Annotated in this window: 186 protein-coding genes and 15 pseudogenes (2 of these 201 only partly in view); 98 read left to right on the top strand and 103 right to left on the bottom strand. The window is 69.5% G+C overall.

From position 1 onward, the window contains the following. The 4 genes from ACQEXA_RS11545 to ACQEXA_RS11530 all read left to right on the top strand — a co-directional run. A protein-coding gene (locus ACQEXA_RS11545) for an extracellular solute-binding protein (RefSeq protein ID WP_433129655.1) crosses the window boundary here: on the top strand, positions 1–1,226 show its 3' portion. 145 nt of this gene lie to the left of the window's left edge; only the last 1,226 of its 1,371 coding nucleotides appear in the window; the start codon falls outside the window, past its left edge; it ends in the stop codon at positions 1,224–1,226. After that, positions 1,226–2,149, top strand: a complete 924-nt coding sequence (locus ACQEXA_RS11540) for a carbohydrate ABC transporter permease (protein ID WP_433129653.1) — start codon at positions 1,226–1,228, stop codon at positions 2,147–2,149. The genes ACQEXA_RS11545 and ACQEXA_RS11540 overlap by 1 nt, the downstream gene beginning before the upstream one ends. Further along, positions 2,149–3,075, top strand: a complete 927-nt coding sequence (locus ACQEXA_RS11535; RefSeq protein WP_433129651.1) for a carbohydrate ABC transporter permease — start codon at positions 2,149–2,151, stop codon at positions 3,073–3,075. Before ACQEXA_RS11540 ends, ACQEXA_RS11535 begins: the two co-directional genes overlap by 1 nt. Positions 3,076–3,293: 218 nt before the next feature. Next, a complete protein-coding gene (locus tag ACQEXA_RS11530) occupies positions 3,294–6,353 on the top strand; it encodes an alpha-mannosidase (protein ID WP_432934958.1) in 3,060 nt (1,019 codons plus the stop codon). 287 nt (positions 6,354–6,640) lie between these two features. On the opposite strand, the gene ACQEXA_RS11525 is transcribed toward ACQEXA_RS11530, so the two are convergent. Together ACQEXA_RS11525 and ACQEXA_RS11520 are read right to left on the bottom strand one after the other, a co-directional pair. After that, positions 6,641–8,146, bottom strand: coding sequence for a S53 family peptidase (locus tag ACQEXA_RS11525; protein ID WP_432934959.1), 1,506 nt, complete (start codon positions 8,144–8,146; stop codon positions 6,641–6,643). Between the two features lie 96 nt (positions 8,147–8,242). After that, positions 8,243–8,539: a hypothetical protein gene (locus tag ACQEXA_RS11520; protein ID WP_432934960.1), complete on the bottom strand. Its 297-nt coding sequence runs from the start codon at positions 8,537–8,539 to the stop codon at positions 8,243–8,245. Between the two features lie 166 nt (positions 8,540–8,705). On the opposite strand from ACQEXA_RS11520, the gene ACQEXA_RS11515 reads away from it, so the two are divergent. Continuing rightward, positions 8,706–9,032, top strand: coding sequence for a putative quinol monooxygenase (locus tag ACQEXA_RS11515; RefSeq protein WP_359393016.1), 327 nt, complete (start codon positions 8,706–8,708; stop codon positions 9,030–9,032). Between the two features lie 451 nt (positions 9,033–9,483). Further along, a complete protein-coding gene (locus tag ACQEXA_RS11510) occupies positions 9,484–9,828 on the top strand; it encodes a hypothetical protein (protein WP_433129649.1) in 345 nt (114 codons plus the stop codon). Here ACQEXA_RS11510 and ACQEXA_RS11505 read toward each other — a convergent pair. Beyond that, positions 9,825–11,456: an IS200/IS605 family accessory protein TnpB-related protein gene (locus tag ACQEXA_RS11505; RefSeq protein ID WP_432934962.1), complete on the bottom strand. Its 1,632-nt coding sequence runs from the start codon at positions 11,454–11,456 to the stop codon at positions 9,825–9,827. The genes ACQEXA_RS11510 and ACQEXA_RS11505 overlap by 4 nt on opposite strands. 380 nt (positions 11,457–11,836) lie before the next feature. Here ACQEXA_RS11505 and ACQEXA_RS11500 point away from each other — a divergent pair, with 380 nt between their 5' ends. Continuing rightward, positions 11,837–12,445, top strand: coding sequence for a hypothetical protein (locus ACQEXA_RS11500; protein WP_432934963.1), 609 nt, complete (start codon positions 11,837–11,839; stop codon positions 12,443–12,445). Positions 12,446–12,741: 296 nt separating this feature from the next. Here ACQEXA_RS11500 and ACQEXA_RS11495 read toward each other — a convergent pair whose 3' ends face one another. Together ACQEXA_RS11495 and ACQEXA_RS11490 are read right to left on the bottom strand one after the other, a co-directional pair. After that, on the bottom strand, positions 12,742–18,357 hold the full coding sequence (locus ACQEXA_RS11495; protein ID WP_433129647.1) for a GH92 family glycosyl hydrolase: 5,616 nt from the start codon (positions 18,355–18,357) through the stop codon (positions 12,742–12,744). Between the two features lie 978 nt (positions 18,358–19,335). Continuing rightward, positions 19,336–19,815 carry an SsgA family sporulation/cell division regulator gene (locus tag ACQEXA_RS11490; RefSeq protein ID WP_433129645.1) on the bottom strand — a complete coding sequence of 160 codons (480 nt, stop codon included), beginning with the start codon at positions 19,813–19,815 and terminating at the stop codon, positions 19,336–19,338. A gap of 566 nt (positions 19,816–20,381) precedes the next feature. Here ACQEXA_RS11490 and ACQEXA_RS11485 point away from each other — a divergent pair. Continuing rightward, positions 20,382–21,185, top strand: coding sequence for an alpha/beta hydrolase (locus ACQEXA_RS11485; protein ID WP_433129643.1), 804 nt, complete (start codon positions 20,382–20,384; stop codon positions 21,183–21,185). A gap of 67 nt (positions 21,186–21,252) precedes the next feature. Here the strand turns inward: ACQEXA_RS11485 and ACQEXA_RS11480 are convergent, their stop codons facing one another. Both ACQEXA_RS11480 and ACQEXA_RS11475 read right to left on the bottom strand, forming a co-directional pair. Then, positions 21,253–23,994: a helix-turn-helix transcriptional regulator gene (locus tag ACQEXA_RS11480; RefSeq protein ID WP_433134519.1), complete on the bottom strand. Its 2,742-nt coding sequence runs from the start codon at positions 23,992–23,994 to the stop codon at positions 21,253–21,255. Positions 23,995–25,453: 1,459 nt separating this feature from the next. Next, a complete protein-coding gene (locus ACQEXA_RS11475; protein WP_432939742.1) occupies positions 25,454–25,942 on the bottom strand; it encodes a TetR/AcrR family transcriptional regulator in 489 nt (162 codons plus the stop codon). A gap of 241 nt (positions 25,943–26,183) precedes the next feature. Between ACQEXA_RS11475 and ACQEXA_RS11470 the strand changes: the two genes are divergently transcribed. Continuing rightward, a complete protein-coding gene (locus ACQEXA_RS11470) occupies positions 26,184–27,719 on the top strand; it encodes an MDR family MFS transporter (RefSeq protein WP_433129641.1) in 1,536 nt (511 codons plus the stop codon). Positions 27,720–28,082: 363 nt separating this feature from the next. Here ACQEXA_RS11470 and ACQEXA_RS11465 read toward each other — a convergent pair whose 3' ends face one another. From ACQEXA_RS11465 to ACQEXA_RS11450, 4 genes are all read right to left on the bottom strand, one after another. Continuing rightward, positions 28,083–29,057, bottom strand: coding sequence for a helix-turn-helix domain-containing protein (locus tag ACQEXA_RS11465; RefSeq protein WP_433129638.1), 975 nt, complete (start codon positions 29,055–29,057; stop codon positions 28,083–28,085). Positions 29,058–29,161: 104 nt separating this feature from the next. Continuing rightward, on the bottom strand, positions 29,162–30,022 hold the full coding sequence (locus ACQEXA_RS11460; RefSeq protein ID WP_433129636.1) for an alpha/beta fold hydrolase: 861 nt from the start codon (positions 30,020–30,022) through the stop codon (positions 29,162–29,164). 531 nt (positions 30,023–30,553) lie between these two features. After that, a complete protein-coding gene (locus ACQEXA_RS11455; protein WP_433129634.1) occupies positions 30,554–31,618 on the bottom strand; it encodes an alpha/beta fold hydrolase in 1,065 nt (354 codons plus the stop codon). Between the two features lie 472 nt (positions 31,619–32,090). Next, positions 32,091–32,648, bottom strand: coding sequence for a TetR/AcrR family transcriptional regulator (locus tag ACQEXA_RS11450; protein ID WP_433134517.1), 558 nt, complete (start codon positions 32,646–32,648; stop codon positions 32,091–32,093). Between the two features lie 199 nt (positions 32,649–32,847). Between ACQEXA_RS11450 and ACQEXA_RS11445 the strand changes: the two genes are divergently transcribed. Next, a complete protein-coding gene (locus ACQEXA_RS11445; protein WP_433129632.1) occupies positions 32,848–34,290 on the top strand; it encodes an aldehyde dehydrogenase in 1,443 nt (480 codons plus the stop codon). 222 nt (positions 34,291–34,512) lie between these two features. Here ACQEXA_RS11445 and ACQEXA_RS11440 read toward each other — a convergent pair whose 3' ends face one another. The 4 genes from ACQEXA_RS11440 to tnpC form a co-directional block, all read right to left on the bottom strand. Continuing rightward, positions 34,513–34,986: a nuclear transport factor 2 family protein gene (locus ACQEXA_RS11440; protein ID WP_433134515.1), complete on the bottom strand. Its 474-nt coding sequence runs from the start codon at positions 34,984–34,986 to the stop codon at positions 34,513–34,515. A 563-nt stretch (positions 34,987–35,549) separates the two neighbouring features. Beyond that, positions 35,550–36,407, bottom strand: coding sequence for an oxidoreductase (locus ACQEXA_RS11435; RefSeq protein ID WP_433129630.1), 858 nt, complete (start codon positions 36,405–36,407; stop codon positions 35,550–35,552). Between the two features lie 99 nt (positions 36,408–36,506). Next, on the bottom strand, positions 36,507–37,346 hold the full coding sequence (locus tag ACQEXA_RS11430) for an oxidoreductase (RefSeq protein WP_433129628.1): 840 nt from the start codon (positions 37,344–37,346) through the stop codon (positions 36,507–36,509). A gap of 157 nt (positions 37,347–37,503) precedes the next feature. Next, a complete protein-coding gene (gene tnpC / locus ACQEXA_RS11425; protein WP_432920114.1) occupies positions 37,504–38,952 on the bottom strand; it encodes an IS66 family transposase in 1,449 nt (482 codons plus the stop codon). A 601-nt stretch (positions 38,953–39,553) separates the two neighbouring features. Between tnpC and ACQEXA_RS11420 the strand changes: the two genes are divergently transcribed. From ACQEXA_RS11420 to ACQEXA_RS11385, 8 genes are all read left to right on the top strand, one after another. Further along, positions 39,554–40,264, top strand: coding sequence for an alpha/beta hydrolase (locus ACQEXA_RS11420; RefSeq protein WP_433129626.1), 711 nt, complete (start codon positions 39,554–39,556; stop codon positions 40,262–40,264). A gap of 299 nt (positions 40,265–40,563) precedes the next feature. Further along, entirely contained in the window at positions 40,564–41,436 is an 873-nt protein-coding gene (locus tag ACQEXA_RS11415; RefSeq protein WP_433129624.1) for an alpha/beta hydrolase, read from the top strand. A 401-nt stretch (positions 41,437–41,837) separates the two neighbouring features. Further along, positions 41,838–42,032 (top strand): hypothetical protein, encoded by a 195-nt coding sequence (locus ACQEXA_RS11410; protein ID WP_433129622.1) that lies wholly within the window; start codon positions 41,838–41,840, stop codon positions 42,030–42,032. Between the two features lie 1,104 nt (positions 42,033–43,136). Next, a complete protein-coding gene (locus tag ACQEXA_RS11405; RefSeq protein ID WP_433129620.1) occupies positions 43,137–43,565 on the top strand; it encodes an organic hydroperoxide resistance protein in 429 nt (142 codons plus the stop codon). A gap of 120 nt (positions 43,566–43,685) precedes the next feature. Next, complete coding sequence (locus ACQEXA_RS11400; RefSeq protein WP_433129618.1) at positions 43,686–43,874, top strand: hypothetical protein; 189 nt, start codon at positions 43,686–43,688, stop codon at positions 43,872–43,874. A gap of 455 nt (positions 43,875–44,329) precedes the next feature. After that, entirely contained in the window at positions 44,330–44,776 is a 447-nt protein-coding gene (locus ACQEXA_RS11395) for a VOC family protein (RefSeq protein WP_433129616.1), read from the top strand. Positions 44,777–44,880: 104 nt separating this feature from the next. Then, complete coding sequence (locus tag ACQEXA_RS11390) at positions 44,881–46,326, top strand: dihydrolipoyl dehydrogenase family protein (RefSeq protein ID WP_433129614.1); 1,446 nt, start codon at positions 44,881–44,883, stop codon at positions 46,324–46,326. Next, positions 46,323–46,925, top strand: a complete 603-nt coding sequence (locus tag ACQEXA_RS11385) for a GOLPH3/VPS74 family protein (protein ID WP_432934986.1) — start codon at positions 46,323–46,325, stop codon at positions 46,923–46,925. Before ACQEXA_RS11390 ends, ACQEXA_RS11385 begins: the two co-directional genes overlap by 4 nt. A 104-nt stretch (positions 46,926–47,029) precedes the next feature. Here ACQEXA_RS11385 and ACQEXA_RS11380 read toward each other — a convergent pair whose 3' ends face one another. The 5 genes from ACQEXA_RS11380 to abc-f all read right to left on the bottom strand — a co-directional run bounded on the left by ACQEXA_RS11380 (position 47,030) and on the right by abc-f (position 53,451). Beyond that, entirely contained in the window at positions 47,030–47,596 is a 567-nt protein-coding gene (locus ACQEXA_RS11380; RefSeq protein ID WP_432934985.1) for a hypothetical protein, read from the bottom strand. 392 nt (positions 47,597–47,988) lie between these two features. Continuing rightward, complete coding sequence (locus tag ACQEXA_RS11375; RefSeq protein ID WP_433129612.1) at positions 47,989–48,816, bottom strand: HARBI1 family protein; 828 nt, start codon at positions 48,814–48,816, stop codon at positions 47,989–47,991. Positions 48,817–49,372: 556 nt separating this feature from the next. Beyond that, on the bottom strand, positions 49,373–49,936 hold the full coding sequence (locus ACQEXA_RS11370) for a CGNR zinc finger domain-containing protein (RefSeq protein WP_432934984.1): 564 nt from the start codon (positions 49,934–49,936) through the stop codon (positions 49,373–49,375). Positions 49,937–50,072: 136 nt separating this feature from the next. Next, on the bottom strand, positions 50,073–51,737 hold the full coding sequence (locus tag ACQEXA_RS11365) for an ABC-F family ATP-binding cassette domain-containing protein (protein ID WP_433129610.1): 1,665 nt from the start codon (positions 51,735–51,737) through the stop codon (positions 50,073–50,075). A 79-nt stretch (positions 51,738–51,816) separates the two neighbouring features. After that, a complete protein-coding gene (gene abc-f, locus ACQEXA_RS11360) occupies positions 51,817–53,451 on the bottom strand; it encodes a ribosomal protection-like ABC-F family protein (protein ID WP_432934982.1) in 1,635 nt (544 codons plus the stop codon). A 440-nt stretch (positions 53,452–53,891) separates the two neighbouring features. Here abc-f and ACQEXA_RS11355 point away from each other — a divergent pair, with 440 nt between their 5' ends. Together ACQEXA_RS11355 and ACQEXA_RS11350 are read left to right on the top strand one after the other, a co-directional pair. Beyond that, a complete protein-coding gene (locus ACQEXA_RS11355; protein WP_433129608.1) occupies positions 53,892–54,614 on the top strand; it encodes a molybdopterin-dependent oxidoreductase in 723 nt (240 codons plus the stop codon). Continuing rightward, positions 54,562–55,254, top strand: a complete 693-nt coding sequence (locus ACQEXA_RS11350; protein ID WP_432934980.1) for a cytochrome b/b6 domain-containing protein — start codon at positions 54,562–54,564, stop codon at positions 55,252–55,254. The genes ACQEXA_RS11355 and ACQEXA_RS11350 overlap by 53 nt, the downstream gene beginning before the upstream one ends. Positions 55,255–55,424: 170 nt before the next feature. On the opposite strand, the gene ACQEXA_RS11345 is transcribed toward ACQEXA_RS11350, so the two are convergent. Continuing rightward, the gene (locus ACQEXA_RS11345; RefSeq protein WP_432934979.1) at positions 55,425–55,823 is read right to left on the bottom strand and encodes a VOC family protein; all 399 of its coding nucleotides are present in this window, start codon (positions 55,821–55,823) and stop codon (positions 55,425–55,427) included. 92 nt (positions 55,824–55,915) lie between these two features. On the opposite strand from ACQEXA_RS11345, the gene ACQEXA_RS11340 reads away from it, so the two are divergent. The 4 genes from ACQEXA_RS11340 to ACQEXA_RS11325 all read left to right on the top strand — a co-directional run bounded on the left by ACQEXA_RS11340 (position 55,916) and on the right by ACQEXA_RS11325 (position 59,793). Further along, positions 55,916–56,905: a helix-turn-helix transcriptional regulator gene (locus tag ACQEXA_RS11340; protein ID WP_432934978.1), complete on the top strand. Its 990-nt coding sequence runs from the start codon at positions 55,916–55,918 to the stop codon at positions 56,903–56,905. A gap of 82 nt (positions 56,906–56,987) precedes the next feature. Further along, on the top strand, positions 56,988–57,116 hold the full coding sequence (locus ACQEXA_RS11335; protein WP_432934977.1) for a hypothetical protein: 129 nt from the start codon (positions 56,988–56,990) through the stop codon (positions 57,114–57,116). A gap of 422 nt (positions 57,117–57,538) precedes the next feature. Further along, positions 57,539–59,158, top strand: coding sequence for a tannase/feruloyl esterase family alpha/beta hydrolase (locus tag ACQEXA_RS11330; RefSeq protein WP_433129606.1), 1,620 nt, complete (start codon positions 57,539–57,541; stop codon positions 59,156–59,158). A gap of 44 nt (positions 59,159–59,202) precedes the next feature. Beyond that, on the top strand, positions 59,203–59,793 hold the full coding sequence (locus tag ACQEXA_RS11325; protein WP_433129604.1) for a DUF308 domain-containing protein: 591 nt from the start codon (positions 59,203–59,205) through the stop codon (positions 59,791–59,793). A 77-nt stretch (positions 59,794–59,870) separates the two neighbouring features. On the opposite strand, the gene ACQEXA_RS11320 is transcribed toward ACQEXA_RS11325, so the two are convergent. The 9 genes from ACQEXA_RS11320 to ACQEXA_RS11280 all read right to left on the bottom strand — a co-directional run bounded on the left by ACQEXA_RS11320 (position 59,871) and on the right by ACQEXA_RS11280 (position 68,262). Then, entirely contained in the window at positions 59,871–60,233 is a 363-nt protein-coding gene (locus ACQEXA_RS11320; protein WP_432934974.1) for a hypothetical protein, read from the bottom strand. Then, positions 60,230–60,379, bottom strand: coding sequence for a hypothetical protein (locus ACQEXA_RS11315; protein ID WP_432934973.1), 150 nt, complete (start codon positions 60,377–60,379; stop codon positions 60,230–60,232). Before ACQEXA_RS11315 ends, ACQEXA_RS11320 begins: the two co-directional genes overlap by 4 nt. Before the next feature lie 127 nt (positions 60,380–60,506). Beyond that, on the bottom strand, positions 60,507–61,361 hold the full coding sequence (locus ACQEXA_RS11310) for a Bax inhibitor-1/YccA family protein (protein ID WP_432934997.1): 855 nt from the start codon (positions 61,359–61,361) through the stop codon (positions 60,507–60,509). Between the two features lie 179 nt (positions 61,362–61,540). Beyond that, entirely contained in the window at positions 61,541–61,945 is a 405-nt protein-coding gene (locus ACQEXA_RS11305) for an SsgA family sporulation/cell division regulator (RefSeq protein ID WP_432934998.1), read from the bottom strand. 531 nt (positions 61,946–62,476) lie between these two features. After that, positions 62,477–62,905 (bottom strand): hypothetical protein, encoded by a 429-nt coding sequence (locus ACQEXA_RS11300; protein ID WP_432934999.1) that lies wholly within the window; start codon positions 62,903–62,905, stop codon positions 62,477–62,479. 140 nt (positions 62,906–63,045) lie between these two features. Further along, positions 63,046–63,516, bottom strand: a complete 471-nt coding sequence (locus tag ACQEXA_RS11295; RefSeq protein WP_432935000.1) for an acyl-CoA thioesterase — start codon at positions 63,514–63,516, stop codon at positions 63,046–63,048. Positions 63,517–63,678: 162 nt separating this feature from the next. Further along, on the bottom strand, positions 63,679–64,581 hold the full coding sequence (locus tag ACQEXA_RS11290; protein ID WP_433129601.1) for an IS5 family transposase: 903 nt from the start codon (positions 64,579–64,581) through the stop codon (positions 63,679–63,681). A gap of 423 nt (positions 64,582–65,004) precedes the next feature. Then, positions 65,005–67,791: an ATP-binding protein gene (locus tag ACQEXA_RS11285; protein ID WP_432939750.1), complete on the bottom strand. Its 2,787-nt coding sequence runs from the start codon at positions 67,789–67,791 to the stop codon at positions 65,005–65,007. Between the two features lie 189 nt (positions 67,792–67,980). Next, positions 67,981–68,262 (bottom strand): metal-sensitive transcriptional regulator, encoded by a 282-nt coding sequence (locus ACQEXA_RS11280; RefSeq protein WP_432935002.1) that lies wholly within the window; start codon positions 68,260–68,262, stop codon positions 67,981–67,983. Positions 68,263–68,577: 315 nt separating this feature from the next. Between ACQEXA_RS11280 and ACQEXA_RS11275 the strand changes: the two genes are divergently transcribed. From ACQEXA_RS11275 to ACQEXA_RS11260, 4 genes are all read left to right on the top strand, one after another. Continuing rightward, positions 68,578–69,936 carry an MBL fold metallo-hydrolase gene (locus tag ACQEXA_RS11275; RefSeq protein ID WP_432935003.1) on the top strand — a complete coding sequence of 453 codons (1,359 nt, stop codon included), beginning with the start codon at positions 68,578–68,580 and terminating at the stop codon, positions 69,934–69,936. Between the two features lie 46 nt (positions 69,937–69,982). After that, positions 69,983–70,348: a rhodanese-like domain-containing protein gene (locus tag ACQEXA_RS11270; protein ID WP_432935004.1), complete on the top strand. Its 366-nt coding sequence runs from the start codon at positions 69,983–69,985 to the stop codon at positions 70,346–70,348. Next, positions 70,345–71,088 carry a sulfite exporter TauE/SafE family protein gene (locus ACQEXA_RS11265; RefSeq protein ID WP_432935005.1) on the top strand — a complete coding sequence of 248 codons (744 nt, stop codon included), beginning with the start codon at positions 70,345–70,347 and terminating at the stop codon, positions 71,086–71,088. The genes ACQEXA_RS11270 and ACQEXA_RS11265 overlap by 4 nt, the downstream gene beginning before the upstream one ends. 136 nt (positions 71,089–71,224) lie before the next feature. Beyond that, the gene (locus ACQEXA_RS11260; RefSeq protein WP_432935006.1) at positions 71,225–71,809 is read left to right on the top strand and encodes a rhodanese-like domain-containing protein; all 585 of its coding nucleotides are present in this window, start codon (positions 71,225–71,227) and stop codon (positions 71,807–71,809) included. A 107-nt stretch (positions 71,810–71,916) separates the two neighbouring features. Here the strand turns inward: ACQEXA_RS11260 and ACQEXA_RS11255 are convergent, their stop codons facing one another. The 7 genes from ACQEXA_RS11255 to ACQEXA_RS11225 all read right to left on the bottom strand — a co-directional run bounded on the left by ACQEXA_RS11255 (position 71,917) and on the right by ACQEXA_RS11225 (position 81,707). After that, positions 71,917–72,282 carry a peptidoglycan-binding domain-containing protein gene (locus ACQEXA_RS11255; RefSeq protein ID WP_432935007.1) on the bottom strand — a complete coding sequence of 122 codons (366 nt, stop codon included), beginning with the start codon at positions 72,280–72,282 and terminating at the stop codon, positions 71,917–71,919. 371 nt (positions 72,283–72,653) lie between these two features. Beyond that, complete coding sequence (locus ACQEXA_RS11250) at positions 72,654–73,433, bottom strand: hypothetical protein (protein ID WP_432935008.1); 780 nt, start codon at positions 73,431–73,433, stop codon at positions 72,654–72,656. A gap of 84 nt (positions 73,434–73,517) precedes the next feature. After that, positions 73,518–74,852: a reverse transcriptase domain-containing protein gene (locus tag ACQEXA_RS11245; protein ID WP_433129599.1), complete on the bottom strand. Its 1,335-nt coding sequence runs from the start codon at positions 74,850–74,852 to the stop codon at positions 73,518–73,520. Between the two features lie 43 nt (positions 74,853–74,895). Further along, a complete protein-coding gene (locus ACQEXA_RS11240) occupies positions 74,896–76,194 on the bottom strand; it encodes an ISAs1 family transposase (RefSeq protein ID WP_433129597.1) in 1,299 nt (432 codons plus the stop codon). A 118-nt stretch (positions 76,195–76,312) separates the two neighbouring features. Further along, on the bottom strand, positions 76,313–76,765 hold the full coding sequence (locus ACQEXA_RS11235) for a reverse transcriptase N-terminal domain-containing protein (RefSeq protein WP_433129595.1): 453 nt from the start codon (positions 76,763–76,765) through the stop codon (positions 76,313–76,315). A gap of 1,082 nt (positions 76,766–77,847) precedes the next feature. Then, a complete protein-coding gene (locus ACQEXA_RS11230; protein WP_433129593.1) occupies positions 77,848–79,911 on the bottom strand; it encodes a hypothetical protein in 2,064 nt (687 codons plus the stop codon). After that, entirely contained in the window at positions 79,908–81,707 is a 1,800-nt protein-coding gene (locus tag ACQEXA_RS11225; RefSeq protein ID WP_433129591.1) for an HSP90 family protein, read from the bottom strand. The genes ACQEXA_RS11230 and ACQEXA_RS11225 overlap by 4 nt, the downstream gene beginning before the upstream one ends. A 669-nt stretch (positions 81,708–82,376) precedes the next feature. Here ACQEXA_RS11225 and ACQEXA_RS11220 point away from each other — a divergent pair. The 5 genes from ACQEXA_RS11220 to ACQEXA_RS11200 all read left to right on the top strand — a co-directional run bounded on the left by ACQEXA_RS11220 (position 82,377) and on the right by ACQEXA_RS11200 (position 91,683). Then, positions 82,377–85,310 carry an ATP-binding protein gene (locus ACQEXA_RS11220; protein ID WP_432935011.1) on the top strand — a complete coding sequence of 978 codons (2,934 nt, stop codon included), beginning with the start codon at positions 82,377–82,379 and terminating at the stop codon, positions 85,308–85,310. A 101-nt stretch (positions 85,311–85,411) separates the two neighbouring features. Continuing rightward, positions 85,412–85,615: a hypothetical protein gene (locus ACQEXA_RS11215; RefSeq protein ID WP_432935012.1), complete on the top strand. Its 204-nt coding sequence runs from the start codon at positions 85,412–85,414 to the stop codon at positions 85,613–85,615. A gap of 51 nt (positions 85,616–85,666) precedes the next feature. Further along, positions 85,667–89,596, top strand: a complete 3,930-nt coding sequence (locus tag ACQEXA_RS11210) for a kelch repeat-containing protein (protein WP_433129589.1) — start codon at positions 85,667–85,669, stop codon at positions 89,594–89,596. Between the two features lie 240 nt (positions 89,597–89,836). Continuing rightward, positions 89,837–90,949: a glycoside hydrolase family 18 protein gene (locus ACQEXA_RS11205; RefSeq protein ID WP_432935014.1), complete on the top strand. Its 1,113-nt coding sequence runs from the start codon at positions 89,837–89,839 to the stop codon at positions 90,947–90,949. A 266-nt stretch (positions 90,950–91,215) separates the two neighbouring features. Beyond that, positions 91,216–91,683, top strand: coding sequence for an SRPBCC family protein (locus ACQEXA_RS11200; protein WP_432935015.1), 468 nt, complete (start codon positions 91,216–91,218; stop codon positions 91,681–91,683). 91 nt (positions 91,684–91,774) lie between these two features. On the opposite strand, the gene ACQEXA_RS11195 is transcribed toward ACQEXA_RS11200, so the two are convergent. After that, positions 91,775–92,398 (bottom strand): TetR/AcrR family transcriptional regulator, encoded by a 624-nt coding sequence (locus tag ACQEXA_RS11195; RefSeq protein WP_432935016.1) that lies wholly within the window; start codon positions 92,396–92,398, stop codon positions 91,775–91,777. A 73-nt stretch (positions 92,399–92,471) separates the two neighbouring features. Between ACQEXA_RS11195 and ACQEXA_RS11190 the strand changes: the two genes are divergently transcribed. Together ACQEXA_RS11190 and ACQEXA_RS11185 are read left to right on the top strand one after the other, a co-directional pair. Further along, the gene (locus ACQEXA_RS11190) at positions 92,472–93,191 is read left to right on the top strand and encodes a hemerythrin domain-containing protein (RefSeq protein ID WP_433129587.1); all 720 of its coding nucleotides are present in this window, start codon (positions 92,472–92,474) and stop codon (positions 93,189–93,191) included. A 340-nt stretch (positions 93,192–93,531) separates the two neighbouring features. Then, positions 93,532–93,930 (top strand): nuclear transport factor 2 family protein, encoded by a 399-nt coding sequence (locus ACQEXA_RS11185; RefSeq protein ID WP_432935018.1) that lies wholly within the window; start codon positions 93,532–93,534, stop codon positions 93,928–93,930. A 159-nt stretch (positions 93,931–94,089) separates the two neighbouring features. Here ACQEXA_RS11185 and ACQEXA_RS11180 read toward each other — a convergent pair whose 3' ends face one another. Continuing rightward, a complete protein-coding gene (locus ACQEXA_RS11180) occupies positions 94,090–95,025 on the bottom strand; it encodes a LysR family transcriptional regulator (RefSeq protein WP_432935019.1) in 936 nt (311 codons plus the stop codon). Positions 95,026–95,160: 135 nt separating this feature from the next. Here ACQEXA_RS11180 and ACQEXA_RS11175 point away from each other — a divergent pair, with 135 nt between their 5' ends. Then, positions 95,161–96,435 carry an MFS transporter gene (locus tag ACQEXA_RS11175; RefSeq protein WP_432935020.1) on the top strand — a complete coding sequence of 425 codons (1,275 nt, stop codon included), beginning with the start codon at positions 95,161–95,163 and terminating at the stop codon, positions 96,433–96,435. Between the two features lie 201 nt (positions 96,436–96,636). Here ACQEXA_RS11175 and ACQEXA_RS11170 read toward each other — a convergent pair whose 3' ends face one another. After that, positions 96,637–97,512: a PhzF family phenazine biosynthesis isomerase gene (locus ACQEXA_RS11170; RefSeq protein WP_433129585.1), complete on the bottom strand. Its 876-nt coding sequence runs from the start codon at positions 97,510–97,512 to the stop codon at positions 96,637–96,639. A 140-nt stretch (positions 97,513–97,652) separates the two neighbouring features. After that, on the bottom strand, positions 97,653–98,471 hold the full coding sequence (locus tag ACQEXA_RS11165; RefSeq protein ID WP_432935022.1) for an SAM-dependent methyltransferase: 819 nt from the start codon (positions 98,469–98,471) through the stop codon (positions 97,653–97,655). A 179-nt stretch (positions 98,472–98,650) separates the two neighbouring features. Here ACQEXA_RS11165 and ACQEXA_RS11160 point away from each other — a divergent pair. Beyond that, positions 98,651–98,845: pseudogene (locus ACQEXA_RS11160) on the top strand (substrate-binding domain-containing protein); the annotation flags it as partial. On the opposite strand, the gene ACQEXA_RS11155 reads toward ACQEXA_RS11160, so the two are convergent. Then, a complete protein-coding gene (locus ACQEXA_RS11155) occupies positions 98,821–100,473 on the bottom strand; it encodes an IS200/IS605 family accessory protein TnpB-related protein (RefSeq protein ID WP_433129583.1) in 1,653 nt (550 codons plus the stop codon). The pseudogene ACQEXA_RS11160 and the gene ACQEXA_RS11155 overlap by 25 nt on opposite strands. 167 nt (positions 100,474–100,640) lie before the next feature. On the opposite strand from ACQEXA_RS11155, the pseudogene ACQEXA_RS11150 reads away from it, so the two are divergent. Beyond that, positions 100,641–101,098 (top strand): annotated as a pseudogene (locus tag ACQEXA_RS11150) (substrate-binding domain-containing protein); the annotation flags it as partial. A gap of 61 nt (positions 101,099–101,159) precedes the next feature. Here ACQEXA_RS11150 and ACQEXA_RS11145 read toward each other — a convergent pair. The 5 genes from ACQEXA_RS11145 to ACQEXA_RS11125 all read right to left on the bottom strand — a co-directional run bounded on the left by ACQEXA_RS11145 (position 101,160) and on the right by ACQEXA_RS11125 (position 106,744). Further along, a complete protein-coding gene (locus ACQEXA_RS11145) occupies positions 101,160–102,074 on the bottom strand; it encodes an RNA repair domain-containing protein (RefSeq protein WP_433129581.1) in 915 nt (304 codons plus the stop codon). 241 nt (positions 102,075–102,315) lie between these two features. After that, positions 102,316–104,109 (bottom strand): L-lactate permease, encoded by a 1,794-nt coding sequence (locus ACQEXA_RS11140; protein WP_432935025.1) that lies wholly within the window; start codon positions 104,107–104,109, stop codon positions 102,316–102,318. Between the two features lie 13 nt (positions 104,110–104,122). After that, complete coding sequence (locus ACQEXA_RS11135) at positions 104,123–104,500, bottom strand: hypothetical protein (RefSeq protein ID WP_432935026.1); 378 nt, start codon at positions 104,498–104,500, stop codon at positions 104,123–104,125. A 168-nt stretch (positions 104,501–104,668) separates the two neighbouring features. After that, positions 104,669–105,688, bottom strand: coding sequence for an aldo/keto reductase (locus ACQEXA_RS11130; protein ID WP_432935027.1), 1,020 nt, complete (start codon positions 105,686–105,688; stop codon positions 104,669–104,671). A gap of 105 nt (positions 105,689–105,793) precedes the next feature. Then, entirely contained in the window at positions 105,794–106,744 is a 951-nt protein-coding gene (locus ACQEXA_RS11125; RefSeq protein WP_432935028.1) for an alpha/beta hydrolase family protein, read from the bottom strand. Positions 106,745–106,914: 170 nt separating this feature from the next. Here ACQEXA_RS11125 and ACQEXA_RS11120 point away from each other — a divergent pair, with 170 nt between their 5' ends. Then, positions 106,915–107,508, top strand: a complete 594-nt coding sequence (locus ACQEXA_RS11120) for a TetR/AcrR family transcriptional regulator (protein WP_432935029.1) — start codon at positions 106,915–106,917, stop codon at positions 107,506–107,508. 57 nt (positions 107,509–107,565) lie between these two features. Beyond that, positions 107,566–107,709, top strand: coding sequence for a hypothetical protein (locus ACQEXA_RS11115; RefSeq protein ID WP_433129579.1), 144 nt, complete (start codon positions 107,566–107,568; stop codon positions 107,707–107,709). A gap of 180 nt (positions 107,710–107,889) precedes the next feature. Here the strand turns inward: ACQEXA_RS11115 and ACQEXA_RS11110 are convergent, their stop codons facing one another. Both ACQEXA_RS11110 and ACQEXA_RS11105 read right to left on the bottom strand, forming a co-directional pair. Then, positions 107,890–109,218 carry an IS701 family transposase gene (locus ACQEXA_RS11110; RefSeq protein ID WP_432933157.1) on the bottom strand — a complete coding sequence of 443 codons (1,329 nt, stop codon included), beginning with the start codon at positions 109,216–109,218 and terminating at the stop codon, positions 107,890–107,892. 78 nt (positions 109,219–109,296) lie between these two features. Further along, a complete protein-coding gene (locus tag ACQEXA_RS11105) occupies positions 109,297–109,638 on the bottom strand; it encodes a MarR family transcriptional regulator (RefSeq protein ID WP_432939753.1) in 342 nt (113 codons plus the stop codon). A 141-nt stretch (positions 109,639–109,779) separates the two neighbouring features. Between ACQEXA_RS11105 and ACQEXA_RS11100 the strand changes: the two genes are divergently transcribed. Further along, a complete protein-coding gene (locus tag ACQEXA_RS11100; RefSeq protein ID WP_432935031.1) occupies positions 109,780–110,490 on the top strand; it encodes an ANTAR domain-containing protein in 711 nt (236 codons plus the stop codon). Between the two features lie 15 nt (positions 110,491–110,505). Here the strand turns inward: ACQEXA_RS11100 and ACQEXA_RS11095 are convergent, their stop codons facing one another. The 4 genes and pseudogenes from ACQEXA_RS11095 to ACQEXA_RS11080 form a co-directional block, all read right to left on the bottom strand. Beyond that, the gene (locus ACQEXA_RS11095; RefSeq protein WP_432935032.1) at positions 110,506–111,234 is read right to left on the bottom strand and encodes a PP2C family protein-serine/threonine phosphatase; all 729 of its coding nucleotides are present in this window, start codon (positions 111,232–111,234) and stop codon (positions 110,506–110,508) included. A 66-nt stretch (positions 111,235–111,300) separates the two neighbouring features. Next, positions 111,301–111,864, bottom strand: a complete 564-nt coding sequence (locus ACQEXA_RS11090; RefSeq protein ID WP_433129577.1) for a GAF domain-containing protein — start codon at positions 111,862–111,864, stop codon at positions 111,301–111,303. A gap of 193 nt (positions 111,865–112,057) precedes the next feature. Next, entirely contained in the window at positions 112,058–112,915 is an 858-nt protein-coding gene (locus ACQEXA_RS11085; RefSeq protein WP_432935034.1) for a peptide ligase PGM1-related protein, read from the bottom strand. A 55-nt stretch (positions 112,916–112,970) separates the two neighbouring features. Beyond that, positions 112,971–113,400 (bottom strand): annotated as a pseudogene (locus ACQEXA_RS11080) (isochorismatase family cysteine hydrolase); the annotation flags it as partial. A 543-nt stretch (positions 113,401–113,943) separates the two neighbouring features. Here ACQEXA_RS11080 and ACQEXA_RS11075 point away from each other — a divergent pair. The 5 genes from ACQEXA_RS11075 to ACQEXA_RS11055 all read left to right on the top strand — a co-directional run bounded on the left by ACQEXA_RS11075 (position 113,944) and on the right by ACQEXA_RS11055 (position 117,474). Continuing rightward, entirely contained in the window at positions 113,944–114,099 is a 156-nt protein-coding gene (locus ACQEXA_RS11075) for a DUF6131 family protein (RefSeq protein WP_359406876.1), read from the top strand. A gap of 87 nt (positions 114,100–114,186) precedes the next feature. Further along, on the top strand, positions 114,187–115,212 hold the full coding sequence (locus tag ACQEXA_RS11070; RefSeq protein ID WP_432935035.1) for a Ppx/GppA family phosphatase: 1,026 nt from the start codon (positions 114,187–114,189) through the stop codon (positions 115,210–115,212). Positions 115,213–115,526: 314 nt separating this feature from the next. Then, entirely contained in the window at positions 115,527–115,673 is a 147-nt protein-coding gene (locus tag ACQEXA_RS11065) for a hypothetical protein (RefSeq protein WP_432935036.1), read from the top strand. Positions 115,674–115,930: 257 nt separating this feature from the next. After that, positions 115,931–117,067 (top strand): molybdopterin-dependent oxidoreductase, encoded by a 1,137-nt coding sequence (locus ACQEXA_RS11060; protein ID WP_432935037.1) that lies wholly within the window; start codon positions 115,931–115,933, stop codon positions 117,065–117,067. After that, positions 117,064–117,474, top strand: coding sequence for a hypothetical protein (locus ACQEXA_RS11055; protein ID WP_432935038.1), 411 nt, complete (start codon positions 117,064–117,066; stop codon positions 117,472–117,474). The genes ACQEXA_RS11060 and ACQEXA_RS11055 overlap by 4 nt, the downstream gene beginning before the upstream one ends. 432 nt (positions 117,475–117,906) lie before the next feature. Here ACQEXA_RS11055 and ACQEXA_RS11050 read toward each other — a convergent pair whose 3' ends face one another. Continuing rightward, positions 117,907–119,019 carry a sensor histidine kinase gene (locus tag ACQEXA_RS11050; RefSeq protein ID WP_432935039.1) on the bottom strand — a complete coding sequence of 371 codons (1,113 nt, stop codon included), beginning with the start codon at positions 119,017–119,019 and terminating at the stop codon, positions 117,907–117,909. Next, entirely contained in the window at positions 119,009–119,731 is a 723-nt protein-coding gene (locus tag ACQEXA_RS11045) for a response regulator transcription factor (protein ID WP_432935040.1), read from the bottom strand. The genes ACQEXA_RS11050 and ACQEXA_RS11045 overlap by 11 nt, the downstream gene beginning before the upstream one ends. Positions 119,732–119,844: 113 nt before the next feature. Between ACQEXA_RS11045 and ACQEXA_RS11040 the strand changes: the two genes are divergently transcribed. The 3 genes from ACQEXA_RS11040 (at position 119,845) to ACQEXA_RS11030 (ending at position 122,029) form a co-directional block, all read left to right on the top strand. Further along, positions 119,845–120,573, top strand: a complete 729-nt coding sequence (locus ACQEXA_RS11040) for a glycosyltransferase family 2 protein (protein WP_432935042.1) — start codon at positions 119,845–119,847, stop codon at positions 120,571–120,573. Then, positions 120,570–121,226 carry a TIGR04282 family arsenosugar biosynthesis glycosyltransferase gene (locus ACQEXA_RS11035; protein ID WP_432935043.1) on the top strand — a complete coding sequence of 219 codons (657 nt, stop codon included), beginning with the start codon at positions 120,570–120,572 and terminating at the stop codon, positions 121,224–121,226. Before ACQEXA_RS11040 ends, ACQEXA_RS11035 begins: the two co-directional genes overlap by 4 nt. A 251-nt stretch (positions 121,227–121,477) precedes the next feature. Then, positions 121,478–122,029 (top strand): class I SAM-dependent methyltransferase, encoded by a 552-nt coding sequence (locus tag ACQEXA_RS11030; RefSeq protein WP_432935044.1) that lies wholly within the window; start codon positions 121,478–121,480, stop codon positions 122,027–122,029. Positions 122,030–122,210: 181 nt separating this feature from the next. Here the strand turns inward: ACQEXA_RS11030 and ACQEXA_RS11025 are convergent, their stop codons facing one another. Beyond that, positions 122,211–123,431, bottom strand: coding sequence for an RNA-guided endonuclease InsQ/TnpB family protein (locus ACQEXA_RS11025; RefSeq protein WP_433129575.1), 1,221 nt, complete (start codon positions 123,429–123,431; stop codon positions 122,211–122,213). A gap of 179 nt (positions 123,432–123,610) precedes the next feature. Between ACQEXA_RS11025 and ACQEXA_RS11020 the strand changes: the two genes are divergently transcribed. Next, entirely contained in the window at positions 123,611–125,011 is a 1,401-nt protein-coding gene (locus ACQEXA_RS11020) for a glycosyltransferase family 87 protein (protein WP_433129573.1), read from the top strand. 345 nt (positions 125,012–125,356) lie between these two features. Then, positions 125,357–126,802, top strand: a complete 1,446-nt coding sequence (locus tag ACQEXA_RS11015) for a hypothetical protein (protein ID WP_432935047.1) — start codon at positions 125,357–125,359, stop codon at positions 126,800–126,802. Between the two features lie 37 nt (positions 126,803–126,839). Here the strand turns inward: ACQEXA_RS11015 and ACQEXA_RS11010 are convergent, their stop codons facing one another. Further along, complete coding sequence (locus tag ACQEXA_RS11010; protein ID WP_432935048.1) at positions 126,840–127,634, bottom strand: maleylpyruvate isomerase family mycothiol-dependent enzyme; 795 nt, start codon at positions 127,632–127,634, stop codon at positions 126,840–126,842. Further along, complete coding sequence (locus tag ACQEXA_RS11005) at positions 127,591–128,262, bottom strand: TetR/AcrR family transcriptional regulator (RefSeq protein ID WP_432935049.1); 672 nt, start codon at positions 128,260–128,262, stop codon at positions 127,591–127,593. The genes ACQEXA_RS11010 and ACQEXA_RS11005 overlap by 44 nt, the downstream gene beginning before the upstream one ends. A 393-nt stretch (positions 128,263–128,655) precedes the next feature. On the opposite strand from ACQEXA_RS11005, the gene ACQEXA_RS11000 reads away from it, so the two are divergent. Together ACQEXA_RS11000 and ACQEXA_RS10995 are read left to right on the top strand one after the other, a co-directional pair. Then, entirely contained in the window at positions 128,656–129,312 is a 657-nt protein-coding gene (locus tag ACQEXA_RS11000; protein ID WP_432935050.1) for a winged helix-turn-helix domain-containing protein, read from the top strand. Continuing rightward, a complete protein-coding gene (locus tag ACQEXA_RS10995; RefSeq protein ID WP_433129571.1) occupies positions 129,309–130,625 on the top strand; it encodes an MFS transporter in 1,317 nt (438 codons plus the stop codon). The genes ACQEXA_RS11000 and ACQEXA_RS10995 overlap by 4 nt, the downstream gene beginning before the upstream one ends. A gap of 75 nt (positions 130,626–130,700) precedes the next feature. On the opposite strand, the gene ACQEXA_RS10990 is transcribed toward ACQEXA_RS10995, so the two are convergent. Further along, the gene (locus ACQEXA_RS10990; protein WP_432935052.1) at positions 130,701–131,630 is read right to left on the bottom strand and encodes an alpha/beta hydrolase; all 930 of its coding nucleotides are present in this window, start codon (positions 131,628–131,630) and stop codon (positions 130,701–130,703) included. Between the two features lie 108 nt (positions 131,631–131,738). Between ACQEXA_RS10990 and ACQEXA_RS10985 the strand changes: the two genes are divergently transcribed. The 11 genes and pseudogenes from ACQEXA_RS10985 to ACQEXA_RS10935 all read left to right on the top strand — a co-directional run bounded on the left by ACQEXA_RS10985 (position 131,739) and on the right by ACQEXA_RS10935 (position 141,181). After that, a complete protein-coding gene (locus ACQEXA_RS10985; protein ID WP_433129569.1) occupies positions 131,739–132,185 on the top strand; it encodes a MarR family winged helix-turn-helix transcriptional regulator in 447 nt (148 codons plus the stop codon). Between the two features lie 206 nt (positions 132,186–132,391). After that, positions 132,392–132,535: a hypothetical protein gene (locus tag ACQEXA_RS10980; protein ID WP_432935054.1), complete on the top strand. Its 144-nt coding sequence runs from the start codon at positions 132,392–132,394 to the stop codon at positions 132,533–132,535. 144 nt (positions 132,536–132,679) lie between these two features. Next, entirely contained in the window at positions 132,680–133,018 is a 339-nt protein-coding gene (locus tag ACQEXA_RS10975; RefSeq protein ID WP_432935055.1) for a hypothetical protein, read from the top strand. A 291-nt stretch (positions 133,019–133,309) separates the two neighbouring features. After that, positions 133,310–133,984 carry an enoyl-CoA hydratase-related protein gene (locus ACQEXA_RS10970; protein ID WP_432935056.1) on the top strand — a complete coding sequence of 225 codons (675 nt, stop codon included), beginning with the start codon at positions 133,310–133,312 and terminating at the stop codon, positions 133,982–133,984. 453 nt (positions 133,985–134,437) lie between these two features. After that, positions 134,438–135,340 carry a LysR family transcriptional regulator gene (locus ACQEXA_RS10965; protein WP_432939756.1) on the top strand — a complete coding sequence of 301 codons (903 nt, stop codon included), beginning with the start codon at positions 134,438–134,440 and terminating at the stop codon, positions 135,338–135,340. 154 nt (positions 135,341–135,494) lie between these two features. Continuing rightward, entirely contained in the window at positions 135,495–136,652 is a 1,158-nt protein-coding gene (locus ACQEXA_RS10960; protein WP_432935057.1) for a CaiB/BaiF CoA transferase family protein, read from the top strand. Positions 136,653–136,690: 38 nt separating this feature from the next. Next, a complete protein-coding gene (locus tag ACQEXA_RS10955; protein ID WP_432935058.1) occupies positions 136,691–137,458 on the top strand; it encodes a crotonase/enoyl-CoA hydratase family protein in 768 nt (255 codons plus the stop codon). Between the two features lie 103 nt (positions 137,459–137,561). Beyond that, positions 137,562–137,774 (top strand): annotated as a pseudogene (locus tag ACQEXA_RS10950) (acetoacetate decarboxylase family protein); the annotation flags it as partial. Then, positions 137,771–138,721, top strand: coding sequence for a 3-hydroxyacyl-CoA dehydrogenase NAD-binding domain-containing protein (locus ACQEXA_RS10945; RefSeq protein ID WP_432935059.1), 951 nt, complete (start codon positions 137,771–137,773; stop codon positions 138,719–138,721). The pseudogene ACQEXA_RS10950 and the gene ACQEXA_RS10945, both read left to right, overlap by 4 nt. A gap of 1 nt (position 138,722) precedes the next feature. Beyond that, on the top strand, positions 138,723–139,946 hold the full coding sequence (locus tag ACQEXA_RS10940) for an acyl-CoA dehydrogenase family protein (protein WP_432935060.1): 1,224 nt from the start codon (positions 138,723–138,725) through the stop codon (positions 139,944–139,946). A 5-nt stretch (positions 139,947–139,951) separates the two neighbouring features. Continuing rightward, positions 139,952–141,181 (top strand): CaiB/BaiF CoA transferase family protein, encoded by a 1,230-nt coding sequence (locus ACQEXA_RS10935; protein ID WP_432935061.1) that lies wholly within the window; start codon positions 139,952–139,954, stop codon positions 141,179–141,181. A 229-nt stretch (positions 141,182–141,410) separates the two neighbouring features. Here ACQEXA_RS10935 and ACQEXA_RS10930 read toward each other — a convergent pair whose 3' ends face one another. Next, positions 141,411–141,617, bottom strand: coding sequence for a DUF6188 family protein (locus ACQEXA_RS10930; RefSeq protein WP_433134513.1), 207 nt, complete (start codon positions 141,615–141,617; stop codon positions 141,411–141,413). A gap of 631 nt (positions 141,618–142,248) precedes the next feature. Here ACQEXA_RS10930 and ACQEXA_RS10925 point away from each other — a divergent pair. Next, positions 142,249–143,283 carry a PP2C family protein-serine/threonine phosphatase gene (locus ACQEXA_RS10925; RefSeq protein ID WP_432935062.1) on the top strand — a complete coding sequence of 345 codons (1,035 nt, stop codon included), beginning with the start codon at positions 142,249–142,251 and terminating at the stop codon, positions 143,281–143,283. Between the two features lie 195 nt (positions 143,284–143,478). Here ACQEXA_RS10925 and ACQEXA_RS10920 read toward each other — a convergent pair whose 3' ends face one another. From ACQEXA_RS10920 to ACQEXA_RS10905, 4 genes are all read right to left on the bottom strand, one after another. Next, positions 143,479–144,783 carry an MFS transporter gene (locus ACQEXA_RS10920; protein WP_432935063.1) on the bottom strand — a complete coding sequence of 435 codons (1,305 nt, stop codon included), beginning with the start codon at positions 144,781–144,783 and terminating at the stop codon, positions 143,479–143,481. A gap of 260 nt (positions 144,784–145,043) precedes the next feature. Further along, on the bottom strand, positions 145,044–145,238 hold the full coding sequence (locus ACQEXA_RS10915) for a hypothetical protein (RefSeq protein WP_432935064.1): 195 nt from the start codon (positions 145,236–145,238) through the stop codon (positions 145,044–145,046). Positions 145,239–145,313: 75 nt separating this feature from the next. After that, a complete protein-coding gene (locus ACQEXA_RS10910) occupies positions 145,314–146,534 on the bottom strand; it encodes an RNA-guided endonuclease InsQ/TnpB family protein (RefSeq protein ID WP_433129567.1) in 1,221 nt (406 codons plus the stop codon). A 10-nt stretch (positions 146,535–146,544) separates the two neighbouring features. After that, positions 146,545–147,045 (bottom strand): DUF6817 domain-containing protein, encoded by a 501-nt coding sequence (locus tag ACQEXA_RS10905; protein ID WP_433129565.1) that lies wholly within the window; start codon positions 147,043–147,045, stop codon positions 146,545–146,547. Positions 147,046–147,125: 80 nt separating this feature from the next. Here ACQEXA_RS10905 and ACQEXA_RS10900 point away from each other — a divergent pair, with 80 nt between their 5' ends. Next, positions 147,126–147,491: a hypothetical protein gene (locus ACQEXA_RS10900; RefSeq protein WP_432935066.1), complete on the top strand. Its 366-nt coding sequence runs from the start codon at positions 147,126–147,128 to the stop codon at positions 147,489–147,491. A gap of 64 nt (positions 147,492–147,555) precedes the next feature. Here ACQEXA_RS10900 and ACQEXA_RS10895 read toward each other — a convergent pair whose 3' ends face one another. Beyond that, positions 147,556–148,518, bottom strand: a complete 963-nt coding sequence (locus tag ACQEXA_RS10895) for an RNA polymerase subunit sigma-70 (protein WP_433129563.1) — start codon at positions 148,516–148,518, stop codon at positions 147,556–147,558. A gap of 47 nt (positions 148,519–148,565) precedes the next feature. After that, entirely contained in the window at positions 148,566–149,306 is a 741-nt protein-coding gene (locus ACQEXA_RS10890; protein WP_432935068.1) for an SDR family oxidoreductase, read from the bottom strand. Between the two features lie 325 nt (positions 149,307–149,631). On the opposite strand from ACQEXA_RS10890, the gene ACQEXA_RS10885 reads away from it, so the two are divergent. The 3 genes from ACQEXA_RS10885 (at position 149,632) to ACQEXA_RS10875 (ending at position 152,478) form a co-directional block, all read left to right on the top strand. Beyond that, a complete protein-coding gene (locus tag ACQEXA_RS10885; RefSeq protein WP_432935069.1) occupies positions 149,632–150,069 on the top strand; it encodes a DUF4259 domain-containing protein in 438 nt (145 codons plus the stop codon). 298 nt (positions 150,070–150,367) lie between these two features. Further along, complete coding sequence (ctaD, locus tag ACQEXA_RS10880; protein ID WP_432935070.1) at positions 150,368–152,104, top strand: aa3-type cytochrome oxidase subunit I; 1,737 nt, start codon at positions 150,368–150,370, stop codon at positions 152,102–152,104. Continuing rightward, entirely contained in the window at positions 152,101–152,478 is a 378-nt protein-coding gene (locus tag ACQEXA_RS10875) for a hypothetical protein (RefSeq protein ID WP_359403878.1), read from the top strand. The genes ctaD and ACQEXA_RS10875 overlap by 4 nt, the downstream gene beginning before the upstream one ends. 616 nt (positions 152,479–153,094) lie before the next feature. On the opposite strand, the pseudogene ACQEXA_RS10870 reads toward ACQEXA_RS10875, so the two are convergent. Further along, positions 153,095–153,493: pseudogene (locus ACQEXA_RS10870) on the bottom strand (ISL3 family transposase); the annotation flags it as partial. A gap of 298 nt (positions 153,494–153,791) precedes the next feature. Here ACQEXA_RS10870 and ACQEXA_RS10865 point away from each other — a divergent pair. The 4 genes and pseudogenes from ACQEXA_RS10865 to ACQEXA_RS10850 all read left to right on the top strand — a co-directional run. Then, positions 153,792–153,995 (top strand): annotated as a pseudogene (locus ACQEXA_RS10865) (IS701 family transposase); the annotation flags it as partial. Positions 153,996–154,600: 605 nt separating this feature from the next. Beyond that, on the top strand, positions 154,601–158,143 hold the full coding sequence (locus ACQEXA_RS10860; protein ID WP_433129561.1) for a ThuA domain-containing protein: 3,543 nt from the start codon (positions 154,601–154,603) through the stop codon (positions 158,141–158,143). Positions 158,144–158,230: 87 nt separating this feature from the next. Beyond that, positions 158,231–159,538 (top strand): sugar phosphate isomerase/epimerase family protein, encoded by a 1,308-nt coding sequence (locus tag ACQEXA_RS10855; protein ID WP_432935072.1) that lies wholly within the window; start codon positions 158,231–158,233, stop codon positions 159,536–159,538. Between the two features lie 184 nt (positions 159,539–159,722). Further along, complete coding sequence (locus ACQEXA_RS10850; protein ID WP_432935073.1) at positions 159,723–160,925, top strand: ROK family protein; 1,203 nt, start codon at positions 159,723–159,725, stop codon at positions 160,923–160,925. A gap of 41 nt (positions 160,926–160,966) precedes the next feature. On the opposite strand, the pseudogene ACQEXA_RS10845 reads toward ACQEXA_RS10850, so the two are convergent. After that, positions 160,967–161,193, bottom strand: a pseudogene (locus tag ACQEXA_RS10845) (integrase core domain-containing protein); the annotation flags it as partial. Between the two features lie 275 nt (positions 161,194–161,468). Beyond that, on the bottom strand, positions 161,469–161,864 hold the full coding sequence (locus tag ACQEXA_RS10840; RefSeq protein WP_432935074.1) for a hypothetical protein: 396 nt from the start codon (positions 161,862–161,864) through the stop codon (positions 161,469–161,471). A gap of 113 nt (positions 161,865–161,977) precedes the next feature. On the opposite strand from ACQEXA_RS10840, the gene ACQEXA_RS10835 reads away from it, so the two are divergent. Continuing rightward, positions 161,978–162,748 carry a transposase gene (locus ACQEXA_RS10835; RefSeq protein WP_432935075.1) on the top strand — a complete coding sequence of 257 codons (771 nt, stop codon included), beginning with the start codon at positions 161,978–161,980 and terminating at the stop codon, positions 162,746–162,748. A 197-nt stretch (positions 162,749–162,945) separates the two neighbouring features. Here ACQEXA_RS10835 and ACQEXA_RS10830 read toward each other — a convergent pair whose 3' ends face one another. Together ACQEXA_RS10830 and ACQEXA_RS10825 are read right to left on the bottom strand one after the other, a co-directional pair. After that, entirely contained in the window at positions 162,946–163,593 is a 648-nt protein-coding gene (locus tag ACQEXA_RS10830) for a response regulator (protein WP_433129559.1), read from the bottom strand. Further along, entirely contained in the window at positions 163,590–164,744 is a 1,155-nt protein-coding gene (locus ACQEXA_RS10825; protein ID WP_432935077.1) for a sensor histidine kinase, read from the bottom strand. The genes ACQEXA_RS10830 and ACQEXA_RS10825 overlap by 4 nt, the downstream gene beginning before the upstream one ends. Positions 164,745–164,901: 157 nt before the next feature. On the opposite strand from ACQEXA_RS10825, the gene ACQEXA_RS10820 reads away from it, so the two are divergent. Next, positions 164,902–165,453, top strand: coding sequence for a hypothetical protein (locus ACQEXA_RS10820; RefSeq protein ID WP_432935078.1), 552 nt, complete (start codon positions 164,902–164,904; stop codon positions 165,451–165,453). A gap of 263 nt (positions 165,454–165,716) precedes the next feature. Here ACQEXA_RS10820 and ACQEXA_RS10815 read toward each other — a convergent pair whose 3' ends face one another. Further along, positions 165,717–166,259, bottom strand: coding sequence for a hypothetical protein (locus tag ACQEXA_RS10815; protein ID WP_433129557.1), 543 nt, complete (start codon positions 166,257–166,259; stop codon positions 165,717–165,719). A 403-nt stretch (positions 166,260–166,662) separates the two neighbouring features. Further along, on the bottom strand, positions 166,663–167,382 hold the full coding sequence (locus tag ACQEXA_RS10810; RefSeq protein WP_432935080.1) for an MBL fold metallo-hydrolase: 720 nt from the start codon (positions 167,380–167,382) through the stop codon (positions 166,663–166,665). A 107-nt stretch (positions 167,383–167,489) separates the two neighbouring features. Here ACQEXA_RS10810 and ACQEXA_RS10805 point away from each other — a divergent pair, with 107 nt between their 5' ends. Together ACQEXA_RS10805 and ACQEXA_RS10800 are read left to right on the top strand one after the other, a co-directional pair. After that, positions 167,490–168,053, top strand: coding sequence for a TetR/AcrR family transcriptional regulator (locus ACQEXA_RS10805; protein WP_433129555.1), 564 nt, complete (start codon positions 167,490–167,492; stop codon positions 168,051–168,053). A gap of 272 nt (positions 168,054–168,325) precedes the next feature. Next, positions 168,326–168,877: a hypothetical protein gene (locus tag ACQEXA_RS10800; protein WP_433129553.1), complete on the top strand. Its 552-nt coding sequence runs from the start codon at positions 168,326–168,328 to the stop codon at positions 168,875–168,877. 154 nt (positions 168,878–169,031) lie between these two features. Here ACQEXA_RS10800 and ACQEXA_RS10795 read toward each other — a convergent pair whose 3' ends face one another. Together ACQEXA_RS10795 and ACQEXA_RS10790 are read right to left on the bottom strand one after the other, a co-directional pair. Then, a complete protein-coding gene (locus ACQEXA_RS10795) occupies positions 169,032–171,005 on the bottom strand; it encodes a zinc ribbon domain-containing protein (protein ID WP_433129551.1) in 1,974 nt (657 codons plus the stop codon). Beyond that, a complete protein-coding gene (locus ACQEXA_RS10790; RefSeq protein WP_433129549.1) occupies positions 171,002–171,619 on the bottom strand; it encodes an IS607 family transposase in 618 nt (205 codons plus the stop codon). The genes ACQEXA_RS10795 and ACQEXA_RS10790 overlap by 4 nt, the downstream gene beginning before the upstream one ends. 156 nt (positions 171,620–171,775) lie before the next feature. On the opposite strand from ACQEXA_RS10790, the pseudogene ACQEXA_RS10785 reads away from it, so the two are divergent. Beyond that, positions 171,776–172,837: pseudogene (locus ACQEXA_RS10785) on the top strand (transposase); the annotation flags it as partial. 20 nt (positions 172,838–172,857) lie between these two features. Here the strand turns inward: ACQEXA_RS10785 and ACQEXA_RS10780 are convergent. Next, on the bottom strand, positions 172,858–175,050 hold the full coding sequence (locus ACQEXA_RS10780; RefSeq protein ID WP_433134511.1) for a recombinase family protein: 2,193 nt from the start codon (positions 175,048–175,050) through the stop codon (positions 172,858–172,860). Positions 175,051–175,351: 301 nt separating this feature from the next. Between ACQEXA_RS10780 and ACQEXA_RS10775 the strand changes: the two are divergent. Further along, positions 175,352–175,735, top strand: a pseudogene (locus tag ACQEXA_RS10775) (NF041680 family putative transposase); the annotation flags it as partial. Positions 175,736–175,766: 31 nt separating this feature from the next. Here the strand turns inward: ACQEXA_RS10775 and ACQEXA_RS10770 are convergent. Continuing rightward, a complete protein-coding gene (locus ACQEXA_RS10770; RefSeq protein WP_433129547.1) occupies positions 175,767–176,693 on the bottom strand; it encodes an IS5 family transposase in 927 nt (308 codons plus the stop codon). A gap of 134 nt (positions 176,694–176,827) precedes the next feature. Next, positions 176,828–177,211 (bottom strand): annotated as a pseudogene (locus ACQEXA_RS10765) (NF041680 family putative transposase); the annotation flags it as partial. Positions 177,212–177,512: 301 nt separating this feature from the next. Here ACQEXA_RS10765 and ACQEXA_RS10760 point away from each other — a divergent pair. Then, entirely contained in the window at positions 177,513–179,705 is a 2,193-nt protein-coding gene (locus tag ACQEXA_RS10760; protein WP_433134511.1) for a recombinase family protein, read from the top strand. A 20-nt stretch (positions 179,706–179,725) separates the two neighbouring features. Here the strand turns inward: ACQEXA_RS10760 and ACQEXA_RS10755 are convergent. After that, positions 179,726–180,787 (bottom strand): annotated as a pseudogene (locus tag ACQEXA_RS10755) (transposase); the annotation flags it as partial. Positions 180,788–180,997: 210 nt separating this feature from the next. On the opposite strand from ACQEXA_RS10755, the gene ACQEXA_RS10750 reads away from it, so the two are divergent. Beyond that, positions 180,998–181,417 carry a CBS domain-containing protein gene (locus ACQEXA_RS10750; protein ID WP_433129545.1) on the top strand — a complete coding sequence of 140 codons (420 nt, stop codon included), beginning with the start codon at positions 180,998–181,000 and terminating at the stop codon, positions 181,415–181,417. 218 nt (positions 181,418–181,635) lie between these two features. Beyond that, entirely contained in the window at positions 181,636–182,424 is a 789-nt protein-coding gene (locus tag ACQEXA_RS10745) for an Fpg/Nei family DNA glycosylase (protein ID WP_433129543.1), read from the top strand. 212 nt (positions 182,425–182,636) lie between these two features. On the opposite strand, the gene ACQEXA_RS10740 is transcribed toward ACQEXA_RS10745, so the two are convergent. Then, positions 182,637–183,599: a helix-turn-helix transcriptional regulator gene (locus ACQEXA_RS10740; RefSeq protein WP_433129541.1), complete on the bottom strand. Its 963-nt coding sequence runs from the start codon at positions 183,597–183,599 to the stop codon at positions 182,637–182,639. 133 nt (positions 183,600–183,732) lie between these two features. Here ACQEXA_RS10740 and ACQEXA_RS10735 point away from each other — a divergent pair, with 133 nt between their 5' ends. Then, entirely contained in the window at positions 183,733–184,092 is a 360-nt protein-coding gene (locus ACQEXA_RS10735; protein WP_433129539.1) for an ANTAR domain-containing protein, read from the top strand. A 317-nt stretch (positions 184,093–184,409) separates the two neighbouring features. Here ACQEXA_RS10735 and ACQEXA_RS10730 read toward each other — a convergent pair whose 3' ends face one another. Beyond that, positions 184,410–184,955 (bottom strand): TetR/AcrR family transcriptional regulator, encoded by a 546-nt coding sequence (locus tag ACQEXA_RS10730; RefSeq protein WP_433129537.1) that lies wholly within the window; start codon positions 184,953–184,955, stop codon positions 184,410–184,412. 169 nt (positions 184,956–185,124) lie between these two features. On the opposite strand from ACQEXA_RS10730, the gene ACQEXA_RS10725 reads away from it, so the two are divergent. Next, positions 185,125–185,964, top strand: coding sequence for an oxidoreductase (locus ACQEXA_RS10725; protein ID WP_433129535.1), 840 nt, complete (start codon positions 185,125–185,127; stop codon positions 185,962–185,964). 282 nt (positions 185,965–186,246) lie between these two features. Further along, complete coding sequence (locus ACQEXA_RS10720; protein ID WP_433129533.1) at positions 186,247–187,704, top strand: aldehyde dehydrogenase; 1,458 nt, start codon at positions 186,247–186,249, stop codon at positions 187,702–187,704. Between the two features lie 285 nt (positions 187,705–187,989). Here the strand turns inward: ACQEXA_RS10720 and ACQEXA_RS10715 are convergent, their stop codons facing one another. From ACQEXA_RS10715 to ACQEXA_RS10705, 3 genes and pseudogenes are all read right to left on the bottom strand, one after another. Next, positions 187,990–189,621, bottom strand: a complete 1,632-nt coding sequence (locus ACQEXA_RS10715) for an IS200/IS605 family accessory protein TnpB-related protein (protein ID WP_433129531.1) — start codon at positions 189,619–189,621, stop codon at positions 187,990–187,992. A 125-nt stretch (positions 189,622–189,746) separates the two neighbouring features. Continuing rightward, entirely contained in the window at positions 189,747–190,532 is a 786-nt protein-coding gene (locus tag ACQEXA_RS10710) for a hypothetical protein (protein WP_433129529.1), read from the bottom strand. Between the two features lie 346 nt (positions 190,533–190,878). Beyond that, positions 190,879–192,317 (bottom strand): annotated as a pseudogene (locus ACQEXA_RS10705) (aldehyde dehydrogenase). A 157-nt stretch (positions 192,318–192,474) separates the two neighbouring features. Here ACQEXA_RS10705 and ACQEXA_RS10700 point away from each other — a divergent pair. Beyond that, positions 192,475–193,161, top strand: coding sequence for a TetR family transcriptional regulator (locus ACQEXA_RS10700; RefSeq protein WP_433129527.1), 687 nt, complete (start codon positions 192,475–192,477; stop codon positions 193,159–193,161). Positions 193,162–193,440: 279 nt separating this feature from the next. On the opposite strand, the gene ACQEXA_RS10695 is transcribed toward ACQEXA_RS10700, so the two are convergent. Both ACQEXA_RS10695 and ACQEXA_RS10690 read right to left on the bottom strand, forming a co-directional pair. Next, on the bottom strand, positions 193,441–194,430 hold the full coding sequence (locus ACQEXA_RS10695; protein WP_433129525.1) for an Acg family FMN-binding oxidoreductase: 990 nt from the start codon (positions 194,428–194,430) through the stop codon (positions 193,441–193,443). Between the two features lie 314 nt (positions 194,431–194,744). Continuing rightward, positions 194,745–196,412 (bottom strand): SulP family inorganic anion transporter, encoded by a 1,668-nt coding sequence (locus ACQEXA_RS10690; protein ID WP_433129523.1) that lies wholly within the window; start codon positions 196,410–196,412, stop codon positions 194,745–194,747. 646 nt (positions 196,413–197,058) lie between these two features. Between ACQEXA_RS10690 and ftsH the strand changes: the two genes are divergently transcribed. Next, the gene (ftsH, locus tag ACQEXA_RS10685) at positions 197,059–199,455 is read left to right on the top strand and encodes an ATP-dependent zinc metalloprotease FtsH (RefSeq protein WP_432935099.1); all 2,397 of its coding nucleotides are present in this window, start codon (positions 197,059–197,061) and stop codon (positions 199,453–199,455) included. Positions 199,456–199,549: 94 nt separating this feature from the next. Here ftsH and ACQEXA_RS10680 read toward each other — a convergent pair whose 3' ends face one another. Further along, positions 199,550–200,431, bottom strand: coding sequence for a universal stress protein (locus ACQEXA_RS10680; protein WP_433129521.1), 882 nt, complete (start codon positions 200,429–200,431; stop codon positions 199,550–199,552). A 337-nt stretch (positions 200,432–200,768) separates the two neighbouring features. On the opposite strand from ACQEXA_RS10680, the gene ACQEXA_RS10675 reads away from it, so the two are divergent. From ACQEXA_RS10675 to ACQEXA_RS10655, 5 genes and pseudogenes are all read left to right on the top strand, one after another. Then, complete coding sequence (locus tag ACQEXA_RS10675) at positions 200,769–201,191, top strand: Hsp20/alpha crystallin family protein (RefSeq protein ID WP_432935101.1); 423 nt, start codon at positions 200,769–200,771, stop codon at positions 201,189–201,191. 115 nt (positions 201,192–201,306) lie between these two features. After that, positions 201,307–201,921 carry a CBS domain-containing protein gene (locus ACQEXA_RS10670; RefSeq protein ID WP_432935102.1) on the top strand — a complete coding sequence of 205 codons (615 nt, stop codon included), beginning with the start codon at positions 201,307–201,309 and terminating at the stop codon, positions 201,919–201,921. Positions 201,922–202,476: 555 nt separating this feature from the next. Next, a pseudogene (locus ACQEXA_RS10665) lies at positions 202,477–203,463 on the top strand (acetate--CoA ligase family protein); the annotation flags it as partial. 13 nt (positions 203,464–203,476) lie between these two features. Beyond that, positions 203,477–204,199, top strand: a pseudogene (locus ACQEXA_RS10660) (CBS domain-containing protein); the annotation flags it as partial. 69 nt (positions 204,200–204,268) lie between these two features. Then, positions 204,269–204,952, top strand: a complete 684-nt coding sequence (locus ACQEXA_RS10655; RefSeq protein WP_433134509.1) for a helix-turn-helix domain-containing protein — start codon at positions 204,269–204,271, stop codon at positions 204,950–204,952. 241 nt (positions 204,953–205,193) lie between these two features. Here the strand turns inward: ACQEXA_RS10655 and ACQEXA_RS10650 are convergent, their stop codons facing one another. The 8 genes from ACQEXA_RS10650 to ACQEXA_RS10615 all read right to left on the bottom strand — a co-directional run bounded on the left by ACQEXA_RS10650 (position 205,194) and on the right by ACQEXA_RS10615 (position 214,402). After that, positions 205,194–205,991: a GNAT family N-acetyltransferase gene (locus ACQEXA_RS10650; RefSeq protein WP_432935103.1), complete on the bottom strand. Its 798-nt coding sequence runs from the start codon at positions 205,989–205,991 to the stop codon at positions 205,194–205,196. Between the two features lie 308 nt (positions 205,992–206,299). Then, positions 206,300–208,069: an MFS transporter gene (locus tag ACQEXA_RS10645; protein ID WP_433134507.1), complete on the bottom strand. Its 1,770-nt coding sequence runs from the start codon at positions 208,067–208,069 to the stop codon at positions 206,300–206,302. 62 nt (positions 208,070–208,131) lie between these two features. Beyond that, complete coding sequence (locus ACQEXA_RS10640; protein ID WP_432935104.1) at positions 208,132–208,593, bottom strand: MarR family winged helix-turn-helix transcriptional regulator; 462 nt, start codon at positions 208,591–208,593, stop codon at positions 208,132–208,134. Between the two features lie 333 nt (positions 208,594–208,926). Continuing rightward, complete coding sequence (locus tag ACQEXA_RS10635) at positions 208,927–209,517, bottom strand: LutC/YkgG family protein (protein WP_432935105.1); 591 nt, start codon at positions 209,515–209,517, stop codon at positions 208,927–208,929. 2 nt (positions 209,518–209,519) lie between these two features. Then, positions 209,520–210,941, bottom strand: coding sequence for a lactate utilization protein B (locus tag ACQEXA_RS10630; RefSeq protein ID WP_432935106.1), 1,422 nt, complete (start codon positions 210,939–210,941; stop codon positions 209,520–209,522). Continuing rightward, complete coding sequence (locus ACQEXA_RS10625) at positions 210,938–211,669, bottom strand: (Fe-S)-binding protein (protein ID WP_432935107.1); 732 nt, start codon at positions 211,667–211,669, stop codon at positions 210,938–210,940. The genes ACQEXA_RS10630 and ACQEXA_RS10625 overlap by 4 nt, the downstream gene beginning before the upstream one ends. Before the next feature lie 234 nt (positions 211,670–211,903). Continuing rightward, on the bottom strand, positions 211,904–214,084 hold the full coding sequence (locus tag ACQEXA_RS10620) for an FUSC family protein (RefSeq protein WP_432935108.1): 2,181 nt from the start codon (positions 214,082–214,084) through the stop codon (positions 211,904–211,906). A gap of 99 nt (positions 214,085–214,183) precedes the next feature. Beyond that, on the bottom strand, positions 214,184–214,402 hold the full coding sequence (locus ACQEXA_RS10615; RefSeq protein WP_432935109.1) for a YozE family protein: 219 nt from the start codon (positions 214,400–214,402) through the stop codon (positions 214,184–214,186). Between the two features lie 77 nt (positions 214,403–214,479). Here ACQEXA_RS10615 and ACQEXA_RS10610 point away from each other — a divergent pair, with 77 nt between their 5' ends. Then, positions 214,480–214,905 carry a DUF1275 family protein gene (locus tag ACQEXA_RS10610; RefSeq protein WP_432935110.1) on the top strand — a complete coding sequence of 142 codons (426 nt, stop codon included), beginning with the start codon at positions 214,480–214,482 and terminating at the stop codon, positions 214,903–214,905. Between the two features lie 111 nt (positions 214,906–215,016). Here the strand turns inward: ACQEXA_RS10610 and ACQEXA_RS10605 are convergent, their stop codons facing one another. The 3 genes from ACQEXA_RS10605 to ACQEXA_RS10595 form a co-directional block, all read right to left on the bottom strand. Further along, positions 215,017–215,934 (bottom strand): DUF6891 domain-containing protein, encoded by a 918-nt coding sequence (locus ACQEXA_RS10605; protein ID WP_433129519.1) that lies wholly within the window; start codon positions 215,932–215,934, stop codon positions 215,017–215,019. 72 nt (positions 215,935–216,006) lie between these two features. After that, positions 216,007–216,930, bottom strand: a complete 924-nt coding sequence (locus ACQEXA_RS10600; RefSeq protein ID WP_432935112.1) for a LysR family transcriptional regulator — start codon at positions 216,928–216,930, stop codon at positions 216,007–216,009. Positions 216,931–217,158: 228 nt separating this feature from the next. Next, the gene (locus ACQEXA_RS10595) at positions 217,159–218,535 is read right to left on the bottom strand and encodes an IS1380 family transposase (protein WP_432935113.1); all 1,377 of its coding nucleotides are present in this window, start codon (positions 218,533–218,535) and stop codon (positions 217,159–217,161) included. A 409-nt stretch (positions 218,536–218,944) separates the two neighbouring features. On the opposite strand from ACQEXA_RS10595, the gene ACQEXA_RS10590 reads away from it, so the two are divergent. The 3 genes from ACQEXA_RS10590 (at position 218,945) to ACQEXA_RS10580 (ending at position 221,772) form a co-directional block, all read left to right on the top strand. Next, on the top strand, positions 218,945–219,379 hold the full coding sequence (locus tag ACQEXA_RS10590; RefSeq protein ID WP_432935114.1) for an Rrf2 family transcriptional regulator: 435 nt from the start codon (positions 218,945–218,947) through the stop codon (positions 219,377–219,379). A 111-nt stretch (positions 219,380–219,490) separates the two neighbouring features. Next, positions 219,491–220,681 (top strand): MFS transporter, encoded by a 1,191-nt coding sequence (locus ACQEXA_RS10585; protein ID WP_432935115.1) that lies wholly within the window; start codon positions 219,491–219,493, stop codon positions 220,679–220,681. A gap of 209 nt (positions 220,682–220,890) precedes the next feature. Beyond that, positions 220,891–221,772, top strand: a complete 882-nt coding sequence (locus tag ACQEXA_RS10580; protein WP_432935116.1) for an MBL fold metallo-hydrolase — start codon at positions 220,891–220,893, stop codon at positions 221,770–221,772. A 139-nt stretch (positions 221,773–221,911) separates the two neighbouring features. On the opposite strand, the pseudogene ACQEXA_RS10575 reads toward ACQEXA_RS10580, so the two are convergent. The 5 genes and pseudogenes from ACQEXA_RS10575 to ACQEXA_RS10555 all read right to left on the bottom strand — a co-directional run. Further along, a pseudogene (locus ACQEXA_RS10575) lies at positions 221,912–222,088 on the bottom strand (IS1380 family transposase); the annotation flags it as partial. Between the two features lie 121 nt (positions 222,089–222,209). After that, on the bottom strand, positions 222,210–223,964 hold the full coding sequence (locus ACQEXA_RS10570; RefSeq protein ID WP_432935117.1) for an FUSC family protein: 1,755 nt from the start codon (positions 223,962–223,964) through the stop codon (positions 222,210–222,212). A 214-nt stretch (positions 223,965–224,178) separates the two neighbouring features. Further along, the gene (locus ACQEXA_RS10565) at positions 224,179–225,882 is read right to left on the bottom strand and encodes an NAD-dependent malic enzyme (protein WP_433129517.1); all 1,704 of its coding nucleotides are present in this window, start codon (positions 225,880–225,882) and stop codon (positions 224,179–224,181) included. Between the two features lie 317 nt (positions 225,883–226,199). After that, a complete protein-coding gene (locus ACQEXA_RS10560) occupies positions 226,200–227,420 on the bottom strand; it encodes a molybdopterin molybdotransferase MoeA (protein WP_433129515.1) in 1,221 nt (406 codons plus the stop codon). Positions 227,421–227,433: 13 nt separating this feature from the next. Further along, positions 227,434–227,646, bottom strand: a complete 213-nt coding sequence (locus tag ACQEXA_RS10555; RefSeq protein ID WP_432935120.1) for a hypothetical protein — start codon at positions 227,644–227,646, stop codon at positions 227,434–227,436. Between the two features lie 376 nt (positions 227,647–228,022). Between ACQEXA_RS10555 and ACQEXA_RS10550 the strand changes: the two genes are divergently transcribed. Both ACQEXA_RS10550 and ACQEXA_RS10545 read left to right on the top strand, forming a co-directional pair. Next, positions 228,023–230,311, top strand: coding sequence for an FdhF/YdeP family oxidoreductase (locus ACQEXA_RS10550; protein ID WP_432935121.1), 2,289 nt, complete (start codon positions 228,023–228,025; stop codon positions 230,309–230,311). 100 nt (positions 230,312–230,411) lie between these two features. Continuing rightward, positions 230,412–230,686, top strand: partial view of a LysR family transcriptional regulator gene (locus tag ACQEXA_RS10545; RefSeq protein ID WP_432935122.1) — the 5' end (the start) only. It continues 703 nt past the right edge of the window; only the first 275 of its 978 coding nucleotides appear in the window; it begins with the start codon at positions 230,412–230,414; its stop codon lies off the right edge, out of view.

The raw sequence follows: 230,686 nt of genomic DNA, 5'->3' as shown, positions 1-230,686 counted from the left end.
CGAACTACCTGGCCCCGATGGTCAAGGCGTTCGAGAAGGCCAACCCGGGCACCCATGTCCGGCTGGTGCCCGTCACGGCCTCCGACAGCGACTACTTCACCAAGATCGACCTGCTGATGAAGTCCCCGGCCACGGCACCCGACCTGGTCTACGAGGACACCGCGGTCATCAACTCCGACATCGCTGCCGGCCTGCTCAAGCCGATGGACCCCTACGTCTCCACGTGGTCCGACTGGGCGCAGTTCGAGGACGTCTCCAAGGGCTCGGTCAAGGGTTTCTCGGACGGCAAGACCTACGGGGTGCCGGACGGCACCGACACCCGCGGGATCTGGTACAACAAGCAGATCTTCGCCAAAGCCGGCATATCGGTCCCGTGGCAGCCCAAGACCTGGGACGACGTGCTGGCCGCCGCGAAGCAGGTCAAGGCCAAGGTCCCCGGCGTCGCCCCGCTGAACCTCTACAGCAGCGTCGCCAGCGGCGAGGCGTCCTCCATGCAGGGCATGGAGATGCTCCTGTACGGCACGCCCGCCGCCCGCGACTCCCAGTACGACTGGACCAAGAAGAAGTGGGTGACGGGCAGTCAGGGCTTCAAGGACGCCCTCGACTTCGTCCACAGCGTCTACGGCGGAGGCCTCGGTCCCTCGCTCCAGCAGGCGCTCGGGGCCAACTTCAGCGACACCGTCGGTACGCAACTGCTGCCCCAGGGCAAGCTCGCGATGGACATCGACGGCTCATGGATGCCGAACAACTGGCTGCCGTCCGGCGGCGCGCCGTGGAAGGAGTGGAGCTCGGTGATGGGTGTGGCGCCGATGCCGACCCAACACGGCCAGGGAAGTGGCAAGATCAGCATGTCGGGCGGCTTCGCCTGGTCCATTCCCGCCAAGGCCAAGAACCCCGACCTGGCCTTCAAGTTCCTCAAGTCCATCCAGACGGAGTCCGCCGCGGCCAAGTGGGACGTCGTGAACGCCCAGATCCCGGTGCGCAAGGACGTGGCCGCCGACCCGGCCTACATCAAGGGCCTGCCGAGCAACAAGTTCTTCACCGATCTGGTCCCCGACACCTTCTACCGGCCCAGCCTGCCCGCGTACAACCAGGTCTCCACCGCCACCCAGAAGGCCATGGAGGCCGTGGCCAGCGGACAGAGCTCGGTCGAGAAGGCCGCGTCCGCGTACGACAACGAGGTCGCGGCCGCCGTCGGTAGTGGCAGCACGGTCAAGGGCTCGTGATGAGTGCGGCAACACAGGCCCCCGGCCGTCGTCCCAGGACGTCGGCCGGGCAGGCCCCGGCCCTCGTGCGGAACATGCTGCGCGGGCTACCTGTACTTCCCTCGGTCGTCCTGCTGCTGGTCTTCATGGCGGGTCCCATCGCCTACTGCATCTACTATGCGTTCACGAACCTCCAGCTCACGGGCGCCTCCACCAGTCAGTTCGTGGGCCTGGACAACTTCAGCCGGGCCTTCGCGGATCCCGACTTCATCAACTCGGTCGTACTGACCGTGGTGTTTACCGTCGGATCCGCCGTCATCGGGCAGAACACGCTTGGTCTGGCCCTGGCCGTCCTGATGGAGAAGGCCTCCAAGCCGGTCAAGGCAGTGACGAACACGGTCGTCATCGCCGCCTGGGTCCTGCCCGAGGTGGTCTCCGGCTACCTGATGTACGCGTTCTTCTACGACCAGGGCACCCTCGACGCCATCCTCTCGGCTCTGCACCTGCCGCAGCAGGACTGGCTCGTCAATCTGCCGATCCTGGCCGTGTGCCTCGCCAACGTCTGGCGGGGGACGGCGTTCTCGATGATGGTGTACACCGCCGCTCTCAACGACGTCCCGCGGGAGCTGGTCGAGGCCGCCGAGATGGACGGCGCGGGCCCCTGGCAGCGGCTGCGGCTGATCACCCTGCCGGTCATCCGCCGCACCATCACGACCAACCTGATGCTGATCACGCTCCAGACCCTCTCCGTCTTCGGGCTGATCTACACCATGACCCGTGGCGGACCGGGCAACAAGAGCGAGACGTTGCCGATCTTCATGTACCGGCAGGCGTTCCAGAACAGCCTCATCGGTTACGGAACGGCCATCGCCCTTGTCCTGCTCGTGGTCGGTGCGCTGTTCTCCGCCATCTACGTCCGGATTCTCAAGCTGGAGGACTCCTGATGGCCCTGACCGACGCCCCCGGCACCCCCGGTGCCGCCTCCACGACGAAGGCGGCCGGCCGGGACACGATGCCCGTCACGATCCTGCCCGCCTCCAGCCGCGCACGCCGCTCCCGCCTCGGCCGCATCGCCGCCAACACCGTGCTGCTCGCCATCTCGCTCGTGTACGTCCTGCCGCTGCTGTGGATGGTGCTGGCATCGGTGAACGCCCACGCCACCTTCCAGCTCTCGCTGCCCTCGCCGTTCACGCTGGACAACTTCGACGCGGTGCTGAACGTGGACACCACGTTCCGGCCCATGCTCAACAGCCTTGTGCTGTGCGGCGGGGGCACCCTGCTGTGCGTGGTGTGCTCGATCCTGGCCGCCTATCCGCTGTCGCGCTACCGCTCGCGGATGCGGCGGCCGTTCCTCTACACGATTCTGTTCTCCACCGGGTTGCCGATCACGGCGGTCATGATCCCCGTGTACAGCATGTTCGTGCAGGTGAACCTCATCGACTCGATCCCGGCCACCACGCTGTTCCTGGCGGCGTCGGCGCTTCCGTTCGGCATCTGGCTGATGAAGAGCTTCATGGACGGGGTGCCGATCGTGCTGGAGGAGGCCGCCCGGATCGACGGGGCCAACACCATGCAGGTGCTGTGGCGCGTGGTGCTGCCGCTGATGTGGCCGGGCGTCACCGTGGTGACGATCTTCACCTTCATCGGGATGTGGGGCAACTTCTTCGTCCCCTTCGCACTGCTGCTGTCCCCCGAGAAGCTCCCGGCGTCGATCAGCGTCTTCACTTTCCTCAGTTCCCACTCCTCGAGCCAGTACGGGCAGTTGTCCGCCTTCTCGATCCTCTACTGCATTCCTGTCGTGATGCTCTACCTGCTGCTCGCCCGCAAGCTCGGCGGCGGGTTCGCACTCGGCGGAGCCCTCAAGGGCTGATGAGCCGGACCGAGTTCGTTCTGCTCCCGGTCGGTGAGCACGACCAGAACGAGGGGGCCATCAGTCTTTGCCGCGAGGTGATCCAGGACCAGTTCGTGCACGGCCAGCGGTGACGGCGCGGGTCGAACTCGCCGCGCGCCCGAGCGGCCGGATTCCCGCTGAGCAGCGCGTACAGCACTGCCATGAAGTGCGACTTACCAGATGAACGGAGCATGACCTTGCATGACGAGCGTGAAGTCACAGAGCGGCGCGTCGACCGGGTGCTGAACCAGCGCATCCGGCCCGCGGTCCACGCCCGGTCCGTCGCGCTCGACGTCGGAGTGTGGGACGTACCCGGCGAACCGGTCCCGGTCGAAATCGGTCTGGCGGCGACCTACCGGCCCACGCGGATCGGTGAGCCGTGGGGACCCGCGTGGGCCACCCGATGGTTCAAGGTCAGCGGCACCGTTCCCGAGGAGTGGGCCGGACGAACCGTCGAGGCGATCCTGGACCTCGGCTTCGACACCATCTCGCCGGGAATGTCCGCCGAAGGGCTCATCTACCGGCCGGACGGCAGCGCGGTCAAGGCACTCAACCCTCGCAACACGCACGTGCCGATCGCCGCGCCCGCGGCCGGCGGCGAGACGTTCACGTACTTCATCGAGGCCGCCGCCAACCCGCTCATCCTGCCGCCCTGGGGCAACGAGTTCCTCCCCACGCGGGCCGGGGACCGGGCGGCCTGGCTCCTCGACGAGAACGCCCCGACCGGTGAACCCCAGTACGTGCTCAGCCGGATGGACCTCGTCGTCTTCGACGAGGAGGTGTGGGAGCTCGTGCAGGACATAGAGGTCCTGTCCCAGCTGATGCGTGAGCTGCCGCTGGAGTCCCCGCGGCGCTGGCAGATCCTCAAGGCCCTCGACCGCGCGATGGACGTCGTCGACCTGCAGGACATCAGCGGCAGCGCCACCGCCGCCCGCCGGGTTCTGGTCCCGGCTCTGGCCGCGCCCGCGCACGCCAGTGCGCACCGCGTCTCGGCGATCGGACACGCCCACATCGACACCGCGTGGCTGTGGCCCCTGCGCGAGACCGTCCGCAAGGTCGCCCGTACGGTCTCCAACGTCACGGCGCTGATGGACGACCACCCGGAATTCCGCTTCGTGATGTCCCAGGCCCAGCAACTGGCCTGGCTGAAGGAGTCCCGCCCCGAGGTGTATGCCCGAGCGGTGGAGAAGGCCAAAACGGGGCAGTTCCTGCCCACCGGCAGCCTGTGGGTGGAGCCCGACACCAACATCACCGGCGGTGAGTCGCTCGCCCGCCAGTTCGTGCACGCCAAGCGCTTCTACCTCGACGAGTTCGGCGTCGAGACCGAGGAGATGTGGCTGCCCGACACCTTCGGCTACAACGCGGCGCTGCCGCAGTTGATGAAGCTCGCGGGTGTCCGCTGGTTCCTCACCCAGAAGATCTCCTGGAACACCACCAACAAGTTCCCGCACCACACCTTCTGGTGGGAGGGCATCGACGGCACGCGCATCTTCAGCCACTTCCCGTCCGTCGACACGTACAACAGCGAACTGTCCGGTGCGGAAATCGCCCACACCGTCCGCAACTTCCAGGACAAGGGCGCCGCGAACCGCTCCATGATCCCCTTCGGCTACGGGGACGGCGGTGGCGGCCCCACCCGGGAGATGCTGGCGCGTGCCGCCCGGCTCGCCGACCTGGAGGGCTCTGCCCGGATCGCCATCGAGAAGCCGGCCGACTTCTTCACCCAGGCCCATGCCGAATACCCCGACGCGCCGGTCTGGGTCGGCGAGCTCTACCTGGAATTCCATCGAGGCACCCTGACGAGCCAGCTCGGCACCAAGCAGGGCAACCGGCGCAGTGAGCATCTGCTGCGGGAGGCAGAGCTGTGGGCCGCGACCGCCGCGGTGCGCAGTGGGGCACCGTACCCGTACGAGGCCCTGGACCGGCTGTGGAAGATCGTGCTGACGCACCAGTTCCACGACATCCTGCCGGGCTCCTCCATCGCCTGGGTCCACCAGGAGGCCGAGCAGACCTACGCCGAGGTCACCGAAGAGCTGAACGGGCTGATCGACACGGCCCAGCGTGCCCTGGCCGGGCCCGCCTCCGACGACAGCGTGGTGGTGTTCAACGGCGCACCGCACGCCCGCGGCGGCATCGCCGCGTTCGCAGCCGCGCCCCGGGAGGCCGCCGCGGACACCGACGCGGTCGCTCCCTCGGCCGGCGAGGGCGCCGGCTTCGTCCTGGACAACGGCCTGGTGCGCATCGCGATCGACGCCCGCGGCCTGGTGACCTCCGCCTACGACCTCGTCGCCGAGCGGGAGGCCCTCGCACCCGGGAGCGTCGCGAACCTGCTCCAATTGCACCAGGACTTCCCCAATCAGTACGACGCCTGGGACATCGAAGCCTTCTACCGCAATTCGGTGCGCGACCTGACGGACGCGGACGAGGTGTACAGCACCGGCTCGGCCGTGCACGTCGTACGGACCTTCGGAGCCTCACGTGTCGAGCAGCGGCTCAGCCTGCGCGCCGGTGCCCGCCGCCTGGACATCGACACGCGCATCGACTGGCACGAGACGGAGAAGCTGCTCAAGGCCGCCTTCCCGCTCGATGTGCGCGCCGACCACTCCAGCGCCGAGATCCCCTTCGGCCATGTCCAGCGGCCCACGCACACCAACACCAGTTGGGACGCGGCCAAGTTCGAGATCTGCGCCCACCGCTTCCTGCACGTCGGTGAACGCGGCTGGGGAGCGGCCTTGGTCAACGATTCGACGTACGGCCATGACGTGACCCGCGACATGCGTGCCGACGGCGGTACCACCACCACCGTCCGGCTGTCGCTGGTGCGTGCGGCGCGCTTCCCCGACCCCGAGGCCGACCAGGGCAGTCACCGGCTGCGGTACGCGTTCGTGATCGGCTCGGACATCGCCGACGCGGTGCGCGAGGGCTACCACCTCAACCTGCCCGAGCGGACCCTCCCCGGCACCGCACAGGTCGCTCCGCTGGTCTCCGTGGACAACGAGGCGGTCGTGATCGAGGCGGTCAAGCTCGCCGACGACCTCTCGGGCGATGTCGTCGTCCGGATCTACGAAGCCCACGGCGGTCGTGCCCGGGCACGGCTGGTCACCGGGTTCGAGCTGGAATCGGCCATCTCCACGGACCTGCTGGAACGCCCGCTGGACGAGCCCGGAGCCTACGAAGTCACAGGCGAGGGGATCCAGTTGGCGCTACGTCCGTTCCAGATCGTCACCTTGCGGCTGAGCGTACGTGGATTGCGGTGAAGCCCACCCTGGTGGCCGGGATCGACATCGGCGGCACCAAGATCGCGGCAGGGATCACGGACATCGCTGGCGCTGTCCTCGCGGTGTCCCGGCGCAGGTGATCTCCGTGCAGCATCCCAGCCACCGCCGGAGGCCCGGCACGCAGGCTCCCACGTGCAGCGATGACGGTACGAGCCCCACAGCATCGTCTGCGCTCTGAACGACCTGCACTCCTGCAGGCGCGGCAACAACCGCGGGCGTCCCGCCGCCAGGCCGGCGGCGGGACGCCCGTTTGGTGTATCGAAGGGTCAGCTGCCGTGGACGGCGCTGACGAGGTCAGGCAGGAGCTTCGCCGCGTTCGGCGTGCCCAGCCCGGTGACGGGGTCCCATCCTGCGGTGGCCGAGTAGCCGGGGACCGAGGTGTCGGTGATGTTGTTGCCCACGGTGACGTCGTTGAAGTCCGCCGCGTAGGTGGCCGGGTTCGAGGCGAGCTTGTACAGAGCCGGGTTGATCAGTCCGAGTCCACCGTGGTTGATCTGGGCGGCGATGGAGACCAGGCCCGCCCACTCGGGGCACGCCAGCGACGTGCCGCCGATGTCGTACCAGCCCGTGCTGCACGGTGCGCTGCCGCACTTCAGCCCGCTCAGGCCGTCGGGCGGGAGGGACAAGTACACCAGGGCTCCCGTCGACGGGCTCGCCTGCAGGGAGATGTCCGGAACGCCGCGCATCGCGCCGATGGAGGTGCTGCCGGCCGGCAGCGCGCCCGACTGGTAGTCCGGCTTGGCGAAGACGCTGCTGTAGCCGCCACCGGAGCCGAGCCAGGAGATCTCCGACTGGCCGGGCGCCTTCTGGCAGGCTCCCGGCGGGGAGACGCTGTCGACGACCCTGCCGCTGGTGGCACCCGGGTCGGTGCACAGGTTCGTGCCGCCGACTCCGGTGACCAGCGGGTCGGACGCGGGCCACTCGACGGCGGGATCGGTGAGCGTCGATCCGCCCTTGCCCACAGGCGCCTTGAGCGAGCCCACGCTTCCGCTGTCACCTGACGAGCCGAGAACGGTGACACCGTTCTGTGCCGCTGCCTTGTAGGCATCGCGCAGGTTCTCCAGCGACTGGGCGTTGTGGAAGGCGCCCTCCGCGGAGGCGAACGACTGGGAGATGACGGTCGCGAGGTGGTGCTCGACGACGTACTGCTCGGCAGCCATCATCTGCGGGAAGCCCTGCACCCCGAGGGTCTCGGCGGTGGGCGTGGTGACCAGCAGGATGTTGGCGCCGGGTGCCATGGCGTGGGCGGTCTCGACGTCGAGAGCCACCTCCAGCGCCCACGCGCTCTTGTCCTCCTGCCCGGGGCTGTTGCTCGTGGACGGGGGTGCCTTGGTGGCGGGCGAGCCCTGCAGGTGAAGCTCGCTGAAGGTCGGCATGCCGGGCGCACAGGTGACGCTCTCTTCGCCGCACATCGATGCGATGCCGAATGCCTGGTCGAAGACGTGCAGGTCGTGGGCCATGGTGTCGCTGCCGTAGGCGTCGACGATGGCGATCGTCTGACCGCGGCCATCGTTTCCGGCCGCGTGCAGCGGGCCTACGTTGTAGGCCGCCTGGACGCCCTGGGGGGTGAAGCAGCGACGTCGCACCGACGCGCACTGGGACTGAGTCGGTGGAGTCTGGCTGGTCGTCAGCTGCGTGTAGTCGGCCACGGTTGGCCGTACTTGCGGATAGGTTGCCTGGTGGGCAGCGCTACTGACGGGTACGGCGCCTGCCGCTGCGAGGCTGAGGGTGCCCACCCCCGCGAGCAGCCATCGTCTGATGCTGCGTGCCATCAGAGTCCTCTCTTGAGATCGAAAGGGGACTTGCGTGTCCGCCCCTCAGGTGGGGGGTGGTGGCACAGGGGTTGCGGACGGGGGCGAGGCTATCCCTCACGGTTGTCGGACGGAAAGGGTCGTCCTGTCAACAACGATCAAAAAATTCGGCTGGACCGTTGTGCGGCGGTGCCGGCGCGTCCGACCCCTTGCGCGGTGCTGCGGCGTGGTGGGTGCGTCCGTAGACGCGAGGCCGCGGCGCGGCCTGATCTGGATCAACACCATGCTGATCAGTCCGGCTATGAGCAGCAGAGTCCCGGCCGCCGACAGGTAGTTGAGTTGGAAGGTGGTGGCGACCGGGTCGCCGTTCGCCTTGACGATGTGCAGCCCTGGCCACTTGACGATGTGCGTCACCGACTCCAGGCCGTGTCGCCGTCGGCACCGCCGAGGTCGTCGTCCTCGCCGTGACCACCGAAACTCACCAAGATATTCAAACCTCGAATTTCAGGCGCATCGCGCTGGCCCCAGATGGTCGCCGTCCTACGATGGACGAAGATCAAATGCGATCAAGGAGCGTGAAATGATCTTTATCACGGCCAAGTTCCGGATCAAGCCGGAGCACGCGGAGAGGTGGCCTGAGATCTCGCGGGAGTTCACGGAGGCCACGCGCAGTGAGCCCGGTTGTCTCTGGTTCGACTGGTCGCGCAGCCTCGACGATCCGACCGAGTATGTGCTCGTCGAGGCGTTCCGGGACGGCGACGCCGGTGCCGCGCATGTCCAGTCCGACCACTTCAAGTCGGCACAGCAGACCCTGCCGCCCTATCTGGTCGAGACGCCACGAATCGTCAACGCGGTGCTGGAGCAGGATGACTGGTCCCTGCTCGGTGAGATGGCCGTCCAGGGCTGACGGAGTCGCGGAGGGGGAGGGGAAATGCGCCGGCCGCGTTCTCCCTGGACCGGAACGAGGGTGTCTTGGCCTACCTCTGGCCAAGACACCCTCGTTGCCGCGTCATGAGGCCCTGCAATGGTTTGTCTGCGGGAGGCCGGGGCGGTGAGCGAGGTGCAGAAGGCTTATCAGTGGGTCCCCGGGTCTCCGATCATCAGAACGCTTTGGGGCGCTTGTAGTTGCCCTCGCACGCACGCTGCCAACTCATAACACCCCAGCTCGTCCGGACGTCGATATCCCCTTCGGGAACCCGGCGGCGCTGCCGTACGATCAACCGCCGACAGCCGAACGAGAGAAAGCACACAGCATCGTGGCTGACAAGCCATCCGAAGAAGCCAGACCGGAACCCGAGTCCACGTCTGAGCTCGGGTCCGGTTCCGGTACCGGGGCGTCCTCGTCCATACCGGACGACGTGTGGGAGAAGTTCGTCCGGGACAGCGAGCGGGACATACGTGCCTCCTCCGCACCGAAGGAGCCGTCCGCGCGGGCGCGGTTGGTGACCGAGCGGCTGCGGCAGAGGGACGAGGAGGCCGCCCGCCAGGACTCCAAGAAGCGCCGGTGGAGCAGGAGCGGCGGCAGGGCCGCCGCCGACCAATCATGGCAGCCCGAAGGCTGGCGTACCGGCCCCGCCTGGCAGGAGATGGAGGGCCGCGCGGCTCGCCGCCGGCGGTGGTGGGGCATCGTCGGCGTTCCCCTCGCCGTTGCCCTCGCCGTCGTGGCGATCAAGCCGTCCCTGATTCCCGGCGACCGTTCCTAGTCAGTGAGCAGGAGTGAGTCTTGTACCCAATCCTGGTCAACTGGCGCATCCCGAACGGTTGTGGATGCACTGGTCGCCCGCGTTCGCGCCGCGTCCGGCGACACGGATCGTGTCCGTGGTCCAAGGATGCGGGGGCGGGTTTCCTCACGCCCGCGGGTGCCGTGTCCGGCCTGGACGGTCCGATGCCCCACACGATCGCTCTGGTCGTGTGGGGGCGGTGCCGTCCGTCGCCGGATGCGGTGCCCCAGGGCGCGCCTGCCGATCGCGATGCTCGCAGCATCGTGACGGGTGGTCTTGCGGTTCTTGCCGGAAAGGGGCTTGTGCCAGTGCTGGGCGCCCCACTTGCTGGTGTAGGCGGGGTCGACGGCGATGATGGTGATGCCGAGTTCGGCCGCCATGCTGACGAGCCGGGCCCGCAGCGTGGATACGGGCATGCCGGAGATCACCTGCCTGAACCGCTTCTGGCGCCCGTGCTTCTCCCGGGTCTTGTCCGCGCTGAAGTCGAGGTCTTCGATCGCGATCGACAGGTCGTGGCGTTGGGCCCAGTGCAGGAGCCGGATCAGTGCATGCCGTACCTGGGCATCACGATGGTTCGCCGTGCCGGACAGGTCGTAGAAGAACCGGCGCGGTTGGCCGCAAGGGTTGCCGTGCTCGTCCAGCCGCCAGGCGGCGAGGTGGTCGGCGTTGGTGTCGACGCCGACCAGACCGCCTGTGCGGGCGTGGGACAGGGGAACGGTCTTGATGGGCGGGATGGTCCAGGAGGCGGTGAGGTACCAGCGGGCGCGGTCTGTGTCGTAGTGGATGCGGTAGGCCACGGCCCGGTTCGTGGTGATGCGGTCGGCCCACTCGTCGCTGCGGTGATGGAACGTCACAGCCGTGGACAGGACATAGCGCCCGTGTTTGTCGTTTGCCAGGTGTGCGAGTGGGGCGGGGAGCTTGAGGGAGACTTCGCCGTCCGGGGTGACGCGGATCGTCTCGTTCCCGTACCGCTTGCCCGATTCCCCGTCCGCCTGCACAAACCAGCGCGATGCTTCCCAGCGTTGCCGCCACTGGGCCTGCGTGAGCTGGGCGGCCTTGAGGTGGTGCCGCATGCCCGCGAGCCGCTTCCCGCCGCGCACCACCCGGACCCGGCCCACGGCGTGGTCGGCCTGCTCGGCACTGAGCCGGTCTTGAAGGACCTGCAGGCGCCGGGACTTGGCGAACCACTCTCGTGCGCTGCGGTAGCCGCCCGGCGCCCGCCCACTACCCTTCTCCCCGATCGGCAGGGACAGGCGGTGCGCGATCGTCCGCACGCCCGCCTGAAGGCTTTCGATGTGCGCGCTTTGGGCACGCCGCGCAAGCGCCCACTGATCATGCGTGGCCTTGGTAATACTCCCGGCCCAACGCGACGAAGACTCCCCTGTCAGGGCCCGCTTACGCTCCGCCCACCTCTCCGCGGAGTGCTCCAGACCATCAGCGCACCGGCGTTTGAGGTCCTTCGAGGCCAGCGAGCCCAGATGGGCGCCCACCAGGCGCAACACCTCCTCGTCCTCGGCGCTCAAGTGGCCCAGACGGGTCCGGATCGCCACGCCCGACGGGCCAACGGCCACGAAGGGAGCAGCGATCGTGCGTAACGACACGTCAGGCATCGATGTACTCCCCTCCACCACGCTTGATCGGCAACAGGAAGAACGATACGGGCGGGCACTGACATCAGTGCCCGCAATATGACGTGTGCGCGCTACAACACCACCAACCCGTACATGCTCCTGCACACTCACACACACTCCTGCACGTCCGAAAACGACCAGTTCGCCACCCTTTCGGCACCGGCGAGGCGGCCGCGGACACGGCGCCGCAGCTGCCCCCGGAGACCGCGGCTCCCACCGCCCCGCCCTCCTCCGTCGCGTCCGACACGCCCACCCGTGAGCGGCCGTTCGCCGGATCCCCGGCCCAGCGGTGGGCCGACGGGGCCGCAGGTATCGTCCTTGCGAAAGCGACGCCGTCCGGTGCGTTCTCCGAGTCGCAGGTGGAGCGCGCGCTGCAGCAGAGCAAGACACTGCTGATCGACGCCAATCTCAGCCCCGGCACCCTGCGCGGTCAGCGGCCCGAGGCGGCGCTCGGCGTGCTCGGTCCACGCCAGCCGGACCTGCTCGACCACCTCGACGCCTCGTTGCGCGCACCGGACAAGAAACACGATCCGCTGGCGCTGTTCAGCCGTTTCGACCCGGACGAGGCGCGGCTCGTCGGCGGCGTGGTCAGGACCCGCGGTCGTATGACCTTCGGGACGGCCAATCGCGGATCCCTGGTCGTGCACGCCGACTACACCTTCGTGTACCCGTTGGTGCGGCCGGGGACCGACGAGGTCACTCGCACCATCGTGCGGCGCGTCGTCGACCTGGAACTGCCCAACCCCGCGCACTTCCAGATCTCCCCTGGCAAGCTGAGCCTCCTCCGCTGCGACGAGGACGCTGGCAACTCCGCCTGCCAGATCTACGACGGCTATTTGCACCCGCAGTTCGACTCGCAGCAGCCCACGGGCGCGCCGCCCACCGGTCCTACGACCGACCCCTACGACCGCAGCAAGGATCTCGACCAGGATCGCAGCAAGGCTTGCGGGACGGTCTCCCGTACGTGAGTCGTGGACGCGGGGTGTTCCGTCGGACTACGACGTCACCGAGTCCGAGATCGCGTCCGCCCTGCCGACGCGGGGTGTTCGGACAGTGGAGTGGCAGGGGCGACAGGTGGTCGGCGACGGCGAGTGGCTTGTCCCCGTCATTCGCCGCGTCGAGCATGCGCCAGAACGCTTCGGTGTCCATGGCGGGCAGTCTGTCAGGGCGCTATGACAGCAACCTGTATGCGGGATGGGAAGACGCCGGTGGGCGGGGCCGTGGTTACGGCCCCGCCCACCGGTGTTCTTTGAACTACCTCGGCTCAGTGCCGGCTGACCGTGAAGGGCAGTCGGACATGAGTCGCCGAATCAGCGCCGGCCAGCGTGATGCTGGTCGAACCCGGCTTCGCTGTCCCCGGAACACTGATGGTCGCGGCAGAGATGACGCCGTCACCATTCGCGTGCACGGTGATGGAGGCGAGGCCGTTACCGAATCTGATCGTCACTGCTTCGTTCGGCTCGAACCCGGAACCATTGACGGTGATCGCCGTACCGCGCGGTCCCGAGGTGGTCGACAGCAGCACCTGCGGTTGGTACGCCGGCGCTGCCGGCTCCTCGGTCACCTGGACGGTTGCCGTCGCCGGTGTCCGCGAGGACTTACCGGCTGCGGTGATGGCGTACCGGCCTGGCTGCGCGTCATCGGACGCGGCGATCGATGCGTGTACCGCTCCCTCCGCTGTGGCCGCGACCGTCAAGGTGCGGGCCGGGCTGGTGCCGAGCTTGACGGTCACCTGCTCGCCGGCGGCGAACCCGCTGCCGTTGATGGTGATCGAGTCACCGGCGGAGACGGTGCCGGATGCCGACGCCGAGATCGACGGCTGCAAGCTCGCCTTGCCCACGGTCACGGTGAACGTCTCGGTACTGCTCGAGAGTGTGTCCCATGTGGTGACGTGCACCGTGTACGCGCCCTCCTGCACGTACGTGTGTTGTCCGCTTATCGCCCCGGACGAGTCGACCGTGGCGTCATCCGGAACCGTGCCGTCACCCCACTGGACGCGGGCCTGGTAGCCCGTCGAGCCCGGGACGCCACCGGTCACCGAACCGAGGTCCGCCGAGAGGGCCTTCCCCGGCGTGGCCGTCTGGTCCTTGGGGGCGGTGGTCGCCAGCTTGGCGTCCGGCGTGCCGTCATGGGCGATGGCGAACACGTGGATCCGGCCCGCCGAGCCCGGGTCGCCGGTCTGCGTCGGCAGGGTCACCGAGACCAGCTTCTTGCCCGCCGGGATCTGGTACGGCGTGGTGGCGAACAGGAACGGCTGGGCGCCGTCCCGGCTCGTGCCGAGCAGTCGGTACGCGGCCTTGGCGACGACGATGTTGCCGTAGGACGGCGTGCCGTTGGCGTTGCCGCCCAGCGTCCAGTCGCTCATCTGGATCGGGATGGCGGCGGTGCTGCCGTCACTGAACGTCGCCGTGCCGGTGGTGCTCTGGTTGCCCTGCGTTCCGGCGCCGATGAACGAGATGCTCTTCGCGTCATCCGGCAGGTTGAGGGCGATCGTGCTGCCGTTGCCGGTCGCGTTGTCCGGCTGTCCCGCCGGAACCGTCGGCAGCGTGAAGCGCAGCGCCGTTCCAGGTACCTCGTGCTCCTGGCCCTGGGTCACGCCCGCCGCCTCAAGAGCGGCACGCGAGTACGCCCACGACTTGCTGTCGCAGTTCGCCGCGAGGACGCCCTCGTCTCCGATGCACACGGTGTCGAATGCCGCGGTGAGGCTGGAACTCGGCGCGTAGCCGACGTCGACGCCCACCGTTCCCGAGCCCTGGCCGGCGCCGTCGCTCACCGTGACACTGGCCTGGTAGTAACCCGGCTTGTCGTAGGTGTGCGAGCCGCTGACGCTGTACACGCCCCGGGAGCTCAGGTCCAGGGTGCCTGCCGTGGCCGGCGAGCCGTCACCCCAGTTGATCGTGGCCTGGTAGCTGCTCGCGGTGCCTCCGGTGACAGTCGCCAGCGGCATCGACACCGCGGCGCCGGACGTCGCGTGCACACTGCTCGCCGCGGAGACCGCGATGGCGCCGCCACCGAGTTGGACATCGCCGCCGGCGAGCAACTCGACCTCGGCGAGGTTCGTCTGCGCGGCGCCGAGGGTCTTGTTCACGACCAGGCGGAACTGTGCGAACTTCCCCAAATTGCCGATCCTGAACGGCCGGGTCTGGCCGCGTGACGAGAAGACCTCGCCCTTGCGGGAGTCGACGGTGGTCCAGGTGATCCCGTCGTTGGAGCCCTGCAGCTTCCAGTCTGTCGGGTCGCCCCCATTCGCCCCCGAGGTGAGGGTGTAGTACGACGGCATCTGCTTACCGCTGCGGAAAACCCAGTTCACCTGCGGAGTGCCGTCGGTGAAGGTCATCTGCGTGGTCGACGAGTCGTCGAACAGCTTCGACGCGTCCTGCCCGTCGCTCGCGGTCGCGGTGCCGAGGCCGGGGCCCGTGGTGTCCTGCAACGGCTTGGGCACCTCGTTGCCCTTGGTCAGCGACGAAGGTGCGTCGTTCTTGCCGGTGCCCCAGGACGACGGCTTCGGGCCCATCTGGAAGTCGAGCGTGCCGCCATGGTCGAGCACGGACGAGTCGATGGACACCCCCTGCTGCGTCTTGCCGTTGACCTTCACACTCTGCACGTAGACGTTCTTCGTGCTGTTGTCCGGCGCGTTGACGACGATGTCGCCGCTGTCGCGGTGGACGGTCATCTGGGCGAACTGCGGTGAACCGATGGCCCAGTTGGAGGAGCCGGCCTGAAGCGGGTAGATGCCCAGCGAGCTGAGGATGTACCACGACGACATCTCGCCGTTGTCCTCGTCACCCGGGTAGCCCTGGCCGATCTCGTCGCCGACGTAGAGGCGCTGCAGGATCTCCCGCACGATCGCCTGCGTCTTGGACGGCGCACCCGCATAGTCGTACATGTACGGTATGTGATGCGACGGCTGGTTGCTCATGCCGAGCTGGCCCATGCGCACCGCACTCGCCTCGAGCATCTCGTGGATCGTGCCGCCGTAGCCGCCGGGCCTGTCGGCGTTCTCCGGGGTGGCGAAGAACTGGTCCAGCTTCTGCTCCAGTGCCTTCTGGCCGCCGTACAGGTTGGCCAGGCCCTGGCCGTCCTGCTGCGCGGTGAACGCGAAGTTCCACCCGTCGGTCTCGGTGTAGACGCCGCCCCAGTCCCTGGGGTCGCCGGCGAGGAACTTGCCGTTGGCCGCTCGTCCCTCGAAGAAGTTCGTGTTCGTGTCGAAGAGGTTGACGTAGTTGCGGGCACGCTCCAGGAAGTACTGCGACTCCTCCTTGAGCCGCTTGCGCTCCGACTTCGGTGTGGCCGGGTCCTTGGCCAGGGCCGCGCCCATGTTCCCGATGCCGTAGTCGTTGATGAATCCTTCGAGCGCCCACGACACCGACTCGCCGGTGGAGGTCGGCGTGTAGCCGAGGAACAGCCCCTTCTCGATGCCCTTGCGGCCGACCTCGCTGCGCCCGGACGCGACGGTCGCGTCCTTGACCGCCGCGTCATACGCGCCGAGCGGGTCGGGCACCTTGACGCCGTTGAGGTAGGCCTCGGCCAGCGCGACGTTCGAGCTCGTGCCGGTCATCAGGTCGGCGTAACCAGGCGACGACCAGCGGGCTATCCAGCCGCCGTCGCGGTACTGCTGGACGAACCCGTCGGCGATCTTGGCCGCGATGTCCGGGTACAGCAGCGAGTACGCGGGCCACACGGTGCGGTAGGTGTCCCAGAACCCGTTGTTGACGTAGATCTGCCCGTCGACGACCTTCGCACCGGTCTGCGTTGCGGTCGACGTGCCGGTCGGCGCCGACACCGGGCTCGCGTACTGCCAGTGCGGCGCGGCGGCGGTACCGGTGTTCTCCGACTGCGAGTTCGGGTACAGGTTCAGCCGGTAGAGGTTCGAGTACAGCGTGACCTTCTGCGTCTCGGTCGCGCCCTTCACCTCGATCCGGCCGAGCCGGTCGTTCCACGCAGCGGTGGCGGCGGCGTGGATCTGGTCGAAGCTCTTACCGGTGACCTCCAGGTCGAGATTCCGGTGAGCCTGGTCGACCGAGATGAACGACGTCGCGATACGCATCGTCACTTGCGAGCTCGTGGAGGTGTCGAACGTGGCGGACGTGGCGGAGGACGCCGTCGGCGCGCGATCGAAGGTGCCGTACACGAACATCCGGCTGCGACCGGCTGACAGACCGCTGCCGTTGTCGACCCAGCCGCTGAACGTACCGTCCGTACCGATGGAGAACGTGCCGTTGTAGAAGACGAGGCTTCCGGTGGCCTTTCCGGACGGGAAGGTGAACTGCATGATCCCACCGTGGTCGGTGGGCGACATCTGCGCGATCAGGCCGTTCTGCAGAGTGACCTGGTAGAGGTCCGGCCGCGCGATCTCGTCGTTGTGGCTGAAGGCGAGTGCGCGGGTGCTGGGCGCTCCGGTGAGCGAACCGCCGGCCGACACCGGCATGACCGACATCTGGTTGCGGTCACCCATCCACGGGCTGGGCTCGTGCGAGAGCGCAAGTCCCTGCAGCATGGGCAGATTGGCCGCGTTGTTGCCCTGCTGGTAGTCGTACTCCCAGGAGTTGGACGTGGCGTTGGTGACCGGCGTGAAGAAGTTGAAGCCGTTCGGCATCGCCGAGATCGGCAGGTTGTTGCCGCGCGAGAACGAGCCCGATGCGTTGGACCCGCGCCGCGTGTCGACGAACTTGGTCAGGCTGGATCCGTCGATCGACGTCGGCGTGCCCGCCACAGAGATGTCGTCGAGCCAGCCCTGGAAACGAGTCGAGGCGGTTGCCTTGGGATCGTCGTAGGCGAGCAGGACGCGGTCGATCGTCTTGCCGTTCGCGACCGCTCCGATGTCGGACTGGACCGCGTTCCACTGGTCGGCGTAGAGCACCTTCGACGCGCCCTGCCCGGCGGCCGTCAGCGCGTAGCCGTGCTGGTCGACAGGCGAAAGCCCGCTCAGGTAGCTGCCGTCGGTGAAGTGCAGGTCGACCGCCGCGTAGGTAGACGGGTACTGAGCGTCCTTGCCCGTGAACTCGGGGAAGATCTTGTACGACAGCCGGGTCTTCGGTCCGACCGAGATGTTGACGTCGAACAGCTTGTTGGTCGCGTACGAGCGACCGTCGGCTTGCGCGCCGCCCGAGTACCGCAGCGAAGCCACTCCGGTGAATCCGGCCCCTGACTTCATGTTGTAGCCCGTGACCGGACCGGCGCCGACGACGCTGACCATCGGGGTGGCCGGCGGTACGACGTTCGAGCCGTCGCTGATGTTCCAGTCGGCGAGCTGGACGATCGAGTCACCGGAGTTCGCGGTGACGTTCAGCCGGTAGTAGCTGTAGGCGGTCGTGTTGGTGAAGCTGTAGGTGTTGGTGGCGAACCGCCCGCTGAAGCTCACCCCCGTGCGTGTGTCCAGGTCGGTCCACGAGCTGCCGTCGTTGGACCCCTGCACGGTGAAGTCCTTGGGGTCGCGGCCCGGCGCGTCGTTCGCGGAGGTCAGCGAGTACTTCACCACCGTCGCGGGCTTGGCCAGCCGGTAGGCCACCCAGCCGGTCTTGTCGAACGCCAGCCACTTGGTGGACGGATTTTCGTCCTTGAGGTTCGTGGCGACTTCGCCCGGCGGGTTCTCGGCGCTCGCGGTCACAGCGCTCACCTGGTCGAGCAGGCTGCCGGGCAGTCCGGAGGGGCTCGATCCGCTCAGGTTCGTCTGGATCGGCTTGCCGTTCGCGTCGACCTCGACGGTGCTCGTCGCGGGTTGCGGGTCGGCCGACTCGAACGAGGAGCTGAAGTTGCCGGGCGGCGCCTCGGCGCTCGCCGCGGGTGCGACGACGAGCACGCCCACCGGCAGCGACAGGGCTATAGCCGCGCTGGCCCATCTTCGGAGGGACAGAAGGCGAGCAAAGGGGGAGTAAGACACAACGGGGCCTTTCGTCGATAGAGGTCGAGAGCGTCGAAGGACGGGACGGAGAACCTGGTGGCCGCGGTCGATCGACCGCGATGGATCGCGCGTACGCCTCACGGGCACTCGGGGGCTTGCCGCATGCCGACCCTGGATCGGCACTCAAGAAGCGGTTCGGCTCCGACGGCGGGTCAGCGCGACGCGGAGCCAGTTGCGTTGCCGTAAGGGTGCGGCAACCGCCGTGACCACTGCTGTGAGTTGGTACGTAGACCTTGAACCATGCGGAAGCTCCATGAAGGGATGGCGAACTCGTGGAAGGGCACACCCAGCCAAAGATCGCGGTCAGCCTGACCCTCTCGGACAACGTTGTCAAGACTGATTGCGCAACCTCCTTCAAGCAGCACCGTGTCCGGACGCACCGCAGCTGTATCGCGGGCAGCCCCTGTGCGGGAGGCGGTGCAGCTATGCCGCCAGGAACGGGCTGTCGCTCAGAGTGAATCTAAGTCTCACGCCGCCGAGTTGATTCCGGGGGTCAATCGGCGCAGCGCACCGCAGACGTTCCTCGGGCACCCGCACCTTCAACTAGCGGCTCGCGTTCCGGTCCGCTTCTTCCTCGGCAACTGCGGTGTGCGGCGGGGTCACTTCCGGTCGGCTGTGTTGTGTGGAGCGGTCGGCCTCATGTCGGGAAGAGCGTGTGAACGACCGTCCCGCCCTGCGGCCAGAGGTAGCCAACGAACACTCTGACGGCGGGAGTTCTTCCTTGGGACCCGCTCCCGGACGCCGTCCGGCTGCGCGGCACGCGGTGTTCCTTGCCGCCGAGCCGCGCGGCTGACTCCGGGCGCGGGCGATGGGGCATGCGGCGGCGTACGTCCACGACGAGTTGACCGCCGCGGGTTGGCTGGTAGCGCGGTGGTCGTTCGATGCGCGCCAGCGTGGTCGGCGGGCACTCTTCAGGGAGTGTCGCCTGTCGAACGGGTGGTGACGCGTCGCTCGTGATCAGTCGGAGTGCGCCCTGGGTTCCTGGAGCAGGTCCGCGGTGGCGACGTCCCAGTCGATTTCCGCGAGCTCGTGACCGGCGGGAACGAGTTCGTAGGTGTACTCCAGCCAATCGGCCAGCGGAGGCACGGGCAGCTCGAACAGGGCCGCCATGTCCCTGGAGGTCAGCTGAAGCCGTGCGGTGGCCCGGTCCTCCGAGTGTGACGGCCATATCTGGACGTCACCGAGGCCGCTCACCGAGTACAGCCCCTGCTGGAGCAGGTCGCGGCCGATTCGCCACAGGACGCGCGGGCCGCCCTCGACGACCAACTCCACGCACACGACCAGGGGAGCATCCGGGTCGAACCGGAACTTTGCCCTGATGGCCTGCCGGGCGGAGACGTCCAAGACGCGCTCGATGTCCAAGATCAGCTCAGGAAGGCCGTGCGGCGCCGTTCGGCGGGCCTGTCCACCCGGTTGGGACTTGCGTGCCTTCGACATCGGAACGTGCCTTCCTGCAAGTGGTGCGCATGGACGGATGTGCCGTCCATCGCTGACGATGAGACCCATGAGTCTGGCAGTACCAAACTGATCTGTCACTCGACTGTAGCAGTTGTTGAGGGTTCCACTCCTGTGAGGCGTCTCAGGCTGCACATTCCGCCAACGGGCTCCGGTCGGTGAGAGCCGGCTCAGTACGCAACCTGGAGTCGTCCTGACCTGCGGAGCAGCTGATTGCCGTTGATGGTGGTGGGTCCTTCTCTGTGGCTCCGTGGCGGAAGCCGGCCCGACCTACTCTCGTCCCCGCGGGAGCGACGTACATAGGTAACTTGACCGTCCTACTTCACCGACCTTCGACGGTGATCGTGGTGACCGTTGCCCCGCCGTGCGGACGCTGTCCGCCTCGTGGCCCTGTCCGGGGCGGTCCGCCGGGGCGCTCCGCCCTGCGAGCGCTGCGGGCCGCCGACATTCAGTCATTCGACTGTCGCCCCAGACCTGCGCCTGAACGATCCTGAGACGGTCGCCCGCGTGCCAGTGTCGGGTGATTGTCATGCTCGGAGGGGCCAACCGTGAACCACACTCCCGTCGTCTTCATCCATGGCGCGTGGCTGCACGCGCTCTCCTGGGAGTCGTGGGCGGAACGCTTCGCCAGTCAAGGGTTCGTCGCCTTCACGCCCGGATGGCCGGGGGAGGCGGCCGCCGCCCGGGACATGCGCAAGTCCTCCGAGGCGCTCGCAGGCATAGGCCTGGACGTGCTGACGGACCACTACGCCGAAATCGTGTGTTCGTTCGATGTCGCGCCGGTGATCGTCGGCCACTCGGTCGGCGGGCTCATCGCGCAGCACCTCATCGGCGCCAACATCGGCCGGGCCGCGGTGGCGATCGCGCCCGCCCCGATCAACGGCATCCCGCTGGCGCCCGCCTCCCCGGCTCGGTTGTGGACCCCCGGCCAGGCCGACGACACCGAACAGCTGGTGTCCCTGTCTCAGGAGCAGTTCCACCACGGCTTCGCGAACACTGTCGGAGCGGAGGAGTCCGACCGGCTCTTCGAGCGCTATGTGGTCCCGACGCCCCGCCGTCTGCTCGCCGACCTGGGGTACGGGGGCTCGGTGCGCAGCCCGCGCGCCGTGGTGGACGTCGGCAACGTGGACCGCGGCCCGCTCCTGCTGATCTCCGGGCAGGAGGACCGACTGGTGCCCGACGCCGTCACGCGCGCGGTGTACAAGCAGTACGGCGACTCCACAGCGGTGACCGACTTGAAGCAGTTCGCGGACCGCGCCCACTCCCTGGTCATCGACAGCGGATGGAGTTTCGTCGCCGACCACGTGATCGGCTGGCTGGACGAACGCGGCCTCCGTGCCCGCCCCGCGTAGGGACAGGCCGAACGTGCCGCCGGCCGGCGGGCGGCACGTGTCGTCCCCGGGCCGCCGGCCGGACCGGTCAGACGTTCTGGTCGTCGGGGATCTTGCCCAGCGCGTCGCGGAGGGCGGCGCGGGAGGTGATGCCGAGCTTGGGGAAGACGCGGTACAGGTGGGAGCTGACGGTGCGCGGCGAGAGGTGCATGCGTTCGCCGATCTCCTTGTTGGTCAGGCCGCCGGCGGCGAGATCCGCGATGCGGCGTTCCTGCCAGGTCAGCGCCGCGAAATGCGCCGAGGAGGAGGCGGTGGACGCACCGGTGGCACGGAGCTCGGCCCGGGCCCGCTCGGCCCAGGTGGGTGCGCCGAGCCGTTCGAACGTCTCCGCGGCCAGGGTCAGCGACGGCCGTGCCGCCTTCCGTCCCTGGGTGTGTCGGAGGCGGATGCCGTGGGCGAGGCGGACGCGGGCGAGTTCGAAGGGGAAGGTGGCGGCGGCCGGGTGGGTTTCGGCGCGGTGGTACATCTCGTCGGCTTCGGCGGGGTCGGTGGCGGTCATGGCGAGGGCGCCGTGGGTGATGAGGGCGAGGCGGGGGGAGAGGTCGGGCAGGTGTGCGTCGCGTGCCGCGAGGGCGTGTCGGCGGGCTTGTTCGGCGCGGCCGGTGTGGAGGGCCGCTTCGACGAGGTCGAGGAGGGTGCGGGAGGCCTGGTGGGCGTAGGGGGCGAAGGTGCCCGGGGGTGTGATGCCGATGGCGTGGAGGTAGGCGGCTTCGTAGTCGCCTTCGCTGAGGGCGGCGGTGGTGCCGATGGCGTCGGCGATCTGGGTGAGGAAGCCGACGCCGCGGGGGCGGGCCCAGGCGTCGACGACGGCCTGGAGTTCGCGGGCGCGGTCCGTCTGGCCGCGCATCGCGGCCAGCAGACTCAGATACGCGTGGGTGTGATAAGCGAACAGCCCGTGCCGGTGTGTTGTCGTCAGCTCCAGGCAACGTTGTCCGGTGCGCTCGGCCTCGTCCCACTCACCGACCGCGATCTGGTCGAGCATGATCAGGTGCAGCATGGTCATGGCGTCGGCCAAGGCCCCCGTCTCCACCTCGCGGTCCACGGTGCGCTGCAGATGCGGCCGGTAGTGACTGAGGGTGTCCACGTGGTAGGCGGCGACGGCCAGCCGGGTGACATCCCACGGTTCCAGGTCGTGGAGGCCGGCGAAGGCGCGTTCCACCCGCTCGTGGACGCCCGCGCCGCGACGCACCACGTCGCCCCAGGCGTCCTGGTAGACGCGTGAATGCGAGGGCACCAGGTCTCCCAGGGGGCCCAGGAGTTCATGAGTCCGCTCCCACGCGGTCTCGTCACCGGCGTACTGGTTGATGGCCAGCAGCAGGTCGACCAGTCGCGTGAGCACCTCGTCCGGCTCCCGCACCCCGCTGTCGCACATGCTCTCGATCGCCGCGAAGACCTGGCGCTGCGAGGACCGTACGTCCCCGTCCTCGAAGAGCGCGACATAGCCCGACGTGACCGCCGAGTTCGGGGAGTCGTTGCCGGACCCGGTGCCCGAGCGGACCAACTGCCGGGCCTGGTCCAACTGGCCGGAGTGTCCGGCGATGTACGCCGCGCTGCCCAGTCTGCGGGAGCGTTCCTCGTGGCTCTCGCTGAGTTCCGCGGCCCGGGTCAGCCAGGCTATGGCTGTCTGCGAACCACCGCGCCGAGTGGCGGAGTCGGCCGCTGCCTCGAGGGTGGCCGCGACCTGCTCGTCGGGGTCGATCGTCGAGGCCGCGAGGTGCGTGGCACGCCGTTCCAGATCGTCACGGTGCACGTCCGCGAACACGGCGTGGGCCGCACGTCGCTGGTTGGGGGTCGCCATCTGGACGACGGTCGAGCGCACCAGGGGGTGCCGGAAGACGAAGTCGCCGCTGAGCGGGTCGATGTCCAGCAGACCGCAGGCCGCGGCCTCGTCGGCGTCCATCATGCGGTAGCGCGTGCCTCGGGTGCGGTCGGCCGCCGTGCCCGCTCCGACACCGTCGAGGGCGCCGCGCAGCAGCTCCGCGCGCACGGCCTCGCCGAGGGACTTGATGCGGGTGCCGTACACGTGCTGCAGGCGCAGGGGGAGCGGGACGCCGGTGTACCCGAACAGTTCTTCGGGGTTGCGTCCCGCCCGGCCGCCGCGCACGTAGGGCGGCAGTTCCAGCAGGGCCAGTGGGTTTCCTTGCGCCTCGTCCAGGACCAGACGGTGGATCTGGGGTTGCAGGCCGGGGTGGTGCATGTCCAGGAGTTGTTCCGCGTCCCTCTCAGAGAGCGTGGTCACCGGCAGTTGGGGCAGCGCGGCGGTGTCGAAGCCCGAGGGCACGTTGGAGCGCAGGCCGACGATGAGCTTTACCGAGCCGCCGGTCAGCCGACGCCCCACGAATCCGCACACCTCGGTACTGGAGGTGTCGAACCACTGGCCGTCGTCGAGCACCAGGAGGAGGGGTTTCTGCGAGGCCGCGAGGGAGAGCAGATCCAGGACGGCGATGCCGAGGGTCATCACCGAGGGAGGCGCGCCTTTGCCTCTGCCGAAAACGATGTCGAAGACCCCCCGGTGGGTCTCGTCCAGCCGGTCGATGTAGGAGAGCAGCGGATACAGGAACTGGTGCAGACCGGCGAACGGGAGTTCCGACTCAGCCTCCACCCCGGCCGCTCTGATCACCCTGTGCTCCTCGACCGCCGCGAGCTCGACGACGTGGTCCAGCAGGGCGCTCTTGCCCACACCCGCGTCTCCCCGCAGAACGAGAGCCCGGCCCCCGGAAGCCGCCACGAACTCCGACAACAGCTCCCGCTCGCGTTCCCGGCCGACCATGTTCCCGACGAGTGACTCCACTGTTCCCCCCACTCCCTTCACCGCTGAACCAGCCCGGACCGAACGCGCTTTCATGTTCGTGTGAACGGATCGCGCCAGGCGCAAGTGAGGGTACGTCGTCGTTCCTCATCGCCTTGGCGGCGAGTGTCACCGCCGCCCGCCTCCTGGACCTCGGGGGTCGCCCGGTCCCGGAAGCCGCAGGGGGTTGGCTGCGCGTGACACCACGGGTCGGTGGCCCGCTCGTCACATGTTTGACGAGGACCCTCGACAGTGTGCCCGTGACGTGTCCGCCGCCCCTGCCACCCACACCTCACGCAGAAGAGTAGATGCCGCCGGGGGCGTTCGTCACCTGATGTGGCCGAAAAAGTTCTTGTGTACGGCTCCGCACCGAACACCCGTCGGACGTGTGCTCGGCCCCTGGCGCCGGGTGTGTACCTTCGATCGCACGACATGTTTCGTCTGCCCGACGTCCCGATTCTTCGGGAGGAAACACCACGATGAGCAGTAGCACACACACGTGATCGGCTCATGTTCCGTACACGCGACGACTGAGACGCTGGCTCACACATGCGAGTGGCGTGTCTCACGTGAACCTCGGCCTGCGACACACACGTCGACACGGGTGAGTGAACAACCACATGTCTGCGGAGGCGGTCCGGCACATTGTCCGCCGCTAGGGACGCGGTGGGTCTCTCAACCTGGGCCGGGTGCATCGACGCCGATCCACGCGGTACAGAGCGGGAAGAAGCTGATGCACGATGAAAGACGGTATGACCGTCTGGCTCCCTTATCGCCGAAGCCAGATCGCTGGTCTGCCGGACGGGCTCATCTGCTCATACTGGGGCGAATCGGGCCCGCTGCCCGGCGATCCAGGCGACGTCCGTTTCCTCGTGGGCCCACCGGGGCCCGGTGCCGAACGCATCCTGCGCTCCGTACGGCCGCGGATGCGCAACCTTGGGGTGCTTCAGCTGCTCAGTTCCGGCTGCGACCACATGATGCCGCTGCTCGGCGCCACGCCCGCCGGCAGCCAGCTGGGTCGCGCTCGCGGTGGAATCGGTTCGCCCCGGAATGCGTCGGCGGCATCGTTGGTTTCTTGGAGCACCCGCCCTGTCCGACCCTCGGCGTCACGCGCCGGGGACACGGCACGTCGAACGCATCGATGGGAGAAGCCTTGAAGCGCCCCGCCTCCAGGAACGAGCCGTCCCGACTCCGCCGTGTCCGCCTGCCCGGAACCGTGCCACTGCCCCCTCCGGCGGTTTCCCGGCGCCCACAGGACGAGGACGAGGAACAGGAGGCCTCCGGCACGGACACCGCTCGGCAGGTCGTGGAATGAGTTGAACGGCGGCGGGACGCGCCCCCTGAGTCGACCGGCGGCGGGACGCCGCCGGACCGCTGCCGCACGGGCCGGCTTGCCCTCGGTGACACATGTGCCCATGTGCTGCCGAGGGCCATCTGTGTATCAGGACGTTCCGAGGCCGTTCAGCAGGGTGTCGACGACGACGTCCGCCGCTTGTGCGGGGCTCAGTTCGGGCAGTTGACGTGACACGAGGTGCATGAGCTGGGGGAGTAGTGCGCTGGCCCATCCCTGGGGGAGGTGGGGGCGTAGGAGGCCTTCGTCGGTGGCGCGTTGGAGGAAGGTGTCGACTTCGCGGACGGATGTGTCGCGGCGGGCCTGGATGGTGGCGTCGGCGAGCATGCGGGTGAGGTCGACGGGCCAGGTGCGGTTGACGGTGATGATGTTCTCGACGTAGCGGTGCAGGGCGACGGCGACGGGTGCTTCGCGCAGTCGTGCGTCTTGGATGGCGTGCTCGATGGCCGTGAGGCGGGATTCGTAGATGGCGGCGAGGAGTTCCTCGCGGGAGGCGAAGCGGCGGTAGACGGTGCGCCGGTCGACGCCTGCCTCGGCGGCGATGCTCGCGATGCTCGCGCCGGGATCGGTGGCGAGCATGCGTGCTCCGGTGGTCAGAACGGCTTCCAGGTTGCGTGCTGCGTCGGCTCTCACCGCACCGATTCTAGTAGCGGAATGTGAAGTCTGGGACACCTAGCGCCTCTCAAGGGTGGAGCCATGCCCGCTAAGTGCTACAGTCAAGTGGCAGATAGCTCTGGTAGTGCCAGGCCGGTGGGTCGATTCGTCCAGCACCGGTCGGCACATCGTCCATGCACACCACTTCCAGAAAGGGCAAGTTCCGATGTCGAAGGCATACAAGTCCCCCTCACCCAAGGCGGGTGGTGTCGCCGCCGCAATGAGTGCGCTGATCCTGGCGGTCCTTCTCGCGGCCCTGGACCAGACGATCGTCTCTACCGCGTTGCCCCGGATAGCGGAGGACCTGGACGGGTTCGACGACATCGCGTGGGTCAGCGCCGCCTACCTGCTCGCGTCGACGGCAGTGACACCGCTGTGGGGCAAGCTCGGCGACATGTTCGGCCGCAAGCGGCTGTACCTGGCCTCGACCTCCATCTTCCTGATCGCCTCGGTGGCCTGCGGTCTGGCGCAGAACCTGCCCGAGCTGATCGGGGCCCGTGTACTGCAGGGTGCGGGCGGCGGCGGCATGATCGTGCTGACCTTCGCTCTCGTCGGTGACATCGTCGCCCCGAGCGAACGCGGCCGCTACCAGGGCATGTTCGGTTCGGTCTACGGCGTCGCCAGCATCGTCGGCCCCCTGCTGGGCGGCGTCTTCACCGACCAGCTGTCCTGGCGGTGGGCCTTCCTGATCAACCTGCCCGTCGGCATCGTCGCCCTGGCCCTCGCCGCGCGGGCGCTGCCCGCGGCCACCCGGGGCGCCAAGGCACGCATCGACTACCTCGGCTCCACCATGCTGGCCGCCATCGCCACCGGCCTGGTCCTGATCACGTCCTTCGGTGAGCGCTGGGGCTGGGGCTCGCCGGCCATCGTCGGCCTGATCGTCGCCACCGTCGCGCTGGCCGTGCTGCTGGTGACGGTCGAGCGCCGCGCCGCCGCCCCGGTCCTGCCGCCCGCCATGTTCGCCTCCCGGACCGTGGTCTTCTCCTCGCTGATCGGGTTCTTCGCAAACGCCGCGATGTTTGCCGTACTGGTCTACCTGCCGACCTACCTCCAGATCGTCCACGGGGTCTCGGCCACTCTCTCCGGCGTCCACATGCTGCCCCTGGTCGCCGGTCTGGTGGTCAGCCAGTCCCTGGCCGGACGCTGGGCCGCACACGTCAACCGGCTGCGAGCGATCCTTCTGGTGGGCCTCATCACCAACCTCGCCGGGCTGCTCCTGCTGGGCACGATCGGGGCGGCCACCAACACCCTCGTGCTGAGCGTCTACTTCCTGATCACCGGTGTCGGCATCGGCATGGTGCCCATGGTCGTGCTGACCACCGTCCAGAACAGCGTGCCCGCCGCCGATCTCGGCGCCGCCAGCGCCGTGGTCACCTTCGCCCGCTCCATAGGCGCGGCCTTCGGTGTCGCCGTCTTCGGCACCCTCCTCAACTTCGGCTTCGCCGACCGCACCCACGGCCTGCCGACCGCCGGTGGCTTCGACACCGCCCGCCCCGACACCATCGGCCGGCTGCCTGCCGCCCTGCGCGACACCGCGCTGGACGCCTTCGCCCACGCGACGGCCATGGGGTACCTGTGGATCGCCCCGACCCTCGCCGTCGGCACCCTCCTCGCCTTCTTCCTGAAGCCGGCCCGCAAGGCCGAGGAGAAGGCCGGTGCCTCCGCGGCTGCCACCGCCAAGGAGACCGTCCCGGCCGCCTGACCCACCGGACAACGCTCTTCGACCGGCCGACGCCCTCACGGGTGCCGGCCGGCGGCGTTTCCGGAGGTCCAGCCTGCGTCCGCCAGCTGTCCTGGCTGGTGCGGTGGCCGCGGGCGAAGACCATGGCGTTGATGGAGTACGGAACCACCCAGGCCGTTTCCGCGGCGAGCGCCCTCCCGGGCCCAGGAAACGGGGTGCCCAGTCGCCGAGCCGTCCGGTGACAGGACCGGCGGCCGGTGACGGGGCGGTCGCCCGGCGGGTGAGGGAACGACTGGCGGATGAGTTCGGCGTACTCCTCGAAGCCATCCGAGAACGCAACGATGTTGCCGTCGCCCAGGAGCACGAGAGGGACGACGTGCGGCTTCATCGGCCCGGGACGCGGCCGGACCACTGGGCTCGGTGGCCTGATGTGCGGCGGCGCCCGCGACGGTCGAGCGCGGTGGTTCCTCCGGCGCTCAGGTGGTCACGGTGTCCTGTCCTTCGCCGGGCCGGGTTCCCCCGCCCGGCGGTCCAGGAGGTGAGGATGAGCAGCGCGTCGTGGGAGGGGCTGCCGGGTTCGGCGGTCAGCACCATCAGACGTTGTCCGGAGCCGTCGAAGCTGGCCCAGGCGTCGCAGTTCAGGGTGAGCTCGCCGACCAGGCGGTGGCGATAGTGCTTGGTGCCGGAGGTCGCGCTGTTGACGTGGTGTTCGGCCCACCAGGTGCGGAAGTCCGCGTCCTGGATCGTCAGTTCACCGACGAGGCGAGCGAGGTCGGGGTCGTCGGGGTCGACCGCGGCCTCCATACGCAGTGCGGCGACCGCGTCGCGGGCGTCGTGCTGCCAGTCCTGGTGCAACTCGCGGACCACCGGGTTCGTGAACAGCAGGTGCACATAGTTGCGCCGGGCCGGCGGGAGCGCCGAGAAGTCTGTGTAGAGGGCCGCGGCGGCCGGGTTCCAGGCCAGGACATCCAGGCGTTTGCCGAGGACGAGCGCGGGGGCGTGGGTGAGTTGGTCCAGCATGCGTCGCATGGCGGGCCGCACACGCTGGGCGGATCGGCGGTGTGGGCGGGGGTCGTTCCGACCGGCGAGTTCGTAGAGGTGTTTCCGTAGGTCGTCGTCGAGGCGCAGGGCGCGGGCCAGGGAGGCGAGCACGGGCGCGGAAGCCCGGACGCGGCCCTGTTCGAGCCGCGTGTAGTAGTCCACGCTGATCGCTGCGAGCCGGGCGACCTCCTCGCGGCGCAGTCCCGCGACCCTGCGGGCGGAGTCCGTCTCGGGCAAGCCGCACTCCCGCGGATCCAGCTGTGCCCGACGGGCCCTGAGGAAGGCACCGAGCGCACGAGGGTCGGGGTGTGAGGTCAAGGCGTCCAGTCTCCCGTGAACAGCACACGTGTGAGGTGTGCCTGTGGTGTCCGTGGCATCGCCCGAGGGCGGCGGGACCTTACGCCCGCCGCCCTCGAGGGATGTCAGCGGACGGTGGCGTGGGCGGCCTGTTCGATCACGTTGGCCACCAGGTGGGGGTGGGAGACGGCGACCGAGTGGGAGGCGGCGACCTCGGTGGTGTGCGCGTGGGCGCGCTTGGCTATGAAGCGCTGGACGGCGGCGGGGATGTTGAGGTCGCGGGTGGTGACGATGTCCCAGCTGGGCTTGGTCTTCCAGGCGGCGGTGGTGGCCTTCTCCTCCAGGGCGGCCTGAGCGATGGGACGCTGTTCGGCGGCCATGAGGGCGGCCTGCTTCGCGGGGACGTCGGCGGCGAATTGGTGGCGGAACTTGTCCTGCTGGATGTACAGGTCGGTGGCGGTGGAGCCGTCGGCCTGCTTGTAGGTGACCGGGTCGAGGGCGTTGGGGAGAGTAGAGCCCGGATACTTGTTGGTGAGCTCCAGGGCGCTCTCGCCCGGGGCGGGCAGGAAGGCGGCGACGTAGACCAGGGCCTTGACTTCGGGGTCGTCGGCGGCGGCCTGGCTGATGACGTTGCCGCCGTAGGAGTGGCCGACGAGGATCTTCGGTCCCTTGACGTGGTCGAGGACCGTGCGCAGAGCGGCGGCGTCGGAGGCCGGGCCGCGCAGCGGATTGGCGGCGGCAACGACCGGGTAGCCGTGGGCGCGCAGGTCGGCGATGACACCGTTCCAGCTCGAGCCGTCGGCGAAGGCGCCGTGCTCCAGGACGATGGTCGGCTTGGCGTGTATGCCGGTGTCTGCCGCCTCGGCGCTCCTGGTCGCGCCGTTGGCGGGGCCGCTGAGGGCGATGGTGCCGAACGCGAGACCCACCGTGACCGTAGAGACCACACCCGTCACCAGCCGCTTGCGGCCACCCTTGATGCTCACCACGACAAAACTCCTCTCAGACATCTTCTCGGTAAATGGGGGGCGGGCCGGCCTTGCCGACCCTCGTCACCGTGCTGGATGGTGACGAATTTTGGAATGCGTAGATCACCCGTCAAGATGGTGACGAGCTGTTGGAAGTTTCCGGCCGGCGTACGAGCCTGGCCTGGGGCCTGGGGCCTGGGGCCTGGGGCCTGGGGCCTGGGGCCTGGGGCCTGGGGCCTGCCGGGTCTGGGGCCTGGGCACCTGAGGCCCGGTGTGCACGTGTGCTGCTGTGGACCACCCCAGGTCGTTCGCCGTTCTCACCTCGTGGGCCGGGCCCGTCGTCCTGCTTCGTCCACGGGGCCCCGCAGGGTGGATGTCCGCCGGCGTCTATGCGCAGCCGGAGGGCATCCGTTCGCCTGTCTCCAGGCCGCCGCCTGAGCCTCGCCCGCGACCCCGGACCCGGTCCGGTGATCCGGCCGAAGGGCACGGCCATGTGCTCCTGGGCGTGACCGCGCGGTGTCCGGGGTTCGGGCTCGGCGGCGGATGCGGATCTCAGAAGTGGTCGACGTCGACCACGGTCTGGGCGAAGGTGGAGGGCGCTTCCTGAGGCAGGTTGTGGCCGACGTTCGCGATGGTGCGGTGCTCGTACGGGCCGGTGAAGTGGGTGCGGTAGACGGAGCCGTCGCCGGCCGGGGTGAAGGGGTCGAGGGCCGCGTCGAGGGTGATCGTGGGAACGTGGATGGAGGGCTGGGCCGCCAGCTGCTTCTCGTAGCGGTCGTAGCGGCGCTCACCGTCGATCAGGCCGATGCGCCAGCGATAGTTGTAGAGAACGATGGCCGCGTAGTCGGGATTCTTGAAGGCTTCGGCGGTGCGCTCGAAGGTGGCGTCGTCGAAGTTCCAGTTGGGGGAGACGAGGGTCCACACGTAGCGGCACAGCGCGATGCGTTCGTCGACGTTCTCCATGGCCTTCTTGCCGCGCTCGGTGGCGAAGTACCACTGGTACCACCAGTTGTGCTCGACGGCCGGGAGGGCGGGCTCAAGCTGCGTCTTGATGTTGGTGATGAGGTAACCGCTGGTGGAGACAAGGGCCTTGACGCGCTCCGGCCACAGGGCGGAGATGATGTCGGCGGTGCGCGAGCCCCAGTCGAAGCCGGCGAGGACGGCCTTGTCGATCTTGAGCGCGTCCATCAAGGCGATGATGTCCAGCGCGATGGCGGACTGCTCGGCGCTGCGGGGGGTGTGACGGGACAGGAAGCGGGTGCTGCCGTGGCCGCGCAGGTAGGGAACGATGACGCGGTAGCCCAGGTCGGCGAGGAGCGGGGCGACGTCGACGAAGCTGTGGATGTCGTAGGGCCAGCCGTGCAGGCAGATGACGACCGGGCCGTGGGCGGGGCCGGCCTCGGCGTAACCGATGTCCAGGAGGCCCGCCTTGACCTGCTTGATCGTGCGGAACTCGGTGTGGGTGCGCGGAGTGAGGGGCACGGTGGGAACGGGAGCGCCGCCGGGCTCGTGCGAGGCGGCCGCGGCGGATGCGCTGGTCTGCAGGCCGGACAGCGAGACCGCGGCCGCGCCGGTGCCCAGGCCGACGGCCTTGCTGAAGGTACGCCTGTTGATCATGTCAAACCCTCCATCGTGCGTTTCCGGTGACCGGCCCGAGCCCGGGAGACCTCCCGCTGACATCGGCGGTACGAGATCACTGCGGCTCTTGGCGCGATGACCCTCGCACAGCACTCGTCACCAGTCAAACCGGTGACGCGAGACAACTTCGATGAGGACGGGCGGCAGGTCCAAAGTTGTTCCTGTCCGGGAATCCGGACCGGCGACACACACTCTCGTCCGCAAGGCGACCGGACACATCAGTCATGTGACGGTGAGACGCGGGCAGCGACGTCAGGTGTGCCGCACACTCCCTGTGCCACCCGGAATCGCAGGTGAGGACGCTGGGCGACGCACTCGGAGTGGTGTAGGGGGCCTCGCGCCTCCCGGTCCGGGGTGCGACGCCCCAAGTCATTCGACTGAGGGAACGATCCTCGACGTCCCAAGAAGGGCTCGATGCGTGGCAATCGGCGAGGAGCGGGCTCTGCGGCCCTCAAGCAAACTGGTCCCGCACATCTGGCCGCCGTCCGGCCTTCGCCGGACCCTGGGGCCGGGGTGCGGGTTGCGGAGGGCTGATGCCGCGCAGATACGTGTCGACCACCACGTCGGCCGCCTGCCCTGGGCTCAGGTGTGCCTGCTGGTGCGACGCCAGGTGCACCAGTTGGGGGAGTAGTGCGCTGGCCCATCCCTGGGGGAGGTGGGGGCGTAGGAGGCCTTCGTCGGTGGCGCGTTGGAGGAAAGTGTCGACTTCGCGGACGAATGTGTCGCGGCGGGCTTGGATGGTGGCGTCGGCGAGCATGCGGGTGAGGTCGACGGGCCAGGTGCGGTTGACGGTGATGATGTTTTCGACGTAGCGGTGCAGGGCGACGGCGACGGGTGCTTCGTGCAGTCGTGCGTCTTGGATGGCGTGCTCGATGGCCGTGAGGCGGGATTCGTAGATGGCGGCGAGGAGTTCCTCGCGGGAGGCGAAGCGGCGGTAGACGGTGCGCCGGTCGACGCCTGCCTCGGCGGCGATGCTCGCGATGCTCGCGCCGGGATCGGTGGCGAGCATGCGTGCTCCGGTGGTCAGAACGGCTTCCAGGTTGCGTGCTGCGTCGGCTCTCACCCCTTAAGAGTACCTACGACGTGCAAGAACAGTGCCTTGCAGACACGCTAATGTGTATCTAGCACAAGTAAGTGCTACAGTTTAGTGGCAGTTAACTGATGCGTCCGAACGAACTGAAACGAAAGCACCGGAAGAGAGAAAGCACATGATCACCTACGACCGGCTATTCATCGGAGGTTCCTGGGCCGAGCCGAGCAACCGGGAGCTGCTCGACATCGCCTCGCCGCACGACCAGTCGGTGGTCGGCCGCGCCGCGCAGGCACGGCCGGCGGACATCGACCGAGCGATTGCCGCGGCACGCGCCTCGTTCGAGGCGGGCGTTTGGCGTCTGACCCCGCCGGCGGACCGGATCGCGGTCCTGCGGCGGTTCAACGCGCTGCGTGAGGAGAACGCGGAGAAGATCGCACGCTTGATCTCGCTGGAGAACGGTTCAGCCGGCTGGTTCACCCGCGCCGGACAGCCCGGCCTGACCCGGCAGGCGAACGCCTACCTGAAGGCGGCGGAGGAGTTCGGCTGGGAGGAGACGCTCGTCCCCTCCGACCCCGCGTCCCCTGTGCGCAGCGTGGTGCGCCGCGAGGCGGTCGGCGTCGTTGCCGCGGTGATCCCGTGGAACTCGCCCTTCTCCTCGGCCACCTCGAAGATCATCCCCGCCCTGGTCGCCGGTAACTCCGTGGTCCTCAAGGTGTCTCCTGAGAACTCGCTGAGCATGGGCTTCCTGGCCGAGCTGCTGGAGCAGGTGGGCCTGCCCGAGGGCGCGATCAGCGTCCTGCCCGCGGACCGGGAGACCAGTGAGTACCTGGTGTCGCACAAGGAGATCGACAAGATCGCCTTCACCGGCTCGACGGGGGCCGGCCGCCGCATCGCCTCGATCGCCGGCGAGCAGCTCAAGCGGGTCAGCCTGGAGCTGGGCGGCAAGTCCGCCGCCCTCATCCTCCCCGACGCGGACATCGAGAAGGCCGTAGCGGGCGTGAAGTTCGGTTCCCTGCTCAACAACGGCGAGTCGTGCATCGCCCAGACCAGGATCCTGGCTCCGCGCAGCCGGTACGAGGAGGTCGTGGCCGCGCTGAAGGAACTGGTGGAGTCGCTGAAGGTCGGCGACCCCAGCGACCCCGACACCTTCATCGGCCCGATGATCCGCCCCGACCAGCAGGACCGGGTGCGAAGCTACATTCAGCTCGGCATCGAGGAGGGCGCCCGTCTGGTCACCGGCGGTCCGCAGATCCCTGAGGGTCTGGAGAAGGGCAACTACGTCACTCCCACCGTCTTTGCTGACGTCGACAACTCCATGCGGATCGCGCAGGAGGAGATCTTCGGCCCGGTCCTGGTGGTCATCGCCTACGACGACGAGGACGACGCGGTCCGTATTGCCAACGACTCCGAGTACGGCCTCTCCGGCGGTGTCTGGTCCTCCGACGAGGAGCACGCCCTGGCGGTCGCCCGCCGCCTCCGTACCGGCACCATCACGATCAACGGCGCCTCCGTCGCCTTCGACGGGCCGTTCGGCGGCTTCAAGGCGAGCGGTATCGGCCGCGAGTACGGCGCGGTCGGCCTCGGCACCTACACCGAGTACAAGACCATCACCGTCTGACCCCGGCGGGACGAACCCCGGCCGATCGCACGACACTGCATTACCGCCGACGGTGGCAGGTGGCCCGACCCCCTGCCACCGGCGCGGCGTTTTCGGCTGTCGACTGACGGTTCCGAGCGGTCCGTTTCACGCTGGCCATCGAGACAGGGAGCCTTTTCCAACTGGGCGTCTGGCAAGGCTCACTGGCTGGGGAGCTTCGAAGCGCCCGTCGCGGGGGAAGGGCTACCGCTGTGCGGCTGCCTGGCGCAGATGGCCACTCACATCGCCGACAAGGTTGATGCGGACCCGGCGCTCCACGAAGCGCCACTGCCCATCGCGGCGCTCGAAGCGGTCGTGGTAGCGACCGCCGGCGATGGGTTGCAGCGGCAGGTCGGGCAGCGCCTGGAACACGGTGACGTACGCACGCGATACCGCCGTGCTCGCTTGTTCGTCGACCTCGATGGCCACATTGGTGGTGACATGCTGGGTCCGCGGCGTGCCGTCGGCGTAGACGATCAGAGTGTCCTGGAACATCTTCTCGATCGCGTCCCGGCCGCTCACCGGCCCGCCACTGCCTGTGAAGGTGGCGTCAGCGAGAAGGATGCCGAGTCCTGCGAAATCGCCGCCGTCCACGAGCTCGGCATAACGGGCAATCAAGTTCTCGACAGCCCGGTAGCTCGATGCGGGATCGGCGGGCATGGGAGTGGATGTGGAGATGGTCTCCTCCAAGCGAGAGGGGCGATCTTCAGCGCGCTGCCGCCGACGACAACAAGGCTCACCAGTTGGATTGGCGAAGCGTAGTGAACCTGTGGCAGAGTGCTACGCGCACGCCCGGCGCCCAGGCGACGTCGGGCACCCTCCTCGGTCGGGTCTTGCGGTCCGGTCGACCAGCGTCCGGAGGGACGTGCCACGCGGGCTGGCGGCTCCTGTCGTTCAGTACCAGGGCACGAAGGCGATTGGCTCCCAAGGCTGAGCAACGCTCAGGCTCGCTAAGCCAATCAGAGACGCTGCAATGGGCCGGTTGTGACACGTAGATTGCCATGATCGGTGTCGTCTGCATTGTGCCTAGGGCCGGCGACCGCTGCGGAAGCCGCGATGCAGAAAGAGGCTCAAGGCCAAGGTGCACACCAAGGTCGAGAAGATCACTTCGGTGTGCGCCTTGCGTCGATTCCTTGCGCCCGGGCCCGGTTGTACGGCTGATTCCGTGCGCCGGGCCCGGTGGGCCGGGTGACACGGACTCGCGCGCCTCACCGACAGGAGCCCGAGCCGACCTGTGAGGTTCAGAGCACCGCGTTGTCGGCGGCCCCCGGGAAGTCCGTGCTGAATGCCAGCTCCTTACCGGCCTCGAACTCGGTCCTCAACTGGTCCAACTTGACGCCGATGCGCCGCTGGGCGTCGCTGCCCAGGACGACCCAATGGGGCAACTCCGAGCCGCTGACGGCCTGGTAGATCGCCTCGGCGGCCCGCTCCGGGTCGCCAGGGAACATCTCCGGCGTGAGGTTGCTCATCATGGCGCGGAATGCGGCGGCCGTGGCGGCGTAGTCCGCGATGGCCTCGCCGGACGCCCGGGTCCGGTTCTCGATGCCGGTCCGGAAGGAACCTGGCTGAATGATCATCGCGTGCAGGCCGATGGGCTCGATCTCCTGCCACAGGGCCTCGGTGAAGCCCTCCAGCGCGAACTTGCTCGCGGAGTAGTAGCCGTTGGCGGGCAGACTCGCCAGGCCGTCCATGGAGGAGACATTGACGATGATGCCGCTGCGCCGGCCGCGCATACCGGGCAGCACCGCCCGGGTGAGGGCGACCGCGCCGAAGAAGTTGACCTCGAACAGCCTGCGGTAGTCGCTCTCCTCCTGCTCCTCCAGAGCGCCGACGAAGTCGATGGCGGCATTGTTGACGAGGATGTCGATGCCGCCGAAGCGCTCCTGCGCGGCGCGCACGCCCGCGGCACGGTCCTCGGCGTCGGTGACGTCGAGCTTGACCGCCATCGCGGTCTCCGGATAACGGGTGGCCAGTTCGGTGGTGGCCTGCGTCGAGCTGGCCGTCGCCACCACCTGACCGCCCTGTGCCAGGACGTGTTCGGCCAGGGCCTTGCCGAGTCCGCTGGAAGCGCCGGTGATGAGCCAGGTCTTGCGAGACATGAAGTGGTCTCCTTCAGATCGGGTGAAAGGGGTGTCGTAGGGGAGGGAGGAAGGCAGGGGAGACGCCGGGGGGCGAGGGGCTACGGCGGCCCGGTGCGCCTACTCCCCGGCCGGGAAGTCCGCCGCGCCGCTGGCCGCGGCCCACTTCCGCGTCTCTGCGGCTCGCGCCTCGCCCGCCTCCAGGGCCATGGACACGGCCTGGGCACCGAGCAGGAGACGGCGCGGCGGGTCGTCGTCGTTGGCGACGTCGATGAGGACCTTGGCGGCGCGGACCGGGTCGCCGGGCTGCGTGCCGTTGTTCTCCGCCCGGTACTTGTTCATGGCGCCGACGGTCTCCTCGTAGTCGGCACCCACGGAGTGCAGCTCCATCGACGAGCCCTGCCAGTCCGTCCGGAAGGCGCCCGGCTCGACGATGACGACCTTGATCCCGAAGGGGGCGACCTCGTTGGCCAGGACCTCGGAGAAGCCCTCCACGGCGAACTTCGCGCTCTGGTAGGCGCCCATGCCCGGGGTGCCGCCCACCCGGCCGCCGAGCGAGGAGAACTGCAGGAACGTCCCCGAGCGCTGCCCGCGCAGCACCGGAAGGGCGGCCCGGGTGACGTTGACGACCCCGAAGAAGTTCGCCTCGAACTGGGCGCGGAAGTCGTCCTCCGCCATCTCCTCGATGGGAGCGCTGTTGGCGTAGCCGGCGTTGTTCACCACGATGTCCAGACGGCCGAAGGCGTCGACGGCCGCCTGCACCGCCTGCTGGGCCGCGGCTGTGTCGGTGACGTCCAGGGGGACCGCCCGCACTCGGTCGCCGTAACGGGAGATCAGGTCCGCCAACTGCTCCGGGCGTCGGGCGGTCGCCACCAGCCGGTCACCGGACTCCAGAACAGCTTCCGCCAAGGCGCGCCCGAAGCCCCGGGAAGCGCCTGTAATCAACCATGTGCTGGTCATCAGTATCCTTCGTTGGTTCGGCTGGGAGTGATCCGTCTCGTAGTGCAGGGAGAGCTTCCTGAGGAGAACGCGCACGGCGAATTGGGCCGTCGGCACATGTATGTGTCGTCGGGACGCGTATCGGCAGGATGTTTCTCAGTCGTGACTGGTTTGGTGGTCAGGCTGGGGTGGGGATCCAGGCGCCTCGGCCGTCGAAGAGTCGGGTGATGGTGTCGAGCAGGTTGCGGCCCTGCTTGGCGGCGGTAGATAGGTAGCCGCGCACGGCGAAGAAGCGCTCGGCTCCGGGTGCCGTGCGCCAGCCGCCGGAGATCTTCTGCTGGATCTTGGCCATCCGGATGGCCTGCTCGCTGGTGTTGTTGTCGAAGGGCACCCGCCAGTCGAAGGCGAACCGGAGCACCTGGTGGCTTTCGGTGTCGAGGCGGTCGAGCAGGTTCGCGGCCTTGTCCCGTTTGCGGCGTGGTTCGCCGGGGGCGCGGGGCGGGTGCAGGGTCCGTCCGGCGGCGATGATCTCCTCGTAGCGGGCGGTGAGGCGTTCGAGGGCGTCGACGGTGAAGCCGGTGGCGTGAGGGTGCGCGGTCTGGATGTTCTTGATCTCGTCCCAGGTGTCCACCAGCAGCGCGGCCAGCTCTTCGGCCCAGTCCTCGGGGTGGCCGGCAGGCGCGTTGTCCACGACGGAGGCCAGTTCGCGCAGGTGGTGGGCATTGCATAGGGCGTGGACCGCGTCGGTGTACGTCTTGTAGGGCTTCCAGCCGTCGTGGACCGCGATGCCGGTGAAGTGCGGTAGGACGCCCATGGCTTCGAACGCCTTCACGCCGCGCTTCGTGTGGACCTGGTAGAGCGTCAGCGAGCGGGTGCAGGCGGTGTGTACCCAGCAGGTGCGCCCCGCGATCCGGGTGCCGGTCTCGTCGAAGCCGACCACCTCGCACTCGATGAGTTGCTGCCGCACGGCCTCGGTGTGCGGGGCGACTGCCTCGGCGGCCTGCCCGGCCCACCCGAGCAGAGTCGCGGTGGCCACATCCGCGTCCAGGCAGTCGGCCAGCAGTTCGGCGCACCGCTCATAGGGCAGGTGCTGGCGAGTGAGCAGGTAGACCGCCAGGCTCTTCAGCCGCGGCCCGTACTGGGCCGGGGCGGCGGGGGCGTCGGAAGGGGTGGCGGCAGCGTTGACCTGCCCGCAGGCGCAGCGGCGGTGTTCGATGCGGTGCTCGGTCACCCGCAGGCGGATCTCGGGCAGGTCGAAGACCTGCCGCCGCTCGATGGAGACTACCTCGGCCCCGGTCAGGTCACCCGCGCAGCCCAGGCAGGCGGTCGGGGAATGGACCTCGATCGCGTCGGGCTCGTCGACCTGCATCAGCGCGCCCCCGGCGCCGCCGCGGGGCTTGCCCGGGCCTCGGCCCGAGGGCTTACGTAGCGACGTCGGCCTCGCCAGCCCGTCGCTGGACGGCGGCTTGGAGGAGTTCTTCGAGTTCATCCCCAGACGCCGCTTCAGCTCACCGTTCTCCGCGCGCAGCTCAGCGATCTCGGCCCGGGCGGCCGTCAGCTCGGCCCTCAACTCGCCAACGAGTGCAATCAGTTCCGCGTAGCTCGGCAGCGGCGGGGTGTCGGACACGAGATCCAATGATCAACGAGTTGGACGCCAAGATCAACTCAGTGCGCCAGGACCACCAAACCAGTTACTCTCAGTCTTGCCGTGTGTCCCGCATGAGGCGTCCGTCGTTTGACTGCCTGTTGTCTCCGTGCCGATCGCCGACGTCAGCGGCATGCGTAAGTCATCGGCCGTACGCGTCATCGACGGGACCTGTGGGACGCGGACGCGCTCCGGGCTTACACGCGAAGTCCGGTCTCAGACGTCGGGTGGTCGTGCACGGAAACATGCGCTCATACGTGTGCGGAATTGATGTGCCTGCCTCTACGTGTGACCACGTTGTATGGTTGCTCTCGCGGAGCTCCTGGCGGATGCGGCCAACAGGTGTGTCTCTGGCCAGGAAGAACCGTCCCCTTCAGGGCGCAGGCACAGGTGTGACGCCGACAACCACTTCGTTCGGGCCGCGCACCACCGCTGCGGAGGTACTCGACAGCGTCGATCTGAGCGGGCGCCGGATGATCGTCGCCGGAGGGTCCTCCGGTCTCGGTGTGGGACTACTCCCTTCCCGCGGTGTGCTGACCCCGTCGGCCCCTGCCCCTCACGGACCGACCCACGAAGGAGTGAGATGAACGACAGCAAGCGAAGCCCCCAGTTTCTCCTGGTGCACGGGGCATGGCACGGCTCGTGGTGTTGGCGCGAGCTCCAGGACGTTCTCGCCGACCGGGGCTGGACCAACCACACGGTCGACCTGCCGAGCGTCGTTGCCGAAGGGTCCGGTGGGAAACTCCCCGGCCTCCTCGACGACGCCCGGGTGGTCCGAGAGAAGATCGACGCCGTCCAGGCCCCCCTCGTGGTCGTCGGGCACTCCTACGGTGGCGCTCCGGTCACCCAGGCGACTCCGGGAGCCGCTAACGTGTCCCACATCGTGTACCTGGCCGCCTTCGCCCTGGACGAGGGGGAGAGCCTGATGACGTGCTTCGGCGGTGAGCAGCCGGATCTCTCGACGGTGGAGGGTGTCATCCCTGTCCGGGAGAACCCGGAGGTGACGCTCTACAACGACGTGCCCGAGGACAGGAGGGACGCCGCTCTGGCGCGCCTGCTGCCGCAGAGCGCGCTCTCCTTCGCCGAGCCGGTGCGCCGGGCCGGCTGGAAGACCCTTCCCACCAGCTACGTCGTCTGCGACGACGACCAGAGCCTCCCCCCGTCGTACCAGGAGCCGTTCGCCGAGCGGACCGGTGCCACGTATCACCTCCCCAGCGGCCACACTCCGCTGCTCTCCATGCCCGTCAAGCTGGCAGACCTCCTTGAACAGATCGCGTTGGGTACTCCCGCATAGGGTGCTGGACCGGACTGTCGAGGCGTGGGCCCGCGCGACGACCGGAAGGTGTCTGACGAGCCCCGTGTGCCGGCGGTAGGCCGACCGTCATGCCGCACGTTCGGGCGCGACCCAGGCGCTGGTGATGTCCAGCCTGGACCGGCGGCTCGATTCCGGCGAGCCCTTCTTCGAGCTCAGCATCCAGCGGACATCGAGGAGGCGGGTGTCTCCCTCGACGACCCTGGCCCCGGCCCGGGCCGATGTGCTCTCCAGGTATGTTCGACGCCCGCCGCGAAGGCCGCTCAGTGAGGAACACTGCGATGACCGCACAAGCCGCCCTGCCGACCCTGCATGAGGCGACCTACGACACCGGCCGCCAGAAGATCTTCGTTGCCAAGGCAGGGGAGGGCCCGGCGGTGCTCCTGCTGCACGGCGGAGGACCGGGTACCAACGGCGTCTCCAGCTACGTCCGCAATATCGCGGCACTGGCAAGGGACCACCAGGTCATCGTCCCCGACCTGCCCGGCTACGGCCGCAGCACCAAGGGCGTCGACCCCGCCGACCCCTTCGGCCACCTCGCGGACGGCGTCCGCGGCCTGCTGGACCGGCTCGGCCTGGAGAAGGCACACCTGGTCGGCCACTCCTACGGCGGTGCCTGCGCCCTGCGCCTGGCCCTGGACACCCCCGACCGGGTCGACCGCATGGTCCTTGTGGCCCCCGGTGGTATCGGCACCACCCGCGCCCTGCCCACCCCGGGCGTGAACCGCCTGCTGAACTACTACACCGGCGACGGGCCCTCCCGGCAGAAGTTGGAGGAGTTCATCCGCCGCTACCTCGTCTTCGACGACGCCGACATCACCGACTCCGCCATCGAGGAGCGCTACCGGGCCAGCCTCGACCCAGATGTCGTCGCCGCACCACCGCTGCGCCGCCCCTCCGGCCGGGGCGCACTGCGCACCATCTGGAAGATGGATCTCACACGCGATGCGCGCCTGACCCGCCTCGCCGTTCCCACACTCGTCGTCTGGGGCGCGGCGGACAAGGTGAACCGGCCCTCGGGCGCCCGGATGCTGGCCGACCGCCTGCCCGACTGCGACCTCTACCTGGCCGCCCGGACCGGGCACTGGCCCCAGTACGAACGCGCCGAGCGGTTCAACCGACTGTGCGCGGACTTCCTGGCCGGCAGTCGGTGAAAACGGGCCGGCCCACGGCAGGACAGCGGCACGCGAAGGACCGGCAGGCCTCGACCACCTGGGCGCCGTCCTGAAGGTCCGCCGTACGTAGGGCGTAGCACTACTGGGTCACATGGGTTCGTGAGCAGCTCTGTGACGGTGCCGTGTCGGTGGGGCCTTGACAGGGATGCCCGACATGAGGACCCTCGTAACTCATTAGAACGGTGACGAATGATGGGGGCGGGGTAGCCCCGGGCGTTCACTACCGCAGCCCTCGAAGTCGACGCCGTGAGGTGGTCGCCGATCGGGCCGCGTGTGCGATGCGTCACCACCTTGACAGGTGACGCATGTCGGTGCACGCTGATAATCGTCCCTGGTGGCGATGGGGACGCCATCCGTGATCGGCGAAGTGGAGAATGGTCATGAGCAAGGAACTCGCCGGCGATCCCGCCGCGGCGGCGCGGCACGCGCGCTTTGGCAAGCTTCCCGAGCGCATCCGCTTCGAGGACATGACCGAAGAGGCGGAGGCCGGGCCGAACAGCGGGGTGAACGCTTCGTACAACCCCGAAGGCTCGTGGAATTACTACTCGTGCCTGGCTCTCGACCTGGGGCTGTAGGCCGCGGGCGGGGTTACAGTCGCGCGCCTCGCTGATCGGCGACCCGCGCGCGCCCCGGCGTCACTCGCCGGTAGCCAAGGACGGACGGACTGTCGATGTCCGTATACCCAGCCGGTGTGAGCAGGCTGGCCAGACACCAGGGCGCCCGCGTGCTGCGGGCGAGCGGAGTGCAGTCCGAGGCGGGCGTCAGCTAGGCCGGTCTCAATCAACTGTTCGTGCCCCTCTTCAACTCTTCGAGCTGCTGGACCGCAGCCACCGCGAGGCCCCGCGACACGTCGTTGCTGCTCCCGTCGACGACCTGCCATGGCCGGGCCTGGCCACACCGCGGTACGGGGCTTCGTGGCCCGACGGCTCATCGGCAGCCGCATCGGCTTCCTGTGCGCCTCCCGCGTTAGATCCTCACCGATTTCCTGGAGCAGGCCGCCCGTGTGCGCCTGGCGCCACCGGACTGGCGGCCGCTGCGTGAGCACGCGGCTTCCCGTCGCCGTAACGGACCGCGCGGACAGGGTGGTTGAACCGGGCTCTCTCGTTGCCGGCCGCGTCGGGCGCGGCGAGCCAGGCGGGCTGCATGCGTGTCCCTGCACTGGCATCTGCCATCACCCTCTGGATGCGCCGCTGGACGTTCCTTCGGTTGAGGTCCATCTGTGAGGCGCGATCATCCCGCCTCCGAGAGGCACAGACGGCGCGCTCTCCCGGTAGCTCTCGAACGGTAGTACCGCCCGGAACACCCGAGGTGTGCCATCCGTGCGGCCGGCCGACCCCTGGCGCACGAGGCATCAAGCACACGTGTGCTGCCGGCCCCGCTCACGCCGGCGCGCCGGGGAGACCTCGTCGGAGGTCGCTCCGCCCACCGTCAGGGGGCGCGTCAGAGGGCAGATGTAACTCAAGGCGCGCGCGCCCGCGTTGCCGAGCGCGGTGCGTCATCCGTCAAAGACGGCACCGGCTCGTCGTGGCGAGACGGCCACGCAAAAGGCTCTCGGTCACCCCTTTGACAGGTGACGAAAATGTCTGCCATGATTTCGTCACCGCCTCAACCGGTGACGCGAAAGTGTCCTGGCCTGCAGGCGTCCGAAGACCTTTCGACCCAGATGGGGAGCACCAGTCATGGCAGTCAGCTACACCGCCGTTGTCGACGTCGACGGAGAGGGCCGGAACGGCGGTCACGTGCGCTCCTCCGACGGTCTGCTGGAGACCAGCCTCGCCCTCCCCAAGGAGGTGGGTGGCGCAGGCACCGCGACCAACCCCGAGCAGCTGCTGGCCGCCGGCTGGGCCGCCTGCTTCCTGGGCGCCCTCCGCCGCGCCGCCACCCTGCGCAAGATCCGGCTCACCAGCACCACCATCACCGCCAAGATCACCCTCACCCACGGCGATGACGGCGAGTTCTCCCTCTCCGCGGTCCTCAACCCCGTCCTCGGGGGTGTCGACCAGGCCACCGCCGAGGAGCTCGCGCACGCCGCCCACCAGATCTGCCCCTACTCCAAGGCCACGCGCAACAACATCCCGGTCACCATCAACGCCAGCGCTGCTGCCTGATCGACTCCTCCCCTCCACCACGGGTCCCGTGTTCCCCTCTACGCCCCCCTGCGCGGGATCCGAGATCTCTCAGCCGTACCCATACTGCCGACCTATGAGCGAGGGCAGGACATGGCTTCCATGACGCACACATACGTACGGACCGTCAGGCATCGTCGTTCGGATCTCGACCGTGTCTCCGGCGAGCGACTGTCCCGATTCGCGGCAAACCCCCAGGACGGTGACCGGCCCACGGACACGCAGATATGGAACTGGGCGGAGAGTGTGACGCTGTTGGGGTACGGCCCGGCGGCTTCGACCTTCCTGTGACGGACGCGCAGTTAGGCCCGCGCGGGTGGCCAGCGGCACCCTGCTGCCGGGACGACCCGAGCCGACTCTCCGTGGCCCTGCTCGCCGCAGCCGGTCCGGCCGGAGCTCGTCCGCAGCCCAACGCCGCGTCCAGTCAAGGGTCATGGACTGGCGTGCGCGCACACCCGGTTGAGGCCAGCGCGCCCAACTGCCTCACGTATCTGAAGGGTCACCAGGTGCGGATGGCTTAGGTGCCTGGTGCCGGCGTCCGACTGGGACACACCGTCAGCTGACTGACGCGGCACGTATCGATCGCGGCCAACACTGAGGGCACGGCCCCCGCCGGCGTACATGAGCGCCGGTGACTGGTGTGGGCTCGAGACCCACGGCGGGCCCCGCGCTCGGCGCGCGTCCGCGGGGGCACCGCCCACTGACCCCAACCCCAAAACCCGGCCATCGAAAGCGAGATCACAGCCATGGACATGAAGCTCGAAGTCGTCATTCTGCCCGTCTCCGACGTGGACCTCGCCAAGGGCTTCTACGTGGAGCAGCTCGGCTGGCGCCTCGACGCCGACTTCCCGATCAACGACGGCTACCGGATCGTGCAGGTGACCCCGCCCGGCTCCGAGTGCTCGATCATCTTCGGGGAGGGCCTCACTCGGCAGGAGGCGGGCACGCTCCACGGCCTCCAGTTGACCGTCACCGATATGGCCAAGGCCCAGGAGGAGTTGGCCTCCCGCGATGTGGAGGTCTCCGGCCCGTTCCGCGACGAGACCGGTGCCTTCCACCACGCCGGCGACTCCCACCGGGTGCCCGGCCTGCACCCCGAGCGGGCCAGCTACGGCACTTTCGCCGCCTTCAAGGACCTCGACGGCAACGAGTGGTTCCTCCAGGAGGTCACCGAGCGCGCCCCCGGCCGCTGACAGCCCGTCCCGGCGCGGTTGACCTCCCCGGCCGTGCCCGGACCGCCATCCCCTACGGACATCCACGACATCCAACCGACCGGCATCCAGCCACCGGAGGACTCATGACGACCGAGAACATCCGCACGTACGACGTCATAGTGATCGGCGCAGGTCCGGTCGGCGAGAACGTCGCGGACCGCACCACCGCCGCGGGTCTGAGTACCGTCATCGTCGAGAGCGAACTGGCCGGCGGCGAGTGCTCCTACTGGGCCTGCGAACCCAGCAAGGCCCTGCTGCGCCCCGCCTTGCTCCGTGCCGATGCCATGCACGTCCCCGGTCTCGACCCTTCCGTCAAGGGCCCTCTGGACGTCGAAGCCGTCCTGGCGCACCGCAATCGCATGTCCGCCGACTGGAACGACGACGGCCAGGTGGAGTGGATCAAGTCAGCCGGCATCGACCTGCTGCGCGGCCACGGACGCCTGACGGCGGAGCGCGAGGTGTCCGTGGAGACCCCCGACGGCGACACCGTCCACCTGCGGGCCCGGCACGCCGTTGCCGTGTGCACCGGCAGCCGTGCGGCCCTGCCCCCTCTGCCCGGGATCGAGAACCTGCGGCCCTGGACCAGCCGGGAGGCGACCAGCGCCCAGCAGCCGCCGCAGCGCCTCGTGATCGTCGGCGCCGGTGTGGTGGGCGTCGAGATGGCCACCGCCTGGCAGGCCCTGGGCAGTCGGGTGACTCTGCTCGCCAGGGGTGAGGGGCTGCTGCCCCGGCTGGAACCCTTCGCGGGCGAGCTGGTCACCGAACGTCTGCGGGAGGCCGGTGTGGACGTACGCTTCAACATCTCCGTCGTCGGCGCTGCGCGGGTGGACGACGGTGGGGGCGAGGTCCGAGTCACCCTGTCGGACGGCAGTGAGATCACCGGCGACGAGATCCTTTTCGCCACCGGCCGCGCCCCGCGGTCCGACGACATCGGGCTCGACACCGTGGGACTCGAACCGGGTGACTGGCTCGCCACCGACGACAGCCTGACCGTCACCGCCGTCCCCGGGAACTGGCTGTACGCCGTCGGCGACGTCAATCGCCGCGCCCTCTTCACCCACCAGGGCAAGTACCAGGCCCGTATCGCCGGTGCCGTGATCGCCGGCCGGGCCCGGGGCGAGGAACTCGTCACCGGCCGCTGGGCACCCCACAGCAGCACGGCCGACGTCGAGGCTGTTCCGGGCGTCGTCTTCACCGACCCCGAGGTCGCCTCCGTAGGTTTGACCGTCCGCGAGGCCGAGCGCACCGGCCGGGCCGTCGAGGTCGTCGACCACGACATCGGTCACCTCGCCGGCGCGGTCCAGTACCGCCCTGATTACCGAGGCAGGGCCCGGATCCTCATCGACCGGGACCGTCAGGTCGTCGTCGGCGCCACCTTCGTGGGACCGGGCGTAGGCGAACTGCTGTACTCGGCCACTGTCGCCATCACCGGGGAGGTGCCGGTCGAACGTCTTTGGCACGCCGTACCCGCGTTCCCCACCATCAGCGAGGTGTGGCTGCGCCTGCTGGAGACGAGGCGGGACTCATGACCACCGCACGGGACCTCGTGCTCGTCGCCCTGGGGATGCCGTCCGACCGGCCCGTCGAGCAGGGCGACCTGTCGCTCGCCCTCGCGGGCGCCGAGGCGATCGATCTCCTGGAGAGCGGCGCGTTGAGCCTGGACGGCGATCGCATGGTGCCCGGCCCGAGGGCGGCGACGGGTGACCGTCTGCTCGACCAGGCGGATGCCTCGCTCGTCCGACGGGAGCCTTACGAAACGGTCGACGACTGGCTGTGGCACCGCGGCAGAGACCTCGCCGCGGCCTACGTCGACGACCTGGAGCGGGCCGGGCTCGTCACCCACCCACGGGGCCACGGATTCCGGCTGCGGTTCGCGCGGGCCGTGCCGGCCGATGCGCAGGCACGCCGCAGTGCGGAGGAACGCAGAGTGTCCGGCGAGCCCGTCCTCGCCGCTCTGCTGGCAGCCGTGGGGATCGGGGAGGGCCCGTCGGAGGCCCGCGAACGCCTCATCGGGGACGCCGCCACGACGGTGCTGGCCGCCGTCGGCGACGCGGTGACGCAGCTGGAGGCCGTACGACTGCGGCGGGACATCGAGAACGCCGCGTTCGACAACGTGTGGCGGGGCTAGCGTCCTCCAGCAAGCGTGCCCACCCGTCCAGCGCGGCGGACCGTGTCGCACACGGTGCCTATCGGGGCACGCAACGCACCGCCGTCCGCGGGCGCACCGACGTATCAGTCGGAGCTGCCCGCCGCACCCGACTTCACCAAGGTGTACATGACGGAACGCTCCTGCTTGTGACGCCTGATACGTCCCTTGGCGACCAGGGATTCGAGGGTGTTCCGCACCACCTGCGGTGTGGGGTTGCGGTCCGGGTGTTTCTTGAGGAGTTCGTCCCGCAGTTCCTTCGCCAGACGCGGCTCCTTGTACTGGCCGAGCAGGTCCGCCAGAAGGACACCGAGCAAAGGCTGGCGCGACGTCCCCTTCGCGTCGGCCTTCGCCGTGTTGCCGGCAGGAGCCGTCCTGGCCGACGCGGAACGCCGTGAGGCGGTTCCAGCGGGGGCCTGCTTCGCCTTGGCAGCGACGGGCTCGTCCTGCGACTGCTCGGGCAGACGGGACGCGTCCGCGAAACCCTCATACTGCTCGGCGAGGTTGATGATGTCCGCAAGGAGGGCCTCCTCCTGCTTCAACACCATGATCCTCTCCTGCAGCTCCTGCTGCCGGCGGCGGTTCTCCTCCAGGTCCGATGCGGCCTGTGCTACGTACCGCGATCGGAGGGTGGCGGCTGATTGGTTGGTCACAACCATTCACTTCCTCGATATGGATGATGTTGCGCATGGTACCCACGCCGAGGGTCCCTGCGGACAAGTGTCAACGCCAGATGCTTCGTCTGACATGTGCACCCTTCACGATAGGCGCTGATGTGCCTGCGCACGTAGGAAGTGTGGCCCTTTCTTCGGCCTCCCGAGGGTGCGACGACGTCAGTGGCACAAGGTTCGCTCCACACATACTGCCCGGTAAGTGTGTTGCCGAACCGCCTGTGACGCCCCTTCATGGACCGGTGTGTGTGGGACGCGTCCGTGTTCGATGCGGCTGCCGGTCTCGCCCGACCGATCGCACTCGGGCATCGGTCAGACGGGACCGCGTTGCACTGAACCTTTCCCGGTAAGCGATCATGCCTGTGTGTGAACGTTCAGATGGTGCGGTCGTATTCAAGTTGGAGTAGGACGAGGGCTGCGGCGGCGATCTGGGTGATGCGGCTGGGATCGAGGCTGACCCTCCGCAGGGCCTTGAAAGTGGTCTTAAGCAGGGCATTCGCGCGTTCGCACATCCCGTGGATACCTCGGATGACCCTGTTGAAGGTCTGCTGGGCTTCGGTGAGTTCACCGCCCGCGGGCTTCTTGACCGGGTGACGGAAGCCGTCTCCGGCGTTCTCGTAGCCGAGGTCGACCAGGGTGAGGGTGCCCAGTTGGTCGGCGAGCCGGTTCAGCGCATCGAGCAGCCCGTGGTGGCGGGCGCAGGTAGTGTCGTGCTCGCGGCCGGGCCGCACCGGCGAGACCCAGATCGGCCAGCCGTCCGGGGCGGAGATGACCTGCACGTTGCCGCCGTGATGCTTGTGCTTCCCGGACCACCAGAGGTCTGCCCCGTTGGGCCCCGGGGCCGCGACACGGTCGGTGCGGATGACCGTGCCGTCCAGATTGAGATGGGTCAGGCCGGCCGCCTTCGCCCGTTCCAGCGCGGTGGCCAGGTCCGGTGCCCCGGCCGCCAGGACCGTCAGCCCTTCGTGCAGGTATCGGTAGGCGGTGGACGTGGACAGGGCGTTGTCGCGGGCGAGTTGGGCCAGGCGGGTGCCGTCGATGAACCAGCGCAGGATCAGCACGGCCTGCTTGAAGCAGCCCAGGGCGCGGCGCCCGCGGCGGGTGCCGACCTCGGTTCGATGGCTTCGCAGGAGCCGGGCCAGGTGCTCGGCGGTGGAGCGCCGGACATCGAGCACGGCGGTGTATGTGACACTGGTCGGCACGTGAGGCCCCTCGGTCGGATCTTTCTGTTGCAAGATCGTTCCTACCAGGGGCCTTACGCCTGCCCGGAGTTGGGAGTGCACCACGAGACACCCGGAGGCGATCACACTCAGCGACCGCCGGTTACCGAGAAAGGCTCACTGTCCAGGGGGCGAGGCCGGGTGTCGTCCGTCCGCCCCGCGGAACGGGGTCCGTCACCTCACGGCGTACTGGCGGGCGGGCGGCTTCAGGTGGGGGTGGTGCCGCACATGTCAACGTGGCACGCCTTCCCCACAGGCGCCCACGAAGGTCACATGGGTCCGGCTCCGGGGCAGGTCATGGCGGCTCGCCGCCCGTGACATACACCTCACACCTTGCCTCTGCTCGGCCTCTGCCGAAACGCGGGGTCCGATGGAAGTCAGCCCACCGCAGCCGCAGAGCCATGTACCTCTGAGACACCCAGAAGTGACGACCGGATGCGCACGGCGTACTGAACACGATCCGCGAGGCCCCCTTGAGGACCTCGTCGCCGGCTGAACGTCACGTTCGACGGGACCGTGCGACGCCCGGGTCAGGAGGTCAGCGCGCGGCCACGGCGGGCGCGGTCTTCTTGCGTGCTCGGTAGGCGGCGGCCTTGATCTTGTTGCCGCAGGACTCCATACCGCACCACTGGCGCCGCATGCCCCGGGAGCGGTCGATGTAGACCCGCGTGCACTCGGGGTTGCCGCACTCCTTCATCAAGGGGACGTCCGGGCCGCTGAGCAGCTCCACGGCCTGCCGGGCGACGGTCGCCAGAGTCTGCTCGGGAGTCGCCTCGGTGAGCCGCCCGGTCGTGGTGAGCTGGGGCGTCACAGGGGTCTTGCGCGCGGCGGCGTTGACCGCGTCGAGCGCATCCCGGTCGAACTCCTCGCCGAGACGGCGGTCGGTGACGAGCCGGTAGATGGCCTCGCGCACGGCCGTCGCCTCCCGGACGTCGTCGTCCTCCCCGGGAGTGATCGTGTCCACCAGCCCGGATTCCAGGTACCAGGCATTCAGCCGCTCGGGCGTCACGAACATCTCGAACCGGGCCGAGCGCCGGGCCCGGAGGGTGGCCGCGAAGTCGAGGGCCGGGTGCCCGCATACGAATACATGCTCCAGGTTCACATCACCATCTTGACAGGTGACTCCCGTCGGGCGCAAGAAGCGTCGCCGTTCCAGAGGGTGCCGCCGGCGCCGGCGCGGTCGGGAGCGTAGGGCATCTCGCGCGGTCCGCGCAGGCCAGGATGTGTGAGTGCACGGGTCAGGACCCGGATCGGGCCGGCGCCGCCCCCTCCCGTCGGTCGCGGCCCGGTTCCAGACGGAGTTCGCGGCCCTGCCATCGGCGGCGCAGCCAGCGGTCGTGGCTCGCCACGACGATCGCGCCGGGGCCCGCACCCAGTGCGGCCTCGAGTTCGTCGCACAGGCGCGGGGAGAGGTGGTTGGTGGGCTCGTCGAGCAGGAGGAGCTGGGGCGGGCTGGCCACCAGCAGTGCCAGCGCCAGCCGCCGGCGCTGCCCCACGGACAGTTCTCCGACCGGCTTGTCCAGGTCCGCTTCGTGCAGGAGACCGAGGGAGCCCAGCGGCGCCTTCTCGGCCCGCGCCGGGCCCAGGGACAGCTCATAGGTGAGCCGGACCGTGCGGTCGGACCGCTCGAACACGGTGTCCTGGGTGAGCAGCCCCACCGTCAGCCGGCGCCGCCGGTGCACCTCGCCCTCGGCCGGGAGACATCCGGCGAGTACGGCGAGCAGCGTCGACTTGCCCGCCCCGTTGCCGCCGGTGACGAGCAGCCGGTCCTTCGCCGAGACCTCCAGGCCGTCGAGTGCGAGACGGCCGGGCACCCGCACGTTGAGCAGGGACACCAAGGGCCGCGTGCCCTCCTCGGCATGTGCGGCCAGTTCCCCGGCCGCGAACCGCAGCGGGCGCGGCGGCTCGGCGACCTGGGTGCGCTCCAGCGCCTCCAGTCTTTGCGCGGCATTGCGGACCCGGCGGGAGATCTGGTTCTGCACGCGGCCCGCCCGATGGCCGTAACCCATCTTCTCGTTGTCGCGCCGCCCCCGATCCGGAGCCACCCGGTGGGCGGTCACGCCCGTCGAGTGGCGCAGCTCCTCCAGCCCCTGCTGCTCCGCGGCGTACTGCCGCTCCCAGCGCTCCCGCTCGGCGCGCTTCTCGGACAGGTAGGCGCTGTAGTTGCCGCCGTAGCGGACCGGGCCGCCCATCGCGGGATCGAGGTCGATCAGGTCGGTGCAGACGGCGTCCAGGAACGCCCGGTCGTGGCTGGCGACCACCACGGTCCCGGTCAGGCCGCGGATCTGCTCCTCCAGGAAGGCGGCGGCGCTGTCGTCGAGGTGGTTGGTCGGCTCGTCCAGTAGCAGCGCCGACGGCCGCCGGACGAGCAGCGCGGCCAGGGCCAGCCGGCCGCGCTGCCCGCCCGAGAGCGAACCGAGCGTGCGGTCGTGCCCGAACGCGCCGAGGCCCAGGCCGTCGAGCACCAGGGCCGCGCGGTGGTCGGCGTCCCAGGACTCCCGGTCCTGGGCCTGTTCCAGCCGCCTGCCGTAGGCGTCGAGGAGATCCTGGTGCCCGGGGTCGTCCTGCGGGACGCGGGCGAGCTCCTCGCCGAGCCGTTCCAGCTTCGCGAGGTCCTCGCGTGCTTCGCGGAGCGCCTCGTCCAGCACCGTGGCGATGGTCGCGGCGGCGTCGAACGGCATCTCCTGGTGCAGGAAGCCCAGTTCGGGAGGGCGGGAGACGCTTCCGGCATCGGGTTCGTCCACGCCGGCGAGTACCCGCAGCAGGGTGGACTTGCCGGCGCCGTTCTCCCCGATCAGCCCGATGCGGTGGCCGGGGGAGGCGGTCAGGGAGACGCCGTCGAGGACGCGGTGCCCGCCCAGGTTGCGGACGAGGTCGTGGGCGAGCAGTGCGGGTTGGGGCACGGGGATCCGTCCAACGTGATCGGTGGTCGGCCCGCCGGGAGCTGCGCCTCGGACGCGGGCCACGGCACACTCCGGCGGCTCACACCGCAGGGGCTCCCGTCTCCGTGAGTCCTCCGTCGGCCAGCCGCAGCCAGCGGTCGACCCCGATCTCGGTGAGGAACCGCTCGTCGTGGCTGACCACCATGAAGGCGCCCTGGTAGGAGTTCAGCGCGCTCTCCAGCTGGCCCGCGCTGACCAGGTCGAGGTTGTTGGTCGGCTCGTCGAGCAGGAGCAGATGAGGGGCCGGTTCGGCACACAGCACGCAGGCCAGGGTGGCGCGCAGCCGTTCGCCGCCGGAGAGCACTCCGACCGGCAGGTGCGCCCGCGCGCCCCGGAAGAGGAAGCGGGCCAGCAGGTTCATCCGCTCCGCCTCGGGCCGCTCCGGGGCGAACGCGGCGAAGTTCTCCGCCACGGTGCGGTCCAGGTCAAGCAGGTCCAGGCGCTGCGAGAGGTAGGCGATCCGGCCGTCGTTGCGCTTGATCTCCCCGCCGTCCGGGGCGAGTTCGCCGCTGATCAGACGCATCAGAGTGGTCTTACCGGCGCCGTTGGGCCCGATCAGCGCGATGCGCTCGGGACCCCGGACGGTCAGGTCCACACCGCCCGCGGCGAACACGGCCTTGTCCCCGAGGTGGACCTGCATCCCCGTGCCGAGGAAGAGGTTGCGTCCGGCGGGCACCCGGGTGTCGGGCAGCTCGAGGGTGATGCGCTGCTCGTCGCGCAGGGTGCGGCCGGCCTCGTCGAGCCGGGCCTGCGCCTCGCTGATACGAGCCGCGTGCATCTGCCCGGCCCGGCCCGCGGACTCCTGCGCGCCGCGCTTCATGTTGCCGGCGAAGATGCGGGGCAGGCCGGCATTCTTGAGGTTGCGGGCGGCGGTGCTCTGCCGGCGGTCGGCGCGTTCGCGGGCCTGCTGCATCTCCCGCTTCTCCCGCTTCAGCTCCTGCTCGGCGTTTCGCACGTTCTTCTCGGCGACCTCCTGCTCGGCGCGGACGGCCTCCTCGTACTCGGTGAAGTTGCCGCCGTACAGGCGCAGTTCGTCGCTGCCGAGTTCGGCGATGCGTTCCATGCGGTCGAGCAGTGCGCGGTCGTGGCTGACCAGGAGCAGACAGCCGTTGAAGTCCGACAGCACGTCGTACAGCTTGTGCCGGGCCTCCAGGTCGAGGTTGTTGGTCGGCTCGTCGAGCAGGAGTACGTCGGGACGCTTGAGCAACTGGGCGGCGAGGCCGAGCGAGACGACCTGGCCGCCGCTGAGCGTGCTGAGGCTGCGGTCCAGAGTGAGATCGGCCAGGCCGAGACGGTCGAGCTCGGCGCGGGTGCGCTCCTCGATGTCCCAGTCGTCACCGATGGTGGTGAAGTGCTCCTCGCTCACGTCCCCGGACTCCACGGCGTCCAGGGCCCGGATCACCGCGGCGACGCCGAGCACCTCGGCGACCGTGAGGTTCCCGGTCAGGGGCAGGCTCTGCGGGAGGTAGCCGAGCGTGCCGCTGACGGACACCGAGCCGGTGGCGGGTTTGAGTTCGCCGGCGATCAGCTTGAGCAGCGTGCTCTTGCCGGAGCCGTTGGGGGCGACCAGGCCCGTGCGGCCGGTGTTCACGCTGAAGGACAGGTCGTGGAAGACCGGGGTGTCGTCGGGCCAGGCGAAGGAAAGGTTCGAGCAGACGATGGCGGCGTCGGACATGGAAAGACCTCGGAGGGACTGAGGGCAGAGCTTGGACCTCTGCCCTGGGCAGACGTGGAAAAAGGGGGACGACGAAACCGGCCACCTCGGCAGCGCTCCTGAGCGCCGGCCGGTGGCCGTCAGACCCGGGTCTCACCCCGAGATGTCGTCTTCACCTACCACGTCTGCGACTCCTCGATACATGGTCAACGTCGCTGACAGCCTAGCAGCCGTCCTCGGCGATGTGGCCGGCCTGGACTCATACGTGTGTGCATCGTCACGCAGTCGACGGCTCGTTGTTGACAGCTCAGAGACCCCATGGCACTATCGTCACCGGTTGAACGGGTGACGATAGAGTGGGATAGGTGCGCCTCAGCTCACACGTGTGAGTCGCCCTATCCGTGCCGTCCGCATGCCCCGTCTCGCCGGGATCGTCGGCAATCCGAAGGAGCACACTGACCATGGCAGGAAAGCCGAAGCGGAGGACCGAGGGCGCACCGGTGGCGCGGCGGGCGATGCTGGGCATGCTCGGCGTGGGCGCGGCGGGGCTCGCCACCGCGCCCTATCTTCAGCGCGGCTGGCAGGGGTTCCTCGGCGCCGCCTCTCAGATCGACGCCACGGGCCTGACCGGTCTGCTGCCCAATCCGGGCGGCTTCCGGTACTACAGCGTCGTCGGCTCGGTGCCGCGCAAGGACGAGACGAACTACGAACTGCGGGTCGGCGGACTGGTGGATCGGCCGAAGACCTACACGCTCGACGAGCTGCGCGCGATGCCGCAGACCCGGGTCGTCCACGACGTCGTGTGCACCGATGGATGGCGCGTGGAGAAGACGCCTTTCGACGGTGTGAAGCTGGCGGACATCCTCGACGACGCCGGGGTGCGTTCCCCGAGCGCGGCGATCCGGTTCACCTGCTTCGACGGCGCCTACAGCGAGAGCCTCACCCTGGAGCAGGCGCGCCGCTCAGACGTCCTGGTGGCACTGAACATGCAGGACAAGCCCATCACACACGAGCACGGCGGACCGGTCCGCCTCTATGTGGCTCCCATGTATTTCTACAAGTCGGCCAAGTGGCTGTCCGGCATCTCGGTCACCGACAAGGTCGTTCCCGGCTACTGGGAGGAGCGTGGATATGCGATCGACGGCTGGCTCGACGACGCCGAGCGGCACCGCGACGCGGCCTGAACGCGACGGCCGTGTCCGCCGTTTCAGCACCGCCGAGCGCATGGTTCACCGGGCCACCGGCTACCTGATGCTCGTGTGCCTGGTCTCCGCCGCCTGCCTCTACCTCGGACCGCTGGCCCAACTCGTCGGGCGCCGGCACCTGATGGTCACGGTCCACGAGTGGTCGGGCATCTCGCTCCCGCTGCCCTTCCTGCTGGGGCTCTTCTCTCCCGCCTTCCGCGCGGACCTTCGTCGGCTCAACCGCTTCGCGGTGTACGACAGGCGGTGGCTAAGGGCCGTCCGCAGGCGCCGGAAGTCGCCCGAGGCCCGCCCGGCGGGCAAGTTCAACGCGGGTCAGAAGCTCTACGCGGGCTGGATCGCCGGCTCCGTGCTGGTGATGGCGTTCACCGGCCTGCTGATGTGGTTCATGGGGCTGCTGCCCTTCATCTCCCGCACCAGTGCGATCTTCGTCCACGATCTCCTCGCCTGGGCGATCACCTTCGTCGTGCTCGGACACATGCGCAAGGCCTTCGAGGACCCGGAGGCGAGGCTGGGGATGCGCACCGGGTACGTCAGCCGCTCCTGGGCGGAGCGGTACCACTCCCGGTGGCTGCGTGAGGAGGGCGCGGGTACTGCGACCGATGAAGCAGACAAGGGGTGATACCCACTCCGCCGTAGTCCTTGGTGAGGAAGTTGACGGCGGTGCTGCACCGCGCCGTCCGCCAGGCCGCGGCCACCACCTCCACGCGGTGGCTGCGGCCGTGTGTCTGCTGACCCCAGGCGACGGCGCCCTGGCATCTCAGAGCGCCCGGGCGAGAGGTGTGCGCGGCGTCAACGTGCGAACTTCTCGATGGCCGCCGGGGTGATGGGGGTGAAGAAGTTGACGAGGTTGCCGTCGGGGTCGCGGAATAGCAGCGACCGGTTGCCCCAGGGCATCGTGGTGGGCCCGTTGACGAAGTCGGTGACGAAGCCGGTCAGGTTCTGGTGGACGCGGTCCACGTCGTCGACGAGGAACTCGGTGATCACGCTGTGGTTGTCCGCCGGGCGGGCAGAGCCCGGGGCGAACAGCGGGACGGTGCGGGTGCCGGCGATCGCGAGGGTGGCGTTGGGGGTCTTGAGCTCGGCGAAGTCCTCGGTGGCCCACATCGCCCGCACCCCTGTGGCTCGCTCGTAGAACTCGACGAGACGCGCGACGTCGCTGGTGATGATCCGGATCGAGACGAAGTCCATGGGGATCTCCTTGGCTGTGCTGGAGTCGTGTACTTCGCAGGCTAGGAGAAATAGTGGACAGAATCGGTCCTCTATTCACGTATGCTGTGCACATGCCTCGACCCACCGGCCGCGTGCTGACGCTCCTGGAGCTGCTGCAGTCGGGCGGCACCCGGACGGTGGCCGAACTCGCCGACCGGCTCGGCGTCGAAGGGCGCACCGTGCGGCGGTATGTGGACCAGCTGATCGACCTGGACGTGCCGGTGGAGTCGGTGCGCGGCCGCTACGGCGGGTATCGGCTCGCCCCCGGGTACCGCTTGCCTCCGCTCATGCTCAGCGACGACGAGGCGCTGGCCGTGCTGCTCGGCCTGGTCGCCGGCCGCCGAGCGGGGCTGACGACGATGGCGCACACGGCGAGCGAGACGGCATCGGCGAAGATCCGGCGGGTGCTGCCCAAGCACATCGCCCGTCGGCTCGACACACTCCTGGAGACTCTCGCCTTCACGGAACAGCCCCGCGAGTTCGACACCCCGGACGCTGGGGTCCTGCTCACCATCGCCGATGCGGTGCGCCACCGCCGACCGGTCTCGATCCGCTACACCGACCGCGACGGACGGGGCAGCGAACGCACGCTGCACGCGTATGGGATCGTCGCCCATTCAGGCCGGTGGTACGTCACGGGCAAGGACGCCCGGATCGGCGAGGACCGAACCTTCCGGCTCGATCGCATCGCAGACGCGAGGACCTTGCCCGGCTCATTCGAAGCGCCCGTGGGTCCGGATCCGGCGCAGCGCGTGGTGACAGGGTTCGCCACGGCTGAGTACCAGCATGCGGTGACCTTGCGGATTCAAGGGACGGTTGAGCAGATCCGCGCCCACCTTCCCGCCGGCGTCGCGAGCCTGGAGGAGGACGCGCCCGCGGCAGGCGAGGAGCGGGCGACCGAGCGCTGGCTGCGCGTCGAGCTGCGGGCGGAGCGGCTCGACTGGTTGCCTCCGGTACTCGCCTCGCTCAACCGGCCGTTCGTCATCGAGCGCCCCGATGAACTGCGCGACCTCGTCGTCGCGTTCGCCGATCGCCTCGCCTCCTACGCCCGCCAAGCCTGACAGCCACCTCTGAGCGGGTCAGCAACGTCCTCGTCCATGTGGGCAGCGACGTCGACCTGCGGCTGCGGGCGTTTGGCTGGAGGTGCGGGACTGGGACAGCGACCCGCCCGTGGCCACCGCCTGCTCGCTCACCGATGAGGGCAGCGCGCGGGCCGAGCGCGGGCGTGGCCTGTTCCTGGTCGACGGCCTTGAGCGCGCCTGGAACATCTAGCCGAGCGACTGGGCCAAGACCGTGTGGCTGCAGAGGAACATCCCCGACGCGGGCAGTGGCGCGGCGGATCGTCGTATGACCTAACACGTCCCGTGCGGGGTCCGGCCGGGGCATGTGGTGCGCGGACCGTCAACTGACTGATGTGGGGTGTGGGACGCGCGGCCAGAGTAGGACCGGGTCGATGCCGTACGGACGACCCGGGCACCTGAATTCGACACACCTTCTTTCGTCACCGCTTTAACCGGTGATAAAGTCTGGCTCAGTCCTCAGCCAACCCGAGGCCGGGGGCGCATACCGAGGTCACGCAGGCATGCGCGGACGCCGTCCGTGGTGAGTCCACTCGGTCCACCCACCGTTCTTCTCATGGCACGCACACGTGTGGCCGCAGCCAGGCGCACACCTACTTCTTGGATGGGAAAGCAATGAAGAGAGTTCTGACTGTTCTCGCGGCCGGTGTGCCGCTGGCTGCGGCGGTCTACCTGCCGACCGCCTCGGCGGAGCCGCAGACCACCTCGGCCGCCGCGCAGTCCGCCTGTGTGAACCCCTCCGTGAAGGCCCCGGCCGGCACCAAGGTGGAGTCCGTGACGGCGGTTCGCCAGCCGGGCGGCACAATCCACGGCACCGGGATCCTGCAGGGCGTGGCCGAAAATGTCCCGGCCTTCTGCCAGGTGACGGTCACCCTCACCCACCCGGGTGACGGCGACCACGCCAAGATGCAGACGTGGCTGCCCGAGACGGGCTGGAACGGCCGCTTCCAGGCACTCGGCGGCTCCGCCTACCTCGCCGGTGACAACGGTGTCGGAATGGGCAACGCCGTCAAGGCCGGCTACGCCGCGACCACCACCGACGCCGGCGTCGGTGACGCCCTGGACGTCAGCTGGGTGCTGAACAGCAACGGCCAGGTCAGCAACGCGCTGCTGAAGAACTTCGCCTCCCGCTCCCAGCACGAGGCCGCGGTCGTCGGCAAGGAGGTCGTCGACGGGATCTACGGCAAGCGCGCCGCCTACTCCTACTTCACCGGCTGCTCCACCGGCGGACGCCAGGGCTACATGGAGGCCCAGCGCTACCCCGACGACTTCGACGGCATCCTCGCGGACGCGCCCGCCATCAACTGGGACGAGTTCGAGGTCGCCACCCTGTGGCCGCAGGTGGTCATGAACAACGAGAAGATCTATCCGACCGGTTGCGAGCTGGACGCCTTCACCAATGCCGCCGTCAAGGCCTGCGACAAGCTCGACGGTGTCACGGACGGCCTGGTCAACGACGCGTCCCGCTGTGACTTCGACCCGCGCACGCTGATCGGCACCAAGGTCCTGTGCAACGGCAAGGAGCTGACCGTCACGGCGGCCGACGCGGCCGTGGTCCGCAAGATCTGGGACGGCCCGCGCACCGCTTCGGGCGAGAAGCTGTGGTCCGGCATCCCGCTCGGTGCCGACCTGAAGGGCCTGGCGGCGACCAACCCGGCGGACGCCGACGGCAACGTCACCGGAGCGCCGTTCCAGGTGCCCGAATACTGGGTCAAACTCTGGCTGAAGAAGGACCCGTCCTTCGACGTCTCGAAGATCACCTACAGCCAGTTCACGCAGCTGTTCAAGCAGTCCGAGGCCGAGTACGACAAGGTCATCGGCACGGACGACCCCGACCTGTCGGGCTTCCGCAACTCCGGCGGCAAGCTGATCACCTGGCACGGCCAGGCCGACCAGTACATCCCCACCCAGAGCACCGTGCAGTACCGCAGGCAGGTCGAGCAGGAGATGGGCGGCTCCAAGCAGGTGGACGACTTCTACCGGGTGTTCCTCGCCCCGAGCACCAACCACTGCGGTCTCAACGGACTTGACGGCTCGGCCGACGGCCTCGCCGCGCTGACCAACTGGGTCGAGCACGGCAAGGCCCCCAAGACGCTGCCCGCCACCCTGATCAACGCCAAGGGCGAGCAGGTCAACCGTGACCTGTGCGCCTACCCCGAGGTGTCCCGCTACAAGGGCGAGGGCGACGCGTCCCTCGCCTCCAGCTTCCACTGCGTCGCCCCCTCCCGGCACTGACCGGGTCGGCGACAACCCCCTGACCTGAGAGAGGCCGAACCAACATGAGCACCCGGACAGCGACCCCGCCCGGCCAGGCGGCCACGGGTGAACGCTCCTCCCTGCTGAAGCTGTACCTGATCCGCGGCGTCCTCGCCGTGGTGTGGGCCCTGGTGTTCGCCGGAGCCCACAAGGACGTCGACGCGGTGGCGATCACGCTGCTGGTCGTCTACCCGCTGATCGACGCGGTGTCCTCGCTGATCGACTACCGCGCGACGCCCAACGGTTCCGAGCGCTGGATCATCGCGTTCAACGGGGTGCTCAGCACGCTGGCCGCCGTCGCGATCGGTATCGCCGGCGTCGGCGGCGAGGCACCGGTCCTCCATGTGTTCGGCGCCTGGGCCGTCATCTCCGGCGCCGCCCAGGTGGTCGTCGGGCTGCGGCGGCGCGGTTTTGAGCTGGGCAAGCAGTGGCCGACCCTGATCTCGGGCGGCCTGTCCTTCCTCGTCGGCATCACCTACAACATCCAGGCCACGGGCGAGAACCCCTCGCTCGACGTGCTGTCGGTGTACGCCACGGGCGGTGGGGTGTGGTTCATCCTCCAGGCCCTGCTCCTGGGCTGGAAGACCCGCCAGCTGCGCACCCGGACCGTCTGACGGCCGTACCCCTTCGGTTCCGTCCCGGCCCGCGCCTCCACGGCGCGGGCCGGGACGTTTTCGTACGGTGGCCGTCGTCAGCCGACACGGTGGTCGCCGTCAGCCGACGCAGCAGCGCACCGGAAGGGACAGCACACCGCGGTGATCCCGGAGCCGATCCACTTCAACGAGTCTGCCAGCGCAGCGAGTTCGAGTCCGAGTTCCGGGACGTGGGAGTGCAGGGTGCGTAGGGCGGTGGTCGTCTGGAGGCGGGCGAGCGGGGCGCCCCGGCAGTAGTGGATGCCGTGCCCGAAGGCGAGGTGGCGGGAGCGCTCCACGGACGTGTCGTAACGCAGGAACTCCTCCACCGTGCCGGGCACCAGCTCGGGCCGTTCATGCAACCGCCCTACCTGATCGGGGTGTTGCAGCAGGGCCGGCACGGCGTTGCCCAGTCGGTTCACCGTGTCTCGTGGCTGGCGACGGCCGACATCATCGCCGTACCCACCAACTCCCCCTCGGAGAGGCGGCCGTCGTCCTCGTCGCGTACCGCGACCAGGGCGGAGAGCAGATCGTCCTGGGGACGGCGCCGCGGCGGAAGTGCGCTCACCCGTTCTGGCGATCAGGTTGTCGACATGAGAACGAGCCGGGTTCCGTGGAGGCTCATGCGGCGGATCCGCGTACGGACACGTCTGAGGGGCATGCGCGCCGCGCATGCCCCTCAGACGTCGGAGAACTCAGTTGTCGCTGTTGAAAATGGTCAGCACCCGCAGGACCTCCAGGTAGATCCACACCAGCGTGGTGGTGAGACCGAAGGCCGCCAGCCACGCCTCCTCGCGCGGGGCGCCGTAGGCGATGGCGTCCTCGACCTGCTTGAAGTCCAGGGCGAGGAACGCCGCGCCGAGCAGGATGCCGATGACGCCGAAGACTATGCCGAGGCCGCCGCTGTGGAAGCCGAGGCCGTTGCCCGCACCGAAGGCGGAGAAGAGAAGGTCGGCGACCAGCAAGAGGAGGAAGCCGGTCGTGGCGGCGGCGACGAACCCTGTGAACCTCCGGTTCACGCGGATCCAGCGCATCCGGTACGCGACGAGCACACCCACGGACACCGCGAAGGTGCCCAGCACTGCCTGCACGACCACACCCGGCGCGATGTAGGTCGAGATCGTGCTGGAGAGTACGCCGAGGAAGACGCCCTCGAACGCGGCGTACCTGAGGACCAGTGCCGGTGACGGCGTCCGCCTGAAGGCCTGGATCATCGACAGGACGAAGGCGAAGAGGGCCGCTCCCACGGCGATTCCGTAGGACCGGCCGATGTTCGCCTCGTCGACGGGCAGCAGGAGCCAGGACAGCACTGCCGCCAGGGCCACGGTGCCGAGTGTCATTCCGGTGCGGACGATGATGTCGTCCATCGTCACCGCGGTCCGGTCGGTCCGCGGTGACGTGCCGGCGCCCGGGGCGTAGGGGTTGGTCTGGTAGTCGGCCGTCGACCGGCCTCCGACCGTGGCACCAACCGGCTGGAGCGCGTCGGCCTCGGCCGGGCCGGCGTCACGGGCGGCACCCCAGCGGGAAAAGATCGGGTTGCTGGTCCTCACGTCATTCCTCCTCGTCTGCCGCACACGCGCGGCCTGCGGTACATCGCTGGCATCGGGTGCCCGGGACGGCATACGTGTGGTGCCCGCCACGTGCCGGGCCGAGGGCGGTAACCCTGTGCGTCACCACTCTGGCAGGTGACGCACTGCGGAGCAAATCCAGTGGGTGGATCCGGTGACGGTCATTCGCACGGCGCTCCCGGGTCGTCGAGTAGCTCCATGAGGAAGTCGTCCCAGTTCAGACCGTCCAACTCGGCCTCGGCCGAGGTGATTTGGTAGGTGCTGTCGAGCCACACCGCCAGGGCCGCGATGGGCACCTCGAACAGGGCCTCCACCTCCTGCGATTCGAGAAGCAGCCAGGACGAGGGCTGCTCTCTGGGCAGCGCCGGCCACATGCGTACGTCGCCGCAGCCGCTCATCGACGTCAAGCCGCCATGGAGAAGTTCGCGGCCGATGCGCCAGATGAGACTCGGTCCTCGTTCCGCCAGGAACTCGACCGTGATCACCGCGGGGATGTCCGGGTCGAAGCGGAACTCCGCTCGCATCGGCAGCGGGGTGAATTCATCGAGCATCTGGGTGAGGTCCAAGGACAGTGAAGGCACAAGCTCGGGCGCCGAACGCGCCTGCAGGGGTGGGTGATCGCGGTGTATGGCAGGAGTTCCCCTCCGTGGGGCGAAGTCTGTGTCCACCACTCTTCGCCAGGGGGCGGACGCGCACATCGGTCAGTTGACGGTCGAAGGGCAGCCTCGGACGCAGCAGTTGGCGGAACACCCGCTCCGGTGGATGGCGTCCGCGAGGCTTGTGTCGGCGCAAAGGCGGCGCCGTGATGTGTCCTACGGACTGCCGGGGACGTGACGTAAGTCAATTGTCTGCCGGCGCCGCACGGCCGGGACCACTGCCCGTACAACTCAAGGAATTACGTACCTCATTCCGCGCCGTGCAGGCGCTGTCAGGCCGCGATGGCTACTGGATATATGCAGAGGTGATGGCGACCGGCCGGCGACCTCCGGCTACCGCCCGCGCCGACATGACGAGGGGCCGACAGCTTGCGCTGTCGGCCCCTCACGGTGTGAGCCGTGCCGCACCGATGGCCCCGCGGATCAGGGACCGGGCGCGCGTCACTTCGCCTGCAGGGGTCCCGCGAAGGACTTGCGCAGGGATGACGGCGCGGCCAGGGGGAGCAGGGCTGCGAGCATCTTGCCCTTGACCGTACTCGGGTGCCGTGTCAGCTCGACATCGACCCGGGTGCCGTCACCCTCCGGGGTCATCCGGAAGACCCAGCCGCCGCCGGCTCCGAAGAGTTTTGAGTCGACCGTGGTGACGGTGACCGTGTCACCGGCCGGCTCCCACTCGTAGCGCGCGCGCTCCCAGGCTGCGGCGGTCCCCTCGGTGACCTCGGCCCAGGTGTCGCCGAGTTCGTGAACCTCGAAGTGTTCGGCGTCGATCGTGGGCCACGCCTTGGCACGTGAGGGGCTGAAGTCCGTCAGCACTGCCAGCACGTCTTTCGGGCTGAGCTTGGAGACGAGATCGAACCGTACGACTGCCATGGGATGTCCTCACCGAGAAGTAACCGTTCTGACTGGTGACGAGAGCTTTTCAGGCGCTTGCATCACCTGTCAAGGCGGTTACTTTGAAGGGCTTGGTGCAGAGATGTCGGCCCCGCCGTCCGTCCCGGCGAAGGTCTGCTTCAGGCCTTGTCGTTGGTCTGTGGCAGACCGATGGTCCGGGCGATCTCCGCGACCCGCTCGAACCACGGAGTGGGCGTCAGGGTGGTGCGGTCGAGACGTACGACGGCACGGCTGCCGTGCGCGTACGTCGTGTTCCCGTCGGCCGAGCACACCCGGTAGCCCGCGGTGGCTGAGGAGTTGCCCAGGCGCTTCATCCACAGGTGCACGGCGTACTCGCCGATCCCCGAAACGGGGAGGTCGTAGGTGATGTCGAACGCCTTGGCGACGTTGAAGCCGTCTCCTTCGAGGCCGCTCTTGCCGCCGACGCCCCTGTCCCGCCAGAACCACCCCCACGCTCGCTCGACGAGCACCTGGTAGTGGCCGTTGTGCAGCAGGCCCATCGGGTCCAGGTCGTCGAAGTGGACGACCACGGGCATCAGGACACCGACATCGGTGCCCGGTGCGTCGGCGGTCTGGGTGGTGGAGGACATGGTTCTGCTCCTTGGGTCATACGCCCGTCTCTCGGGACGAGAGCGGGTCGCACGTAAACACGTGTGAACACGTGTTTCGGAGGATAACAAGGGAGTGTGGACCCGGTCCGTGAGGAGCGTGGGCAGGAGTCCGGGCTCAGAGCCTGTCGGGTGGCTGGTTGATTACGCTGCGATGAGGTCTTCGGCGGTCTTGGTTCGGGCAGTCTTGCGGTGGGATTCGTGGCTCCACCGCGTTGGCTGCCCGGCGAGCCGGACGAGCATCAGGCGGATCATCGCCACCTTGATCATGGCCTCGGAGGTCGCGGTCAGCCGTTCGTAATCGCGGGCCAGTCGGCGGTTGCGGACCAGCCAGCCGAAACTTCGCTCCACCACCCAGCGGCGGGGCAGGACCTTGAAACCCTTGACATCGTCGGTCCGCTTCACGATCTGGACGACGATGTCCAGCGCGTTGCGAGCCCATGAAAGCAGCGTGGAATCAACAGAGTTGGCGTATCCGCCGTCGGCCCACACCAGACTGACCGTGCGGAAGCCGGCGGCGAGCCGGGCCAGGACGGCGCGGCCTCCGGCACGGTCCTGCACGGACGCGGAGGTGACGGTGACGACCAGCAGCAGGCCCATCGTGTCGACGATCAGATGCCTCTTCCGCCCCGTCGTTCGCTTGCCCGCATCGAATCCACGCGCCTCGCCGCCCTCGCTGGTCTTGACCGACTGGGCGTCGATCACGGCGGCCGACGGCTCGGGATCGCGTCCGGCCCCGATCCGGACCTGACGGCGCAGCTCGCCGTGGACGCGGTCCCAGGTGCCGTCCCGGCGCCACTTGGTGAACCAGCGGTGGGCCGCGTCCCAGGGCATCAGGTCGCGCGGGAGCATCCGCCACTGGCAGCCCGAGCGCAGCACGTAGAAGATTGAGTCGAGCACCAGCCGATCCGGGTACTTGCGCACCCCGCCGCCTTTCCGCAGGTCACGCATGGGAAGGAGCGGCTGGATGATCTCCCACATCTCATCGGTCAGGCTGGACGGATAGCACGGGCCGCTGACGGCCTCGGAGTTGTCGCACTGGCACACACCACGTGATCATTCCGGGGCCGTCGCCATGCCCAGAGGGCAGATCGCGACCGTCACGCATCACGCATGATCAGCCACCCGACAGGCTCTCAGGCGCCTTCGCGTATGAACTCCGCGGCACGTTCCCCGATGGCATAGACGGTCGCGACACGGCGGCGCTCAGCCCCGGCGAGCGGTGCCTGCTCCATGAGTGGCTCAAGCGGCTGGCCGACGCGGAGGCCGGGGACGACTGACGGCGCCGCCGGCCGGGGATCGGCAAGGGCGGTCAGCTCCCGTGGCACACCTGGTCACACCCTGGACGGCAGCGGGAGCCGGGCCGCCTGAAGAGCCGCGTCGGACCTCGCTGCGACTGCCTGGGTGTGAGCGGACTTCCCGCTGCACCGGCCGGGGAGACCGGTCGGCGCAACCCCGCCAGGCGGTCCGTCAGTCCGCGTCCTTCTGACGCAGCGCGTCCCGCAGCGCCACCCGAGAGGCGATGCCGAGCTTCGGATAGATCTGGTACAGGTGGGCGCCGACGGTGCGATGCGAGATGAACAGGCGCTCCGCGATCTGTTTGTTCGTCAGACCGGTCGCGGCGAGTTCCGCGATCTCGCGTTCCTGCGCTGTCAGCATCCCCCCGGTCCGGCTGTCCGGGTGCGGTACGACCCGGCCCGCCGCCCGCAGTTCCTTGCGCGCCCGCTCCGCCCAGGCCGAGGAGTCCAGCTGCCGGAAGGTCTCCAGCGCGGCAGTCAGGGGAGCCTTGGACTCGGACAGTGCCCTGGAGCGGCGCAGCCACTCACCCTGGGCCAGGCGCACCCTCGCCAGAGTGAACGGCCACCGTTCCGCCTCCGGTGTGGCCAGCGCTTTCGTAAACAGGCGGACCGTCTCGGCGTCGTCCTCCGCGACGAGGGCCTCGGCGCAGCCGGCCAGGAGGGCGAGCCGCGGTGAGAGCCCGGCGACGTTCGTCTCACGCAGCGCGCGCACATGCGAGGCGGCCTCCGCGCGTCGGCCGGTACGTACGGCGGCCTCCACCAGTTCGAAGAACACCCACGCCGCGTGCGCGACGTACGGGGTGAAGCTGCCCGCCGGGCTGATGGCGTTCACGCGGCCGAACGCCGCGTCGAAGTCGCCCTCGGCGATGTCCGCGAGGGCATGGACGTGCTGGGCGCAGTGGACGGCCTCCCGGATGCCGCGGGGCGCCGCCCAGCTCGTCATCGCGTCGGCGAGCGCGTGCGCGGTCTCGGTGTCGCCCCGAGAGGCGGTCACCAGGCCCTTGGTGTACTGGAAGAACCAGGTGCAGACGGCGTACCCGGACGTCGTGCACAGCGTCAGACCCTCCTCCGACAGCTCCAGGACCTCGGTCCACTCGCCGCGGTGGTAGTCGTCCAGGCACAGGTGCAGGAGGGCGCCGATGTGCCGGCGTACCGGGCCGCCCTCGCGCCCCTGCCGGACCAGACGCCAGGCCGCCTCGCGCACCGCCGACAGCCGGTCCGGGTAGACCGCGGCGGTCCCCACCCGGACGACCCGGGCAGGATCGGTCTCCTTCAGCGCGCCGCCGATGATCTCGTCCAGCTCCCGCAGTGTCGCCGCGTCGGCGTGGGCCGGGTCCCCCCAGGTCCGGGCGGCGGTCAGCAGGAGCGGCGGGGGAGCAGGACGCAACCGGGAGACCGCCGCGTTGTAGGGCGCCCACAGCTCCTCGCGGGCACCGTAGCTGCACAGCAGCAGCAGGAAGTACAGCGCGTCGATGAGCGCCGGGTCCTCGGCGTCGTAACCGTGGTCGCCCTCCTCGATGGCGCCGACCAGGAGGCGGTGGGCGGTGGCCAGGTCCCCGTCGCTGTTGAGCACGAGCTGGACCGCGGCGGTCGCGGAGCGCAGGGACGCGCCGTGCTCGGGATCCGCCCGCCGGGCGTCCTCCAGTAGTTCCGACGCGCTGCGCAGCGCGCCGATCGCCTCAGCGCCCACATAGGCGGCCTCCGACAGCCGGCGCGCTCGATCGGTGTTCCGCGGGCTGAGGTCGGCCGCCCGTGTGAGCGCCGCGATCGCGGCCACGGCGTCCCCGCGGTCCACGATGCGCCGTGCGGTCTGCTCCAGCAGGAGGGCCACCTCCTCGTCGGGCTGGAGCGTGGCCTCGCCCAAGTGCCAGGCGCGTTGTTCCGGCTTGTCGGCCACCACCTGAGCCAGAGCGCGGTGCGCCGCACGCCGACCGCTGCTGGTGGCTGCCTCGACCGCGGCGGACATGATCAGCGGGTGCCGGAACGCCAGGCGGCGCGGGGACTCGTCCACGCGCACAAGACCGTCCTGCTCGGCGGGGTCGAGGTCGCGCAGGTCCGCGTCGCCGTCCATTTCCCGCGCGGCCGCCGAGAGCACACCGAGGTCACCGGTGCCGTCCAAGGTGGCGAGCAGCAGCAGGACGCGGGTCGCGGCGGGCAGGGACCGGACACGGGAGACGAACAGGGACTGGAGACGTTTGCCCAGCGGCAGGACGGCCGGCACGACCTCCCGGGCCCGGCGTTGGTCCGCGCGCAGCGCGTCGGGGAGCTCGAGCAGCGCCAGCGGGTTCCCTTGCGCGGCGTCCAGCAGGCGCCGCCGTACCGGGTGCGCGAGGTCGGGGAAGCGCAGGTCAACGAGGCGGGCGGCGGAGTTCGTGTCCAGGGCGGGCAACTCGTACGCCGGAAGGCCGCTGCCGTCGAAGAAGCTGTCCACGCCTGTGCGTGAGGCGGCGAGGAACCGGATGCGGCCGCCGGACAGCCTTCGGGCGAGGAAGCCGAAGACGGCGGCACTCGCCCGGTCCACCCAGGGAAGGTCGTCCACGATCAGCAGGAGGGGGCTGTCGTCCGCCGCCGACCGCAGCAGGGCGAGCGCGGCGTTGCAGACGACCAAGCGCTCAGGAGGCGGGCCGGCGCCGAAGCCCAGGGCAACGCTCAGGGCCTCTCTGCTGGAGGCGCTGAGCCGGTCGAGGGCACTGTGCAGCGGCAGCAGGATCTGGTTCAGCGCCGAATAGCGGACGTCCGCCTCGAACTCGGTACCGGCCGCGCGCAGCACATGTGCCCCGCGCTGCGCGGCGGCCCCGGCCACGGTGTCCAGCACCGCGGACTTGCCGACGCCGGGATCCCCGGACAGCAGCAGGGCGCCACCCGTGTGCTGCTCCAGCAACCCGAGAATGCGGTCCAGGTCGCGCTCGCGTCCCACCAGGAGATCGGCGGTGCTGACTCGCGCCGGATCAGTGAACACCACGGCGCACCACCATTTTCGGGCCCGGCCCGGCTGTTGCCGAGAGGCCGGCATGAAGTATCGGCTGATGAAGACGGGGGACGGCAAGGCCGCGCCGTTGAGGTCCGACCACAGCTGCGCTGCCTATCGGTACTGGTCCCGACGCTCGGTCCACCCGGATCAGGCCAAGGACAGCTCGGTCCACGCGGATCAGGCCAAGGACAGAAAGAGCTTCTCCAGTCGGGCGCGCATCTGCTCCCGGTCTCCGTCAGCGGCCATCTCGGAGTCGCTGAGGCAGTGCTGCAGACCGGTCGCGATGACTGCGAAGCCCGCCTTGTCCAGAGCGCGAGAAGCCGCTGCGAGCTGCGTGACCACCTCCTCGCAGTCCCGCCCCTCCTCGATCATCTTGATCACGCCGGTGATCTGTCCCTGCGCCCGGCGCAGCCGGTTGACTACCGCCTTGAGTTCCTTCTCTGCCATCGTCAGTTCCACGACCACTCCCTGGATATACCCCTCCCGGTATCTTAGCCCGTGAGGTCCGCGATCAGGGGCGCCGAAGAACACGCCTGACGATCAGCGCCGCGGTTCTTGCCCTTCAAGCGCGGCCGGTGCCCATCTCGCGGAGTGAACCGCCCAGGGTCCGCGGCACAACCATCACCTCGCTGCATCTGCTACCGCCCATGGGGTGGTGGATCGGGAGACCAGCCAGCCGGCTGTCTCAGGGCCGTCCCAGAATACCCCCGGGGGTACCCGTGCTACGGTGTCTCGTATACCCCCGGGGGTAATTTCTCAGGAAGGGAGCGCCCGATGTACTTCGTCGACACCATCGAGCTGGAGGGCCTGGGCAACCGCAGCTACCTGGCCGGCGGCAGGCGTACGGCCGTGGCAGTGGACCCGCCACGGGACATCGACCAGGTCCTCGCGGCCGCCGCCCGACGCGGAGTGCGGATATCCCACGTGGTGGAGACGCACATCCACAACGACTACGTCACCGGCGGCCTGGAGCTGGCCCGCACGACGGGCGCCGCCTATCTCGTGCCGGCCGGAGCGCGCGTCTCGTTCGCCCGCGTGCCGGTGGCAGACGGCGACGTGACGGACATCGACGCCGGGCTCACGCTGCGGGCGGTCGCCACCCCCGGGCACACACCGCACCACACCTCCTTCGTGCTCGAGGAGGAGGGCCTGCCCGTGGCCGCGTTCACCGGCGGTTCCCTGCTGATCGGCACCATGGGCCGTCCGGACCTGGTCGAACCCCGCCTGACCGAGCAACTGGCGCGCGCCCAGCACGCCTCGGCGCACCGCCTGGCGGCCGAGCTGCCGGACGAGACGCCCGTCCTGCCCACGCACGGCTTCGGCAGCTTCTGCTCCTCCACGCAGGCAGAGGGCGACGCCACCACGATCGGCAAGGAGAAGGCCGTGAACGTGGCGCTCACCACCGACGTGGACTCCTTCGTCGCCCGTCTGCTGGCCGAGCTCGATGACGTCCCCGCCTACTACACACACATGGGGCCGGCCAACGCAGCCGGACCCGTCCCGGTGAACCTGGCCCCGCCGGCCGTCGCCGACGCCGAGGAGATCGCCGACCGGCTGGCCGCCGGTGAGTGGGTGGTCGATCTGCGCAGCCGCATCGCGTTCGCCGAGGGGCATGTCGCCGGCTCGTTCAACTTCGAGGCGGAGGGCAAGATCGCCACGTATCTGGCCTGGATGATTCCGTGGGGCAAGCCGGTCACGCTGCTGGCCGAGTCTCCGGAGCAACTGGCTGCTGCCCAGCGCGAGTTGGTCCGGGTCGGCATCGATCGTCCCGCGGCCGCCGCCACGGGCACGCCGGACCGGTGGGTGCCGAAGGGAACCAGGCCGGTCTCCTTCCCACGGTCCACGTTCGCCGGGCTGGCCGAGCGAGGCACGGACGGCGTGGTCGTTCTCGATGTGCGGCGGGCATCGGAACGGGCCGCCGGGTACGTCGAGGGTTCCGTGCACATCCCGGTCCACGAACTGTACAAGCGGCTGGGCGAGGTGCCGACGGGCACCGTGTGGGTGCACTGCGCCGGCGGCATGCGGGCCGCGATCGCCGCCTCGCTGCTCGATGCCGTGGGCCGGGACGTGGTGGCCGTGGACGACGGGTTCGCGGCCGCCGCCGAGGCCGGCCTGAACCTGGTCACCGGCTGAGCCGGACCGGACGAAAACCCATTTCGAGTTCTTGAGAGGTAGAGCCATGTCCCTCTTCCGGCGCGGCGACGACCGGGTCACCGTTGACGAGGCCGTTCGATGTACCGGTGGCGTCCATGCCCGGGCCGTTCTGCTGGACGTGCGGGAGGAGCCCGAATGGGAAGCCGGGCATGCCCCTGGCGCCCTGCACGTCCCGCTGTCCCGGCTGGCCGCAGGGGCGGCACTGCCGGCCGCGGCCCAGGGCCGGGCGCTGGTGGTGATATGCCGCAGTGGTCGCCGCTCGCAGGACGCCGTTGAACTGCTGGCCGCACGTGGCGCCGAGGCCGTCGATGTCAAGGGCGGCCTGAAGGCGTGGGCCGCCGCAGGCCACCCCCTGGTCGACGAACGCGGGAACAGCGGCTTCATCGCATGACCGGTCTGGTTCTCGCACTCGTCGCAGGTGCCGTCATAGGCCTCGCCCTGGGCGGCCTCGGCGGTGGAGGAAGCGTCCTGGCGGTGCCTGCCCTCATCTACCTGCTCGGCTTCACCCCGGCGGAAGCGACCACGGCGAGCCTGATCATCGTCACACTCACCTCGGTCACGGCCCTGACCGGGCACGCCCGGGACGGCAACGTCGCCTGGCGTACCGGGCTGATGTTCGCCGCTGCGGGCATCGTGCCCGCGATGCTCGCGGGGGCAGCAGCCGGCCACCTGCCGCAGCCCGTGCTCACCGTGGCCTTCGCCGTCGTCGCAGGGATCGCGGCCCTGCGGATGCTGCGCCCCCTGCACACGAAACCGTCGGGCCACGTCCGCCCCGGAAAGGCCGGCGCCGCCGGAGCCGGACTGGGCGCGGTCACTGGGTTCCTCGGCGTGGGCGGCGGCTTCCTCGCCGTACCCGCCCTGGTGGGCGTCCTCGGTATGGCCATGCGCGCCGCTGTGGGCACCAGCCTGCTGGTCATCACGATCAACTCGCTGGCCGCCCTCACCGCTCGCGCCGGCACCGGGATGCACCTGGACTGGGCGGTGATAGCACCCTTCACCGGGGCGGCGATCCTGGGCGCCTGGGACGGCAAACGCCTGGGGAAGAAGATCAAGGGCAAGACGCTTCAGAGGGTCTTCGCCTGCCTCCTGCTCGCGGTGGCCGCCTTCATGCTCGTCGACGTACTCGTATGAGGCGCTCCTCGGCAGATGCAGCCACCCGCCGTCCTGGCCCGTGCTGCCCGCGCCGTTCCGCGTGCCTGTCAGCGCAAATTTCCGATCACCCTCGTCCATGCCCCCGTGTCACCGACGCACAAGGAAGACATCTGCCATGACCACCCCCACCACCCTCGACCCCCGCGAGGCCCACTCGCGCCTCCACGAGTTGACCGTCATCGACGTCCGTAGCCCCGGCGAATACGCGGGCGGACACCTGCCCGGCGCCCTCAACATTCCGCTCGACCAACTCGACCGGGCCCTGCCCGACATCCGCACCGCCTCCGAGCGCCGCGGCATCCTCGTCGTCTGCGCCTCCGGCGCCCGCTCGGAGAACGCCTGCCGCATCCTCGCCGGCCGCGGTATCGACACCGCCACACTCGCCGGAGGCACCGGTGCCTGGGCGGCCCAGGGGCACGACCTGCACCGGCCCGAGGGAGCTCCGAAGGCGACCTGGAGCATGGAACGCCAGGTCCGTCTCACCGCCGGTTCGGTCGTCCTGCTGGGCCTGCTGCTCGGTCTGGTTCTGCACCCGGCTTTCCAACTGCTGTCCGCAGGCATCGCCGGCGGCCTGGTCTTCTCCGCCCTGACCAACACCTGCGGCATGGCAGCCATGCTCGCCAAGCTCCCTCACAACCGGCCTCGCCAGGCCGACCTGGATGCCACGCTCGCTCGCCTGCGCGGCGTCGGTATTGATTGAGGAGGTAAGCACCGGTTGCCCTGTGAGCCGGCCCCTGTGAAACGTGAGGAGCACGCCGATCAGGCCCGTTCGACCGGCTGCCGGCGGCTGGGCCGGCGACGGGTTGCTCAGGCCGGATAAGGGTTGTAGCAGTCCAGAGCCGGGTGGTACAGCACCTGCCAGGTGCGCGCCTCGATGAGACCGTTCTCCGGCAGACCGTGGCAGCCTTGGATCCACTTGATCTTTTTCAGCATCACGGAGTTGAAGACCCCGTCGACGGCCAGCTTCGGCGGCAGTCCTCCCCACACGTTGCTCAGGCATTGGGCCTGCCGGACCGCCGCACCGGAGTCACCGTACGTAAGCACGGGCCGAAAAGTCGACGAGACGTAGGAACACTTCGTGCTGGTGGCCGTGGCGACCTGTGGCACAGCCAGACCCAGGGAGGTGGCGGTGCACAGTGCCGCGCCCAAGGTGACCAGTCTGCGCTGTTTCATGCTGCTCCTTCCGGCCCGGCCGCCCACTGGGCGGCCGGGGTGATGGATACGGGCCCATCCTCCCTGCGTTCAGCAAAGCCCGCGAGTTTGCGACGGTGTGATCGCAGCGTGACGTGGGACTTTTGCGCCGGCCTTCGATCGGAGTGAGCAGGCTGGACAGTGGAGTGAGGAGCGCACGGAGCGATTTCGGCTCGTGGCTGCTTACCGAACCAGGCGGTGCAGGCCACAGGCGCCGGCTATGACGAACTCGGCACGGGCGAAACGAGGGTGGGCCCCGTATCCCGCAACTGCCGGACCCCCCTACTGGGTTGCGTGCTGAGCGGCTCGAGCAATACCTCCGGTGCGCTGACCACTCAGCGTGAGCTGACCGCTCACGAGGCCGGCGTCGGGGTGGGGGAGGCGGACGGGGGAGGGTAGCTCGGGTGCAGCGAGGGGGACAGGGGAGCCAGTGCGTCACACATGCTGGACGGAAAGGCGGGCTCCTTGCGCTGCACGTTCTGGCAACCTCCGGCCGCGCCTTCGGCTATCGGCTTCCAGCCGGACTTCTCCGCCCTGAAGAACCAACGGTCGCCGAGCCGGGACGAGCAGGCGGGGTCCGTCGTATCGTCGCAGGCCGGTCCCGTGCGCCAGGAGAAGTCCAGCACCAGCCACTTCCCGTCGCAGCGCTCCGAGTCCCTGTACGTGTGCTCGGGCGCGTCGACCGCCATCAACGCCTGGTCGTAGGAGGCAGCGGTACAGCCGGTGGCAGGCGGGTGGCAACCCAGCTCGCCGCACAGCCGCAACGCGGGCGGCTTGGCGCCGTCCACGGTGAAGCGCACGTAGTTATCGACGATCACGTCCCGGCCGCCCAACGGCTCGGGCAGTTCGAGTCGCACCGTGGCGGTGCTCTCGCCGGTGCACCCGGACCGGGTGTCCCCCGACGGGGAAGAGAAGGTGATCTGGACCCGCGCAAGGTCTGTCATGGGGTCTGTGAGCACCGCTTTGAGGTCTCGCACACACGGGTGCTTGCCACTGGGGACCTGTGTGTCGAGGAGCAACGTGCGGTGGTCGTCGCCGAGGCGGGCTCCGGTGACCGCGGCCGGCTGCGCCGTGGTCCACGGGATCGGCCCGGTCGCCGTCGGCGGCGCGATCGTCCCCCCTTGCCCGGCCACTTGTGTCCCGCGCCGGGTAGCGGGAACGCATCACTGCGTTCCCGCCCCCTAAGAACCGGACGTGCGGCGCCAACCGCATCCGGCTCAAGCAAGCCTTGAAGGCTCGTTGGCGGACAGAAGTGCTGGCCTGCCATCGGCGCCGAGAGTCTGGCGGCGGTGGCAGTGCGCGTGCACAAGGCGTGGAGCGGCGGGTTCGTCCGGCGTGCCGACTGCCGCGTCGGCGATGAACGCGTGTTTGCGGATCGCGTGGCGGACAGCCTTGAGCCACTGCTCCCATGCGTCCGGGCGCTGTGGTTCATGGTCGGCGTGCAGCAGCAGCGCCCCACATAGCGGGCAGCGGCTGTCCTGCGCTTGGATCAGTCGTAGGACGGCGCTGGCCAGTGGGGGTTGGCTGCGGCGACGCCGGTTGGCCCAGAAGTCGGCCAGGGCCGGGTCGTCGACCGACGCCGTTCCTGGCACCATCCGGTGCCGGACGATGGGTGTCCAGGCGAATTTGGCGAGGTAGCGACCGCTGGCGCGGTCCCCGAAGACCCACCGGTCCTGCCTGGACTTGTTGAACTCGCCGAAGTACCGGGCTGTGACCCAGCGGTTCGACTTGTTCGGGTGGGAGTACCTGGCCCACTTGTAGGTCAGTCTCCACACGTGGTGGTCCAGCGAGGCGAACGCCCGTTTGGAGACACCGATCCGGTAGTAGGCGGCCCACCCCTTGATGATCGGGTTGAGCTTGGCCACCACCGCTTCGGCATTGGTCCCTCGCAGGGCCAGCACCTCTGCGGTGAGCCGTTCCCGGATCCGCCGCAGGGCTGCCTGACTCGGCTTGGTCAGCAACTTGCCGCGATACCGGCGGATGTTGAACCCTAGGAAGTCACAGCCCTCGTCGAGGTGGACGACACGCGTCTTGTCCTCGTTGAAGGCCAGGCCCCTGGGCACCAGCCACGCGGCCAGCCGCGCCTTGACCTGTTCGGCCTGCTCACGGGAGTGGCACAGCGCGAGCAGGTCGTCGGCGTAGACGACCAGAACCGGGGAGCCCGGCGCCGTGGTCGCGGCACTGCTGCCGAGACGTTGGTACCGTACTCCGGCAGCCTCTTCCATGCCATGAAGGGCAATATTCAATAGCGCGGGACTGATCACCCCGCCTTGCGGAGTCCCCTCCTCGGTCGGGGTGAACCAACCTTTCTCGACCACGCCAGCCCTCAGCCATCCGGCTATCATTCCCCTGCCGGGAAATGTGCCCAGAGAGGCCAGTAGATAGCTGTGGTCGATTCGGTCGAAAGCCGCTTTCAAGTCGGCATCGAGCACCCACAGGCGTTTGGCGTTCCTGCCGCTTGCCGTTGTGTGGATGGCCACGATTGCGTCATGACAGCCACGACCGGGCCGAAAACCATAGGATCTCGGCCCGTATCGTGCCTCCCACTCCACGGCCCCGGCGTTGTTCCGTTACGCCCGACTTCGTAGTAGTTGATCAGATGCCGTAGACGGCGAAGGCGTCGTTGTGGTTGAGGAGATCGCGGCGGGCGTGGGCGATGTTGGCTCGTCCGGCGAGGCGGAACGTGCTGATGCCCAGGTTGCGGAAGCTGGCCAGGGTTCGGGGGGCGGTGCCGGTCCGGACCTGGGAGTTGTCCTCGTGGAAAGTGACGTCCCGCACCCAGTGGATCTTGTTTTCGATGGACCAGTGGGCCCTCTCGTAGTGGTTGAGGTGAGCGGGGCCGGCGAGGTGGGCGGGCATACTGGTGACGCCGAAGACGATCTCCTTCCCGGTCCAGGTGCCGTCGAGGCCGCCGGTGTCACGGCGCAGGCGGAAGACCTGTCCCGCGCCGGGGAAGAGGGCGTCGTCGGCTTGGGCGGTGCGGATCGTGCGGCGCTCGGTGCGCCCGTGCCCACGGTCGTCCTCGGCCTCGGTGGTCTCGGTCCACTCGGCGTCGGTGCCGGCCAGCAGCGCCTGGGCGGCGGCGCGGGCCAGCGGCTGGTTCCCCTTCAGGATCAGGACGTAGTGGGCGTCGAGCCGGTCCGTGATCAGGCGGGCGGTCTTCTTTGTGGTGTGCAGGGCATCCAGGGTGAACACCCATCCAGGCAAGGCGAGTTGGGCCAGCAGGGTGCGGGCCGCCTCGCCCTCGCCGCGCTTGTCCGGAACCTGGGTCTGGCCGAGGACCGCGCCGCTGGCGTGGGCGACCGCCCCGACCAGGAAGACCCGCCCCGATTCGGTGCGGGCGCCGGTCAGGGCCTTGCCGTCGAAAGCCGCGGCGGGCAGGAGCCCGGCCGGCGCCGGGTGTTCCACGGCCCGCTGGGCGGCGCGGCGCTGTTCGCGCTCGATGGGCCCCGGGGTGCACGGGATCTCGGGCGCCGTTGCGGTTCCGGCCGCGACTTCGGTGACGTAAGCACAGGTCGCCGCGTCCAGGGCGTCGGCGTCCAGGTCGGCGAGCACGCGGCGGAAGGTGCGTTCGCTGGGTACGAGGTACTGGCCGGCCAGCGGGTCGTACCGGGCGCCGATGCGTGCCAGTTTGATCTGCGGGGCGCGGGTGGCCCACTGCCAGATCGCGGTCACGGAGTCGCCGCCGACCACCAGCGTCGCGCACGCAGCCAGCACCAGGATCACCACCAGAGGATGCCGCCGCCCTCGCTCCGCGCGCCGGTCAGGGACCTGGCGCAGCCTGCTGACCAGCGCAGAATCCGCTGCCGCAGGGTCGGCGGCGAGCTCGGCCTCCCACAGCGCGAGGTCGGTGAGCTGGCCAAGGACAGGGCTGATCAGAGAGGATGCGGACACGAGCGCGGCTCCTGAGACGATCTTCTGGCGTAGGAACCTGAAAGGTCATCAGAGGCCGTGCTCGCCTCGCAACTTGCCACCTCACTCCACCGACAAACAACCCAAAACCCATCAACGATCAACTACGCCGGGGCCGTGCCTCCCACTCGGGTTCCAGTGCTCCGAGAGCCAGGGCCTGAAGGCACCTGTCGGCAATCACGGGAATTCCTAGCGGGCGCCGGTCTCCGTTGCCCTTCGGTATATACACGCGCTTGACCGGCTTGGGTTTCCACGGTTTTGCGTGATGCTGTATCCAGTCGGTCAGTTCGGCCTTGGACTGGGGCAGCAGTGCGGTCTTCCCGTCGATGCCGGCCGTCGCGCGACCGGCGTTGATCTCCGTGACCCGCCGCACGCTCGCCAGCGTGTTGGCGCGGGAGCGGAGCATCAACTTCTGAAGATTCCTGACCCTGGCCAGGTCCCCTGCCTGCGATGCCGTGAAGATGCGCTGCCGCAGACGCCGTACGTCGTCCTCGACCTGTCGCCATTTGACCGACGACCAGTCGGTGATCTCGTCCTCCGGTCCGTTCGCCATCACAACAGCGCTCGTTGCGATCTGAGCCGCCCCGTTCGCCCTCGTTGCCATGACGTCTAACTTGCCCTTCGGTTCCGGTGTCATAAACAGTCGTGTCTCACAGGCTCACCAGATCCACGTCAGCACCCTTTCGAGTCGAGGCATAGACCCCTATCCGACCAGTTATGCGGGTCCGCCGACGGAGTTGTCGGTTTCCGGCTCCCGGGTTCCTGTTTCCTTTCGGCTGTCGGCCTTCGCTTGTTGGATCCTCCTGCTCCCGCTGAGGAATTGGGCCTTCCTTGCGGTCGGCTTACCCGACGGACTTGTCGTCGGGACCTTATCGGGGTTGTCGTGTTCCGCATGAGTGAGATGTGACCGGGTTGGGTGTCCTCTGAACCCCGGGGACGGCGGTGTGCTCCCGAGTGGCGAGCACTGTCCACTCGGCGCCTGCCGCTTTCCTGCGGCCAGTCCCTATCACCCGCTGGTACTACCCATCGACGGGAGTTTGCTTGACGAGGCATCATCGAGGATTCATTTGCATTCACCCGTCCGCTCTTCCCCAGCCTGTAACCCCCGGATGGAACGGAGGTCCTTGGGCCTCGACCTCAGGCTTCGCACCCCGCAGTTACCCGCGACGCACGCTGAGGCGGGGACAGACCCTGCACACGGGCCTGGGCCCTACACCTTCGACATCAGTCGAACCTCCTCGGTGACGAACCACTCAACTCAAGCGACCTCACGTCGCAAATGCCCCGAGCAACAGGACGGCCACAGCGCAGAACACGGCCACCACCGCTCCACGTGTCCCGTGTGATCGCATGAGCACTCGATCCCCCGTCCCCGTACCGGCGCCGGCTGGCCAATATAGAGATGGGACACGAAGGCTTACCAGGCGGCGGCCGGTGGGGCGGGAGACCCGACAGGACGATGCTGCGTGGTGACCTCCGGTTCGAACACAGGGCTGTGAGCCGGACGGCCTCTTGGAGGCCAGCCCGGCCCACTCCGCCCTCGCACCCCTGCCGCCGGATGATGCTGTGCATGCTCTTCCCGCGGTCCGAGCCCGGCCCGTCGGTCGTCGTCGGCCGGTCAGCCGGTGGGAACGGTCAGCCGTCCCACTCGTCCAGGTCCTCCTCGTCCAGCCCATGATCGGCCATCAGCTGCTCGGCCTCGGTCCGCGCGCCGCGTGCGCGCAGGGATCGGACCAGCACGACGACCGCGTTCCAGCGGGCCTCGTTCCAGGGGTCGTCGGGGTCCGTCGTCAGGTCCAGTGCGGCGCGGGCCGCTTCCTCGGCGGCGTCCGGGGCACCGAGACGCAGGCGGACGCCGGCGAGTGCGGTCAGGATCTCGCCGAGCAGTTCCGCCGTCTCCGCGGTCTCAGCGGACTGCGCGGCCGAAGCCCCGGCGAGGAGATCACGGGCGGTCGCCAGGTGCGTCGCGGCTTCCGTAAGTCGCCCGTCGTGGTGCAGCATCCGGGCGCAGGCGTGCAGGAGTCCGGCCCTCGACTCGACCGGTGTGCCCGGCTCGGCCAGTGTCGACTCCGCCTCGGCCAGCAGCTCGGCCACCGCTGCGGGGGCGGGGTTGCACAGCAGGGCCCGCCGTAGCGCGGACAGCCGCTCCGCGGTGCGTCCGGAGGCGGTGAAGCCCTGTGCCGCCGAGGCGTACCAGCGTGACGCCTCCGGGCCGTACCTCAGCCACTCGCCGAGCGTGGCCTCCCACTCCGGGCGGTCGGGCGATCCGGGGAGGTCCCCGTGCTGCTTCTCCAGCAGCTCCCGCAGCCGGCGGACGGCCTCGGCCCGATGGCCGTCCTGCTCGTAGGCGCGGGCCAGCAGCACCTGGCACCGGGTGGCGTCCCCGGTCATGCCGAGGCGTTCCAGTTCGCGGATCGCCTCCTCCGCCGCTTCCACCGCCTCCGCCGGACGCTCGGCTTCCAGCAGGGCTTCGGCTGCGGCGAGTCGCGCACGGGCCGCGCCCTCGGCGTCACCCGCGGCGGTTGCGGCGGCCACCTTTTCGATCAGCCCTCGCACGCGATCGCCGCCGGGCGTGTGCGCCCCCGCGGAGAACACTGACACGGGTACGGATTCACCGATTGGCCCGGCCGCCATCCACCGCCGGATCCGGTTGCTCTGGTAGTCGTTGCCGTTGCGGGTGTCGAACCGGGCAGCGATGTCCAGGGCCCGTTCACGGAGTTCCGCGGCGAGGGCGGTGACGCTGGTGTCCGGGCGGCGCCGGCCCTCCGCGGCCGGGAACCGCAGGAGCAGCTCGCCCTCGCCCTGGTTCTCCAGTGCGGTCAGGACGGCCACGGCCGCAGCCGCGAACTCCGCTTCCGCCAGCGGTGTCCGGGCCTGGCCCAGCCAGGGCAGATGGCGCTCGATCAGGTCGAGGCCGCGGCCCGCGTTGCCGGTGTGCACGCAGAACAGCAGATTCAGTGCGAGCTCGGCCAGGTGGTGCGGATTGTCGCGGATCCGTCGATACGCACTGCGGTGTGCCTCGAGTGCCTGCTCCCCGCGGCCGGTGCGCACGTACGGCAGCAGCAGCTCGGAGTTGATCCACTGGGGCTGCTCGCTGCAGAACGAGGCGCGGGCGGGCTCCCCGATCCGTATCGCCTCCTCGTCCCGTCCCAGCGCGACCAGGGTGCGCACCTGACTGCTCGGGACACAGCCTGCGCAGTCGGACAGCGAGTCGCGCCGGGTGCGGTCCATCCGCTCGTAGAACTCCTGGGCCTGCTCCAGTTCTCCCACGCTCTCCGCGACCAGCCCTCGGTGCTGCAGCACCGCGTGCATGCTGTGGCCGCCCCGCCGGTAGCGGCGCTCCATGTCGTCCAGCAGGTCGAAGGCGCGCTGCAGCGGAACCTCCGGGAACTGATGGACGCTGTAGATCATCCACTTGATGTTCCACAGCAACCGGTGTTCGGCCCGCGCTCCGAAACGCTCGGGCTCACGGTCGTACGCCGCCAGACACCAGGAGTAGGAAAGGAACGCCTTGGCCGGCACCCAGCTGTGCTGGAACACCGACGTCGCCTGCATCCGTACGTCGAAGGCGAACTCCACCAGGCCGAGCGCGTCCGCGTGGCGCATCACCTCCTCCAGCGCCGCGAACTTCGCCGCGCCCTTCGGCATGCTGAAGGTGTCCTGGTAGAGCTTGCGCAGCTCCTGCTCTGTGTGGCTCACCGGGCACCTCCGGCGACGGCGCGGCCGATGAGGCCGAGGAAGGACTGATTGAGGACGGCGGTGTCCGCCGGGCGCAGCGGATGGTGCCCGAGCAGCAGGGCCTGCACGTACAGGCCCTCCAGACAGGTCGCACGGAGTTCGGCGTCGTCCAGCGCCAGCACTTGGCGGGCGAGTGCGTTGCGGTGGTTGAGCACGAGACGGGGGCGGGGGGCCTCGGTGGTCTGGAAACTGCCGAGGATCGACGACCAGACGTCGTCCGCCTGCTCCTTGGCCTCGCGCAGGTCCACCTGGAACGCCGTGTCGTCGTCGAGCAGATAGAGCGCCGGGAGCCCGGACGGCTCGAAGGACCGTACGAGCAGGTCGCAGCCGAGCCGCGCCAGGACGCGGTCCGATGCGGCCAGGGCAGGGGCGATGGCCCGTTCGTCGGCTGCGGTCAGCCGCTCCAGGTGCGTGGCCAGATCCGCCGCGCGCAGCGTCTCGGCCTCCAGCTCCCGGTCCACCGTGACCAGCCGGTCGATGATCTGGGCGTCGTACACATAACCGGCGTTGACGACGGCGAGGCCCTGGGCCGCCGCGACAGGGGCCAGCTGACGGAACTCGTCCACCAGAGGGGTGAACCGCAGCACGCCGTACCGCTCCCGGAACTCGGCGAGGGTCAACGGGCCGACATTGGTCTCCATCGGCCAGAAGTCCGTGACCAGCCGGAGCATCTCGTCGTCGTGCAGCGCCAGCGCCTTCACGCCCAAATGGTGAACGCGCAGGAACTCGCGCAGCCGGGCCGGGTCCTGCCGGCTGAGGCGGACCAGCCATGCACGCAGCTCGTCGCCGAGGCTGTCGCGCGTGCTCTCCAGCAGCGAGTTCTCGTAGAGGGCTTCCCGGCTCGCGGTGGGGCGGAGTTCCGCAGTGTCCGCGACGCAGCGTACGAAGAAGGCCCACTCCGGAAGCAGCCGCTCGGCGCCCTCGGACAGCAGCATCTGCTTGAGGTAGACGCGGTGCGCGGCGGGCACCGCCGGATTGGCGGGCATGGGCAGGACGAAGGCGACGCCGCGCAGGCCCGCCTCGGCGGCGGCCAGGTCCACCACGTCGTAGGGAGTGAAGCCGAAGACCTGCTCACAGTAGGCCTCCAGCCGCGCGCGGCGCTGTGCCGGATCCTCGCCCTCTGGGCGGTCCCAGGGCGCCGGGCCGCCGGTGATCTCCATGGCGTCCACGGTGACGGTGTGCGGCAGATGGGCACCATAGTGGGTCACCAGCTCGGCGACGGCGTCGCGGGTGAGCAGGTGTTCGCAGCCGGGGCGCGGGCGCAGCGTGACGGTGGTGCCCGGCTCGGCACGCTCGTCCCCGGGCGGGGCCGGGCGCACCGTGTAGCTGCCGTCGGAGCGGCCGTGCCACAGCACGGTGGGCTCGTCGGCACGACGCGTGGTCACCTCGATGGAGTCCGAGACCATGAAGCAGGACAGCAGTCCGATGCCGAACTGGCCGAGGAACTCGTGCCGGGCGAAACCGAGTTCGTCCCGCTTGGAGCTGCGGCCTATGGTGGCCAGCAACTCGTGGACCTGCGCCTCGGTCAGCCCGATTCCGTTGTCGCTGATGGTCAGGGAGCCGTCACCGGTGGAGTCGGCGGATGAGACGACGATCCGGCCGCGCCTCCGAGCAGCGGCGTCGGGACCATGCGCAGCGGTGATCGCGTCCACTGCGTTCTGCAGCAGCTCGCGGGCGTAGACCTGCGGGCTGGTGTAGAGGTGGTGGCTCAGCAGATCTACGATTCCGCGCAGATCGACGCGGAAGGTTTGGTTCACGGACTCTCCCCATCCTGGACTGGGCAGCACCTTAGGACGCGGGACTGACACCGCAGAACGAATATCGTCCACGGGCCGATCAGGGGGTTCACCCGCGACGTCCGGACGCACGCCCGGGCTGCCCCCGGATCCGCGTCCGCACGCCGCCCTGCGGCCGCAAGGGAATTCACCGGGCACGCCGGACCGGATCCTCGACCGCCTCACCGCCTCACCGCCTCTGTGGACGCGGGTACCTGGCACCCGCAGTCCCTTGTGTGATCGATCAGGGTCACCGCCCGCACTCACGGAAACCCGCAGGTGGTCCGCACGGCCCGCCGCGTCCGCTCCGGCGACGCGGCATCGACTACCGAAGACGCCCCGGGCGTACGGGCTCGAGAGGCTTGCGCGTGGCGGATCGCATCCGCAGCCCTCGTCTCCCGCGCCTCGCCCGTCCAGACCCTGGCCGCCCTGCGCGCCGCAGGCCACAGCCGGCGCCGCCTCTGGCACGGACGGGCCCGCCGGAGCCGGAAGCGCGTTACTGTACGGCGGCGCTGCACCGGCCATCGGAATCTCCGCTCACCCAGTTGCCTCGAGCGGGGGATCCGCGCGAACTGAGCGCACAGAACGCCAGGACGAGGGCCGAAGGGGCGCCCGGCAGAATGAGTCCAACGGGCCGGATCGGAGTCGGAGATGACTGCAACGGAGAGTGACGGCGTACCGACCCGCCGGCCTGACCTCGGTGTGCCCCGCCTCGTCGGCCGCGACCGCGACCTTTCGTTGCTCGACCAGGCCCTCGACGGGCGGCCGGGTCTCGTCGTGGTCGCGGGTGAGGCGGGGATAGGGAAGACCCGGCTGCTCCACGAGCTCCAGCGGCGGCGTCCGGAGACAGCGCTGGTCGCCGTCTGCCCGCCGTTCCGGGAGCCGTACACGCTCGGCCCGGTCGTCGACGCCGTACGCCGGCTGGCCGACCGTGTCGCCGGTCTGCCGCTCACCGGGCTGGCCGGGGCGCTGCGGCCGGTCTTCCCGGAGTGGGCCGGACAACTGCCGCCTGCGCCCGAGCCACTGCCCGACGCCGCGGCCGCCCGGCACCGCCTGCTCCGCGCGCTCGTCGAACTGATCGACGCCCTCGGCGTCGGGCTGTTCGTGGTGGAGGACGCCCACTGGGCCGACGAGACCACGCTCGAACTCCTGCTGTTCCTGCGGGCCCGGCGGGAGCGGAGCCCGCGCCTCGTCCTCACCTACCGGCCCGAGGACGTCCGCCCGGAGTCGCTGCTGCGCCGGCTGGTCGCCCAGGCCGGCGTCACCCGCCTGGAACCCGGGCCCCTCACCACCGCCGGAACGGCGGACCTGGTGTCCTCGATGCTCGGCGGGGAGCCGGTCTCGGTGGAGTTCGCCGAATTCCTCCACGGCCACACCGACGGGCTGCCGCTCGCGATCGAGGAGTCCGTCCGCCTGCTCTACGACCGCGCGGACCTGGTCTGTGAGGACGGCGCCTGGCTACGGCGCGACGTCGCGGAGCTCGACGTGCCGCCCAGCATCCGCGACGCCGTGCTCGAGCGGACCTCCCGCCTCGGCCCCGCGGCCGGCGCGGCGCTGGCCGCGCTCGCCGTCCTCGAGGGGGAGCGGTCGCCGGCGCTGGTCGCCGAGGTCGCCGGCCTACCCCTGCCGGAGGCGGAGAACGGTCTGGTCGAGGCGCTCGCCGGCGGGTTGCTGCACGAGGACCGCGACGCCCGAGTGGGGTTCCGCCACATGCTGGCCGCGCGAAGCGTCTACCACGCCCTCGGCGCCGGGGAGCGCAGCCGCCTCCACCGCCGTGCCGGGGAAGCACTCGACCAGGAGCCGGTGCGCCGCGTCGCCGAGCTGGCCCGGCACTTCCGGGAGGCGGGAGACCCGGGACGCTGGGCGGCGTACGCAGAGCAGGCGGCGGACCACGCGATCTCGTCGGGCGACCCGCGTACGGCGTTCGGACTGCTCCTCGACCTCCTCACCGGCGGTGCCGTCCGCGGCGCGGCGGTGTCCCCTCTGGTGCGGCGCATGCCGCTGTACGCCGCACCCGGTAACGGGCCGCTGCGCGAACTCGTCACCGTGCTGCGCGAGACCGCCGCAGGCGACCTCACCCCGGAGGAGCGGACCGAGGCCACCTGGCAGCTGGCGCGGCTGATGTTCCACGTCGGTGATGTGGAGGCCGCCTCGGTCGAGATGGAGCGGGCCGTGCCGGGGCTGATCCAGGACCGGCCGGTCGCCGCGGTTCACGCGATGATGATGCTCGCTCGCCCGGTCGGTACCGCGCGGCCCGCGGCGCATCACCGTTCCTGGCTGGAGCGCGCCGGGCGTCTCATCGAGGCCCGGCCCGATCCGTCGCCCGAGGGGCGGCTCGCTTTTCTCATGGACCGCGCCGCCACGCTCCTGGTACTCGGCGACCCCGCCGGCTGGGCGGCGGCGCGCGACCTGCCGGCCGAGGGGGAGACCCCAGGCGAGGTGTTGCAGCGCGCCCGTGGGTTCGCCAACCTGGGTGAGGCGGCGATGCTGTGGGGCCGCTACGACGACGCCCGGCGCCGGCTCGATGCGGCCGCCGCCCTGGCCGAGCAGCACCAGCACCTGCGCCTGCGCGACCTCGTCATGGCGACCCTCGCTCACCTCGACTGGCTCACCGGCGGCTGGACGGGCCCGACGGAGTGGGCGGCCTCGGCCCTCGACGACGACGAACCCGTGCTGCGTGCCGACGCGTTGCTGCTGGCCGGTCTGCTCGACGCCGCGCGCGGCGATCACCGTCGGGCACAGGAGCTGGTGCGCGCCGCGATCGCGGTCGAGCGTCCGCGCGGCCCCGTCGACGGGTCACGCGACCCGTCCGCCATGCTCGCCCGGGTGGCGATCGCCGCCGGCCGCCCCGGGGAGGCACTGGCCGCGACCGATGCCGCCTGGCGGCTCGTCGAGGCCAAGGGAATCTGGCTCTGGGCCGCCGAGATCGCCCCGCTCCGGGTCCGCGCGCTGCTCGAAGAGGGACGCGTCGGGGAGGCCACCCGCGCGGCCCGGGCCTTCGAGACGGGTACCTGCGGCCTGGACGCGCCGGTGGCGACGGCAGCTCGCCTGCTGATCGCGGCCCTGCTCGCGCGCGCCGGCGGTGACCTCGCGGGCGCCGCCGGGCACTTCGAGGAGGCGGGCGCCGCCTGGGCCGCCCTGCCAAGGCCGTACGACGCCCTGCTGGCCCGCGAGGCGGCGGCCGGCTGTCGCCTCGCCGGCGGCGAGCGGGACCGGGCCGTCGATGTGCTCCGCGAGGTCTTCGACGGCCTCACCGGCCTCGGCGCGACAGGGGACGCGGACCGGGTGCGGCACAGCCTCGCGGACGTGGGGGTCAGGGTCGGAGCGCGGGTGGGCCGGCCCGGCTACGGAGACCGGCTCTCGCCGCGCGAACTCGATGTGGTGCGCCTGCTCGTGGAGGGCCGGACCAGCGCACAGATCGCCCGCGTCCTCGGGCTCTCGCCCCGCACCGTCGAGAAGCACGTCCTCTCCGCGATGCGTAAACGGGGCGCGCCCTCGCGCACCGCGCTCGCCGTCGTCGCGGTGGAGTCCGGTGACGTACCGCTGCCGGGGAGTGCGCCGCAGCCACCGACATTGACGGGGTAGCCGCCCATCGCCACGGGAGTTTCCCGGGTAGTTCTGCGCATTGCCGCCTTCCCGCCGCGCGACGTTCACTGCTGGCTCTGGGACAGAACGGAGCAGCCGAGATGACCTCTGGCAACGGCGCCGAACGGTCCGGCGAGGAGCCGGCGGTCGGCCCCATCGACGGATCCCTGGAGATGTCCACCGAGGACTTCGACGAGGCCTCCGACGACGGTGAGGACACCACCGTCGATCCGGCCCCGGCGGCGAGCGCGGACCGGCCGCGTGAGGGCCGACGGAAGCCGGGCGTGGAGTATCGGCCGGTCTGACCAGCACCCCACTTGAGTCGGCCCGGCCGACGCACACTCCCGAGAAGAGCGATGCACAGACCAATACGCATATGGGCCGCTGGGATGGCGGTCGCTTGCGCGGTGGCGTCCGGCCTGATGGCCGTCGCCCCGGCGCAAGCGGCGCCCACCCTGGCCAGCGGCACCCCGCAGAGCACAGCGACCTACAAGCCCGCCGGATGCGCCGTCCCCCTACCTGCCTCCGAGCAGAAGGGTGACGCGCCCTACGCCACCTGCGACCTCATGGGCGTGACCAACACTCACGGCGCCTTGGCCGCAGGCTCGTCCACCCCGCCCGCCACCGCCCTCACCCCGAACGATGTGAGGGCGGCCTACGACCTGCCCACGGGCGGCTCGGGCGAGACGGTCGCCATCGTCGACGCCGGCGGCTACGCGAACGCCGAGGCCGACCTCGCTGTCTACCGAAGCACCTACGGCCTTCCCGCCTGCATGACGGCGAACGGCTGCTTCACCAAGCTCGACCAGAACGGCGGCCACAACCTCCCGCCCGAGGACGCCGACTGGTCCATGGAGACCGCGCTCGACCTCGACGCCGTCTCCGCCGCCTGCCCGGAGTGCCACATCCTGCTCGTCGAGGCCGACTCCGCCGGCGTCGACGACCTCGGCCAGGCCGAGAACACCGCCGCCGCCCACCATCCCGTGGCCATCTCCAACTCCTACGGCATCCCCGGCGAGGGGGGGAGCTTCGCGACGGCGTACGACCACGACTACGACCACCCCGGTATCGCGGTCACCGCATCCAGCGGCGACTACGGCAACATCGTCAACTGGCCTGCGTCGAACGGGAACGTTGTCGCCGTCGGCGGGACGACGCTGACCCGCGACGGCACCACCGCCCGCGGCTGGACCGAGGCGGCCTGGGACAGGGGAGGCTCGGGCTGCTCCAGCGTCGAGCCGAAGCCGGCGTACCAGCAGGGCATCGACACCGGCTGCGACAAGCGTGCCATCGCCGACGTCTCCGCGGACGCCGACCCGGCCACCGGGCTCGGCATCTACAACTCGAGCCCCGCGGTCGGCGGCTGGCTCCAGGTCGGCGGCACGTCGCTCTCGTCGCCGCTCGTCGCCGCGATGTACGCGCTCGCGGGCGCCCCGACGCCCGGCACCTACCCGGTGACCTACCCGTACGCCGACACGAAGGCCGGTGACCTCACCGACGTCACGGCTGGCTCCGACGGCTACTGCGGCAACCAGCTCTGCAACGCCCGCACGGGCTGGGACGGCCCGACCGGGCTCGGCTCGCCCGTCGGTGTCGGCGCATTCCGGCAGGGCCCGCACGGTCTGGTCACGGGTACCGTGCGCGGCACCGGCTCGGGAACGGCCAACGGGCCCGTCTCGGGCGCCTCGGTCACCGCCACGGACGCGGACGGCCGCAGCTACACCGCCACGACCGGTGCGTCGGGCAGCTACACACTCGCGCCCGCACCGGGCGACTACACCCTGACCGTCGCGCAGTTCGGCTACGCGACGGCCGCCACCACGCTGAAGGTGACCGAGGGGCTCACGGCGAAGAAGTCGTTCACGCTGCGCGCCCTTCCCACCCACATCGTCTCCGGTACTGTCACCGACGCCTCGGGCCACGGCTGGCCGGTCGCCGCGACGCTCACCGTCGACGGCTACCCCGGCGGCGCGGTCGACACCGACCCGGTCAGCGGCCGGTACGCCGTCCGGCTGCCGGACGACGGGAAGTACAAGCTGCACGTCTCGGCGACCCTGCCGGGCTACAAGACGGCGGACGACACGGTCGCCGTCGGCTCCGGCGACGTACGCCACGACGTGTCGCTGTCCGTGGACGCGAGCGCCTGCACCACGCTCGGCTACCATTTCGGATACAACGGCACCACGACCGACTTCGAGGGCTGGGCCGGCGCCACGCCGCAGCATGGCTGGACGGTCACCGACGACAGCGGCTCCGGGATCACCTGGCGCTTCGACGACCCGGGTCACTACGGCAACGACACCGGCGGCACTGGCCAGTTTGCCGAGGTCGACTCCCGCGACGGCGGCATCAACACCGAAGAGACGACCAGCCTGGTCTCGCCGGTGCTCGACCTGAGCGGCGATGCCACGCCGATCGTCTCCTTCGACAACTCCTTCATGTCACCCCGCTACAACTCCAACGCCGACGTCGAGGTCAGCGTCGACGGTGGCCAGACCTGGACCTCGGTCTGGCACGTGGCCCGCACGATCTCCTACGGCCCCGAGGTCGTCGCGATCCCGCAGGCCGCCGGAAAGAGCGACGTGCGGGTCCGGTTCCTGTACGACGCGGTCCACTCGTGGTTCTGGAAGGTCGACAACGTCTTCATCGGCAACCGCTCCTGCGATGCCACCGCCGGTGGGCTCGTGGCCGGTACCGTCGACGACGCCAACACCGGCAAGGCACTCTCCGGAGCCGGCGTCAGCGTGGCGGGCATCCCGACGGCCACGACGGCCGGCGGCCGCTACGAACTGTTCGCTCCGGCTTCTGCCGCCGACAGCTCCGGCCGGACCACGCTGGGGGTCGTCGACGGCGCGTACACGGGCTCGACTGCGAAGGTCTCCGTCGCCCGTGATCGGGTCACCCGGAAGGACTGGCGCCTGGGCGCCGGCCGGATCAGTGTCTCCGGCGACTCGCTGCGGGTCACCCAGCCGCTGGGCCGGTCGACGACCCGGACCGTGACGCTCCGCAACGCTGGTACCGCACCCGTCCACGTCGTCCTCAACCCGCAGGACGGCTCGTACACCCCGGACTCGACCCCGGGGCAGGCGCGTAAACCCGGCACCGGGGCACCGGTCCGGCACGTCGGTGGCCACTTCACCCGTGGCTCGCTGCTCGCCGGTAAGGCGCACGCGGCTGCCACACCGACGGGCTCGACCGACGCGGCCCTCGTGAGTGGCGCCACCGCGTGGACGACCGCCGACGCCCTGCCGACGCCGGTGATGGACAGCGGCACGGTGACGCTCGACGGCAAGGTCTACGCCTTCGGCGGGACCGACGGGGCGAACATGCTGTTCAAGGCCTACGTCCACGACCCGGGCACCGGTGGTTGGCAGCGGCTGGCGAACATGCCGGAGAAGCTGGAGAAGCCCGGCGTGGAGGCGGTCGACGGCGAGATCTACGTCGTCGGCGGCTGGGACAGCAACCGCAACGTCTCAACCGCGGCATACCGCTACGACCCGAAGCACGACTTGTGGTCCACGGTGGCATCGCTCCCCGCGGGCGTCGTCGCCGGCGGTACGGCGGTCCTCGGCGGCCGGCTCTACGTGGTCGCCGGCTGCGGCGGCAACTGCATCCCGGTCTCGCAGGCGACCTACGTCTACGATCCCCGGGCGAACGCCTGGAGCCAGGTGGCGAACTACCCGATCACCGACTCGTGGTTCTCCTGCGCCGGCATCGACGGCCAGGTCGTGTGCGCGGGCGGAACCGACCCGGTCAGCGGCCAGGAGACGACGGCGACGTACGCCTTCGACCCGGTCACCGGCGCGTGGACTGCGCGGGCCGACCTGCCGTACCCGAACTGGGCGATGGCCTCCGCCTCCTCCGGCGGGCGGCTGCAGCTGGTCGGCGGTGTCACCGGCGGACAGCTGACCAACCAGGCCGAGGAGTACGACCCGGTCACCAACTCCTGGTCGGCTCTGCCGGCGGCCAACGCGCTGGTCTACCGCGGCAGCGGCGCCTGCGGACTGTACGTCGTCGGCGGTGCAGATGGCGGCAACCGCCCGGTCACCGGCGTGGAGCAGCTGCCGGGGTACGGCGACTGCGGCAGCTCCGGCGCCGCCACCTGGCTGTCGGCGCCGCACACCGTCACCGTGGCCCCGGGTGCCGTGGTGAAGGTACGGGTCACCCTGAACGCGGACGACGTCGACCAGGCCGGCACCTACACGAGCGGGCTGACCGTCGGCACCGACTCGCCGTACGCCGTCCCGGCGCTGGCCGCCACGATGAAGGTGACCGGCAAACACTGACCGCGGACGGCTGACCGAACGGCACGACCTGACGGGGCTCCCGGGAAACCGGGAGCCCCGTCCTGGGATCAGTGTCGGTGAGAGTCGGCGAACTGTGAAGTGCCGGTCGAGACACCACAGTTGATCACCGTGCTATCGTCGCGACCCAGAGGCACTCCTCGCCTGTTCGACCACCTCGGACCGCCCCCTGCGGTCACAGCCCGAGGGTGATGTCCGCAAGTGCGTGAGTGGGATACGGGGATGGACACGGAACGGACGGGTCAGGAACTCACGGACGAGTCCGGCGCTGAGGCCGGCCCCCGGCGCGGGTCGGCCGGGCGGCTCCGCGGCAACGGTACGCCCCGTCGCGCCTGGCTTCGCTGGACCCGGCGGATCGCCCTCGGTCTGCTGCTCGCCCTCCTCCTGTGCACCCTTTCCGCCGCAGTCGCCCTCCGGCTGAACTACGCGGGCGACCCCGCGCCGGGGACGTACACCCGGAATCGGGACGCCCTCTGGCTCGGCCACGCCTGGGTCGACGGACGCAAGAGCAACACGGACCTCGATGCGCTCGCGCGACGCCTGCGCGACACCGGAATCCGCGACCTGTACGTGCATGCCGGCCCGCTGGAACACGACGGCACGCTCCCCGAGTCGGCCTACCAGAACGCCCCGTGGCTGATCAAGGCCGTACACCGCGAGCTACCCGGCGTACGCGTCCAGGCCTGGCTCGGCGACAAGCTCGCGAGTGAGGGACCGGTCGGCCTGCGACTGGAGCGGTCGGCGACGCGGGCCGCTGTGGTGCGTTCCGCCCGTCAGGTCCTGGCGGCCGGCTTCGACGGCGCCCACTTCGACCTGGAGCCCCTGCACTCCGGCGACCGCAACTACCTGACCCTCCTCGACGCTCTGCACCGCGTCACCCTGGCCGACCATGCCCCGCTCTCGGTGTCCGCCCCGCAGATCGACCCCCTCCCCGCACTCCACTCCGTGGCGGGCGGCCTGGCCGGACACCCCAAGTGGTGGTCGCAGGAGTACTTCGGCCAAGTCGCGCGCCGGGTCGACCAGATCGCTGTGATGTCGTACGACACGGCGCTGCCGCTGGAGAGCCTGTACGGAGGCTACGTCGCCCAACAGACCTCCCTGGCCCTCGAAGTCACCCCGCCCTCGACGGACCTGCTGATCGGCCTGCCCTTCTACCACGAGGACGACATCGGCCATCACGCGTCCGCCGAAACGGTCACCGCCGCCGTCCGCGGCGTCCGCCTCGGCCTCTCCCGCACGGACGCGGACCGCACCCGATTCGGCGTCGCCCTGTACGTGGACTTCGCCGCGACGGAGACGGACTGGACGGCGTACCGCGAGGGCTGGGTCCGCTGACCGGCTTGTCTGACCGTGACGAACGCGTTCGCCGGACTTCGGCCCAGTGTGCGGCGGCGGTCTTCAGTCGTGGTGCGTGGTACGTGCCGTCAGGGGACCGGCTCGACGAGCCGGCACCACACAGGACTCGGCCTGAGTACCCGTCAGGTCCCTTGGATCGCCGCGTCATGCGACTCGTCGGTCGTGTGCTGGTTCGAGGCCGGTTCTTTCGGCGGGTTGGTCGATGAGGATGGGCCTGGCGGGAACCTCGGTCGTAGAATCGGGGCATGGGAAGGACCGACCATGCCAGCCGGGTGATCGCGGCGCCACCGGCGACGGTCTACGGCGCCCTCCTCGACCGGGAGTCCCTCGAGGTCTGGCTGCCGCCGGACGGTATGCGCGGGCGGGTCGAGCAGTGGGACCCTCGGCCCGGCGGCGGATTCCGCATGGTCCTCACCTACCTCGACCCCACCGACAGCCCCGGCAAGACGTCGGATGCGACGGATGTCGTGGACGTCGAGTTCGCCGACCTGGTGCCACCTGAACGCGTGGTGCAGCGGGCGGTGTTCGAGGCCGACGACCCCTCGTACGCGGGCACCATGACGATGACCTGGCACCTGACTGCTTCCAGTGAGGGGACCGAGGTGACCGTCACCGCCACGGACGTGCCACCTGGCATCGACCAGGCGGTCCACGAGGCCGGGATCGCCTCCTCGCTGGCCAACCTGGCGTCGTACGTCGAAGCGGCCGACTGACTCAGTTCGCCCGTGCCCCAGCCGGGCCCCGTCGCCGAGGAAGCCGTGAGTACGCACATCCGTCTTCACGCGCATCTCCGACGGACTTCGCTCAGGAGTCCTTGAGGAGTGCCTGGCAGGCGGAACGGGCGATCCAGGCCTGGGCCCGGTCGAAGGACCAAGCACGTTCGCCGACGAGCGTCATCCAGGCGTGCGGGCCGAGGTAGAACAAGAGCAGGTCGACGGCCTCCGCCTGGCTGACCTCGGCGCGGAGGCCGTCGAGTGCCGCGAGGCGATCGGCCACGCGGGTCAAGGCCTGGACGTAGTCGTCCGCCCCCCTGTCCAGTACCGCCTTGACGGCGGGTTCCCCCGGCGGATTCCGGTAGAAGAGTCCGTACACGAGCTCCCAGTGGCGTTCGTGTGTGAGGCGGGTCCCCTCGGCAGTCAGCTTGATCACGGCGCGTGGGTCGTCGCTGGCCTCGACCGCGGCGAGGGTGCCGGCGACGGCCGGGTCCGTGAGGGCCGGCTCCAGCAGGGCCGTCAAGATGCTCGGTTTGTTCCCGGCGCTGCTGTACACGGTCGGCACGGCGACCTTCGCCGCCTCGGCGATCTCCCCGATGGTCACCCCGGCATACCCGCGGGCCAGGAAGAGCGCGTGCGCGCTGCTCAGGATGGCCTCACGTGTCGCTGCGGCCGAGTCCGCGCGGCGGGGCGAGATGTACTTCCGGGTCGTCACCGTCGCAGTCTATCGCCATCGCTGTACGTGACATTATTGACTATAGACGTCTCTAATGAATACGTTGCACTTCATGCTTACAGATCCCCCCAAGGACTCCACCGTGGCGGTCACTGAGACCCGGCTCGCCCATGAGGTGCACCGTGTGGCCACCGCCCTGCTGGCCGAGGCAGCCGTTCACCCCGCAGTACCGCTCGGCGCACTGGCGCAGCTGCGCAACTTCCTCGTCGTGAACCTGCGCCACCACCACGAGACCGAGGACGAAGACTTGTGGCCGCGGATCGTCGCGGCCGCGCCGGCCACGGCGGACGCGCTCGGTGCGCTGAGCGAGGAGCACGAGCGACTGGACGCGGCGCTCGATCGGCTGGCTGCCGTGGCCGTGAGCGACAGCCGACCCGACAACGGAGCCGGTGAGGACGTTGCCGCAGGCCGAACCGGCGCCGACGAGGGTGAAGGCGATGCGGGCGGCGAAGTCCGGGCCGCGCTGCACGACGCGGCTGTCGCGGTACGCGACACGGTGCACGCCCACCTGGCCCATGAAGAGCCGATTCTTTTCCCCGCGCTCCGCGACCATGTCACCCCCGCGGAATGGACGGACTTCTCGCAGCGAGTGATCGCGACCACGCCGCCCGTGGCCGGACATCTGATGGTCGGATTCCTCGACGAGGTCGGTACGCCCGCCGAGGTCGAGTTCGTGCTCGCCGGCCTGCCGGAGCCGATACGCCCACTCCTCCCCGCCATGCGCCGCCAGGCGGTGGACGACCTCCGGATCCTCCGCGGGACCGGGTCGTGACGTCCGCTCCCGTCGGGTGGCCGGACGGGAGCGGACGCCGTGATCAGAGGCGACCGCACCGTTGCGGTCGCCTATGTCACCCCGGCCGGCGGCGCCGTGGTGACCAGCGGCTCGCCGGTGGGCCTGGCAGACCGCGGCCCGGTGGAGTGATCCCGGTCCTGGGTGGCTCTCGTCGGCAGTCCTTCGAGGCACTCACCATGTCATGAGTTGTCTGTCCGGATTCCCCGTTGGGGGCCCCGGCCTCCTGCGTGCCACAACGGGCAGTACGAATCCGGCCACTCGCGTACTGCCCCATCGCCCTGGAGTGACGCTCCAGGCCCCGTTCTGAAAGGTCCAGATCATGGAAACGCGTGAGGTTGTAGAGAGGTTCTTCCGTCTGCTGGCTGCCGGAGACCCGGATGCAGTCGCCGAGGTGTTCGCGGATGACATTGACTGGTACGTTCCCGGCTCGCCGTCGCTGCCCTGGACGGGAAGGCGCTCCAAAGGCAGCGACGTGGCCGACTACCTCCGGACCCTCGTGGACAACATCGTTCCGGACAAGAACGTCGACGAAGTAGAGGCCCTGCTGGTCGACGGCGACCACACGGTGATGCTGGGCCGGTTCACGCGCGTCGCGAAGAGCACGGGGCGAACCTACGAGATGCCCATTGCCATGCATCTCCAGGTGGCAGACGACAAGATCGTCAAGATGTACCTCTACGAGGACACCCTCAAGGTATCCGAAGCCTACGCAGACTGACGGGCTGGGCCTTGGGGCATTCACGACCGGGACCGACCGATGTCCGCGGAGCGCGGGCAGACCTTTGGTGAGTCCTCCGGTGGCTGCGAAGTGCGGTCCTCAGCCGCGGTTTCAGCGCCTCGTCGTGGCCGGCTGCGTTGATCGAGGATGCGGCGGCGTTCAGCTCGGAAGCACCCAGTCCGGCGCCCAGGTCCCGGCGGCGCCGTGGCCGGCTGCCGTGGTGGCGAGGTGGGCGCGGAGAGTGGGCAGCGCTGGGTGGGGGTTGTCGCGGTGCCAGAGGAGCGAGTGCGGGTAGACGGGCGTCGGGTCGGTCACCGGGATGCGCCGCAGGCCGTGGCCGGCGGGCCAGACCAGGCGGGTGTGCTCGCCCATGAAGGTGGCCAGGGCCGGGGTGTCGGCGATGGTGTCGAGGAGCGCGTCGGAGCCGAAGTTGGGGCCGGTCGCCTCGATGGTGAGGCCGAACTTTGCGACGAGGTCGTCGTAGTAGGCGGCCCACTCGGTACCGGGGACGATGCCGGGCATCCAGATCCGGTGCCCGGTGAGCTGAGCGACGGTCACCGACCGGGCGCCGGCCAGCGCGTGCGCGGGACCGGTGAGGAGCTGGAGCGGCTCGTCGAGCACCCGGACGGACTCGATGTCCTCGGGAAGGGGCCGGCCGGGCACGGCCACGGCGCGGAAGGACGCGTCTATCGCACCGGACCGGATGGCGGCGACGGCCGTCTCGATGTCGAACAGCATGACCACGTCGAGCTCGATATCGGGGTGCGCGCGGTGGAATCCGCGCATCAGGCCCGACGCCGCGCCGCGCGAGGCGATCACATCGACGCGCAGCGGACGTCGGCAGGTGTGCACGGACGCGATCGCGCGCTCGGCGGCGCGCAGCAGCTCGCGCGCATGGGGCAGGAAGGCCTGCCCGTCGATGGTGAGCTCGGCACCGCGCGCGGTGCGGGTGAACAGCCGTACGCCGAGAGTGCGCTCCAGCGCGGCGATGCGCTTGGAGACCGCCTGCTGGGTGACCGCCAGCTCGGCGGCGGCGTCCTGGAACCGCCCCGCGTCGGCGGCGGCGACGAAGGTCCGCACGGTGTCGAGGTCCATGCCCGATACCCTAGAGGTACAACCGTTGGTTGTGGCTGGGCGGCCCTGCGGTTGTTTGATCCCCGGCTATGGTGCTCGCTTTGATGCTTCCGATCGCGGATCGGTTGTGCGGGTGAGTGGCGAGGGGCATCGGGCATGAGGAGCGGGCACCGGCTGGGACAACTGCTCGGACATCGGCTGGGGCGGCGGTTCGGGTGGCTCTGGGGAGCGTACGGGACCAGCGCGCTCGGCACATGGCTCGCCTTCGGCGCGTTCCCGCTGATCGCCATCCGGGTGCTGCACGCCGGACCGGCCGAGGTCGCCGCGCTCTCCTCCGTGGGGGTCGCGGTGGGTGCGGCCGTAGCGGTGCCGCTCGGCCCATGGGTGGAGTTCCGCCGCAAGCAACCGGTGCTGATCGCGATGGACCTGGTGCGGTTCGCGGCGTTGCTGACGATCCCCACCGCGTTCGCGCTCCGTGCGCTCACCTTCCTTCAGCTTCTGCTGGTCTCGGTCGTCGTCGCGGCGGCCGACATCACCTTCCGCGCCGCCTCGGGCGCGTACCTGAAGACGCTGCTGCCGGCCGAGGACCTGCTCGTCGCCAACGCCCGATTCGAGTCCACGGCCTGGACGACCACGATCATCGGACCGCCGCTGGGCGGCGCAGCGATCGGGCTCCTCGGTCCGGTGGCGACGGTGGTGGCCGACGCGGTCAGCTACCTGCTCTCAGCCCTGGGCATCCGCGCGACGGGCGGGCACGAGCCACGGCCCGAGCGCCGGGAGGCCCCGCGCATGCGGGCCGGGGACCTGCTCGACGGTTGGCGGTACACCCTCGCCGACGCGACGCTGCGTCCGCTGTTCTTCAACACCGCTTTGTTCAACGGTCTGGTGATGGCGGCCGAGCCGCTGCTGGCCGTGCTGATGCTCGACCGATTCGGGTTCGCGCCGTGGCAGTACGGCCTCGCCTTCGCCGCGCCCTCGATCGGCGGGCTGCTCGGTTCGCGGCTGGCCCGACCGCTCGTCACCCGGTTCGGGCAGCACCGGGTCCTGGTCGTGTTCGGGGCACTACGCGCGATCTGGCCCGTCGGCCTGGCCTTCCTGCGGCCGGGGACCGGCGGGCTGCTGCTGGTGATGGGCGTCGAGCTCGGGCTCATCTTCTGCTGCGGCGTCTTCAACCCCGTCTACGCCACCTACCGCCTCGAGCGCACCGCGACCGACCGGGTCACCCGCACGCTGTCCGCGTGGACGGTGACGACCAAGGCCTCGACCGCGCTCCTGACGGCCCTCTGGGGCGTGCTGGGCAGTCTGCTCGGCCCGCGTACGGCCATCGGCCTGGCCGGCGTACTCCTGCTGGCAACCCCGCTGTTGCTTCCCCGCCGCGCCGCAGCGCACCTCTCCGATCCGGAGCCCGAGCCGACACCGAGCCGCGCCTGACGGACCGCCACGGCCGTCACCGCGATCGGAGGACTGGCCCGCCCTTCTTCGGAGAGTCACCACCGGGATAGAGCTCTCCGACGATCCCGAGCTCGCCTTCCGTGCCCACGCCTGTGCCGAGTCCTTCCGCAGGCGCAGCCGGCGCGGCCAGCCAGGAGGCGGGCCCCCGACCGACAGGTGCTCCGCCGTCCTGACCGCGCCTCAGCTGATGCGAACTCCCGTGCCGCTGACGCGGACCCGCGGGTCACCTGCGCGCAGCGTCACCGTGAGCTCGCCCGGGCGACCGAGGTCCTCGCCCTGATGCAAGGTCAGAACGGCGTCCTCGGGGACCAGGCCGAGCTCACGGACGTACGCACCGAACGCGGCCGCCGCGGCTCCCGTTGCCGGGTCCTCGACGACGCCGCCGACGGGGAACGGGTCACGGACATGGAAGACGGTGGCCGACTCCTGCCACACCAACTGGACCGTGGTCAGGTCCAGGCGGTGCATCAGGGCTTCGAGGCGCGCGAAGTCGTACGCGAGATCGGCCAGGCGGGCTCGCGTCGCCGCCGCGAGAACGAGATGGCGGGCGCCGGCGAACGCTGTACGGGGCGGGAAGGCCGGGTCGAGATCGGCGGCCGGCCAGCCGAGCGCGGCGAGGGCCTCCGCGAGGTCGGCGTCGGCGACCTCCTCGATGTGCGGCTCGACACTGGTGAGTGTGGCCCTGACCGTCCCGCCCTCCTCGGCCACCTCCACCGGAACGATGCCGGCACGCGTCGAGAACGTCAGCTCCCCGGGGCCAGTCCGCTCGGCGAGCGCGACGGCGGTCGCGACGGTTGCGTGCCCACAGAACGGCACCTCGGCCTTGGGACTGAAGTAACGGATGGTGTACGCCCGTCCCTCCGGGCCGTCGAGGCCCTCCGGGGGCGCGGTCAGGAACGCGGACTCCGAGTATCCGAGGTCGGCGGCGATGGCCAGCATGTCGCTGTCGTCCAGGCCGGTGGCGTCCAGCACGACCCCGGCGGGGTTTCCGCCGTCGGGGGAGCTGGAGAAGGCGGTGTAGCGCAGCACCTCGGGCCGCGGGGGATTCGTCGTCATGCTCGTGGCAACGCGGGACGGGCCCGAGGCCATTCCGGGACGCGGGCGGAAGCGGGGACGGTCGCCTTCGGCGGAGCCGCACATCGACACGTGCCTTCGCTGCCCCTGGGTGGTCCAGAACCGTCGGACGCCCTCAAGTCCTATGCCTTCCGGGCCAGTCCAGCGGCGATGAGACGCTCCCAGACGGTGAGTTCCCGTTCGCCGCCGCTGTTCAACGGGCTGTCGACCACCTCAGGACGCCACAGTGACGCGGGGACGATCCCGGGGTCGAGGATCTCCAGGCCATCCAGCAGGGATGCGATCTCCTCGTCGGTGCGCCACCGACCGCGGCCGAACGTCTGCTGGAGGACTCCCTCGGCCTCCGCCGTCTCCGGGTTGTTGCCGGAACGGAAGTGGCTAACGAAGAAGTAGCTCCCGGAGGGCACCCGGTCGCGCCAGTAGCGGACGATTCCAGCCGGGTCCTCCTCGTCGTTGACGTGGTGAAGAATGGCGCTGAACATGACGGCGACGGGCTGATCGAAGTCGATCAGTTCCACGGTGTCCGGGTGGGTACGGACGTCTTCGGGGTTGCGTACATCAGCCGCGACGACCCGGGTCCGGTCGTTCTCCTCCAACAGCGCACGGCCGTGGACCAGCACTTGGGGGTCGATGTCGACGTACACGACCCGGGACTCCGGAGCGTGCCGTTGCGCGACCTGGTGGACGTTGTCGGCGGTCGGAAGACCGCTGCCCAGGTCGATGAACTGCCGTACGCCGGTGGTCGTCGCGATCTCCCCGACCGCCCGGGTCAGGGCCGCGCGGTTGGCGAAGGCGATGGCCACCGAACCAGGAAGGTCACGTTTGAACACGTCGCCAATCTCCCGGTCCACGGCGTAGTTGTCCTTGCCGCCGAGCAGGTAGTCGTAGACGCGGGCGATACTGGGCTTGGTGGAGTCGATGGAGGAGCCTTCAGCCGTCATGACGGCCATCCTCCCCTGCAACGTCGCCTGCTGACCACCACTTTGGAACGCTTGGATGCGCCTTCCTCTGCGAAGGGGGACCCGTGATCCGGCGGGGTGAGAGTGATCAGTGCACGCCGAGGCTGGATCGGCGGACCACCAGTTCCGGCTGGAGCACGACCCGCCGGTGCTCATGGATGTACGACTCCGACACCAACACCGGCTGCCGCAAGGCCTTTGTCTCACAGGCCAGCGCCGAAGACCTCGGCCGCACCGAAGTACAACTGCTCGCCCAGCAGATCGGCTACAAGGGGCAGATCGCGATCCTGTCCGCCGCACAGATCGCCACGAACCAGAACACCTGGATCGGCTACATGAAGGACGAACTGAAGGACCGTTCCTGAGGACTGAGCATGAGTTGCACGGGCTCAGTCGGACGCTCCGAACGGTGTTGGGCGTCCTGGTCTCCCGCGTTCGCGCCGCGTCTGGTCCCAGCGGATCGTGTCCGTGGTCCAAGGATGCGGGGGCGGGTTTCCTCACGCCCGCGGGTGCCGTGTCCGGCCTGGGCGGTCCGATACCCCACACGATCGCTCTGGTCGTGTGGGGGCGGTGCCGTCCGTCGCCGGATGCGATGCCCGAGGGCGCGCCTGCCGATCGCGATGCTCGCAGCATCGTGACGGGTGGTCTTGCGGTTCTTGTGGGTGAGGGGTTTCTGCCAGTGCTGGGCGCCCCACCTGCTGGTGTAGGCCGGGTCGACGGCGATGATGGGGATGCCGAGTTCGGCCGCCATGCTGACGAGCCGGGCCCGCAGCTTGGATACGGGCATGCCGGAGATCACCTGCCTGAACCGCTTCTGGCGGCCGTGTTTCTCCCGGGTCTTGTCCGCGGTGAAGTCGAGGTCTTCGATCGCGATCGACAGGCCGTGGCGTTGGGCCCAGTGCAGGAGCCGGATCAGTGCATGCCGTACCTGGGCGTCACGATGCATCGCGGTGCCGGACAGGTCGTAGACGAACCGGCGCGGCCGGCCGCAGGGGTTGCCGTGCTCGTCCAGCCGCCAGGCGGCGAGGTGGTCGGCGTTCGTATCGACACCGATCAGACCGCCCTTGCGGGCGTGGGACAGGGGAACGGTTTTGACCGGCGGGATGGTCCAGGAGGCGGTCAGGTACCAGCGCCCGCGCTGCACGTCGTAGTGGATGCGGTAGGCCACGGCCCGGTTCGTGGTGATGCGGTCGGCCCACTCGTCGTTGCGGTGGTGGAAGAGGGCAGCGCCGGTGAGCGTATACCGGCCATGCGGGGCGTTGGCCAGGTGGGCGAGCGGAGCAGGCAGCTTGAGGGAGATCTCGCCGTCCGGGGTGACGCGGATGGTCTCATTACCGAACCGCTTGCCCGATTCCCCGTCCGCCTGCAGGAACCAGCGCGATGCTTCCCAGCGTTGCCGCCACTGGGCCTGCGTGAGCTGGGCGGCGTGCAGGTGGTGCCGGTTGCGCGCGAGCCGCTTCCCACCGCGCACGATGCGGACGCGGCCCACAGCGCGGTCGGCCTGCTCGGCACTCAGCCGGTCTCGAAGGACCTGCAGGCGCCGGGTCTTGGCGAACCACTCCTGTGCGCTGCGGTAGCCGCCCGGCGCCCGCCTGTTTCCCTTCTCCCCGACCGGCAGGGACAGGCGGTGCGCGATCGTCCGCACGCCCGCCTGAAGGCTTTGGATATGCGCGCTTTGGGCACGCCTTGCCAGCGCCCACTGATCGTGGGTGGCCTTGGTGATGCTCCCGGCCCAGCGCGACGAAGACTCCTCCGTGAGGGCTCGCTTTCGCTCCGCCCACGTATGCGTGGAGTGCTCCAGACCGTCGGCGCACCGGCGTTTGAGGTCCTTCGAGGCCAGCGAGCCCAGATGCGCGCCCACCAGGCGCAACACCTGCTCGTCGTCGGCCCCCAGGTGTTTTAGGCGGGTGCGGATCGCCACGCCGGACGGGCCGACGGCCACGAAAGGGGCAGCGATCGTGCGCAGCGACGACTCATCACGCATCGACGTACCCCGCTCCCCAACGCTTGATCAGCAACAGGAAGAACGGTACCGGCCGACACTGACATCAGTGCCCGCCACGCGACGTGTGCGCGCTGCAACACCACGAACCAGTACACGCTCGTGCACACTCACACACGCTCATGCACACCTGAAAACGAACAGTTCCCAACCCCAAGTACAAGAACGTCCAACTCGTCAAGATCGCCTACGGCAACGACGACGTCCAGCAGTCCTTCCAGCAGACCCAGGGCCTGCTCCAGCAGTACCCCAACCTCAAGGGGATCATCTCCCCCACCACCGTCGGCATCAAGGCCGCCGCCCAGTACCTGGCCGGCTCCAAGTACAAGGGCCAGGTCAAGCTCACCGGCCTGGGCACCCCCAACGACATGCGCCCGTACGTCAAGAACGGCACCGTCGACGCCTTCGAACTGTGGGACCCGGCCAAGCTCGGCGAACTCGCCGCCCGCACCACCATCGCCCTCGCCTCCGCCAGATCACCGGCACCCAAGGCGAAACCTTCAAAGCCGGCGACATGGGCACCTTCACCATCGGCAAGGACTCCGTCATCACCCTCGGCAAGCCCACCGTGTTCGACAGCAAGAACATCGACCAGTTCAACTTCTGACGCAGAGGCCGGCTGTGCCGGGAGGGCCTGGGCGGCGCTCTGCCTCACCTGGCTGAGTACGTCACCTGTCGGTGATCCTGGAGAGCCAGTCGGTGTCCTCCGGGCCCGGCGCTTCGAGGCCGGGCGGGGGCAGCCGGCGGACCTCGCCCGTGCGCAGGGCGACCGTGGCCCGTGGCCGCATCGGCCCTTCGCCCCTGCGTGCGAGCAGGACGAGTTCCCAGACTGTCGCCGTCATCGCGTCGAGCCGGGTGGCGCAGTCGGCGGTGACTTGCCGCGGATCCCGGGTCCGGCCCAGGGACAGGTGGGGGGTGAAGTTCTTGGCCGGCCCACGACAGTGCGGGAACCGTTGCCGCAGTACGCGGTACAGGTCCGCCCACGGCGCCTCGCCGGCCGCCGTCGGGTCGAGCCACACGGTGAAGTACGCCTTGTGTCGGAAGGTGCGCACCCCGTCCAGCCGGGCGGTGAAGACCGGCGCCTCGGCCGCCGCCGCGGCGAGCAGCGGGGCCGCACGCTCGAAGTCGGACTCCGGCACGAAGCCGAAGAGCACATTGACGTGCGGCGGCCAGCGGTGGATCTGCGGATCGTGATCCCGGCGGATGTCCTGGATCGGGAGCCACAGCTCCGCGGGCGGGATCCAGGCCAGCGCCGTGCGGACGGTCGGGGACACGTCGAGGATGCCGGCGGGCTCGCTTCTGCCGGAGCTCGTGCCGAAGTTCAGGTCAGCTTGCGGCTCCCGCACCCGGCCGGCGCCCGAGGCGTCGAAGCGGTCCACCCCCGTGGTCCGGTCCCAGGCCACCTCGCCGTCCGCCTCGATGAAGACCACTCGGTGCCACGGGATGTCGCCCCCGGGGACGAAGGAAGTCAGCGGGATACGTTCGAGGCCATCCCCGCGCCGGCTGATACCCAGCACGAAGCGGGCCGGGTCGAACCGCGGGTCCCAGCGGATGCGGTGATAGATCTCGTCACTGGTCCGCATCGCGCCTCCTCTCCCGTCTTCACACCATCTCTCCTTCCAGGGTGCCGCTGTCCTCGACGGTTGAGAACCTGCAGGTCACAGGCCATGGATCGGGATTTCGAGGTCCGCACTGTCCAGGCGTCCCTTCCTTTACGCGAGGGGACGACCGGTCAGCCGTACATCATGACCATGACCCCACTTCAGCCCCGTGACCTGCAGGGATGCAATATTTCGACGTACTGGGCCGTGGCACACGTCCCTGTCAGGGGGTTGCCGGCGTGTCCACGACCATCCAGCCGAGCGCTGAGGTGCTCTGCAGGTAGACCAGCACGCACATGAAGAGCATGAAGACCACGCTCCACACGATGACGCGGCGGAAGAGGATCCCCTCGCGGCCCTCGAAACCGACCGCGGCCGCGGCGATGGCGAGGTTCTGCGGGGAGATCATCTTGCCGAGCACGCCACCGGAGGAGTTGGCCGCGGCCATGAGGGTGGGCGACAGGCCGGCCTGGTGGGCGGCGGTGATCTGGAGGGCGCCGAACAGGGAGTTGGAGGAGGTGTCGGATCCGGTGACGGCAACGCCCAGCCAGCCGAGGATCGGTGAGAGGAAGGCGAAGGCCCCGCCGGCCCCGGCCACCCACAGACCCAGGGTGGTGGTCTGACCTGACTCGTTCATGATGTAGCCGAGTCCCAGCACCAGCATGACGGTGAGTACCGCGAACTTCAGTTGGTCCAGGGTGCGTCCGTAGGCGCGCAGGGCGCGCCGGGGGCCGACCTGGATCAACACCATGCTGATCAGTCCGGCTATGAGCAGCAGAGTCCCGGCCGCCGACAGGTAGTTGAGTTTGAAGGTGGTGGCGACCGGGTCGCCGCTCGCCTTGACGATGTGCAGCCCCGGCCAGTTGACGATGTGCGTCACGGACTCCAGGCCGGAGCCGGTCGCCCCGACCCCGGCCGGCGGCTTTCCGGTGATCGCCGGTACTCGGGTGGCCAGCACGAACACCACGATGATGGCCAGGTAGGGCGCGTACGCCTTGAAGACGTCCAACGGCGAGTCGTGCGTGTCGCGGTCGGCGTCCGCGCGGGCCCGGGTCAGCACCTGGCTGTCCGCGGACTCGCCGCTGCCGGGGGCCGGTTCCCCGCCGGGGGTCTGGGGCCGGCGGGAGCCGCCGTCGGCACCACCGAGGTCGCCGTCGACGCCATGGTCCTCGTCGCTCTCGTGGTACGTCTCCTCGGCGTGCCACACCCGGGTGAACGCCAGGACCGCCAGCGCGGAGGCGAGCGCGGCGACGATGTCGGCGAGCGGCACGGACCAGAAGTTCGAGGACAGGTACTGGAAGACGGCGAAGGACACACCGCACACCACCGCCGGCGGCCAGGTCTGCCGCAGCCCCCTTCGGCCGTCCACGATGAACACCAGGGCCAGCGGCACGAACAGCGCCAGGATCGGCGTCTGCCGGCCGACCATCGCGCCGAGGTCGTCCACGGGCAGGCTGGTGACACCCGCCAGTGTGGTGATCGGCACGGCTATCGCGCCGAACGCCACGGGTGCGGTGTTGGCGACCAGGGCGACGGTGGCCGCCTTGAGCGGCTTGAAGCCGAGGGCGATCAGCATGACCGCACTGATCGCGACGGGCGTGCCGAAACCGGCCAGCGCCTCCATGAGGGCGCCGAAGGAGAAGGCGATGATGATCGCTTGCACCCGCTGGTCGTCGCTGATGGACGCGAACGACCTGCGGAGCACGTCGAAGTGCCCTGTCTCGACGGTGAGGTTGTAGACCCAGATCGCGTTGATGACGATCCACATGATCGGGAAGAAGCCGAACGCGGCGCCCAGCAGCCCGCTGTTGAGCGCGTCGGCGAACGGCATCGAGTACACGGCGACCGCGACCACCAGGGCAACGATCAGGGAGATCAGCGAGGCGAGCCACGCCTTCATACGCACCACGCCGAGCAGCACGAACAGGACGAGCAACGGAAGGATCGCGATGATGGACGACAGCCCGAGCGAATGACCCACTGGACTGTAGTCCTGCTGATAGTTGGCGAGGATCATGTAGCACCCTTTTCTACGACACCGGAGAGGAGGGGGCCGCGCCACGGATCGGCACCGTGGTGGTCTGTGGGATGGCGTGCGGGACGACGGAGCCACGGTCGTCGAGGGCTCGCTCGAGTAACTGCCGTAAGGGGACACCGCGGAGGGCGGTGTCGCGCGCCTGCACGGTGCGGGCGAGGGCACCCCTTCGCTCACGCGGGCGAGGATGGTCGCGACCTGCATCCAGCACCCGGGGCCGCCGGCGGTCAGCGGCCATCATGAGCTCGGCGCCGGTGGCCGGCCCGGTAATCGCCCTGCGCTCGTCGAGTTCGCGGGCGGGCTCAGGGTGCAGCAGGTTGTACGTTCCGGCGCCGGCTCCCATGGCGACGCAGGACGTGATGCGGTGTCTCATGCGGGTACTCCGCGGTGTTGGCGACGAGGTCAATTCCACTACTCGGTAGACACCAACCGAATGGTGGAACAATGCAGCGGCGCGCCACCCGTGTCAAGGGTCACGGGTGGCCCACGTCACACACGAATTCCCGCCGGACGGACGGCTGAAGGCCCGCTGCCCGGGCGATCAGCGGCGCCGCAAGGTGGGGTCGAGCAGGGCGGGAGGAGTGTCGTTCTTCTCGTGTGCGGCGAGGTCGACACCCGGTGCGACGATCGCGTCGATCGCGTCGAGCACGTCGGCGGAGAGCACGGTGTCGGCGGCGGCGAGTTGGGCGTTCAGGTGGTCCAGTGTGCGGGGGCCGATGAGGGCAGAGGTCACTGCCGGGTGCGCGGTCACGAATCCAAGCGCGAGCTGGATCATGGTCAGACCGGCCTCGTCGGCGACTGCGGCCAGCCTTTCGACGGCGTCGAGCCTTGCCCGGTTGGCGGGGACGGCGGTGTCGAAGCGCTGCGGCATGAACGTGGAGCGGTTGGTGGTGATGTCCCGGCCTTCGCGGATCGCGCCGGACAGCCAGCCCGAGGCCAGGGGACTCCATGCCAGCACACCGAGCCCGTACTGCTCGGTCACGGGCAGGACGTGGGTCTCGATCCCGCGCTGCAGGATCGAGTAGCTGGGCTGCTCGGTGGCGTAACGGCTCAGGTGATGCTCGCGGGCCGCCCACTGGGCCTGCACGATGCGGTACGCGGGGAAGGTGGAGGAGCCGAAGTAGCGGATCTTGCCCGCCCGTTGCAGGTCGGTCAGGGCCGACAGCGTCTCCTCGTCGCTGGTTCGCGGGTCCCACCGGTGGATCTGGTAGAGATCGACGTGGTCGACGCCGAGGCGGCGCAGACTGTTGTCCAGCTCGGTGACCAGCCAGCGGCGGGAGCTGCCCTGATGGTTGGGCTCGTCGCTCATGGGCAGGCCCGCCTTCGTGGCCAGCACGATGTCGTCGCGGCGGCCGGCGATTGCTTTGCCGACCATCTCTTCGGACTCGCCGCCGCTGTACATGTCGGCGGTGTCGATGACGTTGATGCCGGCCTCGAGAGCGGCGTCGACGACAGCCGTGGCCTCGTCCTGGGTGGTGCGTCCGATCTTGCCGAAGTTCATCGCGCCGAGCGCGAGTGCACTGACCTGCACACCGGTGCGGCCCAAGGTGCGGTACTGCATGACTGTGTTCCTCAATCTCTGTGAAGCGTGACGGCAACGCGTGGGTTGGGTTTCGGGCGCTTCTGTGGCGCGTCTATGGCGCGCGTGCTCACCCATCGGGTGGGCCTACTTGGATTCCACCCGTCCGAGCGGGTCGGGTGCGGCCGTCAGCGCGTCCTGCGCTGTCTGCCAGGCGGGATCCGAGGGATGGAACTCGGTGCGGAGGTACGCCCACGAGAGCCGCTGGACCGCGGCGACTCGCTCGGGGTTCTCGTCCGTGGTCTCGGCGACGTCGTATCCCGAGACGCCGCCGAGCCCGTGTTCTGCACCGAAGAGGGTGAGCAGGGACTTGGGGCCGGGGGAGAGGTGGTACGGGTCGGTGTGCCAGTCCGCGCCCCGGACCGTCAGGTGGGGTGAGGTGTCCTTGTCGCCTGCGACCACGAGGGCGGGCGTGGTCATCGCGGAGAAGTCCGTGGTCAGAAAGAAGGGATAGTGCTCGGCCGTGGACTTGGTGAGGGCGTCGCCCCCTCTGCCGGGCGCGGCAAGCAGTACGCCCGCCGTGATCCGCGGCTCGGCCAGGTTCACTTCCGTTCCGTCCTGGGGATCGGTGAGCCGGGCGCCGAGCAGCAGGCTCGCGGTGTGCCCGCCCATCGAGTGCCCGGCTACGGCGATCTTGTCGTGGGCCAGGCGTCCGCGGAGCTGCGGGGTGGCGGCCTCGATCACGTCGAGCCGGCCGAGGATGCGCTGCATGTCCTCGGCCCGTGATCGCCAGTACAGCGGCGCCCCGGGGGTGGAGGGGTCCAGGCTCAGCGTCCGCGAGCTCAGATGGGTGGGCTGGATGACGACGAAGCCGTGCGCCGCCCAGTAGTCGGCGAGCGGGGCGTAGCCGTTGAGCGAGGAGAGGTTGTTCGAGGGTCCGTGGCCGTGCGACAGGAGGACGACCGGCAGGTCATCCCCGGTCACGGGGGCGGAGACGCGTAGGTGCAGGTCCACGGCGCGGCCGGGAACCGGCAGCACCACCGGACTGAGCGAGAGGACGGGAGTGGGTGCGCCGACGGTGTCGGCTGCGGAAGTCATGAGGTGCCTTTCCCTTTCCACGGCTTTGCCGCCGGCCTCATGCGGCCGGCGGCAGGGGAGGGGTACGGGACGGCGCCGCCGCGGCTAGACTCGAAGCGGAACGCTGTTCCAGAAAGAACAATACGGAACGCTGTTCCGCTTAGTCAATCGTCGTCCGGAAGGAGCGTGTGGTGCCCTCAGCAGGCCAGTCCGCGGGGGTGTCGGCCCGAAGCAAGCGGGCCGACGCGCAGCGCAACGAGCAGACGCTGCTTGCCGCCGCCGCCGAGGTGTTCGTCACCTCCGGCGTCGACGCGCCGATCCGGCAGATCGCGGCCAAGGCCGGTGTCGGGCTGGGCACGATCTACCGCCACTTCCCGACGCGGGCGGATCTCGTCGTGGCCGTCTACCGCCACCAGGTCGAGTCCTGCGCCGAGGCCGGCCCGTCCCTGCTGGCCGGCGCCGACTCTCCCCTCGCGGCACTCCGTCAGTGGGTCGACCTCTTCGTCGATTTCCTGGTGACGAAGCACGGACTCGCCAACGCGCTGCAATCGGACAGTGGCTTCGACGCGCTGCACGCGTACTTCCTCGACCGCTTGGTGCCCGTCTGCGAGCAGATGCTCGACGCAGCGGTCGCCGCCGGCGAAATCAGGCCCGGTACACAGGCGTACGAACTGATGCGCGGCATCGGCAACCTCTGCATCGGACGTGACGACGACCCCCGCTATGACCCCCGCCGGCTGATCGAACTGCTCCTTCAGGGGCTGCAGCGACCGCAGTCGTCCTGATCCTGACGACGCTCGATGACCCGTGCACATGCGGCTTCAGTCCTGGGAGCCGCGGCCATGACGTCGCGTACACGCTGGGTCATGGGCCGCGCCCTCACGGCTCTGGCGGTGCCGGTCACCGCACTCGGCGTCTGCGCCCCGCCCTCCCGTACATCACCTCTAGCCCTTCAGTTGGAGATCAGCGGCCCCGCTGTAGTTTGAGGACCGGTGGGTGGCGGCCGTGCCGTGGGGTGTTCGGCTTCGCGGGCATGGTTGCGCCGCCTGTGACAGGCGCGGGCGACGGCCTGGTGGCAGCGTCGCCACCAGGACCAGTGCAGGCCGTGGCGGATCCGCTCGGCCGGGGTGGGCTGGGGTGCCATCACCCACAGCAGTCGGGCGATTTCATACGCCGTGAACGCGATAGCGGCGGTGCCGGTAGGGCTGGTGGGATCGGCGAGGTCCCCCTGTGTGGCCGGGAGGCGTGTCCAAGCTGGCGTGCAGGATCTCCGCGACGCGGTCGGGGCCGGGGGCGGGCTCCTCGTCGCGGGTGGCGGCCGCGGCCTGGACAGCCAGGAAGGCCGCGGCCAGCTGGGCCAGGGTGATGTGCCGGTACCAGCCGTGGAAGGAACGCACCTCGTAATCGGCCATCCCGGCGGCCGACTTCGCGAGCTTGATCGCTTCCTCCACTCGCCAGCGGGCCCCGGGTACACAGACCAGCTCTTCCACGGTGGTCTCGGGCGGGCCCCAGGCCAGGTAGTAGTCGCGCCCGGTGGGGGTCTGCGGCCGTCGCCGGGCGATGAACCACCGCGCCCACGCCCCGTCGCCGGTCTCCGCCTCAGGGTCGGGGATAGGGCGTACCCACCACTGCCAGACGCGGGAGTCGAGCTGGGAGGGGCCGGCCGGCAGGGTGACCCAGTCGTCCTCGGCGGCGTGCCGCTCCACCAGCCTCGCGGCGTGCCGCCAGCCGGGACGGGGCAGCACCGTGTGGTTGGCCTGCACGTTCACCGCGTAGGGCAGATGGTGCTCCTCCAGGAAGACGCGGAAGGCGCCGTCGCGTCCATAGACCTCATCGGCGGCCACCCACACCCGGTCCTCGGGAAGGTTGGGCAGCGTACGGGCGATCATCTGCTCGGCCAGGCGGGGCTTGGTGGCGAAACCGACGGTGTCGGGGACGTGTGCGGCGCGGCAGCGGGCCCGGTCCTCGGTCCATTCCCGGGGCTGGTAGATCTCCCGGTCGATCAGTGCCTGCCCGCGTCCGGTGGCCCAGGCGGCCATCACCCCGATCTGGCACGGGAAGACCCCGCCGAGCGTGCCGGAGTACTGCCTGGCCACCCCGACCGAGGCCCGGCCCTTCTTGGCGAAGCCGGTCTCGTCGACCACCAAAACCCCCGCTCCGCCGGGCCCAGCTCCCCTCCCGCCGTCGTCCAGGCCATCGATGACGTAGCGTCGGGTGAAGTCCCGCAGCGCATCGACGTCCCAGACCGAGCGGTCCAGCAGATGCTGCTGCCCCCACGGCTCGGCGTCGCCGCCGTACTCGGCAAGCTGCCAGCCATTCTTGCGTGACACCGGGGAGAGCAGGCCGCGGATGCACCGCGCGGCCCGCATCCGCAGATCCGCCCGCGGGAAGATCCCGCCAACCTCCACCAGCAGGTTCTCCAACTGATCGGAGAACTCCTCGGCCCGCTCCCGATCGGTGATCTCCGGCATAATGTCCAGTAACTCCGCCTTCATACAAGGCAGTTACCCCCACACGATGACCGAGGAACTACAGCGGGGCCGCTGATCTCCAACTGAAGGGCTAGAGTGCGCTCAGTGCTCGGAGCGGGCCTGGTGGACGACTCCATGGCGCTCCACCTCGTCCCTGACCAGCATCGACAAGAGCGAGGCCACCGTCAGGCCGGCTTCGGCGGGATGGCGCAGGACCTTGCTCGGGTCGATCTGGTAGGCGTTACCGCGGCCCTGGCGGTTGTGGGACAGGTAGCCGTCCTGCTCCAGATCCGAAATGATCTTTTGGACGGCCCGTTCGGTCAGTCGGCACCGTGCGGCGATGTCGCGGATACGCGCGTTGCGGTTGTCGGCGATGGTAGCCAGAACACGAGCGTGACTCGTGAGGAACGTCCATCCGGTATGTGGCTCAGGCGATCCATCCACTTCGACCATCCCCGAATCGTACGACCAAGCATTCGCGCATTCAAAAGAACGAAATAAAATTCATGTATATCTTGACGTCTTACGCTTTGGGGCGCGACGCTGAGAGCAAGGTAATTGGCGAGTACCCATAGAGAGGCAGTCATGCTGGAGCCGCCCTATGCAGCGCGGTCCATCAGCCGAGTCGGCAGCGCCTGCGAGCGCGAGGACACCTCACCGTCAATCGCCACACGTCGTGACAGCGACCGTGTCCTCGTCACCCTCAGCGGGGGACTCCGTCTCGAGGACAGCGAGATGCTCGAGAGCACGCTTCACAGTGCCCTCGACGGACCGGTCCAGGGCGTGGACCTGGACCTCAGCGGACTGGAGTTCTGGGACTGGTCCGCACTCAATGTGCTGCTGACCGTTCGGCGGCAGGCACTCACCAAGGGGAAGTCGATAGTTGTCACGGCCGCCGGCCCCGTGGCCGAACGGCTGCTGACCCTTACGGGCACCTCCGACCTTCTCGCACCTGCGCGCGAGGATGCGGGTCGTGCCGCCGGGCGGTCCGAGCCGCGCGCAGAGGACGCAGCCGACGACGGACTCCGGTGCGAAGTCGTTCAGCTTCGACGAGCCCTGCAGACGCGTCCTGAGATCGACCTTGCTCGTGGAATTCTGATGGCCTCCTTCGGCCTGAGCGCCGACGAGGCGTGGGATGTGCTGGTCATGGCATCCCAGAACACCAACACCAAGCTGCACCGCCTGGCTGCGGACGTCGTGACCACGGTGAATGGGACGCCCCTGCCGGATCCGCTGCAGAAGCACCTGACAGCAGCGGTCGCCCGGATCACCACCGTCGACGATCAGCAGGCGTAGCACGCAGCGTTGGCGCTAGTCCATGGGGACGGTGACGGCCTCGGAACCGGTCGGTTCCTGCGACAACCGTGCAGCGCCTTCGGATCCGGGAGTTCCGGTGGGAGGCAGGCGCAGGGCCAAGAGAGCGACATCGTCCGGGTATGGATCGGCAAGGAGACCGGCCAGAAGTTCGTCGCACATGGCCGGGAGGGGCTCGCGGGGCAGGGCCGCGGCGTGCTGGCGCAGTCGGGTCAGGCCGCTCTCAAGGCTTTCGTCACGGCGTTCGATCAGGCCGTCGGTGTAGAGCAGGAGCGTGGAGCGGGGTGGTAGAGGTTCGGTTGCCATGGTGCGGGAATGATCGGGGTCGACGCCGATCATCAGACCGGCCCCACCTTCCAGGTAGCCCGTGTCGCCCTCGTGGGCGACCAGCAGGGGAGGCAGGTGTCCCGCGCTGGAGTAGGCGAGCTCCCAGGGACTGCCCCTCGCGCCGTGGATGACGCTGTAGAAGCAGGTGGCGGTCGTCCGGCCCACCACCTGCTGGGCGATGTCGAGGCGGCGCAGGATGGCATCGGGCGGTTCCTGACGGTCGCAGGCGATGCCGCGGAGCATGTTGCGCAACTGACCCATGGCGACCGCGGCACGCATGTCATGTCCGGTGACATCGCCGATGATCACGGTGGTGTCGCCGGTCGGCAGGACGAAGCTGTCGTACCAGTCCCCGCCGACTTCGGCTGCCTCGGCGCGAGCGGGGCTGTAGCGCGCCACCAACTCCAGGCCGTCGACGCGCGGCAGCTCAGGAAGCAGAGCGCGCTGAAGGTGTTCGGCCGTGGCCTACACTGCCTGATACAGACGGGCGTTGTCGGCCTGCAGAGCGATGCGGTGCGACAGCTCCTCGGCCAGCCCGAGGTCTTCTTCGCCGAAGGGCCGCTCGCGCGTGGTCCGCGCAAGGGTGATCGCTCCCATCACACGCCGGCGGGCCCGCAAGGGTGCGATGACTGCGGAGTCCGCGTCCAGCTCCTTCAGAAGGTCCCACCCCCGCGTGGAGCCGTTCTGTTCGACGGGCAGCTCGGCGTGGCGAAGGAGCAGCGGTCCGGCCCCTCGCAGTACCCGGGCCAGCGGACCGGTGGCTTCGGCGGGTACCGGAAGGCAGCTCTCCAGCAACCCGTGCAGCAGGGCGGGGTCGCGGTGGGTCACACACACGCGCCGCAACTGTTCTCCGCCCTCCAGCAGGTCCATGGCGCACCAGTCCGCCAGCTGCGGAACCACGATCCTGCACACCCGCCGCAGCCCCTCGTCCGCGTCCAGAGTGCTCCCCAGGGCTTTGGTGACCTCCGCCAGCAGCGCCAGACGGTCCAGCGCCTGCTGCAGTTCCGCGTCCACATCGAACTCATCCACGAGACCGCCTCCGCCCGCCTCCCCGTTCGCATGCACGCGCCGCACTCTCAGCTTGCCTCCCACCGGTGCAACGTGCGATGGCGGCACGTCCTGACGCCCGCGCTTCCACCCTCGCCGTCCGGTGCGTGGGCAGGGCACGGAGGGGTGCTACCCGGTACCGGTTGGGGCCGCGGTGCCTCGTCCGCGGTTCTTCTCAGCTCAATACATCGGCCAGGTCGGCTTCCAGGGCGAAGAGGCGCTCGTGCTCCGGCGCGATCACGGCATAGCACAAGGGTGTCCCACCGCCCGGCATGTCGGAGTACAGAACGACGCCTTCTCCTTGGTCCGGGTCGTAGGTCAGACGAGTCGATCTCAGAATTCGGAGCACCTTCTCGAAGTCGCCGTGATCCGTGGAGCAGTGCCGATGGTCGATGAGCCGGGCCCCGGCGAAGAGACCCGAGTCCTGGCCCTCGAGACGCGAGACCATGGCATAGGGAGTAGTGGTCGCGGTACGGCGGATATTGCATTCGGTCGCATAGAGCGTTCCGTCGTGTGCCAGGACGGCGTCCACATCAAACGGCCCGAGGTACCCGCTCGCCCGGAGGCGCCGTCCCAGGCCGAGTCCCCATGCCTCCAGTTCCTTCAGTACGGCGTGCCCGACACCGGGTGGTGGTGACACATAGCCGGTGAAGGCTCCCTCCCGCACGCGCATGGTGCCGGCGAACAGCGTCCGGGGGCCTTGCTCCTCGACCGTGAGCTGCGCGCTGACGGAGATGCCAGGGCCCACGTATTCCTCGACGACCCACAGGCCGCTCCCCTCAGGTCCCTGAGTCGTGACCGGATCCCCCCGGGAGACGAAACGCAACCCTTTGCCACCGGCCGAACGGTCCGGCTTGACGACCAGTCGGGGATGGGAGTCGAGCAGGTCACGGACCGTTCGCTGCAACTCCGTTCCCGTGCAGACCCTTGCGCGGGGCAGGCGCATCCCGATGCGTTCGGCATGGGAGCGAAAGCCCGTCTTGGTGTTGAGAACCGCGGCGCTCCCGACGGCACCTGACGCCGTCAGGTCCATGCCCGGGGCGTAGGGAACGACCGGAATGCCGAGGTCGGAGGCAAGGCACCGTGACCTCCAGGTGGCGGATATGGGCGTCCAGGGCCGAGTAGAGGATGCACTGTTCGGTGACCTGTCCGCACAGCACCCCATGCCCTACCTCCAGTTGCCACAGGAGGTACGACATGGGGGTCTCGAAGAAGATGGAATGGCGCGCCTTCACCACGAAGAGGGAGTCGTCGTCGGGCTTGATCGGCTCGATCAGGTCGGCGTGCGGGCGGGCCAGCGCAGTGTCCACGAGTTCCTCCGTGATGGGAGCGCCACCGCCCGAAGTTGTCGTTCGCGTAGATCACCGGTGCATCGGCTTCGCGGGCCCGGCCGATCAGGTCCGCCAGCACGGGGACGACACGCTCGGCGGAGGGCACGAGCAGTTCGGCGTCCTCGTGATCGTACGTGTTGATCATGTCGATCACGATGAGCGCGCGGCCCCTCTGCTCTCCGGGCATGTGAACTCCGTCCACCGCTTGTGCCGTCAGTCGCGCAACCGGGTCAGGACACCGGAGCCGGTCTCAAGGCTCAGCCCCAGGGGGTCGGAGCACGGAAGTCGGCGCGGTCACGGACGCGCCGGCCGACGCAGGCTCCACGGTTCCGGATACCTGTTCTGTACGTCAGCGCCCAGCCGTATGCCGGCCGGGGACGAAAGCTCCGGTCAACGCCTTGCTCGTCGAGACGACTCGAGTACCCGGGACGGATTCCCCGGAACCACCTGCTGCCGTCGATGTCGGATCCCGGGCAGGGCGCCTCCGGTCTCAGGGACGGAGCAGGGTCCCCTGACCGTGGCGTCCTCGTTGGGCACCACGTCGATCCAGCGAGGCGCCGGTGCCACGCTCGCGCGCCTGGACGGTCTCGCGGTCCGGTCATCCTGTCGGAGTAACGGCGGTGTAATCCGGGTGTACGGGGTACGCGGTGTATGCGCATTCAAAGACCCCGGGAACGGGGTCTCGACGGCCGAGTCGATCACCTTCTGGAAGGGCAAAACGGAGGACAGCGTGATTATTCTCGGGATCATTTTGCTGATCATCGGTCTCCTCACGGGACTCTCGATCCTTTGGACCATCGGTTGCATCTTGGTGGTCATCGGCCTCGTGCTCTGGGTCCTGGGCGCCGTCGGGCACGCAGTGGGCGGGCGTCGGCATTACTGGTAGATGGTGCGAGTCGGCCCGATCGGCTGACGGTGACCGCATGGTGCCGGTGGGTGCATTGCCTGTCCCATGTGGGGTAGACACGCGCCCATGAGACTGAGCGTGGTGGACGCGGGATCAAAAACCGTCCGGCTGGTGGTGACCGACGTGAAAGACGGTGTGCCGCTGCCGGTGCACACCGCGAAATGGAGGCTCCGCTTGTCCGAAGCGGTCGGAACTGACGGCCGCTTCGGGGAATCAGCCACAGCGCAGCTCGTGACAGCGCTGAACGGGGCAGTCGAGACGGCCCGGCGCTGGGGCGCGCCGGAACCGTTGGCGTTCGCCACGGCCGTGGTGCGCAACGCACCCGACCGGGCGGACGTCCTGCGGGCGGTGCGCACCCAGACCGGGCTTGCGCTGTGCGTGCTGCCCGGCGAGGTGGAGGCCGAGCTCACCTTCTTGAGTGTCCGGCGCTGGATGGGCTGGCGCTCGGGCCCGCTGGCCCTCTTCGACATCGGCGGCGGCTCCCTGGAAGTGGCCTTCGGCCGTGGCCGGATGCCGGAATTCGTGGCCTCCCTGCCGCTCGGCGCCAACCGTCTGACCAACGAGTTCTTCGCCTGCCAGGACCCTCCTTCGCCGGATGAGGTGCATGCCCTGCGCCGCGCGGTCCGTCATCAGCTGCGCGACGCCACCACCAGGATCCGCTGGGAACAGCCCCACACCGTCGTCGCCACATCGCGGATGTTCCAGCAGCTGGCGCGGTTGTGCGGCGCCCTGCCGGGGCGTCACGGCCCGTTCGCCGAACGGGTCCTGCACCGAAGAGACCTGCGCCTCGCGATCGAGCGGTTGGCGACTCTGTCCGCGACCGAGCGGTCCCGACTGCCCGGCATCTCCGCACCCCGGGCCCGGCAGAGCCTGGCAGGGGCCATCGTCGCCCATACCGCGATGAAACTGAGCAGGGTGAAGACCCTCGCGATCTGCCCCTGGGCCCTGCGCGAAGGCATCCTCCTGCGCTACTTGGAGGACGGGGCCGACTGGTGGACCGACATCGAGCGGCTCGACGGCGTCAGCCGCCTCGGCGCAACCACGGTCAGGCCTCTCCCACTGCGCGCGGCCGCGCCGTCGCCTGCACCCTGAACCCGGGCGGCTCCCGCGCGACACGAAGGCAGGCGGTCTCTTCCGGGCGGTCCGGGTGCCCGACCTCACCCCCCACACCCACCCCCCGCGTCGGGCCCTGTCGGCTGACCTGACGGCGAAGATTGAGCGCTCCTCACCGAAGATTGAGTGACGGATCGTACGTGCGAGGAGTTCCGCCACACGGCCCGGTGTACTGTCCCCCCGCCATCACTGACAGGGGGACATATGAAGCGGTGGGCAAACGAGGGTCCGCACGGCCCGCACCCGATGACACCGGCACTACAAGTCGAGATCCGATCCGACTTCAGTCAAGCGTGGGTACGGATGATCTGGGGGTCCTGCTGGCCGTCCTGGGTGCCGCGGTGACCATCTGGACCTTCCTCAACGGCAACGGACAGATCGTCATCTTCACCGGTGGCCTCGCCGTCGGCCTCGCGGTGTTTCTCAGCGGCTACCTCTGAGACAGGCGCATACGGCGCTATCTGAGCAGGCACGGCGTCCCGCTCGAAGCCGTGAAAGGCCCGCGTCCCTGACCGCGACAAGGCCTGGCGGTCCCGTCTCGCTTCTCGAACTCGTGGAGCTCGTAGAGGAGATGGCGCTGGTTCCGGATCAAGGCGTGGTCCAGTGCTACGGCAGGTCACGCCACGACGTGGATGTCCCTGTTCCGTAAGGGGCCCGGGCGTTCCGCGGCCGCCTCGTGGCGGCTGTGATGGGAGGCATGAGATCCCGCTTGTTTCCGCCGGTGTTCAGGGGCAGGTTGCACGACGCCCGCACGGCGACCTCGATCGGGCGGTGGCTCGGCCTCGCCTTCGCGGTGTGCTTCGTCACCGGTCTGATCAGCCATGTGCTGCAGCATCCGCCCGGTTGGCCGGCCGGTGATCCGCCGAGCCGCCCGGTGTGGGGCTACCGGCTCACGCAGGGGCTCCACGTCGCATCGGGTATCGCGGCGATTCCGCTGCTGCTGGCGAAGTTGTGGACGGTGTACCCGCGGCTGTTCGCCTGGCCGCCGGTGCAGTCGGTGCGGCACGCCCTGGAGCGGCTGTCGGTGGCCGTGCTGGTGGCTGCGGCGGTCTTCGAAGTGGCCACCGGCCTGCTGAACACCGCCCAGTGGTATCCGTGGCCGTTCTCCTTCGTACCGGTGCACTACGCCGTGGCCTGGCTGGTGGCCGGAGCGCTCCTGCTGCACATCGCGGTCAAGGCCCCCGAGATCCGGGCCCACTGGAGCCGGCGCTCTTTGGGCACCCTGGCCCTGCCCGAAGAGGACGGGCCCGACCGGCGCTCGCTGCTTGCCGGGGTCGCAGCGGCGGTCGGCGCGGTCACCGTGACCACGGTCGGCCAGTCCTTCACTCCTCTCAAGGACCTCGACCTGCTCGCGCCCCGTCATCCCGACCACGGCCCGCAGGGCCTGCCGGTCAACCGGACCGCCGCCGCGGCCGGAGTCGGGCTGATTCCGGCCGAGCGCTACCGCCTGACGGTCGCCGGGCCGCGGCCCTTCACGCTGACCCTGGACGAGCTGCGGGGCCTGCCACAGCGCGAGGTGGAGTTGCCGATCGCCTGCGTGGAGGGGTGGAGCAAGTCGGCGCACTGGACGGGCGTGCGCGTCATGGACCTCCTGGAGCTTGCCGGCGCCCCGCCGCACGTCCGCGTACGCGTGGTGTCCCTGCAGACGCGAGGCGGATACCGCGTCTCCGAGATGGGACACGAGCACGCCCATGACCCGCTGACCCTGCTCGCCCTGCGCCTCAACGGCGAGGAACTCTCCCCGGACCACGGCTACCCGGTGCGTCTGATCGCCCCGAACCGGCCCGGCGTGCTGCAGACCAAGTGGGTCGGCCGACTGGAGGTGCTGTCATGAGGCTGAGCGTGACGAGACTGCTCACGGGTGCGGTCGGTCTGACGCTGATGGGCGTCGGCGCCTCCCTGCTGCTGGACGTGCCCGACCTGACGGGTGTTCTGGTCTGGCTCGGCGGGGCGGTGGTGCTGCACGACGCGCTGATCGCACCGCTGGTGCTGCTCATCGGATGGGTGCTGGTCCGCGGCGGTGCGCGCGGGCCGGTGCGCGGGGCACTGCTGGTCGCGGGCGCCCTGACGGCGGTCGCCCTGCCGGTGCTGCTGCGCCCGGGGAAGCCGGCCAACTCCTCGGTTCTGCCGCTGGACTACCCGCGCAACTGGCTGCTCACGCTGGCGGCGGTGGCGACCGTCACGGCCCTCCTGCCGGCCGTACGGGCCATCCGCCGCAGCCGTCGGCGGCCACCTATGTAGGTCCCGTCCGCCTTCCGGCTCCTGGGCTCGTGCTACGAGTGGTTCGCCCACGGCCTGGTGGCCGAGGACGCCCCGCTCGATCCGCGCAACGTCCACGCCGCCACAATCTCGCGCAGGTACTCCTCGCCTCCGCAGGGGTGCGCGCCGTCGGCCGGCGAGTCGGCACGCTCACAACGTGTACGGGCCCTGGATGATCGTCACGGGGGAGTGCCGGCTCGGCGATGTCCGCCACATCACCGCACCCCCGCGCAGGCTGTGCGACGAACCGGGCTGGAAGCCGCAGGTCGTTCTTCGTAGAGGGCATGACGGAGTTCGCGACAACCCGACTGCAGGCCGATAGACGTCCGCCGCCGACCGGCCGCCGACCGCGACGAAAGCGGAAGGACCGGTCCTGTTTCTCGAACGGGGCCGGTCCTGCTGTCGGCGGGCTCCTCAGACCGCGGCGGGCAAGCGGACCTCAAAGCGGCAGCCGCCGGGGACGTTGCTCACCGCCGCGCGCCCCTGGTGGGCCTCTACGATCCCGCGCACGATCGCCAGGCCCAGACCTGCTCCGGCCGGTGGGGTTCGTGCGTCGGTACCGCGCCAGCCGGTGTCGAAGACGCGGGGCAGGTCCTCCGTGGGGATGCCGCCGCAGCCGTCGGTGACCGACACGACGACGCTGTTCGCCTCCCGGTGGGCGGAGACCGCGACCGTGCCGTCGGTGGGCGTGCGGTGGATCGCGTTGACGAGCAGGTTGGCCAGGACGCGGGACATCTCGCGGCCGTCGACTTCGACCGGGACGGGCTCGACCCCGTCGCCGATGATCCGTACGCCGTGCTCCTTGGCCAGTGCGTCGGCGCCCGCGAGCGCGTCGCCGACCAGGTCGTAGACCGACATGCGGGTGGTGTTCAGGGCGAGGACGCCGGCCTGGATGCGGGACAGTTCGAAGAGGTCGCCGACCATGCCGGTCATGCGTCCGACCTCCGCGCGGATTCGGGCGTGGTAGACGCTCGGGTCGTCGACCATGCCGTCCTCCAGGGCCTCGGTCATGGCCTGCAGTCCGGCGAGCGGGGTGCGCAGGTCGTGGGAGATCCAGGCGACCAGTTCGCGCCGGGAGTCCTCCAGGGCCCTCTCCCTCTCCCGGGATGCGGCGAGCTTCGCGCTGGTGGCGGCGAGTTCGCGGCCCAGTTCGGCGAGTTCGGCGGTGGGTGCGGCGGCGGGCGGGACGAAACTGCCGTCGTCGCCGAGGGCACGGGTGGCCTCGGCCAGGGCTCGGCTGCCGCGGACGACGCCGCGGCCGAGCGTGAACGCCACCCCGAGCGAGACGACCGCCGCGATGGAGCACACCATCGTCACGACCCACAGGTCGTGGTCGGACAGGAGCATGGCCCATGACACCAGCATGGTTCCGGCGAGCATCGCAGCGACGGTGACGGCGGCCACCACTGCCAGGGACAGCGTGACCGAGCGGTTGCGCAGCAGCCGCAGGACGCCCGTGCCGAGCAGGCCCGCACCCGCGGCGCCGATGGCCGCGTAGGCCGCGATCAGGAGGGTGTCATGCAGCATCGTCGGCTCCGTTGCCTGCCAGGGGAGGGTCGAAGCGGTAGCCCACGCCCCACACGGTGCTGATCAGGCGGGGGTGTGCCGGGTCGTCCTCGACTTTCTCCCGCAGGCGCCGCACGTGGACGGTGACGGTCGACAGGTCGCCGAACTCCCAGCCCCACACCCGGCGCATCAGCTCCTCGCGGCTCGTCGCCCGTCCGGGGTTTCGCAGAAAGTACTCCAGCAGGTCGAACTCCCGGATGGTCAGGTAGAGTTCGGTGCCGTGGCGGGTGACGCGGCGGGCGTTGGGGTCCAGGGCGAGAGGGCCGGCGCGCAGCCAGGATCCGGGCGGGGCGGTCTGCGCGGCGGCCGGCGCTCCCGTACGACGCAGCACCGACTCCACCCTGAGGACGAGTTCACGGGGGCTGAAGGGTTTGGTGACGTAGTCGTCCGCCCCGACCTCCAAGCCGAGGATGCGGTCCTCCTCGTCGCCGCGCGCCGTCAGCATGATCACAGGGATCGGGCTGTTCCTGCGGATGCGGCGACAGACCTCAAGCCCGTCCATGCCGGGCAGCATCAGGTCCAGCACCACCAGGTCGGGTGGCTGGGCGGCGGCGCGGGCCACGGCGGCGGGTCCGTCGGCGGCCACGTCGACGGCGAAGCCCGACCGGCCCAGATAGCCGGCGACGACCTCGGAGACGGTGGGGTCGTCGTCCACGACGAGTACGCGTTTCACGCCATCGAGTCTCGCACCGGCTCACAGCAGTCGGCGGGCGCGGCTGCGGACGTCAGCGATCCGTAAGATCACCAAATCCCTTTTGTCGGTTTCGTCCTCGTAGGGTGAGTGGGGTGATCGAGACATCCCCCTCTTCGCCCGCTTCCGTGGACGTGGTGCTTCCCTGCCTCGACGAGGCCGAGGCCCTGCCGTGGGTGCTGGACCGCATCCCGCCGGGCTGGCGCGCGATCGTCGTCGACAACGGCTCCACCGACGGCTCCGCGGAGATCGCCCGGTCCCTCGGGGCGCATGTGGTCCATGAGCCGCGCCGCGGCTTCGGCGCCGCCTGCCACGCGGGCCTGACGGCCGCCACGGCCGACGTCGTCTGCTTCTGCGACTGCGACGCCTCCCTCGACCCCGGGCTGCTGCCCACCGTCGCGGGGCCTGTCCTCGACGGCTCCGCCGACCTGGTACTGGGCCGCCGCAGGCCCGTCACACGCCGCGCCTGGCCGCTGCACGCCCGCGTGGCCAACCTGGAGCTGGCCCGCCTGATCCGACGGCGCACCGGACTGCGGCTGCACGACCTCGGCCCCATGCGTGCCGCCCGCCGTGGGCCTCTGCTCGCCCTGGACCTGACCGACCAGCGCTCCGGCTACCCGCTGCAGATGGTGGTCCGCGCCGCCTACGCCGGCTGGCGGGTGGCGGAGACGGATGTGCCCTACCGGCCGCGCACGGGCCGCTCGAAGGTCACCGGCACCTGGCGCGGAACCTGGCACGCGGTACGGGACATGCGGGCCGTCCTCGACGAACGGCCCACCGCCGCCCCGGTGTCCGCGGCGACCACCTGGGGAACCGGACGATGAGCGCCCGGCACCCGGCCGCCGGGTCGGCCACTCTCCTGGTCATCGCCAAGGAACCGGTCCCGGGGCGGGTCAAGACGCGGCTCACTCCGCCCTATACGCCTGACGAGGCGGCCGCTCTCGCGAAGGCCGCCCTCGCCGACACCCTGCACACGGTGCTTCAGGCCCCCGCCCGGCGGCGTGTCCTCGTCCTCGACGGTGCCCCCGGTCCCTGGCTGCCGCCCGGCTTCGACATCGTGCCCCAGAAGGCCGGCGGCCTGGACGAACGGATCGCGGCCGCCTTCGCCCACTGCGACCGAGGACCAGCCCTCCTGGTCGGCATGGACACACCCCAACTGACCGTGGATCTTCTCGCGGTTGCCGGACGCGACGGCCACGACGCCTGGTTCGGTCCGGCCGCGGACGGTGGGTTCTGGGCGCTGGGTTTCGCCGACCCGGGGCGGGCCGCGACCCTCGTACGGGGCGTGCCGATGTCCACCGACCGCACCGGGGCGACGCAGCGGAGCCGACTCGTCCAGGCGGGGCTGCGAGTCGGCGATCTGCCGGTGCTGTGCGATGTGGACACAGCCGCCGACGCCGTTGTGGTCGCCGCCTGCTGCCCGCCCGGCTCGCGCTTCGCCGACACGCTGAACTTGCTTGCGGAGAACGGTCGGTGAGCGGCCCGGACCCTGCCCTCACCGAGCGGACGACGCGGACTGCTGCCCCACGGCGTCCACAACCCGCGGTGGTGTGGCCCGCCCAGCTCAACAGGCGTACGCAAACAGCCGATCGGCCAGGTCCAGCGGAGCCGGGCGAACCGTGGACGGACGACCCCTATGCCGACGCCCTGCGCACCGGCCGCGGCCCGCTCTTCTTGCGCCGCCTACCGGCACCGGCCCGTCCGGACGGCGCCGGAGAAGAGGGGGAGTTGCTGCCCCTGGAAGTCGAGCGCTGGTGCGCTGCACCCGACGCCGCCGACACGGCCGTCCTGCACCGTTGCACCGGCCCCGTTCTCGACGTCGGCTGCGGACCGGGACGCCTGGTGACCGCCCTTGCCGCCCGAGGCCTGCGGGCGCTCGGCGTGGACGTCAGCCCGGCCGCGGTGGCCCGGACCCGACAGGGCGGGGGTGCCGCCGTGCGCCGGTCCGTCTTCGACCGCCTGCCGGGGGAAGGCCGCTGGAGCACCGTCCTGTTGATGGACGGCAACGTCGGCATCGGCGGCGACCCGGGCGCCCTCCTCACCCGCCTTCGCACCGTGGTCGCGCCCGGCGGGCGCCTGCTGGCAGAGGCCGCGCCGCACGACGTGGACGAGCGCCTCACCGTCCGGGTCGAGGACGACCTCGGCCGGTACGGCGGCCCCTTCCCCTGGGCCCGTGTCGGCACCGACGCCCTGATGACTGCCGCCGACGCCACGGGGTGGATCCAGGCGGGCCGATGGACGGCCGAGGGCCGCCCGTTCGTGGAACTGCACCGCTCGTAGCCCGGACATCGCGACAAGCACCCCACGGCCGACGGAAGGCCCGAACACCCATGAGCGACACAACCGCCCCACACCATCAGTCCCCCCAGCCGATGTCCCGTCAGCCCGCAGCACCTTTGAAGGCTCCCCTCCCTGAAGGGAGGGGATTCTCCACCCTCCAGGGCTGCGTGGGATTCACGGCTCAGGCCGGCTCTTGGTCCAGCGGCTCAGGTGGTCTTACGCCCTCGACACCGTCCGGGTTCCAACCTGCCCGGACCAGCATCACGCGGGCGGAGTTCTTGTCCCTGGGGGACACGGCTCCGCACACGGTGCAGGCATACGTTCTCATCGAGAGAGGGAGTGCGTGCTTGGTTCTCGCCCCGCACGTTGCGCAGTCCATCGTGGTGTGCGCCGGGTGCACCAGACGGACGTCCCGTGCGTGCTTGCGGCCCATCTCGATCAGGGCACGCTTCGTCGCCGCGATGGCCGCGTCGGCCGCCTTGCGGGCCATGGTGGTCTTCGCGAGGAACTTCGGGCGGAAGTCCTCCACCGCCACTCCGTCATGATCGCGCATGACGGCCTTGGCCCACTTGCGGCCGGTGTCCTCACGCTGCCGCGCGATCTTCCTGTGCAGCTTCGCGGCCTGTGCCTGCGCCTTCCGGTAGCCGGTGGATGCACGCTGTCCTTTCGGTCGCCGGCGCCGGGCCATCATCCGCTGGTACTTCGCGAGCCGCTGAGCGGACCGCTTGCCGTGTTCGGCATGCGGAAGGTCGTAGGCGTCATCGGTGGTGGTCGCGGTCTCCTTCACACCCCAGTCCACGCCCAGGACGTGGCCGGTCTCCACAAGCGGCTCGACCTGGGCCGGGGCGACGAAGGAGGCGTACCAATGTCCGAGCGTGTCCTGGTACACGCGCACGCTCGACGGGTCGGCCGGAAGGTCCCGCGACCACACCACGCTCAGCACGATCTGGCCCGCAAGGTGCAGGCGGCCCTCCTTGAGGCGGAAGCCGCGCCGGGTGTAGTTGAGGCTCGGCCTGGCCTCCCGCTTGCGCTTGAAGCGGGGCATCCCGGCCCGGCGGTGCTGCGCAAGCCCGTCCTTGATGTCCTTCAGCGCCTTCGCCCGCGACTTGGCGAAGTCCCGGATCACCTGCTGCTGCGGCACCGAGGCACCCTCGGCCAGCCACGGCATCACCCCGCGGGCGTCGGTCAGCATCCTGTCCAGCTGCGCCGGACCACACGTCAACTTCTCGCCGCCCGCTCTGCTCTGCGCGTGGGCCTGCCGGGACTTGGCCACGCATTCGTTCCAGATCCAGCGGCAGCGATCCCACTCGGCTTCGAGTGCGCGCCGGGCTGTCTTCGACAGGCGTACACGGAAGGTGTACCGGGCATGCCCGGTGTCCTTCGTGGTCGCTTCTGTCGTCATGCATCCGAACCTACCTGGGAGGACTGACAGTTGAGAGTTCTTGACCGTTGTGGGCGGCATCACGGCCGTGCGGGGTGGACGCCGGATCGCCCTGACGGCGATCCGGCTGTCCCTGCCCTGCTCCGCAGGAGTCCGATTCCTCCCCGGCCTGAAGGCCGGGGCATCCTCGGAGAAAGCCGGTGAACCGCACAACGGCCCATATCCGCACCATCGCCACCGCGGTCCTCATCGCCGCGCTCACCGCCGTCGTCTTCGACACCGTTCGCGCAGGCGACAACCAGAGCAACGCCGGCCGCGTGCTGGCCGGATACGCCATCGCCTGGACGTTGTTTGCCGCCTCCGTGTGGGCCGTACGCAAGGTCCCGGCGCGCGCGGCGACCGTACTGGTCATGGTCGGGACGGCCGCCGTGGCGATGGCCGCGCTCGCGGCGCCGCCCCGCACCAGCAACGACATGTACCGCTACGCCTGGGACGGCCGCGTCCAGGCCGCCGGGATCTCCCCGTACGCCCATCCGCCCGCCGCGCCCGCGCTCGCCGAGCTGCGCGACGACTGGCTCTTCCCCACCGAAGGTTCCTGCCGGGGCTGGGGACTGACCCGTACCGACAGCGACCTGTGCGTCCGCATCAACCGCCCCACCGTCCCGACCATCTACCCGCCCGTCGCCGAGGGCTGGTTCTTCGGCGTCCACGTCCTCTCACCACCGGACGGCCGCCACAAGCCTCTCCAAGTAGGCGGTGCCGTCCTGGCGTTCGGCACCACCCTCGCCCTCCTCGCCGTTCTGCGCCGACGCGGCGACCCATGCCGGGCCCCGGCCCGCGCCGCCCTGTGGGGGTGGTGTCCGGCGGTCCCCTTCGAAGCGGTCAACAACGCGCACATCGACACCCTCGGTGTCCTACTGACCGTGCTCGCCCTCGGCACCGCCACCGCAGGGGTCCGCCGCGGCGCACTCCTCGGCGCCGCGATCGCCGTGAAGCTGCTGCCCGTTCTGGCGCTGCCGGGCGCTCTGTCCGGTGAGCGCAGCCCGTCGCGCGTGGTGCGCGTGGTGTCGGCCACGCTCGCCGCAGTCGTGCTCGCCTACCTGCCCTACGTCATCGCCTCCGGCGCGGGCGTCCTGGGCTACCTGCCGGGTTACCTCCAGGAGGAGGGCTACGAACCCGGAGACGTGCACCGCTTCGCCCTGCTGCGGCTGCTGCTCCCGGACGCCGCCGCGGGGGTGACCGTCAGCGTGCTGCTCGCCCTGACGGCCCTGTATGTGTGGCGGCGCGGCGACCCGGCCCGCCCCTGGCGCGGCGCCCTGTTGCTGACCGGCACCGCTCTGCTGCTGGTCTCGCCCAACTACCCTTGGTACTCACTGCTCGTCGTCGGCCTGGTCGCGCTCGACGGCCGCTGGGAGTGGCTGACCGTCACCCTCGCCGGCACTGTCCTCTACCTCGGCGGCCCACTGCTGCCCGGCTTCCCCCTCCAGGCGTGGGCGTACGGCACGGCCGCCATCTGTGTCGCGCTCGGGGCCTGTCTGCGCGCCGCCCCGGCACGGAATCTTCTGGACCGGCGCCGGGTCAGGTACCTGCCGTGCACCTGACCAGATCGCGGACGCCTGCCATCAGCTTCGGCCGCATGACGCGCCGCCCGGCCCCTTCAGCACGGTGGTGCTGTGGGGCAACCACATCCTCGACCACCGGGCGCTGCTCGTCCCGAGGCTCAGTAACGCGGACCTCTCGACCGATCATGTCCATTCGGCGCGCGTCATCGACTCGGCCAACCCCAGGGGTGAACAACGCCAAGTGGGTGCATCGTTTCACCATGGCTGATCATCACGGGAGCGGTGTTCGGCGCTCCCTGAGCGGCCTGCGCAAAATCTCGCGCGACCTGTGCGCACCCTGCACCCTACGATCGCCTGCTACGACTGGGCGGAACGGGGCGGGGCATGCACGAGAACGTCAAAGACGGGACAGCGATGGCAGCGCGGCTCGCGGGCGGTGCGCCACTGCGGAGTGCGCTGGTCGTCACCGACCCCGCCGAATGGCTCGCGTTGGACGCGGGAGTCCGGGAAGTGCCCTGCTTCCGCTCGGACTTGATGCCGGAGCGCGCCGCGCCGCTGCCCGCCGATCTGTCGCAGCTGGGCGAGTCGCGGCTCGTGCTCGCGCTCTGCAACCGTGACGGGCGCATCCGCGAGAGGGCGCTGTACGAGGTGGCGCACTACCCCAGCCTGCTGCCGCTGATCGTGATCCGCTGCGCAGACTGGGGCGAACCTGTGCGCGCACGTGCCCGCGAAGTACTGCGGGAGGCACTGGACGCCGAACCCGACGCCGCTGTCGACCTGGCGTCGTTGATCCTTCGCGTGGGTCGCCGCGACAAAGGTGCCTTCTGCGTCGATCTCCTTGAGGAAGTCCTCGGCCGGCACCCTCGTGGGCGGGTCGCCGCCCTCTTCTCCGACCGCGACCGCATGGTGCGACGGTTCGCCTACCGGCTGGCCATCGAGCACCAGCTCCTACGGCCCGCCCAACTGGCCCGCACGGCCGCGCGGGATGAGGACAGCGTCGTTCAGGACCTGTGCGCCACGGCGGCGCTCGCGTCCGTACCGGAGGGAGACGCCGACGACGAGGTGCTCGCACCGCTGCTGACCGCGCGCAACCCGCGTACCCGTTCCGCCGGCGTCACCGCGCTGCGGCGAGCGGGGCGGCCTGAGCCGGCCGAGGCGTTTCTGAGCGACCGGTCCGCACTGGTGCGCGCCTGCGCCCGGTACGTCGTGCGACAGCATGGGGGCGATCCCGCCGCCTGGTACCGGCTGCGGTGTGCGGTATCCGACGATCCCGAACTGCCGCCCGGTGCGGTCATCGGGCTGGCCGAGTGCGGAAGCCGCGCGGATGCCCACCTGCTGTGGCCGCTGCTGGCGCACCCTGCCCCGGCGGTGCGGGCCCGGGCGGTGGCCGGGCTGCGCACGCTGGATGTCGGGAGTGCGGAACGGTTGCGACCGCTGCTCGACGACCCGGCCGCCGGGGTCGTGCGTGAGACCGTCCTCGCCCTTCTGCCGTCGGCGAAGGAACTGGCCTCGGACTGGCTGCTGGAACGCACCGGGCCCAAGTGGCCTCGCCACGCTCGGGTTGCCGCATTCCGGCTCCTCGATGCGCAGGGCGGAATCGTGGCGCTACGAGCAGCGGTCAGCCTGCTGGAGGACCAGGACGACAAGCTGCGTACCTGGGCCGGACAGTCCGTTCAGCGCTGGCATCCGCAGGCCGGTATGCGGCGTGGGGACCCCGAGGTGGGCGAACTGCTCGACCGGAGCAGGCACCTTTTCAGCGACTATGTGCTGCTGCGGCGCAAATGGGAGGCGGGGGTGGACGGCCGCCCCGGCTCCCACCAAGGCGGATGAGGCTTTCGGCAAGGGCAGCACCCGCGGAACCCGGACGTCAGAACATAATTCTGGCCCGTTGGGCGGCTGCGAGGGCGGACTCGGCTCCGGACACCAGTTCCAGCGTCACTTCGGGGTCACGACCGGCCAGGGCACGCATGTACGCCAGGGCGTCCGCCCGGACGACCGCCACCGGCTCGCCCGAGCCGATCAGCCACGAACCGCCGGCAGGTCCGGTGAGCTCCAGCGCGATGGGTGCCTCGCGCCACGTCAGGGCCAGGTCGCGGACGACCTGCTCGACGATCTGCCCGTCGTGGTCGCCCACGGTGACGGTCTGTCCCGTTGCCCGCGCCAGGTCGATGCGATGCATCCACAGGTCGCGGTTGTAGATGGTGTCGAGCAGGTAGCCGACGGATATCCACGGCGCCGCGGGCATGCCGGTGTCGACCTTGGCGAGCCGCATCAGGCCGGGACGGCTTCGGCGGGCCTGTACGGCACGGGGCCACAGTCGCATGAACTGCGCGACCAGTATCGGCCCCGGTACCGCAGTGTGGTCCGCGATTTGCGCCGCCATATGGGCGTCCACCGGGCCCTTGCCGTGGTGGCGTCGCCTTCCCGTGATCTCCCGGCGCAGCATCGTACGCAGACTGATGTTGTCCTCGCACTGGGCGACGAGATGGGAGACCAGCGTGCGTATGTCCCATTCCACGCAGTCGGTGGGACGCCGCCAGTCGTCGTCGCCGAGCTTTTCGAGCACTTCCAGAGCCGCCCGGCCTTCGGCCTCGGCGATCACGGCTGACTGGTCGCGATCAGTCTGCGGCAGGCGCGCGGCCTGAACAAAGGTCTGAGTCAACGGACTCGCCCTCCTCTGGGGCGTAGAAGCGGAAGAACATGTCCACTGCCGTCTGCGTGAGTCGGCTGAAGCGGCCTTCTTCGACCTGCGCAGAGGGTTCATTGGCCAGTTGCTGGCTGACCACACCGGACATCAGGGCCGTGTAGAGGGCCACACCTTCGTCGCCGGCCGCCGCGGGGGCCAGTTGTCCGGCGTGCACGGCCGCCTGAAGCACTGCCCGCAGGAGCTCCAGTTGCCGCACTGCGGGCTCGTAGGCCTGGGGGGTCGGTTCGAATCCGGGCACCGGCCGCCAGTACAGCAGCTGCGCCAGCACCGGATTGGCCATCGCCCAGGCGATGGCGGCCTGTTGACCCGCCGTGATCGCAGTCCGCGGATCCTCGGCGAGCCCGGCACGGTACGGCTCCAGGATGTCGACCGACTCACGCGTCCCTCGCTCGAACAGAGCGTCGTAGATGGCCATCTTCGACGGGAAGTACTGGTAGAGCGAGGGTGGACGCACCCCCACTCGCCGAGCGACCTCGGCCATGCTCAGCGCGGCCACGCCCTCTTCCGCCATGACCTCGATCGCGGTGTCGAGGATCTCCTGCACGGTCTCATTGCGCCGCCGAAGCCTCCGGTCGTCCCTCATGCCATTAAGAAAACCTAATGCCCGTAGGGAAGTCAATACCCCTTCAGCCAGCCCAGGTTGGAGGGGGCCGCGCGGGCCGCACGCCCGTCGGCGCGGCGTCAGGCGGTGCGCCGGAGTGACCTCGGTAGCGCGGCTGGTGGGGCGAACCGCCGGCCCCTCAACCCGCGGCCCCGGCTCGGGCTTCCGCTTCCGTTTGGGGGTTCACGTCGGCTTGGGGGTTCAAGTCGGCGCCAGCCGGAGGCTGTCGACAGCGAGGGCACTGGCCGGCGACCACAGAACCCCCGTCAGGTCCACTCCGGCGAGGTCGGTGCGGCATGGATCGGCAGCGGTGAAGTCCTGCAGCAGCAACGGCACACCCTTGTAAAGGAATCTTTCTAAAGATACCTTTACAACATGTCGAGCAGTCAGAAGGACGAGTCCCCGGGAGTCCCTGCCCGCACAACCCAGCTCACCGACCCCCGCGCTCTGCGCGCCTACGCCCATCCCACCCGCATGCGCCTCGTCGGCTTGCTCCGTACCGAAGGCCCCTTCACCGCGACCCGCGCGGCCGAGCTGACCGGCGAATCGGTCGCCAGTTGCTCGTACCACCTGCGGATGCTCGCCAAGTACGGGCTGGTCGAGGTCGCACCGGGTGGCCAAGGCCGCGAGAAACCCTGGCGGGCCACCGCACGCTTCACTCAGTGGCCCAACTACTCCGACGACCCTGCCGTCGCAGAGGCCAGCAAGGCACTGGAAACTGCGGTCGCCGAACGCTACTTCGAGCTGATGACCCGCGCCATCGAAGAGCGCCACGATCTGCCACGCGAGTGGCAGGAGGCCGAGCACATCGGCGACCAGGTGCTCTACCTGACGGCAGAGGAGCTCATTGACCTCGGCGAAAAACTCGACCGTCTGCTGCACCCCTACGAGGAACGGCAGAGCGACCCGGCCGCCCGCCCCCAGGGCGTGCGGCTCGTCCAGATCGTCCGTGCCGCCTTTCCCTTGCCCCAGAGGCCCGCAGGCGACGAAGAGGCTTCCATCGCTCCGGACCGCACGGATGGCCCGCGATGACGGCGCCGGGCCGCTTATCCGCGGCCATCCCCGACCTCCTGCGCAAACGATCCTTCCGGCGTTACTGGACCGCCCAGAGCATCTCCCTCGCCGGCGACCAGATATCCCAGATCGCCCTCCCTCTCGTCGCCGTCCTTGCTCTCCACGCCGACGCCGCCCAGATGGGCTGGCTCGCCACGGCCCAGCTCATGCCCGCTCTACTCCTGTCCCTTCCCGCGGGTGCCTGGGCCGACAGCAGAGCGCACCGCCGCCGCGTCATGATCGCCACAGATCTCGCGCGGGCCCTGCTCATCGCGACGGTTCCCATCGCGTACGCCCTCGGCGCCCTCACCTTCACGCAGCTCTACGCGATCGCCTTGGGGATCGGCGCGCTGACCGTCCTCTTCGACGTCTGCAACACCATCCTGTTCGTCTCGCTCATCCCCGCCGAGCGGTATATCGAGGGCAACTCCCTCGTCAACGGCAGTCGCGCCATGTCCTTCGTCGCGGGCCCCAGTGCCGGCGGTCTCCTCGTCCAGTTGTTCACCGCGCCGCTCGCGCTTCTCGCTGACGCGGTGACCTATCTGGCCTCCGCCTACTGCCTGGCCCGCATAACCCCCGCCGAACCGTCGGCCGTGCCACCCGCGACAGGACACTTCACCGCAGGCCTACGGTGGATCCTCCGCTCGCGCGTCATGCGCGCCACGTTCGCCGCATCCGCAACGGTCCAGTTCTTCAATTTCATTTTTCACACGCTCTTCGTGCTCTACGCCACCACCGAACTCGGCCTCAGCGCAGGCATGCTCGGGCTGGTCCTCGGCATCGGTGCGATCGGCGGGCTGGTCGGTGCGTTCCTCACTGGTCGTCTCGTGCGCCGCGTCGGCATAGGGCCCGCCGTCGTCGTCGGTTTCGCGGCCTTCCCCGTCCCGTTGCTGCTCGTACCACTCGCGGACGGCCCAGACCCCATCGTCCTCAGCCTCCTCTTCCTCGCCGAATTCGGTTCCTGCGTGGGCGCGATGATCGTCGACATCTCGCTGGGATCACTCCAGACAGCCCTCATCCCCCACGCCCTGCGCGCCCGCGTCAACGGCGCCTACCGCACCCTGACTCACGGCGTGCGCCCACTGGGCGCGCTCGCGGGAGGAGCGCTCGGCGCGGCCATCGGGCTACGCCCGACACTGTGGATCGCAACAGCCGGGGCCGTGACATGCCTGGTCTGGGTGCTGCCTTCGCCGGTCCCAGGCATCCGCGAGTTGCCCGACTCTCCGCCGGAGCCAACACACGGCGCGCCATCGGCATCGGCGTCTGCATCCTCACCCTCGTCCGGCTACTGAAATCAAACCTGTGATGTCGGCGATGGTGCTCCTACGGCCGTCGCCGACATCACGTGGAGGCCGTCGGGGTCGGTGTCAGTGGACCGGTTCGAGATGGTCGGCGTCCGGGCGCCCGGCGCTCAGGTGGGCGGTGAGGAAGCGGGCGGCGCGGTCGAGTGCGGCGTCCGCCTCGTCGAGGCGGCCGTAGTGGTGTTGGAAGACGTGGGGGAGGCCGGGGCCGACTTCGAGCGTGACCTCGACGCCGTCGGCGCCCGCGCGGCCGGCCAGCCGGACCGCGTCGTCGAGGAGCACCTCGTTCGCCCCGACCTGCACGAGGAGTGGGGGCAGTCCGGTGAGGTCGGCGAACACCGGACTGGCCAGGGGATGCGCCCTGTCGCCTGCGCCGACGTAGAGGTCGGCGTAGGCGCGCACGTCGGCCTCTGCGAAAATGGGGTCGGCGCTCTCCTTGGAACGGATGCTTCCTCCAGCGAGGGTGAGGTCGGCCCAGGGGGAGAAGACGACCACGGCGGCTGGTTGCGGCAGCCCGGCCTCCCGGGCGGCGAGCAGCGTGGCGATGCTCAATCCGCCACCGGCGGAGTCGCCGGCCATGACGAGGTCCCGCGGGTCGGTGCCCGACGCCAGCAGCTCGCGGTAGGCCGCGAGCCCGTCGTCGACAGCCGCGGGGAATGGGTCCTCGGGCGCCAGCCGGTAATCCACCGACGTCGCGCGCAGCCCGGCGCGGCGGGCCAGTTCACCGACCAGCCCTGCGTGGGTGTCCGGTGAGCCGATGACGTAGCCGCCGCCGTGCAGGTAGAGCAGTCGGCCGCGGCCGGAGGCTTCGGCTGGCTCCAGCTCCAGTATCGGCCGCCCGCCCAGGACGGTCCTGCGGGTGACCACGCCCTCCGGCGCGGGGCGGGTGACAGCCGCGGCGAAACCACTGCGCTGCTCCTCGGGAGTGGGTCGTATCTTGCTGCGAGGGGCGGAACGGAGTATGGCGTCCAGGGCGTCGCGCTGCTGTCGGGACATGCGGGGCCTCCACGGGTCGGGGTGCGAGGATGGATTCCTCGGAATCCACCTGCCTGACCCCAACCGGATTCCAAGGAAGATGATTCCTGGGAATCTACTGGAGCTAATGTGAGCCACATCACCCAGATCTTCACCGATCTGGTCCGCGTCGAGACCCGGCTCTACAACGCGGTGGGCGCCCGGTTGCGCGCCGAACAAGGGCTGGGGCTGGGACAGTTCGAGTTTTTGGAGATCATCGACCGCGTGCCGGGGTGCCGCGTGCTCGACATCGTCGGCGAACTGGCGATCACCGTGGGGGCCGTCAGCAAGGCGGTCGACCGGCTGGTGGCTGCGGGCTGGTGCCTGCGGGTCGCGCACCCCCAGGACCGCCGCTCGTCCGTCCTCCGCCTCACACCCGCGGGTGAGAAGCAGTTGTCCGCTTCCCGCCCCATTGTCGAAAGCGAGCTCACCTCACTGACCGCGGCGGTTCCCCCCGACGACCTGGCCCGCATCGCCTCAACCCTGGCCATCCTTCGCGCAACCCTCGAGGCGGGATCCCACGGCCGGCCGGGATGAGGGGACATGACCCGCGAATGGCATCCGACCCGTGCATGATCCTTCGGTGGCCCGGACAGCGAGCCTGAGGATGACTGCACCGAGGAGGAACTGGAGCGGATGGTCTCCGCACTCGGGCCACTGACCATGAACGTCAGCTGGGACTGCGGCTGGCGGGGCCTGTCCGATTTCAAAGGCTGCGGCGTCCAGCTCTGTCTGAACAGCGTTTGGACCGAGCAGCACGCCGAGCGGCCCCCGGTGAGTTCGGGGTCTGGGTCTCCGTCGGCTCCCGCGTCGCCTGGAGCCCGGCCGGCCAGGCATGGCTGCGCGACTCGGAACTGGCACTGGGCGAACCCCAGACGGGCTGGTAACACACCGGCCGCCCCGTACCCGAGGGACGCCGCCTGCGGTAGGCGGCGGTCCGGCCACGCAACCTTCACTGAGAATGCTCGACCCTCGCCGCGATAGATCATCAGCCCTCGTCCTCATCGAGGCCGAACCCGTCCGGCACGGGCGTGGCCCTGCTGACCGCCGCCTATGCGCTGCCGCGCAGGTACATGCGGGTGAAGAATCGCGGCGTATGGTTCGCCATCTGCCTGATCACCGGGTTCGGATTCTTCACCTTCCTGTGGCTCGAACGATGTGTGGCTCCCGATGCCGGCGAGCCGCCCGTACTCAAGCCGCGCTACGCATGGGGGGCCGTCGCTTGCGACGGGGATGCTCCTGGTGCTCGGTGGATGGGGGCTGGTCCATTTGATGTGGTGGATCTATTGAGCCGGTGGCCGGAACTGTCGGATGGCCTGCATGATCGTGGGCTGACGATTCCAAGTCGGGCTGCCGCGGTAGCTGTGTGAATCAGACCTCGTACCGCGTGACCATAGAGACGCGCCGGCATGTCGTACCGCGTGACCATAGAGACGCGCCGGCATGGCACAGCCGGGCGAAAGCGGCCGCCCATTGGCAGGCGTCAACCGTGCGCGGCCACTGGACCACCGCACGTGCAAGTTGATCGACGGATTCGGGTGTGACTGCTGCGGTCACACCAATTGGGGCAAATCGGTAATTCCATTCCGCGCCGGAGGCAGACAGGCTTGAATCAGCGAGGTCCGACCGGACCTGAGGTCAGCACAACCCCAGGAGCGCACATGCCTACCCTTGACCGCCACGACAACAACGTCTTCGTCCTCGATCTCGGCGACGGTGAGAACCGCTTCCACCCGGACTGGATCGCTGCCGTCGACGCCGCCCTGAGCGAGGTGGAGAAGGCAGAAGGGCCGCGTGCCCTGGTGACCGCCGCGACGGGCAAGTTCTACTCCAACGGCCTGGACCTGGAGTGGCTGGGCGCCCACGAGGACCAGCAAGAGAGCTACCGCAGCTCCGTCCATGCCCTCTTCGCCCGCGTGCTGTCTCTGCCGGTGATCACCGTGGCCGCCCTGCAGGGGCACACCTTCGCCGCCGGAGCGATGTTCTCCCTCGCGCACGACTTCCGTGTCATGCGCGCCGACCGCGGCTTCTGGTGTCTGCCCGAGGCCGACATCAACATCCCCTTCACGCCCGGCATGTCCGCCCTGATCCGCTCCCGGCTGGCGCCGCAGACCGCGCACGAGGCCATGGTCACCGGCCGCCGCTACGGCGGGTCGGAAGCCGAGGAGGTCGGCATCGTCGACTGGGCGGTGGACGAGGACGCTGTGCGTTCCACGGCCGTCAAGGTCGCCGAGGCGCAGGTCGGCAAGGCGGGCGACACCCTCGGCACCATCAAGGCACGTATGTACGCCTCGGTCCTGGCCACCCTGCGTGGCAAGCCCGATCCGCTCGGCTGACATGCCATGGAGACGATCGGCCGCGCAGACAACCAGATGGCCTACGCCGTAGTCGATGGCGATGGCGATGGCGATGGCGACGGCGAGGACGAGGACGAGGGCGATCCACGGCGGCCTTCGTGGCGTCGCGGCCCCAGGTGTCCGGGGCCCTGTGCCGCCCGTACGCCGCACCATGGCGACGTTCGCAGCGCCGCCGACGGCACGCAGCGCCGGTACGGCGGCCCGGACGTCGCCCCATGGGTCCCGCACGAGCGGTGACGGCGAAGAGCCGGCCGAACCGCTCGATCGTCCCGGACGACTCCGGCTCCAGCCGACCGGCGCCGTCGATCTCTGTGTCGAGGACGGCCGCGTCCAGCCGCACTGACCGGTCCAGAGCCAGGCCACGGCCGCCGGTCACCGTCGTGAGCGGACCAGCCCCGCCGGCGGAGCGGGATTACCGTTGAAGACGTGGAAATGCTGCACCTGCGCTACTTCGTCGCGGTCGCCGAGGAGCTGAACTTCTCGGCTGCAGCCCGACGGCTCCACATGGCGACGTCCCCTTTGAGTCAGCGCATCAGGGACTTGGAGCGCGAACTCGGACAGCAGCTGTTCGACCGCGACACGCGCCGCGTCACGCTCACCCCGGCCGGTTCGGCGCTCCTTCCGATCGCGCGCGATGTCCTCGACGAGTTCAGCTCCATCCCGTGGCGACTGCGTGAGGCGACCCGGGTGCAGCGCAGCACCGTGCTCATCGGCATACCCCCGGGACTGCACCCCGAACTTCGGTCGCGGGTCGGCACACTCACCGAACAGGTACGGGAGCGGTTCGAGCTCCAGCGCTGGCCCGGCAACTCTCATGCCCTGGTGGCCGGCGTCCGCGACGGCAGGCTTGCGCTCGCACTGGCCCGGCTGCCGTTCAGCGACCCGGCTCTGGAGCAGGTGGGCGTGATGTCGGAGCGCATGGGTGCGGCGGTGCCGGCCGACCGGTTCGCCGGGCGGGACTCCGTCGCCCTCGCCGATCTGGCGGACCTTGCGTTCGTCGCCCCGCCCAAAGAGGTGAGGCTCGCGTATTTCGACGTCCTCGATCACGCGCTGGCGGAGGCCGGTGTCCGCAATCGCCTGGAACTCACCGACACCGGTTACAACGGGGTGGCCGAAGTGATTTCCGGTGGCATGGCCTTCTGTATTTCCATTCTTGCCCCGGAAAATCCGATCCACGGATATCAGCTGGAGAACGTGACGGTGCTGCCGTTCACGGACTTCCACCCCCGGCTGGAAACCGCCCTGGTATGGCGTCGCGACCGTGGAGACGGTGACCTCAAGAACCTCGTCGCCGCCGCGCGCGAGATTTTCGATGAGCTTTTGACCGTGGAGTGAATCCCCGAAAAGTGCAGCTCGGAGGCGCTTTGATCAGCGGTGTGACCGCTGCGGTCAAGCCGCCGTTCCCATTTTGATAATTCCGTCTCCCGTGTCTCCTCATTTAGCGTTGCGTATCAGAGGCAAAAAGACGCGATGCTAAGGGAATGGGACAATGGCGGAATCCTTCGTCGCCGGACCGCTCGACGGAGTTCGGGTGATCGACCTGTCCACCGTGGTGATGGGTCCCTACGCGGCCCAGATCCTGGGTGATCTCGGCGCCGACGTGATCAAGATCGAGTCGCCCTCCGACACCGTCCGGGTGGGCCGGTATCAGGTCACGCCGGGTATGACCGCGCTGAGCCTGAACGTCAACCGCAACAAGCGCAGTGTTGCCCTCGATCTCAAGGACCCGGCGCAGCATGAGCAGGCCCTGAAGATGATCGACACGGCGGACGTGCTGATCACCAACATGCGATCGGCCGCGCTGCATCGGCTGCACCTGACCTATGCGGACGTCGCCGCGCGCAACCCGGGCCTGGTCTACGCCCACGGCCAGGGCTTCCGCAGCGAGTCCGACCAGGCCGGAAACGCCGCCTACGACGAGACCGTGCAGGCCGCCTCCGGGCTGGTCGACATCACCCATCGCGCGCTGGGCACGCCGGTCTACCTGCCGACGATCATCGGGGACAAGGTCTCCGCACTGACCATCGTCTACAGCGTGCTCGCCGCCCTGCTGCACCGCTGCTGCACCGGGCAGGGCCAGCACATCGAGGTCCCGATGACCGACACGCTGCTCGCGTTCAACCTGGTCGAGCACCTGGCAGGGCACGAGTTCGAGCCGGTGACGGGTCCCACGGGCCACCCCAGGTCGATGTCGAAGGAGCACCGGGCGCGGCGCACCAAGGACGGTCTCGCCTGCCTCGTCCCCTACACCCCGCAGAACTTCCGCGACTTCTTCGTCGCCGCCGGGCGACCGGACCTCGCCGCGGACCCCCGGGTCAACGGGCAGGTCATCGACATGGCCGACCTCGACGCCCTGGCCGGGCTGGTCGACGAGTGCGCGCCGACGCTGACCACGGAGGAGTGGGCGGAGGTGTGCGCCAAGCACAGCATCCCGATGGCTCCCGTGCTGGAGCTGGAGCACGCCCACGAGGACCCCTACGTCCGTGACGGCCACCTGCTGGAGACGGTCGTCCACCCGACCGAGGGACCGATCCGCGCGATCGGGATCCCGGTGCGGTTCTCCGCGACGCCCGGTTCGATCCGCCGCCTTGCTCCGGTGCCGGGCCAGGACACCGCCGAGGTCCTCGCCGAACTGTCCGACCGCTGAACCCCCAGTCCCCTGTACCTCTTCGAGAGAAGCGAGCCATGAGCACCACCGACGTCTGCACCCGCCGGGCGGGCACCACCCTGCTGATCACGATCGAGCGCCCACAAGCACGCAACTCCGTGAACGCCGCGGTCGCCGCACTCCTGGCCGAGGCACTGGACGAGCTGGAGACCGACCAGGGTCTCCGGGCCGGCGTACTGACCGGTGCCGGCGGCACCTTCAGCGCCGGCATGGACCTCAAGGCCGCCCTGCGCGGCGAGTCCCCGAACATCCCGGGACGCGGATTCGGTGGCGTGACCGAGGCAGAGCGGACGAAGCCGCTGATCGCCGCCGTCGAGGGCTGGGCCGTGGGGGGCGGTTTCGAACTGGCCCTGGCCTGCGACCTGATCGTGGCCGCCGAGGATGCGCACTTCGGTCTGCCGGAGGTCAAGCGGGGACTGATCGCCGCCGGTGGCGGAGTGATCCGGCTGCCCCGGCGCATCCCGTACCACCTCGCGATGGAGTTCCTGCTGACCGGCGAGCCGGTGAGCGGCCGACGGGCAGGCGAACTGGGCCTGGCCAACCGGGTCGTGCCCGCCGGTCAGGCAGTGGAGGCATCCCTCCTGCTCGCCGAGCAGCTCGCGGCGAACGCCCCGCTCGCGCTGGCCGCAGTGAAGGCGGTCGTACGGGCCGCGGACGGCGCGCCCGAGGCCGACGCCTTCGCCGCGCAGCGCACGGTGATGGCCGAGCTGATGGCCTCGGCCGACGTCCGCGAGGGCATGACCGCCTTCGCCGAGCGCCGTGCCCCGCAGTGGACGGGGCGGTGACATGCGGATCGACGACGTCCGGCGGCACATGACCACCCCGCTGACCAGCCCGGCGTATGCGCCGACAGTCCCTTGCTTCACCGACCGCGAGTACCTCGACATGCGCGTCCAGGAGCTGGTGCGCACCGAGATCACCGACGTGGTCGTCAAGGAGGCCTGCACAGGCCCCGCACGGCTCCAGCTCTTCGCCCACGTCCTCGCCCCGCCGGCCGACCAGCCCGTACTCGAGGTCTTCTCCGCCGGCCACATCCTCACCGACCTGGCCCTCGCCCCCGTAGAGCCGGTCTTCGACCACCTGAAGGGAGACGCGCAGTGACGCACCCCATCCGTACCGCCGCCGTGATCGGAGCGGGCACCATCGGACTGTCGTGGACGGCGCTGTTCGCCGCACACGGCCTGACCGTCCATGTCAGCGATCCCCGTCCCGATCTGCCGGAGGCGGTCGCCGAGGCGCTCGCCGCGTTCGGCCCGCACCTGGCCGCGCAGGGCCTGGACATCGACGGCCTCGCCGACCGCGTACACCTCGCGGCCGACATCACCGAAGCAGTCCGGGACGCGGACGTCGTCCAGGAGAACGGGCCCGAGCGCGTCGAGTTCAAGAAGGAACTGTTCGCCCAGCTGGTCCGGGAGGCTCCCGGGCACGCGCTGCTGCTGAGCTCGTCGTCGGCGATCCCGGCGACCGCCTTCACCACGGAGCTCGAAGACGCGGGTCGCATCCTCATCGGGCACCCCTTCAACCCGCCCCACCTGCTGCCGCTCGTCGAGGTCGTACCCGGCGAACGCACCACCGAGGAATCCGTGCAGGCGGCCGTCGACTTCTACACCGCCGTCGGCCGCACGCCCGTCGTCGAACGCCAGGAGATCCCCGGGTTCGTGGGCAACCGCCTCCAGAACGCGCTCAGCCGCCAGGCTGTCTACCTCGTCCAGCAGGGCGTGGTGACCCCCGAGGACCTGGACACCGTCGTGACCCACTCGCTCGGCATCCGCTGGGCGACGGTCGGTCCGTTCCTGGGCGCGCACCTGGGCGGAGGCCCCGGCGGCTACCGCCACATCACCGAGCACATCGGCTCGTCCCTGCAGCAGATGTCCCTCGGCGAGCCCTCACAGGACCCCGAGGACCGGGAGCGAGTCGTCCAAGCGGTGGAGCAGGCATACACCTCAACCCCCTACGCCGACCTCGCCGAAGCCCGTGACCGCGGGCAACTCGCTGTCCTGTCCGCCCTGGAAGACGTCCGCCGCAACCAGCACAACAAGGAGCACTGAGATGACCGTCACCACCCCCGTCACCACCCCCGTCGCGCCGCTGGACGACCTGCTGACCGCCGACTTCTACCGCTACCAGACACTGCTCTCGGACGACGAGCGCGACATTCTCCTCACGGCCCGCACCTTCCTGCGCAAAGAGGTCAAGCCGCTGGTCAACGAGTACTGGGGCAAGGCCGAGTTCCCTGTCGAACTGATCGAGAAGTTCCGCGGCAGCGGACTGGCCGCCCTGGCCTACGAGGGCTACGGCGAGCACAAGGCGGCCACCAGCCACCTGCTCGGCGGCATGCTCGCCACGGAGCTGGGCCGCGTCGACGCCTCGGTCGCCACCTTCTTCGGCGTCCACAACGGGCTCGGTTTCTACTCCATCTACTACGGCGGCGACCAGGAACAGCGCGACAGGTTCCTGCCCGCCATGGCCACGATGGAGAAGATCGGCGCCTTCGCCCTGACCGAACCGCTCGGCGGCTCCGACGTCTCCGGCGGCATGCGCACCACCGCCAAGCGCGAGGGCGACACCTGGATCATCAACGGCGCCAAGAAGTGGATAGGCAACGCCACCTTCGCCGACTACGTCGTGGTCTTCGCCCGGGACGTCGACGACAACAAGGTGAAGGCCTTCGTCGTCGAAAAGGGCACCCCCGGCTTCAAACCCGAGAAGATCGAAGGCAAGATCGCACTGCGGATCGTGCAGAACGCCGAGATCACCCTGACCGACGTGCACGTGCCGGAGGCGAACCGGCTGCAGAACATCAAGGGCTTCCGCGACGTCGCCGAGGTCCTGCGCCAGACCCGCAGCGGAGTCGCCTGGCAAGCCCTCGGTGTCATGATCGGCGCCTACGAACTCGCGCTCGACTACGCCAAGGAACGCATCGCCTTCGGCCGCCCCATCGCCAAGTTCCAGATGGTGCAGGACCTGCTGGTGAAGAGCCTCGGCAACATCACCGCCTCCTGGGGCATGCTGATACAACTCGCCCGGCTGCAGGACCAGGGCATTTTCCGCGATGAACACTCCGCGCTGGCCAAGGAGTACGTCGCGGCCCGTATGCGCGAGGTCGTCGGCTGGTGCCGCGAACTCTTCGGCGGCAACGGCATCCTCCTCGACTACGACGTCGCCCGGTTCTTCTCCGACGCCGAAGCCCTCTACTCCTACGAGGGCACACACCAGATGCAGACACTCATCGTCGGCAAGTCCATCACCGGCCACAGCGCCTTCGTGGGGTGAACGCAATGACCACCGAATCCGTTTTCACCGGCCTGAAGGTCCTCGACGCGTCGAGCTTCATCGCGGCACCGGCCGCGGCCACCGTGCTCTCCGACTTCGGAGCGGACGTCATCAAGATCGAGCCACCCGGGCAGGGCGATCCCCAGCGACGGCTGAGCTTCGTCCCGCCCAGCCCCCGGGCACAGGCCAACTACGGCTGGCACCTGGCCAACCGCAACAAGCGCGGCATGGCGATCGACCTGAAGTCCCCGGCGACCACAGAAGTCCTGAAGCGCCTCGTCGAATGGGCCGACGTGGTGATCACCAACTTCCCGCACGGCACGCGCGAGAAGCTGCACCTCGACTACGAGCAGGTCTCGAGCTGGAACCCGAGGGTCATCCACGCCGACATCACGGGCTTCGGGGATGCCGGACCCGACGCGGGGCAACCGGGCTTCGACCTGACCGCCTACTGGTCGCGCAGCGGGCTGCTGGCCTCCACCCGGGACGCGGGAGCCCCGCCGACGGTGCCGGTCTGGGGCAGCGGCGACTACACGTCGGCGATCGCGATCTACGCGGCGATCGTGACGGCCCTGTACCGCCGCGAGCAGACGGGGCAAGGAGCCAGTGTCGGTACGTCGCTGCTCGCGACGGGCGTCTGGGCCACGGGAACGCTCGTGGCCGGCGCGCTCGCCGGCGGCACATCGTTCGAACTGCACGACCGGAACGCGCCGGTGAACGCGCTGACCAACCCCTACCGGACGGCGGACGGCCAGTGGTTCATGCTGGCCACCTCCTCCGTGCACTGGCCGGGACTGACCCGGGCCATCGGATGCCCCGAGCTTCTCGAGGATCCCCGCTTCGCCGACGTCGAGGGCCTGGTCAAGCACGCCGCCACGGTGAGCGAACTGCTCGACGCCGAGTTCCGCTCACGGCCCTTCGCCCACTGGAAGGACGCCCTGGACCGGGAACGCATCACCTACAGCCTCATCCAGACACCGGAGAAGGCGGCACAGGACCCGCAACTGCGCGCGAACGACATCGTCGTACCCCTGGAGGGGGTCAGCGAGCTGGAGGAGACCGTCAGCAGCCCGATCAACCTGCGAGGGGTGCCGAAGGTGCCGGCGAAGCGGGCACCGGACCTGGGCGAGCACACCGACGAGATCCTCGCCGAGCTGGGCTTCGGCCCCGCCGAGGTCGCCCGGCTGCGCTCCCGGGGAGCGATCCAGGGGACGACGGGGGCGAAGGCGGCGTGATGAGCCCGGCGTCCGAAACGCCGGGCGGGGTGCTCCACGAGCGCCGTAGCGGCGCACAGCTCACCGCCCGCCGCTACGGCGGGTCGGATGCCAAGGCCGGCTGTCTCCCTGGTGAGCGATACAGCCGGCCTTGGGAAGACCAACGTTCCGCCGCATCGCTGAGGCCCTGAACCTCAGCGGCTGGGTCCACAGACTGCCGGACGCGCGCAGTAGCTCTGCCTCGCTGTCGTCAGAGCTCCCAGTCGTCCTCGCCGCCAGGGCCAACCGTGATCGGGTCGACTCCGCGTCCGGTCAGGTGCCAGGACTCAAACTGCGGGTCTGGGCCGATCCAGAGCCCGGCACCATCGTGAAAGTCGATGACCAAAGCACCGTGCTCACGGACATCGACCGCGGTGAGTGACTGCCCGAACAGGCCGCCGGCAGCGTCCCGGAACAGGAACGGCGTCTGTGGACGGCGGACCTCAATGGATGATCAACCGAGGTGCCGCACCGGCTGGTCGACGTCGGCGGTTCCCCCGGATCGAGCTGATAAGGGTGAGGCCAGTACCCGAAGCCTGCGTCCAGGATGGGGCGCCGTCGACAATGATTCGACGGCGCCTCGCCGGCTTCTACCTTCTGGCATGTATCCAGCGCACGCACAGGCGCAGGCCTGCCCACTGAAACGTCGACGCTCGCTGCTGCAGCCACCACGCCCGGTGGAACGCCACTCCTGTCGCGGCTGGACGAGGTCATTCGGGAACAGTCGCATGGCTAAATTCAGGCATTCGTTCGATTTTTCCGCCACCGTGCCCCGTGAGGGTCTCTGTGGTTGTCGGCCACTTTTGACGCTCAGCTCAGTCCGTGCCTGAACCCTGCGTCGCGAACGGGAGAGAACACAGGTGGCCGGGGGAGCGTCGTGCCGGAGTCGGGGACCGGGGCGACGACGGGACCGAGATGTGCCAACTGGTCGGTTGCCGACCGTCTGCGCTCCTGCACCGACTCTCGGGAGGATGCACAGTGAAGGTGTGGACCTTGGGCGGCGCCTGGTAACCGGTCTCCCACACCCGCGGCGGGGGAACCGTGCGCTGGTGGCGATCCCACTCGTGTTCATCGTGGTGATCACCGTGGTGGACATCCACATGCCCCCGCATATTCACCTCGGCCCGCTGCTGGTCGCCGCGCCCATTTTCACCGCCATGTTCGCGGGGTCCTGGCTGACGGGTTCGGTGGGAGCTCTGGCCCTGGCGGGCCAGGCGATCATCGCGGTGTTTCGCAGCAAGGGGGGCGGTGGTCTGGCCATGGAAAACCACGTGGTGCAGATGATCGCTCTCGCGCTGATCACGATCTTGATCGTTGCCTTCTGCGTGGTGCGCGAGCATTGCATGCCGGTCGAGGAGGCGGTGATGCGCACCCTGCTGCGGCCGGTGCCGCACCAGGTCGGCCACGTATGGGCGGCCGGGCTCTACCGTCCCGCCGAGTCCGGCACGATGGTCGGCGGCGACCTCTACGACATACGCGCGACCCGAGCGGGCGAGCGTGCCATCATCGGAGACGTCCGCGGCAAGGGCCTGCAAGCCGTGCGCGTCGTCGCCGACGTCCTCGGCAGCTTCCGTCAGGCGATCTACGAACGAGGCGACCTGCGGCAGGTCGCCGCCAGCATGGAACGAAGCATCGCCCTGGAAGCAGAAGCGATCTGCGACGACGAACTGTTCCTCACGGCCGCCCTGATCGAATACGACGCTCTCGCTCAACGCGTGACGATCGTCAATCACGGACACCTCGAACCCGTCCTGATCTCCGGCGGCAAAGTCAACGCTCTCATCGGCCCATCCGCGCTGCCTTTCGGCCTCGGCGCTCTGACCACTGAACTTCCTGTCGCCTATACGCACCGCCTCACGCGCGGCGACGTCCTGCTGCTCTGCACCGACGGGCTGAGCGAGGCCCGCAATCCGGCCGGGGACTTCTACCCCCTCCTCGACCGGCTCCGTGATCGATTCGCCGACAAACCGGCCCCAGACCCCATTGATGTCATCGAATTCCTCAACACCGACGTGCCCCGCCACGCACACGCGTGCCTCGACGATGTCGCGGTCCTCGCCATCGCCCCGCATGGGCAAATATGAGCCGCGGTACACAGCTGCACCACGGCCTCAGACGTGTCCCCGCCCTGGCGGGTACGGGGCGCCGAAAACTTCGGTGGGGCACCCCTGTGGCCGGCTATGACGCTCAGAGTGGCCAATCGGGGGGTGTGACCGCGCTTCCGTGATGGCCACGGCCGCTGACGGAGTTGTGTCGGCTCTTCGCGGCGATAGAAGCCGTCACGCAGACGGGACCGGAGTCTCCGGCGGGGCGGGAAGCGTCCGTCCCAGGCGGGCGAGTGGGGACAGGGCCATCAGCGCCGGTGACAGCAGCATGCCTGCGGCTGTCACCAGGAGGCTCGTGCGCGTCCCCCACACTTCCGCGAGAAAGCCGCCGAGCAGCGAACCGAGCGGGGTCAGCCCCGTGCCGACAAAGTTGATCGTCGCGGCCGCGCGGCCTTGCATCCCGTCCGGAGTGACGGTCTGCCGGACGGCCATGACCGTGACATTCACCAGCTGGCTGAAGGTCCCGAAGACGAAGTTGACCGTAAGGAGCGCGGGAACCGTCACCACAGAGGTGCCGTGCAGTGCAGGCACGAACAGGAACACGCCGTCGCCGAGTGCTGCCGCGGACACGAGCACGGCACCATGTCCGAAGCGGCTCGGTAGGCGGGCGGCCAGCAGCGAGCCCAGGAGCGCGCCCGGCCCCGTCGCCGCGAGTGCCAGCCCAACGGCGGTGCCTGACAGGTGCAGATCCCGTGGCAGGAGCAGCAGATAGACGGTCATCACAGCCGCGAAGAAGAACTGGAAGGCGGCTGATGCGAGGCACACAGTCCGCAGCGAGGTGTCGCCGGCGACGAAGCGGAGGCCTTCATGGATCCGCCGCCAGACCCGGGGAGGACGTTCCGAGCGTTCCGGGATGGATTCGCGGCGCCCGATCCGTCGGATCGACAGGAACGACAGCGCGAAAAACACTGCGCTGGACGCGGCAGCGATCGGCGCCGACAGCTCAGACACCAACGCACCGCCGAGAGCGGGACCGCCGATCTGTGCAGCGGACCGACTGCCCTCGAGCGCGCTGTTGCCCCGTACCAACTGCTCGCGCTGCACCAGCCGTACCAAAGACGCCTGGTATGCCACGTCGAAGAACACGGACAGAGCCCCGACGGCGAAGGCAACCATGAGCAGCGCCGGCAGGCCGAGCCCACCGAGGAGGCCGGCCACGGCGGCGGCGCCCAGTGCCAGGGCCCGACCGGCGTCCGTCAGCACCATCAGCGTGCGGGTCCGCCATCTGTCCACCCCCACGCCGGCGAAGAGCGACAGCAGCAGGATCGGCGCCTGCCCCACCGCGCGCAGGACGCCCAACTGGCCGGCACCGGCGTCGAGCGTCAGGACGGCGAAGAGCGGCAGAACCACCAGACTTGCATGTTCGCCCAGTTGGGAGGCCGTCTGACCCAGCCAGAGCCTGCGGAAGTCGCCGTCCCGCCACAGGCTTGCCGGAACAGGTCGACCGGAATCGGATACAGCGGAGGAAGAGGACGGCACAGAGACCCCTCGGATGACCGAAGACGAGACCCGCCAACCGGCGCACGACAGGTGCACCGACCAATTCAGGCAGCGGGAAAGGAAGGCTCGCTGTGCCGCGCATCAAGGGCAGCACGCGATGACAAGCCGCTCACGGCCGCAAACGTCAACGCGTGCTCGGACGACCGACCATGCCTTCGCTCCTCGTGAGTCACTCGCCGCGCAAACACCAGCTCCCGCTCGGCAGGGCACGAAAGGCGATTATGTCTGCCGGCTCGGCGCTACTCGGCCTCGTCCAGCACACTGCGGCAGTGCGCCCAGGCCGCCTCGGACAGCAGCGGCCGCCATCGAGTGAACAGGTCACGTAGGTCAGCCCCGTAGCGAGTGCGGAGCTCTGGACTGACTGCGACGATGTCCAGCTCGTTGGCGGCGGTGAGTTCGGCGAAGTCCCGTCGCTCTTCGAGGCTTGGATGCATCCGTGTACCGTTGAAGGCTCCCCTCCCTGAAGGGAGGGGATTCTCCACCCTCCAGGGCTGCGTGGGATTCACGGCTCAGGCCGCCTCTTGGTCCAGCGGACCACGAGGTCTTACGCCCTCGACACCGTCCGGGTTCCAACCTGCCCGGACCAGCATCACGCGGGCGGAGTTCTTGTCCCTGGGGGACACGGCTGCGCACACGGTGCAGGCATACGTTCTCATCGAGAGAGGGAGTGCGTGCTTGGTTCTCGCCCCGCACGTTGCGCAGTCCATCGTGGTGTGCGCCGGGTGCACCAGACGGACGTCCCGTGCGTGCTTGCGCCCCATCCCGACCAGGGCACGCTTCGTCGCCGCGATGGCCGCGTCGGCCGCCTTGCGGGCCATGGTGGTCTTCGCGAGGAACTTCGGCCTGAAGTCCTCCACCGCCACCCCGTCATGATCGCGCATGACGGCCTTGGCCCACTTGCGGCCGGTGTCCTCACGCTGCCGCGCGATCTTCTTGTGCAGCTTCGCTGCCTGTGCCTGCGCCTTCCGGTAGCCGGTGGATGCACGCTGTCCTTTCGGTCGCCGGCGCCGGGCCATCATCCGCTGATACTTCGCGAGCCGCTGAGCGGACCGCTTGCCGTGTTCGGCATGCGGAAGGTCGTAGGCGTCGTCGGTGGTGGTCGCGGTCTCCTTCACACCCCAGTCCACGCCCAGGACGTGGCCGGTCTCCACAAGCGGCTCGACCTGGGCCGGGGCGACGAAGGAGGCGTACCAATGTCCGAGCGTGTCCTGGTACACGCGCACGCTCGACGGGTCGGCAGGAAGGTCCCGCGACCACACCACGCTCAGCACGATCTGGCCCGCAAGGTGCAGACGACCGTCCTTGAGGCGGAAGCCGCGCCGGGTGTAGTTGAGGCTCGGCCTGGCCTCCCGCTTGCGCTTGAAGCGGGGCATCCCGGCCCGGCGGTGCTGCGCAAGCCCGTCCTTGATGTCCTTCAGCGCCTTCGCCCTCGACCTGGCGAACTCCCGGATCACCTGCTGCTGCGGCACCGAGGCACCCTCGGCCAGCCACGGCATCACCCCGCGGGCCTCAGTCAGCATCCTGTCCAGCTGCGCCGGACCACACGTCAACTTCTCGCCGCCCGCTCTGCTCTGCGCGTGGGCCTGCCGGGACTTGGCCACGCATTCGTTCCAGATCCAGCGGCAGCGATCCCACTCGGCTTCGAGTGCGCGCCGGGCTGTCTTCGACAGGCGTACACGGAAGGTGTACCGGGCATGCCCGGTGTCCTTCGTGGTCGCTTCTGTCGTCATGCATCCGAACCTACCTGGGAGGACTGACAGTTGAGAGTTCTTGACCGTTGTGGGCGGCATCACGGCCGTGCGGGGTGGACGCCGGATCGCCCTGACGGCGATCCGGCTGTCCCTGCCCTGCTCCGCAGGAGTCCGATTCCTCCCCGGCCTGAAGGCCGGGGCATCCTCGGAGAAAGCCGGTGAACCGGTCGACGAACGTGCCACGGTTGTGGGTCAGCCCCGGGTAAGAGGACTTGCGGTCGCAGGAGGCGTAGAAGTAGACGAGTGCTTCGGCCTCGACGCCGATCGCCTCGACCAGTTCCGCCCGATGCCCCAGGTCCAGCAGCGCGACCGGGAATCCGTCGGTCCCGTAGAACGCGTGACACAGCCCGGCCGACACCAAGGCCGGGCGAGCGCCCCACGAGCCGAGAAGGGCGCTGACTCGCCGCAGGTGCGACAGCAGTGTTCCACCAGGGTGCTCGATCTCTTCGGCTCCGGCCGCCTGCAAGATCGCCATCGCTTCTGCGGTCATCTCGACATCACCCGTCCGATCGCCGTCTGATCCGAAGCACCCATGATCGTAGGCCCGAAGTACCGCCTCCGCAGACTGCAATGCCGGCAGACGGACGCAGAGCGAAGCAGCCGTCGAACCCCCAACTGACCTGGCCCGCCCGGTCGTCGTCAGGGTGGAGCCTCGCCCACGCACTCAGCGCCCAGGGCCGCTACGCCGAGGCCCTCGACTGTGTGACCAGTGCCCGCGAGGCCTACACCACCTCTCGACGGTTCGATGCCGCCGAGGTCCACACGGCCGGCGTACCTATGGCGGAGGCTCTCCTGGGCCTCGGACGCCATGACGAGGCAGCCCAGGCCGCCCGCGACGGCATCACCGCACTCACGGAACTCTTCAGCCCCGACCACGGGTGCGTCCGCGACGCCCGAGAACTGCTGGAGCGGGCAACGAGCGCCACGGCGTCCTGACCCGGCCTGGCGCTGTGGCCCGCAGATTCTCCTGGAGGCCCGCCACCAGGCTCCTGATGCGGTTTCAGGTGGTGAGCGCGGGCGCGAGGCCGAACGTGGGGACCAGACCTGGGTCGTTGAACGCCGTGATGCGGCTGATCCGTGCGCCTATCAGGGTCAGGACCTGGACTCCGTACGCCTCGTAGCGGTCGACGGCCGCGCGTTTGTGGACGACGAGGGCGGGCTGGCCGTTGGCGAGGGTGGGCGCCATGCGCCACAGGCCAGGATGGAGTACGCGGGCGGAGAGGAATCCGACGACGGCCCGGCGTCCGGTGAACCAGGTCGGGGTCGGCGGCATCTCCAGCTCGACGTCGACCCGCAGCAGGTTCACCAGCGCGTCGGCGTCGGCCCGGGTGAACGCGTCGACGTAGTCGTCGAGAAGTGCGCGGAGGGTCTGTTCCGTCGGTTCGGCCAGGTCGTCCTCGACCGGTCCGGCCTCGGCCAGGCGGGACCGGGCGCGGCGCAGCGCGCTGTCGACGGCGGCGGTCGTCGTGTCCAGGATCTCGGCGACCTCGGCGGTCCGGAACGACAGCACATCACGCAGCGTCAGCACGGCCCGCTGCCGGGCGGACAGGAACTGGAGCGCGGCGATGAAGGCCAACCGCACTCCAGTCCTGGCGGCCACCACCGCCGCCGGGTCATGGCCGCCGAACAGGGCGTCGGGCGCGGGCTGGAGCCACGCCATGGACGGTTCACGGGGAGCCATGGCCACCAGATGATCGTCCACAGGCGCGCCGAGGCTCGACGGAAGCGGCCGTCGGGAGCGCGACTCCAGCGCCGTCAGGCAGGATCTGGTGGCGATCGTGTAGAGCCATCGCCGCACCGAGGAGCGGCCCTCGAACCGGTCGTACGCCCGCCACGCGCGCAGGTATGTCTCCTGCACCAGGTCCTCGGCGTCGTGGATCGAGCCGAGCATGCGGTAGCAGTGCGCGAGCAGTTCCGGCCGGAACTGCTCGCGCACGACGGCGAATTCGGTGTTCGAGGGCATCGCGGCATCTCCTGGGGGTGCGGTGAGGGTGACTGTAGAGCCGTTGCTCAGCCGAGCGGGCTCAGCCCGTCGCCGCCGACCCGGTACTCCGGTGCGCTGTCCGGGTTCCCGGCGAGCTCCACGACGGCCTTGGCGACCTGGTCCGCGGTGAGGACGGGCCCCCTGCCCTTGACGAAGGTGTCACGGTCCACGCCCTGGCGTGCGGCGTAGCCCGCTACCGCGACCGCGCCGACGCAGCCGGCCGGGGTCATGTTGGGCAGCAGCGTGACGAACCGGATGCCCAGGCCGGCCCGCTGCGACTCGTCGGCCGCGTACCCCCGGATGTACCGGATGGCCGCCTTGGCGCTGGCGTATCCACCGCTGAGCGGGGATCCGCCCAGGACGGCCCCGCTGGACATCGTGACGACCACGCTGCCCGGCGCCAGCGGCTGCCGCAGCGCCGCCCGGGTCCAGGTGAACACGTGCCGCGTGTCGACGTCCCAGTTACGAGTGAAGGTCTCCCAGGTGTGCTCGTGCACGGGTGCCATGTGCGGTACGGCCCCGGCGTTGAGGACGAGCAGGCCGGGTCGGTGCGTGCCGATCACGTCCTGCGCGAGCGCTTCGTCGGTGGCATCGGCGGCGACGGGGGTGAAGCCCTCGCCGTCGTGTACGGCGTTCAGGTCCTGCTCATGGCGGGCGATGCCGACCACGCGGGTGCCCGCGGCGACCAATGCGGCGGTGATCGCGCGCCCGAAGCCGCGGCTGGCACCCGTGACGACAGCGGTCTGGAAGAGAGTGGACTCAGACATCGGATACTCCGAAGTGGTGGTCGGGTTCGGTCCTTATCAAGACCAGCGGCGGGAGGAAAATCCGTCGCCGCGGTCACCATCGACGCAGCCGCACAGGTCAGGCGCTCGGTCGGTTCGTGCGAGGCTCTGCCGGCTGACCGGGACCACTGAGAGCCCCCCGAGATGCAAACCTCCCGTGCCGCAAGCTTCCGCCCCTCGATCACCCAAGCCTCCCAAGGAGATCCACTGGGACCGTCCCCGTCGTTCGGCGCAGTCGGCACGAGCTCTTCGGCCCGATGTCAGTGACCCGTGCGAAGATCCCGGTCAGTGAGGTGAGAGGGGAGCCATGGGTACCTGGGACATCGGTCCGTTCGACAACGACACGGCCGCGGACTTCGCCGACGATCTGGATGATGCTGCCGCAGGAGAGCGTGAAGCCCTCATCCGCGGAGTTCTGGTGCGCACTGTAGGCAACCAGGATTACCTCGAGGGCCCCGACGCCGAGGAGGCCGTGGCGGCTGCTGCCTTGGTCGCCGCCCAATGCCCAGGGGGCGAGGCGGTCAGCCCCCATTACGGTCCTGACGAGCCGGTGCCCGTCCTGCCGGCCGACTTCAGACGGCTGGCCGTCGAGGCCCTGGACCGAGTCCTCGCAGACGAATCCGAGCTACCCGAACTCTGGGGCGAGACCGGAGACGGCAGACAGTGGCGCAGCAGCATCGACCGGCTTCGCGCGGTTCTCGATCCGACGATGCAGGCACACGAGGATGCGCTCTTCGAGATCTGACGTTCCCGCCATGGCCACACCCTCACGGATGCCTGACGTTTGCCGTAACCCCTTGGATGCCGACCCTGGCGACCAGCGAAGTCGGTGTCGGAACGCACGCGCCGATCGGCCGCCGCAACGTCTGCCATACCCATGCGCATCGGGCCGACAGCGACACACCCCGGTTGCTCCATTGGGCTCGAATCGTCCTGCCGAATGGCCGTATTCCGGTCGATCGGGGAGGCAGCCCTGCCCCTGGCAGAGCCAGGATGGCGGCTGACTGACGACGCGAACCGAGAGTACCGGGAGACACCCACTTGTGAGCATCCTCAACGAACCCCACGGTGCCGAATCAGGTGCGGAGTCATACGCGAACGAGATGCCGGTCCGGCACAGGCAGCCCGGCAATGTCGTGGTCAAGTGGGCGACGACCACCGACCACAAGACGATCGGCACGCTGTATCTGGTCACGTCGTTCGCGTTCTTCCTCATCGGCGGCGTCATGGCCCTGCTCATGCGCGCCGAGCTGGCCCGTCCGGGCCTGCAGATCATGTCGAACGAGCAGTTCAACCAGGCGTTCACGATGCACGGCACGGTCATGCTGCTGTTCTTCGCGACGCCGCTGTTCGCCGGCTTCACGAACTGGATCATGCCGCTCCAGATCGGCGCCCCCGACGTGGCCTTCCCCCGCCTCAACATGTTCGCCTACTGGCTGTACCTGTTCGGCGCGCTGACCGTCTTCGGCGGCTTCCTCACCCCCCAGGGCGCGGCCGACTTCGGCTGGTTCGCCTACTCCCCGCTCACTGACGCCCACCACTCGATCGGCATCGGCAGCGACCTGTGGATCATGGGCCTCGTACTTTCGGGCTTCGGCACCATCCTCGGCGCCGTCAACTTCATCACCACGGTCATCTGCATGCGCTGCCCCGGCATGACCATGTTCCGCATGCCGATCTTCACCTGGAACGTGCTGCTCACCAGCGTGCTGGTGCTGTTCGCCTTCCCGGTGCTGGCAGCAGCGCTCCTCGCACTCGAGGTGGACCGCAAGTTCGGCGCCCAGGTCTTCGCCGCGGCCAACGGCGGCCCCCTGTTGTGGCAGCACCTCTTCTGGTTCTTCGGCCATCCCGAGGTCTACATCATCGCGCTGCCCTTCTTCGGCATCGTCACGGAGGTCATCCCGGTCTTCGCGCGCAAACCGGTGTTCGGTTACATGGGCCTGGTCGGCGCGACGATCTCCATCACGGGCCTGTCGGTCACAGTGTGGGCGCACCACATGTTCGTGACCGGCGGTGTGCTGCTGCCGTACTTCTCCTTCATGTCGTTCCTGATCGCGGTTCCGACCGGTGTGAAGTTCTTCAACTGGATCGGCACGATGTGGAAGGGCTCGCTGTCCTTCGAGACTCCGATGCTGTGGGTGACGGGCTTTCTGGTCACCTTCCTCTTCGGCGGCCTGACCGGTGTCATCCTGGCGTCGCCGCCCCTGGACTTCCACGTCTCGGACAGCTACTTCGTGGTGGCGCACTTCCACTACGTCGTGTTCGGCACCGTCGTCTTCGCGATGTTCGCCGGATTCCACTTCTGGTGGCCGAAGTTCACCGGCAAGATGCTCGACGAGCGCCTCGGAAAGATCACTTTCTGGACGCTGTTCATCGGATTCCACACGACGTTCCTGGTACAGCACTGGCTGGGCGCCGAGGGGATGCCCCGCCGGTACGCCGACTACCTGGCCGCCGACGGCTTCACCTGGCTGAACACCGTCTCGACCATCGGATCGTTCCTGCTGGGGCTGTCCATGCTTCCGTTCTTGTACAACGTGTGGAAGACCGCCAAGTACGCCAAGCCGGTCGGCGTCGACGACCCGTGGGGCTACGGCCGTTCGCTGGAGTGGGCGACCTCCTGCCCGCCGCCCCGGCACAACTTCCACACCCTGCCGCGCATCCGCACCGAATCCCCGGCGTTCGACCTGCATCACCCCGACCTTTCGGAGATCGACTACCAGGACTACCGCGGCAAGCGCGGGATTGAGGCGCCGGGGCGCGAAAGGGGCCGGCCTTGACGTCATCGAGCCGTCATGGGGCCCCGCCGGATCGGCAGAGCGGCACACTCGCCAACGAGGTCGAGGGTTACCTCCTCCTTCAAGCAGAGCGAGAGCAGGCGCAGCGGGAGGCCGAAGCCCTCTGCGCTCGCCTGCCCTGGCTCACGCATGGGCAGGCCGAGGATCTGACCCGCCATTACACCGAGCAGCGCCTCGGTCTGACACGGGAAGCGCTGCAGGCCACTGCCGACCGGGCCAAGCGCCTGCGCGGCGAATACGAGGCCCGCTACGCCACCTTGCGTCGCACCCTGCTCAGAAGGCATGCCGTCTGCGCGTGCCTTGTGATGGCCTGCTCCACCGTGGCCGGCGTCGGGACCTGTCTGCTGGCCCGCTGATCCGACCTCCTGGAGTTGTCCCGGTCTGATGGACGCGGACGGGTTGGCCGACCATGCCGCTGACCGGGCGACGCTGACGGACGACTCTGCCGCGAGTCGACGCTCGTGCCCGGTGCCACTGATGCCCGGTGCGACTGAGATGACCGCTCGCCGAGCGACGACTGACGGACGACACTGCTGCGAGCCGACGCTTGTGCCCGGTGTCACTGATGCCCGTTGCGATTGAGATGACCGTTCACCGAGCGACGGCACGCGGGTCGTAGAAGCCGAGCCGGCAGAGTCGGTGACGGATGCCGCGGGAGCGAGCGCCCGCCGTGTGCTGAGTGGCCCCGGCAGGACGTCCAGGCGACGTGGACCATGCTGCACGGCAAGTGGGATGTGCCCTGCGCACCCGTGATGAGCATGAAGGAGATCGCCGAGACAAGGCGCTGCGCGAGAGCGGCACCGCGGTGGAAGTGGAGCAGAAGGGTCGCGGAACCAGGAGCAGCACTGCGGGTGCCGATCGGGATGAACCATCGGCACCCGCGTCGCTCTGCGCCGTCCGGTTGATCGCCACCGGTCCCCGCCGGGTGGCGGTGTCCTCGACTTGCGTCCAGTTCCTTCCAGATCGTGTGGGTCATGCTGAGGCGGGTTGGCGTCCGGGGAGTTGGGGGCGGGGGCCGGCGAGGGTGAGCATGACCAGGGCGATGATGGCGTCGGCGGAGTGGAAGCCGAAGCCTCTGCGGATGATCAGGCGGGTCTTGGTGTTGGTGGACTCGATCAGTCCGTTGCTCATGCCGGTGGTCAGCGCGGCGCGGATCGCCTGGTAATGGCGGCGGATACGGCGCTGGAGGTCGACGAAGACGTCGATGCGGCAGCGGCGGGCCCAGCCGATCCACCGGTCCAGTGCCCGCAGGGCGGCGGTGGGGCGGGACTTGGCCAGGGAGAACACTGCCCGCAGGGCCTCCTTCAGGCGCCAGGCGCGGTGCAGGCGGGGGTCGGTGGCAGCGATCCAGGCGAGTTTCGCGGCCCGCCTTACCGCTCACCGACGGTGCAGCTGCCGCCTCCGACAGAGCCCGGCCCGCCAACACCGCAAGCCACCGCACCGCCAGCAGCCGGTTCACCTCCGGCAGCCCCGCCCAGACCCCCTCGCCCAGGCCCTGACGGGTCAGGCTCTGGGGCAGCCGCCCCCTGCGTCGTCCACGACGACTCGCTCTCCTCTTCACCTTGCCGGGCCCGCAGCCGCTCGACCACCACGACCAGCCGCAACAGCCCCTCACGCCCGATTACCGGCACATCACCTACCTGATACCCATTCATAGGTGCAGTGAGCTTGGCGGATTGAGCACGACTACCGGGAGCTCAAGCACGGCCTGGGTCTGGACCACTTCGAGGGCCGCTCCTGGGCCGGCTGGCACCACCACGTCACCCTGGTCACCGCCGCCCACGTCTTCCTCACCGAGCAGCGGATGGCCCCAAAAGCCCGCACACCGGCCTCACCCTCTACCAGATCCTCGATGCCCTCCAAGACCTGCTGAACTGCTGGACCGGCGTGTGCACCACCTGCCACCAGCCCCTGCCCTGATCCCGAATCAGACAGCAGCCAGCAAGATCCACCACAACTTAACGGAGTCCTACTAGCCGGACCGCAGTCCCGTCTACGTCCTCAACGTGTTTGCGGGTACGCGGAGGCGTCTGCTGCGTGCTTGGTACTGGCGGGCGGCGGCGATTGCCGGGCTTGATCGCCAGTACGTCGGTGATGTGCCGCCGGAGATCGCTGGCTGGGCAACGGCGTTCTTCTCTTCGTCAGCGGACTTTGACTTGTCTGAGCAAAAGTTCGGACCTGTTGCCTGAAACTTTTGCGTAACAGAGTCTTTCTTTGGCGCATTCGTGGCTATACGATCCGCGCAAGAACTCGGAGACCGAGCCAGTCGCTCACCAGCGATCCCGGTGGGCACTGATGCGCAGCTCGACGTAGTACACGCACCTGCCGTCACGCCGTCCCCGTCCCGCTCGCACCGCTGCGATCGATCGCCTGTCCACCTCTTTCTGAACATTCCGGCGCATACCCCCCGCACCCCTTCCCGGCCGGGCCGTCTCCGCACGACGGCCCGTTGGTCTGGCGTACCCCTGAGGAGGTTCCATGCGCATTGCCTTTCGCCGCCGCCTCACCGTGTTCGGCGCGCTGCTCGCACTCGTGGGCAGCATGCTGATCGGTTTGGCATCGGCGTCCGTCCCGGCTGCGGCGTCCCCACCGGACGCTGCGGCGCCGGAGAGCTCCGGCAATCAGTACAGAGTCCTGGTCTTCACGAAATCCACGGAGGCACACCCGTCGGTGACCAACGCCGGGGTGGACGCCATAAGACAGCTGGGCGATCAACTCCGGTTCGCGGTTCAAGTGACCGACGACGCCCGCAAGTTCGATGAAGAGCACCTCAAGCAGTACCGCGCCGTCGTCTTCCTCAACACCAACGGCGACGTGCTCACCACCGCCCAGCAGGACGCCTTCGAGGCGTACTACCGCGCGGGCGGCGGCCTCGTCGCCATCGGCTCGGCGATCGAAGCCCAGCCCGACTGGAAATTCCTGTCCGACGTCCTCGGCACCCGGGCATCCGGCCGGACCGACGTGCAGCCCGGCACCATCAAGGTCGCAGACCGCGTCCACGAGGCGTCCAAGAACCTGCCGGAGTACTGGACCCGTTCCGACGCCTGGTACAACTTCAAGTCCAATGTGCGTGGCAAGAGCCATGTCCTGGCCACCGTCGTCGAGGACACCTTCAAGCAGCAGCCGTCGGGTGAGACGCTCACCGGCATCAAGGGCGGCACGATGGGGGCCGACCACCCGGTCACCTGGTGCAAGGACTTTGAGGGAGGCCGCTCCTTCTACACCGCGCTCGGCAACACCGCAGGCAGCTTCCGCGAGGGCGACATGCGCTCGCACCTCGGTGGCGCGATCAAGTGGGCGGCCGGGCAGGCCGACCCGGTGTACTCCGACTGCGGCGCGACGGTGCTGTCCAACTACCAGCAGACGGCCGTAGCAGCCCCGCCGAACCTGGGCGAGCCGATCGGCTTCGACGTTCTTCCCGACGGTCGGACCCTCCAGACCGACCGCCGCGGCAGCGTCCGGCTGCACGACCCCGAGTCGAACAAGACCACCGTGCTGGCCCAGATCCCGGTCTACCAGAACAGCGAAGACGGCATGTACGGGCCGGGGATCGACAACGACTTCAAGACCAACCACTGGGTCTACCTCTACTACGCGCCTCCCACCGTGAAGGACGTGAAGCTGTCGACGGGTGAGGTCGTCACGCAGACGACTCCGACGGCGGACGCACCGACCACCGGGGCCTCACCGTCGGTCTGGGATCCCTGGGTCGGGTACTTCCAGCTCTCCCGCTTCAAGTTCGTCGACGCCGCCGGGGACACACCGGCGCACCTCGATGTCGCCTCCGAGCAGGAGATCATGCGGGTTCCGGTCAACCGCGGCGCCTGCTGCCACGTCGCGGGCGACATCGACTTCGACAAGCACAACAACCTGTGGATGGTCACCGGCGACGACACCCCGGCCGGCGGCGGCAACTCCGGGGGCTTCGCTCCCTTCAACGACATGATGACCACGACCGGGCAGTACAACGCCCCGTTCGTCGACGCCCGCCGCTCGGCGCAGAACACCAATGACCTGCGCGGCAAGCTCCTGCGCATCACGGTCAAGGACGGCGACATCGCCGCCGGCGACCAGAACAAGTTCGGCGGTGCCTACACGGTGCCCTCGGGCAACCTCTTCCCGGTCGGCAAGGAGAAGACCCGTCCGGAGATCTACGGGATGGGCTTCCGCAACCCGTTCCGGGTCCAGGTCGACGAGAACGACGTCGCCTACATCACCGACTACTCGCCCGACTCGCAGACTCCGCAGAACTTCCGCGGGCCGGCCGGTACCGGCCGAGTGGAGATCGTGCGCAAGCCGGCGAACTACGGCTGGCCGCTGTGCGTGAAGCCGGATCTGCCGTACTACCGCTGGAACTTCAACACCTCCACGCCGCTGGACAGTCCTGCGCAGCCGTTCGAGTGCAACAACGCCGAGCACGGCCCGCAGAACAACTCCCGTTGGAACCTCAACGGCGGACCCACCGTCGAGCCCGGCCTCGAGTACGGTCCGCCGATCACCAACCCGGACATCTGGTACTCGTACACACCCGAGAACCGGGCGGACAACCCGATCGGTACGCCGTGTCTCGCCTACTACAACGGCTCGGGTGCCACCAGCTGCCCGCGGCTGTTCCCTGAGCTGGGCACCGGTGGTGTCGGCCCGCAGGGCGCGGCCAAGTACCACTTCGACCCGGACAACCCGGATCAGACGAAGCTGCCGCCGTACTACGACAACGCGGTCTTCATGGGCGAGTTCACGCGGGACACCCTCAAGGAGGTCCGCCTGGACTCGAAGGGCAGGGTGTTCAAGATCAACGACCTGCTCGACTGTGCCGGTCTGAACACCAGGCGGGTCCCGGACACGAGCAAGCCGTTCGAGTGTGACAACCCGATGGACATGCAGTTCGACGGGAAGGGGCACTTTTACCTGCTCGGCTACGGCGACGGCTTCTTCAACAGCAACCCTGATGCCGGCCTGTACCGGTGGGATTACGTCAAGGGCAAGCGCGCACCGATCCCGGTGCTTGCGGCGACGCCGACGAACGGCTCCGCACCGCTGAACGTGCAGTTCTCCAGCGCGGGTTCGCGGGATCCCGACGTGGGCGACTCGATCCGGTTCGAGTGGGACTTCAACGGTGACGGAACCGTCGACTCGATCGACCCCGACCCGCAGTACACCTACACGATGCCGGGACAGTACACCGCGAAGCTGACGGTGCTCGACTCCAGCGGCAAGTCCGCCTCGGCGAACACGACCATCACGGTCGGCAACACCGCGCCCACCGTGACCGTCAACACGCCGTTCGACGGCGGCCTGTTCTCCTTCGGCGAGAGCATCCCGTTCTCGGTGACGGTCGCCGATCCCGAGGACGGGACGATCGACTGCAGCAAGGTCGAGGTGACGTTCGTCCTCGGCCACGACACCCACGGCCACGCCGAGCAGAGCGCCCACGGCTGCACGGGTGTGCTGGCGACCGATGCCAACGACGTGTCCCATGGGGGCAACGTGTTCGGTGTCATCAGCGCCTCGTACACCGATAAGGGCGGAGCCGGCGGCGTTCCGGCGCTGACGACAGTCGCTCAGAACCAGCTCCGGCAAAAGCGCCAGGAGGCTGAGGTCGCCCTGGAGGAGTCCGGTACCAACGTCGCCACGACGAACGACCCGGCCGGCGGCAGCCAGCACCGCGGCAGCCTCGGCAGCGGCGACTGGATCGGCCTGAACGGACCGTTCGACCTGCACAGCATCGACTCGCTGACGTTCCGGGTGGCGAGCACGTCGACGCAGGTGCCGGCGGGTAGCCCGATGGCCGCCGTCGAAGTCCACCTCGACTCGGTGAGCGGGCCGGTTCTCACCACGGCGAACCTCACGTCGACCGGTGCCACGTCGACCTGGGAGAGCCAGAAGTTCCCGATCATCGACCCGGGCGGCAAGCACAAGGTCTACCTCGTGTTCCGGTCGGTCACGGGCGGCCAGACCGGCGCCAACCTGTTCAACCTCAACTGGGCCGAGTTCGGCGGACAAGGAGTGAGCGCTTCCTAGCACCACCCCGCGGCCGGGGGCGCCGCGCGCTCACTGCGGCGCCCCCGGCCCTGATCTGGTACAGCCACTTCGAAAAGAGGGACCACCATGGCCTTCAACAGCAACTTCAGCCGACGCCGCTTCATGGTCGGCACGGGCGCGGCAGTGGCCGCGGCGTTCAGCCCGATCGGCCCCGCATCCGTGTTCACGCCGGCCCTGGCGAGTGCGGCCAACGGGCGGCTCATACCCGCCGGCAAGCTGGGCACGATCACCTACAGCCAGCGCGACGTGCCCACCCGGGTCGGCATCGCGGCGAGCAGAGCGCTCGGCGTCGCCCCCACCATGGGCTACCTGGGCGGCCCCGACTTCCCGCAGGACCCCACCGACCTCGGCCCGCTGGTGCCGCTGCCCGGCGGCTGGGCGGAACTGTTCGAGTTCCTCGCGAACTGCGGTTTCAAGCAGATCGAGTTCGCCGGTTACGGCCAGAACGCCGCGAACCCCGGCGGCGACGCACCCAACCCGGCGCCCGGCGGCGTCACCACACCGCAGTCACGGGCGGCGTACCTGGCGTACGCGCGAACGCTGCGCGGCTTCCTCGACGCGTACGGTCTGGAGGCGATCGGCAACCACGGGTTCATCCCGAACACGTGGAATGGCCCCAACAGCGCCGGCGGCGCCATGTCCACACAGGACTACGAGCGGCTGCAGACCGAGCTGGAGTTCGCGGCGATCCTGGGCACACCGTTCATGGGCACGGGCAACGACCCGACGAACTCGGGCAACCGCAACATCGAGCCGTGGACCGTCGCCGGCGAGAAGTGGGAAGCGCTGAACACGATCAGCCGGCAGTGGGGCATCCACCTCTACACCCACAACCACTCGCCGGCGTACAACTTCCTGCAGGACGGTCCGATGGTCACCGTGACCCAGGACCGTGTGACAGGCAGGCCGATCGCGCCCACGCAGGTACGGGGAGAGTCGGGCAAGCGCCTCATGCAGCACTATCTCGACGTCACCGACCCGGCCCTGTGCGTCATCGAGATGGACGTGTACTGGGCGCACGTCGCCCAGCACCAGTGGCGCTGGCGCTACGACTGGGAGGGCAACCGCGTCGAGGACATCTTCGACCCGGCCGCGCAGGTCGCCAAGCAGCCGCAGCGCTACCAGCTGTTCCACGCCAAGGACGGCGACGCCACCGGCGAGGCGCCCGGCGTCGGCAACGGCTACAACTTCATCCCGTTCGGCGACCCCCGCAGCGACATCGACTACACCACCTTCTACGGGGGCATCGGCGCCAAGGGGCACTACAACGCGAACTACGAGCAGGACAACGCCCCGGGCGGCAACTCGGACCCGGGCCAGTCCCTGCGGTTCTCCAGGATCAGTGCGGCCGGCATGGCGGCACTGCGCGGCTGACACCCGGCCGCTTCCCGTCCCGTGCCGCGGTGGCCGCCGCGGCACGGGCGGGGCACTGGCCGCCGCACCCGCCCCGGGCTTTTGCGTGAAAGAACAAAAGTTCCATGAGTAACACCCAAAGGTATGGACCACTCTCGGTGAAAGTCATTATCGTGGAAGCCATGGCACAGCATGTTGCGCTGATATGAACGCGTCAGAGGTGACCCCGGTGCGAAGCCCACAACCGCTGCATGTCGAGCTGCTGCGGCTGCTACGCGATGAAGGCGCGTTGTCGCGTGCCGAGCTGGCCGACCGCCTTGAGGTACCCCGGCGGCGGCTGCTCGCCGAACTGGAGCGTCTGATCGCGGCGGGCTACGCCGCCGAGGCCGGGCCCGCCACGTCCCGAGGCGGTCGCCGGTCGACGCTCGTCGAACTGAACCCGGATCTGCGCTTCGCCTCCATCGACCTGGGCGCCACCTCGATCGACGTCGAGGTGACCAACGGCCGGCTGGAACAGGTCGCGGCGTACCAGGAGTCCGCCGACCTCCGCTCGGGACCGAAGGCGATCCTCCACCGGGCCGACGAGTTGCTCGCGAAAGCCCGCACGGAGGGGGCGTACGAGCGGCTGACCGCGGTCGGCATCGGAGTGCCCGGCCCGGTGAGCTTCCGCGACGGTGTGCCGGTGGCGCCGCCGATCATGCCGGGCTGGGACCGGTTCCCCGTGCGCGAGTACCTCACCCGTAAGCACAGCTGCCCCGCGGTCGTCGACAACGACGTGAACATCATGGCGATAGGCGAGCGCCATGGCGGCGCCGCGCACTCGGTCAACGACTTCCTGTTCGTCAAGATCGGAACCGGAGTCGGGTGCGGCATCTTCCAGGACGGAAACGTCTACCGCGGGACCGACGGCTGCGCCGGCGACATCGGGCACATCCAGGTCGACGCGCACGGGCCGGTCTGTTCCTGCGGCAACGTCGGCTGCCTCGAAGCGCTGTTCAGCGGCGCCGCACTCGCCCGCGAGGCGACCGCGGCGGCGCGCTCGCACAGGTCCCCGGCACTGGCCGAGCGGCTTGCCGCCTCCGACGCGGTCAGCGCAAAGGATGTGGCCGAAGGCGCGTCCGAGGGCGACGTGACGTGCATCCGGCTCATCCGCGACGGCGGGCACCACCTCGGCAGCGTACTTGCCGGCTTGGTCAGCTTCGCCAACCCCTCGATGATCGTGATCGGTGGCGGGCTCGCCCAGCTCGGACACATCCTGCTCGCCGAGATCCGCAGCGTTGTGTACCACCGGTCGCTGCCGCTTGCGACCAGGAACCTGCCCGTTGTGCTGTCCGAGCTGGGGCCGCGCGCCGGTGTGACCGGCGCCGCGGTGCTGGCCAGCGACCTCGCCTTCGAGCAGGCGTCGTGACGGACAACCCGCAAGACAGCCCGCACGCCTGCGGGGCAGGTCGCGTAGCGGTACTCGTTGATGACGCCGCCGAGGACGCGGGTGCGCAGGAGTCTGCGCGTATCGAAGTCGTGCACGGTGGCGGGCTGTTGGACCGAGTCGGGTGGCAGCTGACCGCGGGCCCGATGAGGCCGATGCGCGTTGTAGTGCTTTTGTAGGTAGCCAGGACCTGTCGGGCGTGAGCCTCGCCCATGATGAGGACGTGCTCGAGGGCCTCACGCCGGATGCTACGGTCCCAGACCGTCCAGGCGGCGATGGGGTGGCCGAGCCGGGCCAGCTCGCCCTGGATCCTCCCGTTTCCCCACCTGGGGTTCTCCCTGGTTGTCATGGCGCCCGGCTCCGACAAACCTTTCCGGTCACAGCAGCTAGCTAAGGCTTGTCCCGTAACACCTGACCGCACTTGAGATTTCGTCGGCATACCTGCCTCCACGACCTGCTCCTCGAAGCTGAGGTTCTTGCAGGTAGTGGCGGCTGCGGTCGGGCAGAGGGTGGATGTGGATCAGCTCAGGGCTCGAACGAGTCCTTCGTGCTGGGCCTCCGAGAGCGTTTGACACCGCTGCACGCCAAGAGCTCGGTCCCGGTGGCGTCGAAGTACAGAGTGAAGAACCAGAGCCGGTCTGCTGCGTCGATGGTCCCGGTACGTAGTTGCTCGCCGCGGTGCCGTGCGAGGATCTCAACGGTCTCGTCGAGGCCGATGGTCTCTGGCAGGCCGCGCTTCAACGACCGTCTCAACCTCGTTGCGGCGATGCCGGCGGCCATCCACTGGGGCGCCGCCCTGTCCCAGACCTTTACCTCGGCGCCGGCGGCGATGGCCTCGCGTGCTGGCTTGCACGCGCTCGTCTGGTCGGTGAGCATCGCGGTGATGTCGGGCTGGCTTGGGGGCTCGTCTTCGGTGGCCATGCGGTGACTGTAGAGACTGAGCGTGGCGTTGCTACAGGATGCGGCGTGGCTGGCGCTGGGCGGGGAGACAGAGGATCGCGATGTTGTGCCGGGCATCGTGGAACGATCTTGTGGTGGCTGGTGTGATCACGGCGTCGGAGTCGTCGTGGATAGCCCCGTTCAGCGGGCTGAGCCCGCGTTCCTTCAGGAAGCTGGTGACCGCGCTGCGCCGCGAAGGTGCGGATCCGGTCCGCAAGGGCCGGCCGTGGTCCCTTCCACTGGAGGACCGGGTACTGCTCGTGTCGGCCTACTGGCGCACGAATTTGACGATGCGCCAACTCGCGCCGCTCTTCGGCATCTCGAAGTCCGCGGCCGACCGGATTATCGACCACCTCGGTCCCGCGCTTGCCGTGCGGCCCCGCAGGCGGTTCGCCAAGGGCACCGTGCTCATCGTGGACGGCACCCTGGTCCCCACCCGGGATCACACCATCGCCGAGCGGTCGAAGAATTATCGGTACTCCACCAACCACCAGGTCGTCATCGACGCCGACACCCGCATGGTCCTCGTGGTCGGCCGGCCGCTCGCCGGCAACCGCAACGACTGCAAGGCGTGGGAGGAGTCTGGCGCCAAGGCTGCCGTCGGCAAGACCCTCACGATCGCCGACGGCGGCTACCCGGGCACCGGACTCGTCATCCCGCACCGTCGTGAGCGGGGCCAGGCCGAACTCCCGGATTGGAAAGAGGAACACAACAAGTCCCACAAGCAGGTCCGCGCCCGCGTCGAGCACGTCTTCGCCCGCATGAAGACCTGGAAAATCCTCCGCGACTGCCGCCTCAAAGGCGACGGCGTCCACCACGCCATGCTCGGCATCGCCCGGATGCACAACCTCGCCCTCGCCGGCTAAATCGAGGGCCGTTCGGCGGCCAACCCTGCTCGCGCCGATCCGGAGATCATTTACGGGACACCCCTTAGCTGTCACCTTCTCTCCCCGTCCTCAACCCACCACCCTCCCGTGATGCCGGGGCGGCGGTACCCGCTACCACGGCATCCGGTCGGCTGCCGTATGCCCTTGTGCCGCCGCCCAGTTACGTAACCCCGCGCTCAGGCCAGGCCGCTGGTGTAGGCGATGACCACGGCCTGAGTGCGGTCGCGGGCATGCAACTTGGCGAGGACGTTGCTGACATGGGTCTTCGCGGTGGCTTCGCTGACGCTGAGCGCGCCGGCGATCTCGGCGTTGGTGAGCCCCTTGGCCAGCTGGGCGAGGACCTCACGTTCGCGGGCGGTCAACTGGCTCACCGCCTGGACAGCCGCCGGGTCGTGCGCGCGGGTGCCGGCGATGTGGTCGACCAGTCGCTGGACGGCTCGTGGCGCCAGGATCGCGTCGCCGGCCGCAGCCGTGCGGATCCCCGCGACCAGGTCGTCGGCGTCACCGTCCTTCAGCAGGAAACCGGACGCCCCGGCCCTGACGGCAGCCAGGACGTACTCGTCCAGATCGAACGTGGTGAGCATGACGACGGCAGGCGGTCGGGGCAGGGCCCGCAGATGCCGGGTCGCCTCGACGCCGTCCATGCCCGGCATGCGGATGTCCATCAGTACGACGTCGGGTTCGCACCGGCCTGCCTGCCGGACGGCGGCCGCTCCGTCCGACGCCGTGCCCACCACGTCGACATCCCCTGCGGTGGCGAGCAGGGCCGCCAGCGCGTCGCGGATCAGCGGCTGGTCATCGACCACGAGAACGCGGATGGTCATCGTGCGGCGTGCTCCATGATCGGCATCGGCAGCGTCGCCCGCACCGCCCAGCCCTCCCGGTCGCTTCCCGTGCTGAGGGAACCACCGAAGAGACGGACGCGTTCGGCCATGCCGAGCAACCCGTGTCCGGCTGTGCCGGGCCGTTGCCCGGCGTGTACCGGGTTGACTATGTCGAGATGAAGCGCTGAATCGCCCCAGTCCAGCCGGACCACAGTGAGGCCCGGGGCGCCGTGCCGGCGGGCGTTGGTCAGCGCCTCCTGCACGATCCGGTACGCGGCGAGCGATATGGCCGGCGGGAGCGGCCGAGGAGTACCGGACTGCGTGAAGCGGACCGGGTGACCGGTCGACCTCGCGGTCTCCAGCAGGTTCGACAGGTCGTCCAGCGACGCCTGTGGATCGAGGTCGGCCCGCTCGCCGTCCGGCCGGAGCAGGCCCAGCAGCCTGCGCAGGTCGGTCATGCTCTGCTGGGCGGTGCTTTCGATGGTGCGGACCTGCTCGGCGGCAACGGGCTTCCCGGCCTCGATGCTGCGCCGCACCACCTGGGCCTGCAGGGACAGCGCCGAGATGCGGTGCGCGACGATGTCGTGCAACTCGCGGGCGATCGTCATGCGTTCCTCCAGGACCGCGTGCTGCACCTGCCGCTCGCGTGCCGCCTCGGACTCGGACGCCCAGCGTCGGGCCCGATCGGCCTGCGTCGCGAGGGTCTGCACGCAGAACCCGACGAAGAGGGGACCGAAGAACACCAGGAGCGGGAAGACGACCTGGCTGACGTCATGCGCGGACCCCCCGGTGACGAGGGCCACGTACGCGAAGCCGAGCGCCACATTCCACGGCTGTCTACGACCGGGCCCGTGCCGGCCGGCCAGGTACGCCGACCACATCAGCAGCAGCACGAACGGGCTGTCGCTGTTGCCACCGTCGTCGGGCAGGCCTCCGCCTGTGACCGCGACCAGCATGGCCGGAAGGGTGACGAAGGGGAGCCACCACCGGCCTCCGGTCGCGACCCCGGCCAGCGCCGCCGCCCCGGCGGCGATGACCACCGCCGGCCTGTCGGTGCGTCCGGCCACCACGACGACCCACACCGCGAGGCCGATCATGGCCGTGACCCTGCACAGTCGAGCCGCTATCGCAGCGCGGCGCGTGAACACCATGCGCGAGAGTGTAAAGGCGCCCCCACCGGTGGCGACCTCGGCCTCACGGCCGATTCCACGGGAGGGGCGAGTCCGTCGCGCGGCCGATCTCCGGCCGCGCGAAGACCCCTCCGCGCGCCGATGTTCCAGCCGGGCCGGCGCGGCCACCATCTGCGGCATGACTGATACTCAGACCGCCGTCCAGCGCCGCCCCGACTCACTTCTGGGTGTGGTGCCGTCGATCGCCGCAGGGGTTGCCGCCATCGGCATGGCCCTCTACCAGGTGCTCACTCCGGGCGAACCGACCGCCAGCTACGACAGCGCCCTCGACTTCCTCCGGGAGGGGCTGTTCCTGCTCTACCTGGTCGCCAGCATCGCGGCCATGTTCCTCGCCCGCCGCCAAGGGGTCCTTCCGGGGATCGGTGCCTGGCTGGTCGGGGTCGGCTACGGGCTGCTCACGATCGGGGTCGGCGCCGGCCTGGTCATGCTGAAGGACCCGGATTGGTTCGGCGTCCTCGGTATTCCCGGCAACCTGCTGGCCATGGCCGGGTTCGTCACCGCGGCCATCATGGCTTGGCGCGCCCGGAGCGTGCCCGGCTGGGCCACCCTGCTCCTCGCCGTCGGCGGCTTCTTCGCCGTCTTGGCCGCGGAGTTCGGGACCGGCGTGCTGATCGGCTGCTTCTGGCTCTGGGCGGCCTGGGTGACTCCGCGCCCGGCTCGGGAGAGCTGAGCAGCGACACGAGTCGGCGCGGGCCGGTGAAGGGGGGCGGCCCGCGCCGACATCGACCGGCATGGGCGGCCGCTGCGCTGCCGCCCATGCCGGGTGCACAGCCGGCCATCGCCAGCAGGCCGCCCTTACAGCCAGGTTGGAAAGCATTAACGATCTTGCCGCAGCGGGGGCCGCGAAGGTCTAGGGGCCGGCCCCCGGCTCGACCTTTTCAAGCCCAGGGCTGGGCGGACCCGGCGGATCGGAGCTGACTTGACCCATGACACTCACGCTCCATAAGCGAGATCCCCGCCACCGCTGGCCTCGATCAGCCAGGACAGCGAACCGCTGCCGAACGGCCAGCCGGTGGTGGCGACCTCAACCCAGCCGTTGCCCAACTCATCCGCCCCGGCGTCCCACCACCACCAGCTGCGATCGTCGCCCATGCCTTCCTCGGTCGGGTCGAAATAATAGAGCCAGCCCGACAGCGTCCAGGGCCCTTTACTGAAGTCTGCCTTCTGGTCGGGCGTCATCGACTGCCACTTCCGCAGCCAGGCACCGGCGTCAAAGGACATGCCCGGTTCCGGATCCGCGGGCTCTGGCGCGCATCGCTGCACGAACCAGGCCGGCAGCAGCTCCGGCCACCGCCCCAAGGTGGGCCAGTCAGCCATCCGCTCGACCACGGTCGTCAGAACAGCTCGGGCATCCGCGACGACCCGCGCCGGATCCTCGGCGGTGAACCGGACTCTCACGAGAAACCGCCGCTGTCGACGGTCGTCGGATCCGGGGCCGTACCGAAGTCGCCGTAGCTCGCCCTTGATGATCTCCACGACGGAGAAGCGTGCACTGCCACCCGCCGTGCCGCAGGTGAAAAAGCGCCGGGACCCTCCCTGGCCGATGGCCCTGATGGGCGCCAGCGTGCTTCAGCGGCGCAGGTCCGCGCCTTCCCCGACGGCGAGAACCGGGCCACGGCGCCTGGATCGTGTCTGGCGGACGGATCATGGCTGGTCTCAGCGGAGTTCGGTGCGGAGCCAGATCATGATCGAAGTGATGGCCGCGGTGGCTTCGAAGGGGTTTTTGGGCGCCAAGCTCCCGTCGGCCTGCCCGATGGTGGCCGACGGCTGACGGCCGGCACCTCGGCATGTCCCCTGTGCACGCCGAGAACCCCCGGGCCCGTCGGTTCACCTCGTCCGGACGGGCGTGGCGCGGGTTCAGCTCCACGCCCGGACGCTACTACTCCGGTTGTGCCGCGGCCCGGACCTGGCGGACCGCCTCCTGCACGCCACCGTTCCAGGGCGTGCCGTGCCCCGGCAGCACCCACTTCGCCCGTATCTCCCCGAGCCGGTCGAGCGACGCCAGCGCCTGCTCCCGGTCATCGGTGAACGGCGCCGGCTGCGGCCCGCGCTGTCCGGTGAGTACGTGCCGGGTCGTGAGGCCGTCGCCGACGAACACCGCGTCGACCTCGGGCACATGAACGGCGATGCTGCCCGGCGAATGCCCCGGCAACCCCATGATGCGGGGCGCGCCCGGCAGGTCGAGCACGTCGCCGTCGTTCACCTCCGACACCTCGGTCAGGTACGCCGTGCGCAGGCCGCCCTTGCGGCCCGCGTACCAGAGAAAGCCGGCCACAGCGCCGAGTCTGGCGTGCCCCCAGCTGGCCTTGGGCTTGACCTCGCCCCGGGCGCGCGCGGCGTCGGCGCTGTGGACGAAGACCGGGATTCCGTGGTCGCGGCGGAGCCGTTCCGCGAAGCCGAGGTGGTCGGTGTCGCCATGGGTGAGTACGACGCCGCGGATGTCGGCCAGGGTCCGGCCCAGGGCGGCGAGTTCAGCGGTCAGCTCCCGCCAGTGGCCGGCCAACCCGGCGTCGACGACCGTCACGCCGTCGTCGGTGACGACCAGATAGACCGCCACTATGTCGTTCCCGATGCGATGCAGGTGCTGATCGAGCTTCATGATCCTTCTCCTCGCCGAGCTGCCATGATGGCTACGATACATAGCCATCATGGCTACGGTCCATAGCTATGATGAAGACGACATCGCACCGGCCGGAAGGAGTTCGCATGCCGACGCCCGAACGCACCTCGCTCGAAGCCATCGTCGAGGCAGCCCGCGACATCCTGGAGTCGCAAGGGCTCGCGCAGCTGACCATGCAGGCGGTCGCCGACCGGGTCGGCGTGCGCGCCCCCTCGCTCTACAAGCGGGTCCGCAACCGCGACGCCCTCGTCCTCCTCGTCACCGAGGCCACCCTTCTCGACCTGGAAGAACACCTCCACGCCGTCCCGGCGGCCCCGGACCCTCGCGAGACCCTGGCCGATCTGCTCCGCGCCTTCCGCGCCTTCGCCCACGCCCGCCCGGCCGCCTACCATCTGATCTTCACGAGCTCCCCGGGCCCCACCAGACCCGACCCTGCCCGCCTGGCCCGCGCGGCGGCCCCCGTCCTGCAGATAGCCGCCGAACTGGTCGGCCCCGCCGAAGCGCTGGAGGCGGCCCGCATGATCACCGCCTGGGCGCACGGCTTCATCAGCATGGAACTGGCCGCCGCCTTCAACCTCGGCGGCGATGTGGACCGCGCCTTTGAGTACGGCATGGCCCACCTGGCGGCCGCGCTCACCAAGCCGGCCTGACGTCGATCCGACCGCCCGTAGCGTGCTTTCCAGTCCCGCCCAGGCCGGACGGGTCTGGCTGCGTTGCCCATACGGCACCGAAAACTGACCCTGTCACCAGCCCAGCAAGTGCCGACCTGCCCTCCTCACGCGCCCATCCGAGCTGTCCGGCCGGGTCGCCCTGTACCGCCACAGCCGCGTCGCGCTCTCGCCGTCGGGCCGACCGGGCCGTTCCGCGTTTACGCTGCCCGGCCCCCGGCTGGGGTGCGGGAGGCTCCACTTAGGCTTTGGCCATGCTGCTGATCCACGGCGGGGAAGCCGTAGCTGACGCTCCCGAACTGCGCACGGGAGGAGTTCCACTCGTCCCGGATGGATTCGTCTGGCCGAACTGCCGCGAGTGTGGCGGGCCCATGCAGTTCCTCGCTCATCTGCCCCTCGATCTCGGGGCGGTCGCGGTGTTCTTCTGCCAGAACGACCCCGGCATGTGTGACGACTGGGACGCCACCGCCGGAGCCAACCGCGCCTTTGTGTTCAGTGGTCGACTCGCGCCGGCCACCGTTCCCGCCGAGGGTGAGACGCTGCTCGGTGCGGTCACCGCCCTGCGCCCCCACCCAGCCGACGTCCCCACCGCGGAGCCGGTCCTGGGCCGGCTGGGTGGCGAACCCGACTGGATCCAGGATGACGAGACTCCCGACTGTCCCTCCTGCAGCGCCCGTATGACCTTTACGGCCGAGCTCGAAGAGGGGGCCGACTTCGCGACCTCCGCCAACTTCGGCGGAGCTGGTCGCGGCTACGTCTTTCACTGCCGCCCCTGTAGCGAGGCAGCCTTCCTCTGGCAGCGATGAAGACTGCCGCCAGGCTCATGTCCGGAGCCGGAGCCGGAGCCGGAGCCGGAGCCGGAGCGCTGCGACGGTGACGGCGCCGTGAAAGACGCCGTGAAAGACACAGGCCAGGTTCGGCGGCAGAACGGCCGTGCTCTCCTGTGCCCAGCGTCTCTGATCAGCTAAGCGATCCTGAGTTGGATTGGGTTTCCGGGATCGTTTCCCACCGTGGTGGGGAGGCGTGGGCGTGGAGGTGGAATCCCGCGCCGAGTGCTGCCCCTTGTGGCCGGTGTCGGCTGGTGGTGGGTGTGCTGATCGTGTTCACGCCCTGGTGTCGGTGGGCTGCGCGGGGCAGCTGGTTCCGGTCCGTGTGAGCGTGTCCCTCCGGACGCTGGCCGGCACGACCGCGAGGCCGTGCTGGGGAGGGTGCCCTGCGTCGCCTGGGCGCGGGGCGTGTGGAACGTGGCCGGGTGGGGCCGGTCTTGGTCCGGTCCTTCCGGCTGGTCTTGGGAGTCGGTGTGAGGACTGCGTTCGCTTCCAGGTTGTCGAGGACCGTCCGGATCACCATGTGGCCGCTGGTGCGGTCGGTAACGGTCGTGGCCTGGTGGGCCAGGCCGCGGGCTGCGATACGGCGCCAGGCACCGTGGTCGCGGTCGCCCTGCCAACGGCAGTCCTGGTGGGGGCAGATGGCCCATTTCCATCCCGCGAGGGTGGGCCGGTCGGGGGCTTTGCGGTGCCGCAGCGGGGTCAGGCAGTGCGGGCACAGTTTGGAGGTGTTCCGCGCTGGAACCGTGACGACGGCGATGCCCTGTTCGGTGGCGAGGTGCCGCATGCGGTCGGCGATCTGTCCGCGGACCTGCTGGGACAGGCGGGTGTTCAGGGTGCGGCCCATGCCGCTCGCTTCCATCGACCGCAGATCCTCGACATAGATCACCGTGGCCCCGGCCGCGATGGCCTGGTCGACGGCCCATCTGGCGGCAGCCCACGCAAGCGCGTCGTTGAGGTTCGACCTGCGGTTGGACACGTGCTGGATCTCGCTGCGCAGCACGTCCAGCTTGGGGGCAAGCTGGTGGTCGTGGCCTGCGATCAGCCGCATGTACTGGTCGGCCTTGGTGTGCAGTCGCTCCGAGAGGCGGCGCAGTCGGTGCTGCTTGGCGAGCACACCGGCGGCCCGGAACTGGGCGCCGTGTCCGAGTGCGGTGATCCGCCCGTCGCCGTTCAGTTGCACGGCGCCCGTGCTGAGGAGTGTGTTCAGGCCCCAGTCCACGCCGAGCGCCACCGTATGACCGGTGCGGTGGGCCTTGGGGACGGCGTGGGTGTAGGCCTGGTCAGCGCGCACGGTGTCACCCGCGGGGCGGAGGGTGGGAAGGTGGAGTACCGCCGATGCGGGGACCGTCGGCGGCAGAACGATGGGGCAGGCCACCCACGTCCAATCCCGGTAGGTGGCCGGGTCGGGGCGGGTGGGCAGCTGAAGCCGTAGCAGCGCCTGCCCGGTGTCGGTTTCGGAGCGTTCGATCGTGGCCTGCTGCCCGTCGCATGCGGCGAGCAGCAGCAGGCGCGGGATTCTCGGGGTGCCTTCGAGTTCGAACACGTCCACGGGCAGACGGCCGTTGGCCTTGAGATACGTGGCGGCCTGCCGGGTGCGGGCCTTGATGATGCTGGACGGCAGATGTTCCCCGTCACAGATCGCCGCCCGAACCTGATCCCACTCTCTCGGGGTGCGTTTGCTCGGATCGGCCGGCCACGTCGCCAGCACCCCCAAGACCACATCGGCGCGCCACTTCACTGAGCGCAGCGCCCGCCCGGCCTGCTCCTGGGCCATGCGCACGATCCGGTCGTTGACCTTCACGCCCTCGAGCGGGGCGGCACTCCAGCCCAGACGGCGCAGCGCCATCCACGCGTTCGACGGCAGATTCCGACCGGCCTCGTCCACGCCGGAGGCGAGTACCTTCACATCACGGCTGTTCCAACGCTCGGCGAGCACGACAGACACCGTGCCCGCCACCAGGTCGCTGCACCAGCCGATGCGTTCGGCCAGCACGGCCTGGGTCAGGACTTCGCCCGTCTTCTCATCCACGCCGGTGCGCACAAGAGTGCGGGCACACGCGGTACGGGAGGTCTCACCGTCGGCGAGCAGCGGCTTCCGGCTCACGCGGCGCGCCCTGCCTCGCACTGGCCCGACTCGGCCAGCAGGCGACGCCGGTTTTCAGCCGACCGCATCCCGTACAGGCGGCCGGCGAACGTGGTGACCAGCGACACAAAGTCCCCAAGGAGTTCGTCCCGGCCGCCGAGCTTCTTCGGGTGCAGCACCTCAAGACTGGCGCCGTACACGGACAGCAGGTGCTTGAGCCAGCCGACACCAAACCGGGCGAGCCGGTCCTCGTGCGTGACCCGCACGACGGTCACCGAGCCGTCAGCAACGGCCCGCAGGAGCCGGCTCAGACCGGGCCGGTCCTCCCGCAGGCCACAGGCCCGGTCACGGAAGACCTTGACGATCTCGCCGGTGGAGGTGGCCCGCAGCTCCTTCTCCTGCGCCTGAAGCGAGGATTCCTGCCCGTGGGAGCCGGACACGCGCACGTACAGGCCCTCCAGGCGGACACGCTCGCCACCGGTGGAGACCTTCATCGCCTCCACATCGATCGAGGAGAACCGGCGCTCACGCCCGACCCAAGTCACCGGAATCTTCCCCGAGTCAGCCCAAAGACGAAGCGTCACGGGGTGAACGCCCAAGCGTTTGGCGGCCTTTGAGAGTCGAAGAAGTTCCACACGATCACCATATGATCATTGAGGAACTCTAAGCTTGATCTTTAACCTCGGCAAGATCGTTTCTTGTCGGGGTTCTTGATTCGCCGGACAGAGGGCGCGGCCGTCCTTGAGGCTTCGGAGTGTCGAGCAACGAAGCACCAAGAAACGGCCGCTGTGATGAGTGTTCTGGATGACGCCGCCCGCGTCGAGTCGCTGTCCGTGTTGTCCTGCTTCCGTGAGGACTTCCATGCCTGCCTGTCCCGGCGAGCGGATGCACTGTTCGAGCTGACGGATGCGGTTCTGTGTGCCGACGGCCCGGTCACCTCGCTGGTCGACCTGACGCTGGTGGCGGAGCACCAGCGGGGACACGGCGCGATGTACGACGCGCTGAACTGCGGGCGCCTCCAGGTGGAACGTCTGCGCCGGTCGTTGGCGTCCCTGCCGCTACCCAGGGCGGCCGATGGGAGGATCGTGCTGGCGGTCGATGTCTCGCCGTGGCTGCGGCCCGATGCGCCGACCAGCGCGGAGCGGCTGTTCTGTCATGTCTACGGGCGGGCCAAGAGCAACTCGCAGTTCATCCCGGGCTGGCCCTACTCTTTCGTCGCTGCCTTGGAGACCGGACGCACATCCTGGACCGCGCTGCTGGACGCGGTGCGGCTGGGCCCGGCCGACGACGCCACTGCGGTGACCGCCGCCCAGCTCCGCGAAGTTGTCGACCGGATCATCGCTGCAGGGCACTGGAGCGACGGTGACCCGGACATCCTGATTGTGATGGACGCCGGCTACGACGTCACCCGCCTCGCTTTCGTCCTCACGGACCTGCCGGTCGAGCTGGTGGGCCGTCTCCGCTCCGACCGGGTGCTGCTTCGACCCGCACCACCGCACCGTTACAGCCCCAAGGGGGGCCGGCCCCGCAAGCACGGCGGAACCTTCACCCTGGCCAAGTCCGACACCTGGCACGAGCCGGAGGTGGCGACCGTCACCGACACCACCCGCTATGGGAAAGCCGAGGCGATGGCATGGGACCGGATGCATCCCCGGCTCACCCACCGCGGGCCCTGGCTGGACCACGAGGGCGAACTCCCCGTTCTGCATGGCACGTTGATCCGCCTCAGGGTCGAGTACCTGCCCGGTGACCGTGACCCCAAGCCGGTCTGGCTGTGGTCGTCGGTCACCGGTGCGAGCGCTGGACTGGTCGATGTGTTCTGGCAGGCCTTCCTGCGAAGGTTCGATCTTGAGATGAGCAAGCCGCAGTGCTGTCAAAGTCGCGGTTCGACGTCATCGCCTCGGGTTCCTTTCCTGTTCGGGATTATCGTCGTCTGTTGGTGGTCGAGCCAGGCTTGTCGAGGCTGGTGGCCGCGGGACTGCTGGTGGCGTCGGCAAAGTCGTTCGACTTCTGCGGGGTCGGCGTGGATCACCCAGGATCGGCGCGGGTTGCTGAGTTGGCGGGCGGTGACCCAGCCGCGTGTGATCCATCCGAAGAGGGTGACGCGGGGCATGCCGATGGCGCGGGCGAGGTCGGTGAGCCACCATTCGTGCTCGCCGAGTGCTGGTGCGGACCGCCGACTGGATTGTTCCTGGTGGCTGACACAGCCCAGGTCCTGCAGCAGTTTGCGCACGCCCTCGGTGCCGAAACGTTCGCGGCGTTTGGGCGGCCGGAAGCCTTCCGCGTTGAGCATCTTCGCGATCTGCGGCGCCGGGTGTCCGTCGTCGGCGAGTTCGCGGGCCCGGGCGGCCAGGCGAGGGAAGTAGCTGAGCTGATCAAGACGAGCGACCGGGCGGACGAGTTCGCCCGTGGTGCGATGCCCGCCGGCCCAGGTGATGCGGACGGTGACACGTTCACTGTCGCCGATCACCGCCAGGTCGACCTTCTCGATCAAATGCCGCACCAGCTGCTTGCGGTCGGTGTCCATGGTGGTCGGCGCCCGCCAGATCGCGGGCAGATCACTGGCAAGGGCCCGGATCTGCTCGCGTTCGGCGGCGGTGAGGGTGCGAGGCCGGGCCGCGGTGAAGCGGTCGTACTCCTCGCTCAGCTGCTGTCGTTCGGCCAGCGCGTGCTCCCAGTTCTTCTCCAGTTCCCGCACCACCAGGCGGTTCTCGGGCTCGGCCAGTTGGTACTGACGCCGGGCCCGGTCGACTGCGTAGTCGGCGCGTTCCAGGCGCTGACGCCAGATCCCGTCCATCTGGGCCCGGCGCTGCTGAGCCTGCTCGGCGGCCTGAAGCGAGACTTCCAGCGCGGCGGGGGCCATCGCCGCCAGCAGCAGGCTGGTCACATACCGGTCGACGCATGCTCCGGACAGCTGCTGGCACAACGCGCCGCCGTAGTCGGTTTTGGCACGGCTGCACTCGTAGACTCCTCGCAGCTCTCCGCCCGCGCCGCGCTGATAGCGCACGACCATGCGTTTGCCGCACCGATCACAGAAGATCAGCCCCGCCGACAGGGCCGACCCGCCTCGCACCACGCCCATACTCTGAGCATGAGCCCGATTCGCCTCGATGCGCTCGAGGTTGCGTTCATGCCGCTCGGTGCTGATATAGGCGGGCCAGACACCGGGCAGGTAGACCAGCCAGTCCTCCCGCGGCCGCCGCACCCGGCCGGTGAAGGGACGCCCTGCCTGGCGCCGGCGCGGATCGGTCCGGCTGCGGCCATAGACATAGACCCCGGCATAAGCCGGGTGGCGGAGCATGTTCTGCACCGCGATCCTGCTCGGGCGGCGCCAGGCCAGCTCGCCCCGCTCAGGGCCTTCCCGCACCCGGATCCCCATCTGGATGCCGTGGTCGACCAGGAACCGCAACACCGCGTTGATGGTGGCTAGTTCATCGAACAGATCGAAGACCAGGCGGACCACGGTCTGCACCTGCTCGTCCGGATCGAAGACGACCTCGCCGTCCGGGAGCCGCGCATAGCCCACCGGCAGCGGCACGGCCAGCTCACCGCGGCGGGCCTTGTTCAGGCGTCCGTTCCACATTCGCTGCTTGATCAGGTGTAGTTCGGCCTCGCTGATCGTTCCCTTCAGCCCCAGCAGCATCCGGTCGTTGTACTCGGCCGGATCGTAGATCCCGTCCGGGTCTGCCAGCAGGGCCCCGGCCAGCGCACACAGCTCCAGCAGTTGGTGCCATTCGCGCCCGCAGCGGGCCAGCCGGGACATCTCGCTGCCCAGCACCAGGCCCACATGATCGAGGCCGACCTCGGCCACCAGCCGCCGGAAGCCGGGACGGTCCTGAAGGCCGGACGCCGAATGCCCCAGGTCCTCATCGATCACCAGCACCCGGGACGGGGCCCAGCCCAGGTCGACGGCCCGCTGCGTGAGCCCGTACTGCAGCCGGGTGGACTCTGCATGACCGAGAACCTGCTGCGGGGTCGACTGGCGGACATAGATCACCGCGAGGCGGTCGCGATGCCACGGCCGGACCTTGCCCTCAACCCGTGCCCACGGGGCGGCAACCGTCATGCTCACCGCACTCACCCTCGTCCCGTCCGGCCACATCCGCAGCGATCACCATCCGCACGGCCAGCACCCCCAGCAACCGCGCCACCAGCTGCCGATTCAGCTCCGGAACGGCTCCCCACCACGGGATCTGGGGAGCTCAGCGACGACACGCTCGTCCACTGCGACTCACCACCCTCTTCTGCACCAGCCTGCCGCTCACGCAACCGCCGAACGGCAGCAGCGGCAGCGACCAGGCCCTCAATCCCTACGACCGGGGCATTCCCCGAGCCAGACACACCTACGTGTGCAGTACGGCTTGCTGCTCGAACACACCTTCAGGATGATCAAGCAGACGCTCGGCTGGACCCGTCCGAAGGTCCGTGAGCCCGATACGGCGGACCGCTGGACCTGGCTGGTCATCATCGCCCACACGCAGCTCCGGCTCGCCCGCCCACTCGCCGAGGATCTTCGCCGCCCCTGGGAGAAGCCCGCCGAGCCGGGGCGGCTCACGCCCGCGCGGGTGCGGCGGGGGTTTCGGAACCTCCGAGCGAAGACGGCCCGTCCGGCGGCCGCACCCAAACCTTCCCGGCCCGGCCCCGGACGCCCGACCGGCTCGAAGAACCGCCGCCGGGCACCCAACCACGACGTCGGTAAAACCGTGAAACGCGATCTCAGCATCGCGGAACACAAGAACCGTGCAGGTTAAAGATCAAGCTAAGTGCCTGTCCGTGAACTGATCATTTCCGGGCTGTGCGCGCGTTGACGCGGGCGAGTCTGCGCCGCATGAGGATGGTCATGGACCACAGGACCATGGCCTCGTGGTGCTCGGGTAAGCGCTCGTAGTCGCGTACGCAGCGGCGGTGTTGGGAGATCCACGACAGGGTGCGTTCCACGACCCACCTGCGGGGAAGCACGACGAAGCCCTTGACGTCGTCGCTGCGTTTGACGATCTCCAGCGTGAGCTGGAGATTCTCCCGGGCCCAGTCGACGAGCTTGCCGGCGTAGCCGCCGTCGGCCCACACCAGGGTGATCCTCTCGTACAGCTCGCGCAGGAACGTCAGGGCAGGTCGGGCGCCGTCGCGGTCCTGCACGCTCGCGGCGGTGACCAGCACGACCAGGACCAAGCCGATGGTGTCGCAGATGACGTGGCGCTTGCGGCCCCCGACCTTCTTGCCCGCGTCCCAGCCCCGGCTGTCGGCGCCGACGGTCTCCGCCACGCGCACCGACTGCGAGTCGATGACCCCGGCGCTCGGCTCTCCCTCGCGTCCCTCGGCTTTCCGTACCTGTTCGCGCAGGTCGTTGTGGAAGGCGAGGGTGAAGCCCTCGCGGTTCCAGCGGGTGAAGATCGCGTGCAGCGTCTTCCAGGGGATGCCGTAGTCGGCGGGCAGGTTACGCCACTTGTTGCCGTTGTCGGCGACGTAGCAGATCGCGTCGACGACCAAGCGTCGGCAGCACTCCTCCGGATGCCCGCCATAGCCGTCCAGCCATGCCGGCCAGGGCAGCAGCGACTCGATGGCCCGCCACTCCGGGTCCGTCATGTCCGTGGCGTACCGGCGGGGACGTACGGGGCGCTCGGCGCCGTGGCCGAACCGGCAGGCCACGCATGAGCAGCGAGTTTCCTCATCGGGAGTGACAGCGGCGGGCGCGGGCGCGTACAACGGCATGACAGGACCTCTTGATGCGGCTGGGCGTAGACACCTCCGCTGCTATCAAGAGGTCCTGCTCATGCGGGTCACTTCGCGCGTTCCTGCCCCACCGCCCAAACGATCAGTTCACGGACAGGCCCTCAGCTTGATCTTTAACCTGCACGGTTCTTGTGTTCCGCGATGCTGAGATCGCGTTTCACGGTTTTACCGACGTCGTGGTTGGGTGCCCGGCGGCGGTTCTTCGAGCCGGTCGGGCGTCCGGGGCCGGGCCGGGAAGGTTTGGGTGCGGCCGCCGGACGGGCCGTCTTCGCTCGGAGGTTCCGAAACCCCCGCCGCACCCGCGCGGGCGTGAGCCGCCCCGGCTCGGCGGGCTTCTCCCAGGGGCGGCGAAGATCCTCGGCGAGTGGGCGGGCGAGCCGGAGCTGCGTGTGGGCGATGATGACCAGCCAGGTCCAGCGGTCCGCCGTATCGGGCTCACGGACCTTCGGACGGGTCCAGCCGAGCGTCTGCTTGATCATCCTGAAGGTGTGTTCGAGCAGCAAGCCGTACTGCACACGTAGGTGTGTCTGGCTCGGGGAATGCCCCGGTCGTAGGGATTGAGGGCCTGGTCGCTGCCGCTGCTGCCGTTCGGCGGTTGCGTGAGCGGCAGGCTGGTGCAGAAGAGGGTGGTGAGTCGCAGTGGACGAGCGTGTCGTCGCTGAGCTCCCCAGATCCCGTGGTGGGGAGCCGTTCCGGAGCTGAATCGGCAGCTGGTGGCGCGGTTGCTGGGGGTGCTGGCCGTGCGGATGGTGATCGCTGCGGATGTGGCCGGACGGGACGAGGGTGAGTGCGGTGAGCATGACGGTTGCCGCCCCGTGGGCACGGGTTGAGGGCAAGGTCCGGCCGTGGCATCGCGACCGCCTCGCGGTGATCTATGTCCGCCAGTCGACCCCGCAGCAGGTTCTCGGTCATGCAGAGTCCACCCGGCTGCAGTACGGGCTCACGCAGCGGGCCGTCGACCTGGGCTGGGCCCCGTCCCGGGTGCTGGTGATCGATGAGGACCTGGGGCATTCGGCGTCCGGCCTTCAGGACCGTCCCGGCTTCCGGCGGCTGGTGGCCGAGGTCGGCCTCGATCATGTGGGCCTGGTGCTGGGCAGCGAGATGTCCCGGCTGGCCCGCTGCGGGCGCGAATGGCACCAACTGCTGGAGCTGTGTGCGCTGGCCGGGGCCCTGCTGGCAGACCCGGACGGGATCTACGATCCGGCCGAGTACAACGACCGGATGCTGCTGGGGCTGAAGGGAACGATCAGCGAGGCCGAACTACACCTGATCAAGCAGCGAATGTGGAACGGACGCCTGAACAAGGCCCGCCGCGGTGAGCTGGCCGTGCCGCTGCCGGTGGGCTATGCGCGGCTCCCGGACGGCGAGGTCGTCTTCGATCCGGACGAGCAGGTGCAGACCGTGGTCCGCCTGGTCTTCGATCTGTTCGATGAACTAGCCACCATCAACGCGGTGTTGCGGTTCCTGGTCGACCACGGCATCCAGATGGGGATCCGGGTGCGGGAAGGCCCTGAGCGGGGCGAGCTGGCCTGGCGCCGCCCGAGCAGGATCGCGGTGCAGAACATGCTCCGCCACCCGGCTTATGCCGGCGTCTATGTCTATGGCCGCAGCCGGACCGATCCGCGCCGGCGCCAGGCAGGGCGTCCCTTCACCGGCCGGGTGCGGCGGCCGCGGGAGGACTGGCTGGTCTACCTGCCCGGTGTCTGGCCCGCCTATATCAGCACCGAGCGGCATGAACGCAACCTCGAGCGCATCGAGGCGAACCGGGCTCATGCTCAGAGTATGGGCGTGGTGCGAGGCGGGTCGGCCCTGTCGGCGGGGCTGATCTTCTGTGATCGGTGCGGCAAACGCATGGTCGTGCGCTATCAGCGCGGCGCGGGCGGAGAGCTGCGAGGAGTCTACGAGTGCAGCCGTGCCAAAACCGACTACGGCGGCGCGTTGTGCCAGCAGCTGTCCGGAGCATGCGTCGACCGGTATGTGACCAGCCTGCTGCTGGCGGCGATGGCCCCCGCCGCGCTGGAAGTCTCGCTTCAGGCCGCCGAGCAGGCTCAGCAGCGCCGGGCCCAGATGGACGGGATCTGGCGTCAGCGCCTGGAACGCGCCGACTACGCAGTCGACCGGGCCCGGCGTCAGTACCAACTGGCCGAGCCCGAGAACCGCCTGGTGGTGCGGGAACTGGAGAAGAACTGGGAGCACGCGCTGGCCGAACGACAGCAGCTGAGCGAGGAGTACGACCGCTTCACCGCGGCCCGGCCTCGCACCCTCACCGCCGCCGAACGCGAGCAGATCCGGGCCCTTGCCAGTGATCTGCCCGCGATCTGGCGGGCGCCGACCACCATGGACACCGACCGCAAGCAGCTGGTGCGGCATTTGATCGAGAAGGTCGACCTGGCGGTGATCGGCGACAGTGAACGTGTCACCGTCCGCATCACCTGGGCCGGCGGGCATCGCACCACGGGCGAACTCGTCCGCCCGGTCGCTCGTCTTGATCAGCTCAGCTACTTCCCTCGCCTGGCCGCCCGGGCCCGCGAACTCGCCGACGACGGACACCCGGCGCCGCAGATCGCGAAGATGCTCAACGCGGAAGGCTTCCGGCCGCCCAAACGCCGCGAACGTTTCGGCACCGAGGGCGTGCGCAAACTGCTGCAGGACCTGGGCTGTGTCAGCCACCAGGAACAATCCAGTCGGCGGTCCGCACCAGCACTCGGCGAGCACGAATGGTGGCTCACCGACCTCGCCCGCGCCATCGGCATGCCCCGCGTCACCCTCTTCGGATGGATCACACGCGGCTGGGTCACCGCCCGCCAACTCAGCAACCCGCGCCGATCCTGGGTGATCCACGCCGACCCCGCAGAAGTCGAACGACTTTGCCGACGCCACCAGCAGTCCCGCGGCCACCAGCCTCGACAAGCCTGGCTCGACCACCAACAGACGACGATAATCCCGAACAGGAAAGGAACCCGAGGCGATGACGTCGAACCGCGACTTTGACAGCACTGCGGCTTGCTCATCTCAAGATCGAACCTTCGCAGGAAGGCCTGCCAGAACACATCGACCAGTCCAGCGCTCGCACCGGTGACCGACGACCACAGCCAGACCGGCTTGGGGTCACGGTCACCGGGCAGGTACTCGACCCTGAGGCGGATCAACGTGCCATGCAGAACGGGGAGTTCGCCCTCGTGGTCCAGCCAGGGCCCGCGGTGGGTGAGCCGGGGATGCATCCGGTCCCATGCCATCGCCTCGGCTTTCCCATAGCGGGTGGTGTCGGTGACGGTCGCCACCTCCGGCTCGTGCCAGGTGTCGGACTTGGCCAGGGTGAAGGTTCCGCCGTGCTTGCGGGGCCGGCCCCCCTTGGGGCTGTAACGGTGCGGTGGTGCGGGTCGAAGCAGCACCCGGTCGGAGCGGAGACGGCCCACCAGCTCGACCGGCAGGTCCGTGAGGACGAAAGCGAGGCGGGTGACGTCGTAGCCGGCGTCCATCACAATCAGGATGTCCGGGTCACCGTCGCTCCAGTGCCCTGCAGCGATGATCCGGTCGACAACTTCGCGGAGCTGGGCGGCGGTCACCGCAGTGGCGTCGTCGGCCGGGCCCAGCCGCACCGCGTCCAGCAGCGCGGTCCAGGATGTGCGTCCGGTCTCCAAGGCAGCGACGAAAGAGTAGGGCCAGCCCGGGATGAACTGCGAGTTGCTCTTGGCCCGCCCGTAGACATGACAGAACAGCCGCTCCGCGCTGGTCGGCGCATCGGGCCGCAGCCACGGCGAGACATCGACCGCCAGCACGATCCTCCCATCGGCCGCCCTGGGTAGCGGCAGGGACGCCAACGACCGGCGCAGACGTTCCACCTGGAGGCGCCCGCAGTTCAGCGCGTCGTACATCGCGCCGTGTCCCCGCTGGTGCTCCGCCACCAGCGTCAGGTCGACCAGCGAGGTGACCGGGCCGTCGGCACACAGAACCGCATCCGTCAGCTCGAACAGTGCATCCGCTCGCCGGGACAGGCAGGCATGGAAGTCCTCACGGAAGCAGGACAACACGGACAGCGACTCGACGCGGGCGGCGTCATCCAGAACACTCATCACAGCGGCCGTTTCTTGGTGCTTCGTTGCTCGACACTCCGAAGCCTCAAGGACGGCCGCGCCCTCTGTCCGGCGAATCAAGAACCCCGACAAGAAACGATCTTGCCGAGGTTAAAGATCAAGCTAAGCAAATTGATGAGCCTCGCTCGGTGGGTACCCGGCGGCCGAGGGCGGTGAACGGCACCGCCGAGCCGGGGAAGGAGATCGACCATGACCCAGCACGTGCACGACATCATGACCACCGCGCCGGTGACCGTGGAACCGCAGGCCTCCGTGGCCAACGTGGCCAGGTTGATGCGTGACCAGCACATCGGCGCCGTCCTGGTCACGGAGAAGGATCACCTGCGCGGACTGGTGAGCGATCGCGACCTGGTGGTACGGGCCCTCGCGCAGGGCGTAGACCCGGAGCAGACGACCGTGGCGAACGCGTGCAGTGATGATCTGGTCACCATCGGCCCGGACGATGATCTCGACCGTGCTGTCGGGATGATGCGTGAGCACTCCGTCCGTCGCATCCCTGTCGTCGAGGGCGACCAGGTGGTCGGCATCGTCTCTCTCGGCGACATGGCGATCGAACGCGATCCCCGTTCGGTGCTGGGCGACATCAGCGCGGCGCGGCCCAACGAGTAGCGGGCTTCAGGGGTCCCCACCAGGTCACGCGGAGGTTCACGCCCGCGCTACGCCCTCGACGTCCCGCGCCGTACCGCCTTCGGCATCAGTGCAGTGCATCGAGGAGGCTGCCGTGGCCCTGAGGCAGAAGCAGGCGTCTGCGGCCGGATCCGCTTCGACTCGGACGGCTTTCCCTCATCACGCACCGAGCGTCCTCGCCCGGCGTGAGGACGTCTGCCGTGCCTGAGCTACCGGACGTCGAGGGGTTTCGCCAGGTGCTCGAGTCCTGTGCGAAGGGCAGGGCCATCCGTCGCGTCGACGTGCGCGACACGGGTGTCCTGCACGGGGTGGGCGTGCGGCGGCTGCGCGACGCGCTGGAGGGCCGCCGGTTCACCGAGCCGGAGCGGCGTGGCAAGTGGCTGCTCGCCCATACCGGCGGCCCCACCCTCCTCCTGCACTTCGGCATGACCGGTCGACTGCTCTGCGCCCGTCCCGGCGACGCGGTCGAGCCACACGACCGTGTCTTGTTCACCCTCAGTGGCGACCGCCAGCTCCGCTTCCGCGACCAGCGCAAGCTCCAGGGCCTGTGGCTGGCCGACGACGGCTCCGGCGTCGCCCGGCTGCTGGAGCGCCGGGGGCCCGATGCGCTGACCGTGGACCGTGAGGAGTTCGAGGCCGCGCTCTGCTCACGTCGTGGTCACCTCAAAACCACGCTGACCGACCAGTCCGTCCTGGCCGGTCTCGGCAATCTGCTCGCCGACGAGATCCTGTGGCGTGCCCGGCTGCACCCGGGCACCCGGGCCGGCGATCTGACGGCGACCGAGCGCCGGGATCTGTACACGGACATGCGACGCACGCTGCGCTCCGCGGTCACCGCCGGCTGCGTCCCACCGCGCGATTCTTGGCTCACCGGCCACCGCGACGACCCCGACCCGATGTGCCCTCGCTGCGGCGTCCATCTGCGCCGCACCCGCATGGCAGGCCGCGGCACGGTGTGGTGCCCGCGGTGCCAGCCGGACGAGGCCTGAGCCCCATAGGGACGGTCCCTCGGACGTCAGGTGTCTCGGCCGAGCACCCGAGGACGCTGTTTGGGGTCGGTGCGGAGGACACGGCCTTGGGGCCTGAGCCGTCGCCCAGGGTCTGTTGACGGGCAGTCAGCGTCCCGTCGGCGTGTGCAGAGGTGGCCTCGTTCCGGCGGCCCACCTCTTCGGGTCCCGGCGCGAACGCGCAGCCGGCCGGCTCAGCTGCCGCCGTTCAGCGTCTGGTGAGGAGCGCGGCGATAGGTGGTCCGGTAGAGGGAGGCGAAGCGGCCCGGGTGATAGAAGCCCCAGTGGGCGGCGATCTCGGTGACCGTGGCACCACCGGCGGGATCGGCGGCCACCAGGTCCCGATGAACCTGCGCCAGTCGCACCCGGCGCAGATGGGCGAGCGGGGTGGTGTCCAGATGGCGCCGGAAGGCGTACTGCAGGGCCCGTACGGTGACATGAGCGGCCGCGGCGATCTGGGCCACGGTGATCGGCTGGTCGGCGTGGTCGTCGATGTAGGCGAGAGCGCGGCGCAGCATTGCCGGGTGCGCGTCGCCCCTGTCGGTGTCCGCCTCCTCGGTGAGCGCTGTGTTGGGAAACGTGGGCAGCGCGCTCGCCGCCAGGTGCTGGGCGGCGGTGGAGGCCACCAGCGGCTGGTCCGCGACGGCCGGATCGGCAAGGACGTGGTCACGCAGATAGCCGATGGAGTGGGCCAGTTGCCGGGCGGCCGCTGCGGAGCGCGGCCGGTGCCCGGTCAGCCGGACCGGCCGGTTGTCGTGAGGTCCGGCGGAGCCTGCCACCTGGGTCAGCAGGACGGGATCGAGCATCGTGATGTTGTAGCGCGCGTTGCAGATCCGCCCGGAGTACGGCAGGTCGGGCGGTGCGAACAGCGCCACGTCGCCGGGGCCGAAGGCGTCCTCGACTCCTTGGAAGGTGTGGTCCTGCACGGTACCGTCGTGGACCATGCACAGACAGATCCTGCCGAGCGGCGTCACCGAGTAGCTCATCTCGAAGTCGAGGTCGATGTCGTCGACGCTCACCGAGGCGATGCCGGTCCGGCGAATGCGGGCGCGGCTGGGGCCGGGTGTACTGCTGCCGATGCGCATCTTGGCGTAGGCCTGGCTGAGGAAGTCCTCGGTCGCCGCCAGGTCGTCGCTGTCGAAGGTCAGCGTCTCCATGGATGTCAGTTGCCCGCGGCCGTCTCCGTCATGTACCGGCTGAGCAGGTATTTTTCGTTCTTTGGACAACAGGTGGCGAGGCTGTTCGCCTGATGGCTGTTCCCGGCAGCCCGCTGCGCGCAGGCTGTGGGACATGATCGGGCACGACGAGCACGCGGACCGGGTCACGGCCCTGCAGCTGGAAGTCGAGCAACTCCGCCGTGCCGTGGACTCGCATGCTCTCGTCGACCAGGCGATCGGTGTGGTCATCACCGTCGGTGGCCTGCGCCCCAATCAGGGGTGGGAGGTAATGAAACACATCTCGCAGCACACCAACGTCAAGCTGCGGGAGGTGGCCCGCTGCCTGGTGCAGTGGCCGGCCGGCGGGCCGTTGCCCGAGGTCGTCCGCCGGGCGCTGTCGCACGCGGTGGACCACGTGCGAAGTTCGGACGGGGACCGCTCGTGTGAGAGCGACGAGGACGAAGAAGCCGTGATGTGCAGCCGGGCTTCATGAAGCCGAGCCGTCGCGGTCAGGTCAGGAGAGGCCTCGGCACCGGTGCCGCTACCGGACACGGACACGCGGGTCCGCGGCCCGCAGCACGTCCAGGGTCGTGCCCGCCGACGCAGCGCCCCGCTGCCCTCGTCTCCGCAGGGTTCGCCGACGACTGACCGCTTCACCGCCGTCGTGGGCCACCGAGGCCGTGGCCATCGAGTCAGGACGCGGCCGAACAACGATGTGCCCCGAGCCAGGACGCGGCCGGACAACGACGTCCGCCGCGCCCCGGACGGGCCCGGGACCCTGCTCAGTTCCCTGTCGACCACCAAGCAGGGTCAGGCCGTGCCGAAGCCGCGCAGGAAGGTGTCCGCGACGAGGTCGGCCGCCTGTGGGGGATCCACCGACGGGAACTGGTGGGCGATGCTGTCGACGAGCTGGTCGAGGACCGCTCGCGTCCAGGCCGCGTCGACGTCGGCGCGCAGGTAGCCCTCATCCACAGCACGCCGGATGAAGACGTTCAGACGCTCACTCTGCGTTTCGCGGCGAGTGCGCGTTTCGGGGTCCTTCTGCATCATGCGGCGCGTGTCGAGAGGCCACTCGCGGCTGACGGGGATGATCCCCTCCACATAGCGGTGAAGGGCGACCGGCACCGGTGCCTCGGTCAGCCGCGCCTCGTCCAGGACCCGCTCGGCCGAGTCGAGTTTGGCCTGAAAGACGGCGTGCAGCAGCGCTTCCCGATTCGCGAAGCGGCGGTGGACGGTGGTGCGGTCGACACCCGCCGCGGCGGCAATGGCCGCCATCGATGTGCTCGGGTCCTCCGCCAGGAGGCGGGCCCCGGTGCGGAGGACGGTGCTCAGGTTGCGTGCGGCATCGGCTCTCATGATCCGGTGATTCTATCGCGTCGTGGTGATTACAGCGCCATCATCAGATCGTGAGATGCATCTCATTCGAGTACTGCAACATTAGTGTTGTATTTCCCTTGAAAATACCTACAGTGAAGTTGCGTCCTGAAGGACGGCAAGACATGACCAGATGATGAAGGAGTACGCCATGACACGGACTTGGCTGATCACCGGTGGTTCCCAGGGCCTCGGCAGGGCCCTGGTTCTCGAGGCTCTGAAGGCCGGCGATCGAGTCGTCGCGACTTCGCGCAGGCCACAGGCGCTGGCCGAGCTGAAGGCGGAGTACCCGGAGCGGCTGGAGACCGTGGCGCTGGACGTCACCTCGCCGACCGAGGCTCGGGACGTGGTCGCGGCCGCGGTGGAGCGATTCGGCACCGTCGACGTCGTCGTGAACAACGCCGGTTATGCCACCAGCGGTTCGATCGAGGACTTCCCGGAGGACGAGTTCCGGGCGCAGGTCGAGGCGAACCTGTTCGGTGTGATCAACGTGACCCGAGCCGCACTGCCCGTGCTGCGTGGCCGGCGGTCCGGGCACATCGTCCAGATCTCTTCCATCGGCGGCCGGGTCGGCGGCACACCGGGGCTCAGCGCCTACCAGACGGCGAAGTTCGGGGTCGAAGGATTCTCCGAAGTACTGGCGAACGAGGTGGCCCCGTTCGGCGTCAAGGTGATCATCGTGGAGCCGGGCGGTATCCGCACCGGCTGGGCCGCCGGCGCCGCGGAGCCGTCCGGGCCCATCGCTCCCGACTACCGGCAGACGGTCGGCGCATGGCTGGAGCGGTTTGCCGCGTATAGCGGCAGCGAGCCCGGCGACCCCGCCCGAATGGCCCGGGCCGTCATCACCGCCGTGGATGCGCAGGAGCCCCCGCGCCGGCTTCTGCTCGGTAGCGACGCCCTGGGCATCGCGGTCAGCGCGGAGCAGGCCCGCCTCGCCGAGGCCGACTCATGGGCCGCGCTCAGCCGCTCCACGGACTACCCGGCCGCGTAATGGTCATCCCGCCCGCGGACGGGAACAAGCAGCCTCTGAATTCGCGCGTGACCGCGCTCCTGGCGCCGACGGCGGCGGGCTCGTGGCCCCCAGCCCCGGCCGTCCACCCCTCCGGCCGCCCGCGCGCCGTCGCCCGCGTGCTCGACGCACGCGACTGCGGCCCCGGCGACAGCACGGTCTCCCGGTCGCTTCGGTGGTCTCCTCCACCACCGCGACATCACGCGCGACGCGCCTGACCCTCGGCCGTACCCCACCACGTTCCACACAAAGGCCCTGAGAGACATGACTGTTCGCGACAAGCTCTACATCGGCGGTTCCTGGGTCACTCCCAGCGACCCGGACCTGCTGCTCGACATCCATTCCCCCCATGACCAGTCCGTGCTGGGCCGTGCCGCCCAGGCCGCGCCCGCCGACGTCGACGCGGCCGTCGCCGCGGCTCGCGAGGCCTTCGACCACGGCCCCTGGTCACGCACCACCCCCGAGGAGCGGCAGGAGATCATCCGGCGCTACGACGCACTGCGCACCGCCCGCGCCGACGAGGTCGCCACGGCCATCTCCGTCGAGAACGGCTCGGCCGGCTGGTTCACCCAGGCCGGCCAGCCCTTCCTCACCCGCCAGGTCAGCGCCTATCTCAAGGCGGCCGAGGAGTTCGGCTGGGAGGAGATCCTCGAACCCTCCGACCCGTCGGTGACCTTCGACACCATCGTGCGGCGTGAGGCGATCGGCGTGGTCGCCGCGGTGATCCCGTGGAACTCGCCGTTCTCCGCCGCCACCGCCAAGCTGGTCCCGGCCCTGCTGGCCGGCAACACCGTCATCCTGAAGGTCTCCCCGGAGAACTCCCTCAGCATGATGCTGCTCGCCGACCTGTGGCACGAGGCCGGGCTTCCCCAGGGCGTGCTCAGCATCCTTCCCGCCGACCGCGAGACCAGCGAGCATCTCGTCTCCCACCCCGACGTCGACAAGATCGCCTTCACCGGCTCCACCCGTGCCGGCCGGCGCATCGCCTCCATCGCGGGCGAGCACCTCAAGCGCGTCAGCCTGGAGCTGGGCGGCAAGTCCGCGGCCCTGATCCTGGAGGACGCCGACCTGGAAGCCGCCGTACAGGGACTGCGCTTCGGCTCCCTGGCGAACAACGGCGAGGCGTGCATCCTGCAGACCCGCATCCTGGCCCCCCGCAGCCGCTACGAGGAGGTCGTCGCCGCGCTCAAGGACATGGTCGAATCCCTGAAGGTCGGCGACCCCTCCGCCCCCGACACCTTCATCGGCCCCATGATCCGCCCCGACCAGCAGCAGCGCGTCATCGACTACATCAACATCGGCATGGCCGAGGGCGCCCGCCTGGTCACCGGCGGCCCACAGATCCCCAAGGGCCTGGAGAAGGGCAACTACGTCACCCCGACCCTCTTCGCCGACGTCGACAACTCCATGCGCATCGCCCAGGAGGAGATCTTCGGCCCGGTCCTGGCCGTCATCGCCTACGACGACGAGGACGACGCCGTCCGCATCGCCAACGACTCCGACTACGGCCTCTCCGGCGGCGTCTGGACCGCCGACCCGGAGCACGCCCTGGCCGTCGCCCGCAGGCTGCGCACCGGAACCGTCACCCTGAACGGCTCGCCTATCAGCTTCGACGGCCCCTTCGGCGGCTACAAGGCCAGCGGCCTCGGCCGCGAGTACGGCAAGGCCGGACTCACCGGCTACGTCGAGCAAAAGTCCATCACCCGGCTCCGCCAGTCGTAGCCGACTGGAGCCGTCACCCCGTCGGGCCGGACCCCCGCGGTGCCCGCAGGCCCCGTGGAAACCCCTCGCTTCAAGTGCCCTGGACACAAGGGTGCGGGGCCCCGGCAGTCCGGGACCTCGCGACTCATGACGGAAGGCGTGCCGTCAGCAGCCGACTCCGCCGGGGCTACGGTCGGCGAACGCGGCGAACTTCCGGCCCGGGACGTCGGACTCGGTGAAGTAGCCGCCGAAAATCGGGTCGTCCGCCCGGTGCGTGCCGGAGGGTGTACGTCTGGGTCACCGTTCCTAGTCAGTGAGCAGGAGTGAGTCTTGTACCCAATCCTGGTCAACTGGCGCATCCCGAACGGTTGTGGATGCACTGGTCGCCCGCGTTCGCGCCGCGTCCGGCGACACGGATCGTGTCCGTGGTCCAAGGATGCGGGGGCGGGTTTCCTCACGCCCGCGGGTGCCGTGTCCGGCCTGGGCGGTCCGATGCCCCACACGATCGCTCTGGTCGTGTGGGGGCGGTGCCGTCCGTCGCCGGATGCGGTGCCCGAGGGCGCGCCTGCCGATCGCGATGCTCGCGGCATCGTGACGGCTGGTCTTGCGGTTCTTGCCGGTGGGGGGCTTGTGCCAGTGCTGGGCGCCCCACCTGCTGGTGTAGGCCGGGTCGACGGCGATGATGGTGATGCCGAGTTCGGCCGCCATGCTCACGAGCCGAGCCCGCAGCTTGGATACCGGCATGCCGGAGATCACCTGCCTGAACCGCTTCTGGCGCCCGTGCTTCTCCCGGGTTTTCTCTGCGGTGAAGTCGAGGTCTTCGATCGCGATCGACAGGCCGCGGCGTTCGGCCCAGTGCAGGAGCCGGATCAGTGCATGCCGTACCTGGGCATCACGGTGGTTCGCGGTGCCGGACAGGTCGTAGAAGAACCGGCGCGGTTCGCCGACCGGGTTGCCGTGCTCGTCCAGCCGCCAGGCGGCGAGGTGGTCGGCGTTCGTGTCCACGCCGATCAGTCCACTGGCGCGGGCTACGTCGAGGGGGACGGTCTTGATGGGCGGGATGGTCCAGGAGGCGGTGAGGTACCAGCGGGCGCGGTCTGTGTCGTAGTGGATGCGGTAGGCCACGGCCCGGTTCGTGGTGATGCGGTCGGCCCACTCGTCGCTGCGGTGGTGGAAGAGGGCAGCGCCGGTGAGCGTATACCGGCCGTGGGGGGCGTTGGCGAGGTGGGCGAGCGGAGCAGGGAGCTTGAGGGAGACCTCGCCGTCCGGGGTGACGCGGATCGTCTCGTTGCCGTACCGCTTGCCCGATTCCCCGTCCGCTTGGAGGAACCAGCGCGATGCTTCCCAGCGTTGCCGCCACTGGGCCTGCGTGAGCTGGGCGGCGTGCAGGTGGTGCCGGTTGCGCGCGAGCCGCTTCCCGCCGCGCACCACCCGGACGCGGCCCACGGCGCCATCGGCCTGCTGGGCACTGAGCCGGTCTTGAAGGACCTGCAGGCGCCGGGACTTGGCGAACCACTCCTTGGCGCTGCGGTAGCCGCCTGGCCCCCGCCTGCTTCCTTTCTCCCCGATCGGGAGGGACAGACGGTGCGCGATCGTCCGCACGCCCGCCTGAAGGCTTTGAATGTGCGCGAGTTGGGCACGCCGCGCAAGCGCCCACTGATCATGCGTGGCCTTGGTGATGCTCCCGGCCCAGCGCGACGAAGACTCCTCCGTGAGGGCTCGCTTGCGCTCCGCCCACGTATGAGTGGAGTGCTCCAGACCGTCGGCGCACCGGCGTTTGAGGTCCTTCGAGGCCAGCGAGCCCAGATGCGTGCCCACCAGGCGCAACACCTGCTCGTCGGCGGCGCTCAGGTGGCCCAGGCGGGTGCGGATCGCCACGCCCGACGGGCCGACGGTCACGAAGGGAGCAGCGATCGTACGCAACGACTCACCACGCATCGATGTACTCCCCTCCACCACGCTTGATCGGCAACAGGAAGAACGGTACGGGCCGGCACTGACAGTGCCCGCCACGCGACGTGCGCGCGCCGCAACACCACGAACCAGAACATGCTCCTGCACACTCACACACGCTCCAGCACATCCGAAAACGACCAGTTCCCCACCCCGCCGGACAGGGGCCGGACGAGGGTGAGCGTCCCGGTCGAGGCGTTCCAGGTGCGGTTGGCGATCCCCTCCCAGTAGCCCCGCTCGTAGTAGTACATCTGCGTGTCCGGGTTGAGGCAGTCCGCGAACTGCAGCAGCAGCCTTCCGGTCCATCCGTTGCCGTTGAAGTCGTAGCCGCCGAGGATGCCCGTCGGCAGCGAGTCAGCGGCGCCCATGCGCTGCCGGACGACCGTCGCCCGGGTACCGGCGCGCTTGGTGGCGCGGGCGGTGGTCGCCCCGGCCGGACGTGTGAGACCGGGTCGCAGGTAGGCGTTGGCGTAGGTGCCGTAGCGCATCCCCGGGACGTCGGACTGGGTGAAGTAGCCGCCGAAGACCGGGCTGGACGCTATGTGGTCGCCCAGGAAGAGCGTGTAGGTCTGGGAGTTGCCCCACGGCAGCGGCCGGAAGACGCTCAGCGTCCCGGTCGCGGGGGTCCAGGTGCCGCTGAGGTACTCGCTGCGGCCGAGCTCGTCGTACCGCATGGTGACGCTCGGCGAGCCCGAGGAGGCGCCGGAGACGGACAGCGTGCCCTTCCAGCCGTTGCCGTCGAAGGCGTAGCTCCCGTCGATCGAGGGCACGCCGGCGGCGACCGGTACGGGGCTCACCAGGCCGTCCCCGAGGACGAGTGCGCACAGCGCAGCCGCCGCGACGAGCGCGCGCAGCGCCCAACGTGCCGCGCGCCTGGCCCAGTTCAATAAGGACATCCACATGCTCCAGGTGAGGACGATGCCGATCACGCGGCAGGTCTGAACGCCTCGCGTTGTCCGGATGGGCGGCATCCTTCCCATGGCTCGCGATCAGTCGCCAGACTGCGGCGAGCCAGACTCGGCGGGCAGAAGGCCGGATCGGCCTCGCCTGGCGCCGTCGCAATGTTCGGGGTGGCCGGGTGGCCGGGTGCCGATGTCGAATGACGGGTGCCGGACGACCGGGCGGGATCGGCAGAGGCCGGTATCCGCCCGAGGCGCCACGCACCGTGAGGAGCCGGCTCCCGCCCGCGCCCCTGGCGCCATCAGTACCGGGCCCCTGCCCGCGCGCCCGGCACCGTGCCGATCACAGGCCGATGGACTGGTACTCGGTGTACGCACCCAGGCCCACCGGGCCGTACTCGCGCCCGAAGCCGCTCGCCTTGAAGCCGCCGAACGGCGTGCGCATATCGCGGGATGCGCCATTGACGGTGAACGTGCCGGTGCGGATGCGGCGCGCCACCTCGAGGCCGTGCTCCGGATCGGCCGTCCACACGCCGCCGGACAGGCCGTAGGCGGAGTCGTTGGCGATGGCGACGGCCTCGTCCTCGGTGTCGAACGGGATGACCGCGAGGACCGGGCCGAAGATCTCCTCCTGGGCGATCTTCATGGCGTTGGTGACGTCGGCGAAGAGGGTCGGGCGCACGTAGAAGCCCTTCTCCAGGCCCGGTGTGTCCGGCGCGTCAGGGCCGCCGAGTACGAGGCGGGCGCCCTCGGAGATGCCGGCCTCGATGTAGGACTGGACGCGCTGCTGCTGCGCCTGCTTGACCATGGGTCCGATCCAGGTGTCCGGGTCCGCGGGGTCGCCCACGGTGACGCCCTGCATCATGGCCGCGATCGCGTCGACGACCTCGTCGTAGCGGCTGCGCGGGGCCAGGACGCGGGTGTGGGCGACACACGCCTCGCCGTTGTTGCCCAGCGCCAGGCCCTTCAGGCCCGCTGCGGCCTGGGCCACATCCGCGTCCGGCAGGACGATGGAGGCGGACTTGCCGCCGAGCTCCAGGCTGACGCGCTTGAACCGCTCACCGGCGATGGCGGCGATGCGGCGCCCGGCCGCGGTCGAGCCGGTGAAGGCGACCTTGTCGACGCCGGGATGGGAGATCAGATACTCGCTGACCTCGCGGTCGGCGGGCAGCACGCTGACCACGCCCTCGGGGAAGCCCGCCTCGGCCAGGAGCTCGCCGAGCCGCAGGCCGTCCACGGCCGTCTCGGGTGACGGCTTGAGGACGACCGTGCAGCCCGCCAGCAGCGCGGGGACCATCTTGACCAGGGCGGACTGGTGTGGCGCGTTCCACGGGATCACCGCCGCGACGACTCCCACAGGGGCCCGGCGGACCACGGTGCGGCCGGCCCCTGGGTCGGGCAGCTCGGTCTCCCAGTCGAAGCCGGCCGCGATGTCGAGGAACTCGTTGTTGCGGTCCTTCAGGCTGTGCTGCAGCCAGCCGGTGAACCAGATCGCCGACCCGTTCTCCGAGGTGATGAGTGCGGCCAGTTCGTCGGCGCGCGCGGAGTGGAGCCTGTTGACCGCGCGACCACCCGCTGACGCTCCTCAGGCGCGAGCCGTGGCCAGGGGCCGTGGTCAAAGGCTTCGCGCGCCGCGGCCACGGCACGGTCGACGTCGGCGAAGGAGGCCTCCGGCGCCACGCCCACCAGGGACTGGTCGTGCGGGGAGCGGACCTGCAGGACGTCGGAGGTGGCGGGGGTGGTCCAGGCGCCACCCACCAGCAGCTTGTCGAACGTGATCACGATGTCCTCCCAAACCGGTCCGGCCGAGTTAGCCGAGCGCTGTTCTCTTACACGGTTGGAGACCGTAACAGAATTTCGTTCTCTTATCCAGGGGGATCGGTATCCTGGCTGCTGCAACGTCGTGAGGGGTGTAGCCGGGGCAATCGGAGAGAGGGTCATGAGCGAGACCGGGCAGGGGTTCATCCGGGCGCGCAGCCCGGAGAACCGGGAGCTGCGCAGGCAGTCGATCCTCGACGCGGCCGAGCAACTGCTGGACAAGGCGCAGGTCGCTGACATCACCTTGCGCGACATCGGCCGGCAGGCGGGGATCGCCACCTCGAACGTGCTGCGGTACTTCGAGAACCGTGAGGCGGTCTTCCTGGAACTCCTCAACCGGGAGTACGGCGCCTGGCTCGACGCGCTCCCGGCGGAACTGGCGCCCGCCGACGCGGACAGCGCGGGGCCCATGTCATCGGTGCGCGGTTTCGCCGACGCCTACGCCGCCTCACTCGCCGCCCGACCGGCGATGTGCGAGCTGGCGAGCGTGCTGGCCAGCGTGCTGGAACGCACGGTCTCGGTGGAGACGGTCCGCACCTACAAGCGCCAGGCGCTGGCCGGCAACAACCGGCTCGCCGACATCGTCCACGCCCGCGTCCCCGACCTGGACCGGGCGGCCGCGCAAGAACTGGCCTCGGCGACCATCGTGCTGATCGCGGGGCTGTGGCCGTTCGCCCACCCCGGACCCACCGTCGTCGAGGCCGTGGAGGATCCCGCGCTCCTAGCCGCCCATGTCGACTTTCCCGCCCGTTACAGCCGCATGATCGAGCTGCTCACCACCTCGCTGCAGACCCCTGCTGCGCCCTGACCTGGAGGAGGCAGCGCGGCGACCGCCTCAACAACGCCGTCAAGCCGCGGCCCACCACCGACAGGGACGGCGTCCGCACTTTCCCCATGGCGTTCGGGCACTGGGTGAGAGGTCCGATGCAAATGAGCCTCGCACCCGCAGATTGGAGAAGCCCGCTACCGGTGTGCTGGCAGCGAGCGCTTGACCGAAGGCAACACGGCGGGAATCCACTCCAAGACCCCGCCCGCGACCGCTATCTGGAGACCTTCGGGCTGGAAGAGGCGGAGTAGCCCCTCCGCGTCAGACGATGTCGAGCACCTCGGCCACAGGCCGTCGGGGAGTGGACTGCCCCTCCGGGCCGTACCCGAGGCGGATCACCATCTGCACGTACCCCATGGCCGTCGTCGGGTCGCGTACCGCCCACCGCAGTTCGGGCCATTCCAGGGGTTGGGAGGTCAAGGACGCGACGAGCCCGTCCGTAGTGGCCTGGAGCCAGACCCGTTCCAGTGCCTGCCCTGCCCGTAGCCAGTCCACCGGCCGGTCCTGCGCCGTACCCAGCAGGGCGATATGGGGTTGCTTTTCGAAGGGCGCCCAGCCGCGACCGGCCACCGCCCGGCCGTTGGTCAGGTCACGCACGGGAGAACTGGCTCCCCACTGGCCGGGGCCGAGCGCTGCTGCGGGAATCCCGTCCGAAGCCGTGTTCTCGCTCGTGGACTCCGTCCGCACCCACCGCGCCGTCTCGCCGCGTACGCCGGGGTCGCATGCCTCCCGGCACTCGGCGTCCTGTACCAGATCCAGCATCGACTGCACATGCCAGGCGTCGGGGAAGAGCAACCGAGCTCCTTCGAGGTCGGCCGCGCCGCACAGTTCGTCTATCACGGCTGCTGGTATGTCGTCCTCGAGGAAGGGATTACGGCTCGTGTGGCGTCGATGGATCGCCGGTTGGAGCAGGGCGAGAGGGTCGCCCGGGCTCGCGGTGCCGGTGAGGTCCACCTCGGCGAGGAGGGATGGATCGGAGTCGTCGGGCAGCAGCCGAACGGTGGGCTCGCGGCCCGCGGCCACCGCGGTGACGCGCAGGTTGAACAGCGCGGCACCGCAGCCCAGATGCATGCTGCGGCCGTCCGGATCCGTCGCCGGGAGTCCGCGTTCACGGTCGGCGTACAGCTGCAGGGTGCCGCTGCTGGGATGGAAGCGGAACTTCCAGGGCTGTGCGTTGTGCAGGGACGGAGCCGCCGCGGCTGCCTCGATGAATGCGGTGACGGCGGATGTGTTCAGGGTTGGTGCGGTCACCGGACTCTCCCTTCGGCGTCGGGCGGCGGCTTCCCCTTGGTCGCCGGCGGAAGCATGGACTCGTGCGGTGTATCGCCCGCGAGACCGATGATTAGGTCTCCATGTGTTCAGCCTCGGAGTGGGCGGCACGCCTGCGGTAGGGCCACCCGGACCCTCTCGGGAGCAGGTGGTCCCGGGGCCGAACAGCTGCCGAGGGGCCATTCGGCCCTGCCGCGCCCCGGCTGCTTCCTCCGTGTGCCATTACGGGGGGTGAGGAACGGCCCCTCTACCTGTCGGACGGGCCCTTAGGCCTCCCGTCGTCCCGGCATGAGCGGTCACTGGTCGCGGCACCAGGCCCGGTACGCCTGCACCGCGGTGGGCAGTGTCGGGAAGATGAGGTCGGCGCCCACGGAATCCGCGAGGCCGTACGCCTGAAGGTCGTCCAGGAGGTCCTGCTTGACCCGGGCGAGGGCGAACACGATGCCGCGGCGCGTGAGCTCGCGGCGCAGGTCGTCCACGGCGTCCAGGGCCGTGAGGTCGACCTCGACGTTGGCCTCGGTATTGAGGACGAACCAGCGGACCGGCTCGGTCTGTTCGGCGACCGCAGCCAGTGCCCGGCGCCGGAAGTTCTCCGCGTTGGCGAAGAACAGGGGCGAGTCGTAGCGGTACACCAGCAGCCCGGGGACGGTGCGTGCCTGTGGGTAGTCGTCGACATCGTGCATGCCTGCCATCCCGGGGACCAGCCCCTCGATCGCGTCGTGCGGCCGTGCCACCCGGGTCAGCAGCTCCGCCACCGACAGACCGACGGCCACGAGTACCCCGTACAGGATGTCCAGGGCGAGCACGCCCGCCAGGCAGCCGAGCGCCAGGAGCAGCTCACGGCGCCGGAACGACGCGAGTCGGCGGAAGCCCGGAACGTCGACCATGCGGACGGCGGCGTAGACGACGAGCGCGCCGAGCGCGGCTGAGGGCATGCGCGTCAGCAGTGGGTTGAGGAAGAGCAGAACGGCCAGCACGACCGCCCCGGCGACCAGCGAGTACGCCTGACTGCGGGCGCCCGCGGAAGCCGCGAGCGCGGTTCGGCTGGCGCTGCTGCTGACGGGGAAGCCATGGACCGCACCGGCCCCCAAATTGGCGGCGCCGAGGGCGAGGAATTCCCGGTTGGCGTCGAGCCCGGTCGTGAGGTCGGTGCGGTCGGTGAAAGCGCGTGCGGTGAGGATGAAGTCGGTGTACGCGACGAGCAGCACACCGAGCGCGGGCAGCACCAGGCGCGGCAAGGCACCCAGGTCGGGCAGCGCCAGGTCCGGAAGACCGGAGGGCACCCGGCCGATCACCGCGACGCCGAACCGGCCGTCGAGGTCGAAGGCCACCACGGCCGCCGTGGCCAGGACCACGGCGAGCAGCGGTCCTGGAAGGACGGGGGAGAAGCGGGCGACAGCGAAGAGGAACACCAGTACGGCGGCGGAGAGGATCACCGTGGCCGGGTCGGTGTGCGTCAGGTTCCTGATGAAGGACCACAGTTGGGGGAAGAACTCCTTGCTGTTCGTCCGTACACCGGTGAGCCTGGGTAACTGGTCCACCGCCATGATCAGCGCCACGCCCGCCAGATAGCCGACCAGGACCGGGCGGGAGAGGAGATCGGCGATGAAGCCCAGCCGGACCGCTCGGGCCACCAGGCACAGCAGGCCGACCGTGACGGCGAGGGCGGCCGCGAGCGACGCGTAGTGCCCGGGATCGCCACCGGCCAGCGGGCCGACGACCGTGGCCGTCATCAAGGCCGTCGTGGACTCCGGACCGACCGACAGCAGCCGTGAGGAACCGAACAGCGCGTACAGGGCGAGTGCGGGGAGGATCGCCCAGAGCCCGGCGACGGGCGGCAGACCGGCCACGCCGGCGTAGGCCATGACCTGCGGTACGAGGTACGCGGCCACCGTCACGCCTGCGAGCAGGTCGCCCCGGGACCAGTTGCGTCGGCGAGCCACCAGTGCGCCGAGCCCGGGCATCGGAAACGACCTCCCTGACATCCGTCTGTCCGAGCCTTCGGGCATGAGCAGGTCCTCCGCGGTCCGCTCTCAGGATCCACCGTCGTGCAGCCCCTGCAAGCTGCCTGCCTGGCGGCCGGCACGACAGGGCCGGTCGGTTCCACGGGGAGGGCCCTCCGGTACCCGCCACGCTCGGTAACCGGATCCTGACGCGAACGGCATCGTCGCCACCGAAGTCGAGCGCGCTTCGCAGCGGGGTGTCCACGCTGGTCGACGCCCTGCCGCAGGCACCGCGGCGAAAATCTGGCGTCCGGGTGCACCGATCCACTGTTCAGGGACCGGATGGGGTTGGCTCGTCGCGTCGGTGAGCGCGATCCTGATCTGGGCGGTGCTCGTTCCCCCTCATCGCGCTGCTGGTCCGCACGATGAACCGGCTCCGGGCACCCGCGCAAGCCCACGGGGATGCCGCCCGAGCAGGTGCTCGCCGGACGCTCGCCAGTGGGAAGATCGACGAGGAAGAGTACCGGCGCCGACTGGCAGCGCCGCGAGAAGAACGCCCGGCCTCACAGAGCGCGGGCCGGCACCGTGAAGGGAACCGGCTGCTGGTGCGGCGGACCGGTCGAGCAACGTGACATGACATCAGGCCCGTCGGAGGAGGCGGTGCACTGTGATCACACGATTGCGGATGCCGCACCGGCATCTCACGCCGCCCGCCAAGTCCGGACCCCCGCGGGAGCCGCCGAAGCCGCCTGCCCAGCCGCCACGATCGGGCTGGCGGTGGTGGGTCCTTCCGCTGTTCTGGGTGGTCTTCCTGCTCATCCTCATACTCGTCCGCGCGCCCTCGGGGACTCCGCCGTCTCAGCTGTCCTACAGCAACTTCGTCTCCAAGGTCGGCACGGGTCAGGTGCAGACCGTCGACATTAACGACAAGGGAGCGGTCACCGGCACCTTGAAGAACGGCACGAAGTTCACCACCCAGATCCCCACGGCGTTGGGGACGGGACCGCTCCAACAGCAACTGCAGGCCGAGCACGTGCAGATCACCGCCTCCCAGAGCAAGAGCGGCAGCCCGGTCGGGTCGATCTTCGTCGACTTCCTGCCGCTGCTGCTGATCATCGGTCTCTTCTGGTGGCTCGGACGCCGCGCCGCGCGTTCGATGACCGGAGGCCTCAGCGCCATCGGCCGTTCCCGGGCGAAGATCATCGAGGCGGAGCGGCCCACCACGAGGTTCGACGACGTGGCCGGCTACGACGGCGTCAAGCAGGAGATCAGCGAGGTCGTCGACTTCCTTCGCAACCCCTCGCGCTACGCGGCGGCCGGTGCCAAGGGCCCGCGCGGAGTGATCATGGTGGGGCCGCCCGGCACCGGAAAGACGCTCTTCGCCCGCGCCGTCGCCGGAGAGGCCGACGTGCCGTTCCTGTCGGTGACCGGCTCCGGCTTCGTCGAGATGTTCGTCGGTGTGGGCGCGTCGAGGGTACGGGACCTGTTCGACGATGCCCGTAAGCGCGCGCCCTCCATCGTCTTCATCGACGAGCTCGACGCCGTCGGCTCGCGCCGCGCCGGGAGCGGGAACATCGGTGGCAACGACGAGCGCGAGCAGACTCTCAACCAGTTGCTGGCCGAGATGGACGGCTTCGACCAGTCCACCGGCATCGTCGTCCTCGCCGCCACCAACCGGCCCGAGGCCCTCGATCCCGCGCTGCTCCGTCCTGGCCGCTTCGATCGTCAGGTCACCGTCCCGCTGCCCAATCAGGCCGAGCGCGCCGCCATCCTCCGGGTGCACGCCCGCGGCAAGACCCTCGCCGACGACGTCGACCTCGACATCGTCGCCCGGGCCACTCCGGGCTTCTCCGGCGCGGACCTCGCCAACCTGGTCAATGAGGCCGCCATCAACGCCGTCCGCGCCGACCGCGTCCTGATCGAGCCGAACGACCTGGATGCCGCCCGCGACCGCGTTCTGCTCGGGCGTCGCGAGGCGTCCAACGCACTACTGCCCGAAGAGCGCCATGCGGTCGCCGTCCACGAGTCGGGGCATGCCCTGGTCGCCGCCCTGTGCGAGCACGCCGACCCGGTCGCGAAGGTCACCGTCCTGCCGACGGGCATGACGCTGGGGGTGACCGAGCAGCTGCCCGAGGCGGAGCGCCATCTGTACAGCGAGGGCTATCTGACCGATCTGCTGGCGGTCCGGCTCGGCGGCCGGGCGGCCGAGCTCGTCGTCTTCGGCGAGGGGTCGAGCGGAGCCGCCAATGACCTGGCCGGGGCCACCCAGATAGCCACCCGCATGGTGCGGGACTTCGGACTGTCGACGGCGCTCGGACCTGTCGGATACGCCTCCGCCACCCCGCGCTACCTGGGGGAGACCGCGGAGGATTCCGCACGGCAGCCGTACTCGGAACAGACCCAGCGGGTCATCGACCAGGAGGCCGCACGCCTGCTGCGTGAGGCCGAGGAGCGGGCCACGGGGCTGCTACGGGAGCACCGCCGGGCCCTGGACCGGCTGGCCGATCTGCTCGTCATCCGGGAGACCATCGACGGCTCCGCCGTACTCGACGTCCTCCGGGAGGAACAGCGGGAACGAGGGCAGACAGGCGGTGGCGCACCGGGCGCTGCCTCCGATGGCCTTCGGAGCGTGCCCCCACGGATCCGTGATCCGGGCAAGGGGCACCGGCCCGATGCCGACACACCTGCGGACCGCGAGGAGTCCGCCGCGGACGGGGGGCCGCAGCGAGAGGAAGCGACGGCTCACGGTGTCAGAGAGGAGTCCGCCGCGGACGGGGGGCCGCAGCGGGGCGAACCGATGGTTCAGGGCGCCCGCGAGGAGTCCACCACGGACGGGGGGCCGCAGCGAGAGGAAGCGACGGCTCACGGTGTCAGAGAGGAGTCCGCCGCGGACGGGGGGCCGCAGCGGGACGAAGCGACGGCTCGCGGCGCCTGCGAGGAATCCGCCGCGGACGGGGGGCCGCAGCGAGACGAACCGACGGCTCACGGCGCCAGAGAGGAGTCCACCGCGGACGGGGGACCACAGCGCGACGAACCTACGACTCACGGCGCCTGGGAGAAGTAGCCCTCCGAGGCGTACGGCTCATCGTGCCGGCGCCCCGGCAGGGTCGGGGGTTCGGCGCCGCGTTTCACGACATCGGAGCACGGTTCCAGTCGGCTCACGCGGACGTGACCGGCACGGTGATGACCGGGCACTGAGCGTGGTGCAGCACGCCCTGGCTCACCGAGCCGAGCAGCATGCCGGCGAAGCCACCGCGGCCCCGGGTTCCCACCACCAGTCCCAGCGCGTCTGCGGACTCCTCGGTCAGCACCTTCACGGGGTAGCCGCTGATCAGCTCCTGGCGCAGTTCCACGTTCGGGTACGCCGCACCGCGGCCGGCGACGATCTCGGAGAGCAGACGGCGGCATTCCTGCTGGGCCGCCTGTTCGTCGAGCATCCCCAGCAGCCCCGGTTGCCACACGTACAAGGCGCGCAGGGCCGCGTCGCGCAGGGCCGCCTCCTCGAAGGCGAACTCGACGGCGGCCGCGGAATGCTCGCTGCCGTCCACGCCGACGACGAAGTACGCGGGCTGCTGGTTGCTGTGCTCCGGCTCGGGGACGACCACCACGGGGCAGGGGGAATGCGCCATGACGGGCAGGGAGACCGAGGCGGAGCCGAACACCTCTCTCACCCGGGTGAGGTGCTGCGAGCCCAGGACGACGGCCGTGGCGTCCTGGCCCTGCTCCCGCAGGACCCACGCCGGGTCCCCCTCGGCCAGCAGTCCGGACACCTCGACCCGTGGTTGCCGGGCCTCGGCGAAGGCCACCGCGTCCTTGAGCTTCTGTTCCCCGGCCTCGTGCATCACCTCGTTCCACGCCTCCCAGGAAGGCGGCACGTGCCACTTCCGGAACTCCACGGTCGGCATTCCCTCGGCGTGGACCAGACGCAGCGGCACCCGCCGCCGCGCGGCCTCGTCCGCAGCCCAGGCCAGTGCCATCCGCTTCGTGGAGTCGGGATCTACACCGACCACGATCGGCCGGTGATCACGGGGTTGGGTCATCGTCGTCTCCTGAGCGAGCCGTCATGAACCGTGTCCATGGGTGCCGTGGCACGCGAGCGGTGCCTGAGGTACGCGTCGGGCCCGGGCGCTCCGTCGTCCCGTCACCAGTTTCGGCGAATGCTCGCGCGAACGCATGGGCTGACCGGCTCTGCGAGTTCCGTCGCCTTTGCTTGTACGGACCGGTGCCTGCGGACGCCGCATCACCTCGCCCGTCCCGAGCCCCGTGATGCCCACGGAATGGGGACCCTCGGCATGGGCTGGTCGGCCTCAGCGAAGAGAAGCGGCACGTGGTGGACTGGAAGAGTCAACAGCCGCAATCGCAGTTCTGGAGACGGCCATGGCGACACTTGCACGCAGGCAGAGGTTCCCGTTCCCGGAGATTCCCGATTGGTTTGAGGCCTTTCCGGCGCGTTTCGCGATGCCCACGATGGGTGACCTCTACGCGGTCCGCATCGAGGACTACACGGAGGGCGACCGGTATGTTATGCGGGCGGAGCTTCCCGGCGTCCTGCCCGACGACATCGACGTCACCCTCAGCGAAGGTGTGCTGACCTTCAAGGCCGAGCGCACCGAACACGAAGCGGAGAAGAACCGCAGCGAGATCCGCTACGGCTCCATGAGCCGCAGCGTGACGCTGCCGCCGGGCGCCAACGAGGACGACGTCGAGGCCGACTACACCAACGGCATGCTCACCGTCAGCGTGGGCCTCGGACGTGAGAAGGCAGCGGCCAAGCACATCGAGGTCACGCACCGCGCGTGATCCCGTATCCGGCGGGTCCCGGCTCGGGCGGGCCCACACCCGCCCGAGCCGGGACCCGCGCCCGGAGCAAGACGTGCAGGGACAGCAAGAGGGACAGGAAAGGGGACGCGGAGCCATGGGTCACCGCAGCGTGGGCGATCTGATGACCTCCACCGCCGTGAGCGTGCGACCGGGCACGAGCTTCAAGGAGATCGCACGGACCCTCGACGAGTACGACATCACCGCTGTCCCCGTGGTCGACGACGACGGCCGGCCCGTCGGAGTGGTGTCCGAAGCGGACCTGCTGCGCAAGCAGACCTCCGCCGGCGTCGGCAGCACCGCCGGGGAACTGATGACCAGCCCGGCCGTGGTCGCGGAGCCGGAGTGGAACGTGGCCCGTGCCGCACAGACGATGGAGAAGCTGAAGGTCAAGCGTCTGCCCGTGGTGGACGACGACGGCCGCCTGATCGGCGTGATCAGTCGCAGCGATCTGCTGCAGCTGTTCCTCCGTCAGGATCGCGCGATCCAGAAGGAGATCCTGGAAGAAGTCATCGTCCAGGCGCTGGGGTTGCCTCCCTCGTCGCTGACCGTGGAGGTCGACGACGGCAGGGTCACGCTGAGCGGCAGGGTGGAGCGCAAGAGCCTGCTCCCCGTGGCCGTGCAGTTGTGCGAGGAGGTCGACGGCGTGGTGGATGTCGTCAACCGGCTCGAGTACGACCTGGACGACACTCCGGAAAGGGAGACGCCGTAGCCCCGCCGGGACCGGTCGTGATCCGCTCGGCTCCTTGAGGGACATGGACACGATGACGCGGCGTGCCGGACAGCCGAGGATCCTGCTCAGCGCCTTGGCCGGGCGCGGGACGGGGCCCGGCGCCGTCGTAGCGACTCCTCGTGTACCGCCCCTCCACAGCCGGTTCCACGGCGGCCGGCTCGCGCGTCGGACTCTAAGGGCATCCGTGCGAGGGCGCTGGGCCCCAGGGCTGATTTAGGGCCGAACGGCCCCTGTGCTGCCTCCGGACAGCCCATGTGATCACCTTCTCGGCTGCTGGATGCTCGAACCGTCGAGAGGCTTGGGAGGAGGTCCGCGATGACGGACACCACACTTGCCCGACGCCCTGTCCACGCCCTGCTCGCGGACGGCACCACCGTGTGCATCCGCCCCGTACAGCCAGACGATCCGCAGCAGTTGCGGGAGTTCTACACGGAGATGTCCCCAGACAACCTCCGGTTGCTGTTCTTCGTGGCGAGCGCATGGTCCGCCGCCATGGCGGCCGACCGCGCGTGTGCCACGGACCGTCCCGGACCGGCGGTCGCCGCGGCCACCGGTGACGACCTGTGCCGGGCACTGACCGGAGGCCCCGCGCACCCGGAGCGACCGGTCGTCACCGTATGCCTCGCACAGGACCTGCCGGTGAAGCTGCCGCCCGCCGCACAGGGCGGCACGATCCCTTCGTACGCGGACCCGCAGGCGGCGGCACGGGCGCTGGCCCGTGTCGATCGCCGGGCGTCCTGGCTCGACCGCCCCATGGGCACCGTCCCGGACCTCGAGGGAGTCGACACCCCGCATGCCCACGAGATCGCCGACGCCTGTCTCGCCACCCACCCGGACGGGGGCTGGCTGGAACCGCGCACCTGCGCCGACCTGCCGGCCTGCCATGGCATCCCGCAGCTTCCATGGGCCTGGGCCGAGACGGAGGACGACGCAGTCCTCGCCGCCGCACGGCTGCGCGGCCCCGACGGGCGGGTCGTCATCAAAGCCCACTGGCCGGGCCTGCTGCACAAGAGCGAGCAGCACGCCGTCCACCTCGATCTCCAGGGTGACTTCCAAGTACGCGCCGCCTTCAGGGACTTCGAGACGCAGTTCGCGGGACGGATGACGGGCGTGGTGGTCCAGCCGCTCGCGGCCCGCGGCACCGAACTGTTCGCCGGCGTCGTTCAGGACGAGGTCTTCGGCCCACTCGTGCTCTTCGGACTAGGCGGTACCGCGACGGAGGTGCTCGCCGACCACGCCGCACGGCTCGCCCCCCTCACCGACCACGACGTCCACGACCTGATCACGGCATCGTGCTGCGCCCCCCTCCTGTCGGGCGCGCACGGTGCCGGCCCCGTCGACCTGGAGGGCCTGGAACAACTGCTCCTCCGTATGTCCCGTATGGCGAGTGACCTCCCGCAACCGGCGGAGGCCGACTTCAATCCCGTCCTTGCCACCCCGGACGGAGTCACCGTGCTCGACGCACGCGTTCGCCTGCTGCCGCGCAGGCCCCAGGACCCGTACCTGCGCCGGCTCCGCTGAGAAGGGATCGGTCATGAAGCACAACAAGGTGGGTTCCGTGATGACCAGTGATGTCATCTGCGCCGAGTACGCCACTCCCCTCAAGGAAGTCGCGCGGCTGCTCGCGGACGGCCGGATCAGCGGACTCCCGGTTGTGGACGACGACGAGAAGGTCATCGGAGTGATCTCCGAGACGGACTTGGTGACCCGACAGGCGGAAGCCCTCGGTACGGACGAGCCGAAGCGCCGTTCCGCGCCGGCCGAGTCGACATCCGCGGGCCGGAGAAGGGCTGCCAAGTCCAGGGCTTTCACCGCCGGTCAGCTGATGACCGAACCGCCCGTGACCGTGCACGCCGACGAGACCATCGCCGAGGCCGCGCGGATCATGGTCCAGCGGCATGTGGAGCGACTGCCCGTGCTCGACGAGGAGAACCGTCTTGTCGGCATCGTCACGCGCCGGGACCTCCTGCGGGTGTTCCTGCGGCCCGACGCGGAGATCCGCGACGAGGTGACCGGGGAAGTGCTGGTCCGCGCACTGCGGCTGGCCCCCAAAACCATCGACGTATCCGTGGCGGAAGGCGTGGTCACCCTTGCGGGCCGGCTGGAACGCAAGAGCGAGACGGAACTCGCCGTCTCCTTGACCAAGCAGATCGACGGCGTCGTCGCGGTGATCGACCAGCTCACCCACCGCAGCGACGACTCCGACCTGCCACCCGACGAGCAGTCACGACACAGCATCGCCGACGACTGGCTGCGCAATCCCCGAGAGCCCCGAGAGCCCCGAGAGCCCCGAGATCCCCGCGATTCCCGAGATTCCCGAGAGGAGATGAGGACCATGTCCGCACAGTCATCATCGAACCTGGTGAGGGGCCTGCCTACCGGCGACCTCGGACGCCGGATCGCCCTGCGCCGAGAGGAACTCGGCCTGACCCGAGAGGAAACAGCCCACCGCGCGGGCATGGCTTCCAGCTACGTCCAGCACCTGGAGGAGCAACCCACCGCCAACCCCGGTGCCGCCGCGCTCCTCAGACTGGCCGGAGCGCTCGAGACCACCGTCCGGGAACTCACCGGCGGCGACGTGGACCTGCCCCCCGGCCTCGGACAGGCGGGCCGGCACCCGAAGTTCACCGAACTGAGCCCACAGGAGTGCCGGGACCTGGTCTCGACCCACGGCGTGGGCAGGCTCGCGGTGCCAAGCCCGTCGGGACCGCTGATCCTCCCCGTGAACTACAGCGTGGTCGAGGGCGTGATCGCCTTCAGGACTCATCCCGGCACGGCGCTTGCGCAGGCCATGGGCTGTGAGGTGGCCTTCGAGGTCGACCACATCGACGCAGCGTTGAGCCAGGGCTGGAGCGTCCTCGTACGCGGACCTGCCAGCGCCGTGATGGACCCCGACTGCGTACAGCTGCTGAAAGAGCGGGCTTACAGCGAGCCTTGGGCGGGTGGACAGCGCGACATGTGGATCCGGATCAATCCGCTCACGATCACGGGGCGCCGGATCGCCGTGTGATGAGAGCCGTGTGACGAGACGAGGGAGTTCCAGCGGCGGCTCCAAACGGGCCGGGAGCGCCGCTCGTTCACCTGCGGTTCCGCTCCGCAGCAGGCCCTTGTGCTGCGCCCGGCGCGCCAGAACGATCCGGTCGGACGGCAGAACCCACGCGGCGACTCGCCACTCCGGCCGCCGAACTCCCTTGAGCCGCACCTCGAGGCCTGAGGACGGTGGCGCCGGCGTCCTTGTCGTGCGGCGACCGCTAGTCCGTGAAGTAGGTCCAGTGCTCCGCCACGGTGAAGCCGAGCGAGGCGTAGACCGGGAGCCCCATGTCGCTGGACCGCAGATAGGCGGTTGAGGCGCCGGCGGCATGGCCGCGGGCGACCGCCTCCTCCGTGATGCGCCCGCCGTAACCGGATCGGCGGTGGTCCGGACTGGTGGAGACGTTGAAGATCCCGACGTGCCCCTCCGTGAGAACGGTCATCGCTGTGCTGACCACCTCTCCCTGTACCTCGCCGACGTAGGCGGTGACGTCCGGGGCGGCGTCCAGCACCGGGGGAGTGAACAGCGGCGCGAACAGCTCCTTCGGGACTCCGAAGCCGTCGGCGAGGGCACGTACGTAGAGGTCCTGCTCCGCTCCCGAGATGGCGCGCACCGTCATCGCGCCCGCGTCACCGAGGACCGGAGGGGCGCTCGTCAGGTCCCTCACCATGAAGGGCTCTTGACTCTGCTTCGTGAGTCCATGCCTCAGGGCCACGTCGCGGACGCGGTCGTCGGGGTCCGAACGCACCTGCACGCTCCACGGCAGCGTCCCGGGAAAGGACCGGGCCGCGTCGGCCGCGCGGGCCGCGAGACGCTCTATCTGCGCTGCGTCCGGCGTGCGGTCGAAGGCGTAGACGCCGTTGAGACTGTAGGTCGGGCTCCCGGTGACGACCATGTACGTCTCGTTCGCCCCCGCCTCCTGGCGGATGCGCGGTTCGGCGACGGCGATGCGCCGCAGGGCGGCGCCCCAGGCGCGTGCGGCGGCGTCGATACGGACGTCAGGCAGGTTCGAACTCACCACCGGACTCTAACCTGCCTCCGCAGGGTGAGGAAATGTCTGGCGGGTTGACGAACTCCGCGGCGGTCAGGGGCGTGTGCCTGTGCGTGAGTGGCGTGGTGCGGAGCACTCTGAGGCCGACCGCGACGGGCGCGCCCGAGGTGCCGCCGAGGATCCCTACGGCAAGTGAGGTACATGAGCAACTGCCTCAGGCGGCATAGCCGAGCCGTCTTTCGTGTTCCCCCCGGCTGCCTTGGGCTTGAAGGAAAACCCCGGCGTGGCGACGGAGCGCCGGGCCGGGGTCGGGGCGTGTGGCAGGTCGGTCGCTGTCAGGGTGTGTTGCGGGAGTGCTGCGCAGTCTCCTGGGGGCCGGTCGTGGCGGGTTGCCTGCCGCTGTGCGGGGTGTCGTAGGCGGGACGGTGGCCGCCGCGCAGGGCCGAGGCGAGGGCGGAGACGAGGGCCATGCCCGCGGCGACGCTGAAGACGATGGTCAGCCCGTGGTGGAACGGGCCGGAGACCAGTTGCGGGAAGAAGGTGTGGCCCGTCAGGGCGGCGCGCTGGGCCCCGGAGAGGTGGACGCTCGGGTCGGATGTGAGCAAGTGCTCGATGGGGTTGTTGCCGAGGAACGTGGCGAAGAGCGTGCTCACCGGTGGCAGTGACGCGGCATGCGCGGCCGCGCCGGCCGGTACTCCGTGCGCCTTGAGTCCGTTGCTGAGCGCCGCCGGCAGCGACGAGGCCAGGCCGGAGACCATCAGGGAGAAGAACACACCGATGGACAGGGCGGTACCGGAGTTCTGGAAGGTGGAGCGCATACCGGACGCGACACCCCGGTACTCCGCGGGCACGCTGCCCATGATGGAGGAGGTGTTCGGCGAGGAGAACATGCCCTGGCCCAGCCCGTTGAGCAGGAGCAGTGCGGCGAACGCCCCGTAGTCGAAGTTGATCGGCAGCACCAGCAGTCCGAAGAAGGACGCCGCGACGATGATCAGACCGGCCGTGGAGAACATGCGGGCGCCGAATCTGTCCGACAGATAGCCGGACAGGGGACCCGCGATCAGGAAGCCCAGCGTCAGCGGCAGCATGAAGATGCCGGCCCACAACGGGGTGTCCTCGAACGCGTAGCCGTGCAGCGGCAGCCAGATGCCCTGCAGCCAGATGATGAGCATGAACTGCAGCCCGCCGCGCGCGATCGCCGTCAGCAGGGCGGCCACATTGCCCGCCGCGAACGCGCGCAGCTTGAACAGGGCCAGGTTGAACATGGGTTCGGCGATGTGCGTCTCGACGTAGCAGAAGACCAGCAGCAGAACGGCACCGCCGATCAGGCCGCTGAGAACCCACGGGTTTCCCCAGCCGGTGGCGCTCGATCCATAGGGCTGGATCCCGTAGGTGATGCCGGCCAGCAGGATTCCGGCGCCCGCCGCGAAGGTGAGGTTGCCGAGCCAGTCGATGTGGCCACGCCGGCCCGCCGCGGTCTCCCGCAGGCTCAGGTACGACCATATGGTGCCGGCGATGCTGACCGGGACACTCACCCAGAACACGGCGCGCCAGTCGACGGCGGCGAGCAGTCCGCCCGCGAGGAGGCCGAGGAACTGGCCCGCGAGCGCGGTTATCTGGTTGATGCCGAGGGCCATGCCACGCTGGCGGGCCGGGAAGGCGTCGGTGAGGATGGCGGCCGAGTTGGCGGTCAGCATCGAGCCGCCGAAGGCCTGCACGATCCGCCACAGGATCAGCCACAGGGCGCCCGCCCCCGCGCGGAAGGGGTCCAGGGACAGCGCGACGGAGGCGCAGGCGAAGATGAGGAAGCCGATGTTGTAGATCCGTACCCTGCCGAACATGTCGCCGAGTCGGCCGAGGACGACCACGAGTACGGCCGAGACCAGCAGGTAGCCCAGGATCATCCAGAGCAGGTAGCCGATGTTGCCCGGCGCGAGCGGGTCCAGCCCGATGCCGCGGAAGATCGCCGGCAGCGAGATGATCACGATGGAGGCGTCCATCGTCGCGATCAGCACGCCGAGCGTGGTGTTGGACAGGGCGACCCACTTGTAGTTCGGGCCGGCCGGTGCGTCCTTCCGGCCCGCGGATCGCAGGGCACTCAGCATGGACGGACGGCCGCCTCCGGGACGGCTCCCGTGCTGGTTGCCGTCAGGGGTGCTGCGCACGGTCACAGTCGCTCCGCCAGTCGGTCGAGAAGCGGCAGGGCGGACTCGAGCGTGGCGCGCTCCTCAGCGGTGCACTCGTCGAGCGCGGCCGAGAGGCGGTGCACGGACTCGGAGCGCCGCTCCGCCAGCATGGCTTGTCCTTCCTCGGTGATCGCCACGATGCTCCGTCGCCCGTCCGTCGCGTCGGGGGTACGGCGAACAAAGCCACGCTGCTCCAGGAGGGCGAGCGTGCTCGCCATCGCCTGCGGACGTACACGCTCCATCTCGGCGAGGGAGGTCGGGGAGTCGGGGCCGTCGGAGGAGAGTCGCGCGAGCACCGACACGGCGGAGAGCGAGACGTCCCCCACGGCGTGAGCCTGTCGCAGTCGCCGCGTCACGCGGCTCACAGCGAGCCGTAGGTCGGACGCGAGTCGGGCGGTGTCGCTCAGGCCATGGCCGAGATCACGGCCGACTTCTGTATCCACGTTCACAGGTACTAACAATAGACTTATCAGTCTGGGCTGCTCAATCTATTGTTAGTAAATTGGAGTCACGGGCACCGGCGTCCGCCCAGGTGGAACTCGCAGTGATGGCCGGGTGACGTTCGATGACGGACGGAACGCGGACGAGGCCCGTGACCTTCACGATCGCGGTCCTCGTCGCGTGCCCATACGGCCGTGCCGCTTCCCCCGGCCCACCCGGCCGTGTCTGGCGTCGCCAGCCGACCCGTGTCCACAGCCCGGTCTCGCGGCGCACGGGGCGTCCCGGCAACGGAATGTCCCCGGGGGACGTGACGTCACGCGTGCAGCGTGTCTGTGTCAGTTCCCGTGGCGCGCCGCCAGAACCACCGTCATCGTGGTGACGCCCTGCGCGGGGTGCACGGTGACCCCGCCGATGTCCGCGGAGCCGGACGGTCCGGAGAGCAGTACCGCGTAGGCGGCCTGCTGGAAACCGGGGTGCCGGTAGGCCATGTGGATGTTCTCGACGATGTCCGCCGGGTCGAGCAGCACGACCAGGTGCTCGGCCAGGACGGCGATGGTGTTGACGCCCAGTTCCTTCTCGGTGAGGAGGATCGAGCCGGTCTCGGCGACACCGAGCGGTGTCCGCACGACCGTGACGTCCACGTCGGAGGGAGCCGACCAGTCGGAGAACTCCGCGACGGTGACCGTGCCGGTCACCTCGGGAGCAGTGGAGCAGATGCGGCGTGCCTGCGGGAACGTCGCGGTCGTCCACTGCTGCAGATCGGCGGGCGGCTCGGTGACCGTGGAACCGTCGAGCCGCTCGAGTGCGGCGGTGAAGAGGCCGACGAGGTCGGCGGGCCCGCGTCGGAAGTCGGGTACCTTCGGCCGTTCCCGCGGCGCGGGGGCGTGGTCGCGGATGGCCTGCAGGATGTCCTCGCGTGCCGCCATGGTCAGCCTCCTGTGGTCCCGTCGCTGCCGTGTTCCGGGTGGTCGGCGGCATGCGGCCCACGGTTTCGGACGTACCACTCGTGGAAGGTCTCTTCCGAGGGTTCCGGCAGGTCGCGGCGCCGGCCCCAGGCGTTGAGCCGGTTGTAGAGCGCGAAGTGCGGCAGGACCCTCAGCGCATCACCGCCGACTTCCGCGGCCGCCCGGTAGGCCTCGGGGCGGCTGAGCACCGCACCGGCCACCCTCATGGCCGCCTTCTTGGTGGTGGAGAACTGTCCGGCGGCGTCCATCACCTCGCGCCACTGGTAGATCTGCTCGTGGATATTGATCTGCACTGGGCAGACGTTCGAGCAACTTCCGTTGATGGTCGAGGAGAAGGGCAGCTCGCGGTAGCGGCGGACGTCGACCATGGGCATGGTGATGATGCCGATGGGGCCCATGTACGTGGCCCCGTAGCTGAGTCCGCCGCTGCGCCGGTAGACCGGGCAGGTGTTCATGCACGCCCCGCAGCGGATGCACTTGAGCGAGGGCCAGAACCGGTCGTCGGCCAGCCGCTGGGTACGCCCGTTGTCGACCAGCACGACGTGCATCTCGCCGTCGGCGCGGGGGCCGGCGAAGTGCGAGGTGTACTGGGTGATGCGCTCTCCGGTGGCGCTGCGGGTGAGCAGCCGGATGAAGACGGCGAGTTCCTCGGTGCCGGGGATGATCTTCTCGATGCCCACCGAGCAGATCCGCAGCCTCGGTACGTTTCCGGAGAGGTCGGCGTTGCCCTCGTTGGTGACGGTGACGACCACCCCGGTCTGGGCCACCGCGAAGTTGGCACCCGTCATGCCCGCGTCGGCGTCGAGTATCAGAGGGCGGGTGTTCTCCCGCATCACGCGGGCGAGATAGACGGGGTCGGCGTTGCCGGCGTCGGAGCCGAAGACGCGGTGGAAGAGTACGGCGACGTCCTCGGTCGTCTTCTGGAAGGCGGGGCCGACGATATGGCTGGGCGGCTGGTCGTCGACTTGCTGGATACGTTCGCCCAGGTCGGTCTCGGTCACCTGGATGCCGCGCCGTTCCAGGAAGGCCCGGGTGTCGCACTCCTCGGTCAGCATCGACTTGGACTTCACCAGGCTGCGCACATGGTGGACGTCCAGGATCTCGTGGACGATCTGGTTGTGCTCGTGCGCGTCCCGCGCCCAGTGGACATGCGCGCCGTTGCGGGTGGCGCGCTCCTCGAACACCTCCAGATAGTGGGCGAGGTTCGTGAGGGTGTGTTCCTTGATGCGCGAGGCGAGTTCGCGCAGCTCCTCCCATTCCGGCACCTCTTTGGCCGCCGTGTCGCGCCGTTCGCGCAGGCCCCAGATCAGCTCGTCGAAGGCACGCTCGTGGGGCTCGTCCTCAAGAAAGGCGAGGGCGTTGTGTGCCTGGTCCACCGCTTTCATTCGGCGTCTCCGTTTAGTACCTGCGCCAGGTGCAGGAAGCGGAACTCGTCGCGGTTGCGGTGTGCGCAACCCTGAAGGTGCATCAGGCAGGACATGTCGGAGGAGACGATGTAGCGGGCGCCGGAGGCGCCGATGCGTTCCAGCTTGTCGTTGCCCATGGCGGCGGAGACCGCCTCCTCGGTGACGGCGAACGTCCCGCCGAAGCCGCAGCATTCGTCGGGCCGGTCGAAGTCGCTCACGGTGACGCCCTTGACCGACTCCAGCAACTTTCTGGGCTTGGAGAACCATGGGTCGTTGGGCCGTTCGCTCATCGCCTGCTCGTCGAGTCCGCGGATCGCCGAGCAGCTTACGTGCAGCGCGACTTCATGGGGAAACTCGGCCCACGGGAAGTGCTCGACCTTCAGTACGTCGCAGAGGAACTCCGGAAGGTCCCATACGTGGGCCCGGACGTGCCGGCGCTCGGGTGTGTCGTCGGCCGCGGTGAACTTGTTGCGGATGTGGTGCACGCAACTTCCTGACGGGGCCACGACGTACTCGTATCCGGAGAAGTTCCGGACGAACAGTTCCTCGGTGGCCTTCGCCTCCCGGTAGGCGCCGCTGTTGGCCATCGGCTGCCCGCAACACGTCTGGTCGAACGGGTAGTCCACGTCAACGCCCAGCTTTTCCAGCAGTTCCAGCGTGGCCACGCCGACCTGCGGATAGAACGCGTCGACGTAGCACGGAACCATGAGAGCTACACACACCGTTCGACCTCTCCTGGGCGTCCCGGCGCGCGACCGGTGCAGCCCCGACGGGGAGAAAGGGGTTGTGCGGCCGGTGGGGGCGCTGTGCGGCACGCAGCACCTGGAGGCCGGGCCCGCATGTGCTCAGCCCTGCACGCCGACCGGACGCTCACGGCGCTCCCTGCGAAGCAGCGCCATTTCAGGCTAGCCACCGGGCAGCGGTCGCGCGACTTCGCTCGTCTACGGTGCGCGGCCTCGCCCTTGGGCCGCTTGATCCTCGACCAGCCGGTGCACCACATCGGTGAGCGTGTCCGTGGCGTCGACCAGACAGTCTGTGAGGACGACGGTCTGATGACCGACCGGCAGTGGTTGGTCGGGCAGTGCCGCCTGAAGCCTGCGCAGGGGAGGAAGGCCGCGCGGCGCGTCGAGGGTGACCAGCGACCCGGCCAGCGTCTCCAGCGTCGTACCGAGGGCGGCGCCCAGGGCGTCCAGCGACGTGGGGCGGCCGTCGTCCTCGCGCTGTTCGCCTTGGACGGCTGCGGCGCGCTGGACGACCAAGGCGTGCAAGGCGAGCTCCGCATGCGCCAGGCGCATGACCACGGCGACCAGCGTCCGGGCGACGGCCGGGGTCAGGGGCGGCTGCGGAGGCTCGGCCGCCAAGCGCACCGTGGACGCCTCGGCGTCGGTGCGGGCACGGCGGGCCGCCGTCTGCAGGACGTGGAGCTTGGCGGGGTCGAGCTGTGCGGGGTGGGCGAGCTGCTGGAGCAGACAGATGGCGTACCGGCTGTGGGAGGTCAGCAGCCGGGCGAACTTCTGCTGCGCCGAGAGACCCTCCCAGGTGGGCCACAACGTGTAGGCGATGATCGCGAACGCCGCCCCGACAGCGGTGTTGGCCAGGCGGGCGGTGGCGGTGGCATCCGCCGGCAGCCCGAGGATGTCGAGCAGGACCACGATGAAGACGGTGAGGGAGACACTGAAGAGCAGGTAGTTCACGTCGAACAACGCGTAGGCCGCCGCGACGGCGATGGTGGCCGCGACGATCAGCCCGCTGTCGTCGGGGCGTGCCAGGGTCACCGCGGCCGCGCCCAGACCGGCTCCGACGGCTGTGCCCACCGCTCTGTGAACGCTCCGGGACAGCGTCGACGCGAAGTCCGGCTTGAGCACCAGAAAGATCGTCAGGACGACCCATCTGCCCTCGTAGAGACCGCCGGCCTGGACCACGAGCTCGGCCACGCCGGTCACTGCCGCCAGGCGGAGCGCGTGTCGCCCCGTCTCACCGGCCGCAGTGAGGTTGGCCCGCACCGTCAGGGCGGTCCACTCCACGCTCCTCCCGGGAGCGGGCCGTCCCTGCGACCCGGATCCAGGGTGCGAGGCGGGTACGTTCTCCGTACCCGCCTGATCCAGGATGCGGTCCACGGCCCGCAGCTGACCCAGGAGCGCCTCGGCAGCCCACTGCCAGCCACTGTCGCCGGCGGCGGCCTCCGCGGTGGATTCCCTGTCCGGCATCCGTACCGGTGGGGCACGGTCTTCCGGTCTGGCGTCCAGTGCGTCGGCGATGCCGTCAAGGGCCCGGGCGGTGCGGGCGGCAAAGCGGCGGGCGGCGGCCCCACGAGGGGCGTCGGCCGTGTGCGCGGCCAGCGCCGCGAGCGAGGCGCGAATGCGCTCGGCCTGCTCCAGCAGGTTGAGCGCATTCGCACGTACGGCCTCCGGGAGCAGCGGATTGGGGTCGGCGACGACCCCGGTGGCCGCGAAGGCGGCTGGTGGCGGTGGACCTGCCTGGCCGGCGGCCAGGCAGGCGGCATAGGTGGACAGGCTGCGGTAGGACTCGGCGAGTGCGGCACGCTCGACGGCGCCGGGCCGCACCGTCCAGGAGACGGCGACCAGCGCGCACTGGAACAGCCCCCCGGCCAGCACCAGACCGGCTCGCAGCGCGGACCCCGAAGCACTCTGCGGGATGCCGACCGCGACCAGCAGTGCCACAGGCCACTGGAGGACCGCGACGCTCACCCACTGCCCCAGAGAGACAGCCAGCCCGGTCACATAGCCCCACAGGGCCACCACGGGCACCAGCAACCAGGGGGCCGATTCCGCGACGAAGCCGCCCACGAACGTGGACACCGCCATCCCCGCGCTGGCCGCCGCCACAGCGAGGACACGCGTGCGGGCCATCCCCTGGAACGAGGCGAACCCCGCGGGCAGGGCGCCCAGCGACGCGAAGGCCCCGTAGTCCAGGCGCCCGGTCAGCACGCCCGCGACGAGCGGCACCGCCACACCCACCGCGACCCGAAGAGCCCTGCCGTACGCGAGTTCGTGCCAGTGGAAAGGACCGAGCCGCCACATCCCCTGCCACTGGTCCCTTCCCAGGCGGGCGGGGAAGAGACGAGCCGTCGGCCGCGTGCTCCGGCGCGGGATGCCGAGCATGTCCGCTCACCACTCCAGGGCGGTGGTGTGCCACTGCCGAGTCGGACGATGATCGGCTTGGTGCGCTGCACTCACAGAACTGCCCTGCCTTCGGCAACCTCACTGAGGCAGGGATTGGAACTCTGCCCAGGCCTTACGCAAAGTGTCGATCAGCTCCGGAGGCGCTCCACCGTCCTCCAGATAGTCCCGGTACGTCTCGAGACTCCCCGCCGTGGGCCATCGGGGGTCACTCGCGATGGAGCGAGCGAGATCCCCCAAACGGTTCAGCTCCCCGACGTGGCCCATGAGCCACCGCGTGAAGTCGGCTGTGCCCTTCATCGCGTGTCCTCTCACAGAAGGAACGCCCGCGAGTAGTCGCTGCGCCGCACACGGTCAGTGACACAAGAGGTCGGCGGGTGCCCGGCATCATCGGCCTCGGCTTCGTCCGGCCGAGCCTGGTCGCGTCCGGTGCTCACCCTGCCGGTTCAGGTCTCTCCAGCCTCCCACGCGCCCACAGCAAGTCAAACCGGTCATTCGAACGCAAGCTTGTGGGCACCGCCGCCAGCACCACCATGACGACCGCGAACCTGCGAGCCGCAATGCAAAACGCGTATCTGGCCGTCTTCGCCCACGACCGTGAGGCGACCCGCCGGACGTGTCGATTCGCCTCCGTCATCGGTGCCTTTCTCGCCGGCGCAGTTGCCGCTGCCTGGCTGACGGCCAAGCTCGGCACGCATGCGGTGTGGGTTCCCGCCGGTCTTCTGGCCCTCTATCTGGTCCCGCCCATCCACGACGAGTATGCGGATGGGCGTCATGCGACATCGCACAGCGAGGCTGGCTGAACCGGACTCCCGCGGCTGACTCCTGCCGGGGACGTTCCGCGGCGGGTTGCCGGTGGACAATGGAGCCGTCAGGTTCGTCGGCCGACAGTGCCGCACAGGCGGCGCGGCCGCCTAACCGACCAGGCGACGGCGCCAGTCCAGGGGGGTGACGGTGATGGCCCGCTCAGGGTCACGGTCCCACTCGGTATTGAGGCCGACCGTTTGGAGAGCCGCCACGATCTCGTGGCCTATTGCCGCGGTGGTCTCGGACGAGCCGTCGAAGCCACCGTAGAGGAGCATCAGTCCATGGCCCGCCGCGGCGGAGTCGGTGCACTGGGAGTGAAAGTAGACGAAGCCCCGGGCGTCGGGCCCGCCTTCGCCACCGATTTCGGACTGGCCGCAGTTGCGGCAGCAGGTGAAGTTCTCACGGGCGGTGATACCGGCCTCATCCAGGGCGGTGAACGCTCGGGTGAGTCGCTCGGGGTCGGTCTCGCCCTGCCAGGTGACCTGTTCGGCGACGCGTTCCAGCCACATCCGGTCGGCCAGCGCCGTCGCCTGCTCGCGCAAGACAGGCCGGCGGTCATCGGTGACCAGGTACTCCTCGGCGAGCTCGGCCAGTTCGGCGCGGGAGGTGTAACCGCCGACCAGCTCCTCGCGTACCCGCCTCTCCAACTCCTCGTGGTCGTCCGCGTCCAGGTCGAGCGGCGGCACCTCCGGGGCGGGGCCCATGTCCAGCGACGACCACACGAAACCGGCGTCCCAGCCGTCCTCCTGACGGGCCCAGCCGGCCAGCGCGGTGATCACGTCCTCAGGCGTGTCGGCCATCGCCTGGAAATGCCGGTCGGCGGCACCGTCGCGGTGCTCCAGCGTGTAGTCCCCGCCGGTCTTGTGCCAGACCTGAGCGAACACATCCGGCAGGTCGGGAATCCGCTGAACGACCAGGAACCGGTCGCCCTCGCCGCCGATACGCCGCACCAGCCCGGCCAGTTCCTCGGCGGACACACGCACGCGCCGCTGCCAACTCTCCGTCTCCACCACGATCTCGAGCATGCCCAGACCTTGGCACATCCCTCTGACAACGGATCCCAAGGGGCCCAGCGACGCCCACGCTGCCCGGGTCCGTCATGAGCCGGCCGCGGTCGATGTGCGACTGGCGGCCGTCGCCTCCAGGGCGTGGTCCATGAAGCGCCGTGGCGCGGGTGGAAGGGTCCGGGAGGCCAGCCAGGCGATGCCGATGTCGCGGGTGGCAGGCACGTCGGTCACCTTGAGATAGCGGATGGGCAGGTCGGGGTTGGCCTCCGGCGCGGTGGTGCCGGACGAGGCGGGAATCAGGGAGACGCCGAGGCCGGCCGCGACCAGGCCGCGCAGGGTCTCGACCTCCTCGCCCTCGAAGCCGACGAGCGGGGAGAAGCCGGCCTGGCGGCACAGGGTTTCGGTGACGCTGCGCAACCCGTAGCCGGGCTTGAGCACGATGAACGGTTCCTCGGCGACCTCCGCCAGGCGGATCCGGTGGCGTTGGGCCATGCGATGGCGGGCGGGGACGGCGAGCCAGAGGGGTTCGACCAGCAGGCGGCGCCAGGTGATCAGGGGGTGGGCAGGGTCCTTGCCGGTGATGATCAAGTCCGCGGTGGAGTCGAGGAGGTGCTGGGTCAGGCTGATCTCGTCGTTCTGGTGGAGTTCGAACTGGATCTGGGGGGAGGACTCGCGGAAACCGGTGACCAGCCTCGGGACCAGCCAGGTGCCGAGGGTGTGCAGAAAGGCGAGGGACACGATCCCCGCATCGGGGTCGACGACCTCGGCGACGGCCCGCAGGCCGCGGTCGTAGCTGTCCAGCACGGCATCGGCGTACTCCTTGAACACCCTTCCTGCGGGGGTGAGTTGGAGTACGCGGCCGACGCGCTGGAAGAGCTCCGCGCCGACCTCCTCCTCCAGCCGGTTCAGGGCCCGCGACAGGGCGGGCTGGGTGATGCGTGCTTCCGCCGCGGCTTCGGTCACCGTCGTGCCTTCGGCCACGACCTGGAAGGAACGAAGTACCTGGAGTTCCATCCCTTTATTCTCGCATCACATTGATTGAGGAGTATTCAGGCGGTGAGCGCATGACTAGCCTCGATCTTGCATGAGGGTCCGGCAGCTTGTTGACGGACCCTTTCGGCTCGTTCAGGGCGGAGATTCGTGCAGGTGGGCAGGCTGGTGGCCCGGCTGTCGCGTCGGGTGGGCGCCGGGTTCCACGGCTCCGGTCGGGTGGTGCTGCTCGTGGGGACGGGAAGTTGCTGGTCAACCGGGGGTCGGCAGTGCCGCAAGCCGTTGCAGGGCGTCTGTGATCACACCGGTCCAGGGCCAGTGCTTGGCGAGACGGAGGATGCGGCGGCGTCCGGTGGTGACGAGCTGACCGGCCGCGGAGAACAGCCGCAGCCGCAGGCGGCGGGGCTCCCATCGGCGGGCTTGGCCGGTGAGGGCGAGCATGGGCATCCAGGCGAGCAGGTCGAGAGCGATCTGGATGATCTCCAGCCAGATCTGGTTCTGCGCGGTGTCGTGGAGGGGCAGGTTGCGCAGGCCGGTGGCGCGGGCGGCGCGGATGCGGTCCTCGGCTCTCGCGCGCTGGCGGTGCCGCAGTTCGAGTACGGCGATCGGGGCGTGCTGGGTGTTGGTGGCGAAGCAGGTCAGGCGCATGCCGTCGGCGTCGGTGAAGCGCAACTGGGCGCCGGGGTACGGCCGTTCCTTCCGCACGATCAGCCGCATCCCCTTGGGCCAGCCCTTGAGGCAGTCACCGTCGAGCTCGGCCACCCAGGCGCCGTCGCGGATCTCGCCGTCCGGCTCGACGGCCCGCGTCCAAGCCGAGGCCGGGACCTTCAGCACGGCCTGGTGGATGGCATCGGTTATGGTCATGCCGACCGAGTAGGACAGCCACCGGCCGCGGGCGGACAGCCAGTCAACGAACTCGTGGGTGCCCCCACCCGAGTCGGCGCGGATCAGTGTCCGCCGTCCGCGCCGGTACTTCATCGGCAGCTGCGCCAGCGCGAGCCGGGCGACTTCGATGTGGTCTGCAGCAGTGTTGCTGCCCGCGTTCCCAGGCCGCAGCAGCCCGGCCACCGGCTCCCCGGACCCGCCCCGGCCGTGGTCGACGAACCCCATCAGCAAATGGTGGCCGAAGGTCTTCTTCCAGGTCGCGGCCGCGTCCTGCTTCTCGGAATGCGCGATCACCAGCACTCCGTCCAGGTCCACGACCACCTGCCCGGCCGCGTCCGGCGCCGCGTCACCGGCCAACGTCCATACGTACGCGCGGACTTGAGCGCGGGCCTGCCGCAGCGCGGTCAGCGCACGCTCACCGCCCGACGCCAGCGCGTCGATCAGCCGGGACACCGTCGGATCGGAGGCCACCGGCCCGAACACCGCCGGCTCGGCCCGCAGCATGCCCACGTCCGCCAGGCAGTCCCCACCCAGCGCGACCGCGAGCGCCACGTCCAGCAGGACTTTGCCCGGATCATGAACCGCCCGAGGCTTGCGCCACGGCGCCAAGGCCGCCGATACCGCCTGATCCAGGTCGGTCTTGCGGACCGTCTCCACCAGCAGCACACCACCGGCCTGGGAAACCACCCCGCTACCACCGCCTTCGGCACGGACACGCGGGTAGGACCCGATACGCTTCTTCACCTGGAGAGTGCTTCTTTCATGCGACGACTCGGACCCTAGACAAGTCCCATCGTTGCAGGTCAGGAGCACTCTTCGCGTTTCTGATCACCCACTGGACGCCCTGCCGCGTGAAAAGCGCGAGGCTAATAGCATCAAGCTCAGACGATCACGCTGGGAGGAGTCCGCCGTTTCGTCTGGCGCTGCTCCAGAGGTCAGACCCCCTGTCCTTCACCGCTGTCGGCGTCCCCGGTCGTACCAGGGTTGACGCTGGTCGGGGTTCATTCGCCTGAGCCACGACCTGCGGGGACCCCAGCCGCCGGGGCCACAGTCACGCGCCTGCTGGGTTGGCTGTGTTGCCGGTGCGCTTGACAGACGGCCGCGTTGTAATGGAATTTGTTACAACGATAGTCGCTCGAGACGGGAGGGTCGGATGGCCGTCAGCAGTCGCATGACCGTGGCCACGCACGCATTGACCTGGATGGCGCTCACCTGCCCTCGACGTCCCGACGGCATTGTGACCTCCGACAGGATCGCGGCGAGCGTCAATACAAACCCTGTGGTGATTCGTCGGATCCTCGGCGGTCTGCGTGAGGCCGGCCTGGTCGTGTCGGTGCGTGGCCAGGGTGCGGGCGTGAAGCTCGGGCGACCCCCGGAGTCGATCACCTTGAAAGATGTTTACGAAGCCGTCGAACCTGAGCCGCTCATCGCATTGCATTCGACTCTCCCCAGTCAGGAGTGTCCCATCGGCCTGGGTCTCCCGTCGGTGCTGCAGGGTGTGTACGGCCGCGCCGAGGATGCGATGAAGGAGGAGTTGGCGACGATCAGCATCGCCGACGTCCTAGGGAAGACGATCACCGGCGCCTGAAACGCGGGCATTCGGTGATATCCGGTTTATTTCCGGCCGATCTTCGGATCGGCCTCTCTTTGAAAGAGTGATGTAACAGATATAGTTACATCACTAGGAGGACCCCCCGACGTGTACCGATCACTCCTCGTGCTGACTGCGGCGCTCTTCGCCATTGGTACGGACAGCTTCGTCATCGCCGGCATCCTGCCCGACGCCGGGCACTCTCTGGGTGTTGGCATCGGAACCGCCGGATGGCTGATCACGGCCTACGCCTTCACTTACGCCATCCTCGGCCCCGTCATGGCGGCACTCACCACGCGCTGGCCGCGACGCACGCTGTTCCTCACCGGACTCGGCATCTTCGTCGTGGGCAACCTTTTGACCGCATTTGTTCCAAACTTCGGTATCGCTTTGTTCGCACGGGTGCTGGCCGGGCTGGGCGGCTCGATGGTGACCCCGACTGCGATAGCTGCGGCCGCCGCGCTCGCTCCGCCGGAGCGCCGGGGGCGTGCGATCTCCACGGTGATGGCCGGTCTCAGCGCGGCGACCGCGCTCGGTGCCCCCATCGGCACAGCCATCGGCAGTCTGACCGGTGACTGGCGCATCACCATGGTGTTCGTCTCCGCTCTCGGAGCTGTTGCGGCGCTGGCCATCGCGCTTCTGCTGCCCAAGATCCCCAACCCGCCGCTGGTCCCGCTGCGGACGCGTCTCGCGCCGCTTGGCGACCGCCGCATCGGCATGGGCCTGCTGACAACACTCCTGCTGTTCACCGGCCTGTACATCGTCTACTCCTACATCGCGGACGGCCTGGACCGCGCGACCGGCGACAGTGGCAGCACGCTCGCAATCCTGCTGTTCGTGTGGGGTGTGGCCTCGACGATCGGCACGCTCGGTTCGGGGCACCTGGTCGACCGGCTCGGGGCCCGGCGAATCATCAACACCGCCCTTGTGGTGCTCGCCATCGACTTCGTGCTGATGCCATGGTCCAGTGCGCACATTGGCACAGCCATCGTCGCGCTGATCGTGTGGGGCCTGTGCGGCTGGGGATTCATCACGCCGCAGACCCACCGCCTGATCGGTGCGATGCCGGCGGCTGCCCCGATGCTGACGGGCCTCCACTCCGCAACGCTCTACGTCGGGGTCTCCATCGCCCCTGTCGTCGGCCAGGGCGCGCTGAACTGGGCCGGCGTGCACTGGCTCGGCCCCATCGGCGCCGCACTGATCGTCCTTGCCTTCGGCGCGGCCGAGATCACACACCTGATCATCCGCCACCACCACTACCACCACCTGCCTGCTGCCGAACCGGCTCCGGCCCGCTGACCGCGAGCGCGGCACGGTCCTGACGCCGGACGGTGCCACAGGGTGGGTGTAGAACGCGCGCAGCCTGGACACATGGCGCACACCGGTGGACGCATCACGTGCCCCCACAGACTCGGCGACAACGAGGTCGCCGACCCTGGCTGGGAACATTTCGGGTGTTCCCGGCAAATAGAAGAACGAAGCATTGAAAGTGCAGAAAGCAGACAACCATGGCTCTCGAATACGACGTCCTCGTCACCCTTCCTCCTCGGGCCGTCCTGCCCGATGGTTCCTCGGTCCGGCCGCTGCCGGCCTGGTCCCCGATGTCGGCGACCCTCATCTACGGGGAGCGGGACGCCATCCTGATCGACGCCCCGCACCTGCAGGAGCAGTCCCGGCAGGTGGCCGAGTGGGTGCTGGCCTCGGGCAAGAACCTAGTCGCGATGTACGCCACTCACGGCCACGGCGACCACTGGTTCGGTTTCTCCGAGGTCGCCAAGCACTTTCCCGACGCGCGGATGATTGCCACCGAGGGCACCGTGGCCCTGGCGGAGTTCACCGCCGGAAAGCGAATGGCGTTCTGGAACGGCCAGTTTCCCGGCCAGATCGTCAAGAACATCGTGCTGCCCGAGGTGATCGACGACTACACCTTCCTCCTGGAGGGCGAGGAGGTCCGGTTCGTCGAGGCCGGCGACAGCGACGGACCGGACACCACGTTCGTGCACGTGCCGTCCATCGGCCTCGTCGTCGCGGGCGACATCGTCTACAACGGCGTCCACCCCTACCTCGCTGGCGGCGAGAAGGCCCGGCCGCTGCCCGAGCGGCGCGCGGACTGGATCGCCGCCATCGACAAGATCGCTGCGGTCCACCCTCGCGCCGTCGTCGCCGGACACAAGAACCCCGCCAACAACGACGACCCCCGCCACCTGGACGAGACCCGCAAGTACCTGCAGGACACCGAGGAAGTGGCTGCCGTCGCCCGCCACGCCAAGGAGTTCGCCGATCTGATGCTGCTGCGCCACCTGGACCGCATCAATCCCACCATCCTGGCCCTGACTGCCGAACACCTCTACCCCGGAACGACCGTCGACGGACGCGCCATCGAGTGGTGACACACCACTCCCGCGGACACCCGGTCACACGGAACGAGGCCCCACCGCAGGACGGCCGGATCGACGAGCCGCCTGAGCACGACGACGAAGCATCCAGCCGAAGAGGCGTCGCACGGCCGTGCGGTGTCGCCGGTTCCTAGCCCGGATCATGCACCGCCCGCGGCTTGCGCCACGGCGCCAACGCCGCCGATATCGCCTGATCCAGGCCGGTCTTGCGGACCGTCTCCACCAGCAGCACACCACCGGCCTGGGAGACCACCCCGCAACCACTGCCTTCGATACGGACACGCGGGTAGGAACCGATACTCTTCTGCACTTGGAGAGTGCTTCTTTCATGCGACGACTTGGACCCTAGACAAGTCTCATCGTTGCAGGTCAGGAGCACTCTTCGCGTTTCTGATCACCCACTGGACGCCCTACCGCGTGAAAGTGCGAGGCTAGTGACGGGCGCCGAGAGAGCGGGCGGTGACGGCGTCGCACAGTTGTTCCGCCGTCGTGATGGTCTCCTCCCAGTCCGGCTGAGTCCGGTCGCGCCGAACCGGTTCGCGGCGGGCGTGGGCGGCGGCCCTGCGTGCGTCGGCCAACTGTCGGTAGGCGGTGCGGCGCAGGGCCTGGCGCTCGGCGGAGGTGACGCCGGGGGAGAGGTCGCGGTAGCGCGAGGCGGCGGCCAGCGCGGCCTCGGTCTGGATGTCCGCGCGGCTCGTCGCGGAGTCGCGCCAGACGGCGAAATGGATGACGAGGACGATGGCCGCGGCGAGCGCCGTGTCCAGGATGCGCGGCCCGTACAGCGACCGGTGGTCACCGAGCAGGTCGACGAGGACGAAGACGACGGCGGTCAGCCCCGTCGTGGCGAGCGCGTAGTGGTGGCGTACGCCGACCGCCATGAGAGCGCCGAAGAACGCCACTTCGCCGATCAATGCGTACGTGCTGTGCGCCGGCAGCGACACCGCGCCGATGGCGGCCACGCCGACGACCGTGCCGACACAGCGGTGGAGCGCCCGGCGGAACACGGGGCCGAAGTCCGGCTTGTAGACGAAGGCGACGGTCATGGGCAGCCAGTAGCTGCGCGGTCCGTGGAGCAGTTCGGCGCACAGTTGCGCGGCGAGCACGCAGCCCGCGAGCAGGACGGCGTACCGCAGGTGTACCGACCGGCCCGGGCGTGGAGAGGCCGCGACATGCAGGGTCGCGTCGTCGATCCGTTCGCCGTCGGCCGTCGCGTACACGTGCGCGAGGGCACGCAGGCCCGGCGAGTCCGCCTCGAGGTCCGGCCGTCCGGGTACGGTCCCGTCCTCGCGGTCCGGCAGTCCGGGCACGCTCCCGTCCTGGCGGCCCGGCAGCAGGCGTACGGCGATCACCATGGGCACGCTCGTCACCACGGCCGGGAGTCGGCGCCCCTCCCACAGGAGCGTGGTCACCGCCTCGGCCAGCCGCACGGTGAGGTGGAACGCAGTGACCAGACCGTCGACCCGCGCGTCCGAAGCCGGATGTTGACGGGGCGTCCGGTAGCGGCCCATGACGTGCTGGGCGTTGTCGAGGGCGTCCGTGAGCCGCCGCCGGGCCTCAGCGGCACCGGAGGTACCGGCCGCCCCCAGCGCATCGGACGCCGCGCGGTACACGGCGAACAGGGCGGCCTGCTCGACGTGATGGCGCCGCCACAGCCATGGGGTCGCGGACAGGACGAGAACGAGGCCGACGCCGGCGAGGAGCGCGAGGGGTGCCTGCCACCAGGGTCCCGGCACCGGGATGCCACTGCCGATCGTGGCGCCGAGCAGGAGATGCATGCCGGCCACCGACGCCACCCGTCCGCGCAGGCTGAACGCCCCGGCGACCAGCGCGGTCACGCCCAGGCAGGCCGCTACGGCCGTCGACTGCCCGCTGCGCAGGGCGACTTCACCGGCGGTCATGCCGACTGCCGCGGCCAGGCCCAGCGCGACGAACCGCAGGACGCGCGACCGGTAGGGGTCGGAACCGTCCTGGCCCACGCCCCACAGGGCACCGATCGCCGCGATCACAGAAGGGATCACCCATCCCGTGAACACGCCGACGAGCAGCGGCAGGGCGAGTGCGACGGACCCGCGCACCGCCGCAGCGACGGGCAGCGAGGCGAGCAGCGGGCGGACGGCGCGACGAAGCCGGGTCGGCGCACGCCTTCCCGATTCGTGGTCGGGGCGTGTGCGTACTGCCGGTGTCACGCGGCTGTCTGCCTTTCACGGTGCGCTGACGGGTGGTGCCCGGGTACCCGGTTTGTCGTCCGGGCGACCAAGACGCCTGCGCCCGGGCCCGGGTGGGACCGGATGCAGAACACTTCGGGACGGAGTAACCGACCGGGTCGACTATGGGTGGAAGGTCTATGGGCGGGGGGAAGAGGCAGACGACGGCGAGGCCGGCGGTCTTCTGGCCGGAGTGTCAGACGGCCTTCACCGGCGGGTAGACCGGCTGCCACATGGCGGCGCGGACGCGCTCCTCGATCGTGTCGTCGACCGTTTCGCGGGCCACGTCGTCGTGGGCTGCGGCCCGGGCAACGGCGACCGCCACGGCGACCGAGGTCTCGTGCAGCTCGTCGATGAGGGGGAGGATCGGGGCGCCGGGGGCGGTGGCGTCGGTCCGCCGGGCGACGGCGTGGGCGGCCGCGACCAGCATCCGGTCGGTGACGCGGTCGGCGCCGGCGACGATGACGCCCAGGCCCAGGCCGGGGAAGACGAGTGCGTTGTTGGCCTGCCCGATCCGGTAGGTCACGCCCTCGTGCTCGACCGCGGCGAAGGGGCTGCCGGTGGCGATCAGCGCGCGGCCGTCGGTCCAGGCGAGCAGGTCGCCGGGGACGGCCTCGGCCAGCCGGGTCGGGTTGGACATGGGCAGGATGATCGGGCGGCGGGTGTGCGCCGCCATGGTGCGCACGATCTCTTCGGTGAAGGCGCCGCCCTGTCCGGAGGTGCCGATCAGGATGGTCGGGCGCACCTGCCTGACGACCTCGGCCAGCGGGATGCCGCCCACCGCGTTGTCCCGTTGCCAGTCGGCGACCTCGGCGGAGTGGCGCGCGTAACGGATCTGGAAGTCGCGCATGCCGTCCTGGCCCTGGGTGAGCAGACCGTGCCGGTCGACGGCCCAGATACGGGAGGCGGCCTGCTGCGATGAGAGGCCTTCGGCGACGAGTGCGTCGTGGAGCTGGTCGGCGATGCCGATGCCGGCGGTTCCGGCGCCAAAGACGACGATGCGGTGGTCGCTCAGCGGGACACCGCCGGCCCTGACGCCGGCGAGCACCGCGGCGAGGTTGACGGCGCCGGTGCCCTGGACGTCGTCGTTGAAGGTGAGGACCTTCTCCCGGTAGCGGTCCAGGATGCGGCGGGCGTTGGCCGGGCCGAAGTCCTCCCAGTGCAGCATGGCGCCCGGGAACAGCTTCGTCGCGGCGGTGACGTAGGCGTCGATGAAGGCGTCGTAGGTGGCCCGGTCGACGCGTTCGTGCCGGTTGCCCAGGTACAGCGGGTCTTCCAAGAGTTCCTTGCGGTCGGTGCCGACGTCCAGCATGACCGCCAGGGTGCGGTTCGGGTGGATGCCTGCGGCGGCGGTGTAGACGGCGAGCTTGCCGACCGCGATGTCGATGCCGCCCACGCCCCAGTCGCCGATGCCGAGGATCGCCTCGCCGTCGGTGGCCACGATCAGGTCCAGGTCGTCCGGACCGAGCCCCGTGGCCTTCAGCGCACCCTCGATGTCCTCGGGCACGTCGACCGACAGATAGACGCCGGCGGGACGGCGGTACTCGTAGCTGTAGCGCTCGATGGCGGTGCCGACGGTGGGGGTGTAGACGACGGGCAGCATCTCGGCGAGGTGGTCGCTGAGCAGCCGGTGGAAGAGCACCTGGTTACGGTCGTGCAGTGCCGTGAGGTAGACGTTCTTGGCCAGGTCGGTCGGCTGCGCCTCGTACTGCTGGTAGGCGCGGACCGCCTGCTGGTCCTGGGTCAGCACCTGCGGCGGAATCAAGCCCACCAGCCCCAGCTCCCGCCGCTCCTCCTGAGTGAACGCGGTTCCCCGGTTCAGGCGGGGGTCGGCCAGCACGGCACGCCCCCGGGCCTTCGTCTCCAGCTGTCGCTCCGCGCTGTTCCACTTCGTTGCCATGATCGGCTTCCTCTGGTCTCCGTCGTCCGATGTCACCAGAGTCGGCAGGAACCAGGCATGAGTCCAATGCCTCAGTTTCCCGCAATCCATAACATGAGGGAATTGAACGTCTTTGACGTGCACCGTTTGCCGAAAGCCGGCCGCTTGGGGTGGACGCGGTGTGACGGAGACCGCACGTCGCTGCCCTGGTCATCCTCCCTTCCATTACCTGCCGGCATGGTTGTCCCGTTCGCGGTGCATGTCTCCTCGCCTGCCGGGCTGCCGGATGTCGCCGCCCGAGGCCGGCCCGGCGGGGCCGGACGCGGCTGGGGCGGGGCTCATCGGGGAAGCGGGAGCAGCTCCACCGAGGAGCCGGCTGCGGTACCGCCGGGCGGTACGACCGTCAGGCCGTCGGCCGCCACGATGCCCCGGAGCATGGCGGAGCCGTCGAACGCGAGGGCCGCGGCACGTCCGGTTTCGACCTTCACCGGGACCAGGCGGACGTCGTGCGCGTGGCCGTGGATCGGCGTGGCCGCGGCACAGATGTCAGGGGCGGTCTGCGGATGGCCGCCGAGGCGGCGCAGCAGTGGAACCGCGAGCGTCACCATCCCGGCGACGGCGGCGAGCGGGTTGCCGGGCAGTCCGACGAGCCACCGCCGGATCCCGTCGGTGGCCGGGGGGAGCTCGGCCAGCAGCATGGGATGACCCGGCCTGACGGCGACGGAGTTTACGATCACACGCGCCCCCACCTCGCTCAGTAGCTCATGGAGAAGGTCGGTCGGGCCGGCAGACGTTCCTCCCGTGGTGATGACGGCGTCGGCCGCGGAGCGCTGCAACTGCTCCCGCAGCGGGGCGGCTTCGTCGCCGGTCAGACGCTGTCCCGACAGCCGGGCGCCACAGGCGCGCAGCGAGGGAGCCAGCATGGGGCTGAGCGCGTCACGCACACGCCCCTGGACGGGAAGTCCCGAACTGACCAGCTCGCCACCCGTCACGAGCAGCTGAACCGTCGGTTGCCGGTAGACGCGCAGATGGTCGTGTCCGGCTGCCGCAGCCGCCCCCACGACCGCGGGCGTGACCGTTGAGCCGGCCTCGAGGAGCATGGCCCCCGCGACGCATTCCTGGCCACGAGGGCGGATGTCCTGGCCCTGCGGCAGCGGATGGGCGCACTGAACGAGACCGTCGGCCTCGACACCGCGCTCCCGGCGCAGGACGGCGGTCGTGGCTGCGGGAACGGGGGCACCGGTGGCGATGCCTACGGCGGTTCCCGCGTGCAGTGGCGCGGGCAGTTCGCCGGCCAGGACGCGGCCTTCGAGCACCCTCCAGGGACCGGACCCGCACACGGCCCAGCCGTCCATGGCCGAGCTGTCGAAAGCGGGGAGATCCGTCAGTGCTGTCAGGGGAGCGGCAAGCGCATGCCCGAGGGCGCCGGACAGCGAGCGGATGACCGGCGGCAGGGGCGTGGCGGCCGTCCTGGCACGGGAGCGGGCTTGCTCCCAGGAGACGTGTGCTGTGCCGGTGGCCTCCTGCCGGCCTATGGGGGTGGCGTGCTGCACGGGCATGGTCGCGACTCCTTCAGGGGGTTCGAGTACTCGTCCGCCCGAGGGGGAAATGCCGGAAAGGTGACCGAGCAATTCCGGGAAGTCCGCGCCTGACCAGCGGTTCGCCTCCGGTGATCTGAATGGGCCGGATGCCGAGTCGGGCGATCGCGATGCGCGCGGGACGGTGGATCTCGTCGTCGGTCAGGAGCGTGTCACGGGAAAGCCGATCCAGTCCTGCGGTCGGCATGCAGTACGAGCACCGGGGGTTGCACCGGTCGGTCACGGAGAGCCGCAGATCGGTGTGGACCCGGTCGGAACCCGTCGACGAGGCGTGGGCCGCCGTGCCCGTCCGGAGCGGCGGCCACGGCGTGTGGAGCGGCGGAAATCGGTGAGCGGCTCTCCATGAACAAAGAGCCTGGAGTCTTTCCGGCGAGAAAGTCAAGAAAGCGTGCGGTGGTGAGGTCTACGCAGCTTCACTGACGAAATGCGGCTTCATCGGCGGCGCCTATCAGAGGAAAGGGAAGGCCTCTTTGACGGTGTTTCCGGAGCGGGTTTAGTTTCTCCGGCGAAATGCATTCACGTCGGTTTCTGCGGCGTCGGAAGCCGGGAAGGCAGGCCGCATCATGGGTGCTTTGGAAGACCCCACTGACGATCGCTTGGAGATCACGCCGCCCAAGACCTGGGCGACCGGCGTCCCAGCGGTCGCCCACGCCCTGCAGTACTCGCTGAGCCAGACGTCGCCCCGCAGGACGATGCTGACCCTGCTGAACATCAACCAGGCCAAGGGCATCGACTGCCCCGGCTGCGCCTGGCCGGAGCCGGGCAAGCGGCACATGAACGAGTACTGCGAGAACGGCGCCAAGCACATCAACGACGAGGCGACCTCGCGGCGCGTGCGGCGTGAGTTCTTCGAGCAGTACACCGTCGAGGAACTGGGCCGTAAGTCCGACTACTGGCTCAACCAGCAGGGCCGGCTGACCGAGCCGATGGTCAAGCGGCCCGGATCGGAACACTACGAGCCCATCGAGTGGGACGCCGCCCTCTCCCTGATGGCCGAGGAGCTGCGCGGCCTGGGCTCTCCGGACGAGGCGCTGTTCTACACCTCCGGCCGGCTCAACAACGAGGCGGCCTTCCTGCTCCAGCTCTTCGCCCGCGCCTACGGCACCAACAACCTGCCGGACTGCAGCAACATGTGCCACGAGTCCAGCGGTTCAGCGCTGATGGAGACCCTCGGCATCGGCAAGGGCAGCGTGAGTCTGGACGACATCCACCAGGCCGATCTGATCTTCGTCGTCGGCCAGAACCCCGGTACGAACCACCCGCGCATGCTGTCGGCCCTGGAGGAGACCAAGCGCAACGGCGGGAGCGTCGTCGCCGTCAACACGCTTCCCGAAGCCGGGCTGATGCGGTTCAAGCACCCGCAGCGGCCCCGCGGTGTGGTCGGCCGGGGCACGGTCATCGCGGACCAGTTCCTCCACATCTGCGCCGGCGGCGACCTTGCCCTCTTCCAGGCCCTCAACTTGCTGCTGCTCGAGGCCGAGGACGCCGCCCCTGGCGCCGTACTGGACCACGACTTCATCGAGAAGAACTGCAGCGGCTTCGAAGCCTTCGCCGAGCACGCGCGCAAGACCTCCTGGGAGGATGTGCTCGCGGCCACCGGTCTCACCCGCGAGGAGATCGAGGAAGTCCACGAACGGGTGCTGAAGGCCAAGAGCGTCATCGTCTGCTGGGCGATGGGCGTCACCCAGCAGAAGCACGGCGTGCCCACCATCCGTGAGATCGTCAACTTCCTCATGCTGCGCGGCAACCTCGGCAAACCCGGAGCCGGTGTATGTCCCGTGCGCGGTCACAGCAACGTCCAGGGCGACCGCACCATGGGGGTGTGGGAGCAGATGCCGCAGAGCTTCCTCGACGCGCTGGGACGGGAGTTCGGCTTCACCCCGCCCACGAAGCACGGCCACGACTCCGTCAACGCCATTCGTGCCATGCGCGACGGCAAAGCGAAGTTCTTCCTGGGCGTGGCCGGCAACTTCGTCCGGGCAACCCCGGACAGCGAGGTGACCGAACAGGCCATGCGCCGCTGCCGGCTGACGGCCCACATCTCCACCAAGCTCAACCGCTCCCACACCGTCTGCGGCGAGACCGCGCTGATCCTGCCCACCCTGGGCCGCAGTGATCGCGACATCCAGGCCGGCGGCGAGCAGTTCATCACGGTCGAGGACTCCATGAGCATGGTCCATGCCTCCCGAGGACGGCTCGCCCCGGCCTCCGACGACCTGCTGAGCGAAGTGGCGATCATCTCGAGGCTGGCCCGCAGCACCCTCGGCCACTCCCCGGAGATCCCCTGGGAGGACTTCGAGGCGGACTACGGCACCGTCCGGGACCGCATCTCCCGTGTCATCCCGGGATTCGAGGACTTCAACGAGCGCGTCGCCGAGCCCGACGGCTTCCAGCTGCCCAACCCGGTCAACTCACTGACCTTCCGCACCCCGACCGGCAAGGCCGTCTTCACCTGCAACGACTTCGAGATGCTGCGGCCGCCCGAGGGGTATCTCATCCTGCAGTCCATGCGATCGCACGACCAGTGGAACACCATCCCCTACGCGATGAACGACCGCTACCGCGGTATCCACAACGGCCGCCGGGTGGTCCTGGTAAATCCCGAGGACATCAGCGAACTGGGCCTGAGCGGAATGCAGATGGTGGACCTGGTCAGTGTGTGGCACGACGGCAGCGAGCGCCGGGCCGAGTCGTTCCGGCTGGTGCCCTACCCCACCTCCCGCGGTTCGGCCGCCGCCTACTACCCGGAGACCAACGTGCTGGTCCCCCTGGACAGCGTCGCCGACATCAGCAACTGCCCCACTTCCAAGGGCATCGTGGTGCGCCTGGAGCCGGCGGCATGGGCCGGGTGACCGCGCGCCGACGGGTGCTGCGCATGCGTCGATCGGCCGCCGGACTGAGATGCCACAATGAGCCCGACCGGGATCTCACATGGCGAGAGGTGTTCAGCCCGTGCTCTTCCGGCAGCTCGAATACCTGGTCGCTCTTGCGCGGGAGCGGCACTTCGCCCACGCCGCACAGAGTTGCGGGGTGTCCCAGCCCTCCCTGTCCGAGGCCATCCGCAAGCTGGAAGAGGAACTTGAGGTCCCGCTCATCCAACGGGGACGCCGCTTCGACGGCCTGACCGCCGAGGGTGAACGCGTCGTCGTCTGGGCGCGTCAGATCCTGGCCGACCGGGACGCTCTGCAGGACGAGGTCGCCGCGATGCGGACGGGCCTCGACGGCCG

Source organism: Streptomyces sp. CA-106110 (assembly GCF_050936285.1).
Classification (GTDB): domain Bacteria; phylum Actinomycetota; class Actinomycetes; order Streptomycetales; family Streptomycetaceae; genus Streptomyces.
Note: the sequence above shows the minus strand (reverse complement) of the source record. Positions and strands in the feature narration are given on the sequence as shown.

What these genes read in the sequence shown, in the direction of transcription:
- ACQEXA_RS11540 (WP_433129653.1), top strand. Translation starts at nt 1,226, where the DNA reads ATGAGTGCGGCAACACAGGCCCCCGGCCGTCGTCCCAGGACGTCGGCC.
- ACQEXA_RS11535 (WP_433129651.1), top strand. Translation starts at nt 2,149, where the DNA reads ATGGCCCTGACCGACGCCCCCGGCACCCCCGGTGCCGCCTCCACGACG.
- ACQEXA_RS11525 (WP_432934959.1), bottom strand. Translation starts at nt 8,146, where the DNA reads ATGGCACGCAGCATCAGACGATGGCTGCTCGCGGGGGTGGGCACCCTC.
- ACQEXA_RS11515 (WP_359393016.1), top strand. Translation starts at nt 8,706, where the DNA reads ATGATCTTTATCACGGCCAAGTTCCGGATCAAGCCGGAGCACGCGGAG.
- ACQEXA_RS11505 (WP_432934962.1), bottom strand. Translation starts at nt 11,456, where the DNA reads ATGCCTGACGTGTCGTTACGCACGATCGCTGCTCCCTTCGTGGCCGTT.
- ACQEXA_RS11490 (WP_433129645.1), bottom strand. Translation starts at nt 19,815, where the DNA reads ATGTCGAAGGCACGCAAGTCCCAACCGGGTGGACAGGCCCGCCGAACG.
- ACQEXA_RS11480 (WP_433134519.1), bottom strand. Translation starts at nt 23,994, where the DNA reads ATGGTCGGCCGGGAACGCGAGCGGGAGCTGTTGTCGGAGTTCGTGGCG.
- ACQEXA_RS11475 (WP_432939742.1), bottom strand. Translation starts at nt 25,942, where the DNA reads ATGCTCGCCACCGATCCCGGCGCGAGCATCGCGAGCATCGCCGCCGAG.
- ACQEXA_RS11470 (WP_433129641.1), top strand. Translation starts at nt 26,184, where the DNA reads ATGTCGAAGGCATACAAGTCCCCCTCACCCAAGGCGGGTGGTGTCGCC.
- ACQEXA_RS11455 (WP_433129634.1), bottom strand. Translation starts at nt 31,618, where the DNA reads ATGATCAACAGGCGTACCTTCAGCAAGGCCGTCGGCCTGGGCACCGGC.
- ACQEXA_RS11450 (WP_433134517.1), bottom strand. Translation starts at nt 32,648, where the DNA reads ATGCTCGCCACCGATCCCGGCGCGAGCATCGCGAGCATCGCCGCCGAG.
- ACQEXA_RS11445 (WP_433129632.1), top strand. Translation starts at nt 32,848, where the DNA reads ATGATCACCTACGACCGGCTATTCATCGGAGGTTCCTGGGCCGAGCCG.
- ACQEXA_RS11435 (WP_433129630.1), bottom strand. Translation starts at nt 36,407, where the DNA reads ATGTCTCGCAAGACCTGGCTCATCACCGGCGCTTCCAGCGGACTCGGC.
- ACQEXA_RS11430 (WP_433129628.1), bottom strand. Translation starts at nt 37,346, where the DNA reads ATGACCAGCACATGGTTGATTACAGGCGCTTCCCGGGGCTTCGGGCGC.
- ACQEXA_RS11420 (WP_433129626.1), top strand. Translation starts at nt 39,554, where the DNA reads ATGAACGACAGCAAGCGAAGCCCCCAGTTTCTCCTGGTGCACGGGGCA.
- ACQEXA_RS11415 (WP_433129624.1), top strand. Translation starts at nt 40,564, where the DNA reads ATGACCGCACAAGCCGCCCTGCCGACCCTGCATGAGGCGACCTACGAC.
- ACQEXA_RS11410 (WP_433129622.1), top strand. Translation starts at nt 41,838, where the DNA reads ATGAGCAAGGAACTCGCCGGCGATCCCGCCGCGGCGGCGCGGCACGCG.
- ACQEXA_RS11405 (WP_433129620.1), top strand. Translation starts at nt 43,137, where the DNA reads ATGGCAGTCAGCTACACCGCCGTTGTCGACGTCGACGGAGAGGGCCGG.
- ACQEXA_RS11400 (WP_433129618.1), top strand. Translation starts at nt 43,686, where the DNA reads ATGACGCACACATACGTACGGACCGTCAGGCATCGTCGTTCGGATCTC.
- ACQEXA_RS11395 (WP_433129616.1), top strand. Translation starts at nt 44,330, where the DNA reads ATGGACATGAAGCTCGAAGTCGTCATTCTGCCCGTCTCCGACGTGGAC.
- ACQEXA_RS11390 (WP_433129614.1), top strand. Translation starts at nt 44,881, where the DNA reads ATGACGACCGAGAACATCCGCACGTACGACGTCATAGTGATCGGCGCA.
- ACQEXA_RS11385 (WP_432934986.1), top strand. Translation starts at nt 46,323, where the DNA reads ATGACCACCGCACGGGACCTCGTGCTCGTCGCCCTGGGGATGCCGTCC.
- abc-f (WP_432934982.1), bottom strand. Translation starts at nt 53,451, where the DNA reads ATGTCCGACGCCGCCATCGTCTGCTCGAACCTTTCCTTCGCCTGGCCC.
- ACQEXA_RS11355 (WP_433129608.1), top strand. Translation starts at nt 53,892, where the DNA reads ATGGCAGGAAAGCCGAAGCGGAGGACCGAGGGCGCACCGGTGGCGCGG.
- ACQEXA_RS11350 (WP_432934980.1), top strand. Translation starts at nt 54,562, where the DNA reads ATGCGATCGACGGCTGGCTCGACGACGCCGAGCGGCACCGCGACGCGG.
- ACQEXA_RS11345 (WP_432934979.1), bottom strand. Translation starts at nt 55,823, where the DNA reads ATGGACTTCGTCTCGATCCGGATCATCACCAGCGACGTCGCGCGTCTC.
- ACQEXA_RS11340 (WP_432934978.1), top strand. Translation starts at nt 55,916, where the DNA reads ATGCCTCGACCCACCGGCCGCGTGCTGACGCTCCTGGAGCTGCTGCAG.
- ACQEXA_RS11330 (WP_433129606.1), top strand. Translation starts at nt 57,539, where the DNA reads ATGAAGAGAGTTCTGACTGTTCTCGCGGCCGGTGTGCCGCTGGCTGCG.
- ACQEXA_RS11325 (WP_433129604.1), top strand. Translation starts at nt 59,203, where the DNA reads ATGAGCACCCGGACAGCGACCCCGCCCGGCCAGGCGGCCACGGGTGAA.
- ACQEXA_RS11300 (WP_432934999.1), bottom strand. Translation starts at nt 62,905, where the DNA reads ATGGCAGTCGTACGGTTCGATCTCGTCTCCAAGCTCAGCCCGAAAGAC.
- ACQEXA_RS11295 (WP_432935000.1), bottom strand. Translation starts at nt 63,516, where the DNA reads ATGTCCTCCACCACCCAGACCGCCGACGCACCGGGCACCGATGTCGGT.
- ACQEXA_RS11275 (WP_432935003.1), top strand. Translation starts at nt 68,578, where the DNA reads ATGTACTTCGTCGACACCATCGAGCTGGAGGGCCTGGGCAACCGCAGC.
- ACQEXA_RS11270 (WP_432935004.1), top strand. Translation starts at nt 69,983, where the DNA reads ATGTCCCTCTTCCGGCGCGGCGACGACCGGGTCACCGTTGACGAGGCC.
- ACQEXA_RS11265 (WP_432935005.1), top strand. Translation starts at nt 70,345, where the DNA reads ATGACCGGTCTGGTTCTCGCACTCGTCGCAGGTGCCGTCATAGGCCTC.
- ACQEXA_RS11260 (WP_432935006.1), top strand. Translation starts at nt 71,225, where the DNA reads ATGACCACCCCCACCACCCTCGACCCCCGCGAGGCCCACTCGCGCCTC.
- ACQEXA_RS11255 (WP_432935007.1), bottom strand. Translation starts at nt 72,282, where the DNA reads ATGAAACAGCGCAGACTGGTCACCTTGGGCGCGGCACTGTGCACCGCC.
- ACQEXA_RS11235 (WP_433129595.1), bottom strand. Translation starts at nt 76,765, where the DNA reads ATGGCGAACGGACCGGAGGACGAGATCACCGACTGGTCGTCGGTCAAA.
- ACQEXA_RS11220 (WP_432935011.1), top strand. Translation starts at nt 82,377, where the DNA reads ATGACTGCAACGGAGAGTGACGGCGTACCGACCCGCCGGCCTGACCTC.
- ACQEXA_RS11215 (WP_432935012.1), top strand. Translation starts at nt 85,412, where the DNA reads ATGACCTCTGGCAACGGCGCCGAACGGTCCGGCGAGGAGCCGGCGGTC.
- ACQEXA_RS11210 (WP_433129589.1), top strand. Translation starts at nt 85,667, where the DNA reads ATGCACAGACCAATACGCATATGGGCCGCTGGGATGGCGGTCGCTTGC.
- ACQEXA_RS11205 (WP_432935014.1), top strand. Translation starts at nt 89,837, where the DNA reads ATGGACACGGAACGGACGGGTCAGGAACTCACGGACGAGTCCGGCGCT.
- ACQEXA_RS11200 (WP_432935015.1), top strand. Translation starts at nt 91,216, where the DNA reads ATGGGAAGGACCGACCATGCCAGCCGGGTGATCGCGGCGCCACCGGCG.
- ACQEXA_RS11190 (WP_433129587.1), top strand. Translation starts at nt 92,472, where the DNA reads ATGCTTACAGATCCCCCCAAGGACTCCACCGTGGCGGTCACTGAGACC.
- ACQEXA_RS11185 (WP_432935018.1), top strand. Translation starts at nt 93,532, where the DNA reads ATGGAAACGCGTGAGGTTGTAGAGAGGTTCTTCCGTCTGCTGGCTGCC.
- ACQEXA_RS11180 (WP_432935019.1), bottom strand. Translation starts at nt 95,025, where the DNA reads ATGGACCTCGACACCGTGCGGACCTTCGTCGCCGCCGCCGACGCGGGG.
- ACQEXA_RS11175 (WP_432935020.1), top strand. Translation starts at nt 95,161, where the DNA reads ATGAGGAGCGGGCACCGGCTGGGACAACTGCTCGGACATCGGCTGGGG.
- ACQEXA_RS11170 (WP_433129585.1), bottom strand. Translation starts at nt 97,512, where the DNA reads ATGACGACGAATCCCCCGCGGCCCGAGGTGCTGCGCTACACCGCCTTC.
- ACQEXA_RS11165 (WP_432935022.1), bottom strand. Translation starts at nt 98,471, where the DNA reads ATGACGGCTGAAGGCTCCTCCATCGACTCCACCAAGCCCAGTATCGCC.
- ACQEXA_RS11155 (WP_433129583.1), bottom strand. Translation starts at nt 100,473, where the DNA reads ATGCGTGATGAGTCGTCGCTGCGCACGATCGCTGCCCCTTTCGTGGCC.
- ACQEXA_RS11145 (WP_433129581.1), bottom strand. Translation starts at nt 102,074, where the DNA reads ATGCGGACCAGTGACGAGATCTATCACCGCATCCGCTGGGACCCGCGG.
- ACQEXA_RS11140 (WP_432935025.1), bottom strand. Translation starts at nt 104,109, where the DNA reads ATGATCCTCGCCAACTATCAGCAGGACTACAGTCCAGTGGGTCATTCG.
- ACQEXA_RS11135 (WP_432935026.1), bottom strand. Translation starts at nt 104,500, where the DNA reads ATGAGACACCGCATCACGTCCTGCGTCGCCATGGGAGCCGGCGCCGGA.
- ACQEXA_RS11130 (WP_432935027.1), bottom strand. Translation starts at nt 105,688, where the DNA reads ATGCAGTACCGCACCTTGGGCCGCACCGGTGTGCAGGTCAGTGCACTC.
- ACQEXA_RS11125 (WP_432935028.1), bottom strand. Translation starts at nt 106,744, where the DNA reads ATGACTTCCGCAGCCGACACCGTCGGCGCACCCACTCCCGTCCTCTCG.
- ACQEXA_RS11115 (WP_433129579.1), top strand. Translation starts at nt 107,566, where the DNA reads ATGACGTCGCGTACACGCTGGGTCATGGGCCGCGCCCTCACGGCTCTG.
- ACQEXA_RS11110 (WP_432933157.1), bottom strand. Translation starts at nt 109,218, where the DNA reads ATGAAGGCGGAGTTACTGGACATTATGCCGGAGATCACCGATCGGGAG.
- ACQEXA_RS11100 (WP_432935031.1), top strand. Translation starts at nt 109,780, where the DNA reads ATGCTGGAGCCGCCCTATGCAGCGCGGTCCATCAGCCGAGTCGGCAGC.
- ACQEXA_RS11085 (WP_432935034.1), bottom strand. Translation starts at nt 112,915, where the DNA reads ATGGACCTGACGGCGTCAGGTGCCGTCGGGAGCGCCGCGGTTCTCAAC.
- ACQEXA_RS11070 (WP_432935035.1), top strand. Translation starts at nt 114,187, where the DNA reads ATGAGACTGAGCGTGGTGGACGCGGGATCAAAAACCGTCCGGCTGGTG.
- ACQEXA_RS11060 (WP_432935037.1), top strand. Translation starts at nt 115,931, where the DNA reads ATGAGATCCCGCTTGTTTCCGCCGGTGTTCAGGGGCAGGTTGCACGAC.
- ACQEXA_RS11055 (WP_432935038.1), top strand. Translation starts at nt 117,064, where the DNA reads ATGAGGCTGAGCGTGACGAGACTGCTCACGGGTGCGGTCGGTCTGACG.
- ACQEXA_RS11050 (WP_432935039.1), bottom strand. Translation starts at nt 119,019, where the DNA reads ATGCTGCATGACACCCTCCTGATCGCGGCCTACGCGGCCATCGGCGCC.
- ACQEXA_RS11035 (WP_432935043.1), top strand. Translation starts at nt 120,570, where the DNA reads ATGAGCGCCCGGCACCCGGCCGCCGGGTCGGCCACTCTCCTGGTCATC.
- ACQEXA_RS11025 (WP_433129575.1), bottom strand. Translation starts at nt 123,431, where the DNA reads ATGACGACAGAAGCGACCACGAAGGACACCGGGCATGCCCGGTACACC.
- ACQEXA_RS11015 (WP_432935047.1), top strand. Translation starts at nt 125,357, where the DNA reads ATGCACGAGAACGTCAAAGACGGGACAGCGATGGCAGCGCGGCTCGCG.
- ACQEXA_RS11005 (WP_432935049.1), bottom strand. Translation starts at nt 128,262, where the DNA reads ATGAGGGACGACCGGAGGCTTCGGCGGCGCAATGAGACCGTGCAGGAG.
- ACQEXA_RS11000 (WP_432935050.1), top strand. Translation starts at nt 128,656, where the DNA reads ATGTCGAGCAGTCAGAAGGACGAGTCCCCGGGAGTCCCTGCCCGCACA.
- ACQEXA_RS10995 (WP_433129571.1), top strand. Translation starts at nt 129,309, where the DNA reads ATGACGGCGCCGGGCCGCTTATCCGCGGCCATCCCCGACCTCCTGCGC.
- ACQEXA_RS10990 (WP_432935052.1), bottom strand. Translation starts at nt 131,630, where the DNA reads ATGTCCCGACAGCAGCGCGACGCCCTGGACGCCATACTCCGTTCCGCC.
- ACQEXA_RS10970 (WP_432935056.1), top strand. Translation starts at nt 133,310, where the DNA reads ATGCCTACCCTTGACCGCCACGACAACAACGTCTTCGTCCTCGATCTC.
- ACQEXA_RS10965 (WP_432939756.1), top strand. Translation starts at nt 134,438, where the DNA reads ATGCTGCACCTGCGCTACTTCGTCGCGGTCGCCGAGGAGCTGAACTTC.
- ACQEXA_RS10960 (WP_432935057.1), top strand. Translation starts at nt 135,495, where the DNA reads ATGGCGGAATCCTTCGTCGCCGGACCGCTCGACGGAGTTCGGGTGATC.
- ACQEXA_RS10955 (WP_432935058.1), top strand. Translation starts at nt 136,691, where the DNA reads ATGAGCACCACCGACGTCTGCACCCGCCGGGCGGGCACCACCCTGCTG.
- ACQEXA_RS10940 (WP_432935060.1), top strand. Translation starts at nt 138,723, where the DNA reads ATGACCGTCACCACCCCCGTCACCACCCCCGTCGCGCCGCTGGACGAC.
- ACQEXA_RS10935 (WP_432935061.1), top strand. Translation starts at nt 139,952, where the DNA reads ATGACCACCGAATCCGTTTTCACCGGCCTGAAGGTCCTCGACGCGTCG.
- ACQEXA_RS10915 (WP_432935064.1), bottom strand. Translation starts at nt 145,238, where the DNA reads ATGCATCCAAGCCTCGAAGAGCGACGGGACTTCGCCGAACTCACCGCC.
- ACQEXA_RS10910 (WP_433129567.1), bottom strand. Translation starts at nt 146,534, where the DNA reads ATGACGACAGAAGCGACCACGAAGGACACCGGGCATGCCCGGTACACC.
- ACQEXA_RS10905 (WP_433129565.1), bottom strand. Translation starts at nt 147,045, where the DNA reads ATGACCGCAGAAGCGATGGCGATCTTGCAGGCGGCCGGAGCCGAAGAG.
- ACQEXA_RS10900 (WP_432935066.1), top strand. Translation starts at nt 147,126, where the DNA reads ATGCCGGCAGACGGACGCAGAGCGAAGCAGCCGTCGAACCCCCAACTG.
- ACQEXA_RS10895 (WP_433129563.1), bottom strand. Translation starts at nt 148,518, where the DNA reads ATGCCCTCGAACACCGAATTCGCCGTCGTGCGCGAGCAGTTCCGGCCG.
- ACQEXA_RS10890 (WP_432935068.1), bottom strand. Translation starts at nt 149,306, where the DNA reads ATGTCTGAGTCCACTCTCTTCCAGACCGCTGTCGTCACGGGTGCCAGC.
- ACQEXA_RS10885 (WP_432935069.1), top strand. Translation starts at nt 149,632, where the DNA reads ATGGGTACCTGGGACATCGGTCCGTTCGACAACGACACGGCCGCGGAC.
- ACQEXA_RS10860 (WP_433129561.1), top strand. Translation starts at nt 154,601, where the DNA reads ATGCGCATTGCCTTTCGCCGCCGCCTCACCGTGTTCGGCGCGCTGCTC.
- ACQEXA_RS10855 (WP_432935072.1), top strand. Translation starts at nt 158,231, where the DNA reads ATGGCCTTCAACAGCAACTTCAGCCGACGCCGCTTCATGGTCGGCACG.
- ACQEXA_RS10850 (WP_432935073.1), top strand. Translation starts at nt 159,723, where the DNA reads ATGAACGCGTCAGAGGTGACCCCGGTGCGAAGCCCACAACCGCTGCAT.
- ACQEXA_RS10840 (WP_432935074.1), bottom strand. Translation starts at nt 161,864, where the DNA reads ATGGCCACCGAAGACGAGCCCCCAAGCCAGCCCGACATCACCGCGATG.
- ACQEXA_RS10830 (WP_433129559.1), bottom strand. Translation starts at nt 163,593, where the DNA reads ATGACCATCCGCGTTCTCGTGGTCGATGACCAGCCGCTGATCCGCGAC.
- ACQEXA_RS10825 (WP_432935077.1), bottom strand. Translation starts at nt 164,744, where the DNA reads ATGGTGTTCACGCGCCGCGCTGCGATAGCGGCTCGACTGTGCAGGGTC.
- ACQEXA_RS10820 (WP_432935078.1), top strand. Translation starts at nt 164,902, where the DNA reads ATGACTGATACTCAGACCGCCGTCCAGCGCCGCCCCGACTCACTTCTG.
- ACQEXA_RS10810 (WP_432935080.1), bottom strand. Translation starts at nt 167,382, where the DNA reads ATGAAGCTCGATCAGCACCTGCATCGCATCGGGAACGACATAGTGGCG.
- ACQEXA_RS10805 (WP_433129555.1), top strand. Translation starts at nt 167,490, where the DNA reads ATGCCGACGCCCGAACGCACCTCGCTCGAAGCCATCGTCGAGGCAGCC.
- ACQEXA_RS10800 (WP_433129553.1), top strand. Translation starts at nt 168,326, where the DNA reads ATGCTGCTGATCCACGGCGGGGAAGCCGTAGCTGACGCTCCCGAACTG.
- ACQEXA_RS10780 (WP_433134511.1), bottom strand. Translation starts at nt 175,050, where the DNA reads ATGACGGTTGCCGCCCCGTGGGCACGGGTTGAGGGCAAGGTCCGGCCG.
- ACQEXA_RS10770 (WP_433129547.1), bottom strand. Translation starts at nt 176,693, where the DNA reads ATGCCGTTGTACGCGCCCGCGCCCGCCGCTGTCACTCCCGATGAGGAA.
- ACQEXA_RS10760 (WP_433134511.1), top strand. Translation starts at nt 177,513, where the DNA reads ATGACGGTTGCCGCCCCGTGGGCACGGGTTGAGGGCAAGGTCCGGCCG.
- ACQEXA_RS10750 (WP_433129545.1), top strand. Translation starts at nt 180,998, where the DNA reads ATGACCCAGCACGTGCACGACATCATGACCACCGCGCCGGTGACCGTG.
- ACQEXA_RS10740 (WP_433129541.1), bottom strand. Translation starts at nt 183,599, where the DNA reads ATGGAGACGCTGACCTTCGACAGCGACGACCTGGCGGCGACCGAGGAC.
- ACQEXA_RS10735 (WP_433129539.1), top strand. Translation starts at nt 183,733, where the DNA reads ATGATCGGGCACGACGAGCACGCGGACCGGGTCACGGCCCTGCAGCTG.
- ACQEXA_RS10730 (WP_433129537.1), bottom strand. Translation starts at nt 184,955, where the DNA reads ATGAGAGCCGATGCCGCACGCAACCTGAGCACCGTCCTCCGCACCGGG.
- ACQEXA_RS10725 (WP_433129535.1), top strand. Translation starts at nt 185,125, where the DNA reads ATGACACGGACTTGGCTGATCACCGGTGGTTCCCAGGGCCTCGGCAGG.
- ACQEXA_RS10720 (WP_433129533.1), top strand. Translation starts at nt 186,247, where the DNA reads ATGACTGTTCGCGACAAGCTCTACATCGGCGGTTCCTGGGTCACTCCC.
- ACQEXA_RS10715 (WP_433129531.1), bottom strand. Translation starts at nt 189,621, where the DNA reads ATGCGTGGTGAGTCGTTGCGTACGATCGCTGCTCCCTTCGTGACCGTC.
- ACQEXA_RS10710 (WP_433129529.1), bottom strand. Translation starts at nt 190,532, where the DNA reads ATGTCCTTATTGAACTGGGCCAGGCGCGCGGCACGTTGGGCGCTGCGC.
- ACQEXA_RS10700 (WP_433129527.1), top strand. Translation starts at nt 192,475, where the DNA reads ATGAGCGAGACCGGGCAGGGGTTCATCCGGGCGCGCAGCCCGGAGAAC.
- ACQEXA_RS10690 (WP_433129523.1), bottom strand. Translation starts at nt 196,412, where the DNA reads ATGCCCGGGCTCGGCGCACTGGTGGCTCGCCGACGCAACTGGTCCCGG.
- ACQEXA_RS10680 (WP_433129521.1), bottom strand. Translation starts at nt 200,431, where the DNA reads ATGACCCAACCCCGTGATCACCGGCCGATCGTGGTCGGTGTAGATCCC.
- ACQEXA_RS10675 (WP_432935101.1), top strand. Translation starts at nt 200,769, where the DNA reads ATGGCGACACTTGCACGCAGGCAGAGGTTCCCGTTCCCGGAGATTCCC.
- ACQEXA_RS10670 (WP_432935102.1), top strand. Translation starts at nt 201,307, where the DNA reads ATGGGTCACCGCAGCGTGGGCGATCTGATGACCTCCACCGCCGTGAGC.
- ACQEXA_RS10655 (WP_433134509.1), top strand. Translation starts at nt 204,269, where the DNA reads ATGAGGACCATGTCCGCACAGTCATCATCGAACCTGGTGAGGGGCCTG.
- ACQEXA_RS10645 (WP_433134507.1), bottom strand. Translation starts at nt 208,069, where the DNA reads ATGCTGAGTGCCCTGCGATCCGCGGGCCGGAAGGACGCACCGGCCGGC.
- ACQEXA_RS10635 (WP_432935105.1), bottom strand. Translation starts at nt 209,517, where the DNA reads ATGGCGGCACGCGAGGACATCCTGCAGGCCATCCGCGACCACGCCCCC.
- ACQEXA_RS10630 (WP_432935106.1), bottom strand. Translation starts at nt 210,941, where the DNA reads ATGAAAGCGGTGGACCAGGCACACAACGCCCTCGCCTTTCTTGAGGAC.
- ACQEXA_RS10625 (WP_432935107.1), bottom strand. Translation starts at nt 211,669, where the DNA reads ATGGTTCCGTGCTACGTCGACGCGTTCTATCCGCAGGTCGGCGTGGCC.
- ACQEXA_RS10620 (WP_432935108.1), bottom strand. Translation starts at nt 214,084, where the DNA reads ATGCTCGGCATCCCGCGCCGGAGCACGCGGCCGACGGCTCGTCTCTTC.
- ACQEXA_RS10615 (WP_432935109.1), bottom strand. Translation starts at nt 214,402, where the DNA reads ATGAAGGGCACAGCCGACTTCACGCGGTGGCTCATGGGCCACGTCGGG.
- ACQEXA_RS10605 (WP_433129519.1), bottom strand. Translation starts at nt 215,934, where the DNA reads ATGCTCGAGATCGTGGTGGAGACGGAGAGTTGGCAGCGGCGCGTGCGT.
- ACQEXA_RS10600 (WP_432935112.1), bottom strand. Translation starts at nt 216,930, where the DNA reads ATGGAACTCCAGGTACTTCGTTCCTTCCAGGTCGTGGCCGAAGGCACG.
- ACQEXA_RS10590 (WP_432935114.1), top strand. Translation starts at nt 218,945, where the DNA reads ATGGCCGTCAGCAGTCGCATGACCGTGGCCACGCACGCATTGACCTGG.
- ACQEXA_RS10580 (WP_432935116.1), top strand. Translation starts at nt 220,891, where the DNA reads ATGGCTCTCGAATACGACGTCCTCGTCACCCTTCCTCCTCGGGCCGTC.
- ACQEXA_RS10565 (WP_433129517.1), bottom strand. Translation starts at nt 225,882, where the DNA reads ATGGCAACGAAGTGGAACAGCGCGGAGCGACAGCTGGAGACGAAGGCC.
- ACQEXA_RS10560 (WP_433129515.1), bottom strand. Translation starts at nt 227,420, where the DNA reads ATGCCCGTGCAGCACGCCACCCCCATAGGCCGGCAGGAGGCCACCGGC.
- ACQEXA_RS10555 (WP_432935120.1), bottom strand. Translation starts at nt 227,646, where the DNA reads ATGCCGACCGCAGGACTGGATCGGCTTTCCCGTGACACGCTCCTGACC.
- ACQEXA_RS10550 (WP_432935121.1), top strand. Translation starts at nt 228,023, where the DNA reads ATGGGTGCTTTGGAAGACCCCACTGACGATCGCTTGGAGATCACGCCG.